Annotated in this window: 196 protein-coding genes, 8 tRNA genes, 1 other RNA gene and 1 other annotated feature (2 of these 206 running past the window's edge); of the genes, 60 read left to right on the top strand and 145 right to left on the bottom strand. The window is 43.4% G+C overall.

Annotation, left to right across the window (positions count from 1 at the left end):
* The 16 genes from dnaE to rpsB all read right to left on the bottom strand — a co-directional run.
* Positions 1–853 carry the 5' end (the start) of a DNA polymerase III subunit alpha gene (gene dnaE / locus G5S32_RS11180; RefSeq protein WP_165312081.1) on the bottom strand. 2,627 nt of this gene lie to the left of the window's left edge, so the window shows 853 of its 3,480 coding nt (coding positions 1–853); it begins with the start codon at positions 851–853; its stop codon lies off the left edge, out of view.
* A gap of 76 nt (positions 854–929) precedes the next feature.
* Positions 930–1,568 (bottom strand): ribonuclease HII, encoded by a 639-nt coding sequence (gene rnhB, locus G5S32_RS11185; protein ID WP_165312082.1) that lies wholly within the window; start codon positions 1,566–1,568, stop codon positions 930–932.
* Between the two features lie 2 nt (positions 1,569–1,570).
* Complete coding sequence (lpxB, locus tag G5S32_RS11190; RefSeq protein ID WP_207621630.1) at positions 1,571–2,713, bottom strand: lipid-A-disaccharide synthase; 1,143 nt, start codon at positions 2,711–2,713, stop codon at positions 1,571–1,573.
* A gap of 441 nt (positions 2,714–3,154) precedes the next feature.
* Positions 3,155–3,943, bottom strand: coding sequence for an acyl-ACP--UDP-N-acetylglucosamine O-acyltransferase (gene lpxA, locus G5S32_RS11195; RefSeq protein ID WP_165312084.1), 789 nt, complete (start codon positions 3,941–3,943; stop codon positions 3,155–3,157).
* A 1-nt stretch (position 3,944) separates the two neighbouring features.
* Complete coding sequence (fabZ, locus tag G5S32_RS11200) at positions 3,945–4,376, bottom strand: 3-hydroxyacyl-ACP dehydratase FabZ (RefSeq protein WP_171137392.1); 432 nt, start codon at positions 4,374–4,376, stop codon at positions 3,945–3,947.
* A 125-nt stretch (positions 4,377–4,501) separates the two neighbouring features.
* The gene (lpxD, locus tag G5S32_RS11205) at positions 4,502–5,536 is read right to left on the bottom strand and encodes a UDP-3-O-(3-hydroxymyristoyl)glucosamine N-acyltransferase (protein ID WP_165312085.1); all 1,035 of its coding nucleotides are present in this window, start codon (positions 5,534–5,536) and stop codon (positions 4,502–4,504) included.
* A 32-nt stretch (positions 5,537–5,568) separates the two neighbouring features.
* Positions 5,569–6,078: an OmpH/Skp family outer membrane protein gene (locus G5S32_RS11210; protein WP_165312086.1), complete on the bottom strand. Its 510-nt coding sequence runs from the start codon at positions 6,076–6,078 to the stop codon at positions 5,569–5,571.
* Positions 6,079–6,092: 14 nt separating this feature from the next.
* Complete coding sequence (gene bamA / locus G5S32_RS11215) at positions 6,093–8,507, bottom strand: outer membrane protein assembly factor BamA (protein ID WP_165312087.1); 2,415 nt, start codon at positions 8,505–8,507, stop codon at positions 6,093–6,095.
* A 46-nt stretch (positions 8,508–8,553) separates the two neighbouring features.
* Complete coding sequence (gene rseP / locus G5S32_RS11220; RefSeq protein ID WP_165312088.1) at positions 8,554–9,912, bottom strand: sigma E protease regulator RseP; 1,359 nt, start codon at positions 9,910–9,912, stop codon at positions 8,554–8,556.
* The gene (ispC, locus tag G5S32_RS11225) at positions 9,909–11,117 is read right to left on the bottom strand and encodes a 1-deoxy-D-xylulose-5-phosphate reductoisomerase (RefSeq protein ID WP_165312089.1); all 1,209 of its coding nucleotides are present in this window, start codon (positions 11,115–11,117) and stop codon (positions 9,909–9,911) included. Before ispC ends, rseP begins: the two co-directional genes overlap by 4 nt.
* Before the next feature lie 51 nt (positions 11,118–11,168).
* The gene (locus tag G5S32_RS11230; protein WP_165312090.1) at positions 11,169–12,011 is read right to left on the bottom strand and encodes a phosphatidate cytidylyltransferase; all 843 of its coding nucleotides are present in this window, start codon (positions 12,009–12,011) and stop codon (positions 11,169–11,171) included.
* 15 nt (positions 12,012–12,026) lie between these two features.
* A complete protein-coding gene (gene uppS / locus G5S32_RS11235) occupies positions 12,027–12,779 on the bottom strand; it encodes a polyprenyl diphosphate synthase (protein ID WP_165312091.1) in 753 nt (250 codons plus the stop codon).
* Positions 12,780–12,873: 94 nt separating this feature from the next.
* Complete coding sequence (frr, locus tag G5S32_RS11240; protein ID WP_165312092.1) at positions 12,874–13,431, bottom strand: ribosome recycling factor; 558 nt, start codon at positions 13,429–13,431, stop codon at positions 12,874–12,876.
* A gap of 42 nt (positions 13,432–13,473) precedes the next feature.
* Positions 13,474–14,199 carry a UMP kinase gene (pyrH, locus tag G5S32_RS11245; protein WP_165312093.1) on the bottom strand — a complete coding sequence of 242 codons (726 nt, stop codon included), beginning with the start codon at positions 14,197–14,199 and terminating at the stop codon, positions 13,474–13,476.
* 184 nt (positions 14,200–14,383) lie between these two features.
* Complete coding sequence (gene tsf, locus G5S32_RS11250; protein ID WP_165312094.1) at positions 14,384–15,226, bottom strand: translation elongation factor Ts; 843 nt, start codon at positions 15,224–15,226, stop codon at positions 14,384–14,386.
* Positions 15,227–15,357: 131 nt separating this feature from the next.
* Positions 15,358–16,089, bottom strand: a complete 732-nt coding sequence (rpsB, locus tag G5S32_RS11255; protein WP_165312095.1) for a 30S ribosomal protein S2 — start codon at positions 16,087–16,089, stop codon at positions 15,358–15,360.
* A 400-nt stretch (positions 16,090–16,489) separates the two neighbouring features.
* Here rpsB and map point away from each other — a divergent pair, with 400 nt between their 5' ends.
* The 3 genes from map to G5S32_RS11270 all read left to right on the top strand — a co-directional run bounded on the left by map (position 16,490) and on the right by G5S32_RS11270 (position 20,638).
* On the top strand, positions 16,490–17,332 hold the full coding sequence (gene map, locus G5S32_RS11260) for a type I methionyl aminopeptidase (protein ID WP_165312096.1): 843 nt from the start codon (positions 16,490–16,492) through the stop codon (positions 17,330–17,332).
* Positions 17,333–17,471: 139 nt separating this feature from the next.
* Positions 17,472–20,096, top strand: a complete 2,625-nt coding sequence (gene glnD / locus G5S32_RS11265; RefSeq protein WP_246201099.1) for a bifunctional uridylyltransferase/uridylyl-removing protein GlnD — start codon at positions 17,472–17,474, stop codon at positions 20,094–20,096.
* Between the two features lie 161 nt (positions 20,097–20,257).
* Positions 20,258–20,638, top strand: coding sequence for a DUF3461 family protein (locus G5S32_RS11270; RefSeq protein ID WP_165312098.1), 381 nt, complete (start codon positions 20,258–20,260; stop codon positions 20,636–20,638).
* A gap of 175 nt (positions 20,639–20,813) precedes the next feature.
* Here G5S32_RS11270 and pgpA read toward each other — a convergent pair whose 3' ends face one another.
* From pgpA to G5S32_RS11355, 17 genes are all read right to left on the bottom strand, one after another.
* The gene (pgpA, locus tag G5S32_RS11275; protein WP_165312099.1) at positions 20,814–21,317 is read right to left on the bottom strand and encodes a phosphatidylglycerophosphatase A; all 504 of its coding nucleotides are present in this window, start codon (positions 21,315–21,317) and stop codon (positions 20,814–20,816) included.
* Positions 21,314–22,288, bottom strand: a complete 975-nt coding sequence (thiL, locus tag G5S32_RS11280) for a thiamine-phosphate kinase (RefSeq protein WP_165312784.1) — start codon at positions 22,286–22,288, stop codon at positions 21,314–21,316. The genes pgpA and thiL overlap by 4 nt, the downstream gene beginning before the upstream one ends.
* An 88-nt stretch (positions 22,289–22,376) precedes the next feature.
* Positions 22,377–22,847 (bottom strand): transcription antitermination factor NusB, encoded by a 471-nt coding sequence (nusB, locus tag G5S32_RS11285; protein ID WP_165312100.1) that lies wholly within the window; start codon positions 22,845–22,847, stop codon positions 22,377–22,379.
* Entirely contained in the window at positions 22,847–23,317 is a 471-nt protein-coding gene (ribH, locus tag G5S32_RS11290) for a 6,7-dimethyl-8-ribityllumazine synthase (RefSeq protein ID WP_042480155.1), read from the bottom strand. Before ribH ends, nusB begins: the two co-directional genes overlap by 1 nt.
* Before the next feature lie 215 nt (positions 23,318–23,532).
* On the bottom strand, positions 23,533–24,642 hold the full coding sequence (ribBA, locus tag G5S32_RS11295; protein WP_165312101.1) for a bifunctional 3,4-dihydroxy-2-butanone-4-phosphate synthase/GTP cyclohydrolase II: 1,110 nt from the start codon (positions 24,640–24,642) through the stop codon (positions 23,533–23,535).
* A gap of 65 nt (positions 24,643–24,707) precedes the next feature.
* Positions 24,708–25,364: a riboflavin synthase gene (locus tag G5S32_RS11300; protein ID WP_165312102.1), complete on the bottom strand. Its 657-nt coding sequence runs from the start codon at positions 25,362–25,364 to the stop codon at positions 24,708–24,710.
* 4 nt (positions 25,365–25,368) lie between these two features.
* Positions 25,369–26,490 (bottom strand): bifunctional diaminohydroxyphosphoribosylaminopyrimidine deaminase/5-amino-6-(5-phosphoribosylamino)uracil reductase RibD, encoded by a 1,122-nt coding sequence (gene ribD / locus G5S32_RS11305; protein WP_165312103.1) that lies wholly within the window; start codon positions 26,488–26,490, stop codon positions 25,369–25,371.
* A gap of 36 nt (positions 26,491–26,526) precedes the next feature.
* A complete protein-coding gene (gene nrdR, locus G5S32_RS11310; RefSeq protein WP_042480166.1) occupies positions 26,527–26,976 on the bottom strand; it encodes a transcriptional regulator NrdR in 450 nt (149 codons plus the stop codon).
* A gap of 133 nt (positions 26,977–27,109) precedes the next feature.
* The gene (locus tag G5S32_RS11315) at positions 27,110–28,360 is read right to left on the bottom strand and encodes a glutamate-5-semialdehyde dehydrogenase (protein WP_165312104.1); all 1,251 of its coding nucleotides are present in this window, start codon (positions 28,358–28,360) and stop codon (positions 27,110–27,112) included.
* Between the two features lie 13 nt (positions 28,361–28,373).
* The gene (gene proB, locus G5S32_RS11320) at positions 28,374–29,507 is read right to left on the bottom strand and encodes a glutamate 5-kinase (protein ID WP_165312105.1); all 1,134 of its coding nucleotides are present in this window, start codon (positions 29,505–29,507) and stop codon (positions 28,374–28,376) included.
* 123 nt (positions 29,508–29,630) lie between these two features.
* A complete protein-coding gene (gene crl, locus G5S32_RS11325) occupies positions 29,631–30,020 on the bottom strand; it encodes a sigma factor-binding protein Crl (protein WP_165312106.1) in 390 nt (129 codons plus the stop codon).
* A 106-nt stretch (positions 30,021–30,126) separates the two neighbouring features.
* Positions 30,127–31,377, bottom strand: a complete 1,251-nt coding sequence (frsA, locus tag G5S32_RS11330; RefSeq protein WP_165312107.1) for an esterase FrsA — start codon at positions 31,375–31,377, stop codon at positions 30,127–30,129.
* 129 nt (positions 31,378–31,506) lie between these two features.
* Positions 31,507–31,971, bottom strand: a complete 465-nt coding sequence (gene gpt, locus G5S32_RS11335) for a xanthine phosphoribosyltransferase (protein ID WP_165312108.1) — start codon at positions 31,969–31,971, stop codon at positions 31,507–31,509.
* Positions 31,972–32,031: 60 nt separating this feature from the next.
* Positions 32,032–33,321, bottom strand: a complete 1,290-nt coding sequence (locus G5S32_RS11340; protein WP_165312109.1) for an NCS2 family permease — start codon at positions 33,319–33,321, stop codon at positions 32,032–32,034.
* 251 nt (positions 33,322–33,572) lie between these two features.
* Positions 33,573–34,892 carry a TRAP transporter large permease gene (locus G5S32_RS11345; RefSeq protein ID WP_165312110.1) on the bottom strand — a complete coding sequence of 440 codons (1,320 nt, stop codon included), beginning with the start codon at positions 34,890–34,892 and terminating at the stop codon, positions 33,573–33,575.
* Positions 34,882–35,499, bottom strand: a complete 618-nt coding sequence (locus G5S32_RS11350; RefSeq protein ID WP_165312111.1) for a TRAP transporter small permease subunit — start codon at positions 35,497–35,499, stop codon at positions 34,882–34,884. The genes G5S32_RS11345 and G5S32_RS11350 overlap by 11 nt, the downstream gene beginning before the upstream one ends.
* Positions 35,500–35,557: 58 nt before the next feature.
* On the bottom strand, positions 35,558–36,574 hold the full coding sequence (locus G5S32_RS11355) for a TRAP transporter substrate-binding protein (RefSeq protein WP_165312112.1): 1,017 nt from the start codon (positions 36,572–36,574) through the stop codon (positions 35,558–35,560).
* Between the two features lie 222 nt (positions 36,575–36,796).
* Here G5S32_RS11355 and G5S32_RS11360 point away from each other — a divergent pair, with 222 nt between their 5' ends.
* The 7 genes from G5S32_RS11360 (at position 36,797) to G5S32_RS11390 (ending at position 46,145) form a co-directional block, all read left to right on the top strand.
* A complete protein-coding gene (locus G5S32_RS11360; protein WP_165312113.1) occupies positions 36,797–38,224 on the top strand; it encodes an NAD-dependent succinate-semialdehyde dehydrogenase in 1,428 nt (475 codons plus the stop codon).
* 47 nt (positions 38,225–38,271) lie between these two features.
* Entirely contained in the window at positions 38,272–39,543 is a 1,272-nt protein-coding gene (gene gabT / locus G5S32_RS11365; RefSeq protein ID WP_165312114.1) for a 4-aminobutyrate--2-oxoglutarate transaminase, read from the top strand.
* An 84-nt stretch (positions 39,544–39,627) separates the two neighbouring features.
* Positions 39,628–41,409, top strand: coding sequence for an aminotransferase-like domain-containing protein (locus tag G5S32_RS11370; protein WP_165312115.1), 1,782 nt, complete (start codon positions 39,628–39,630; stop codon positions 41,407–41,409).
* Positions 41,410–42,002: 593 nt separating this feature from the next.
* On the top strand, positions 42,003–43,475 hold the full coding sequence (locus G5S32_RS11375) for an aminoacyl-histidine dipeptidase (RefSeq protein ID WP_165312116.1): 1,473 nt from the start codon (positions 42,003–42,005) through the stop codon (positions 43,473–43,475).
* A gap of 258 nt (positions 43,476–43,733) precedes the next feature.
* Positions 43,734–44,177: an ATP-dependent zinc protease family protein gene (locus tag G5S32_RS11380; RefSeq protein ID WP_165312117.1), complete on the top strand. Its 444-nt coding sequence runs from the start codon at positions 43,734–43,736 to the stop codon at positions 44,175–44,177.
* Positions 44,174–45,079, top strand: coding sequence for a 30S ribosomal protein S6--L-glutamate ligase (rimK, locus tag G5S32_RS11385; protein WP_165312118.1), 906 nt, complete (start codon positions 44,174–44,176; stop codon positions 45,077–45,079). The genes G5S32_RS11380 and rimK overlap by 4 nt, the downstream gene beginning before the upstream one ends.
* Positions 45,039–46,145 (top strand): succinylglutamate desuccinylase/aspartoacylase family protein, encoded by a 1,107-nt coding sequence (locus G5S32_RS11390; protein ID WP_165312119.1) that lies wholly within the window; start codon positions 45,039–45,041, stop codon positions 46,143–46,145. The genes rimK and G5S32_RS11390 overlap by 41 nt, the downstream gene beginning before the upstream one ends.
* A gap of 250 nt (positions 46,146–46,395) precedes the next feature.
* On the opposite strand, the gene G5S32_RS11395 is transcribed toward G5S32_RS11390, so the two are convergent.
* From G5S32_RS11395 to dinB, 4 genes are all read right to left on the bottom strand, one after another.
* On the bottom strand, positions 46,396–47,751 hold the full coding sequence (locus tag G5S32_RS11395) for a sodium-dependent transporter (protein WP_165312120.1): 1,356 nt from the start codon (positions 47,749–47,751) through the stop codon (positions 46,396–46,398).
* 125 nt (positions 47,752–47,876) lie between these two features.
* Positions 47,877–49,430 carry a sensor domain-containing diguanylate cyclase gene (locus G5S32_RS11400; RefSeq protein ID WP_165312121.1) on the bottom strand — a complete coding sequence of 518 codons (1,554 nt, stop codon included), beginning with the start codon at positions 49,428–49,430 and terminating at the stop codon, positions 47,877–47,879.
* Positions 49,431–49,483: 53 nt separating this feature from the next.
* Positions 49,484–50,227 (bottom strand): YggN family protein, encoded by a 744-nt coding sequence (locus tag G5S32_RS11405; protein WP_165312122.1) that lies wholly within the window; start codon positions 50,225–50,227, stop codon positions 49,484–49,486.
* A gap of 173 nt (positions 50,228–50,400) precedes the next feature.
* Positions 50,401–51,429, bottom strand: a complete 1,029-nt coding sequence (gene dinB, locus G5S32_RS11410; RefSeq protein WP_165312785.1) for a DNA polymerase IV — start codon at positions 51,427–51,429, stop codon at positions 50,401–50,403.
* Between the two features lie 237 nt (positions 51,430–51,666).
* Here dinB and G5S32_RS11415 point away from each other — a divergent pair, with 237 nt between their 5' ends.
* Positions 51,667–52,890, top strand: a complete 1,224-nt coding sequence (locus tag G5S32_RS11415; protein ID WP_165312123.1) for a GGDEF domain-containing response regulator — start codon at positions 51,667–51,669, stop codon at positions 52,888–52,890.
* A 62-nt stretch (positions 52,891–52,952) separates the two neighbouring features.
* Here the strand turns inward: G5S32_RS11415 and nqrM are convergent, their stop codons facing one another.
* From nqrM to G5S32_RS11460, 9 genes are all read right to left on the bottom strand, one after another.
* Positions 52,953–53,186: a (Na+)-NQR maturation NqrM gene (nqrM, locus tag G5S32_RS11420; protein ID WP_165312124.1), complete on the bottom strand. Its 234-nt coding sequence runs from the start codon at positions 53,184–53,186 to the stop codon at positions 52,953–52,955.
* Positions 53,187–53,204: 18 nt separating this feature from the next.
* Positions 53,205–54,212 (bottom strand): FAD:protein FMN transferase, encoded by a 1,008-nt coding sequence (locus G5S32_RS11425; protein ID WP_165312125.1) that lies wholly within the window; start codon positions 54,210–54,212, stop codon positions 53,205–53,207.
* A 142-nt stretch (positions 54,213–54,354) separates the two neighbouring features.
* The gene (gene nqrF / locus G5S32_RS11430; RefSeq protein WP_165312126.1) at positions 54,355–55,578 is read right to left on the bottom strand and encodes an NADH:ubiquinone reductase (Na(+)-transporting) subunit F; all 1,224 of its coding nucleotides are present in this window, start codon (positions 55,576–55,578) and stop codon (positions 54,355–54,357) included.
* Positions 55,579–55,611: 33 nt separating this feature from the next.
* On the bottom strand, positions 55,612–56,208 hold the full coding sequence (gene nqrE, locus G5S32_RS11435; protein WP_102940387.1) for an NADH:ubiquinone reductase (Na(+)-transporting) subunit E: 597 nt from the start codon (positions 56,206–56,208) through the stop codon (positions 55,612–55,614).
* A gap of 7 nt (positions 56,209–56,215) precedes the next feature.
* A complete protein-coding gene (locus G5S32_RS11440; RefSeq protein ID WP_102940388.1) occupies positions 56,216–56,848 on the bottom strand; it encodes an NADH:ubiquinone reductase (Na(+)-transporting) subunit D in 633 nt (210 codons plus the stop codon).
* Positions 56,848–57,615: a Na(+)-translocating NADH-quinone reductase subunit C gene (locus tag G5S32_RS11445; protein WP_165312127.1), complete on the bottom strand. Its 768-nt coding sequence runs from the start codon at positions 57,613–57,615 to the stop codon at positions 56,848–56,850. Before G5S32_RS11445 ends, G5S32_RS11440 begins: the two co-directional genes overlap by 1 nt.
* The gene (locus G5S32_RS11450) at positions 57,605–58,849 is read right to left on the bottom strand and encodes an NADH:ubiquinone reductase (Na(+)-transporting) subunit B (protein WP_165312128.1); all 1,245 of its coding nucleotides are present in this window, start codon (positions 58,847–58,849) and stop codon (positions 57,605–57,607) included. Before G5S32_RS11450 ends, G5S32_RS11445 begins: the two co-directional genes overlap by 11 nt.
* Positions 58,850–58,854: 5 nt before the next feature.
* Complete coding sequence (locus tag G5S32_RS11455; RefSeq protein WP_165312129.1) at positions 58,855–60,195, bottom strand: Na(+)-translocating NADH-quinone reductase subunit A; 1,341 nt, start codon at positions 60,193–60,195, stop codon at positions 58,855–58,857.
* A 484-nt stretch (positions 60,196–60,679) separates the two neighbouring features.
* Entirely contained in the window at positions 60,680–60,982 is a 303-nt protein-coding gene (locus tag G5S32_RS11460) for a BolA/IbaG family iron-sulfur metabolism protein (protein WP_165312130.1), read from the bottom strand.
* A 184-nt stretch (positions 60,983–61,166) separates the two neighbouring features.
* Here G5S32_RS11460 and G5S32_RS11465 point away from each other — a divergent pair, with 184 nt between their 5' ends.
* From G5S32_RS11465 to G5S32_RS11480, 4 genes are read left to right on the top strand one after another with little or no spacing between them, the layout of a single operon-like run.
* Entirely contained in the window at positions 61,167–62,297 is a 1,131-nt protein-coding gene (locus G5S32_RS11465; RefSeq protein ID WP_165312131.1) for a methyltransferase, read from the top strand.
* Positions 62,298–62,336: 39 nt separating this feature from the next.
* A complete protein-coding gene (locus tag G5S32_RS11470) occupies positions 62,337–62,912 on the top strand; it encodes a YajG family lipoprotein (protein WP_165312132.1) in 576 nt (191 codons plus the stop codon).
* Positions 62,905–63,453 carry a peptidylprolyl isomerase gene (locus tag G5S32_RS11475; protein WP_165312133.1) on the top strand — a complete coding sequence of 183 codons (549 nt, stop codon included), beginning with the start codon at positions 62,905–62,907 and terminating at the stop codon, positions 63,451–63,453. The genes G5S32_RS11470 and G5S32_RS11475 overlap by 8 nt, the downstream gene beginning before the upstream one ends.
* Positions 63,454–63,504: 51 nt before the next feature.
* Positions 63,505–64,890, top strand: a complete 1,386-nt coding sequence (locus G5S32_RS11480) for an AmpG family muropeptide MFS transporter (RefSeq protein WP_165312134.1) — start codon at positions 63,505–63,507, stop codon at positions 64,888–64,890.
* Between the two features lie 45 nt (positions 64,891–64,935).
* Here the strand turns inward: G5S32_RS11480 and G5S32_RS11485 are convergent, their stop codons facing one another.
* Positions 64,936–66,357: an MDR family MFS transporter gene (locus tag G5S32_RS11485; protein ID WP_165312135.1), complete on the bottom strand. Its 1,422-nt coding sequence runs from the start codon at positions 66,355–66,357 to the stop codon at positions 64,936–64,938.
* A 614-nt stretch (positions 66,358–66,971) separates the two neighbouring features.
* Between G5S32_RS11485 and G5S32_RS11490 the strand changes: the two genes are divergently transcribed.
* From G5S32_RS11490 to csdA, 4 genes are all read left to right on the top strand, one after another.
* On the top strand, positions 66,972–67,769 hold the full coding sequence (locus G5S32_RS11490; RefSeq protein WP_165312136.1) for a nucleoside-specific channel-forming Tsx family protein: 798 nt from the start codon (positions 66,972–66,974) through the stop codon (positions 67,767–67,769).
* A 114-nt stretch (positions 67,770–67,883) separates the two neighbouring features.
* Positions 67,884–68,777, top strand: coding sequence for a 2-dehydropantoate 2-reductase (gene panE, locus G5S32_RS11495; RefSeq protein ID WP_165312137.1), 894 nt, complete (start codon positions 67,884–67,886; stop codon positions 68,775–68,777).
* On the top strand, positions 68,770–69,369 hold the full coding sequence (locus G5S32_RS11500) for a DJ-1 family glyoxalase III (protein WP_165312138.1): 600 nt from the start codon (positions 68,770–68,772) through the stop codon (positions 69,367–69,369). Before panE ends, G5S32_RS11500 begins: the two co-directional genes overlap by 8 nt.
* Positions 69,370–70,581, top strand: coding sequence for a cysteine desulfurase CsdA (csdA, locus tag G5S32_RS11505; RefSeq protein ID WP_165312139.1), 1,212 nt, complete (start codon positions 69,370–69,372; stop codon positions 70,579–70,581).
* A gap of 245 nt (positions 70,582–70,826) precedes the next feature.
* Here csdA and csdE read toward each other — a convergent pair whose 3' ends face one another.
* The 4 genes from csdE to G5S32_RS11525 form a co-directional block, all read right to left on the bottom strand.
* On the bottom strand, positions 70,827–71,255 hold the full coding sequence (gene csdE / locus G5S32_RS11510; protein ID WP_165312140.1) for a cysteine desulfurase sulfur acceptor subunit CsdE: 429 nt from the start codon (positions 71,253–71,255) through the stop codon (positions 70,827–70,829).
* Positions 71,256–71,293: 38 nt separating this feature from the next.
* Positions 71,294–72,103, bottom strand: a complete 810-nt coding sequence (tcdA, locus tag G5S32_RS11515; protein WP_165312141.1) for a tRNA cyclic N6-threonylcarbamoyladenosine(37) synthase TcdA — start codon at positions 72,101–72,103, stop codon at positions 71,294–71,296.
* A gap of 111 nt (positions 72,104–72,214) precedes the next feature.
* Positions 72,215–73,318 carry a murein transglycosylase A gene (gene mltA, locus G5S32_RS11520; protein WP_165312142.1) on the bottom strand — a complete coding sequence of 368 codons (1,104 nt, stop codon included), beginning with the start codon at positions 73,316–73,318 and terminating at the stop codon, positions 72,215–72,217.
* Positions 73,319–73,393: 75 nt separating this feature from the next.
* Positions 73,394–73,846 (bottom strand): DUF2850 domain-containing protein, encoded by a 453-nt coding sequence (locus G5S32_RS11525; RefSeq protein ID WP_165312143.1) that lies wholly within the window; start codon positions 73,844–73,846, stop codon positions 73,394–73,396.
* A gap of 155 nt (positions 73,847–74,001) precedes the next feature.
* On the opposite strand from G5S32_RS11525, the gene argA reads away from it, so the two are divergent.
* Together argA and G5S32_RS11535 are read left to right on the top strand one after the other, a co-directional pair.
* Positions 74,002–75,339, top strand: a complete 1,338-nt coding sequence (gene argA / locus G5S32_RS11530; RefSeq protein ID WP_165312144.1) for an amino-acid N-acetyltransferase — start codon at positions 74,002–74,004, stop codon at positions 75,337–75,339.
* Between the two features lie 381 nt (positions 75,340–75,720).
* Positions 75,721–75,900, top strand: a complete 180-nt coding sequence (locus G5S32_RS11535; protein ID WP_165312145.1) for a hypothetical protein — start codon at positions 75,721–75,723, stop codon at positions 75,898–75,900.
* A gap of 96 nt (positions 75,901–75,996) precedes the next feature.
* Here G5S32_RS11535 and recD read toward each other — a convergent pair whose 3' ends face one another.
* From recD to recC, 3 genes are all read right to left on the bottom strand, one after another.
* Complete coding sequence (recD, locus tag G5S32_RS11540) at positions 75,997–78,144, bottom strand: exodeoxyribonuclease V subunit alpha (protein ID WP_165312146.1); 2,148 nt, start codon at positions 78,142–78,144, stop codon at positions 75,997–75,999.
* Positions 78,141–81,791, bottom strand: a complete 3,651-nt coding sequence (gene recB / locus G5S32_RS11545) for an exodeoxyribonuclease V subunit beta (protein WP_165312147.1) — start codon at positions 81,789–81,791, stop codon at positions 78,141–78,143. The genes recD and recB overlap by 4 nt, the downstream gene beginning before the upstream one ends.
* Before the next feature lie 349 nt (positions 81,792–82,140).
* Positions 82,141–85,653 carry an exodeoxyribonuclease V subunit gamma gene (gene recC / locus G5S32_RS11550; protein WP_165312148.1) on the bottom strand — a complete coding sequence of 1,171 codons (3,513 nt, stop codon included), beginning with the start codon at positions 85,651–85,653 and terminating at the stop codon, positions 82,141–82,143.
* A gap of 184 nt (positions 85,654–85,837) precedes the next feature.
* Between recC and G5S32_RS11555 the strand changes: the two genes are divergently transcribed.
* The 3 genes from G5S32_RS11555 to dapD all read left to right on the top strand — a co-directional run bounded on the left by G5S32_RS11555 (position 85,838) and on the right by dapD (position 88,477).
* Complete coding sequence (locus G5S32_RS11555) at positions 85,838–86,752, top strand: LysR family transcriptional regulator (RefSeq protein WP_165312149.1); 915 nt, start codon at positions 85,838–85,840, stop codon at positions 86,750–86,752.
* Between the two features lie 102 nt (positions 86,753–86,854).
* Complete coding sequence (locus tag G5S32_RS11560; protein ID WP_165312150.1) at positions 86,855–87,151, top strand: YebG family protein; 297 nt, start codon at positions 86,855–86,857, stop codon at positions 87,149–87,151.
* Positions 87,152–87,445: 294 nt separating this feature from the next.
* Positions 87,446–88,477: a 2,3,4,5-tetrahydropyridine-2,6-dicarboxylate N-succinyltransferase gene (gene dapD, locus G5S32_RS11565; protein WP_165312151.1), complete on the top strand. Its 1,032-nt coding sequence runs from the start codon at positions 87,446–87,448 to the stop codon at positions 88,475–88,477.
* 58 nt (positions 88,478–88,535) lie between these two features.
* Here the strand turns inward: dapD and G5S32_RS11570 are convergent, their stop codons facing one another.
* Genes G5S32_RS11570 through rppH form a run of 5 tightly spaced genes read right to left on the bottom strand, consistent with a single transcriptional unit; the run spans position 88,536 to position 93,854 of the window.
* Positions 88,536–89,387, bottom strand: coding sequence for a thymidylate synthase (locus tag G5S32_RS11570; RefSeq protein ID WP_165312152.1), 852 nt, complete (start codon positions 89,385–89,387; stop codon positions 88,536–88,538).
* 24 nt (positions 89,388–89,411) lie between these two features.
* Positions 89,412–90,245: a prolipoprotein diacylglyceryl transferase gene (gene lgt, locus G5S32_RS11575; protein ID WP_165312153.1), complete on the bottom strand. Its 834-nt coding sequence runs from the start codon at positions 90,243–90,245 to the stop codon at positions 89,412–89,414.
* Between the two features lie 34 nt (positions 90,246–90,279).
* Complete coding sequence (locus G5S32_RS11580; RefSeq protein ID WP_165312154.1) at positions 90,280–91,074, bottom strand: sulfite exporter TauE/SafE family protein; 795 nt, start codon at positions 91,072–91,074, stop codon at positions 90,280–90,282.
* Between the two features lie 9 nt (positions 91,075–91,083).
* A complete protein-coding gene (gene ptsP, locus G5S32_RS11585) occupies positions 91,084–93,333 on the bottom strand; it encodes a phosphoenolpyruvate--protein phosphotransferase (RefSeq protein WP_165312155.1) in 2,250 nt (749 codons plus the stop codon).
* Positions 93,334–93,335: 2 nt separating this feature from the next.
* Positions 93,336–93,854, bottom strand: a complete 519-nt coding sequence (rppH, locus tag G5S32_RS11590; RefSeq protein WP_165312156.1) for an RNA pyrophosphohydrolase — start codon at positions 93,852–93,854, stop codon at positions 93,336–93,338.
* Positions 93,855–94,489: 635 nt separating this feature from the next.
* Here rppH and mutH point away from each other — a divergent pair.
* Together mutH and G5S32_RS11600 are read left to right on the top strand one after the other, a co-directional pair.
* Positions 94,490–95,155, top strand: a complete 666-nt coding sequence (gene mutH, locus G5S32_RS11595; RefSeq protein ID WP_165312157.1) for a DNA mismatch repair endonuclease MutH — start codon at positions 94,490–94,492, stop codon at positions 95,153–95,155.
* Between the two features lie 557 nt (positions 95,156–95,712).
* Complete coding sequence (locus G5S32_RS11600) at positions 95,713–96,747, top strand: NADP(H)-dependent aldo-keto reductase (RefSeq protein ID WP_165312158.1); 1,035 nt, start codon at positions 95,713–95,715, stop codon at positions 96,745–96,747.
* 40 nt (positions 96,748–96,787) lie between these two features.
* Here the strand turns inward: G5S32_RS11600 and G5S32_RS11605 are convergent, their stop codons facing one another.
* The 6 genes from G5S32_RS11605 to brnQ form a co-directional block, all read right to left on the bottom strand.
* A complete protein-coding gene (locus G5S32_RS11605; protein WP_165312159.1) occupies positions 96,788–97,039 on the bottom strand; it encodes a DUF1127 domain-containing protein in 252 nt (83 codons plus the stop codon).
* 156 nt (positions 97,040–97,195) lie between these two features.
* The gene (locus G5S32_RS21640) at positions 97,196–97,321 is read right to left on the bottom strand and encodes a hypothetical protein (protein ID WP_281347256.1); all 126 of its coding nucleotides are present in this window, start codon (positions 97,319–97,321) and stop codon (positions 97,196–97,198) included.
* 324 nt (positions 97,322–97,645) lie between these two features.
* Positions 97,646–98,977: a cyclic-di-GMP-binding transcriptional regulator VpsR gene (gene vpsR / locus G5S32_RS11610; protein ID WP_165312160.1), complete on the bottom strand. Its 1,332-nt coding sequence runs from the start codon at positions 98,975–98,977 to the stop codon at positions 97,646–97,648.
* Positions 98,978–99,276: 299 nt separating this feature from the next.
* Positions 99,277–100,809 carry a lysine--tRNA ligase gene (gene lysS / locus G5S32_RS11615; RefSeq protein WP_165312161.1) on the bottom strand — a complete coding sequence of 511 codons (1,533 nt, stop codon included), beginning with the start codon at positions 100,807–100,809 and terminating at the stop codon, positions 99,277–99,279.
* A 32-nt stretch (positions 100,810–100,841) separates the two neighbouring features.
* Positions 100,842–101,940 (bottom strand): peptide chain release factor 2 gene (gene prfB, locus G5S32_RS11620; protein ID WP_165312162.1). Its coding sequence is split into 2 segments (ribosomal slippage): positions 100,842–101,864 and positions 101,866–101,940, totalling 1,098 coding nucleotides; the frame shifts between segments, so codons are not numbered across the junction.
* Positions 101,941–102,142: 202 nt separating this feature from the next.
* Positions 102,143–103,447, bottom strand: coding sequence for a branched-chain amino acid transport system II carrier protein (gene brnQ / locus G5S32_RS11625; protein WP_165312163.1), 1,305 nt, complete (start codon positions 103,445–103,447; stop codon positions 102,143–102,145).
* Between the two features lie 304 nt (positions 103,448–103,751).
* Here brnQ and G5S32_RS11630 point away from each other — a divergent pair, with 304 nt between their 5' ends.
* Both G5S32_RS11630 and srmB read left to right on the top strand, forming a co-directional pair.
* Positions 103,752–104,498, top strand: a complete 747-nt coding sequence (locus G5S32_RS11630) for a tRNA1(Val) (adenine(37)-N6)-methyltransferase (RefSeq protein ID WP_165312164.1) — start codon at positions 103,752–103,754, stop codon at positions 104,496–104,498.
* Positions 104,499–104,615: 117 nt separating this feature from the next.
* Positions 104,616–105,869: an ATP-dependent RNA helicase SrmB gene (srmB, locus tag G5S32_RS11635; protein WP_165312165.1), complete on the top strand. Its 1,254-nt coding sequence runs from the start codon at positions 104,616–104,618 to the stop codon at positions 105,867–105,869.
* 111 nt (positions 105,870–105,980) lie between these two features.
* Here the strand turns inward: srmB and prfC are convergent, their stop codons facing one another.
* Positions 105,981–107,570 carry a peptide chain release factor 3 gene (gene prfC, locus G5S32_RS11640; RefSeq protein WP_165312166.1) on the bottom strand — a complete coding sequence of 530 codons (1,590 nt, stop codon included), beginning with the start codon at positions 107,568–107,570 and terminating at the stop codon, positions 105,981–105,983.
* Between the two features lie 487 nt (positions 107,571–108,057).
* Here prfC and G5S32_RS11645 point away from each other — a divergent pair, with 487 nt between their 5' ends.
* Entirely contained in the window at positions 108,058–110,118 is a 2,061-nt protein-coding gene (locus tag G5S32_RS11645; protein WP_165312167.1) for a putative bifunctional diguanylate cyclase/phosphodiesterase, read from the top strand.
* A 15-nt stretch (positions 110,119–110,133) separates the two neighbouring features.
* Here G5S32_RS11645 and rimI read toward each other — a convergent pair whose 3' ends face one another.
* The 4 genes from rimI to ubiT all read right to left on the bottom strand — a co-directional run bounded on the left by rimI (position 110,134) and on the right by ubiT (position 112,217).
* A complete protein-coding gene (gene rimI, locus G5S32_RS11650) occupies positions 110,134–110,583 on the bottom strand; it encodes a ribosomal protein S18-alanine N-acetyltransferase (RefSeq protein ID WP_165312168.1) in 450 nt (149 codons plus the stop codon).
* A 4-nt stretch (positions 110,584–110,587) separates the two neighbouring features.
* Positions 110,588–110,992, bottom strand: coding sequence for a DNA polymerase III subunit psi (locus tag G5S32_RS11655; RefSeq protein ID WP_165312169.1), 405 nt, complete (start codon positions 110,990–110,992; stop codon positions 110,588–110,590).
* A gap of 207 nt (positions 110,993–111,199) precedes the next feature.
* Complete coding sequence (locus G5S32_RS11660; RefSeq protein WP_165312170.1) at positions 111,200–111,706, bottom strand: GNAT family N-acetyltransferase; 507 nt, start codon at positions 111,704–111,706, stop codon at positions 111,200–111,202.
* On the bottom strand, positions 111,696–112,217 hold the full coding sequence (ubiT, locus tag G5S32_RS11665) for a ubiquinone anaerobic biosynthesis accessory factor UbiT (protein ID WP_165312171.1): 522 nt from the start codon (positions 112,215–112,217) through the stop codon (positions 111,696–111,698). Before ubiT ends, G5S32_RS11660 begins: the two co-directional genes overlap by 11 nt.
* 198 nt (positions 112,218–112,415) lie before the next feature.
* Here ubiT and G5S32_RS11670 point away from each other — a divergent pair, with 198 nt between their 5' ends.
* From G5S32_RS11670 to G5S32_RS11680, 3 genes are all read left to right on the top strand, one after another.
* Positions 112,416–114,476 carry a sensor domain-containing protein gene (locus tag G5S32_RS11670; RefSeq protein ID WP_207621578.1) on the top strand — a complete coding sequence of 687 codons (2,061 nt, stop codon included), beginning with the start codon at positions 112,416–112,418 and terminating at the stop codon, positions 114,474–114,476.
* A 130-nt stretch (positions 114,477–114,606) separates the two neighbouring features.
* Positions 114,607–115,620 carry a ubiquinone anaerobic biosynthesis protein UbiU gene (ubiU, locus tag G5S32_RS11675; RefSeq protein WP_165312172.1) on the top strand — a complete coding sequence of 338 codons (1,014 nt, stop codon included), beginning with the start codon at positions 114,607–114,609 and terminating at the stop codon, positions 115,618–115,620.
* A 16-nt stretch (positions 115,621–115,636) separates the two neighbouring features.
* Positions 115,637–116,515 carry a U32 family peptidase gene (locus G5S32_RS11680; protein ID WP_165312173.1) on the top strand — a complete coding sequence of 293 codons (879 nt, stop codon included), beginning with the start codon at positions 115,637–115,639 and terminating at the stop codon, positions 116,513–116,515.
* 84 nt (positions 116,516–116,599) lie between these two features.
* Here G5S32_RS11680 and serB read toward each other — a convergent pair whose 3' ends face one another.
* Positions 116,600–117,580 carry a phosphoserine phosphatase gene (serB, locus tag G5S32_RS11685; RefSeq protein ID WP_165312174.1) on the bottom strand — a complete coding sequence of 327 codons (981 nt, stop codon included), beginning with the start codon at positions 117,578–117,580 and terminating at the stop codon, positions 116,600–116,602.
* A 91-nt stretch (positions 117,581–117,671) separates the two neighbouring features.
* On the opposite strand from serB, the gene G5S32_RS11690 reads away from it, so the two are divergent.
* Positions 117,672–118,277, top strand: a complete 606-nt coding sequence (locus G5S32_RS11690; protein WP_165312787.1) for a YtjB family periplasmic protein — start codon at positions 117,672–117,674, stop codon at positions 118,275–118,277.
* Between the two features lie 115 nt (positions 118,278–118,392).
* Here the strand turns inward: G5S32_RS11690 and deoD are convergent, their stop codons facing one another.
* The 5 genes from deoD to G5S32_RS11715 all read right to left on the bottom strand — a co-directional run bounded on the left by deoD (position 118,393) and on the right by G5S32_RS11715 (position 124,529).
* A complete protein-coding gene (gene deoD, locus G5S32_RS11695) occupies positions 118,393–119,118 on the bottom strand; it encodes a purine-nucleoside phosphorylase (protein ID WP_165312175.1) in 726 nt (241 codons plus the stop codon).
* 108 nt (positions 119,119–119,226) lie between these two features.
* Complete coding sequence (locus tag G5S32_RS11700; RefSeq protein WP_165312176.1) at positions 119,227–120,447, bottom strand: phosphopentomutase; 1,221 nt, start codon at positions 120,445–120,447, stop codon at positions 119,227–119,229.
* Between the two features lie 18 nt (positions 120,448–120,465).
* Positions 120,466–121,809, bottom strand: a complete 1,344-nt coding sequence (deoA, locus tag G5S32_RS11705; RefSeq protein ID WP_165312177.1) for a thymidine phosphorylase — start codon at positions 121,807–121,809, stop codon at positions 120,466–120,468.
* Positions 121,810–121,908: 99 nt separating this feature from the next.
* Positions 121,909–122,688: a deoxyribose-phosphate aldolase gene (gene deoC / locus G5S32_RS11710; protein WP_165312178.1), complete on the bottom strand. Its 780-nt coding sequence runs from the start codon at positions 122,686–122,688 to the stop codon at positions 121,909–121,911.
* A gap of 566 nt (positions 122,689–123,254) precedes the next feature.
* A complete protein-coding gene (locus G5S32_RS11715) occupies positions 123,255–124,529 on the bottom strand; it encodes a NupC/NupG family nucleoside CNT transporter (protein ID WP_165312179.1) in 1,275 nt (424 codons plus the stop codon).
* Between the two features lie 858 nt (positions 124,530–125,387).
* On the opposite strand from G5S32_RS11715, the gene G5S32_RS11720 reads away from it, so the two are divergent.
* The 4 genes from G5S32_RS11720 to G5S32_RS11735 all read left to right on the top strand — a co-directional run bounded on the left by G5S32_RS11720 (position 125,388) and on the right by G5S32_RS11735 (position 130,177).
* Positions 125,388–126,383 (top strand): BMP family lipoprotein, encoded by a 996-nt coding sequence (locus tag G5S32_RS11720; RefSeq protein ID WP_207621579.1) that lies wholly within the window; start codon positions 125,388–125,390, stop codon positions 126,381–126,383.
* Positions 126,384–126,501: 118 nt separating this feature from the next.
* Positions 126,502–128,100, top strand: a complete 1,599-nt coding sequence (locus G5S32_RS11725; RefSeq protein WP_207621631.1) for an ABC transporter ATP-binding protein — start codon at positions 126,502–126,504, stop codon at positions 128,098–128,100.
* Complete coding sequence (locus tag G5S32_RS11730; RefSeq protein WP_165312181.1) at positions 128,097–129,209, top strand: ABC transporter permease; 1,113 nt, start codon at positions 128,097–128,099, stop codon at positions 129,207–129,209. Before G5S32_RS11725 ends, G5S32_RS11730 begins: the two co-directional genes overlap by 4 nt.
* A gap of 2 nt (positions 129,210–129,211) precedes the next feature.
* Positions 129,212–130,177, top strand: coding sequence for an ABC transporter permease (locus G5S32_RS11735; RefSeq protein ID WP_165312182.1), 966 nt, complete (start codon positions 129,212–129,214; stop codon positions 130,175–130,177).
* Between the two features lie 69 nt (positions 130,178–130,246).
* Here G5S32_RS11735 and G5S32_RS11740 read toward each other — a convergent pair whose 3' ends face one another.
* The 4 genes from G5S32_RS11740 to G5S32_RS11755 form a co-directional block, all read right to left on the bottom strand.
* Positions 130,247–131,071: a TatD family hydrolase gene (locus G5S32_RS11740; protein ID WP_246201012.1), complete on the bottom strand. Its 825-nt coding sequence runs from the start codon at positions 131,069–131,071 to the stop codon at positions 130,247–130,249.
* The gene (locus G5S32_RS11745) at positions 131,031–131,201 is read right to left on the bottom strand and encodes a DUF5363 family protein (protein WP_165312183.1); all 171 of its coding nucleotides are present in this window, start codon (positions 131,199–131,201) and stop codon (positions 131,031–131,033) included. The genes G5S32_RS11740 and G5S32_RS11745 overlap by 41 nt, the downstream gene beginning before the upstream one ends.
* A 19-nt stretch (positions 131,202–131,220) precedes the next feature.
* The gene (gene yaaA / locus G5S32_RS11750) at positions 131,221–131,994 is read right to left on the bottom strand and encodes a peroxide stress protein YaaA (protein WP_165312184.1); all 774 of its coding nucleotides are present in this window, start codon (positions 131,992–131,994) and stop codon (positions 131,221–131,223) included.
* Positions 131,995–132,135: 141 nt separating this feature from the next.
* A complete protein-coding gene (locus tag G5S32_RS11755) occupies positions 132,136–133,566 on the bottom strand; it encodes an alanine/glycine:cation symporter family protein (RefSeq protein WP_165312185.1) in 1,431 nt (476 codons plus the stop codon).
* Between the two features lie 674 nt (positions 133,567–134,240).
* On the opposite strand from G5S32_RS11755, the gene G5S32_RS11760 reads away from it, so the two are divergent.
* The gene (locus G5S32_RS11760) at positions 134,241–134,429 is read left to right on the top strand and encodes a DUF3545 family protein (RefSeq protein ID WP_165312186.1); all 189 of its coding nucleotides are present in this window, start codon (positions 134,241–134,243) and stop codon (positions 134,427–134,429) included.
* Between the two features lie 48 nt (positions 134,430–134,477).
* Here the strand turns inward: G5S32_RS11760 and G5S32_RS11765 are convergent, their stop codons facing one another.
* The 3 genes from G5S32_RS11765 to nfo all read right to left on the bottom strand — a co-directional run bounded on the left by G5S32_RS11765 (position 134,478) and on the right by nfo (position 137,205).
* Positions 134,478–135,029, bottom strand: a complete 552-nt coding sequence (locus G5S32_RS11765; RefSeq protein WP_165312187.1) for a hemerythrin domain-containing protein — start codon at positions 135,027–135,029, stop codon at positions 134,478–134,480.
* Between the two features lie 183 nt (positions 135,030–135,212).
* Positions 135,213–135,899, bottom strand: coding sequence for a uracil-DNA glycosylase (gene ung / locus G5S32_RS11770; RefSeq protein WP_165312188.1), 687 nt, complete (start codon positions 135,897–135,899; stop codon positions 135,213–135,215).
* Positions 135,900–136,329: 430 nt separating this feature from the next.
* Positions 136,330–137,205, bottom strand: a complete 876-nt coding sequence (nfo, locus tag G5S32_RS11775) for a deoxyribonuclease IV (protein ID WP_165312189.1) — start codon at positions 137,203–137,205, stop codon at positions 136,330–136,332.
* Between the two features lie 341 nt (positions 137,206–137,546).
* Between nfo and grcA the strand changes: the two genes are divergently transcribed.
* Positions 137,547–137,924 (top strand): autonomous glycyl radical cofactor GrcA, encoded by a 378-nt coding sequence (grcA, locus tag G5S32_RS11780; protein WP_165312190.1) that lies wholly within the window; start codon positions 137,547–137,549, stop codon positions 137,922–137,924.
* Between the two features lie 93 nt (positions 137,925–138,017).
* On the opposite strand, the gene thrC is transcribed toward grcA, so the two are convergent.
* From thrC to thrA, 3 genes are read right to left on the bottom strand one after another with little or no spacing between them, the layout of a single operon-like run.
* Positions 138,018–139,301 carry a threonine synthase gene (gene thrC, locus G5S32_RS11785; protein WP_165312191.1) on the bottom strand — a complete coding sequence of 428 codons (1,284 nt, stop codon included), beginning with the start codon at positions 139,299–139,301 and terminating at the stop codon, positions 138,018–138,020.
* Positions 139,298–140,254 carry a homoserine kinase gene (gene thrB / locus G5S32_RS11790; protein ID WP_165312790.1) on the bottom strand — a complete coding sequence of 319 codons (957 nt, stop codon included), beginning with the start codon at positions 140,252–140,254 and terminating at the stop codon, positions 139,298–139,300. The genes thrC and thrB overlap by 4 nt, the downstream gene beginning before the upstream one ends.
* 18 nt (positions 140,255–140,272) lie before the next feature.
* Entirely contained in the window at positions 140,273–142,732 is a 2,460-nt protein-coding gene (gene thrA / locus G5S32_RS11795; protein ID WP_165312192.1) for a bifunctional aspartate kinase/homoserine dehydrogenase I, read from the bottom strand.
* Positions 142,733–142,762: 30 nt separating this feature from the next.
* Positions 142,763–142,880 (bottom strand) — a sequence feature (Thr leader region).
* A 288-nt stretch (positions 142,881–143,168) separates the two neighbouring features.
* Here thrA and G5S32_RS11800 point away from each other — a divergent pair.
* Positions 143,169–143,645 carry a hypothetical protein gene (locus G5S32_RS11800; RefSeq protein ID WP_165312193.1) on the top strand — a complete coding sequence of 159 codons (477 nt, stop codon included), beginning with the start codon at positions 143,169–143,171 and terminating at the stop codon, positions 143,643–143,645.
* On the opposite strand, the gene G5S32_RS11805 is transcribed toward G5S32_RS11800, so the two are convergent.
* On the bottom strand, positions 143,642–144,127 hold the full coding sequence (locus G5S32_RS11805) for a putative 4-hydroxy-4-methyl-2-oxoglutarate aldolase (RefSeq protein WP_165312194.1): 486 nt from the start codon (positions 144,125–144,127) through the stop codon (positions 143,642–143,644). The two genes, G5S32_RS11800 and G5S32_RS11805, sit on opposite strands and share 4 nt — an antisense overlap.
* A 75-nt stretch (positions 144,128–144,202) precedes the next feature.
* Positions 144,203–144,592, bottom strand: coding sequence for a DUF3293 domain-containing protein (locus G5S32_RS11810; protein ID WP_165312195.1), 390 nt, complete (start codon positions 144,590–144,592; stop codon positions 144,203–144,205).
* A gap of 317 nt (positions 144,593–144,909) precedes the next feature.
* Between G5S32_RS11810 and arcA the strand changes: the two genes are divergently transcribed.
* A complete protein-coding gene (arcA, locus tag G5S32_RS11815; protein ID WP_165312196.1) occupies positions 144,910–145,626 on the top strand; it encodes a two-component system response regulator ArcA in 717 nt (238 codons plus the stop codon).
* Positions 145,627–145,880: 254 nt separating this feature from the next.
* Here arcA and G5S32_RS11820 read toward each other — a convergent pair whose 3' ends face one another.
* The 3 genes from G5S32_RS11820 to mnmL all read right to left on the bottom strand — a co-directional run bounded on the left by G5S32_RS11820 (position 145,881) and on the right by mnmL (position 149,768).
* Positions 145,881–146,342 (bottom strand): hypothetical protein, encoded by a 462-nt coding sequence (locus G5S32_RS11820; RefSeq protein WP_165312197.1) that lies wholly within the window; start codon positions 146,340–146,342, stop codon positions 145,881–145,883.
* A 1-nt stretch (position 146,343) separates the two neighbouring features.
* Positions 146,344–148,689 (bottom strand): aerobic respiration two-component sensor histidine kinase ArcB, encoded by a 2,346-nt coding sequence (gene arcB / locus G5S32_RS11825; RefSeq protein WP_165312198.1) that lies wholly within the window; start codon positions 148,687–148,689, stop codon positions 146,344–146,346.
* A gap of 146 nt (positions 148,690–148,835) precedes the next feature.
* Positions 148,836–149,768 carry a tRNA modification radical SAM protein MnmL/YtqA gene (mnmL, locus tag G5S32_RS11830; protein ID WP_165312199.1) on the bottom strand — a complete coding sequence of 311 codons (933 nt, stop codon included), beginning with the start codon at positions 149,766–149,768 and terminating at the stop codon, positions 148,836–148,838.
* A gap of 534 nt (positions 149,769–150,302) precedes the next feature.
* Here mnmL and gltB (G5S32_RS11835) point away from each other — a divergent pair.
* The 9 genes from gltB (G5S32_RS11835) to G5S32_RS11875 all read left to right on the top strand — a co-directional run bounded on the left by gltB (G5S32_RS11835) (position 150,303) and on the right by G5S32_RS11875 (position 166,604).
* On the top strand, positions 150,303–154,841 hold the full coding sequence (gene gltB / locus G5S32_RS11835) for a glutamate synthase large subunit (RefSeq protein ID WP_165312200.1): 4,539 nt from the start codon (positions 150,303–150,305) through the stop codon (positions 154,839–154,841).
* On the top strand, positions 154,842–156,296 hold the full coding sequence (locus G5S32_RS11840; protein ID WP_165312201.1) for a glutamate synthase subunit beta: 1,455 nt from the start codon (positions 154,842–154,844) through the stop codon (positions 156,294–156,296).
* A gap of 541 nt (positions 156,297–156,837) precedes the next feature.
* Entirely contained in the window at positions 156,838–161,301 is a 4,464-nt protein-coding gene (gltB, locus tag G5S32_RS11845) for a glutamate synthase large subunit (protein ID WP_165312202.1), read from the top strand.
* A gap of 18 nt (positions 161,302–161,319) precedes the next feature.
* Entirely contained in the window at positions 161,320–162,732 is a 1,413-nt protein-coding gene (locus G5S32_RS11850) for an FAD-dependent oxidoreductase (protein WP_165312203.1), read from the top strand.
* Positions 162,733–162,926: 194 nt separating this feature from the next.
* Complete coding sequence (locus G5S32_RS11855) at positions 162,927–163,292, top strand: DUF1499 domain-containing protein (RefSeq protein ID WP_165312204.1); 366 nt, start codon at positions 162,927–162,929, stop codon at positions 163,290–163,292.
* Between the two features lie 123 nt (positions 163,293–163,415).
* Entirely contained in the window at positions 163,416–164,126 is a 711-nt protein-coding gene (gene mtnN / locus G5S32_RS11860) for a 5'-methylthioadenosine/S-adenosylhomocysteine nucleosidase (RefSeq protein WP_165312205.1), read from the top strand.
* 13 nt (positions 164,127–164,139) lie between these two features.
* On the top strand, positions 164,140–165,093 hold the full coding sequence (locus G5S32_RS11865) for a cobalamin biosynthesis family protein (RefSeq protein ID WP_165312206.1): 954 nt from the start codon (positions 164,140–164,142) through the stop codon (positions 165,091–165,093).
* Positions 165,094–165,918 (top strand): vitamin B12 ABC transporter substrate-binding protein BtuF, encoded by an 825-nt coding sequence (gene btuF / locus G5S32_RS11870; protein ID WP_165312207.1) that lies wholly within the window; start codon positions 165,094–165,096, stop codon positions 165,916–165,918.
* 65 nt (positions 165,919–165,983) lie between these two features.
* Complete coding sequence (locus tag G5S32_RS11875; protein WP_165312208.1) at positions 165,984–166,604, top strand: TRIC cation channel family protein; 621 nt, start codon at positions 165,984–165,986, stop codon at positions 166,602–166,604.
* Here the strand turns inward: G5S32_RS11875 and G5S32_RS11880 are convergent.
* From G5S32_RS11880 to secA, 6 genes are all read right to left on the bottom strand, one after another.
* Entirely contained in the window at positions 166,593–167,375 is a 783-nt protein-coding gene (locus G5S32_RS11880) for a TSUP family transporter (protein ID WP_165312209.1), read from the bottom strand. The two genes, G5S32_RS11875 and G5S32_RS11880, sit on opposite strands and share 12 nt — an antisense overlap.
* Positions 167,376–167,529: 154 nt before the next feature.
* Entirely contained in the window at positions 167,530–170,760 is a 3,231-nt protein-coding gene (carB, locus tag G5S32_RS11885; RefSeq protein WP_165312210.1) for a carbamoyl-phosphate synthase large subunit, read from the bottom strand.
* Positions 170,761–170,775: 15 nt separating this feature from the next.
* Complete coding sequence (gene carA, locus G5S32_RS11890; protein WP_165312211.1) at positions 170,776–171,915, bottom strand: glutamine-hydrolyzing carbamoyl-phosphate synthase small subunit; 1,140 nt, start codon at positions 171,913–171,915, stop codon at positions 170,776–170,778.
* A 481-nt stretch (positions 171,916–172,396) separates the two neighbouring features.
* Positions 172,397–173,206: a 4-hydroxy-tetrahydrodipicolinate reductase gene (gene dapB / locus G5S32_RS11895; protein ID WP_165312212.1), complete on the bottom strand. Its 810-nt coding sequence runs from the start codon at positions 173,204–173,206 to the stop codon at positions 172,397–172,399.
* 81 nt (positions 173,207–173,287) lie between these two features.
* On the bottom strand, positions 173,288–173,686 hold the full coding sequence (gene mutT, locus G5S32_RS11900; protein WP_165312213.1) for an 8-oxo-dGTP diphosphatase MutT: 399 nt from the start codon (positions 173,684–173,686) through the stop codon (positions 173,288–173,290).
* A 168-nt stretch (positions 173,687–173,854) separates the two neighbouring features.
* Positions 173,855–176,545, bottom strand: a complete 2,691-nt coding sequence (secA, locus tag G5S32_RS11905; RefSeq protein WP_165312214.1) for a preprotein translocase subunit SecA — start codon at positions 176,543–176,545, stop codon at positions 173,855–173,857.
* A 342-nt stretch (positions 176,546–176,887) separates the two neighbouring features.
* On the opposite strand from secA, the gene G5S32_RS11910 reads away from it, so the two are divergent.
* Complete coding sequence (locus tag G5S32_RS11910) at positions 176,888–177,346, top strand: DUF721 domain-containing protein (protein WP_165312215.1); 459 nt, start codon at positions 176,888–176,890, stop codon at positions 177,344–177,346.
* An 88-nt stretch (positions 177,347–177,434) separates the two neighbouring features.
* Here the strand turns inward: G5S32_RS11910 and lpxC are convergent, their stop codons facing one another.
* The 16 genes from lpxC to rsmI all read right to left on the bottom strand — a co-directional run bounded on the left by lpxC (position 177,435) and on the right by rsmI (position 195,675).
* Entirely contained in the window at positions 177,435–178,352 is a 918-nt protein-coding gene (gene lpxC / locus G5S32_RS11915) for a UDP-3-O-acyl-N-acetylglucosamine deacetylase (protein ID WP_165312216.1), read from the bottom strand.
* A gap of 97 nt (positions 178,353–178,449) precedes the next feature.
* The gene (gene ftsZ, locus G5S32_RS11920) at positions 178,450–179,664 is read right to left on the bottom strand and encodes a cell division protein FtsZ (protein WP_165312217.1); all 1,215 of its coding nucleotides are present in this window, start codon (positions 179,662–179,664) and stop codon (positions 178,450–178,452) included.
* Positions 179,665–179,694: 30 nt separating this feature from the next.
* Complete coding sequence (gene ftsA, locus G5S32_RS11925; RefSeq protein WP_165312218.1) at positions 179,695–180,957, bottom strand: cell division protein FtsA; 1,263 nt, start codon at positions 180,955–180,957, stop codon at positions 179,695–179,697.
* Complete coding sequence (locus G5S32_RS11930; protein WP_207621580.1) at positions 180,950–181,699, bottom strand: cell division protein FtsQ/DivIB; 750 nt, start codon at positions 181,697–181,699, stop codon at positions 180,950–180,952. The genes ftsA and G5S32_RS11930 overlap by 8 nt, the downstream gene beginning before the upstream one ends.
* Before the next feature lie 248 nt (positions 181,700–181,947).
* On the bottom strand, positions 181,948–183,408 hold the full coding sequence (gene murC, locus G5S32_RS11935; RefSeq protein ID WP_165312220.1) for a UDP-N-acetylmuramate--L-alanine ligase: 1,461 nt from the start codon (positions 183,406–183,408) through the stop codon (positions 181,948–181,950).
* Between the two features lie 10 nt (positions 183,409–183,418).
* Complete coding sequence (murG, locus tag G5S32_RS11940; protein ID WP_165312221.1) at positions 183,419–184,483, bottom strand: undecaprenyldiphospho-muramoylpentapeptide beta-N-acetylglucosaminyltransferase; 1,065 nt, start codon at positions 184,481–184,483, stop codon at positions 183,419–183,421.
* The gene (gene ftsW / locus G5S32_RS11945; protein WP_165312222.1) at positions 184,473–185,663 is read right to left on the bottom strand and encodes a cell division protein FtsW; all 1,191 of its coding nucleotides are present in this window, start codon (positions 185,661–185,663) and stop codon (positions 184,473–184,475) included. The genes murG and ftsW overlap by 11 nt, the downstream gene beginning before the upstream one ends.
* Before the next feature lie 37 nt (positions 185,664–185,700).
* Positions 185,701–187,029: a UDP-N-acetylmuramoyl-L-alanine--D-glutamate ligase gene (gene murD / locus G5S32_RS11950; protein ID WP_165312223.1), complete on the bottom strand. Its 1,329-nt coding sequence runs from the start codon at positions 187,027–187,029 to the stop codon at positions 185,701–185,703.
* Positions 187,030–187,103: 74 nt separating this feature from the next.
* On the bottom strand, positions 187,104–188,186 hold the full coding sequence (gene mraY, locus G5S32_RS11955; RefSeq protein WP_165312224.1) for a phospho-N-acetylmuramoyl-pentapeptide-transferase: 1,083 nt from the start codon (positions 188,184–188,186) through the stop codon (positions 187,104–187,106).
* A complete protein-coding gene (gene murF, locus G5S32_RS11960; protein WP_165312225.1) occupies positions 188,183–189,544 on the bottom strand; it encodes a UDP-N-acetylmuramoyl-tripeptide--D-alanyl-D-alanine ligase in 1,362 nt (453 codons plus the stop codon). The genes mraY and murF overlap by 4 nt, the downstream gene beginning before the upstream one ends.
* On the bottom strand, positions 189,541–191,025 hold the full coding sequence (murE, locus tag G5S32_RS11965) for a UDP-N-acetylmuramoyl-L-alanyl-D-glutamate--2,6-diaminopimelate ligase (protein WP_165312226.1): 1,485 nt from the start codon (positions 191,023–191,025) through the stop codon (positions 189,541–189,543). Before murE ends, murF begins: the two co-directional genes overlap by 4 nt.
* Before the next feature lie 50 nt (positions 191,026–191,075).
* Positions 191,076–192,830: a penicillin-binding transpeptidase domain-containing protein gene (locus G5S32_RS11970; RefSeq protein ID WP_165312227.1), complete on the bottom strand. Its 1,755-nt coding sequence runs from the start codon at positions 192,828–192,830 to the stop codon at positions 191,076–191,078.
* Positions 192,827–193,144, bottom strand: a complete 318-nt coding sequence (gene ftsL, locus G5S32_RS11975; RefSeq protein ID WP_165312228.1) for a cell division protein FtsL — start codon at positions 193,142–193,144, stop codon at positions 192,827–192,829. The genes G5S32_RS11970 and ftsL overlap by 4 nt, the downstream gene beginning before the upstream one ends.
* A gap of 9 nt (positions 193,145–193,153) precedes the next feature.
* On the bottom strand, positions 193,154–194,104 hold the full coding sequence (gene rsmH, locus G5S32_RS11980; RefSeq protein WP_165312229.1) for a 16S rRNA (cytosine(1402)-N(4))-methyltransferase RsmH: 951 nt from the start codon (positions 194,102–194,104) through the stop codon (positions 193,154–193,156).
* 186 nt (positions 194,105–194,290) lie between these two features.
* Positions 194,291–194,720, bottom strand: an RNA gene (rnpB, locus tag G5S32_RS11985) — RNase P RNA component class A.
* A gap of 91 nt (positions 194,721–194,811) precedes the next feature.
* Complete coding sequence (rsmI, locus tag G5S32_RS11990; protein ID WP_165312230.1) at positions 194,812–195,675, bottom strand: 16S rRNA (cytidine(1402)-2'-O)-methyltransferase; 864 nt, start codon at positions 195,673–195,675, stop codon at positions 194,812–194,814.
* A 70-nt stretch (positions 195,676–195,745) separates the two neighbouring features.
* On the opposite strand from rsmI, the gene G5S32_RS11995 reads away from it, so the two are divergent.
* From G5S32_RS11995 to G5S32_RS12010, 4 genes are read left to right on the top strand one after another with little or no spacing between them, the layout of a single operon-like run.
* Complete coding sequence (locus G5S32_RS11995) at positions 195,746–197,566, top strand: penicillin-binding protein activator (RefSeq protein ID WP_165312791.1); 1,821 nt, start codon at positions 195,746–195,748, stop codon at positions 197,564–197,566.
* Complete coding sequence (locus G5S32_RS12000) at positions 197,538–197,909, top strand: YraN family protein (RefSeq protein WP_246201013.1); 372 nt, start codon at positions 197,538–197,540, stop codon at positions 197,907–197,909. The genes G5S32_RS11995 and G5S32_RS12000 overlap by 29 nt, the downstream gene beginning before the upstream one ends.
* A 3-nt stretch (positions 197,910–197,912) precedes the next feature.
* Entirely contained in the window at positions 197,913–198,503 is a 591-nt protein-coding gene (locus tag G5S32_RS12005) for a phosphoheptose isomerase (protein ID WP_165312232.1), read from the top strand.
* 15 nt (positions 198,504–198,518) lie between these two features.
* A complete protein-coding gene (locus tag G5S32_RS12010; protein WP_165312233.1) occupies positions 198,519–199,088 on the top strand; it encodes a BON domain-containing protein in 570 nt (189 codons plus the stop codon).
* 213 nt (positions 199,089–199,301) lie between these two features.
* Here G5S32_RS12010 and sspB read toward each other — a convergent pair whose 3' ends face one another.
* The 8 genes from sspB to zapE form a co-directional block, all read right to left on the bottom strand.
* Positions 199,302–199,772 (bottom strand): ClpXP protease specificity-enhancing factor, encoded by a 471-nt coding sequence (sspB, locus tag G5S32_RS12015; protein ID WP_165312234.1) that lies wholly within the window; start codon positions 199,770–199,772, stop codon positions 199,302–199,304.
* A 12-nt stretch (positions 199,773–199,784) separates the two neighbouring features.
* The gene (gene sspA / locus G5S32_RS12020) at positions 199,785–200,420 is read right to left on the bottom strand and encodes a stringent starvation protein SspA (RefSeq protein ID WP_165312235.1); all 636 of its coding nucleotides are present in this window, start codon (positions 200,418–200,420) and stop codon (positions 199,785–199,787) included.
* A gap of 99 nt (positions 200,421–200,519) precedes the next feature.
* Complete coding sequence (locus tag G5S32_RS12025; RefSeq protein ID WP_165312236.1) at positions 200,520–201,257, bottom strand: cytochrome c1; 738 nt, start codon at positions 201,255–201,257, stop codon at positions 200,520–200,522.
* Positions 201,254–202,519, bottom strand: coding sequence for a cytochrome b (locus G5S32_RS12030; protein ID WP_165312237.1), 1,266 nt, complete (start codon positions 202,517–202,519; stop codon positions 201,254–201,256). Before G5S32_RS12030 ends, G5S32_RS12025 begins: the two co-directional genes overlap by 4 nt.
* Complete coding sequence (petA, locus tag G5S32_RS12035) at positions 202,519–203,112, bottom strand: ubiquinol-cytochrome c reductase iron-sulfur subunit (RefSeq protein ID WP_165312238.1); 594 nt, start codon at positions 203,110–203,112, stop codon at positions 202,519–202,521. Before petA ends, G5S32_RS12030 begins: the two co-directional genes overlap by 1 nt.
* 331 nt (positions 203,113–203,443) lie before the next feature.
* A complete protein-coding gene (gene rpsI, locus G5S32_RS12040; RefSeq protein WP_042480501.1) occupies positions 203,444–203,836 on the bottom strand; it encodes a 30S ribosomal protein S9 in 393 nt (130 codons plus the stop codon).
* A gap of 15 nt (positions 203,837–203,851) precedes the next feature.
* On the bottom strand, positions 203,852–204,280 hold the full coding sequence (gene rplM, locus G5S32_RS12045; RefSeq protein ID WP_165312239.1) for a 50S ribosomal protein L13: 429 nt from the start codon (positions 204,278–204,280) through the stop codon (positions 203,852–203,854).
* A 212-nt stretch (positions 204,281–204,492) separates the two neighbouring features.
* Positions 204,493–205,596: a cell division protein ZapE gene (gene zapE / locus G5S32_RS12050; RefSeq protein WP_165312240.1), complete on the bottom strand. Its 1,104-nt coding sequence runs from the start codon at positions 205,594–205,596 to the stop codon at positions 204,493–204,495.
* A 151-nt stretch (positions 205,597–205,747) separates the two neighbouring features.
* Here zapE and zapG point away from each other — a divergent pair, with 151 nt between their 5' ends.
* From zapG to degS, 3 genes are all read left to right on the top strand, one after another.
* On the top strand, positions 205,748–206,188 hold the full coding sequence (gene zapG, locus G5S32_RS12055) for a Z-ring associated protein ZapG (RefSeq protein WP_165312241.1): 441 nt from the start codon (positions 205,748–205,750) through the stop codon (positions 206,186–206,188).
* 141 nt (positions 206,189–206,329) lie between these two features.
* Entirely contained in the window at positions 206,330–207,697 is a 1,368-nt protein-coding gene (locus G5S32_RS12060; protein ID WP_165312792.1) for a Do family serine endopeptidase, read from the top strand.
* Between the two features lie 192 nt (positions 207,698–207,889).
* Positions 207,890–208,951 (top strand): outer membrane-stress sensor serine endopeptidase DegS, encoded by a 1,062-nt coding sequence (gene degS, locus G5S32_RS12065; protein WP_165312242.1) that lies wholly within the window; start codon positions 207,890–207,892, stop codon positions 208,949–208,951.
* Between the two features lie 292 nt (positions 208,952–209,243).
* Here degS and rplS read toward each other — a convergent pair whose 3' ends face one another.
* From rplS to ffh, 5 genes are all read right to left on the bottom strand, one after another.
* A complete protein-coding gene (gene rplS / locus G5S32_RS12070; RefSeq protein WP_102940491.1) occupies positions 209,244–209,597 on the bottom strand; it encodes a 50S ribosomal protein L19 in 354 nt (117 codons plus the stop codon).
* Between the two features lie 42 nt (positions 209,598–209,639).
* On the bottom strand, positions 209,640–210,386 hold the full coding sequence (trmD, locus tag G5S32_RS12075; protein ID WP_165312243.1) for a tRNA (guanosine(37)-N1)-methyltransferase TrmD: 747 nt from the start codon (positions 210,384–210,386) through the stop codon (positions 209,640–209,642).
* 25 nt (positions 210,387–210,411) lie between these two features.
* Positions 210,412–210,966, bottom strand: a complete 555-nt coding sequence (rimM, locus tag G5S32_RS12080; RefSeq protein ID WP_165312244.1) for a ribosome maturation factor RimM — start codon at positions 210,964–210,966, stop codon at positions 210,412–210,414.
* Positions 210,967–210,993: 27 nt separating this feature from the next.
* The gene (rpsP, locus tag G5S32_RS12085) at positions 210,994–211,242 is read right to left on the bottom strand and encodes a 30S ribosomal protein S16 (protein WP_165312245.1); all 249 of its coding nucleotides are present in this window, start codon (positions 211,240–211,242) and stop codon (positions 210,994–210,996) included.
* Positions 211,243–211,451: 209 nt separating this feature from the next.
* On the bottom strand, positions 211,452–212,837 hold the full coding sequence (gene ffh, locus G5S32_RS12090; RefSeq protein ID WP_165312246.1) for a signal recognition particle protein: 1,386 nt from the start codon (positions 212,835–212,837) through the stop codon (positions 211,452–211,454).
* A 246-nt stretch (positions 212,838–213,083) separates the two neighbouring features.
* Here ffh and G5S32_RS12095 point away from each other — a divergent pair, with 246 nt between their 5' ends.
* Positions 213,084–213,878, top strand: coding sequence for a cytochrome C assembly family protein (locus G5S32_RS12095; RefSeq protein ID WP_165312247.1), 795 nt, complete (start codon positions 213,084–213,086; stop codon positions 213,876–213,878).
* Between the two features lie 100 nt (positions 213,879–213,978).
* Entirely contained in the window at positions 213,979–215,253 is a 1,275-nt protein-coding gene (locus G5S32_RS12100) for an HlyC/CorC family transporter (RefSeq protein ID WP_165312248.1), read from the top strand.
* Positions 215,254–215,331: 78 nt separating this feature from the next.
* Here G5S32_RS12100 and luxS read toward each other — a convergent pair whose 3' ends face one another.
* The 19 genes from luxS to alaS all read right to left on the bottom strand — a co-directional run.
* Entirely contained in the window at positions 215,332–215,850 is a 519-nt protein-coding gene (gene luxS, locus G5S32_RS12105) for an S-ribosylhomocysteine lyase (protein ID WP_165312249.1), read from the bottom strand.
* Between the two features lie 120 nt (positions 215,851–215,970).
* Positions 215,971–217,536: a glutamate--cysteine ligase gene (gshA, locus tag G5S32_RS12110; protein ID WP_165312250.1), complete on the bottom strand. Its 1,566-nt coding sequence runs from the start codon at positions 217,534–217,536 to the stop codon at positions 215,971–215,973.
* 124 nt (positions 217,537–217,660) lie between these two features.
* Positions 217,661–220,516, bottom strand: a complete 2,856-nt coding sequence (locus G5S32_RS12115) for a M16 family metallopeptidase (protein ID WP_165312251.1) — start codon at positions 220,514–220,516, stop codon at positions 217,661–217,663.
* Between the two features lie 18 nt (positions 220,517–220,534).
* On the bottom strand, positions 220,535–220,990 hold the full coding sequence (locus G5S32_RS12120) for a YqaA family protein (RefSeq protein WP_165312252.1): 456 nt from the start codon (positions 220,988–220,990) through the stop codon (positions 220,535–220,537).
* Positions 220,987–221,934, bottom strand: coding sequence for an NADP-dependent oxidoreductase (locus G5S32_RS12125; protein WP_165312253.1), 948 nt, complete (start codon positions 221,932–221,934; stop codon positions 220,987–220,989). Before G5S32_RS12125 ends, G5S32_RS12120 begins: the two co-directional genes overlap by 4 nt.
* Before the next feature lie 147 nt (positions 221,935–222,081).
* Positions 222,082–223,212: a sodium ion-translocating decarboxylase subunit beta gene (locus tag G5S32_RS12130; RefSeq protein ID WP_165312254.1), complete on the bottom strand. Its 1,131-nt coding sequence runs from the start codon at positions 223,210–223,212 to the stop codon at positions 222,082–222,084.
* A gap of 9 nt (positions 223,213–223,221) precedes the next feature.
* Positions 223,222–225,009 (bottom strand): sodium-extruding oxaloacetate decarboxylase subunit alpha, encoded by a 1,788-nt coding sequence (gene oadA, locus G5S32_RS12135; RefSeq protein WP_165312255.1) that lies wholly within the window; start codon positions 225,007–225,009, stop codon positions 223,222–223,224.
* 19 nt (positions 225,010–225,028) lie between these two features.
* Entirely contained in the window at positions 225,029–225,313 is a 285-nt protein-coding gene (locus G5S32_RS12140; RefSeq protein ID WP_207621581.1) for an oxaloacetate decarboxylase subunit gamma, read from the bottom strand.
* Positions 225,314–225,708: 395 nt separating this feature from the next.
* Positions 225,709–225,785: transfer RNA gene (locus G5S32_RS12145), tRNA-Arg, on the bottom strand.
* A 40-nt stretch (positions 225,786–225,825) separates the two neighbouring features.
* Positions 225,826–225,902, bottom strand: a tRNA-Arg gene (locus tag G5S32_RS12150).
* A gap of 97 nt (positions 225,903–225,999) precedes the next feature.
* A tRNA-Arg gene (locus G5S32_RS12155) sits at positions 226,000–226,076 on the bottom strand.
* Positions 226,077–226,116: 40 nt separating this feature from the next.
* Positions 226,117–226,193, bottom strand: a tRNA-Arg gene (locus G5S32_RS12160).
* Positions 226,194–226,297: 104 nt separating this feature from the next.
* Positions 226,298–226,374, bottom strand: a tRNA-Arg gene (locus G5S32_RS12165).
* Positions 226,375–226,441: 67 nt separating this feature from the next.
* Positions 226,442–226,534, bottom strand: a tRNA-Ser gene (locus tag G5S32_RS12170).
* 47 nt (positions 226,535–226,581) lie between these two features.
* A tRNA-Arg gene (locus G5S32_RS12175) sits at positions 226,582–226,658 on the bottom strand.
* A gap of 42 nt (positions 226,659–226,700) precedes the next feature.
* Positions 226,701–226,793: transfer RNA gene (locus G5S32_RS12180), tRNA-Ser, on the bottom strand.
* A 181-nt stretch (positions 226,794–226,974) separates the two neighbouring features.
* Positions 226,975–227,172, bottom strand: a complete 198-nt coding sequence (gene csrA / locus G5S32_RS12185; RefSeq protein WP_004415691.1) for a carbon storage regulator CsrA — start codon at positions 227,170–227,172, stop codon at positions 226,975–226,977.
* A gap of 90 nt (positions 227,173–227,262) precedes the next feature.
* Positions 227,263–228,450, bottom strand: coding sequence for an aspartate kinase (locus G5S32_RS12190; RefSeq protein WP_165312257.1), 1,188 nt, complete (start codon positions 228,448–228,450; stop codon positions 227,263–227,265).
* Positions 228,451–228,639: 189 nt separating this feature from the next.
* Positions 228,640–230,686: the 3' portion of an alanine--tRNA ligase gene (alaS, locus tag G5S32_RS12195; protein WP_165312258.1), read on the bottom strand. It continues 536 nt past the right edge of the window; 2,047 of the gene's 2,583 nt are visible here — the last part of the coding sequence; its start codon lies off the right edge, out of view — the gene reads right to left on this strand; it ends in the stop codon at positions 228,640–228,642.

Below are 230,686 nucleotides of genomic sequence, written 5' to 3' on the forward strand. Positions count from 1 at the left end.
CTTCCGTCGGGAATGCAGGAAGGAAGTATTCACCTAAACGCACAGTCACGTTACAGCGCTTAGCAATCTCTACTGTGTTTTGCAGTGCTTCTGGGATATCAGCAAATAGCTCGCACATCTCTTCTTCTGAGCGTAAGTATTGCTGAGGGCTGTAAAGTTTAGGTCTACGAGGATCTTCTAATGTGAAACCATCGTGAATCGCTACGCGAATTTCATGTGCTTCAAAGAATTCTTCTGTGAGAAATACCACTTCGTTCGTGGCAACCACAGGAATGCCTTCTTTCTCAGCCACTTCTAACGCAAAGTGAAGGTAGCTTTCTTCATCAGCCCGACCAGTACGAGTAAGCTCAATGTAGAAATGATCAGCAAAATAGGTCTGATAAAACTCCACGCACTTATCAACCAGCGGCTGATTACCTTTAAGCAGAGCTTTACCAATTTCGCCCTGCTTGCCGCCTGACAAAATGATCAAACCTTCGGCATGCTTGATTAACCATTCCTTATCAAGCACAGGTTGATGCTGCACATGCCCACGCAGATATGCTTCTGAAATCAGCAAGGTCAGATTTTTATAACCAACATTGTTTTTCGCTAGGATAGTCAGTTTGGTTAACTCATCACCAAACTCTTCGGAGCGCATGGTGAAATCAGCACCGATGATAGGTTTCACACCGCAGTTATGCGCCGTGCCATAGAACTTAACTAAGCCACATAAGTTGGTAAAGTCGGTTAATGCCATCGCTGGCATGCCCATTTCAGCCACTTTTTTAACCAAAGGAGGCACTTTTGACAGGCCGTCAACCATGGAGAAATCACTGTGAATGCGTAAGTGGATAAACTTAGGGTCTGACATTCAATTCTGTCCTAGATACTCGATATTCGCGGTTATTAATCAGTATTCTACGTGAATACAAAACGTATTGCAGGGCTTATTCCAGGCCTAAAGCACGTTTTACTGGTCCAAAACTTCTGCGATGTTGCTCAATCACACCATTTTGTTCAATGGCTTCAAAATGTGCTTTGGTTGGATAGCCTTTATGTTTGGCAAAGCCGAACTGAGGATACTCTTTATCCAGCTCTTCCATCTCTTGGTCACGAACCACTTTGGCAATGATCGAAGCGGCACTAATTTGCGCAACACGTAAGTCACCTTTAACAACCGCAATCGCGTCCATCGATAGCTTCGGTACTTTATTACCATCAATCAATACTAGATCAGGCTTGATGCCTAACCCTTCTACTGCACGCTGCATAGCCACCATAGTAGCTTGAAAGATATTCAACTCATCGATTTCTCTTGGGCTGCAACGACCAACAGACCATGCCAAAGCTTTTTCTTTGATTTCAGGCAGCAGAGCAAGACGTTTTTTCTCGCTTAACTTCTTCGAATCATTCAATCCTTCTATCGGATTATTTGGATCTAGAATCACTGCAGCAGTAACCACGTCGCCAACTAATGGTCCTCGACCAACTTCGTCAACACCGGCAATAAATTGGTAACCTTGTGGAATCTCAAATGGAGGTAGCTCTTGTGCAGGCTTCTTCGCCACAGTCTTATTTGTCACCATAATTACGCTTTCTCAATCAATTTCAGTACAGCATGGGCAGCTTGTTCATCCGCACCTTTGCGTATCCATTGGTGCATTTCAGCAAACTTATCCAACATAACTTGGTTATCACCATCCAGTAAGTTGCTTACATGATGTACCAAGTTTTCAACAGTACAATCGTGCTGTAGTAGCTCTTTCACTAGCTCTTGTTCCGCCAAAATGTTCGGTAACGATACGTAAGGCGTTTTCACCAGACGCTTGGCTAATAAGTACGTTAATGCATTTACGCGATATCCCACAACCATAGGGCGTTTTAAGAGCATACATTCAAGAGCAACCGTTCCTGAAGCCAAAAGTACCGCATCTGAAGCCGTAATAACATTACGCGCCGTATCATCTACCAAGACAAAATCAAGCTCTGGTGCTGTCTCTTTCCAAGCGGCTTCAAACTGCTCTCGGCGTTTTTGATTGACTAAAGCCACAACAAACCCAAGCTCAGGATATTTCTCACGTAGTTTCTTACACGTTTCAATGAAAGGCTGAGCAAGCATTTTCATCTCGCCACCACGACTTCCCGGCAGTACCGCAAGCCAACGACGCGAAGAATCTAATCCAAGTAATTCCTGTGCTGGCAATTTATCATTTTGCATCGGAATTGAATCTGCCAACGTGTGGCCGATAAATTCACAAGGAACTGCAAATTTGTCGTAGAAAGCCTTTTCAAACGGCAAAAAAGCTAAAACGAGATTGGTTGCAGCCGCAATTTTAAAAATGCGCTTTTGGCGCCAAGCCCATACAGAAGGACTGACATAATGGACAGTTTTGATGCCTGCATTTTTCAGGTCTAATTCAAGGCGTAAGTTAAAGTCAGGCGCATCAATACCAACAAACACATCGGGTGGATTATCCGTAAAGTACTTTACTAACTCAGCTTTTACTTTCAGCAATCGAGATAAGCGACCGAGTACTTCGACTAACCCCATTACGGATAGCTCTTCCATATCAAATAGAGATTCACACCCTTGAGCTATCATCTTTGGACCGCCAATGCCGACAAATTCTGCATCAGGGTATTGCTGCTTAATTGCTTTGATAAAGCCTTCACCTAACGTATCGCCAGACATTTCGCCGGCCACAATACCGACACGTAGCGGCTTTCTCACTTCAGACATATTTTTAGCCTTAAATGGATTAGAAGAACGGTAAGATTATGTCATCTTTGCTCTTGGTTCTCCTCCTCTGATGAGGAGGGAGCTAGAGGGGTTGATGTCTGCTGGCCTTAATGAGATTCAGCGGAAGCCCCCTCCAAGCCTACCCTTCGAAAAGGGAGGAGTTATACCATTCTGGAAAATTTCCGGATCAGTGAATGGGCGTCGATAAGCAAACCCTCCGAACCATGGATGGCTCGGCGGAGCTTCAGGGACGAATGAATGCGCGTTTGCGTTTGACGCCCATTCGCTGCTCGCCGATGCTCAGTCTGATCATATTTTTATCTAGGATGGTATTATAACACTTCTGACAGAATGCCAACCGCGGCCCTTAAAACACAAAAAGACCGCAGCCATTAAGCTGCGATCTTTTCCAATGGTCAGTTCAATCGAAAATTAACGAATGATGCCACGTTCCGTTTTTTCCAGAATGGCAACAAAACGTTCAACAGCCGGCCACTCTTGTGCCATTTCTTTCAGTACAGGCAATACTTCTGCTTGAGTTTTACCTGAACGGTAGATTTCTTTGTAGGCTTGTTGAATCGCACGAATCTCAGCTTTTTCAAACCCATTACGTTTCAAACCGACTAAGTTCAAGCCGAAAGGCGTTGCATGGTTACCTTGCGCCAATACATAAGCTGGTACATCCTGCACAACCGCAGAGCAACCACCAACATAAGCATAAGCGCCAACCGTACAGAATGGGTGAATTGCTGATAGTGCCATTACACCAGCATTATCTTCAACCGTTACATGTCCGCCAAGAATTGCATTGTTACCAATGTGAGTGTTGTTACCCACCACACAGTCATGAGCAATATGCGCATTAACACACAGCAGGTTATCATTACCTACCACTGTCGTTGCTTTATCTTGAACTGTACCACGATGGATTTGAACGGCTTCACGGATCACGTTGCGATCACCGATAACCACTGTTGTATCTTCACCGCCATACTTTTTATCTTGGTTTTCTTCACCAATAACAGCATGTGGGAAAATACGGTTTTCTTTGCCGATAACCGTGTTACCTTTGATAACGACGTGTGACATCACTTCTGTGTTGTCACCGATTTTTACACCAGAAGTGATATAAGTGAATGGGCCAACCGTTACGTTAGCTCCAATCACTGCACCCTCTTCAATAACGGCGCTTGGATGGATTTGTGCTGTTTCGTGAATCATATTAAAACTCTCTACGTGCACATTTTAGTTCAGCAGAACACACTACTTCACCGTCAACTTTCGCTACGCCATTAAACAGAGCGATACCACGGCGTTCTTTCAAGAATTCCACTTCGATAATCAGTTGGTCACCAGGAACCACAGGTTTACGGAATTTTGCGTTGTCGATACTAGCAAAATAGTAAAGTTCATTTTCTTTAGAAGCACCAAAAGATTTAAACGCTAATAAACCAGTCGCTTGAGCCATAGCTTCAAGAATCAATACACCAGGAAAAATCGGCAGCTGAGGGAAATGACCAGTAAACTGAGGTTCATTTACTGAAACGTTTTTCAGACCAACGAGGTATTTACCTTCTTCGTAATCGGTTACGCGATCTATTAACAAAAATGGATAGCGGTGAGGAAGCAGCTCCTGAATTTCGGTGATATTCATCGTTTTCTTTTCAGTAGTCAAAGTCATATTCCTATTCATTAAATTTTCAAAATTCTTTCGGCATTATAGACGAAAAAGACTCGCACTTTGCGAGCCTTATCGACAAAGGTCTGTAAAATATGCCATTAAGCGTCGTTTTTTTGCGCTAATTGCTTTTCAACTTCTTTCAGACGCTTGTTCATTTCATCAATGCGATGAACGCGAGTTGCAGTCTTACGCCACTCTTTGTTAGTTTGCAAAGGTATACCAGACGAATACATGCCTTTCTCTTCGATGCTGCGCATAACCATACCCATACCTGTGATGGTGACACCATCCGCGATAGTAATATGACCATTTATAACGCTTGCACCACCAATAATGCAGTACTTACCAATATGAGTACTTCCAGCCACTACTGTACCACCAGCCATTGCTGTACCATATCCGATGTGCACGTTATGAGCGATCTGTAACTGGTTATCAAGAATCACATTGTCTTCAATCACAGTATCGTCTAATGCACCACGGTCAATAGTCGTACAAGCACCAATTTCAACGCGGTTGCCTATCTTTACTGACCCAATTTGTGGAATTTTAATCCACTCTCCGCGCTCATTGGCGTAGCCAAAACCATCAGAGCCAATCACCGTACTCGATTGAATCAAGCAGTCAGAACCGATTTCAACACCATGGTATATGCTTACATTCGCCCAAAGTTTTGTGTTATTACCCAGTTTGGCATTTTTACCGATAAAACATCCAGCACCGATAATAACATCGTTACCCAGTTCAACACCTGACTCCACTACTGCGTTAGCGCCAATAGACACATTTGTACCCATAACCACATCGTCAGCAACAACGGCACTTGGTGCAACGCCATTTTGAGCCGGTGCAGGGGTAAGATCTAAAGCTTGAGCAACCTTAGCAAAGGCAACATACGGGTCAGCTACAACCAAAACATTTGATGGACACAGCGTTCGCTCTGACTCTTTCACCATCAACACTGTCGCTTTTGATGCCGCTAAATGTTTGCTGTATTTAGGATTCGACAAAAAGGTTACATCACCTTCTTGTGCGCTATCCATTGGAGCTACGCGATGGATAATAGCATTGCTATCACCGTGTAGCTCACCGCCGGTAATTGCTGCTAGTTCAGCTAAAGTCAGTGTTTTCATGTTTAATTGCTACTTGTGTTTATAAGAGCTATTTATTTGATTTCTTTAATTACTTTTTCTGAAATATTGAATTCAGGCTTACCGTATTGCATAGCGCTGATATCAATAATCATATCGTAACCTTCTTTCTCTGCCACTTTTTTCACTGCATCTTGAATAATGTGGAATAACTTCTGCTTTTCTTCAGCTTCACGTTGTGCCGATGCTTTATCCAGTGCTTGAGCTTTGATTTTGTAAGTGCTGTCTAATTGGCCAATGTCGATACGTAGTTTCTCAACTTCATCTTGACTCATTAGCGCAGAATCTCGTTTCAGCTTTTCAATTTTTGTCTTTGCTTCCGCTTGGATACTTTGCAGTTCAGCAGCTTTGTCTTCAAACTCCGCTTTCATTTGCTGCAATACAACTTCTCGCTGAGGTAGAGCTTGGAACACTTGAGCTGTATTGATGTAACCGACTTTTTGTGCGGCTTCAGCTGCATTTGCGAACATTGATGTGCTAAGAACAAGAAGACTAACACCTGCAGCTTTGATCATATTTTTCAAAATACTTTCCTCTATTAGAACGTTTTACCGATGGTAAATGTGAAGAACTCTTCATCATCACCTTCGTAAATTTTTATAGGTTTAGCCAACGAGAATACTAGTGGTCCCATTGGTGACATCCATTGTAATGCTACACCGTAAGATGAACGGTAATTTGTTGGATCAGAGTAGTCATAGTAATACTCATCACCGTAGTCTGCACCACCATCTCGGTAGTCAAATTCTGTATCCCACACACTCGCCATATCAAAGAAGATACTGGTGCGAATTTGGGCGCGAGCTTCGTCTGACGCAAACGGAGTTGGGAAAATCAATTCCACACTACCCAATGCAACCGCGTTACCGCCTACAGAGTCATCAGAAGCGACGTCCGAGCCGTTATTCGAACTTGAGTAGTCACGATACACAGCTTTAGGACCTGCCGAGTTAGAACCAAATCCTCGTAAACTAGTAAAGCCGCCAGCATAGAAGTTTTCATAGAACGGAAACAAGTTATCTTGACCGTCTGTTTGACCGTATCCATTACCATAACCCAGTCGACCACGAAGCAACAAAGCAAACTCATGTTTCTTCGTTAACGGGAAGTACTGGCGAACATCATACTGCAATTTAAAGAACTGTGCGTCAGAGCCAGGTACGGTTACTTTATAATATGCACGTTGATAGTTACCAGCCGTAGGGAAATAACCTTTGTTGAGGTTATTACGAGTCCACGAAAGGTTAATATCAAAATCGTTGGTAATCAGGCTGCCATCACTGCCAATGTTGTTCTCTTGTGCAATCAGGAATTGCTCAACTTGCAGATATGGCGATAAATTGCCGATTTTGTTATGGGTATAGCCAATGCCAAACTCAAAACGATTCAGCTCATCAAATGGGAATCCCCATGTCAGGCTAGTACCATAACTTTCGTTGGTATAGTCAACAATACCCGCTTCTGAAGCTTCATAAATGTTGTAAAAGACTTTACCACCTAGGCTAACACCATCGAGGTTCCAGTATGGATCTCGATACTCTAGCGTTACGTTTTTTTGGTAATCGTTGGTCATTGCACTAATACCAACGCGATTACCTGTGCCAAGGAAGTTATCTTGTTGTAAACCTATCTGGAAGCTGACACCGGACTCAGTACCATAACCGATACCGAAGTTTATACTGCCGGAGTTTGCCTCTTTAACGGTATATACCAAGTCTACCTGATCATCACTACCAGGCACGCGCACAGTCTGCACATCCACAGTTTCAAAGAAACCAAGGCGGTTCAGACGAGACTTACCTGTATCAATCGCTTTTGAGCTTAGCCAACTACCTTCCATTTGACGCATTTCACGACGAAGTACTTCGTCACGGGTTGCGTTATTACCAACGAAACGAATGTCACGAACATAGATACGTTTACCCGCCTCCACGTTGACAATTAAAGAAACTTCTTTCGTTTCATCATTAAACTCTGGAATAGTACGCACTTGTGGGTATGCGTACCCCGCTTCACCAAGAACTCGCTTCACGCTTTCTTCAAGCTGAGTGACAGAAGAACCGTTATATGTTTCACCATTTTCGAAAGGGATCAGTGACTTGAACTCGGCTTCTTTGCCGATCAATTCACCTCTGAACTTTACATCTTTAACAGTATAAGGTTCACCTTCATTCAAATTTAAGGTGATATAAACACCTTTTTTGTCAGGAGAAATCGAAACGTTAGTTGATTCAACTTGAAACTTTAGATAGCCACGATCCAGATAGTATGATCGTAAAGCTTCAATATCCCCGGCTAACACTTGCTTCTGATATTTGTCATCAGAGAGGAAGTTCCACCAAGCGACATCAACATTAAGGTTAAAGCGAGACAACAGCAGTGCGTCAGAGAAAACTTCGTTACCTATAAAGTTGATCTGCTGAATTTTTGCCGATACACCTTCAGTGAAGACAAACTTTAAATCCGCTCGATTACGTGGCAAAGGAGTGACAACCGCGCGAACTGTCGCGTTATACTTACCCACACTGTAATAAAAGTCTTCAAGGCCTTTTTCAATGTTACTGAGCGTTGTACGATCTAAAGCTTCGCCAACTCGAATGCCCGAAGCATCAAGGTTTTGCTGAAGCTGTTCTTCTTTAATTGCTTTGTTACCAGAGAAAGAAACCGTTGCAATAGTTGGACGCTCTTTGACATCAACAACTAAAACATCTCCGTCTCTTAGTACTTTTACATCTTCAAAGTTTCCTGATGTATAAAGCGCTTTAATAATCCCCGCTACATCTTGAGAATCGACAGTGTCACCGATACGAACTGGCATTTTCAACAAAGCAGCACCAAGCGCTACTCGTTGTAATCCGTTGATCTGAATGTCCTGCACAACAAAACTTTCGGCACTGTTCGCAGACATGCTGGTTGCGAGTAGTGTCGCGAAAAGGATCTTTTTCATTGCCATACGTATTTGAGTTATTCCTTACTACAGCTTTGCCATGGATAATCAATCACAGGCGAGTAAAATCGTTAAATAATGCAACTGCCATCAAAGAGAATATGATAGCGCCGCCAATTCGATAGCCCATTTCTTGTACTTTTTCTGGTACCGGGCGGCGAGTAACGCCTTCAATAGCAAAAAACAGTAGGTGTCCACCATCCAACATAGGTAGGGGTACCAAATTTATAATTCCCAAATTCACACTAATCAGTGCTAAAAAACCCAAGAAATAAACCAAGCCATAATCGGCTGTCGTTCCTGCGCCTTTGGCAATCGAAATAGGGCCACTTAAGTTATTTAGGCCAACATCACCGACAATCAGTTTTTTCAACATATTGATCGTTAAACCAATAACTTGACCGGTTTTTTCGACCGCTTTACCAACCGATTCAAATACACCATATTGGAGATCAAAGCGATAGCTTTCAGGCCATTCTGCAACTTCAGGTGCGATACCAGCAAAACCGATCACTTTTCCTTGAGCAATATTCTTTGCTTGCGGAATTAAAACCAGCGATAACATTTCACCTTGTCTGTCTATCTTTAGCTGAAGTGGCATATTAGGGCTATTTTGAATAGCCGTTACGACCTGTTGCCAATCATTGATAGGGTTACCATCAATATGAGTCAGCACATCTCCTATCTGCAAACCTGCAAGTTCACCAGCACCACCTTGAGATACACTCAATAAAGACATATATATTTCAGGGGTATAAGGTTTAAAACCTAAGGCCTCCATAGCAGACTCTGATTCTGGGTCAAAGTTCCATTCAGACAGATCTAAAGTTTTAATTTCGTCGAGTCCAACACCTTGTTGAGAAGTCACTGTCATGGTCAATTGCTTATCACCGATATGGTCAATCAAGCCCATATTTACGGTTTCCCAATTCAGAGTTTCAACGCCTGAAACAGATTTAATTTGCATTCCAGGCTCAAGCCCCGCTTGAGCGGAGATAGAATGAGGGATGATTTGACCAATGACAGGTTTAACGGTTGGTACACCAACAAGAAAAACAATCCAATAGGCAAAAATAGCGAACAAGAAGTTAAATGCCGGACCAGCGGCTACAATAGCGGAGCGTTTCCATAACGGCTTTTTATCGAATGCGTAACCCTGTTCTTCAACTGAAACGTCGTCAACACGGCCATCGAGCATTTTAACGAACCCACCGAGCGGGATCATGGAGATACTGTATTCCGTACCATCCTTACCAACTTTGCTCCAAATCGACTTACCGAAGCCAATTGAGAATTTTTCGACTTTAACGCCACACTTTCTAGCTACCCAGAAATGTCCAAATTCATGCACCGCGACTAAGATGCCAAGGGCAACGATAAAGGAGACGAAATTCCACAGAATGCCACTCATAATATACGCTCTTTCAGTACTTGATTTGCTAGCTTGCGAGCCATTGTATCTAGCTCTAACAGGCTTTCCAAGTCATAGGAATGTAACTGGTTATTAGTACGACATGCTTGAGACAATACAGTTTCATTAATTCGAGCAATATCTGTAAAACGAATTTGCCCTTTCAAAAATGCCTCAACAGCAATCTCATTCGCCGCATTAAGTGAAGTGGTTGCATGCTGACCTTCATAACAAGCATCAATAGCCAATTTCAAGCAAGGATAACGTCCATAGTCAACCTCCATGAATGTCAGCTCACTCAGACGTGTAAAATCTAGCGGATTCACATTCGCACTGACACGATTTGGATAAGCCATTGTAAATGCAATAGGAGTCGCCATATCCGGCTCACCCATTTGTGCAATGACAGACCCATCTTTAAATTGCACCATGGAATGAATAACCGACTGAGGATGAATCAAGACTTTAAGCTGCTCTCTTGATGCATTAAATAGCCATTTAGCCTCAATATATTCTAAGCCTTTGTTCATCATGGTTGCTGAATCAACGGAAATTTTGGGTCCCATAGACCAATTGGGATGTGCAATGGCTTGTGCTGGAGTAACACTGGATAGAGAGCTGATGTCACTATAGCGGAAAGGACCACCCGATCCCGTAAGCAAAATATGCGACACACCATTAGAGGTAAGATCACAGCGACCAAGTTGAGTCTGAATCTTTGTAGGCAGGCACTGGAAAATAGCATTGTGTTCACTGTCGACAGGCAATAACTCAGCGCCATATTGTTCAACCGCATCGATGAACAGCTGGCCAGACATGACTAGCGCTTCTTTATTAGCAAGCAATATACGTTTACCAGCTTTTACCGCAGCCATGGTAGGCACTAAGCCTGCTGCGCCAACAATAGCGGCCATAACCGTATCGACTTCAGGCATTGAAGCTACGTGACACATAGAATCAACGCCATAAGACACTTCAGTGCCAAGTTTGAGTTCTGCTAACTGTAGAGAGAGTTGTTTTGCCGCTTCTGCTGTTGCCATGACTGCATATTTCGGCTTCCATATCAGGCAGAGCTCACGCATTTTTTCAACGTTAACACCCGCAGCTAAAGCAACAATTTCAAATTGTTCTGGATTTTCTTTCACTACTTTAAGCGTGCTAGCACCTATAGAGCCTGTTGCACCAAGAATCGTTAACTTACGCATAGCAAAACCGTTGTTAATAATAAAAATGGGCAAGACACACTTGCCCACCTGTTAAAGTATGAAGTAAAGAGAAGCGAAAACAGGGAATGCAGCGGTCAAACTGTCAATACGGTCAAGAACTCCACCATGCCCTGGGATAATGTTACTGCTATCTTTAATACCAGAAACACGTTTGAACATACTCTCGACTAAGTCACCTAGTACTGAAATAACAACCGTTAACAGAATAGTCACTAGCATCACAGGGACAGAGGTGAATTGAATACTAAATAGATCCGCAAATATCCAACCAACTAACATCGCTGCAACTACACCACCTAATAAGCCTTCAATAGTTTTATTAGGACTTACGGCGGGTGCCATTTTATGTTTACCGAAACTTTTGCCAACGAAATATGCACCACTGTCTGCTGCCCACACGATAAAGCAGACAAATAACACTAATCGAGCACCGTGATATGAATCTAAAGCGATATTTTCAGCACGAAGGAACACTACACTCCAAAAAAACGGAATGAGAGTAAGAAGCCCAAAGAGGTGGCGCAGAAAGCTGGAGTTTTCCCACCAAGGGCGAGACTTAGGGTAGCTTATTGCTAAAAAGCTGGAAAATAGCCACCACAGACTACCAATGATGAGTAACACATAGTGAGAGTCATTAAGAGAATGAAACGAGATCCCATCGGGAGCCAGCCAGACGTAGCTTGCTATACCTACAATAACTGCAGGAACTAATGCAAGATAACGAGAAGAGGCATTAACAAATTGAGTCCATTCCCAAGAACCAATAATAGTCACAGTCGCTAATGCAACCATGAACCAAGGAAGAGAGAGATAAAAAATGGCTAAAATCACCAAAGGTGCAAGTATGAGCGCTGTAATTATTCTTTGCTTCAAACTTTAAATCCTATTTTATTTTTCCATCAATGCCTTGATTTGTTCACCAGTGCAACCAAAACGGCGCTCGCGATTAACAAACCAAGTCACTGCTTCAACTAAACTTTCTTCGCCAAATTCTGGCCAATAAGTCGGAGTGAAATACAATTCAGCATAAGCCAACTGCCACAACATAAAGTTGCTGATGCGGCATTCGCCACCAGTACGAATCATTAAATCAACGGCTGGAATATCAGACATAGTTAGATGTTCGCGGATAGTTTCTTCAGTTATATCCGAAGGAACCAACTCACCGTGGGCAACTTTTTCAGCAATACTTCTGGTTGCCTGTGTAATATCCCACTGACCACCATAATTCGCTGCGATATTAATCAACATCCCTGTATTATCTTTTGTCAGTTCTTCTGCTTGAGCAATTTTGTTTTGCAAGCGTTCACTAAAACGACTTTTGTCGCCAATAATACGTAGGCGTAATTTATTTTTATGCAGCTTCTTAACTTCCGTTGTCAGAACTGTCATAAACAGCTCCATCAACAACCCTACCTCATCTTCAGGACGGCGCCAGTTTTCACTACTAAATGCGAATAACGTGATGGCTTTAATGCCTAAACGAGCTGCTGTAGAAATCGTTTTACGAACCGAAGATACACCATTCTTATGTCCGAAAACACGAGGTTTGCCCTGCTCTTTAGCCCAACGACCATTGCCATCCATAATGACAGCGATATGTTGTGGTAAAGCTTCTTGAGAGAGTTGCGAATTTTGCATAAGGAAGTTTTGACGATAAAAAGATGATGAAGAGTAGCATAGTTAAACGCTGTGCTGCGAGCACAGCGTTTATATTATTGAAAGTTATGAGAGATTAAACTTCCATCAGTTCTTTTTCTTTTGCTGCAAGAACTTCATCGATTTTCTTCACAGCTAAGTCTGTTAGTTTTTGAATTTCGTCTTGTGCTTTACGATCTTCGTCTTCAGAGATTTCTTTATCTTTAAGCAGCGCTTTAAGATCTCCGTTTGCATCACGACGAATGTTACGAACAGCCACTCGACCGCCTTCCGCTTCACCACGTACGATCTTGACTAGATCACGACGACGTTCTTCTGTTAGTGGCGGAAGTGGAACACGGATGATAGTACCCGCTGACATAGGGTTCAGACCTAGATCTGATGCCATAATAGCTTTTTCCACTTTTGGCGTTAGCTCTCGATCAAATACAGTGATTGCTAGCGTTCGTGCGTCTTCAGCAACAATGTTTGCAACTTGTGTTAAAGGCGTTGGAGCACCGTAGTACTCAACAGAGATGCCAGAAAGTATGCTTGGGTGAGCACGACCAGTACGAATCTTAGAAAGGGTGTTCTTTAGTGCTTCAACACTTTTGTCCATACGCTCTTGAGCGTCTTTTTTAATCTCATTAATCACAATTTCACCTTAATTCTTGTTTCATCTAGAGAGTGATCATACTTAGGCGCTGATCAGCGTACCTTCCGCTTCACCCATAACCACACGGCGTAGAGAGCCAGGCTTGTTCATATTGAATACACGGATTGGCATGCCGTGATCACGGGCCAATGTAAATGCTGCTAAATCCATTACTTTCAGTTCTTTGTCAAGAACGTCACTGTATGAAAGTTTATCATACAATTGCGCATCAGGGTTAGCTACTGGGTCAGCAGAGAATACACCGTCAACTTTGGTTGCTTTTAGTACGATATCAGCTTCGATCTCGATACCACGTAAGCATGCTGCTGAATCGGTGGTGAAGAATGGGTTACCTGTACCAGCTGAAAAAATAACAACACGGCCACCACGTAACTGGCTGATAGCATCTGCCCAGTTGTAATCGTCACATACACCGTTCAAAGGAATAGCAGACATTACACGAGCATTTACGTATGCACGGTGAAGTGCATCACGCATTGCCAAACCATTCATTACTGTCGCTAACATCCCCATGTGGTCACCCACAACGCGGTTCATACCTGCTTTAGCCAGACCAGCACCACGGAATAAGTTACCGCCACCGATAACAACACCCACTTGTACACCAAGCTCTACCAGTTCTTTCACTTCTTGAGCCATACGATCAAGAACGGCTGGATCGATACCAAAACCTTCTTCACCTTGAAGCGCTTCACCGCTAAGTTTTAACAGAATACGTTGATATACTGGTTTAGGGTTCGTTGTCATGGACTTTACCTTCCAAAGAGAGTTGTTGATTAACAGTCATGAATAGGCTTACTCAAGTAAGCACATTCGTCACGGTTAAACAGTTCGCTTAGTTATACAAATTAGCTAACTAAACATTCACTGGCTTATTCGTGAAAAGACCGTAGCCTTGGCTACGGTCTTTTTATAAGCGATTCGCTAAGGATTAACCTTTTTGAGCCAATGCTACTTCTTCTGCGAAGCTTAGGCCTTCAGCTTTCTCGATACCTTCACCTACTTCTAGGCGTACGAAAGTAACTACAGAAGCACCACGCTCTTTAAGGATTTCACCAACAGATTTCTTAGGTTCCATTACGAATGGTTGACCAGTTAGAGAAACTTCGCCAGTGAATTTCTTCATGCGGCCTTCAACCATTTTCTCTGCGATTTCTTTTGGCTTGCCTTCGTTCATAGCGATTTCAACTTGAACTTCACGCTCTTTAGCAACTACGTCAGCAGGTACGTCTTCTGGGTTAACGTATTCTGGACGAGAAGCCGCTACGTGCATAGCAACGTGTTTTAGAGTTTCTGCATCGCCTTCACCAGCTACAACCACACCGATTTTTTCGCCATGACGGTAAGAAGCTAGAGCAGCACCTTCAACGTATTGTACGCGACGGATAGCTACGTTTTCGCCGATTTTAGCTACTAGAGCAACGCGAGTTTCTTCAAATTTAGCTTGTAGTTCTTCAACAGAAGCTTTAGAAACTAGTGCGTCTTCAGCAACTTGGTTAACGAATGCAGTAAAGTTAGAATCTTTTGCTACGAAGTCTGTTTGACAGTTAACTTCTAGAAGAACAGCTACACCGTTTGCTTCTTTAATAGCGATAGTACCTTCAGCAGCTACGTTGCCTGCTTTTTTAGCAGCTTTAGCAGCGCCAGACTTACGCATGTTTTCAATCGCTAGCTCGATGTCACCGTTTGTTTCAACAAGCGCTTTTTTACATTCCATCATACCTGCGCCAGTACGTTCGCGCAGTTCTTTTACTAGAGCAGCAGTAACAGCCATTCTCTATTCCTCAGTTAAATTCTGGATAAGGTAAAAATTGAGGGCCTACATTATCGGCCCCCAATACTAACTATAACCTAGCATATGTTTCAGTTTTTGACGCATACACTAAGTGAGACTCGGAGCCGCTATTATTCAGCTTCTACGAAACCGTCTTTTTCAGCAACTACAGCAGCTACGTCTTTGTTACGGCCTTCATTTACAGATTCAGCCGCAGCGTTTAGGTATAGTTGTACTGCACGGATTGCGTCGTCGTTACCTGGGATAACGTAGTCAACGCCGTCTGGATTAGAGTTAGTATCAACAACCGCGAATACTGGAATACCTAGGTTGTTTGCTTCTTTAACTGCGATGTGCTCGTGATCAGCGTCGATTACGAATAGAGCGTCTGGAAGACCGCCCATCTCTTTGATACCACCAAGAGATTTCTCTAGCTTCTCCATTTCACGAGTACGCATTAGAGCTTCTTTCTTAGTTAGTTTGTCGAAAGTACCGTCTGTAGACTGTGCTTCAAGATCTTTTAGACGCTTGATTGATTGACGAACAGTTTTCCAGTTAGTTAGCATACCACCTAACCAACGGTTGTTTACGTAGTATTGGTTGCTTGCAAGAGCAGCTTCTTTAACAGCTTCAGATGCAGCGCGTTTAGTACCTACGAAAAGAACTTTACCTTTTTTCTCGCCAATTTTAACTAGCTCAGCTAGAGCTTCGTTGAACATTGGTACAGTTTTTTCTAGGTTGATGATGTGAACGCGGTTACGAGCACCGAAAATGAATGGCTTCATTTTTGGGTTCCAGTAACGAGTTTGGTGACCGAAGTGAACACCAGCTTTCAGCATATCGCGCATTGATACAGTTGCCATTATAAAATCCTCTATGGGGTTAGGCCTCCACATCCCCCATGCATCCGACTCCTAAGCTAATACTTGGAGCACCCCGGAACACGTGTCGGAATGTGTGTGATTTAAGATAAAAGTTAATGGACCAAACTCTGATTCGCCGTTAAAGAAGAAAACAGACCTTGATTCCGGCGCGCTTTATACCATATTTTTCACCTTTATGGCTAGAAAAAAATGCCTTTCACTTGCTGACTGTTGACTCTCACTCAAGTGAAAAAACGATAAATAATGCGCTACCCTTAATGATAGTCGATGACGATCAAAACAATTCTTATTTGAGTGTTTCCTTGCGCTTCCACTTTCCACTGATACAATAACGCGATTAGCACGCACCAAGTGCAAACATGTATATAGAGTAAAGCTGATGTCTGTAAAAATTAAGAATGCTGAAGAAATAGAAAAAATGCGCGTTGCTGGCCGCCTAGCAGCAGAAGTTCTAGAAATTATTGAACCTTATGTAAAACCAGGTGTGACCACTGAAGAGTTGGATCAAATCTGCCACAAGCATATCACTGAAGTTCAAGGCGCAATTCCAGCACCTCTCAATTATCATGGCTACCCTAAATCGATTTGTACCTCAATCAATCACATCGTGTGTCACGGTATTCCTGCTACTCAGGATACTACGTTTGGTCAAATCTCTCGCCCAGCGGTACTGAAAGATGGTGATATTCTTAATATTGATATCACGGTTATCAAAGACGGTTACCATGGCGATACATCGAAGATGTTCCTTGTTGGTGAGGTTTCGCCTGCAGATAAACGTCTATGTATGGTTGCTCAAGAGAGCTTGTACCTATCACTGAAGAAAGTGAAACCAGGCATCCAACTTGGTGAAATCGGTACAACGATTGAGAAATACATCAAGACCAACAATAAGAATAACCCAAGCACGAAATTTTCTATCGTACGCGACTACTGTGGCCACGGTATTGGTGCTGGATTTCATGAAGAGCCACAAGTGGTTCACTACAAAAACAGCGATCGTACTATCCTTCGCGAAGGTATGACATTTACTATCGAACCAATGATCAATGCTGGTAAATTCGGCTGTCGTTTAGATGACGAAGATGATTGGACTGTATACACAGCAGATGGCAAGAAATCGGCTCAGTGGGAACATACTATTTTAGTGACAGCTGACGGCTGTGAAATCCTAACGTTACGTGCGGAAGAATCACTACCACGTTTCTTAGTTAACGCTTAAACGCCGACAAAATTGAATCTCAACAAAAATATCCCTGTTCGCAGGGATATTTTTTTATCTGTTACTATCTGGTAGATTCATTTCAACAAATATTTAATTGTGATCTCAAAAACGAGATACCAGCATGGATGCTTTAACTATGCCTTTTCAGTCTCCCTTAACTTTTTCTGATGAACAACTCACCATTAGTGAGTTAAAACAGCAGCTCGAACATTTTGCTCAATATCAGAAGCAAGAGTTTTTAAACCATCACCCTGTTACCGATCTCGTTCTCGGACGTTCGGAGTATATGGACTTACTCCTTCATCGTTTATGGCAGCATTTCGGTTTTATGGACATTGCGGAACTGGGTTTAGTCGCGGTAGGCGGCTACGGACGAGGAGAGCTTCATCCACTGTCAGATATCGATATTTTGATCATATCGAACAACAAAATCGCTGAGGAGACCGAACGAAAAGTCAGCGAATTTATTACCCTGCTTTGGGATCTACGCTTAGAAGTGGGACACGCAGTTCGCACCGTTGATGAATGTTCAGAAATTGGTCGTGCTGATTTAACGGTTGCAACCAATTTACAGGAGGCTCGTCTACTCGCAGGCAGCGAGGAGACCTTCCACCGTTTAAAAATGCTGATTCACTCCGAATCCTTCTGGCCAAGTGAAACTTTCTACAAAGCTAAGATTCAAGAGCAACGAGAACGCCATGCTCGTTATCACGATACGACTTACAACCTTGAGCCTGACATCAAATCTACCCCTGGTGGTCTGCGCGATATTCACACCTTAAGCTGGGTTGCTCGCCGACATTTTGGTGCTACCTCCCTTTATGAAATGAGCCGCTACGGTTTTTTAACAGATGCAGAATATCGCGAACTGGTTGAATGCCAAGATTTCTTGTGGCGTGTGCGTTTTGCTCTGCACATGGAACTTAAACGTTATGATAACCGCCTGACTTTTGGCCTTCAGGCTCAGGTAGCCGAACATCTTGGTTTCACCGGTGAAGGTAACCGCGCAGTTGAAATGATGATGAAAGAGTTCTATCGCACCGTTCGTCGTGTTGCGGAGCTCAACAAAATGCTCCTCAAACTGTTTGATCAGGCCATCCTAAATAATGGTGAAGAGTGCGAACCAGAGATTCTAGACGAAGATTTCCAACGTCGTGGTAATTTGATTGAGGCTAGAAAACCGGCCTTATTCCAAGCAAGACCTGAAACGATTTTGGATATGTTCCTGCACATTGCGAATGACTCAACCATAGATGGTGTTGCTCCGGCAACCATGCGCCAATTGCGTACTGCGCGACGTCGTTTAAACAAGTTTTTGCACACAATCCCAGAAGCTCGCGATAAGTTCATTGAACTGGTTCGTCATCCAAATGCGCTGCACAGAGCTTTCAGCTTGATGCATAAACTAGGTGTACTAGCTGCTTATCTGCCGCAATGGAGCCAAATCGTAGGTCAGATGCAATTTGACCTGTTCCACGCCTACACCGTTGATGAACATAGTATCCGCTTGCTCAAGCACATTAACACCTTTAGTGACCCTGCAAACCACGATAAACATCCAATCTGTTGCGAGATCTATCCTAAGTTGCAGAAAAAAGAGCTACTCATTCTTGCTGCGATCTTCCATGACATCGCGAAAGGACGAGGAGGAGATCACTCAGAGATCGGCGCGGTAGAAGCCTATGATTTCTGTATTGAACATGGGCTTTCAAAACCAGAAGCCAAACTGGTCTCTTGGCTGGTGCTCAATCACCTTCTGATGTCTGTCACAGCACAGCGTCGAGATATATACGATCCTGAAGTCATCATCGAATTTGCGAAAAAAGTGCGTGACGAAGAATACTTAGAATATTTGGTATGTTTAACCGTCGCTGATATCTGCGCGACCAACCCTGAACTTTGGAACAGTTGGAAGAGAACCCTGCTCGCTGAGCTTTTCTATTCCACTCAGCGAGCTCTACGCCGCGGATTAGAGAACCCTGTGGATGTGCGTGACCGTATTCGCCACAACCAGCAGCTTTCTTCAGCTTTACTGCGCAAAGAAGGCTTTACCAGCAGAGAAATAGAACTGCTGTGGCAACGTTTTAAAGCAGACTACTTCTTACGCCATACCCATAAACAAATTGCATGGCATTGTACCCACTTACTGCGTCATCAAGATCCAACGCAGCCTTTGGTTTTGATGAGTAAGAAAGCCACTCGTGGTGGTACAGAAATATTTATCTACACCAAAGATCAACCGTCTTTATTCGCCAAAGTGGTTGGTGAACTGGATAGACGTAACCTTAACGTTCACGATGCACAAATCATGACCAGCAAAGATGGTTATGTACTCGATACATTTATGGTGCTTGACCAAAATGGAGCCGTAATTGAAGAAGCTCGTCATCAAGCGTTAATCAAGCACATTATTAATGTGCTTAAAAATGAAAAAGTGCTCGAACTTAAAACTCGTCGTCTTCCTCGTCAATTGAAGCATTTTACTGTTAAAACTAAGATCGACTTTTTACCTACGAGAAGTAAGAAACGCACACTTATGGAATTTGTGGCACTCGATACGCCAGGGCTACTTGCGACCGTAGGTGCAACATTCTCCGAGCTAAACTTGGATCTTCATGCTGCGAAGATCACTACAATGGGTGAGCGAGCTGAAGACTTATTCATTCTAACTAGCCCACTCGGTAATAAGCTCAGTGAAGAAGAAGAGTCACTTTTACGCGAACGATTAATTGCCAATGTTTCGGAGCTGGCACCTGATTAAAACTGTTACAAATAGCGATCTTGTCCACAAGTTAATCGATTTACGCAAAATCAGCTATCTAACACACTTCGAGACTGCTACATTTAACTCAGGGTCTGTGTAAATTTCAAACTATTCAGATCCTGTAAAATTGATGTAAAACACAAACCTAGAGGTCGCTTATGTTTCCACACCTCAATGGCTTAGGAATCCAAGATCCTAGCCAGATAGAACGCTACTCTTTACGCCAAGAGGCGCAAAAAGATGTGTTAAAAATCTACTTTAAGAAGCAAAAAGGTGAATTATTCGCCAAAAGTGTAAAGTTTAAATACCCAAGGCAGAAAAAAAGCGTTTTGGTTGACAGTGGAAGTCATCAATATAAAGAGATCACAGAAATCAACCGCAACTTAACGTTGATTATTGATGAACTCAACAAAATAACCCGACCAGAGACACCAGAAGAAATCGATGTAAAACAGAAGATTTTGAAAGATCTTCGCCACTTGGAGAAAGTGGTTGCAAGCAAGATAGCGGAAATCGAAGCAGACCTCGAAAAACTTTAGTGCTACGTAAGGCATTAGGTATCAAAGAAACGGTTAGAGAAAAGGTTCCCAAAGGGAACCTTTTTTAGTTTTCAGATAATAATTCTCCCCCTTTTTAAGGGGGAGTTAGAGGGGGTAATGTTCCACAATAGTGAAAGAAACCCCACCCAGCCTCCCCTTCAAAAGGGGAGGAGCATTAAATCCAGCCAGACCAATAACCCACAAGGCCAAGACTCACTGCGGACATCACACCAGCCACTAAATCATCAATCATAATGCCTAGACCACCGTGAACACGTTTATCTAGCCAGCCAATCGGCCATGGTTTTACCATGTCAAAAAAGCGGAACAGAACAAAGCCCGTTAAGATCCATTTCCAATCAAAAACAGGCAGATTAAACAGTGGAACCACCAGCATAGTTATCCAAAAACCAGCAAACTCATCCCACACAATCGAACCATGGTCGTGCACTTTCATGTCATCGGAAGTGATCTGACAAATTCTGATACCAACGATACTGGCAACAATCACAACAGCAACATACAGCCACAATGGCAGCTGCACCAACAACAAGTAGAATGGAACTGAGGCAAGAGTCCCCATAGTGCCCGGCACAACTGGCGATAACCCGCTACCAAAACCTGTTGCGAGTAGATGCCAAGGGTTACTCAATGAAATTAATGATTTAGGGTTAGTCATACGTCTGCCTTAAAATGATCGTATCCTTCCAGAGACCAATCTAGCTTTTTGCCTTTGTGGTGTAATTCAAATGTTCCAAGCGGTCGAATTTGTCCAATACAAGTCACTTTGGTTCCGGTATGCGAAAGAGCGCTCTCAAGAGAACCTTTATTGCGTTCTGGAACCGTAAAACATAGCTCATACTCTTCACCGCTAGTTAAAGCACATTGCTGCGCCGCTGAGATATCGCCCATAAACTGCAGTAACTCTTTGGAAATAGGTAGTAAGCTAGTATCGATTGAAGCACCGACTTGTGAACGATTTAAGATATGTCTTAAGTCAGCAATAAGACCATCAGAAATATCAATCGCAGCAGATGCCAAATTGAGTAGCGCCTGCCCAGCCAATACTCTTGGATGAGAGATATAATGACGTTTTTCCAGCTCCAAAGCGAAAGGTTCATGTCTTTTCACATCATCAAGAACAACGCTTAACCCCGCTTTACTGTCACCTAGTTCGCCCGTGACGTAAACCCAGTCACCGACTTTTGCGCCAGAACGGGTAAGAGCTCGATTGTCCGGTACAAAGCCCTGAACAGTTAAGCTAATACTCAACGGTCCTTTGGTTGTATCACCGCCAATCAACTGAATATTGTAGTAGTTGGCGAGCTCGAAAAAGGCATCACAAAATGGCTTTAGCCAAGCCTCATCAATACTGGGTAACGTCAGCGCCATCGAAACCCATGCTGGTGTCGCACCCATTGCTGCCAAATCACTGATGTTTGAAGCCAATGCTTTATGAGCAACCCACGCCGGATTAGCGTTCGCTAAGAAGTGAGTGCCTGCGACTAAGGTATCTGTACTGATGGCTATACGTACACCTTCTGGTGCTTTCACTATCGCACAATCATCCCCGAGCGAAAGATGCACATCTTTGCGCTGAGTTTGACGAGCAGAAAAATATTTATCGATTAGGTTAAATTCACCAAACATTCGGTCATTCCAATCCTGTCGAAAAGACATCTAATATTCACGATATAAAAAAGGTCAGCAATTGCTGACCTTTCTATACTAAATCGAATTACGATTTTTTACGTACGTGAGGCGCTGCTTTATCAAGCACACCGTTGACAAACTTATGGCTATCTTCCGCTGCGAATACTTTCGCTAGCTCAATCGCTTCATTGATAACCACTTTATAAGGTACATCATCACGACGAGTCATCTCGTACATTGCAAGACGGAGCAGTGCTAGCTCCATCATGTCTAAGTCTTGCATTGGGCGAGAGACAAAAGGTCTTAGCTTGCTATCAAGTTCCGTGTGGTTAAGCACGACACCCGCTAAAAGGTCGCGGAAATACACAACGTCAGTTTCTGGAGCAGCTAGAGCTGGTTCAGATGCGTGATGCTCTTCTTCATCATACTTACCGTTGGATAAAAATTGCTCCTCAATTGTTGCAACATTATCTTTAGTAATTTGCCACGAATAAATAGCTTGTAGCGCAAATTGACGTGCATTACGACGTGCGGCTGGTTTCACACTGGCCCCCATTAGGAATCTATTTCAGAAAGAACGTTAATCATCTCAAGTGCGCTTAGTGCAGCTTCTGCACCCTTATTACCAGCCTTGGTTCCTGCGCGTTCAATAGCTTGATCGATTGTATCAACAGTTAGGACACCAAATGCTACTGGAATGCTGAATTCCATAGACACTTGCGCCAAACCTTTATTCATTTCACTACAAACATAGTCAAAGTGTGGTGTACCACCACGGATCACTGAGCCTAGAGAAACGATAGCGTCAAATTTACCTGTTTTTGCTACACGTTGTGCAGTCAATGGTAGTTCTACTGCACCAGGGCAACGAACAACGGTAATGTTATCGTCACTCACCTGTCCGTGACGCTTTAAAGTGTCGATGGCACCAGACAATAGACTCTCGTTAATAAAACTGTTGAAACGAGAAATCACAATCGCAACTTTTGCATTTGGTGCTGGGAAACCACCTTCTATCACTTTCATAAGCTTTCCTTTAACTCTGGTTCATCAAGTGAGAATCGCCGGATTCTAGCATAAGTTTGTGAGCTATATCTAATGGAAATTGGCTCGCTTAGTTTCGAATAACCAACATTCAATCACTTGAAATAAATACTCTGATGAATTTTAACCCGCAATAGAAAGCTAGTACGGGTTTATTTTAATGTGTAGCCGTTGATTTGTTCGTAAACGTATTCAACCTACTCGCAAACATACTCAACCACGTTTAGACCAAAGCCGCCTAACGCGTGGTATTTTTTACTTGGAGACGAAAGCAAACGCATATCACTAACACCTAAGTCTGCAAGAATTTGTGAACCCACACCTACACGGCGTGAAGTACCCTGTTTCTTCGCCATTGCAGGCGCATCGCCACTGTCTTGCTGTTCAAATGTTTTGATGCGGTGAACCAGTAAATCACTAGACTCTTCGTTGCCTAAAATCACCAACACACCGCCTTCTTCGGCGATACGTTGCATTGCACTTTGCAAAGTCCAACTACGATCAGAACTTCTGTTGCTGTGAAGAATATCAGTGAAGGTATCTTGTAGGTGTACGCGAACTAACGGTGCGCTCTCAGTCAAATCACCTTTCTGCATCGCAAAGTGCACTTGATTATCAATGATGTCACGGTAAGTAACCAGTTCAAACTCACCATATTCGGTTGGCAATTTACACTTGGCGACACGTTCAATCGTAGTTTCGGTGTTGTTGCGGTACTCAATGAGAGCGGCAATTGTACCAAGTTTGATATCGTGCTTCTCAGCAAAGATTTCTAAGTCAGGACGACGAGCCATGCTGCCGTCTTCTTTTAGAATTTCAACAATGACCGATGCAGGTTCTAAACCTGCAAGACGAGCCAAATCACAACCCGCTTCCGTATGACCAGCGCGAACTAATACACCGCCATCTTGAGCGGTTAACGGGAAAATATGCCCCGGCTGAACCAAATCCGACGCTTTTGCACCTTTTGCCACTGCTGCTTGAACCGTACGCGAACGGTCTGCGGCTGAAATACCCGTAGTCACTCCTTCAGCTGCTTCAATTGATACCGTGAAAGCTGTGCTGTACTGAGCGTTATTGTCTTGCACCATGGGTGGCAAGCCCAATGTTTCACAACGTTCTTTGGTCATAGTAAGGCAAATCAAGCCTCGACCGTGCGTCGCCATGAAGTTAATTGCTTCAGGAGTAATATGTTCCGCTGCGATGATCATATCACCTTCGTTTTCGCGGTCTTCGTCATCCATTAGGATAACCATCTTACCAAGGCGAATATCTTCAATAATTTCTTGAGGCGTACTAATTGGCATCGTTTTTTTGTCCTATTGTTAGCCGCTTATGCATGTTCCATTTAAGTAATTCAATGGAAGCAGAGTTAAGCAAATCCGTTCTGTTGCAGAAATTCCATCGTTAATCGAGATTCAGATGATTTAGACTGCTCTCGACCTTGTAGCAAACGCTCCAAATAGCGCGCTAACACATCCACTTCCAAATTCACTTTGCGACCGACTTGGAATGAATCAATCGTTGTTTCCTGAGTGGTGTGGGGAACAATGGTTAATTTAAAAGAATTTTTACGTAGGTCATTGACAGTTAGACTAATACCATCAACGGTAATTGAGCCTTTCTCTGCAACGTATTTATTCAGTTCTTCAGGCAGTTCAACCCAAAATTCGATAGCTCGACCAACGATGTTGCGTTCAACAATCTCGCCGACACCATCAACGTGACCAGAAACAATGTGCCCACCAAAACGTGTCGTCGGTAGCATGGCTTTTTCTAAGTTCACTTTATCGCCAGCTTTATAACTGGCAAAACCGGATTTATTTAAGGTTTCTAATGACAAATCAGCACTATAGCTCGAGTCATTAAAAGCAACCACTGTCAGGCATACGCCATTGGTCGCGATACTGTCGCCCAATTTAACATCTGACATATCCAGCTTACCGACATTCACAGTAATAGTGACATCTTCGCCTTTAGGTGTGATTGCGGTAAGTTGGCCGACCGCTTCGACTATTCCAGTAAACATAGTGTTAATCTTTTCTTTTTAAGTCAGTGGGTTTTGGTATAGCAACAATGCGGATGTCAGAACCAACCAGTCGACACTCTTTTATTTCGAGATCCATGACTTGCTGCATGTCGGTTAGACCCAGAGCACCAAACAGACCTCGACCATCACTTCCCATTATTTTAGGTGCCAAATACAAAACTAGCTCATCGACCAACTGCTCTTGCAGCAGAGATTTCGCCAATGTTGCACCTGCCTCAACCCAAATATGGTTGATATTGTGTGTCTTGGCTAATGTTGCCAAAGTTTGGCGCATATCTAACTGACCATGAGCATTCACTTCAACCGTTACGTCAGCATTTTCATCACTGACTCGTATTACTGGCGAAGGAGATGCATAAAGCGCCAACTGAGAATGCAGTTTATTCTGTCTGTCTAAAATGACGCGAACAGGCTGACGTAGTTCGGTTTCCGGATACACATCTTTGATACTTGCAGGAAGCTCATTCCAACGAACGGTTAAGGATGCATTGTCATCAATAACCGTTTGACTGGTAGACAAAATAGCCCCCGCTTGCGCGCGGTAATGCTGCACATTTTGCCGAGCTTGTTGAGAGGTAATCCATTGGCTTTTGCCATTCGATAACGCGGTTTGTCCATCGATACTGGAGGCCATTTTCAATTGAACGAACGGAACTCCCGTTTGCATACGCTTGATAAACGCAGGGTTCAAGGCTTTAGCATCAGCTTCAAGTAAACCTACCTCGACCTCAATTCCCGCTTCTCGCAACATTTGAATACCGCGCCCTGAGACCTGAGGATTCGGATCTTGCATTGCGCAAATGACTTTAGATACACCCGCTTTTATCAAACCTTCCGCACATGGAGGTGTACGACCGTAATGAGAGCAAGGCTCTAAAGTAACATAAGCAGTGGCACCACGAGATCGCTCACCTGCCATACGCAAAGCATGAACTTCAGCATGAGGTTCACCCGCTCGGTAATGGAAACCTTCCCCCAAGATGGTGTCACCTTGAGTGATCACACAACCAACATTGGGATTAGGCGCAGTGGTAAAACGACCTTTTTGAGCAAGCTTTATCGCTCGCGTCATCATTTGGTGATCAAAAGGGGTAAACATCGTCATCATCTATTCGTAATCAGGTAAATTCGTAAACTGTTGCTAGTCTTCCAGCTTGGCAATTTCTTCACCAAACTCACGTACATCTTCAAAGCTACGATAAACCGAAGCAAAGCGAATATAAGCCACTTTATCTAACTCTTTTAGCGCATCCATAACGAGGTTACCAATCAGTTGACTTGGTACTTCTCGCTCACCAGTCGCTCTCAGTTTCGACTTAATAGTACTGATCGCAAGCTCAATAGAATCTGCGCTTACAGGACGTTTTTCCAATGCACGTTGTAAGCCACCAATCATTTTGTCTTCATCAAACGGTTCGCGATTGCCATTAGATTTAATCACTCTTGGCATCACTAATTCGGCAGTCTCAAACGTAGTAAAACGTTCGCTGCAAGCAAGACATTGGCGGCGGCGGCGAACTTGGTGTCCATCAGCCACAAGACGGGAATCGATTACTTTCGTATCGTTTTCAGAACAAAAAGGACAATGCATACCACCTCCATAGTAAGAACATCAGTTTACAGGATTCACTAATATTAAGAAAACAAAAAGGGGCGTCATACGCCCCATTTCAATCGATTAATTGCTTAAATTACAGCATATAACTTATGTTCGACACGAGTAATTAAGTTCGAGATAAGTAATTCGCCTTACCTACCCATTTGTAACTGGTGAGCTCTTCTAACCCCATTGGACCACGGGCATGCAGTTTCTGAGTCGATACCGCAACTTCCGCCCCCAATCCGAATTGAGCACCGTCAGTAAAACGCGTTGACGCATTAACATAAACAGCAGCTGAACCTGCGGTATTGATGAATTTCTCGGCGTTAAACAGATCGTTTGTCATAATGGCATCTGAATGGCTAGCATTGTGTTCACGCATATGGTCAATCGCTTCATCCACGTTTTGCACCACTTTTACACCTAGGGTGTAACTTAGCCATTCAGTATCAAAGTCACCATCTTGAGCATCACGAATATTATTCGCGGTCTGCATTAATGCTTTCGCTTTCGGCTCCGCGACAAATGTGACTTTATCATTAAGTTTTGCGATCAGTTTTTCCAACAAAGGCTGAGCAATGTCCTGATGAACCAAAAGCGTATCAAGCGCATTACATGCAGATGGTCGCTGAACTTTTGCATTTTCAATCACATCTACGGTTTTGTCTAAATCTGCGCTTAGGTCAACATAGATATGGCTGATACCAAAACCACCGATAATGACTGGGATAGTGCTGTTTTCTTTACACATTTTGTGCAAACCAGCCCCACCACGAGGAATGATCATATCCACGTAATCATCCAGTTTGAGTAACTGAGAAACCAATTCGCGATCCGGTTTTTCAATGTACTGTACCGAAGCAGCTGGCAGTTGCGCTTTTTGCAAAGCAGATTGGATGACTTTCACCAATTCCATATTGGAGAAAAAGGTTTCTTTACCGCCACGCAGTATGGAGGCATTACCCGTTTTGAGACACAAAGCGGCGATATCGATAGTCACGTTTGGTCGCGCTTCGTAGATTACACCAACCACACCAAGTGGCACTCGACGACGAGATAGTGACATCCCATTTTCCAGTACCTTACTGTCTATCTCACTGCCTACAGGGTCATTTAAACTAATCACATTACGGACATCGTTAGCGATCCCCGCTAAACGTTCTTTGTTCAGTAGCAGACGATCAAGTAATGCTTCGGATAAACCCGCGTCACGGCCGAGTTCAATATCTTTAGCATTTGCGCTTAAAATGACATCCGCATTAGCTTCAAGCTCATCAGCAATAATAGATAGTGCTTGGTTTTTCTGAGCAGTTGTAGCGGTAGCCAGTTGAAAAGCCGCGTCTTTCGCCGCCTTTCCCATAATTGTTAAATCCATGCCTATCCTCGATTTATTCTTGGATCACGACCATATCATCTCGGTGCACGACTTCTGAGCCGTAATCATAACCAAGAATGTCGATAATCATTTTACTGTGCTTGCCTGCAATCTTTGCCAAATCTGTATTTGAATATGCAGCTATACCACGCGCCACCAACTTTCCGGCTTTATCGGTCACTCGAACAACTTCGCCACGAGAAAACTGTCCGCGAACACTCACCACACCTTTGGCAAGCAAACTACTGCCTTTCTCATTTACCGCATTTACCGCGCCGTCATCGATGATGATATCACCAGAAGCAGACGGCCCCGCTAAAATCCAACGTTTGCGATTCTCTAAAGACTCTTCTAATGGTAAGAAGCGAGTACCTTGCGGCATATCACTCAGTGAATCAAAAATGACGTTTTCACCACGGCCAGCAGCAATAATCACTTCAATACCTGCTCGGCGAGCAATATCGGCGGCTTGAAGTTTGGTTGCCATACCACCCGTGCCTAATGTCGTACCACTACCACCAGCGATTTTACGCAAGGTATCATCAATGGTTTTGACTTCTTTGATCAGCTCCGCATTAGGATCTTTGCGAGGGTCCGCAGTAAACAGACCTTTTTGATCGGTCAGAAGCAGAAGCTTATCCGCTCCACACAAAATTCCTACAAGGGCAGACAGGTTGTCATTATCCCCCACTTTGATTTCGCTAGTTGCAACTGCATCATTTTCATTAACCACGGGAATAATGCCGTGTTCAACCAAAGCATTAATGGTATCGCGAGCATTTAAGAAGCGCTCACGATCTTCAAGATCGGCGCGGGTTAACAACATTTGGCCAATTTTGATACCGTAAATAGCAAACAGAGATTCCCAAACTTGAATCAGCTGACTTTGACCAACTGCTGCAAGCAACTGTTTGCTCGACATTGCGTTGGGCAGTGCGGGGTAACCTAAATGTTCACGGCCTGCTGCAATTGCACCTGAAGATACAATTACCACTGAATGGCCTTGCTTTTTCAGTTCTGCACACTGGCGAGCAAGCTCAACCATATGGGCTCTATCAAGAGCGAGTGTGCCACCGGTAAGAACACTGGTTCCTAATTTCACAACGACAGTTTGCGCTGTAGTTCCGCTTTGCTGGTTCGTTTTCATGCCTTCTTCTTCAAATTGAAAACAGTTAAGAGAAGATGTTTTAGCAATCAACTGCGTTAAGCACAAGAAGAAAAAGGTGCTAAATAGCACCTTTTGCATTCAGTAACATTCAAATAGCTAAAATCATACAAATTCTACTGACTCTTCGTGCATAGAAAGTGATAAACCAAAACGTTCATCTAATGTTTGCTTTAGCTTCTGATGAAACTCTTCTCTATTTTGTATAACCTCAGACAACGCTGACTCTGGAATCGCTTTCGCTTCCCATTCGCCCGCTAAGTTATAACGGCCTGATTGATATTTTGCCTCATATCCAGATTCAGTTTCATCGAGCTCCATCCACCAGCCCCAAAACTCACGTTTCTCTGGCGTTTTTCTGTCATCCACACAGGCGGCTAAACAATCAAACAAATAGCTACCTTCTTTACATTTTCCTTCACGTAAATAAGGGCCTATTGCTTTAAAAGCAGATAACAAACGGTAGTGCGTCGGATTTTTCGTCCCTTCTGGCATAGGATTCTCCATTTCCATATATAAGAATAAATATCACTACTATTTATATGCCTTAAAAGTCATATAAATAACGCAAATATCACTCTTAACTAATTTAGGAAAAATGTCACCTACAGAGTTCTTCTTGAAGCCATTTTATCGCTAAATCGAGGGATTGCTCATATCCTTGTGTAATTGTCTTGCTTTTTATCTGTTTAGCTTTTCCTCCCTGACTAAAAAGTGCCACCAATTGATTGTCTGAATGTGGTGACACCGGATCGCCTTCCAAACCTACAGCCAAAATCGGTACTTTTGTTCGTCGGCTGCTTAAGAAGCCTTGTGTTTTCAACGACCAAGCTTTCATTTGACCAGATAAACTATCAATATCGACCGCATCTTTACCTAATCGTGAAGCCAATATGTCGAGATACATTTTAGGCATCTGCTTCAATTTGGTTGGAGATGACCACACATCATGTATCGGTGCACCAATCGCGACACACGCTTTGACTTTTTCCTGCTCTAGAAATGACAGACGAACCATAGCGTTTCCGCCAAAACGGAAACCAATTAGACCAATGCAAAAATGATCAACCCAAGGCACATCGGCCAATTGATTAATCACCGCTTGATGCAGACAAGATGTATCTTCAGTCAGCGGCCATTGCGAACTGTGGCCGATAGAAGGCATATCGATGGTTAACATTGCAATATCATGCTTTGCCAAGTAGTCACGGAAAAGTCGCCACATGTCAGTTTGCAAGCTATCTAAACCAGCGCTAACAATCACAACTGGGTGAGGCTTATCTGTATTCGTGAGATGTAAGTAGCCAGAAAATTTCTTGCTCTGATAAGTAAAATCTAATTTTTTAACAGTAAAACTGGTTAACTCAGCAGCCTCTGAATAAGCCTTGCTTGCTAACACCTGGGCTTGCAAAGCCAAATTATCATTCTTTAAATGCGGATAGCCGGCGATGCTAAAACAGAGCGATGCTTTAAAGAGTTCCTCTGCAGCAGCGTCACCTTCCAATGCAGAAGATGTTTTTTGATACTGCATACCAAGACGTGTCCATTCAAATGCCCAGTTACCATTATGGTAACCCATGACAGTATCAAGCCAGTCATCATCCGTACGTGAATGAGTGGATGAAGCAATACGAGCCAACACTTCTTCTTGCTCGATAGGATTCACCCCCTGCCATACCCATTGCAGACGGCGCACGTTTCGGTACCAAGAATAGCCTTCTTGCTTTTTCTTGTTTTGCAAAAATTCTAAATTGCTAGGCATGTATTGAGTCAGCGCCGACGTTTCCTTAGCCTGTTTCCGCTTTACAAACAACGTCTCTGACAAATTTATATTGTTATCTTCTTCAGACATAACCCAGTCTCGCTAAATAAACGATTTATTTGTTTTATATAGTAATAAAAAAAATGACCCAAGAAAGGGTCATTTTTAAGTAAATGCTATTTTTCAATAAAGCTGCGTTTAAACACAAGCTATGAAGGTTTATTTGCGCTTACGATTCACTGGTTCAACGAAAGATAGTTGCATATCCCATGGCTGTTCAATCCAAGTATCTTGTTCGATGTCTACGATGTACTCATCAACCAACTCTTTACCTGCTGGCTTTGCACATACGGTAACGAACTTAGCTTTTGGATACATCTCGCGAATTTTGCGTGCTGTATCGCCGCTATCAACCAAATCATCAACGATAAGGAAGCCTTCTCCGTCATGCTCTGGTGCTTTTAGTACTTTCATATCACGCTGGTGATCGTGGTCGTAGCTAGAAATACATACTGTATCTACATAGCGAATACCCAGCTCACGAGCAAGAATAGCTGCTGGTACTAAACCACCGCGGCTAACACCTAGGATACCTTTCCATTGTTCTGCTGGCATTTGACGCTCAGCGAGTTCACGACAATAGTTCTGCATATTGTCCCAAGTGATAACGAATTTTTTGCTCATTGTAATAAACCTAATTTAATACATGTTATGCGTGATGAATTTCACCACGCCATTAAAATCTTAAGCGAAAATCAACTTAGCCAAGAAGATAGCAGTCATAAACCACACACTAGCTGAGATCTCACGACCTTTACCGCTCAGCACTTTGATTGCGGTGTAAGAGATGAAGCCTAACACAATACCTTCAGCGATAGAGTAAGTTAGAGGCATCAGCAAACAAGTTACCACTACTGGAGCTGCTTCTGAAAGATCTCGCCAGTCAACACCTACTAGACCAGACATCATTAAAATAGCAACGTAGAACAGAGCACCTGCTGTTGCGTAAGCTGGAATCATCCCCGCTAATGGCGAGAAGAATAATGCAAGAAGGAACAAAATGCCAACTACAACTGCGGTTAAACCAGTACGGCCACCAGCAGCCACACCCGCAGTACTTTCTACGAAAGATGTTGTATTTGAAGTACCAAGCAATGCACCGATAGACGTTGCTGTAGAGTCAGCAAGTAGCGCTTTGTTCAAGCGAGGAATTTTGCCGTCTTTACCGATTAAATTAGCTTTAGTTGCAACACCAACTAGCGTGCCTGCTGTATCAAATAGGTCAACAAACAAGAATGCGAAGATAACTGAAATCATACCGATGTTGAAAACACCAGCAAAATCAAGTTGTAGGAAAGTAGGTGCAATGCTTGGTGGAGCAGACATAATGCCATGCCATTGAACGTCACCAAAGATGATACCTAAACCAGTGGTAAGCAGAATGGCAATCAATACAGCGCCTTTAATACCGCGGTTAACCAAACCAATAGTCAGGAAGAAACTTACCGCAGCAAGTACAGGAGAAAGGCTAGTAAAATCACCTACTGATACTAATGTCGCTGGGTTATCTACAACGATTTTTGCATTTTGCAGAGCAATAAATGCCAAGAACAGACCGATACCAGCAGAGATACCCGTTCTTAGAGACATTGGAATGGAGTTAATAATCCATTCACGAATCTTAAACAGGCTCAAAATAATGAAAAGCACACCAGAGCAGAATACAGCGGCTAGTGCTACTTGCCATGTATAACCCATTCCAAGTACAACAGAATAAGTGAAGAAAGCGTTTAAGCCCATGCCAGGCGCTTGAGCGATTGGGTAGTTAGCAACAAAACCCATGATGAAACAGCCAATTGCTGCTGCTAAACAGGTTGCCACAAATACTGCACCCTGATCCATGCCAGTTGCAGATAAAATAGCAGGGTTTACAAAAATAATGTAAGCCATTGTCAGGAATGTAGTTACACCTGCAATGATCTCAGTGCGCAGGTTTGTGCTGTTTTCACTGAGTTTAAAGAGCCTTTCCAGCATGATCGAGTCCTAATAAAGGTAAAAGTAAACGGTTGCGTAATCGATTGGGCGCAAATTATAAAGACATCGGATCACAAATTCCAGACCGAATTTATGCTGATTTCAAAAGTATGTATAGGAAATTATGCAAGAAAGGTCATAAAGAAGCAGTATATTTTACTTACAAATAGATACATTGTTAAAATAATGTAACACCACCACAATAACTCTACCTATGAGTATTAACATAGGTAGAGCATGGGATGGTTATATCAAACCATGACCTTATTAGGCAGCCACGTGACAATGTCCGGAAATAACATACAGATGATAAGCACTAGCAATTGAACCAATATAAATGGTGTTACTGACTTATACAGATCCATCATGGTTATGCCTTTGGGAGCAATTCCTTTCAAATAAAACAACGCAAAGCCATAAGGAGGGGTCTGGACAGCGATAACAATATTTAAAATCATCAGTACACCAAACCAAATAGGATCATAGCCAAGAGCAACCGCCACTGGTGTGAATATAGGAGCACACATCAGTACGATGATGAACTCATCAATAATGAATCCTAAAAGCAGCATGATAACCTGAAACATCATGATGATAACGATAGGTGGTAAATCTAGATCTCGAGTGAACCCTGATACCATTCCCTGTATCCCCATCAGCAGATGGAAGTTACTAAAGACAGAAGCTCCTAATATTATCCACATAGCAACACTGACTAACATTGCCGTTTGCATACCAGACTTCATAAGGATTTCTGGTTTAAAACGCTTAAACAGAATAGATAATAGAATGGCGCCAGCAACGCCTAACGCACCAGACTCCGTTGGGGTCGCAATGCCTGCAATAATGCTTCCGAGAACCACAACAATCAGAGCAAACGAAGAGGCACCATCACGAATCGTTTTGAATAACTGGTAGCCTTTGGGGATTTCAATGTCATTGTCAGAATCAAATGGGGCACGTTCCGGCTTAATTTTACAGCTGATTACCACATAACTAATCAATAAAATAATCGTTATGAAAGCAGGCACCATGGCACCAAGGAACATTTTACCTACTGAGTTTTGAGTAGCGGAGGCAAACATGATCATTGGAATGCTTGGGGGAATTAGAATTCCCAAAGAGCCACCAGCCATAATTACACCGAGAGCCAGTTTCTTATCATAACCGCGGTCAAGCATAGGCTTTAAAGCAATACTGCTCGACGTCATGATCCCAGCGCCAATAATACCAACCATAGCGCCAATCATTGAGCATACACCGATAACACTGATTGCTAGAGACCCGCGCACACGACCAATCATCAGCTGACTAGCATTAAACATTGCATCCCCGATTCCAGAACGGGTAAGTATTTGTCCCATATAGATATAGAGAGGGATCGCAAGAAGTATGAAGTTAAAAAAGGTACTCTCAACAGTAGTTGGAATAATATTAAACAGTGCCTCCCCCCAAACTAAATAGCCAACCCCCATCGCTATTCCGCCCAGAGCTAATCCAACCTGAGCCCCAAGAGCAAATGAGGCTAAAATGCAGCCCAACAGGGTCAAAGTTAACATCTCAATTCCCATTTGTGCTCTCCTTGTCAAAAACAGAATGTAATTGATCGCTATCAACCTTAAATGGCTGCTCTTCCAATGCTATGTGTTGGTGAACTTCGCCATTCAGCTCGCGGCCTTTGATCAAAAAGAACAGATTAGAAATCAATTCCGTGGAATACTGGAGGATAAAAATCACAGCAGAAACGGTAATCATCAACCAGAAATGATGCATGGCAGGCGCCCATTCGCTCTGTGTTTTGTAGCCGAATTTTAAACTCTCAAAAAACATCTCAGAACAGATTTTCGCCATCACACTTAGAAAACCAATGGCAATCACGCCAGTAAACAGGTCAAATACACGACGCGTTTTTTCAGAAACTTTAGCGTAAATAATATCTACGTTGATGTGTGCTTCTTTCTGCTGAGCGTAGGCACCACCTAAAGCAGAAATATAGCCAAATAAGAACAGTGACGAGTCATAACTCCAAATTGTCGGCTTGTCTAAGATGTAGCGAGCAAAGACTTCGTAGAACACAATCGCCGCCAACACAGGAAGTAAATAAGAAACTGAACGTCCGATAAGACCAACAATGTACTTTATGAACTGACAATACTTCAGTAAAAGGGCTTCCATCATACAAATTTCCCCTAAAAAAACAGGTGATCCCCTCCCGGAGCTCACCTGATTCAATCCATTACTCTTGTTCTAAAATCTCAACAAGTTGTTTTGAGTATTTGTCTTCACTTGCATACTCTTTTGCTAATGTCAGTCCTGCATTTCTCCATGCTGCAATATCTTCATCTGATGGTTTAGGGCTCCATTTCAAACCTTTTGCTTCCATTTCAGCAACTGCTTTAGATTCCCATAGTTTAGATTTCGACATTTGTTCTTGAGCATGAACAGCCGTGGCTGCTTTTACAATCGCTTGCAAATCTGCTGGCAGTTTCTTCCACTCTTTCTGATTGACAACGATAGGCAGAACCTGGGCACCAGCAAGCGGTACTGGGTACATGTATTTCGCCACTTCCACATGGTTACCATCGCGGTGGTCAATCATATTTGAACCGATAGAACCATCGATAACCCCTGTTGCTAAAGAGGTGTAAATTTCACTCCATGCCAATGACACTGGTGCTGCACCAAGATTACGCAAGAACTTACCGTAGGCACCCGGCGCACGGATTTTCAACCCTTTAAAGTCTTCAATTGAATTGATCGGCTCTTTCGTAATGATATAGACCGGAGGCTGAATATAAGGGTCTAACCATGTTAAACCTTGAGAAGCGTAAGCTTGTTCCATGATTTTGCCGAAGCCTTTATCGTGAAACAGTGTTGTCAGCTCTGCCACATCAGAAGTACCACCCGGTAAACCAACTTCTACAACACCAGCAGGAAACTCACCAGCATGCATAGGCTGAAAAGGAGCACCCATAGTAATAAGCCCCGATTTCACAGCACTTAAAATACCGCTAGTACCCACACCTTCACCAGAATACAGCACCTGTACGGCGATTCGGCCATTAGACATCGCTTCAATGTTTTTCGCTAAATCTTCATAGACCTCACCAAAGGCGGTACCACGGCCATAAAGGTTCGCAAATCGCCAGTTATATTCAGCTGCCATGCTGGCGGCGGAAGTCACTAATGCGCTGACACCAATGGCCGCTGCGAATGCGACTTTGGCTAGTTTATTTCCTTTCATTCCTAGCATAAAGAATCCCTCTTCATTTGCATTGTTACACTTTTGTTAGTGATTTATGTCTGAGATAAATATGAAGAACGGATTTGGAATGTGACAGTGCCAGTAAGGAAGTTGTTATGGTACCAGCAAGAAATTATTAGCTGGTACCACAGTTTTGACACAACTGGTACTTAAATCCTGTGAAGTTTTAAGACTACCATGCATACAACAGCCTACAAAAGAGACACAAACATGGACCAAATCATTAACAAATCACTCCTTAAAGCAACTTGCCCTGCGAGTGATGATGCGATTGCAATCATTAATCCGGCTACTGATGAAGTTCTTGCTTATATCCCGTCAGTAGATACCAAAACAATTTGCTCTCTGATCAGCGCTTCTAAACAAGCTCAAATACTGTGGCAGGATAAAAGTGCTGCAGAACGTTCAGTTATTCTCAAGCGTTGGTACGATTTAATGGTTCAAAATGCCGACGACTTAGCTCGTATCATGACACTAGAACAAGGTAAACCTTTAGCTGAAGCAAAAGGTGAAGTGATGTATGGGGCTTCATTTATTCAGTGGTTTGCTGAGGAAGGGAAACGGGTTTACGGAGATACGATTCCCTCTCCAACAGGTAATAAACGCCTGATGACAGTAAAACAACCTGTTGGTATTGCAGCAGCCATTACACCGTGGAATTTCCCTATTGCAATGATTACCCGCAAAGCAGCTCCAGCTTTAGCTGCTGGTTGCAGTTTCATAGTCAAACCGGCAAACCAAACCCCACTTTCAGCCTACGCAACCGCAGAACTCGCTTATCAGGCCGGATTACCAAAAGACTTATTGATCATTGTTAACAATCACTCTTCTGTGGCTGTGGGCGAGATCCTATGTACTCACGAAGACATTAAAAAGCTTTCCTTTACGGGTTCAACTGAAGTAGGGCGTTATCTGATAAACCAATGTGCAAGCACCATTAAGCGAACCTCAATGGAACTTGGTGGTAATGCGCCATTCATCGTCTTTGATGATGCTGATGTTGAACAGGCGGTAAAAGGAGCTATTGCTTCTAAATTCCGCAATGCAGGGCAAACCTGCGTGTGCGCGAACCGCTTTTACGTACAAGATGGAATTTACGATCAGTTTGTCGAAAAGTTCATTGCTGCCGTGTCTGAACTAAAAATGGGTAACGGTCTAGAGCCTGGTGTCAGCATTGGTCCTCTGATTGATATCAAAGCGAAAAAGAGTGTCCTTAGCTATATAGAAAATGCCGTTAAGCAAGGTGCAAAAATTGCACTGGGTGGTAAAGCTGAACATGGTTTGTTTGTTCAGCCGACCATCCTAACTGAGGTCACTCAAGACATGGACATTACCCAAACCGAACTTTTCGGGCCTGTCGCACCAATTATTCGCTTCTCAAATGATCAGGAACTGATCGAAAAAGCGAATGACACTATCTACGGGCTAGCAAGCTACTTCTACACCGAAAATATCAAACGAGCCTTCACTATCGCGGAAAAACTGGAATACGGCATGGTAGGAATTAATGAGGGTCTGATTTCAAATGAAGTCGCTCCATTTGGCGGTGTAAAACAATCCGGTTTTGGCCGTGAGGGTGCAAAACAAGGCATCGATGAATATCTCAACATTAAATATCTCTGTTTCGGCGGCTTTTAATCTTCGCTAGCAACTGACCGATAACCACTGACTAAGGACAATCAATTATGACCAATATGGAATGGCAAAGCCGTAAGGAAAAAGTCGTCGCTAAAGGTATGGCGAACCTTGCTCCTATTTATGCGGCTAAAGCAAAAAATGCATTAATTACGGATATCGAAGGTAAAGAGTATATCGACTTTGCTGCAGGTATCGCAGTTAACAATACGGGTCATTCAAACCCTCGTATCGTAGCAGCAGTCAAGGAGCAACTAGAGTTATTCAGCCACACTTGTTCGATGGTCACTCCCTACACCAGTTTTGTTGAACTTGCCGAGCAAGTGGTTGATATTGCACCGGGTGACTTCGAGAAAAAAGCCGCATTTCTTACAACGGGTGCAGAAGCAGTTGAAAATGCAATAAAATTTGCTCGTGCACATACTGGTCGTAGTGGTGTGATTGCTTTTAAAGGCGGATTTCATGGTCGTACCAACTTATGTATGGGACTAACAGGTAAAGTGGCACCATACAAAGCAGGATTCGGTCCTTTTCCAAATGAAATTTACCACCTGCCCTATCCCAATCAATACCATGGCATTAGCGAAGAACAAAGTTTGTCTGCATTAGCGGATTTATTTGCCTGTGATATTGAACCATCCCGTGTTGCGGCGATCATTTTTGAACCTATTCAGGGCGAAGGTGGTTTCTACCAAGCTCCCAATACATGGGTAAGTGAACTGCGTAACCTCTGTGACAAACATGGCATTGTGCTTATCTGCGATGAAATCCAAACTGGTTTTGCGCGTACAGGTAAGCTGTTTGCTTGTGAATACTTCGATGCAAAACCAGATTTAATCACGATGGCAAAAGGTATTGCAGGCGGTTTCCCTCTATCTGGCGTTGTCGGCAAAGCAGAAATTATGGATTCAGCTAATCCGGGCGGTATCGGCGGCACTTATGCTGGTTCACCACTAGCTTGTCGTGCGGCACTTGAAGTTATCAAAATCGTAAAAGAGGATAACTTGTGCGAGCGAGCTCAACAAATTGGTTCTCAATTCAAAGAGATACTGACAGAAATGCAAAAAGAGATAGCTCAAATAGGTGATATTCGTCAGGTTGGCGCTATGATTGCGATTGAACTCAATGATCCAACAACGGGACAACCACTTGCAGATCTGACTAAACAACTGGTATTAAAGAGTAACCAGCAAGGTCTTATTCTTCTTTCTTGTGGTGTAAAAGGGAATGTTATTCGCTTCCTTCCACCGTTAACAATTGAACCAGAATTAGTGTCAAAAGGGCTGGAGATCGTTAAATCGCAACTACAGTCGCTGATATAATAATGCAGTCGAGAGAAAGTGTTCAGGATTCCACTTTCTCTCCTTTTGGACTCTAGATGCGGCGGTTATATAAGCAGGAAAGCTATGCTGTATCAATTTATTCATATCGACTCACAAGACTCACGGACACTGCAAGATCAGATAAAAAGTGATATTGCAAAAGCCATATTCGCTGGTTTTGTTCCAAAGCAAACCAGCATCACTTCTTCACGCCAATTAGCCGAAAAACTCAAAGTATCCCGTAATACGATTTTACGCGTTTACGAACAGTTAGCCGAAGAAGGCGTACTCATACCCATCGAAAGAAAAGGTTATTACGTCAATCCCCAGCTCGAGCTGAAGAAACCGTCATCCGATCAGCAAAGTGGGCGTCCAATTTCATCACTCAACTGGGATCATTACTTAAACAATGAACAATCGCTTTCAGCGGCTTCTGTAAAAGATCTTTCCAACTACCCTTATTTGTTTGTTAACGGCATGGTCGATGAAGATCTATTTCCTGTTAGTGAGTGGCGCAAATGCAGCATTCAATCTTTAAACAAAAGTAATCACCGCAGTTGGACATCAAGCCATAACGACTATGAAGAGTTAATTGAGCAGATACGAACTCGTGTGCTGACTAAACGGGGAATATTTGTTAACCAAGAAAACATTGCCATTACACTTGGTTGCCAAAATAGTCTTTATTACCTCACTCGTTTATTAGTTTCGAAAACAACGTCAGTAGGAATGGAAAACCCAGGCTACCCAGAAGCATTTCTTCAGTTTCAAGCTCGCAGAGCAAATGTAATACCCATAGATGTCGATGCAAAAGGGTTGGTCGTCGATTCCCGGCTTAATCACTGTAATTTGGTTTATACAACCCCTAGCAATCAATTCCCAACCACAGTTCGAATGTCACCAGAAAGACGTAAGGCACTGATTGACTCAGCGAACGAGCATGACTTTTTGATTATCGAAGACGATTTTGAACATGATGTGAACTTCATTGAAAATAGCTGTCCTCCTTTGAGGTGTGAGTATCCAACAGAACGAATTATCTACATATCCAGTTTCACCTCGACCATTGCGCCTGGTCTACGTATTGGTTTTATCGTTGCAGCATCACCGCTAATCGACCAAATTAAAGCTCTACAGGTACGTACCCACAGTCTTCCCCCAAAAAGTAACTGTCAAACCTTAGCTCTGTTTCTGAGTCTGGGATACTACGACATGCTGACTCAAAAACTACTCAAGCGATATAGAGAAAAATGGCTAACGATGGAGAAGGCAATGAACTATTACTTTCCTCAGTCGGGTGTTACGCCGTCGTTAGCTGGAACGGCATTTTGGGTTGATTATAAAGAAGGGTTTGATGCAACTCGCTTTGAGCGACTCGCAGAAGAGAATGGTATTTTGATTAATAACGGGCAGAAGTATTACTGCTGTAACCACAAAAACAACAGCTTCAGACTGAGTTTCCAGTCAATTCGTACCGAGAATATACGAACAGGTATTGCTCAACTGGCTCGCATAGCTAAAGAAGTGTTGCCCAATGTTAGCTTGGCCGAATGCTTAGAAGCACCATTAACAGGACAGCAAATCAGGGCAATGGTAACCAATAAAACATTGCTATCAAAAGATTGCTTCAATATTCCTTACAGGATCACTCTTCAAGCAGATGGGAAGATGATTGGAATATCCGATCGACCCAATGATATAGATGAGGGGTACTGGTGGGTTGAAAATGACAAATTTGTTTACCAATGGCGTAATTGGCAATTTTCAGATATTCGACACATTACGATCGTTTATGAAAACAATGAACTGAAACGCTTTGATGAGGAAGGCTACTTCATTGGAGAAGTCAGCTTTATTGATGAGTAATATCAAACTGCAAGCAAAAAAAACGCCACCTGAGATACAGATGGCGGTGAATCATATTGACCAACTTGGTCAAAAACAAATTCCAATAAAGGGGGTGAACACTACTGTTCAAATCACATGCATTTGGTCTCACTCACCAAAGCTTGTGGGGGTGTAACATTAATAGATTGACATAACATCTTTCTTTAACATTACGAGGGTAAACTCGCTTCTAAGCATTCGCTTTCGAATTGGTTATTAATATACCACATAGAAAAAATATTACAAATTTATAGTGAGTAAAATCACAATTTGTTTATTAATCCTACAAATTACTCGGAATAAAATGTAATAAAATTACAAAAAAATGTTTTGTTTTTGAAGTCAGTAGCAAAATTAATGCAACTTATTGAGTAGGAGAATTATAGTTTTAAATGTACCACTCAGTTTCGATTCAACATCTACCGAAAAATCCCCATCTATGCTACTACTCGATTTAATGACTCAATGGTATGCTGTGACGCAAATATTGCCCCGCCAGACAGGTTATTTCTCTAAATTAACAACCTCTCTCTACTATTTAATCGGGGTATAGATAAATAAAGGAGTCATCTATGTCTGAGTTTCATTCTGAAATTAGTAACCTATCACCAACTCCAGTTTGGCAATTTTTCGATAAAATCTGTTCCATCCCGCACCCTTCAAAGCATGAAGAAGCACTAGCTCAAGCCATTATCGGTTGGGTAACGGAACTTGGTTTAGACGTTCGTCGTGATGCAACAGGCAACCTATTTATTAAAAAGCCTGCAACACCAGGAATGGAAAACAAGAAAGGTGTGGTACTGCAAGCACATATCGATATGGTTCCTCAGAAGAACGAAGATACCGACCATGACTTCACTAAAGATCCTATCCAACCTTATATTGATGGCGAATGGGTGACAGCAAAAGGCACAACACTCGGTGCTGACAACGGCATGGGTATGGCGGCTTGTTTAGCAGTACTTGCTTCCACTGACATTAAACATGGGCCACTGGAAGTGCTGCTGACTATAGATGAAGAAGCGGGTATGAATGGTGCTTTCGGCCTTGAGGAGGGTTGGTTAGAAGGTGAAATTCTTCTTAATACCGATTCTGAGCAAGAAGGCGAAGTCTACATGGGCTGTGCTGGCGGTGTTGATGCTTCAATCAAGTTCGACATCAAGCGTGAAGCTATTCCGTCAAACTTTATTACTCGCCAACTTGTTCTTAAAGGTCTAAAAGGCGGTCACTCAGGTTGTGATATCCATACAGGTCGAGGCAACGCAAATAAATTACTCGCTCGTTTCTTAGCAGGCCACGCAAACGAACTGGATCTTCGCTTAGTGGAGTTCCGTGGAGGTAGCTTACGTAACGCTATTCCACGTGAAGCATTTGTTACTGTCGCACTTCCTGCGGAAAATGAAGCTAAATTAGTAGAGCTTTATAGCTTCTATACAGACCTACTCAAATCAGAGCTTGGTAAGGTTGAAACCAATATAGTAACGTTTAATGAAGCAAAAGCCGTTGATTTAGATATGTTCGCACTTGCTGATCAAAAACGTTTCATTGCCGCAGTTAATGCTTGTCCAAACGGAGTGATCCGTATGAGTGATGAAATTGAAGGCGTCGTAGAAACTTCATTAAACGTGGGCGTGATTACCACCGAACAAAACCAAGTAACCGTACTGTGCCTAATTCGTTCGCTGATCGATTCTGGCCGTAGCCAAGTAGAAGGCATGTTAGCATCCGTTGCAGAGCTGGCAGGCGCTTCAATTCGATTCTCTGGTGGTTATCCTGGCTGGAAACCAGATGCTGATTCTGAAATTATGCACGTCTTCCGTGATATGTATGAAGGTATCTACGGTAACAAACCAAATATCATGGTCATCCATGCAGGTCTAGAGTGTGGTCTGTTTAAAAAGCCTTATCCAAATATGGACATGGTTTCATTTGGTCCAACAATCAAATTCCCACATTCTCCGGATGAAAAAGTGAAAATCGACACTGTTGAATTATTCTGGGAACAAATGATTGCGCTACTAGAAAATATCCCAGCTAAATCTTAAGTTTTTAACAGAAAAGCCTGACACCAAGCCGAAGCTCAATGCTTCGGTTTTTTGCGAATTGAACAAAAAAAATTTGTCGATACGGACATTTTTTTTCATTAGCGAGAGAATAATCACTGCTGTTAGAGTGCGCGTCCTTGAAGTTCCCAGAGAAGTTCACCACACTCTATTCAAGGCATTACGTCTTCACGACGCATATGCGGGCTGTTCTCCATTTCAGCCTTAAATAAATTCCAAACAAAACACTAAGATACTGCGATGAAAGAAAAAATGACTGTCGGATGGCGAGAGAGACTTAGCCTTCCAGGGTTAGGTATTGAGAAAATTAAAGCAAAAATCGATACCGGAGCCCGCACATCTTGCTTACACGCATTTAAGTTAGAAAGCTTTACTAAAGAAGATAAACTTTGGGTACGCTTCTGGATCCACCCAAATCAACACGACGTGGATACAGTTGTAGTTTGTGAGGCTGAAGTAATAGCAGAGAGAACAGTACGAGACTCAGGTGGTCATGAAGAATCTCGTTACGTTATTAAGTCCGACATCTGCTTAGGCGGACAAACGTGGTCTGCTGAAATTACATTAACAAATAGAGAAAATATGGCATTTCGCATGCTTTTAGGTCGCACCGCGATGCATCATAGGATTATCGTTGATCCAACCGCATCGTTTTTAATTCCTTTTGAGGCACCCAAGTTATGAAAATTGGTATTCTGTCACGCAACTCTTCGCTATATTCAACCAAGCGACTAATTGAAGCTTGTAAGCAGCGTGGACACGAAGTAAAAGTGATTGATGCTTTACGTTGTTACATGAATATCAATTCAGACCAACCTGAAATCCATTTCAAGGGTGAAGAGCTGGCTGGATTTGATGCGATTATTCCTCGAATTGGCGCATCGGTAACCTTCTATGGTACTGCTGTATTACGCCAATTTGAAATGATGGGTGTATACCCAGCAAACGAATCTGTAGCGATCAGCCGTTCAAGAGATAAGTTGCGCTCAATGCAACTATTGTCTCGTAGAGGGATTGGTATGCCAATAACAGGTTTTGCTAGTAAGCCTGATGATGTTAAAGACTTATTAGACATGGTAGGCGGCGCGCCCGTTGTTATTAAATTGCTTGAAGGCACTCAAGGGATCGGCGTTGTTCTTGCCGAAACTCGCAAAGCGGCGGAGAGTGTTATCGAAGCGTTCATGGGCCTGAAAGCGAACATCATGGTTCAAGAATATATTAAAGAAGCAGGCGGTGCGGATATTCGCTGTTTCGTCATTGGTGATAAAGTTATCGCCGCAATGAAGCGACAAGGGGCAGAAGGCGAGTTCCGTTCTAACCTTCACCGTGGTGGTTCAGCATCGTTGGTCAAGATCACACCACAAGAACGTAAAACAGCTATCGAAGCCGCTAAAATCATGGGGCTGAATGTCGCTGGTGTTGATTTACTTCGCTCAGCAAGAGGACCATTGGTCATGGAAGTAAACTCATCTCCAGGCTTAGAAGGCATTGAAGCTGCGACCGGTAAAGATATCGCCGGAATGATTGTCGAATTTCTAGAAAAAAATGCGGCAAGTAAAAGGACAAAAACACGTGGTAAAGGCTAGAACATACAAGAACGCAGCATACGAATTTCTGGGGGAGAAAATTCCCCCAGCAACCAAACAAGTCATTGAATTGGAAGGAGCGAAACTCTATACCCACTCGCCCCTTTCCATTCCTATTGAAATCATTCATGGCGCTTTACCGGGTCCAGTGCTTATGGTCAACGCAGCCATCCATGGTGATGAACTCAACGGTGTTGAGATCGTAAGACAACTGATTAATTCCATCGATCCTAAAAAACTAAAAGGTACTCTGATTACCGTACCTATTGTTAACGTATTCGGCTTTATTCATAAGTCACGTTACTTACCAGATAGACGTGATTTAAACCGTTGCTTCCCAGGCAGCGACAGCGGCTCTCTGGCTTCACGAATGGCGCACATCTTCTTTTCTCAAGTCGCCCTCAAATGTGATTACATTATTGACCTGCATACCGGTGCTATTCACCGCACTAACTTACCGCAGATTCGCGCAGACCTAAGCAATCCGGAAACACTGCGTATCGCTCAAGCCTTTGCTACCCCTGTAATTCTCGACTCTCCATTAAGAATGGGCTCTTTACGTAGTGAAGCCGAGAAATCGGGTATTACCGTATTAACCTATGAAGCAGGTGAAGCGCTTCGCTTTGAACCGATCGCAATCAGTGCTGGCGTCGTTGGTGTGAAACGAGTAATGCAGGCAATTGGCATGCTAAGAGCAAGTCGTAAGAAACTACCCAACTCAGTCATTGCTAAATCGACCAGCTGGTTACGTGCAGAAGCTGATGGCATTTTGCGTACCGTCGTCTCACTAGGTGACCGAGTGGCAAAAGGTCAAGTATTGGCGTACATCAACTCACCTTTAGGCAACGTTGAAGTTGAAGTGAAAGCGAATAAAGGCGGTATTGTTATCGGTCAGCAAACGCTACCACTAGTGAATGAGGGTGATGCTGTATTCCATCTCGCATACTTCACACAAGATGACGATATGGTTGAACAGCTAGTCGGTGACTTTATTGAAGAAGTGATTGAAGTGGATTTGGAGCCTCTGACTACAGGTCAGATAATGCCGCCTTCACCATCGGAATAATACCATTCTGGAAAATTTCCTGATCAGTGAATGGGCGTCGATAAGCAAACCCTCTGAGCCATGGATGGCTCGGCGGAGCTTCAGGGACGAATGAATGCGCGTTTGCGTTTGACGCCCATTCGCTGCTCGCCGATGCTCAGTCTGATCATATTTTTATCTAGGATGGAATAACGAGATATTCTTAGCTCTCGTTTTTCACTCAATAAAAAACCTTGGTATCACTACCAAGGTTTTTTATTGAGTGATTGGATTAACCAAATGAAGCCCAAATTACGGTTGCTACCAAAATAGGACAGACAAACTTCACATACCAAGGCCAGATTTTGCCAAATGTGCTTTGGCGGAATTCAGGGAAGCCTTGCTCTAACTCGTTAAGCTTAGCGTTGCGATTCCACACCCAACCACCAAACAAACAGAACATCAAAGCCGCAGTCGGTTGCAGATATTGCGTTGCCGTAGTCGCGACTAGACCGAACAGCTCGCCGAAGTTATAGACAATCACCACACTAAGCAGTGCAATTAAGCCACCTAACACCCAACTGGTTGACGTACGTTTAGTGTTAAAACGTTCTGATACCAACGCTACCGGACATTCCAACATGGAGATTGATGAAGTCAAAGCAGCAATCGTCAGTAGTAAGAAGAACACGATGGCAAACAATTGTCCAAACACGCCCAAGCTATCAAACATTAACGGCAGAACAGTGAAAACAAGCGTATCAGAGCTCAGCAGAGAACCATCTGCGGCATAAATCTGAACACCTTTATTCATCGCAACGAACATAGCAGGAAGAACCACTAGGCCTGCGATAAAGGCAACGCCTGTATCCACCAAAGTAACATTCATCGCCATTTTAGGCAGGTTCTCTTTCTTACTTAGATAAGAACCATAAATCAACATTGAACAGCCGCCTATGGTTAACGAAAAAAATCCCTGCCCCATTGCCGCTAAAATCATCTTACGGTCGAAAATCTTATCAAAATCTGGCACTAAGTAATGTTGCAAACCTTCAATTGCGCCCGGTTGCATAATAATATAAATAAACAGCACACCAAACAGAACAAACAGAGCTGGCATTAGTCGAGTTGACCATTTTTCAATGCCCTGCTTAACACCACCTTGAACGATCAAGATGGTCAAAACATAAAATACAATAGTGCCGAATAGATTACGCTCAACGCTAAAACCTTTGAACCAAGCCGTAGCGCTTTCCATGCCTAGCAAATCAGTGATAGCCCCCAACATGAAACAGATTATCCATCCGCCAACAATGCTATAAAACGCCAAAACGGCACTTGGTACACTCAGACCTAACCAACCCACGAAAGCACCCGCTTTTTTAGCCGTAGGATTAGCCGTTAGTGAACGCATACTATCTACTGGGTTCGCTTGCCCTGAACGGCCAATAGCCATTTCGACCACCAACATAGGGAATGCAACCACTAAAATGAGAACCAAATAGACTAATAGGAATGCGCCACCACCATTGCTGGCTGCTTGAGTGGGAAACCCCCAGATATTGCCAAGGCCAACTGCAGCGCCTGCTGCGGCCAATACAAACCCAAGACGTGAACCAAAAGTTTCGCGGGTATTACTCGATGTCATTACTACTCACAAATATCACCAAACTAGTTGGCTAGTACAATAAAGAAAAACGCATCATGATACAATGAGCCGCAGAATAGTTTGCTGATATATTGAGCAATAATTTATCTTTTATCGTGTATTTTCTACTTTACACCGATGAAAGACTCTATTTTTGAGTTGAAATTTTGCACAACATACTGATTTCGACCTCTATCCTTGGCGAGATAGAGTGCTATATCTGCTTGGTGAAACATTTCTTGATAACGTTTAATGCTTGGATTTTCTACATGAACGCCACCAATACTGATTGATAAGTAGGGATGATTTTTAATTGGAGCACAAGGATGGGGAATTCTTAAATGTGCGACCGCATCTTTTATTTTTTGGGCATACATTTCAATGTTAAGTGGAATATCACTAGCAAATACAACGCAGAATTCCTCACCACCAAAACGAGCCACAACTTTGTCACCATTGTACTCAACACAATCGAGAGCTTTAGCAACTTGCTTTAATACATTATCACCATCCAGATGGCTCAAGTTGTCGTTGTATAATTTGAAATAATCGATATCAACTAAAAATAAAGCTAAATATTTGAAATGATATTCTTCAATAAAACTAACGAGCTGCCGCTCTAAATGACGGCGATTAGAAATTTCAGTTAATGAATCATGCTCCGACTGCCAACGTAAACTTTCGTGGCTTTGCTCTAGATCTATCATGATTCTATTGATAGTACGCGCAAACTTCTTCATTTCCTTAGAAATAAAAGAAGATTCATCCGGCATTTTTCCACCATGCAATTGGAATTTTTCCAATACTCGTATTGCGTTTGTTACGGGCTTAACAAGACTCTGCACCAACAGTAAATTGATGAAATAAAACATAATAGAAAAAGCTAAAAGAGCATAGACCTCCTCCCAAACGATGAAACTAGGTAACTTAACTCTATGAAAAACCTTAATAACAACGCTGGAATTACCACTGTAATCAACTTCTAACACATATGAAATATTTGTAACTGGCTTTATCTCTATTTCACGACCACTCTCAACCAATATTTCCACATGAATGCCCGTCGCCTTTTGGATCATATCTTCAAATTGACGAGATAATCTTTTAAAGAAAATTAAGTAACCTTTATCGCACTGGTCTGCATCACTGGTGCAAACTCGGGTTGTAGCTACTAAATATGGGGAATTATTAATAACAATAAAACGAACAACTGCCTTTACAACATCGACACTTTGCTGCTCAGCTTCAGCCAAAATAGTTTGAAAATAAGGTGAGTAAGTATCGGAATCAATCAGCGCATTGTTTTCAACATCAAGCTCTTTCCCCCACACTAACTCTTTATTTGGATTGAATATAAAAAAGCCATCAATGACCTGAGAAGTAAGAGCGTGAAGACCAACGCTGTTATCAATGAACTCTTGCGTTGGATAACGAATAAAATTCGCCATATCGTTCCAAGCTGCGTAATCAACCATTGAGTCACCCATTTTTTCCTGAGTAATATCAATAACGGTTTCAACTCGGGTGACTTCTTCTTGTTGTAATTCTAAAGACTGCGAAATATGACGATCATACGTCCACAAATACTTAAATACGAGATAGCAAGTAACGAAACACACAACAACTATCATCGCGGTTATTGCACTTATCCAACGCACACTAATATTGTTAAATATCATCTCACCTTCAAAACACGCTAAAGAAAAAGGAGCGCTTTATGCGCTCCTTTAGTTTAGATCGTAAACACTTGGTAGTTCTTTAGTTCAGGTATCTTTTTGTGCAATTCTTGCTCTTGCTCAACAATATCATCGAGGGATTCACACAATTCTTTGCCTTCTTTTTCCACGTTTGCCTGATGCTCTTTCAGACGAGCTTCAAACTTAGCGGTAAGCTCACTCATGGTATTGCCCAACTCTGTCAAGTTAATACCCCCATCCTGCTTCATCTTTTCAGACACAGCATCAAAGGCACTTGAGAAAAACTCCTGACTAAACAGTGCTTTTGCTTTCTCAAAATCTTGCTCCCACTGTTGAGTCATCGATTCAAAAGTATTGGCTGGCAATACAAAATCTTCACCTTGATAATAACGGCTTTCTATATCTGCAAAAAACGTTTTCATCGATTGCTTAACATCTTCAAATGCATTTGGAGAATTAATACTTGCGGCAACGTCATCCAATAGGTCATTAGCAACATCCATCCCCTTATGTGCTAATTCCTTAGCGCGGGGAACCGCTGAACTTACACTTTCTCGGTAAGATTGGATGGCTTGTTGTTGAGAACTGTCTAACTCAATTTGTTCACCATGCAGATAGAGACGATTTCCCTCATCCATCACTGCGGTATCACCGTTAGTTGTGTGAATTTCAACACTTGAACCATTAAGATGAACTTCATTTTGTACATCGACTTTACACTGAGCTGCCCAAACAGATGAGCTACACAACAATGAAGTGAGTAAAATTGTTTTTTTCATAGACGTCTCTATATAAAATTTTGTTCAACAATATCGGATATTGCTCGCTAATACGTTAACGCAATGTTAGTTATTTTAATCTATTAGTACATGGACGCAGAGATATAAAAGTGAGCATTACTCCACACCTAATTTGCTTTGAAGCCTGTTTGCCATCGCCTACACGGCAAAACTTAAAAGAAACTCAGTTGCTTCGATTGTTCTTCAGGTTTTAACATCACCGATAACCCAAGTAAGCGAATCTCCCTTCCCTTCTGTCGTTTGAGAACGTCACTGAGCAGCTGTTTAAAATCATTCAGTTCTAATTGAGGATGAATATGTTCAATAGTGGTGAGCTGGAAGTCGGCAAACTTAACCTTTATTCCCTGCTTGATGATCGATCTATCTGGGCTCGCTTTGGTTAACCTCATATCAAGTTCAGGAAACAGTTTGTCCTCGATAACCTGCCAGCACTCTTCATAAGTTGAGATGTTGTGGCTAAAGGTACGTTCTACGCCAACAGATTTTCGTTCTCTCTCAACAATCACTTCTCGATTATCTATACCGTGGCTTTTTTTCCACAACGAGGCCCCTAGGCGTCCAAACTGTCTCAATAACTCACGATAATCGCTGTTTTTGATATCTTCGCAAAGATAAAACCCCGCCCGGTGAAGCTTTTCCAAACTCACTTTGCCAACACCGGGAATTTTTTCTAATGGTAGTTTATCTACTGTTGTTTGTACTTCTTCCGGAGTGATAACGAACTGCCCATTAGGCTTGTTGATATCCGAGGCGACTTTCGCCAAAAACTTCAACGGAGCCACTCCTGCTGACGCAGTGAGTTCAAGCTCATTCCAAATATCTTTGCGAATGGCTTGGGCTATCAAGGTCGCACTACCTTGGCAAATATCCACATTGGTAACATCGAGAAAAGCTTCGTCTAAAGACAAGGGTTCAATGATTGAAGTATAGCGCTGAAAAATAGTGTGGATTTTACGCGATACCTCCTTATATACAGACATTCTTCCAGGAACAACCAATAGCTGGGGACATAGTTTCAGAGCCTGAGCGGTAGGCATAGCCGAGCGCACACCATACTTGCGAGCTTCATAGTTACAAGTGCTCAGAACACCTCTTTGCTTTTCATTACCACCAACAGCTAACGGCCTGCCACGATAATTGGGGTTATCACGCATCTCTACAGCTGCATAAAAACAATCCATATCAATATGAATAATTTTTCTTGTCGATTGTTGTTCCACATATCACCAATATAACTGTATATAAACACAGTCATTGTAGAAGCTTTTCTACTAAAACGAAAACATCTTTCTTACAGTGACTAAATACCGAAACAGTCTGTCACTTAATCATCTTATTCCTACATCTGATAAATCAGTTCTAATGTATAAAAGGCACCCTTATCACTCGGCATCGTACTCAATCAAGGTAAAGCTATCGTGAATCGTTCAAGCAATTCTGTACTCGTTATAGATGGAAGTCGTATTTTTCGTAATTACCTTAGCACTCATCTATCTGCTCTAGGCTTTAAAGTCTTTGTGTGCCAGGACTTAGCAGAAACTAAGCAAACGCTTGAAGTACGAACTGACTTTGTTTTTGTAGTCTCTTGCTACCATCTCCTTGATGCTGAAGATGGTGAAGTGATCGATCTGCTGTTAGAAAATAATCTCAAGGTCGTTGTACTAACGGCTAAATTTGAGCAGGAAACTCGTCAGGAGTTTCTTAAGAAAGGAGTGCTTGATTACATTCTAAAAGATAGCCTCAGCTCAGTTCAGTACGTAATTCCATTTGCAAAACGGATTAAAAACAACCAATTCCATCATGCATTAGTGGTAGACGACAGTGCTATGATGCGTCGAACTATATGTCAGCTTCTTGAATCACAGTACATTCGTACGATTCAAGCTTGTAATGGTGAAGAGGCGCTGCAACAACTGACCAATAATCCGCATATCAGCCTTATTATTAGTGACAACTACATGCCTGAGATGACAGGGCTTGAAATGATACGTGAAATCAGACGTCATTCTATTCACGATGATATTTCTATTCTTGGTTTATCAGGTTCGGATGATAAAACCATGACCGCGCAGTATCTAAAGGCGGGGGCCAATGATTTTTTACATAAACCGTTTAATCAAGAAGAACTGTTTTGCCGTGTAAACCAACTGCTTAATATGCAGGAAGCAACCAAAGAGCTATTTAAACTTGCGAACCAAGATGCTTTAACTGGTTTATGGAACCGACGTTACCTGTTCGATACCATAGGTAAAAATGTTGCAGACCGCTGCATTGCAATGCTTGATATCGATTTCTTCAAAAAGGTTAATGATAACTACGGCCATGATGGCGGTGACGCAGCGTTGACTCATATTTCAGGTATGCTCAAAGCTTTTTTTGGCGACCAGATTGTTGCTCGATTTGGAGGTGAAGAATTCTGTATCCACTATCGTGGCGAATTCGAAAAATTCTGTAAGCAACTTGAGCGTATGCGTCGTTGTATCGAAGCAGATCATGTTGAGCATCAAGGGCAAGTTATTAAATACACTATCAGTATTGGCGCTACATCGATGGAAGGGACACTTGGAGAACAGATAAAAGTTGCTGATATGCGCTTGTACAAGGCGAAAGAAAGCGGCCGGAATCAGCTCATCAATTCCTAAACAGTTTAAAAAGAAAAGGGTTCTATCAAATGATAGAACCCTTTTTTGTAGCATTTCAAAACTTATGCAATACGGTCTTTTTCCCAAGCAGCGAGCTTCTCAGCTCTTACCGCTTCGCGAGCTTCGCGCTTTTTACGTGCATCGCATGGTTCTGGACAGTTACACACTTTCTCAATGCCCACAGCACCTAAGCCGCCGCAGCTGCCTTTCACAACTTTCTTCTGGAAAATATAACCAACAGCCATCGCTGTAATTACTGCCAGAAAAACGCCAAAAGTAATCAGAAACGTACTCATAATGACAAACTCACTTCGTTATTTGCGGTTTAAGAATGGTTTGAATGCGCTCGAAGAAACCTCTTCAAAACCGTCATCCGTTTTCACAATCATAAACACAGGAATGTTGTTTTGCTCTGCGATCTCAATACCTTTCACTTCGCCTAGCACCATTAACCCTGTAGCAAGACCATCCGCTGTCATACAAGATTTATCTAATACCGTCACCGAAACAACACGGTTATTGATTGGGCGTCCTGTTTGAGGGTCGATAATGTGTGAATAACGCACACCATCACGCTCAAAATAGTTACGGTAGTCTCCTGATGTCGCAATCGCGTAGTCGCCCGGCTCTATGATTTCTTGAATCGTACGTTCATCAACGGTTGGCTTCTCTACTGCGATACGCCAGCCAACACCTTCACGATTTACGCCTTTAAGACGGATTTCTCCACCTACTTCAACCATGTAGTTATTGATGCCTTGAGACTCGATATAGTCAGCAACCACATCAACACCCCAACCTTTTGCAATGGTAGAAAGGTCAACATACAAGTGAGGTAGGTCTTTACTTAGCATGTTACCTTCAACGCTAAGATGCTCAATACCTATGTTCGCTTTGCGCTCTGCCAACTCTTCATCAGTAGGAACCACTTCAGGGCGCGCTTCTGGGCCAAACCCCCAAAGGTTAACCAATGGACCTACAGTGACATCTAAAGCACCTAAAGTCACACCGTTCAAACGAATCGCTTCACGAACGACAGTTGCCGTCTGAGGTGATACTTCAACCGGAGTGGTATCTTGGAACTGATTAAAACGGCTAAGCTCTGACGTTTTGCGATATGTTGACATCTGGTCGTTTACTTCTTCAAGTAACCGATCGATCTCTTTATGCAAATCATCAGATGATGGAATGCCATCTTGCTGGAGATACTTAATGTTGTACGTAGTGCCCATCGTTGGGCCACTTAAATGCACTTGCTCGACCGGTTTTTCACAACCAGCTAAAAGCAATAAAGAAGCTAATGCAACAAGCCAAGTTTTCACTTGTTTACTCCTATTGAGGTAAGTAGATATAGAGAATCCATGTGTATATCACACATAAACCTTACGAGATTCTCTATACAAACTTGAAAAAATTATGGCTGACTCATTTGAGTCAGCCATTTAATCAGACACTTAACGGGGATTAACCACCGAAGTCATCCAACAAGATGTTTTCATCTTCTACACCAAGGTCTTTCAGCATGCCAATAACAGCTGCGTTCATCATCGGTGGGCCACACATGTAGTATTCACAATCTTCAGGAGCTTCGTGATCCTTCAGATAGTTTTCGTACAGTACGTTGTGGATGAAACCAGTGTAACCATCCCAGTTATCTTCTGGTTGCGGATCTGATAGCGCACAATGCCATACAAAGTTGTCATTTTCAGCCGCTAGGCCGTCAAAATCTTCTACGTAGAACATTTCACGTTTAGAACGCGCACCATACCAGTAAGACATCTTACGCTTAGATTTCAGACGTTTTAGCTGATCGAAGATATGTGAACGCATTGGAGCCATACCAGCACCACCGCCTACAAACACCATTTCAGCATCAGTATCTTTCGCGAAGAACTCACCAAATGGACCAGAAATAGTACATTTATCACCCGCTTTTAGAGACCAGATGTACGAAGACATTTGACCTGGTGGTACATTCGGGTTGTTTGGTGGCGGAGTCGCAATACGTACGTTAAGCATGATAATGCCGAACTCTTCTGGGTAGTTAGCCATAGAGTACGCACGAATGATGTCTTCATTTACCTTAGACTCGTAGCGGAACAGGTTGAACTTGTCCCAGTCGCCACGGTACTTTTCAGGTACATCGTAATCCGCATATTTTACATGGTGAGCAGGTGCTTCAATCTGGATGTAACCACCAGCACGGAAAGGTACTGATTCGCCATCTGGAATTTGTAGCTTAAGCTCTTTAATGAATGTCGCTTTGTTATCGTTAGAGATAACTGTACATTCCCACTTCTTAACACCGAAGATCTCTTCTGGAAGTTCGATCTCCATGTCCGTTTTCACGGCAACCTGACACGCTAAACGCTCGCCTTCACGAGCTTCACCTTTAGTAATGTGGTCAAGCTCAGTCGGTAGAATGTCACCACCGCCAGATTTAATTTTTACGCGACACTGACCACATGAGCCACCGCCACCACATGCCGATGATACGAAAACGCCAGAACTCGCCAATGCGCCAAGAAGTTTGCCGCCTGGAGAAGTAACGATCGATTTGTCTGCATCGCCATTGATTGAGATTGTAATGTCACCTGTTGGTACTAGCTTAGATTTAGCGAAAAGAATCACTAGAACTAGCGCTAGAACAATCAGAGTAAACATCACTACACCAAGAATAATGTCCATTGACTATTCCTTAATTGTTGCGGTTTACCCGTCTTACAGTTGAACACCAGAGAATGACATAAAGCCAAGCGCCATTAGACCAGCAGTGATAAAGGTAATACCTAGACCACGAAGACCTGGAGGCACATCTGAATACTTCATTTTCTCACGGATACCTGCAAGAGCGACGATAGCTAGCATCCAGCCCAAACCTGAACCGAAACCGTATACTACAGACTCTCCGAAGTTGTAATCACGCTGAACCATGAAAGATACACCACCAAAGATTGCACAGTTAACTGTGATCAGTGGTAGGAAGATACCTAACGCGTTGTACAGAGGTGGGAAGAAACGGTCTAAGATCATTTCTAGAATCTGTACTAATGCAGCGATTACACCGATAAAGGTAATGAAGTTAAGGAAACTTAAATCCACACCTTCAGCAAGCGCATCTGGTTTAAGAACGAGGTTGTAAACTAGGTTGTTCACAGGAACAGAAATGGTTAATACCACTGTTACCGCAATACCTAGACCAAATGATGTCTTAACTTTCTTCGATACCGCCAAGAAGGTACACATACCCAAGAAGAAAGACAGTGCCATGTTCTCGATGAAAATCGATTTCACCAGCAAACTAATATAATGTTCCATGACAACCTTACTCCTTCGCTTCTACTTGTTCAGGCTTGAAGGTACGAATCGCCCAAATCATAAATCCGATCAGGAAGAACGCAGAAGGTGCTAATAGCATCAAACCGTTTGGCTGGTACCAACCGCCGTCTTTAATAAGAGGCAGTACTTCCATACCAAATAGCTTGCCAGAACCTAGAAGCTCACGGAAGAAACCAACACTGATAAGCACGAAACCGTAACCTAGACCGTTACCAATACCATCAATGAAAGACGGAATTGGTGCAGATTTCATTGCAAATGCTTCTGCACGACCCATTACGATACAGTTCGTAATGATAAGGCCTACGAATACTGAAAGTTGTTTAGAGATATCGTATAAATACGCTTTCAGTATTTGGTCTACCACGATTACCAAAGATGCGATAACGGCCATCTGAACGATGATACGTACGCTGCTTGGAATGTGGTTACGGATTAACGAAACGAAGAAGTTCGACAATGCAGTTACAAACGTTACTGCAAGAGTCATAACGAAAGCCGTCTCTAGTTTGGTAGTCACTGCTAGAGCAGAACATACGCCAAGAACTTGTAGCGCGATTGGGTTGTTATCCAATACTGGCGCTAGAATGCTCTTTTTAAGATCTTTTGCGCTAGACATTAGTTAAGACCTCCGTCACGAACTTTTGCTAGGAAAGGACCAAAGCCCATATCACCTAACCAGAAGTCAAATGTATGTTGAACACCATTACTGGTTAGCGTTGCACCTGAAAGAGCATCAACACCATGCTCAGAACCTTGTGGTGCGCCACCTTTTACTACTTTAATTGCAGGTTTGTGGTTCTCATCGAACAGTTTCTTACCTACAAATTGAGCACGCCAGTTAGGGTTTTCAACTTCACCACCCAATCCAGGAGTTTCGCCTTGTTCATAGTAAGTGATGCCAGAAACTGTATTACCGTCAGTTTCAACCGCAATGAATGCGTACATCATAGACCACAGGCCGTTACCGTGAATTGGTAGGATTACTTTAGACACTTGCTCGCCATCTTTTACAAGATAAACGATACCCGTGTTCGAGCGACGAATAATCTTCGCTACGTCTTGATCTGATGAAAGCTTAACTGATGTTGCAGTATTTTTAGCCGCTTTACGCTGATCAAAAGTTGCTGCATTACCGTCAATAAAATCACCAGTATTAAGGTCAACTAGACGAGGTTCGATGTACTTAGAGTACAATTCAGGAACCTTACCTTGCTCAGTGATACCAGCTACCTGAACGATTTTGCTTTGCTTATCAAGCACTGCATTCGCTTTCTGAGCGTCTCGCAGACCAACCGCTGCTGTCGATACGATGATTGAGCACACTAGGCTCAATGCGATAACAACAAACAGCGTTTTCTTAATGCTATCGTTATTACTTGCCATAGCGCGATAATCTCCGCTTGATGTTTTTCTCTACCACAATATGGTCGAACAGAGGAGCAAACAGGTTAGCGAATAGGATCGCTAGCATCATGCCTTCTGGGTATGCAGGGTTAACCACACGGATTAATACACACATAACACCAATCAAGATACCGTATGCCCATTTACCTTTATCTGTGAACGACGCTGATACAGGGTCCGTTGCCATGAAGAACATACCGAATGCGAAGCCACCCAGAACTAGGTGCCAATGCCAAGGCATGTTAAACATCATATTTGTGTCAGAACCAATCACGTTGAACAACGTAGAAAGAGCAATCATACCGATCATCACGCCAGCGATAATGCGCCATGAAGCAATACCCATGTAAACGATGAAAGCAGCACCAATTGCTAGAGCAAGCGTTGAAACTTCGCCGATTGAACCTGGAATATTACCAATGAATGCATCCATCCAAGTGATAGCTTGACCAGTTGCAGCATTCATCAGAGCACCGTTACCACCTTGAGCCCATTGGCTAAGAGCAGTAGCGCCAGAGAAACCATCTGCAGCAGTCCACACTAAATCACCAGAGATTTGTGCTGGGTATGCAAAGAATAGGAATGCACGACCTGCAAGCGCTGGGTTTAGGAAGTTACGACCAGTACCACCGAAAACTTCTTTAGCAACAACAACACCGAAGGTGATACCTAGTGCCGCTTGCCATAGAGGTAGTGTAGGTGGAACGATCAATGCGAAAAGGATAGAAGTTACAAAGAAACCTTCGTTAACTTCGTGCTTACGCACCATACAGAACAACACTTCCCAGAAGCCACCAACAATAAATACTGTTGCATAAATTGGAAGGAAGTATGTTGCACCCAGAAGCATTTTACTGCCCCAACCTGCATCAGACGACAGTGTACCGCCTAGCATTTCAGTCAGCCAGTAGTGCCAGTTACCATCGACGATAGTAGCCAGTTGATCACTTGCATACATATGCTGAAGTGCAGAGATAGCTTGACCACCAGCGTTGTACATACCCCAGAACATTGCTGGGAACACCGCTAACCAAACCATGATCATGATACGTTTTAAGTCAACGCTATCACGGACATGAGAGCTTCTCTTTGTCACAGTACCAGGCGTGTAAAACAAAGTTGCCGCTGCTTCATATAAAGCAAACCACTTCTCGTGTTTACCACCTGGCTCAAAGTGATGCTCGATGTCTTCAAGAAACTTTTTAAGGCCCATGAAAATTACCCTTCTTTCTCAATCTTATCGAGGCATTCACGAAGTAACTGACCGTACTCGTATTTACCTGGACATACAAAGGTACACAATGCTAGATCTTCTTCGTCTAGTTCTAGTGCGCCAAGGCGTACTGCACTATCGGCGTCACCAGCACACAGATCACGAAGCAACAGAGTTGGCTCCATATCTAGCGGCATAACTTTTTCGTAGTTACCAATTGGCACCATTGCGCGATCACTACCGTTTGTTGTCGTTGTCATATTGAATAACTGACCTTTAAACAGGTGACCTAAGAATGAGCGAGTAACAGAGAACTTGTTCTTGCCAGGCATAGCCCAACCTAAGAACTCCTTCTCACGACCTTCGCGGAGAACAGACACCTGTAAGTGGTAACGACCCAAGTAAGCATGTGGACCAGTGGCTTTAGTGCCCGTTAGTACAGAGCCAGAGATCACGCGAACTTCGCCAGGCATCATTTCGCTATCCGTAAGTTGTTCTAGGCTTGCACCTATCACTGTACGAACTAAGCGAGGATTATTTACGACAGGGCCAGCAAGAGAAATAACACGCTCGCTGTATAACTCACCAGTTAGGAACAATTTACCGACAGCGATAACGTCCTGGTAGTTAATGTACCATGCCACATTTTCTGCATTGACAGGGTGCAGGAAATGCATGTGTGTACCAGCTAGACCAGCTGGGTGAGGACCGTCAAAGACATGTTCTTCAACATTGGACTGCGTTGAGCGTGGTAAGCTAGTACCTTTTTTACAAACGTACACTTTACCGTCAGTCAGAGCTGAAAGCACATCTAGGCCAGCAACGAAGGCTTCTGAATTGTCGTTAATGATAACTGTTGGCTCTGCGGCTAATGGATTAGTATCCATAGCAGTCACAAATATAGCCTTAGTTGTCGAATCAACGGCAGGAACCTTGCTAAACGGACGAGTACGCAGCGATGTCCAAAGACCAGAATCGATCAGTTGAGTTTTCACCGCTTCACGGTCAAGACTTCCTAATTGATTGGCCTCAAACTTGTCGAACGTTACTTGGTCATCACCTGCAACTTCAACCACAACAGATTGAAGCACACGTTTTGCACCACGATTAATTTCAACAACTTTACCGCTGACTGGTGAAGTAAACTTCACGCCTGGATTCTTCTTATCTTCAAAAAGAACTTGAGCTTTCTTTACTTCATCACCTACGCGAACATGCATAGTAGGACGCATGCCGACGTACTCTTCGCCAAGCAAGGCGACTTTGTTGATGGCTTTACCATCATTAATCACCTGGGATGGAGTTCCTGCAATAGGAAGGTCCAGCCCCTTTTTTATTGTAATCATACGCACTTGCACTACTTTATCGGGAAAAAGATTCATTCATTGCGCAAATTCGAGGCGGTGGTCATTACCACTTAAATTGGAAGTGTGTAATGACAAAACTAAACCGTCTCTAGACACGACATTATTATATCTGTCCGCCTTGGTCATTAAACCACCAAAAGCGCAACATACTATTAAAAATCACATTACAGATTTGAGATGAGATTTATCAAGGGCAGTAGTTTAGCACCTTTTACGAATGCGATGCCATTCAAGATCTCTAGATTCGTGATTTTATTTGGTCATTGATTCGTTTCAAGGGTGCATTAATAATCATTATTTTGATATGTCGCACAATTATTTTAGCCACCTAAAAAATACGGTTATTTTTACATTTTTATTTGAAAAAATAATAATTTCTTATGCCTTACCAAAACCCAAGTTGTATATAAACTGTTAAAAATTTAATCAACTAGAAGAAAAAAATCGCTCTACTAGATCACAATTATCCACCCAAACACATCGGACTATCTGGTGCTTTTTTCTTCAGCTCATCCCATTCTTGCGGAGTGTAGGTATGTATAGCGAGAGCATGAATATGATTACGTAGTTCCTCAGATAACGTTTGGTTTACTTGGCGATGACGCATAATCAAACGTTGTCCTTCAAAGATAGACGTAACAATAATCGCTTTAAAGTGGCTTTCAGAGCCAGGGACTACATTGTGCATGTAACTTTCATTCACAACCTGCAGATACTCTGGTTGAAATGTATCCTGCAGCTTAGTCTCAATGATTTCTTGGATCATAATACTCCCTTGTCGCACACACTGACATTACAAAACTAACAAACAGTTTACTTTGGCTGCTTATACTTTGCCAAACACAAAGCGTTACTTCAGCAAACAATGTCTAAACCAAAGGTTTTGGTTTCTTGATCAACAAGCATTTGAGACAATAATAGTGTCTTTAACACTATCTATAGTTCCAAATATGAAAACTGAGCTTTCTCTACTTGATCGCACACTAACACTTCATCGCTTCCCTTTTCGCAATAACGAGCTATTACAAGCTTGGGATGCTGGCGATGAATACCTAATCACGCATGTTGAAGAGCTAGCCCTAACCTCATCAAAACGCATTTTGATTTTGAACGACTCATTTGGCGCACTCAGCTGCTGGTTTTCCGATCGACATGAAGTATTCATGATGAGTGATTCATATATTGCTCATAAAGCGACACTGGAAAACTTAAAACGTAACTCTTGCACTGACGTGACACTTCTCAACACCATGGATGAGATACCTAGCAACATCGATTTGGTATTGATGCAAATTCCTAGGAACAATCGCCATCTGGTATGGATTCTAAGCAAACTTCGCCAATCAGTAGACGAAAAGTGCCCTATTATTTCTGTCAACAAAGCGAAAGAAATTCATTCTTCAACACTGCAATTATTTGAAAAATACTTAGGAGCCACTAAGACATCCCTTGCATGGAAAAAACATCGTTTAGTGTTCTCTACTGCCGATTGCACACCAGTACAAAATGTTAGTGATGAAGTTGAATGGTCAGTCGAAAACGAAAACATGACGTTGGTAAATCTACCCAATGTCTATTCTGGAGAAAGCTTAGACCAAGGTGCTCGCTTGTTGCTAGATCACTTGCCAAGTGATGATTTGCGAGATTTTATCGACTTAGGTTGTGGCAATGGCGTTTTGTCAGTAAAACTGGCAAGACTCAACCCAAATGCTTCTATCACTTGTGTAGATGAGAGCTTCATGGCTGTTGAATCGGCCACAAGAAACCTCAAACAAAATTTACAAACACAGCGTGAAATAACTTATGTTGCAAACAATTGCTTAGATGAATTTGAAAGTGACAGTGCTTCGTTTATCGTATGCAACCCACCTTTCCATCAACAGAAAGCAATCACTGACCATATCGCATGGCAAATGTTCTGTGATTCAAAGCAAGTTCTTAAAAAAGGAGGCAAATTATTGGTTATCGGCAACCGTCACCTCGGATACGATATAAAACTTGCTCGCCTGTTCAGTCACGCACAAGTAAAGACTGTCGCTAGCGACAAAAAATTTGTTATCTTACAGGCTACTAAGTCATAAGCATGTTCAATGCATGCCACAATAATGAAAGGACTAACCATGAAAAAACTGTTTATCGCAGTTTCTATAGCTTTATTGTCAGCTTGCTCTGCACCTCAACAACAGCAAGTGAATTTTACCCCTCAAGCTGTTATGAGTAACAGCGATATTGTGACTAACAGCAAATTTACTTTGGTCAGTAAAGACGTTCGCTCTGCACAATATGTTGCGTTAGTTGATAGTGGCCACAACAACATTGAACCAGTTCATGCAAGACAAAACGTTCGAATTGCATTAGAAAATGCGCTAGCAAGTCAGTTTGATTCTCAAGGTTTTACCATTACGGTTAACAGTGAAAATACCATTACTCTCGAAATTCAAGAGTCTTTAGTTACCGTGACTCAATCCGCTTTGGAAAATGAGATGAAGGGTAAAGTATTAATACAACTAACCGCAGAAACACCAAAAGGTAAGCTGGTCAAAAGCTATACTGGCACAGCCAATCGAACCAGTGCATTTAGTGCATCTACACAGGAAATAGAGCAAGTCCTAAACGATGTGATTAATCTGGTGCTGAAAGACATCGCAAACGATGCTGAACTACAAAACTACATGAAGGAACGTTTCCATGATTAATAAATGGTTAGTCGCGCTCACCCTGACTGCAAGTGGCTTTGCTTGGGCAGGACCTAAAGTTGAGCTAGAAACTTCGTTAGGTGCATTCACAATAGAACTGAATGAAGAGCAAGCTCCAATCAGTTCAGCAAACTTCATTCGCTATGTTGAAGATGGTAGCTATGTCGGTACTATTTTCCACCGCATCATCCCTGGTTTTATGGCTCAAGGTGGTGGTTTCGATAGCAATATGAAGCAAATCAATACCTATGCTCCAATCAAAAATGAAGCTAACAACGGTTTAGGTAACAACACAGCAACGATTGCGATGGCTCGTACTAACGATCCAAACTCTGCCACACGTCAGTTCTACATCAACCTTGTTGATAACGACTTTCTGAACTACGGCCAACGTTCACCGGGCTACGCTGTATTTGGTAAGGTGACTCAGGGGTTTGAAGTTATTCAAAAAATGGCCGAGCAACCAACGCGCAATTTTGGCCGCATGAGCGATGTCCCTGTAACACCGATCGTCATCACTAAAGCCACTCTGATTAAATAACACTGAAAGCTCCGATTTATTCGGAGCTCTTTTTCCGGCAAGGAAATATCAATGCAACAACAAAATCAATCACCCTCTTGGAAGGAAACGATCCGCAGCTATTTCGATAAGCGTTTGCTTTGGGTAATGATGCTAGGATGCTCCAGCGGTTTTCCTTGGGTATTGATTGGCTCAAACATGTCCGGTTGGCTGAAAGATGCAGGCTTAACTCGCAGCGCAATTGGTTACTTTGGTAGTGTGTTTGCTGTCTATGCGATCAACTTTTTGTGGGCTCCAGCCGTTGACCGTATTCGATTACCAATCCTGCACTCTTTGCTTGGGCAGCGCCGTAGCTGGATATTGCTGTGTCAGGTACTGATCTTAATCTGTACCTTATTGATTGCAGGTGTTAACCCAGCAACAAACCTAATGCTAACATCAATGCTGGCATTAGGTATTGCTATCGCTTCTGCTACTCAGGATATTGCGGTAGATGCATTCCGTATCGATACATTTCCAAAAACTGAATCCAACAAACTACCACAAGCATCTGCTATGGCGGTGATTGGTTGGTGGACAGGTTATTCGGTTCCCGGCTATCTGGCATTTATCAACGCAGACTCAATGGGCTGGAATGGCGTTTACTACGGAATGGCCGCTATTGTTGGTGTGTTAATTCTATTTACTCTTTTAGTTGGAGAGCCTCAAACCAACCGTGAAGCACTACAGAAGCAAGCTGAGCGGCGACACAATAAAGTGGTGAATTCAAAGATCTTAGCTTGGTTGAGTGTAACCGTACTAGAACCATTTATTGATTTCTTCCGTCGTAACGGCACTTCAGTCGCGATTACACTGCTGTTGTTCGTGTTCCTATTTAAAATTGGTGAAGCGTTCCTTGGCAGAATGTCTATCGCTTTTTACAAAGAGATTGGTTTCAGCAACGAACAGATTGGCTATTACTCCAAACTGATTGGTTGGGGTATAACTATGCTGTTTACCTTACTCGGCAGTATGGTCAACGTACGCTTTGGAATTGTGCGTGGATTGATGATTGGCGGTATCGCCATGTCAGCCAGTAACTTAATGTTCTCCTGGATTGCACAAGTCGGTCCAAACGAACACCTGTTCTTGGCCACCATTATTGTTGATAACTTCACAACAGCATTCTCCACGGTAGCCTTTGTCTCCTTCTTAACCGTGATGACAGGGCAAGCGTTCTCAGCAACCCAGTATGCCCTGCTCGCTTCATTAGGTAATTTCGGACGTACAACTTTGGCTTCATTCAGCGGTGAACTTGCCGACTATCTCAATAACTGGTCACTGTTCTTTGTGTTGACCGCGTTAATGGTGATACCAAGTTTGATTATGCTTTACACGCTACGCCATTACTTTACGGACTTATTGAACAAAGCCAAAGATCACAAAGAAGAGTTAGTAGAAGATAAGATCGTTGAATAAGAGCAGCTAAAAAACGAAGAGGGAACCATACGGTTCCCTCTTCGTTTATGCATAGTCATCTAAGTGAATTCGTGGTGCTCTTGCTGCATTTACCGCACAGATAAGCGCAAGCGCTCCTGCCAGTAAGAAGCCAGTCTGAAAAGCATTAAAAATTACTGGCTGAGGCGTATTGAGCAGTTCACTGAGTGAACCTTCCGCACTGAAATTTGGAATCAGTGAATAAATTAAAGTACCGAACACAGCTGTCCCAACCGATGCCCCCACAGAGCGGCTTAATGATCCCATGGATGTAATTCGACCTAAGTTTTCTTTTCCTGCGATAGTTTGAATTTGCAACTGAGTTGATGGCATAACAGTTCCAAACCCCAGACCACATAAACAGCCAAATGCGCTGACAGCGTAAGGTCCAAGATCGAACATAGCTAGTGAGAAAAACGCCATGCTACTTAAGGACATACCAATAACAGGTAACCACTTAGGTACAGCGGTTTTCGCTATAACTTTGCCCGTAATATAAGAGCCGCTGATCATTCCTGCCGATAAAGGCATTAACAGTAGACCAGCGGTTGCAGGCGAAGTATTTAACCCAACCTGAAGAAATATCGGTAAGAAAAACACCAGTGAAAACAGACACGCAGCAAAAAAGAAAGTGGAAGTAAGAGGAATATAAATTTCTTTTTGTACCAACAAACGCAAAGGAAGAAAGGAATGAGAAACCTTTTTTTGTTGCACCATAAACATCACTAACAGCACAACAAACACCGCCAGTAACACAAAGCTAGTTAATGAGCTCCAAGAAAAATAATGCCCACCAGCAGACAACCAGTAAATAATCGTAGTCATCATAGTTGGAAATAGAATCAGCCCTAAGAAATCGATCGGTTTCTTTTCTACTTTATGGCTGACTTGCTGTAGTTTAGCTAAACGATAAAGTGCAAACGCTATCAGCGGTAAATTGAACCAAAACAGCCAATGCCAAGTTAAGTAAGTCACCACAACACCGCCAAGCACAGGACCACAGATACTGGATAAAGCAAACAAAGAGGCAAAATAACCTTGAAACTTCGCTCTTTGTCTAGGTGGAACATATTCACTAATCAACGCTTGGGATAGGCTCATCAAACCACCACTCCCTAATCCCTGAACGATCCGGCCAAACACTAAGCCATTCATACTAGTCGCTAATGCACATACAACAGAGCCAACTGCAAAAATGCTCAGCGCAACCATCAGCATTTTTTTACGACCATACTGATCGCCAAGCCAGCCATACACAGGCACAGATGCCGCTCCTGCAAGCATATAACCGATAGCGATCCACGATGAAAGTTGAATATTACCTAAATCTCTCACCATGACAGGTGTTGCTGTAGCTAACAACGTCTGATCAATCGCAGCCAAGAACATAGGCAAAAAAACGGTGGTAAAGATGGTTAGAAAAGTTTTCTTATCTATCGGTTCCGCCATGGTAATCCTTAATTCAGAAAAGATGGCAACATCATACACTGAAATAGTGTTTTCTTAATCCACAAGAACCTTGAAACCTAACATTCCTTATTTGGTATAAACCTCTGTGCTAAAAAGATTAAATCGACAAAATCAATATAAAACACTTGTCAGAAACCACTTTTAATGAACATAAAATTAGTTATTAGACGATGATTAATTTGGGAGTAAAGATTACTTAACTAGAATTGGTTAATAAATAACAATGAGACAATAAAACCATAAGACACAAGGCATAGAAAACCAGTTGAATACCAATAACTGTTCAGAAAAGTTCTTGCAACACCTCATCTTACTCAAATTTAGTCACAATCACTGTTTATTTAATAATCAGCTTTAAAATACAAAATAGATAAATTTAAAGTGACAAAAATCACACTTAAATTGCAATAAAATGAAACGTAAAAATAGTTCATTTTTTATTTAAATTAATTAGATCTAACTCACAAAATACATTCACTTTTGCAACTTTTCTCACTTTCATTCGAGATTTAAATCGCTATTATTCTTAAAAATTGAACAAGCGGTAATCAAACCGTTCTTGAATTGATACAAAACATAGAGAGTTTCCCCTTATGCGTAAATCACTTCTTACTCTTGGTCTATTAGCGGCAATTTCTGCTCCAGTTATGGCTGCTGATTACTCAGATGGCGACATCCACAAAAACGATTACAAGTGGCTACAATTTAACTTAATGGGTGCTTTCGATGAGCTTCCTGGTGAATCTAGCCATGACTATCTAGAGATGGAATTTGGCGGTCGCTCAGGCATTTTTGACCTATACGGTTATGTTGATATTTTCAACCTAGCTAGCGACCCTGGCAGTGATAAAGATAGTGCAGACAGCAAAATTTTTATGAAATTTGCTCCACGCATGTCTCTAGATGCTCTAACTGGTAAAGATCTTTCATTTGGTCCTGTTCAAGAGCTATACGTAGCTTCACTTATTGAATGGGATGGTGCTAACGGTAGCACAAACAACCAAAAAATCGGTCTAGGTTCTGATGTCATGGTTCCTTGGTTAGGCAAAGTAGGTATGAACCTGTACAGTACTTACGATGGTAACGCAAAAGACTGGAACGGCTACCACTTTGCTATGAACTGGTTCAAACCTTTCTTCTTCTTCGAAAACGGTTCATTTGTCTCTTACCAAGGTTACATTGATTACCAATTTGCTATGAACGATGACGTGAAAGAGCTTAACACAACTAATGGTGGTGCTATGTTCAACGGTATCTACTGGCACTCAGATCGTTTCGCTCTAGGCTACGGTCTAAAAGGCTACAAAGATGTATACGGTCTTAAAGACGGCGGTTGGGCTGGTAAAACAACTGGCTTTAGCCACTACGTCGCAGCAACTTATAAGTTCTAATATTTAAAGTATAAATTGCTTAAAAGGCGCCAATTGGCGCCTTTTTTATTGCTTTCCCGTCTCTGCTCATTATCCTTAGCTTCAGACATTAACTGACTGCAGTTTAAGGAAACTATGAATATCGTCATTGTTGGTCCAGGAGCCGTTGGCAGTCTGTGGGCATGCAAACTCCATCAGGCAGGGCATAGTGTTTCCTTGTGGGGAACACAAACTTCTCAACAATGGAAACTGGCTATTGATGACCTTCCTGAAACTGTGTTTGCCTACAACCAGCAACAAGATCTTATAAATGCCGATCTTCTATTAGTCACAGTAAAAGCGTGGCAAGTCAAAGCGGCACTTACTCCTCTTCTTAGAGATATAAGTAAAGACGCCATTCTTCTGTTTATGCACAATGGAATGGGGGCTGTTGATGAGATTGCCGAGCTGATATCCGCATACCCAACCGTCATCGCCACCACAACACATGGCGCGCTAAAAACGTGTGCCCATCATGTAAAGCATACTGGAGTTGGGCAAACTCAACTTGGCGCATACAACTCAAAGGGGGAACAATGTACCTTTTTGGTTGACGTGTTTAATCATGCTTTGCCTTCGGTAAGTTGGAATCCAGATATACAACATGCACTGTGGAACAAATTAGCCATCAATTGCGCTATTAATCCACTCACCGCTATTCATCAATGCCTCAACGGAACGTTGGCTGAAGAGCGATTTCGCCCAACACTAAATGCCATTATTGGTGAGTTGGTTGCAGTAATGAAATCGGAGCAAATTCCGGTCGAGCAAAATCAGCTGATAACTACCGTAAACAATGTTATTCAAGCAACCTCAACCAATAAGTCGTCCATGCATCAAGATATTTTCTATCATCGCCAAACCGAGATAGACTTTATTACAGGCTACCTTGTACGTAAGGCTCAGCAGCATAACATCAATGTGCCAACTAATATTGAGCTGTACAAGCAAATCAAATTATTAGAACAAAACGGAAAACACCATGACTAAACGCATACTCGTTCCAATCGCTCCGGGTACGGAGGAAATGGAAGCTGTAACCATCATTGATATTCTGGTACGTGCTGGTTATCAGGTAGTGGTTGCAAGCGCAGATTTTGAAGGCAACTTAACCATGAAAGCCTCTCGTGGTGTAACCTTAACTGCTGATTGCAAGTTAGTTGATATCGCAGATGAAGAGTTTGATGCTGTGGTTCTTCCGGGGGGCGTAAAAGGCTCAGAAAACTTTCGAGACAGCACGGTCTTAATTGAAATTATCAAACAACAAAAATATGACGGACGTTTAGTAGCCGCTATCTGCGCAGCTCCTGCTGTGGTTTTGAACCATCATGACCTATTTCCGGGCGCGCTGATGACAGGACATCCGAATTTCAAACATCACATTCCTGAAGATTTATGGCGTAACCGTCGCGTAACTTACGATGTGAACAATAATCTGCTCACCAGCCAGGGGCCAGGCTCTGCCTTAGAGTTCTCTATTGAGATCATTGCTCTACTTTCTGGCAAAACTTTAGCTCGAGAAATTGCGCTGCCTATGGTTCCAGTACCACAACTGAATTATGAAAAATACGGTGAGGCGTAAATGCTGGATATCAACAGTATTCGAGCCCAATTTCCTGCCCTGTCTCAGAACATCAATAATGAACCTTTGGTGTACCTCGATAGCGCAGCTACTACTCAGAAACCTCAAGTTGTTATTGATGCGATCACTCAATACTACAGTGCACAAAATGCCAACGTGCATCGCGGAAGCCACAGCTTAACTGCGCACGCTACTAGCCAATTTGAAGCAGCAAGAGACAATGTCGCTCGCTTTATTGGTGCCCAAAGCAGTAAGAGCATTATCTGGACACGCGGCGCGACTGAAGCGCTCAATCTTATCGCTCAAACCTACGCGAGAAATACGCTAAACGTCGGCGATGAAATACTGATTAGCGAGATGGAACACCACGCGAACATCGTGCCTTGGCAAATCGTCGCCGAACAAACTGGTGCAACCATTGTAAAAGTGCCGATGACACAGAATGGCGAATTCGATTTAGCGGCTTTCCATCAGCTACTGACATCTAATACCAAAATCGTCGCATTGGCACATATCACCAATGTGACAGGTTGCCGTCAACCTATCGAAGAAGTCATTCAAGCGGCTCACGATAAAGGATCGATTGTCGTCGTCGATGGTGCTCAGGGTATCGTGCATGAAAAAGTGGATGTCACGTCAATAGATGCTGACTTCTATGTCTTCTCTGGCCACAAACTTTATGCTCCCACAGGCATTGGCGCTCTTTACGGAAAGCTAGATCTGCTGGAAGCGATGCCACCGTGGCATGGCGGCGGAAAGATGGTCGAAAAAGTCTCTTTCTCCGGCACTACTTTCTCTGGTCTACCTGGTAAGTTTGAAGCGGGAACACCAAATGTAGCAGGAGCGATAGCTTTGAGCTGCGCGATTGACTGGTACGAAAACTTAGACAGAAATGCTGTCGAAGAGCATATCCACAAACTTCAACACAAAACTTATCAGGCACTAAGTGCTATCGAAGACATTCGCGTATTGGGCTACCAAAGCAATGCCAGTGTTTTAAGTATTGTTATGGATGGTGTTCATCATCAAGATTTGGCGACGTTGTTAGATCAACAGGGAATCGCTGTGCGTGCCGGACACCATTGTGCTCACCCTTTAATGGAAGCTTTTGGTGTAAAAGGGACAGTGCGAATTTCGTTTGGAGTCTATAACACTGAAGAAGATGTCGATCGTTTAATTGCCGCCATCGAAAAAGCCGTCGACATGCTGTAAGTCCGCCGCTTTTAGCTGTTTCTTTGCCTTATTCCTCCATTCAATTGAAACTATGTTCAGCTATTGCCAGACAGGGCGTCTGGCAAAGTGTTGAAGGCCACAGGATGTGGCCTTCAACACGGTAGCTCGAAACAGAGTGGAAATTGGATGAAAGAGAGGAATATCGGCAAACGGGCTTTTTGGTGACTTTTTTGCCTGTAGAAAAAAGTCACATAGCCACGACAGTGACTATCAATAAATAAAAACTAAACAGCGATCTCTTTTACTTTATCGATGATAGCTTTCAACCCATTTCCACGCGAAGGGCTCAAATGAGTGATGAGTCCGAGCTGTTCGAAATATCCATCAACATCGAAATCCTGAATCTGCTGTGAAGTTTTTCCTTCAAAAGCCGCCATCACTAACGCAATCAAACCACGCACAATACGGGCATCGGAATCAGCGCAGAAATGCCAGATACCCTCTTCCTGTTGGCTAACCAACCAGACTAAGCTTTCACAGCCAGAAACCGTTACTTGTTCACTTTTCAGTTCTTCTGGCATCACAGGTAACTTCTTACCCCACTGAATCACCTGACGGTAGCGGTCTTCCCAGCCTTTAAACTGTTGCATCGTCTGCACAATATCTTCACTGGTAATTTCGCTACCAAATGGAGTGGCGGGAAAAGTTTGCATAATAAGCTCCGGAATTACTTGAGTTACTTTTACGTCAGCTACTTACTGTGTTTCTGAATGATTTTTTCAACGATGCGCGCAACGGCAACAAAACCGAATGTTGCGGTAACGACGGTAGCAGCCCCAAAACCAGAAGCACAATCCATACGTTTAGGACCTTCTGCCGTTGATTTGGTTGCACATACCGAACCATCCGCTTGTGGGTATTTTAACTGCTCAGTTGAGAATACACAGTCGATACCAAACTTGCGGGCTGGATTGGTCGGGAAATTATGATGCTGACGCAGACGATCTTTGATCGTCTTCGCCAGTGGATCTTGAATAGTTTTGGTTAGATCAGCCACTTTGATTTGCGTAGGGTCAGTTTGACCACCAGCGCCACCAATCGTAATCACTTTGATCTTATTGCTACGACAGTAAGCAAGCAGAGATGCTTTAGCCTTAACGCTGTCAATGGCATCCAACACATAGTCGTACTCTTTGGTCAGATACTCATGCTGATTGTCTGGCGTGATGAAATCATCAATTAGGTTCACCTTGCACTCAGGGTTGATCAATTTGACACGCTCGGCCATCACTTCAATTTTGCTTTGACCAACAGTTCCAGACATTGCATGGATTTGTCGGTTAATATTGGTCACACAAACGTCATCCATATCAATAAGCGTCAGCTCACCAATACCCGTTCTCGCCAGTGCTTCAACAGCCCATGAACCCACACCACCAATGCCAATAACACATACGTGTGCTGCACGTAGGATATCAACTTCGCTATTTCCATATAGTCGACGAGTACCACCGAAACGTTGGTTATAGCTATCTGAGGCTGGAGTATCGAGTTCACGCATGACAACAATCCAAATAAAGAGGGTTCAAAAACAAAGAGTGCGATTTATACGCACTCTTATTATAAATGTCCAGAACATCGCATAACGACTAATTCAAGTAGTCTATAACGATCATTCCAGTTTTTCTGGAGGTAGTGCCCAAGGCGCTTGCAGTGGTGAATCTTCAAGTCCGAGTTTCCAAACTCGTCCGAAGTGCTTGTAATGGCCAGCCTCTGTTCCTGCTCGTGGTCCCATGCCGTGGTAAAGATCCAGATGATTCTGCTTAACAGCACCGCCAGTATCTAACACTATTAATAGGCGTAGTTGATGAGCACCGGACCAAGTTCCGTCAGCATTCAGTAGCGGAACCTCAGCTAAAATTGGCGTACCCATTGGAAACAAAGTGCGGTCACCAGCCACTGAAGCCATTGGTAATAAAGGAATACCTGCCGTGCCAGTCACTGGTGCAGCCGCTCTTGGCTGGAAAAAGACATACGAAGGATTCTGCTCTAACAGCTCTTTCACCGTCGCTTCATCGTTCGAATGCGCCCACTCATTGATGGCTTTGAGCGACATTTTATCACGCTCAACTAAGCCACGTTCGATAAGCACCTTACCAATACTCACGTAAGCTTTATTATTCTTACCTGCATAAGCAAAGTACTCTAACGTATCGTCATCACCAAAGTGTACAAAGCCACTGCCCTGCACTTCCATAATAAAAGGATCAATTCGGTTTTCAGCGTATCCCAACTCTAATCCTTGTCCATCTAAGGCACCATCGTAGATTTGGGCACGTGTTGGACACTCAACTTCACAAACAGGCATGCTATGAACTGGATATTTAAATGTTTGGTCTGGGGTATGACGCAATTCAATCACAGGAGAAAAGTAACCGGTGAACAAGACGTTACCTTTTCCATCCCCGCCGCCTAACTGAGCTGACTGGATGCCAAATTGAGATAGCTGAGTGGTATCACCACTCTCAATCACCCATTCATTCAGCTTCTGATATAAAGGGCCAAAAGTTTTTGCCATTGAAGGCGAGTTTACAACCACTTGTTCACTTTGTTTGGTAAATTCCGTAAAGTCACGCGGTTTATTTGAGTTCACCACATCGACTTTGTTTAGAGTTTTGGCGAAAGGCTCATCTAGATATTGTTGTGCTCTATCGGTCGGTTGAGCACAACCAAACAACAGCGCCAGGTAGGCGAGAGAAAGAAGGCGTTTTTTCACAGAATGCATCCCATTTAAAATTCGACCGAAAGGATGACAAACTAACTAGTTAAGCGCAATTGAGAAATTGTTAAATTAGTTTTTTTCTGACATTCGGAAAATCGGTTTGTAATGATCATTGGTTACTTGCTTCATTTCTTTGTTTTCTGAATTTGTCATTTGGAATTTGTAATCTTGCCCAGCAACTTTAAAAGTTAAATAATGACCATCGAAGTCATAACGAGTCGTGTACACTCGACCTTCCATAGCAATGCCATCAGGGCCTATATCAAGTATTCTGGCTGAGTAATAAGCAACATCCTGCTCTACCCAAACACCGTACACTTCTTTCTTATGTGACAATGTGTTTTTAACACTTTCAATAACATTCCCATAAAGAATGACCACTACCACACATCCTAAAATAGCGACTAAGATTAGAAACAGTTCCAGCCGTTTTCTATTTTTTACTCGACTTCCATTCTCTGAAGGGTCAGATTGTGAATTATTAAACATTTGGTCTCGATTTAAGTTTGCTGCTTTAGGCATCGTATATCTTACTTAGAAGTAATTTAAGCTAACGCTGCCAATACAGCATTGCAAAAATAGTAGCGTTTACCTAATAAAAACCACTTGCTCACAGGTGAATAAAAAGTCATTATTCACACATATTTAAACAACCATAAATATTAAGAGTGCCATCAGTGAAAATTCGTAGTACCGCTCTTGTTAAAGGCTTCAGACAGTCTGCTCCCTATGTTAACGCTCACCGTGGAAAAACCATGGTTGTTATGGTGGGCGGCGAAGCAATTGCCGATAAAAATTTCGCGAATATTATTAGTGACCTAGCTCTACTTCATAGTCTTGGAGTCAAAGTAGTGCTCGTTCACGGCGCACGCCCACAAATAAATCAGATTTTAGAGACAAATAACCGCACAACTCCTTATCACAAAGGCATTCGTATCACTGATGAAGAAGCTTTAGGATTGGTTATGCAAGCGGCGGGACAACTTCAGCATGCAATAACTGCTCGCCTATCAATGAGTTTAAACAACACCCCTATGGCTGGTACTCAGCTTAACGTGGTCAGCGGAAATTTCGTGATCTCTCAACCACTAGGTATAGATGATGGTGTTGATTATTGCCACAGTGGAAAAATTCGTCGTATCGATATTGATGGTATAAACCGCATGCTCGATCAAGGCTCGATTGTGCTTCTTGGTCCGATTGCGAGTTCAGTAACTGGTGAATGTTTCAACTTGCTTTCTGAAGAAGTAGCAACGCAAGTGGCTATTCGTCTAAAAGCTGAAAAGCTGATTGGTTTCTGCTCTGAGCAAGGCATTATGGACAGTAAAGGTAATTCGATTGCTGAACTGTATCCAGCGGAAGTCAACAATCTGATTGAGAAGCTGGAAGCTGAAGCAGAAACAAACTGCGATGAAAAAGCAGGAAAACTACGCTTTTTGAGAGCAGCAGTAGCGGCTTGCCGTGCTGGCGTTCCACGCAGTCATTTAGTCAGCTACAAAGAAGATGGCGCTTTAATACAGGAACTGTTTTCTTTCGATGGTATCGGCACACAAATTGTAAAAGCCAGCACAGAACAACTTCGCCAAGCACAAATTGATGACATCGGTGGCATCTTTGATCTGATTCGCCCTCTTGAAGAGCAAGGAATTTTAGTGCGCCGTTCTCGTGAGCAACTAGAACAAGAGATCCATAAATTCACCATCATTGAAAAAGATGGTTTGATCATTGGTTGTGCAGCACTTTACCCATATCCAGAAGATGATATGGCAGAGATGGCTTGTGTAGCAATTCATACCGAATATCGTGATGGTGACCGTGGTGCATTGTTGCTGCGTCACATGAAGCAACAAACCAAACTTATGAATATCAATAAATTATTTGTGTTAACTACGCACAGTTTGCACTGGTTTAGAGAGCAAGGGTTCATTGAGTTTGGCGTTGATTCACTGCCAATGTCAAAACGCCAGCTTTATAACTATCAACGTCGATCAAAGATCCTAATTCTTAAGCTTTAGTTACATAAACATAATCAATTAGTAGCATTCGCGATATTTACGCCTGCTATTAATTGAATAATCAGTATATTAATTTGTATTTTAATCGTACATAAATTAATCACTTTTCATACTGCAACGAGCTGTGTAAAATCTCGCCAATCGTGACATAGATCACTTTATTAGCATGAGTTGGAATTCTACCTAAGGGCTTAACTTAGGAAGAGCACGGATTGCTTCAATGAGATCCCAAAACTAGTTGTTGTTGCAACTAGGCGACGAGCGAATGAGCTCCCAATCACATAGATAACTATGTGATTGGGGCGAGTAAGTGAAGTCAACGAAGCTGCAACGTCAAATAGGAAAGGGAAAATAACTTTATTGAAGAGCAAACTATATTATATGAAAACCGTAATTTGTAATTCGCTACAAAGCTTCTGGGATATGGCAGATCATAACTTCCTAGAAGGTCTAGATGTACATTGCGTGTTTCCCGTCAGTGACTACCTAAAAAGCTTTATCTTAGGCTCACAAGCGCGCTATAAGATTCGCAATATCACTTTTTCAAAAGCTGTTTGCTAACGTCTTTTGTTAATTTGCTAGGCAGCCAAGGAAGGTTGCCTGAATCGCTTCCCCTCCCTTCTCTAGCTACACCTGCTCCCAATTAATACACCAACGCTACCCTTTTAGACGTTCAACCAAACCACTGGCTCGTTCGGTCTTAAACTGAATTCCTCGTTTAAGCACACCAATATCACAGTACAAAGCCAAGCGTTCTTTCGCTCGGGTAATACCTGTGTAGATGAGTTCACGTGTGACGATTGGGCTGTATTCGGGAGGCAAAATCATGGCTGTGAATTCAAACTCACTGCCCTGTGATTTATGAATCGTCATCGCATACGCAGTTTCATGCTGAGGTACTCGGCTTGGTAATACGGATTTTACGCTACCATCGGGTAGTTCGAAATACACCTTCAGTCTCTGTTCTGCATCTTCTTCATCTCGCATACAAATACCGATATCACCGTTATACAAGCCAAGAGCATGATCGTTCAGTGTCACCATAACCGGACGACCGTGATACCACAGTTCCTGCTGCGTCTTAATTAAATTACGCGCCTGCAACGCACGCTCAATTCGATGATTTAGACCAACGACACCAAAGTCGCCTTCTCGCACAGCGCATAACAAACGGCTTTGACCGAACGCTTTTAATACCGCTTTTGCTTTAGTTGCCATAGATTCCGGCTCACTGCTTTTCGCTTCTTGTTGTTCAATAGCACGCTTACCCGATCGATGCAGATAGATGGAATAAGCATCCACCAATGATTTGAGCATCTGATTGTAAGCGTCACTGCTTAATGGGTAGTGGTGAATATCCGAGAAATCTTGATTCCAAACTTCATCAACTCTCGCGGCTCTGCCGCTGTTAATCGCTTTTGCTAATTGCCCAATACCGGAACGGGCATCAAAACGGTAGCTCTTTTGCAGCATACATAAGCTGTCTGCAACGCTGCTGTGTGAAGTCTTGAGGTTGGTAGACGAAACTGGATTGCCCAAGGAGTGAAAGCCAGTCAATTCAGAGAGCAGCTTACCTTGTGCCGCGCTGTATCCATTTTCAATAAATGAGCAAATATCGCCAAGCACAGCGCCCGCTTCCACAGAAGCCAACTGATCTTTATCACCAAGTAAAATCAAGCGAGCATGACTAGGCAAAGCGTCAACCAATTTCACCATCATAGACAAATCAACCATGGAAGCTTCGTCAACCACCAGCACATCTAAGTGCAGCTGGTTTTTGCTGTGATGACGAAACTCCGCACTGCCCGGAATTGCTCCAAGCAGACGATGAATCGTGCTTGATGTGGTCGGTATCGCCTGCTTGAGCTCAGGTTCAACGGCTAGACTTTCCACCGCTTTACCGATCGACTCGGTTAAACGTGCAGCCGCCTTACCCGTTGGCGCAACCAACTTAATATTTGGCGTATGCCCCTGCTGCTGGGATTGACGAATTAAAGCAGCAAGCAACTTGGTTACAGTTGTCGTTTTGCCAGTTCCTGGTCCACCAGAAATAACCGCAAAACGTCGAGTCAGAGCTACCGCCGCAGCGACTTTCTGCCAATTCAAACAGCAACTCGCTGGAACGAGCGTATCCAACGGCTGAAGATCTTCCATTCGCTGAACGGTAGTGAGCACAGCATCGATTGCAATCCAGTCCAGTTGACTATCGTCGACCACATCAAGGAAATCACACACCATTCGCTGACGACTGACCTGAGAAGTCTCACTGCTTTTCAAGGCTTTACAAAGAAAGCGGTAGTCGCGTTCAAATAACACATCGAGCAGCTCTTTTAGTTTTTGGCCATCAGTAGGCTTTAAGATCATAGGTGACCCAAAGCTCTGTAAACGCTGTGCCAGTGTCATCTCGTAATGCCAGTAACGGTGTAAATACAGACGTTGCCCATCAAACATCAATGGCACAGCTTCACCTTGCAAACCAACCAACGTTGAGTTGGATAAAATTTGCTGCCAATTGGCGTTTACCCATAGAGGATTAACCGTTAATGCCGCTTCACCGTAAAGACCTAACTTGGCAGAGAGATCAACACTGCTACCATGACTGTCCCACAAAGATAAGCAGATATTGCCTCTACCAAGTTCGGCACTGACAGCCGCCACCAGTAATAAGAAAGCGTTTTTATCTTCTGCGCTTAACTCATTGCCAGACAACAAAGAAGCAATAAAACGAGCAAATTGATAATCGAGCTGACGAATGCTGCCCTGCTTCGCTAAATGCGCTAACACATCCAAAGCTTGTGTGCTCATAATCCTAGCTCCATTTGCCCAGCAGCGTTTGTGCGTTCATCCGGCTCTTTACCTTGTATCAATAAATCCAATTCTTCTAACATTGTTTGGCTTGGTTTCGCATTGAAAATACCGTGCTGTGCTTTGCCATCAATACCACGCAGGAACAAGTAATAAACACCACCAAAGTGTTTGTTGTAGTCATAATTTGCTAAACGACTTTGCAAAAAGCGGTGTAATGCCAAAGCATAAAGTTGATATTGCAGATCGTAACGATGCTCCGCCATTGCTGATGCTAAACGCTCTCCGTGGTAAGCCTCTACTTCATCACCAAGATGGTTCGACTTCCAGTCAAGCACATAGTATTTACCTTCGTGCTGAAACACTAAGTCGATAAAACCTTTCAACATGCCCTGAACTGTGTAGAAACCTAAATCTCCAGCTTTAGCTGATAAAGGATCATGACGCTGAACCACGCGATTTAGCGCAGGAGCAGTCAGCACTTCAATCGGCAGTAAAAACTCCATCTCTACCAATCTCTGATGGGACAACTTTTGGTTTAGCTGTAATTTTTTACCATCAAGAGGGGTGGCTAACACATCGTCTACCAGCTTTTGGATCACAGGTAACCATTCCATCTCTAACTGTTCTAATTCCAGCAGATGACTAATGATTTTAGTGTTGTGCTCACTGGTTGCTGGCTCGGTAAACTCAACCTCTTCAAACACAGTGTGCAAGAAAGTACCGGGGCGAGCACCTCGCGGGAAGTTAAAGATGGTGCGCTCTTTTTCTATGGGCGTAAGCTCATCATGCTCCTCGGCTGAATCCACATCAAAGCCACCGATTTCGACCGTTGCATCGTGTTCTTTTTGATGGCTGCCTTGTTTCACCAAGCCTGAATAACTGGTAATGCGCCAATAGCGGTCAATCTCACTGTTTAGCTCTTTGGCTTTAAGCTCTGGCAACGGATCTACAACTGGTGTGAAGATGGTGTCGAGAGGTTCTGGAGGAGAGGTAACCAAGACGCAAGATAACTTGTTTGCATGTGCTTCCACGGATTGAGTAAGAAGATCGATTCCGCCTTCTTGCGCGTTTTGTAAAAGATGACCGATAGCACTGTGGTGCACACCCGTTGGCTCTTTAGTTGAACGACCATTGCGTAATGGTGCGACACCGATAAAACAGCCATAGACAGAACGCGTTAGTGCCACATAAATCAAACGTAAATCTTCAGCCAAACGTTCTTTGTCCGCCTGTTGCAACGCTTGTTTATCGCCAGTGATATCAAGCAGAGTCTGACCACTATTGCTGTCGTAATATTTGCCTTCGCTCGCTTCTCGGTAACTCACCACAAATGGTAGAAACACTAAATCGTATTCCAAACCTTTGGATTTATGGATAGTGACGATCTGTACTAAGTTTCTTTCGGACTCAAGACGTTGGATGGCGTCGTCGTTGCCTCCCATTCCTTGTTCAGCATCGCTAATTGTCTGAGCGAGCCAACGCAGCAAACCGTGGTCACTGTCGATATCTTGAGTCGCTTGTTGCAACAATTCACTGATGTGCATGAAATCGGTAAGATTTCGTTCGCCATCCACCTCTTCCAACCAGCGTTCGGCAATATGACGAAGGCTTAAAACCGAGCGCAGCATTGGCAGCACACCCCGTTCAACCCAAAGCCGGCGATACTGTTTAAATTGGTTAACAGCGTTTTCCCACTCGTTTTCATCGTTATTGAGTGCATCAAGTTGTTTGGAGTTCAGAGCAAACAGCGGAGAAGCTAATGCTGCACGTAATGCTCTGTCATTTTCTGGTGTCAGCACCGCTTGTAGCAAACGTTGAATATCTTGAGCAATCGAGCTGGTAAATACACTGTCACGGTTAGACAAATACACACTGGCAATACCTTGTTTAGCCAAGGCTTCTTTAATCATTCGACCTTCGTTACCCGTTCTCACCAGTACCGCAATGTCACCCGCCTGAATGCTTTTACCGTTACTACTACTTTTACCGTTACTACTACTTTTACCGTTAACAAACAGCGCCTTATTTTGCTGTGCCGCAGTCAAAATGGTCTGTATTTGGCTTGCTGTTGCCTGCGCCATCACTTCTAAATAGTTGCCTTTGGTTACTGGAGAACCATCCGCTTCTTGTAGCCAATAGGTCAACGCAGGTTGCTTCTCTCCATTCAGTAGCCACTCTTTTTTTGCCGCAAAAGGGTTGGCATCGACAGGCAAAAAAGGAATATCGCTGTCGTAAATAAACGGACTATCTGGCAACTCAAACACTTGGTTCACGGCTGCCACCATATCCGAGCTTGAGCGCCAGTTGGTGCCTAATGTGTAGTGCGCTGCCACCTGATTGCGCGCTTTGATATAGGTAAAAATATCTGCGCCACGGAATGCGTATATTGCCTGCTTAGGGTCACCAATCATAAACAGACCACATTCAGGTGTGTTCAGATAGATACGGCTAAAAATGCTGTATTGCAGCGGATCGGTATCTTGGAATTCATCGATCATCGCAACCGGGTAAAGATGACGAATGCGTTCAGCCAACAAACCTTGCTCATCACCATCAATAGAGGCAGAAAGCTGGCTTAAAAGATCATCAAACGACAACCACTGTTTACTTGCTTTAGCTTTTGCCAGCATGGCTCGACAGTGATGGATAGCGTGTGCTGTTAAAGGCGCTTCAATCGTGATTGGCTGTGCTTTGAACTGCTCGATGACGTTAAAAACTTCAAGTAGTGGCGGATTACCCTTCTTAGATTTTTCCAATAGTTGGCTTTGAGCAAAGTCAGATAGTGCTTCAGGCACCAGCAAATCATGCGTTGCCGAACTCGCCCACTGAGTCAGGCTTTCAATCCTTTTTAGCAAGGCATTTTGCGAGTTTTTATGCAGATCGGAGCCTGTAATGCTCGGTTCTATTTCTTCCAATGCACTCAGCCATTGCTGCTTAATGGCGTCAATTTTAGCCAAATTTTGCTGGTGTAAACCGGCAAGGTCACCGTCCATCATCGGCGTGGTCAGAGACAAGGGTATACCCGTTAAATAACCACCAATTTTTCCTAGCAGTGCCGCTGGCGATGACCATAAACGACGGACTTCAGCGGCTAAATTGAGTGGTAGAGGGTAAAACTGACGACGCCAGTAATCTGCGACTACCTGCGCTTTGAGATGACTTTCATCGGTGACAAACTCATTACTAAAACGGCTGCCAGATTCAAACGCGTTCTGTGTCAGCATGCGTTGGCAAAAGCCGTGAATGGTATACACCGCCGCTTCATCCATCTGACGTTCTGCATCGAGCAGCAGTTTTGCCGCCTGAGCGTGATCACTGAAATCATTAAGCAGAGGTTCAATCACAGGATCGTTGCTGTGACCTCTTGAAAAGGCTAATCGTGCATCATGAATACGAGCACGGATACGATCACGCAACTCAGCGGTTGCCGCTTCGGTAAAGGTTACAACCAAGATTTGATCGACGGTTAGAGGTACTTGATGGCGATTTTGCTCATTTCCATGACCTAACAACAGACGCAAATAAAGACCAGCAATAGTAAATGTTTTACCTGTACCGGCAGAAGCTTCTATCAAACGCGCACCATGCAAAGGAAACGTCATCGCTTCGAGTGGCGTTGCTACGATATTGGAAGGAACATTCATTCTTTTATTGTGCCTTTTGTTAAAACCAAAAAGTTATGTCACTGAATTTATGTGATCTTGTTTGAGTATTTATATGTTGGTGCATGCAAATAAAAACAATCCATTGGTTATGCGAGGCTTCTCACAGAACGCACCAATATGGAACATTACACTGCACCCACTTAATGCAAACATAGTTTAAAAAATAATCACTTATAGGTTATCTAAACTGCTTGTTTTACTAAAGCTACCCGTTATCAAAACGCTGCCTGCATTAACACCGAATAATGGTCCCTCTGACCTGTGGCCGTACAGCGAACGCCCTACACCAATAATGATTTTCTGGCGGCCACTTATTTCTGTACCTCTGTTACTCATCTTTACTACCCACTCTATTAGCTTCGAATACTGCATCAGCACTATCTATTACATCAGTACTATCCATTAACTGTAGCCTTGGCGTTTGTAGTACTAAGCAAGAGAGTAATTTTGCCTGTTGAGCGAGTTCGTCATTCCAAGATGACCAAATTCGAGCGATGTACGCATTGTTCCCTTCACCAGAAGTGGCAAATCCGTCGTTAAAACACTCAGCCATTTTTTTCAAAGATTTCTCATCATCTTCAACCCATTTTCCGCGGCTAAACCCAGCTTCAATACAAGCTAGCGCTGTTTTCGGGAAATAAGCGATCGGGGATGTCATTCCTTGATAGAAAAGACGAATCAGTTCGTCCAACAGCTCTTTAGCAAGCTCTCGGCTTTCTACTGGTGGCAAGATTTGATGAAGCACACCATCTTTACGGTCATAGCCCACCAGATGAGTTTTGCTGACAAAGCCCATCGCAGCGTGACACAGATGATCTATCCATGCTGACAACAAATCTTGCGAGCGAATTGAACCACTGCGATAACGCACTAGCCCTGATTGGAAGCGTTTGGTTAACCAACCATTTAACTGAACAGGTTTAGACTCTCCAAGCACATGGCTGGTGATGTTCACTTCACAATCTTCTAGCGGTGATTGGCAGAGAAAGTGAATTTTCTCTAGCACTTCTTCAGTTTGAACTCGGTTCACTTCAAACTCTAATTCACCAAAAGCGCCAACAGGCAGTTTGCCCTGAGCTCGTTGCTGCTGGATGAAGTGATGTAATGTAGCTTCTCTATCACTTGTCGCATCTACGCTAAGTAACAGATCAAGCAAATTATCACGCAGTTGATAGCTATTCAGACCATCCAGTGCGAACGGCTCATCATCTTCCATCACCGCTAAAGGCGGTTCGAAAACCACTTTTAAGCGACGATTGAAAAAGTACTGAACTGGCAATCGCCAAAAACGCTGTAGCTCAACCAAATCCAGATCTAACGGATAAGTCGCATCCAGTAAGTAATCATCCAATGGCAGATTGAATTCGCCAGCTGGAGTACCCTGACGCTGCGCCACAGGCAGCCACTCTTTTGCGTAGCTTCCTGCTTCACTTAAAAATGTTTGTGGACTGAATGGCACCAAAGTGTGAACAGTGGAAATCTTATCCACCAACTTTTTGCCTGAGTCATCACTTGGCAGAGATTCATCGCCAGATAAACAGTAGTTCTGCTGACAATATTCGAGTAATTCACTCACCAACACCGATGGAACACGCTCAGTATTGTCTTGAATGGAACGTCCAACGTAGCTGATATATAGTTTTTGCTGCGCAGAGAGCATCGCTTCCAAGAACAGGTATCTATCATCATCACGGCGTGAACGATCGCCTCTTCGAGTTCGACCATTCATTAAATCAAAGCCTTCCGGCGGCATAGAACGAGGGTAAACGCCATCATTCATTCCTAACAAACAGACCGCTTTGAATGGGATAGAACGCATTGGCATCAAAGTACAGAAGTTCACTTGCCCGGCTAAAAAGCGCTGACTAACTCGTGTACCCGACAGCTTGTTATTGAGGTATTCGCTGATGATCGCTGGCGCGATATCTTCGCAATAACCTGCATCAACCAGCTGCTCTTTTAATGAAACTAGCGTATCGCGAATGGATTTCAGCGCCATTTCACCATCCAGATCGACAGCGAAGAAATCATCAAGCAAGTTGTTCAATACTTCCCGCCAGTCATCTATCGACTGAGTTTGAGTCAGTAAGGTTCGGTAACGGCTCACGGTTTCAATAAAGCGCGCCAATTTGCCAGCAAGTTCAGCGCTCATGCCCTGAACTTCGTTATAAGGCGCATACACACTGTCGCCATGTTCAAACAGGCTGGTTGATGTCGGCATCGCGTAGCCAAGCAACATACGAGAAAGTCCAAACTGCCAGGTATTTTGATCTGTGTCTGGAAGATCAAATTCTTGAGCAGTAGTACTGTCCAATCCCCAGCGAATACCTGACTCTTCAACCCAACGTTTTACCAATTCAAATTCGCTTTCATCCAATGCAAAACGACTCATCATCGCTGGCGTTTCTAACAGCTCTAACAGCTCAGACGCCAAACAGCGAGAATGCGGCAAATTCACCAACTGGATGAAAGCATTTAAGATTGGACTCTCTTGATTGGCTGTTCGGTCTGAAATCGAGTACGGGATAAAACGTTCACCGGGCGCATTACCGAACACCGCCTGAATATAGGGGCTGTAGGCATTGATATCCGCCACCATCACAATCACATCTCGCGGCTTCAATGTCGGATCACGGTCAAACATGGCTAACAGTTCATCATGCAGCACTTCCACTTCTCGCATCGGGCTGTGGCAAGCATGAATAGTTAACGAGCCATCTTGACCGTGGATGGTCGGTTTATGAGTGCTGCTATCGAGGATGTGATCATCTTGATGCTCTTCAAGATGCAAAATGTCCGCTTGTAACTGTTGAAGTAAGGTTTCTCTAGCAATATCGATAAACAGCTCGTGCTCTTCATTATCATCTTGTGCCAGCAAATAGAGGTTATCTCTCCCCAATTTGCCCATTGATGCCAACAAGCTGTTACCTACCGCATTGCTGATATGCATTTCATCTTCGGCAACATTACTTTCAATGTCACCTTTGAGCGGTGATATTTCGCCCGTCACTGAGAGAGTTTGCCCACTTAATGCCAGTTGTTTACGACGCTGGTTTTCGATTCGAGCCAGATACTTACGGTCTCGAATATCTCCCCAGTAATGCTGACAAGGGTTAGTGAACATCAGATGCACATCAATGTGTTGGCCTAATGCTTTTAATGCGTCCATATAACGTGGAGGCAAAGAGGAAATGCCAAAGATAAACAGTCGTTTCGGCAATTTTTCAAGCGGTACATGCCCACTCGCTAGCGTTTCAATAAAACGCTGATATAAGTTGGCTCGGTGATAATGGGATTGCTGCTGTTGAATCACTGTGTAGTCGTAAAGTTGCTTCCACAAAATAGGTTGCCACGGGTGCTCGTCACCGATTTCCTCAACCGCGTTGCCATTCTCCCAAGCTTCAATCCAGTCTGGTCTATACACCAGATAGCCATCAAAAATATCTGCGATTTTTTCCGCAAGTTGGTAGAGCTTAGACTGGTCAACATCGTCTTTGAGGTAACTTTTAAGCGCAGAGAACGCTTCTAACTCCAACTGAGTCGGAAGCACTTCCATTAACTTCCACGTCATTGCCTCTTTGTTAAAGGCACTGCGTTTGGGAACGCCTGGCAGAACATGAGTGAACATTTCCCAAATAAAAGTCGCTGGTAGTGGAAAATCGATGTTGGCTGCGATTCCCAGCTCTTCTGCCAACGCCATTTTCAACCACTGTGACATACCCGGGCTTTGAACCAAGATTTGCTCTTTTTCAAAGGGATTTTCCAGCGGTGCGGCTTTGATTAGATGTACCAGCAAGATTTTTAAGGTATCGACTTTATTGGAATGGTAAACAGTAAACACAATTCACTCATGAAGTTCTCAGCTATATTGCTGTTGAGATTAGCATAAGTGTTCTTTAGTCATTAGCAATTTGCTCGATACAAGATGCAAAAGGTTAACTATTCCTCACTTACTCTTTACCTTGCTATATGTTTATCAATAACGTAAATATATTCACCAATGTTCAATAAATCTAAACATCGTAATGAGCAATATTTCTCTTAAACAACTGAAAGTGTTTACGACCATCACCCAACACAAAACCTTAACTACAGCCGCCGAAGCACTGTTTTTGTCAAAAGCAGCAGTAAGTATGGCGCTGTCAGAGCTGGAAAAGCATATTGGTCATGCGCTGTTTGACCGTGTGAATAATCGCCTAGTTCTCAATCAAGAAGGGCAGAAACTGCTGCCGCTTGCCGATGAACTGCTCAGTCGCTCTAACGCCATCGATCAACTTTTCGATGAAGACAACTCTTTATCAGGGCAACTGCGTATTGGCGCCAGTGACACCATAGGCAATCAGGTTGCCCCTTACTTACTCAGTCAGTTTCGCAACACCTATCAACACCAGCAGCAGAGTCTGTTTATTTCCAACTCTGCACTGATATGCGAAAAATTGGTCGACTATGAACTGGATATCGCGCTGATTGAAGGGAAAACCCTTCACCCTCAACTGATTTCTACTCAGTTCAGCCAAGATGAAATGTGTATTGTCTGCTCCCCTTCACACCCACTAGCACAGCAAGAAAAAGTGACATTACGAGATTTTGAACAGAGCGAATGGATGTTACGCGAGGCAGGCTCTGGCTCTAGAGAATTCTTTTTAAGAGCGGTAGCACCACGCATTGAACACTGGCATGAGGCTTTTCAGTTAAATACCACTGAAGCCATTATCAACTGTGTCTCCGCTGGATTGGGCTTTGGTTGTTTATCTAAACTGGCGGCACAATCTGCGGTCAATGATGGTCGAATCAAAATACTCAATGTTCCTCTCGATATGAAAAGGCGCTTTTGGCTATTAGTTCATAAAGAGAAATACCAAAGTCCACTGCTTAAATGTTTTATTGAATTCTGTCATCAATGGCATCAAGGTTCGGACAAAGAAAATGAGAGCTTATAGACAGATTGACAGGTATATCAGCTTTATAGTCTTCATCTAGACATTTAGCGAACAACCCTGTATAAACACACAGTAATTCAAAAGCAATTTAGAGGATGGACCATGGCTGTCATCGTAAAGTACGTGGTGGAACGCAACGGAGAAGAGAAAATGACTTTTACCTCGAAAGCCGAAGCTGACGCTTATGACAAAATGCTGGATATCGCGGACGAGCTGTTCGAACTGATCGGTAAGAGTGAACTGATTGAAGATGAAGCGAAAACGGAAGAACTAGCTATGTTCTTAGCTCAGAACAAAGAAGACGTTCTGGTCGCTTTAGGTGCGAAGCGTAAACCTACGCCACCAGCAAAGAAACCAAAAGCAGTAAAGACTGAAGACGCCGTCGACGATGCTGCGTAAATTTTGCCTATAAGTTCAAGTTGATGTCTTTGGTTATTGAACTTTGTTAGTTATAGAGCTTTGTTCGAAGAACCGCTGCTTAGACAGCGGTTTTTTTATATTGTTTATTCCCTGTTCCATCCAGAGAGATATATCGTTAAAAAGACAAAAGGTATCGTTCTACGGACTTATTCCTTTTTTGCTCTTTTATCAGTGAAAAAGTCTCTTTATGATGACCATCAGATTATTAATGCAGCGGCTTAGCTCAACAAGTTGTCTGCTATACCCTATTCAAACATAATACGGAGAGCAAACATGGCGCATTTTGCACTTGGTTTCGGTACGGCGACTAAAAACCGTGATGGAAAAATTATCGAAGCATACTTCCCTGCACCAGTTCTAAATCCAAGCGACGCTTTAGTTGCTGACGTAGCGGCTATTGCTGGTTACACAGATGGCAATCAAGCTATCGAAATCTCTGCTGAGCAAAGCGCGAAGCTAGCAACCGCGTTTGCTGATAACGGTCAAGTTGTTAACGCTTCATTCGCAGAAAAAGCGGCAAGCTCTGCTCAACCACTCGTGCTTGTTGTTTTAGCCGCAGACGAGAAACCTCAATCAGTATCTGAAGGCTTCCTGAAACTACAACTTATTTCAAACCGTCTAGTGAAGCCACACGGCACAGTGCTTGATGGTATTTTCGGTCTACTGCACAACATCGCTTGGACAAACGAAGGTCCAATCGATCTACCTGAACTGACAGAGCGTCAAATTGAAGCGCGCCTAGCAGGTCGCCCTCTGACTGTCGATTGCGTAGACAAATTCCCTAAAATGGTGGATTACGTGGTTCCAGCAGGTATCCGTATCGCTGATACTTCTCGCGTACGTCTTGGCGCACATGTAGGCGAAGGCACAACTGTAATGCATGAAGGTTTCATCAACTTCAACGCTGGTACAACGGGCGTGAGCATGGTTGAAGGTCGTATCTCTGCTGGTGTACTAGTAGGTAATGGCTCAGACATCGGTGGTGGTGCATCTATCATGGGTACATTGTCTGGTGGCGGTACTGTGGTTGTTTCTATTGGTGAAAACTCACTACTAGGTGCAAACTCAGGTCTTGGTTTCCCACTAGGCGACCGTTGTACTGTTGAGTCAGGTCTTTACGTAACAGCGGGTACTAAAGTACGTATGCTGGATAAAGACGGTAACGAAGTAGAAATCGTAAAAGCGCGTGATTTAGCTGGCGTATCGGACCTTCTCTTCCGTCGTAACTCTCAAACTGGTCAAGTTGAGTGTCTAGCTAACAAGTCTGCTGTTGAACTGAACAGCGAGCTTCACAGCAATAACTAATCTGTTGCTCTGAGATCGAAAAAGGCGCATTAAGCGCCTTTTTTATTTCTGTCTGATTTTAGACCGAAAACGGATACTGGATTGGGTCATGGAATTCGTAACCCGTGACTTCGAAATCATCCATAGTTACCCATGTTTCCAAATCTTCCAGTGATTTAATCTCTGGGTTGATATGGAATTGAGGCGCTGCAAGCGGCTCACGTTTCAGTTGCACGTCACGCATCAACTCTAATTGGTCTTCATAGATGTGCGCATTCACAATCTTGTGGAATGCTTGCCCCGGTTTTTTACCTGTAATCTGAGCCATAATCGCAAGAAAAACATAGACTTGAACCATATTAAAATTCAGACCGAGTGGGACATCACATGAACGCTGCGTGCTGTTCAAATAAAGAGTATCACCCAGTAGTGAAAAGTGATGACTGTACATGCATGGACGTAAACAGCCCATATGGAACTCACCTGGGTTATAGAAATTGAGAATTTCACCACGGTCGTCCACACCACGCTTCAAATCATCAACAATTTTCTTTAGCTGATCGATATGACCGCCATCCGGTTTAGCCCATGCACGACCTTGGACGCCATATACACGCCCCATGTCATCTTCACCTTTACGGTAAGGATTATTGAGCCAAGCTTCGTTGAGGTTTGCGTTCGCATCCCAAGTTTTTGTACCCAGTTTGCGGAAATCTTCCGCGTTATCGTACCCGCGGATGTAACCGAGCAGTTCTGCTACCGCAGCTTTCCAAAAACTCTTACGAGTAGTAACGAGGGGAAACTGATTGTTGGCAACGTCATAAGTTAAGTCAGCGTTAATAACGGTAAGACAACGTTTGCCAGTGCGCTCATTTTCAATCCAAACGCCTTCATCAACGATTCTCTGGCAGAGATCCAAATACTGTTTCACAAGATACCCTTACTTAGTTGCAACTTACTTATTTTTAACTGATTTAGTGATTACGTTGTCTTTATACAATCCACGCTTATACGCCCAAACCATCATCAACACACCTAGCACTATCATCGGCAGAGATAATAGTTGTCCCATTGACGCGATACCGCCAAGAAGAAGACCAAGCTGTGCATCTGGCTCACGAACGTATTCGACAAGGAAGCGGAATGTACCATATCCTGCTAGGAATAGCCCTGAAACTGAACCAAGCGGACGAGGCTTTTTGATAAACCAGTTGAGAATAAAAAACAGAACCACACCTTCAAGAGCCATTTCATAAAGCTGCGATGGGTGACGAGGAAGTGGACCGCCATTTGGGAAAACAAATGCCCATGGCACATCCGTTACACGTCCCCACAGTTCACTGTTCATAAAGTTACCGAAACGTCCCATACCTAAACCGAAGGGTACAAGAGGAGCAACAAAATCCGCGACGCCAAAGAAAGTGCGACCATTTCTTCTCGCATACCAAATCATTGCAGAGATAACACCTAACAAGCCACCGTGGAATGACATTCCACCAGTCCAAACTTTAAATAGATAAAGAGGGTCAGCTAAGAACATGTCAAAGTTATAGAACACCACGTAGCCGACACGTCCGCCAATCACTACCCCTAAAAACCCGGCAAATAGTAAATCGGACACTTGCTCGCGGCTCCACATGCCTTCTGATTTATCCGCGCGACGATTAGCAAGCCACATAGCAAACAAAAAGCCAACCAAATACATCATTCCATACCAACGTACAGAAATAGGCCCGATGGCTACTAGGACGGGGTCAATATTTGGAAATTGGAGATAACCCTGAGACATAAATTACGTTCTCTTCTACTTAATAAAAAAGGAATTACTGAACCAACATAGTTACAGCAACAAACATGAGAAATACAGCAAAAATTCGTTTCAAAGATGCCGTTGGAAGTTGTGTCGACAGTTTTGCACCAATACGCGTTGTCATCATTGAAGTGACAGCTATAGCCACTAACGCAGGAAGGTAGACATAGCCCCAACTGTATTCAGGCAAATCCGTCACCTGATAACCACTGACAACAAACCCAATCATGCCGGATACAGCGATACCAAAACCACAAACAGCGGAAGAACCCACGGCTTTGCGCATTTCAACTCCATGGCGATTCAAAAATGGCACAGAAAGAGAACCACCACCCACACCGACAAGGCTAGAGATAATACCAATGCCACCACCACATAACGCAGTAATCATTGCGTTTGGCATAGGATGATGTGAAAGGATCTTAATAGAACGAAACATTTGCCAACTGAGCATCATAATAATGATGCTAAACACTTTCGGCAGATATTGATGTGGAATCCAGTCAGCAACCGTCGCGCCAAAATAGCCTCCAATCAGTACGCCTGGCATTAACCATTTAACAGCAAACATGTCTACATTGCCGAGTTTTAGATGACTTAATGCGGAAGAAAATGACGTTAGGATGATGGTGGCTAACGAAGTAGCTAACGCCATATGCATGAGAATTTCTGTCGATATACCCACACGAGGTAATAGAAAAACCAAAGCAGGTACAACGACCAAACCACCGCCAATCCCAAGTAAACCAGCGAGCACGCCAACAACAGACCCCAATAACAAAAATAGAGCCAGTAATTCGAAATTCACATCTAATTCCTATTTCTTGCCAGCGCGAACAAAACCTGAAAGTCCTTGTTCTTCAAAATAATCGAGCATCATATTGTAAATATCTTTGCCATAAGGCTGCACCACGGCTTTGTCAGCAAGTTCGGTCAATTGTGACATTTTTGCATGTCGCACCAGGTACTTTACTTTGGCAACGTTGGCGGTGTTCATACTCAACGTGGTATATCCCAAACCGATAAGCAACAGTGCGCCAATCGGATCACCCGCTAACTCACCACAAACACACACAGGAATATTGTGTGCGGCACAAATTTGCTGAATTTGCTTCAACGCCATAACGACGGCTGGATGCATCGATTCATAGACATCAGCAACTCGGGAATTGTTCCTGTCAACAGCCAACAAATATTGGGTTAAGTCATTGGTACCAACAGAAACAAAATCAATTTTATCGGCGATTAAAGGTAGCAAGTAAAGCATGGATGGGACTTCTACCATAATGCCGATTTCAGGCATAACAATACTCGGGTCTAACTTTATCGCTTCTTTATACGCTTGGTGAATCAACCTAAGAGCATCATCCAACTCTCTGGTACCTGAGATCATAGGTAAAAGAATGCTGAGGTTGTTGTGCGCTTTGCTAGCACGCATCATGGCTCTAAGCTGGATGAGGAAAATATCAGGGTGATCTAGGGTAAAGCGAATACCCCGCCAGCCTAAAAATGGATTGTCCTCTTCTATCGGCAAATATGGCAAAGGCTTATCGCCACCGATATCCAGCGTGCGCATCACCACTCGCTTATCAGGGTAAGCATTCAGAACACTACTGTATTGCTGGATCTGTTCTTCTTCAGAAGGAAAGCGATGTTGCAACAAGAATGAAAATTCGGTTCGGTATAATCCGACACCATCAACACCTTGATTAATGGCGATATTAGTGTCAGCGCTGAGGCCAGAGTTCAACATTAACTCTATGTGAGAACCATCTTGAGTGACAGCAGGTTGGGCAATCGCCTCATTCACCATCTTCGACAGTTCACTTTCTTCATTTGCCAACGCACGATATTCAGAAAGAATGGACTTCGCTGGTGAAATAAAGACCTTGCCACTGTAACCATCAACGATACCGGTTTTTCCGTTGATATCCTTGAGGTTTATAGAAACCCCCATTACCGCAGGGATCCCTAATGCTCGTGACAAAATTGCCGCGTGCGAGTTAGCAGCCCCTTCAATAGAAACGACGGCTAACAGCTTATCTTTGGGCAATGCTGCGAGAATGGTAGCGGTCAGCTCTCGAACCACCAAGATGATCGGTTCTTCTAGCTGATGCTGTTCTTGCTCTGTATTGTGCAAGAAGAATAATAAACGTTGGCCGAGCTCGCGGATGTCTTGTGCACGTTCACGAAGATACACATCGGACATACGTGCGAATCGATTCGAATAGCTTTCCACTACTTGGCGTAATGCCCAATCGGCTCGGTCACCTTTTTGGATCTGCGCTTTCAGATCTTTACGCAGCATAGGGTCATTCAAAAGGTGGGTAAACAGGTCGAAGATCGCCAAAGCTTCTTTGTTGATATCACTGTCGAGTTTTTTGCGCATTTTGCGAAAATCACTCAAAGCGCTCTCAATCGCAAGAGCTAACCACTCTTGTTCACGGTCGATATCTAACGTCGATGCAGGGTACACTTCCGAAAGCTGAGGCTGAGTGTCATCCCACCAGAACTCACCGATCGCAACCCCAGAAGAGGCACCAACACCAGTAATCGATTGTTGCTTTTTCTTATTGAGCAACCATTGCCCTTGAGTCTGAGCGTGCGCAACAATAACTGCAAGCTGGGCAGCTAAAGTAACAAGGAAAGAGACTTCCATTTCACTGAATGAACGTGGAGTCTTCTGTTGAACAACCAGAACACCAAGTACCTGTTTACGGTAGATAATGGGAGTGCCAAGGAAAGAGTGATAAACCTCTTCCCCCAGTTGTTTGAAGTATTTGAAATTTGGGTGTTTAGACGCTTCTGCTAAGTTAATAGGCTCCGCTGAACGTTTGACTAGCCCTACCAGACCTTCTTCAAAACCGATATGAATTTTATCGCCTTTGAACTTCAGACCTTGGGTCGCCATTAGTTCTAAACGCTGCATTTCCTCATTAGCTAGATAGACAGTACAGCACTCTGTTGCCATAGCGCTGCACGTTTGTTTTACAAAGATATCTAACGCCTGATTGACGTTCTCTACCTTTGAAACTTGTTCCACTATCTCCCTAAGTTGAGAAAGCATGTCTATCCTCTTTTATTCTTGCGTTTACCTTTAACTTTCCGCTCTTTAAACGGCATCGCTAATGAAGCAAACTCCTTCATTGCACGACGATATACATCACGCTTAAAAGACACCACTTGTCTCACTGGATACCAGTAACTCACCCAGCGCCAACCATCAAATTCAGGGGAACTGCCACGTTGCATGTTAATCTTCGATTCATCACTTTCCAAACGTAGCAAGAACCATTTCTGTTTTTGTCCAATACAGACAGGTTGAGAATCCCAACGAACTAAGCGCTTTGGTAATTTATATCTTAACCAATGACGACTTGTCGCAATGATTTTCACATCTTTCTTAGTTAACCCAACCTCTTCGTAAAGCTCTCTAAACAAAGCTTGTTCAGGAGTCTCACCTTCATCGATTCCCCCTTGTGGGAACTGCCATGAATGTTGTCCGTATCGTTTCGCCCAGAATACCTGACCATGGTTGTTACAAATCACAATACCTACATTGAGTCGGTAACCATCGCCATCTATCACTGGCAAACCTCTAGTAAAACCTGTAATTGTTCTGATTTTTCCACATATCCCCAATATGAGCAAACTTACTAATGTGATTCACACGATATTTATCGTCGACAACCCCTCGATAGAATGTTTTTTGAGCAAAAAATAAGTTATCAACAAAAGAGTGAGAGCTAGACCACATTTATTCACGATTTCTGTGAATAACCATGTGAAGAAGACTGATAACTGTGTAAAAAAAACACTCCCCTAATAAATACCTCAAACAAGAACAATATGAAAATAGTATATTTATCTTTAATAAACATACTGTTAAAAACAAACAATGGAATATATGCATAATTTAGCCACTGCTCTATTTTTTGATCACTCAAACAGGTTAAAGATCAACCAATCTAACTGTTATCCACACAGCCAAGAAAAAATAGCTGAAATTAGCACCAACAGTGTGGTAAACGACTGTACAAACCCCTGTTTATTCATACATGAATGTATTATTTCATCTTCTTTTATGTATTTTTTGTGGATAACTCACTAAAAGATCATATTTTACCCACTATGCTCATTCTTCCATCAAGATCCTTTATTGCTATATTTTTGCTACAATCGCCGTTTTCATTCTCAATGATTAGGTTATTCAGAGACAGGCAATGAAACCAGAACCGCAAAGCGAACAAGAGCTATTAGAAAGAGCTTGGCAAATAGCTGGAATGAGTTATCAACAACTCGCTGAAGAAGCCAATATGATCGTCCCTCCGGATCTTAAGAAGGATAAAGGCTGGGTTGGACAATTACTAGAATGGCATTTGGGTGCGACAGCAGGGAGTAAACCCCAGCAGGATTTTGAAAACCTTGGCATTGAACTGAAAAGTATTCCTATCAGCTATAGTGGCAAGCCTTTAGAAACGACCTTCGTCTGTGTCGCTCCGTTAACTGGTGTGCATGGCCTTACTTGGGAAAATAGCCATGTGCGAAATAAACTGTCTCGCGTACTTTGGGTTCCCGTTGAAGGTGAACGTGAAATCCCCTTAGCTGAACGACGAGTTGGCTCACCTTTGATTTGGAGCCCATCTCAGGAAGAAGAAGATCAACTTAAAGCTGACTGGGAAGAGTTAATGGAATTCATTGTGTTAGGCAAAGTTTCGCAAATCACGGCCAAACATGGTGAAGTTCTTCAACTGCGCCCAAAAGCCGCCAATGGCAGAGTATTAACGGAAGCTTATGGCTCGAATGGAAAGCCAATTCGCACTCTTCCTCGCGGCTTCTATCTAAGAACTCAGTTCACTGCCAATATCCTGCAAAATCACTACGCTTGATTTACACATATACTTAAACTGCTGGAATATCAGATGGCGGCAAGTAAGTGAATCCCTATGAGCATAGATTTACTATGTGATTAGGGTGAGCGAACATAGCCAGCACAGCTACAACTTCAAAGCGAAAAATCATAGAGCTATTCATTGATCTTTTGGATCCTCCTCTCCTTCTTATTAATGATCGGCTTTGCTCGAATGGGAGAATCAATATCTCTTATACAATCCTAAATAAAAATATGACCAGATTAAGTATCGGTGTAACAGCGAATGGACATCGAACATAAACACGCATCAATTCATCCATGAAGCTCCGCTGAGCCATCTCTGACCCGAAGGGTTTGCTTATCAATGGCCATTCACTGATCTGTTAATTTTCCAGATTGGAATTAGTCAATTGAGTAAGTGATAAATAAAATTCATTTCCGTTTCGAAGCAATATTCGCTTATAGTAAAAATCATCTTATAAAAAGCTGTTTTAAATTCAGTGCTATATCTAGAACCTAGTTAACAGCAACAATTTTGAAACGGCAGAATCTAGAGTTAGACAAGGAAGTGCTATGCAATATACCAAACTGCCACACTCAACCTTAGAAGTGAGTAAACTCTGTTTAGGAACCATGACGTTTGGCGAACAAAACACTCAAGCCGAAGCGTTTAGCCAGCTCGATTATGCTCTCGAACGTGGTATTAATTTCATTGATACTGCTGAAATGTACCCAGTACCAGCGTCATTGGAAACACAAGGCAAAACAGAAGAGTACATTGGTAACTGGATAGAAAAATCAGGCAAACGTGAAAAAGTCGTTCTTGCTACCAAAGTTTCGGGACCAAATAGAAATACACCGATTCGCGAACATATGGCGCTTGACCATCGAAACATACATCAAGCCATCAACGATAGTCTTTCTCGCCTAAAAACCGACTACATCGATTTATACCAACTGCACTGGCCTCAACGTCAGACCAATACTTTTGGCCAACTGAACTACCCATATCCAGACAGTCAAGAAGAAGTAACTTTAATTGAAAGTCTAGAGGCATTGAATGACTTAGTACGCATGGGGAAAGTTCGTTATATCGGCGTATCAAACGAAACTCCATGGGGGCTGATGACCTACCTACGTTTAGCAGAAAAACACGATTTACCTCGCATGGTTACTATCCAAAATCCATATAGTTTACTCAATCGAGCATTCGAAGTTGGCTTGTCTGAAATCAGTCACTTTGAAGGCGTAAAACTACTAGCATACTCACCGTTAGCTTTTGGTGCGCTAAGTGGAAAGTATCTCAATGGTGCGCGACCAGATGGTGCTCGTTGCAGTTTATTTGAACGCTTCCAACGCTATTTCACTCCACAAGGTTTAAAAGCAACCGAAGCTTACGTGAACTTGGCTAGAGAATTTGGTTTAGATCCGGCACAAATGGCATTAGCGTTTGTTAATCAACGTCCATTTGTCGCTTCGACCATACTCGGAGCGACAAATTTGGAACAGTTAAAAACAAATATTGATAGCTTGGATGTTGAATTAAGCGAAGAACTGCTGCTTAAAATTCAAGAGATTGGGACTACCTACTCCAATCCTTGTCCTTAATTGATAACAATGGGGCTAGAGCAGCGGCTAGCCCCTTTTATCACGTCGGTATTCGTAAACTTAATACTCGACGGATATGACGAACATGGCGTTCTGCTTTGGCTTCAATTGGAACACTCACACCAATAGGGCGACCGTCTGCTTCTAAGCCAATATCTCTCAATAGATGAACATTGTGCCAAGGTAAATCGTAGCGGCTACGACGTACTTTTCGCTTCCATTCTCTCTCTTCTCGACGCAAATCTGCACGAACCAAAAATGTGGCTAGTTTTATATAAATTGAATGACTCATGGTATTTCTCCAGTTGGTTAAATCACTTGATTTAACGAGTAAACTGGGAGAAACAGCGACTAAGTGATAAAGCTACGACTGGATGCTATTAAGGTAGGACTACCTCTAAACTTAGCTGCTATTTCTTCCGCAGCCTGATTAGAGGTTACGGATTAACTACATATCTTTGTCTTGTTTGCTGATTTTTCGATCAGACATAGACGCGGTCATATCCGCAGCAATAAAGGCGGAATCGGACACATTAAAGGCGCAGACTGTATGAACAGATACGAAATGTTTCATAATGCGCCTCCAAGCAAAGTAATTAATCCAAAATTTAGTGTTTTCAGTAAGCTAGGCTTACGGTTAAATAATATGCAACTGAGGCATTAATTCAACCCCCAATCCATTAAATAAACAAAATAAAACCAATCATCTATTCACTGTCACAATACAACAAACCAAATGAAACATTTCAACACTATTTAACCAATATGAAGAATAATTAACCAAAACAAAGGCCACCCATTGGTGGCCTGTTCTTCAAGCAGTGGTTGCTACTGTTATATGATGAAATTCATCTGCATCATTTGGTACATCTATTTCATACCAGAAGGTAAATGAGCATCAATAAGTAGTGTCTGTAATCAAGTTATGTTTGTTCAGCAAACGGTACATAGTTGCTCGAGAGACTCCTAATTCCTTAGCTGCGACAGAAACCTGACCTGAGTACGACTCCAACACAAGCAGCAGTGCATCGCGCTCTGATCGCTCTCGAATACTTTTCAGGCTTCGCTTACCATCGCTACGCTTAGGCAGTTCAAGATGAGATTCATCCAGCACGACCGTTTCAGACATCAATACCACGCGTTTAATCTGATTCATTAACTCACGAACGTTGCCAGGCCAATGATAACGAGTCAACGCACGCGTTGCATTTTCAGAGAAACTTCTCACTTGGGCGTTATACTCTTTCGAATACAGCTGCAAGAAATGACGAGCTAAAATCGCAATGTCTCCTGCTCGTTCTTTCAAACTCGGTACGTTGATTCGCAAAACGTTGATGTAGTGATAGAGCTCTTCATTGAAGTTACCGTCGATCAAAGCTTTTTCAATATCAGATGAGTTTGCTGAAAGAATGCGGACATCGACTTCTTTCACCCCGTTGGGAGTCTCAACCGTCCCTTCCTGCAAAAAGCGCAATAGATTCAATTGTTGGCTTTTCGGTAAAGTTAGAATGTCGTTCAGAAGAACAGTACCGCCGTCGGCTTGCAATAAAATAGGCACATCATGCCCATCGTTGCCAATGCCAAACAGTTCACTCTCAATTCGGCTCTCTGACATCGCTCTACAGTTAACCGACATAAATGGCTTCTGGGCTCGTGCTGACGTTTTATGAACTGCTTTCGCAACCGTTTCTTTACCCGTACCACTTTCACCATAAATCAAAATGCTGACATCGGTCGGACCAATACGCTTGATTTGATCACGTAGACGTTTCACTGGAATGGATTCGCCGATCAGCCCCATATCACTATTAGAGCCATAGTGAGGCCATACTTTTTTCTCCAGTTTCAACATACCAAGCTGGTGACCAATAGTACTTAATAGCTGGGCATCTGGGATTGGTGCGGTGAAAAAGTCGATACAGAAGTTCACTATGAACTGGCAAATAGTGTCAGAGCTCAGCTGCGATTCCCGAATGAAGGCTAACCAGCGAACTTGTTTATGATTACTTACCAAGTTTGCAATGCCATTCAAGCTAAACTCATCATGACACAGGTCAACAATACCAATACAAGGCCCTGTTTCAGCAAACAGTGTATCTGCTCGACGAAGATCGGCACACTGCGTGCATCTCCAGCCAACTTGCTCTAAAACAGAAAGCCATGGTTCGTATGTGCCACCGACAACTATCAACGACCCTGGAACAGAGTCCATACGGAACTGATTAGCCATGAACTTACCCTTATTATTATTTAAATTTTTTATATGCCACTGCTATTTATATTTACGCTAAGGCAACTGACGATACAGTAACTATACTTAAGACATTAGTCTGTCTCACATATAAGACTAGGAAAGAAATGGAAATATTTCTAATAAAAAACTATATGTCGATCCAAAAATTCACATAAGAAGTTGATCATTAAAACGAATATGCGATCTGACAAAGCATCATTTCTAGCATTAAAAATAGGCAGATATAAAAAAACCGCCCGAAGGCGGTTTTTATTAAATGACATTCCAACAATAAATTATTGCTGTGGACGCATCGCTGGGAACAGAATTACGTCGCGAATTGTGTGTGCATTAGCAAACAGCATCGCTAAACGGTCGATACCGATACCTTGACCAGCCGTTGGCGGTAAACCGTGCTCTAGAGCAGTAATGTAGTCTGCATCGTAGAACATAGCTTCGTCATCACCAGACTCTTTTGCATCAACCTGTGCTTTAAAGCGAGCATCTTGGTCTTCTGCATCGTTAAGCTCAGAGAAACCATTCGCTACTTCACGACCACCGATGAAGAACTCAAAACGGTCTGTAAAGAACGGGTTACTATCGCTGCGGCGAGCAAGTGGAGAGATATCCGCTGGATAGCCAGTGATGAAAGTAGGCTGGATCAGTTTTGGCTCAGCGGTTTCACCGAAGATCTCTTCAAGAAGCTGACCGCAAGTCCAGAAAGGTTCTACGTCCACGTGAACAGATTTCGCGATAGAAACCATAAGATCACGGTTTTGGATATCTTCTTCTGTTAACGCTTGGATTTGAGCGTGGTTTGGATTGTAGTGTTTGATTGCTTCGAACATGCTCATGCGAGCGTATTTACCACCAAACTCAACCATTTCGTCACCGTAAGGCATCGCCGTTGCACCTAGAACATTGATTGCTACAGTGCTTAGCATCTCTTCTGTTAGATCCATTAGATCTTTGTAATCAGAGTACGCTTGGTAGAATTCCATCATAGTGAATTCTGGGTTGTGACGAGGAGAAAGACCTTCGTTACGGAAGTTACGGTTGATCTCAAACACTCGGTCAAAACCACCTACGATTAGGCGTTTTAGGTATAGCTCAGGTGCAATACGTAGATACATATCGATATCTAGCGCGTTGTGGTGAGTGACGAATGGACGAGCAGAAGCACCACCAGGAATTACGTGCATCATAGGTGTTTCAACTTCTAGGTAACCTTTAGAAGTCATGAAAGCACGAATTGCGCTTACTAACTTAGAGCGGATGATAAAGGTGTTACGTGAATCTTCGTTAACGATAAGGTCAACGTAACGCTGACGGTAACGCATCTCTTGGTCAGTTAGACCGTGGAATTTCTCTGGAAGCGGACGAAGTGCTTTAGTTAGCAACTCGTACTCATCCATATTCACGTAAAGATCGCCTTTACCTGATTTGTGTAGCGCGCCTTTCACACCGATGATGTCACCGATATCTAGACCTTGGTATTTCTCTTTAAGCTCTTTTTGTACATCTTTAGATGCGTAAGCTTGAATACGACCTGAAGTTTCTTGAATAACCAGGAATGGACCACGTTTTGCCATCACACGACCAGCAATAGCAACGATATGGTTCAGCTCTTCTAGTTCTTCTTTGGTCTTTTCACCGAACTCAGCTTGTAGATCACCAGCTAGGCTGTCACGACGGAAATCATTCGGATGACCATTCGCTTTGCAGCTCTTACGGATGTGCTCTAACTTGCTACGACGCTCTGCAATCAGTTTGTTTTCTTCTTGCGCGATTTGTTCTTGATTCATTTCGTTTTGAACAGCATCAGTCATTTTGCATGTACCCTGTATTGTCGGTAAAAAGCTTAAAGGCCAGATTTCAGGCTAGCTTCAATAAATTTGTCTAAGTCACCATCAAGAACCGCTTGAGTGTTGCGGTTTTCAATTCCGGTGCGTAAATCTTTAATTCTAGAATCATCTAGTACGTATGAGCGAATTTGGCTACCCCAACCGATGTCAGATTTTGCATCTTCATTCGCTTGTTTCTCAGCGTTTTGCTTCTGTAGTTCAAGCTCAAACAGTTTCGCACGAAGCTGTTTCATTGCCTGATCTTTGTTTTTATGCTGAGAACGGTCATTCTGACACTGCACAACCGTGTTGGTTGGAATGTGAGTAATACGTACCGCAGATTCAGTTGTGTTAACGTGCTGACCACCAGCACCCGATGCACGATATACGTCAATACGTAGATCAGCTGGGTTGATATCAATAGCAATATTCTCATCCACTTCAGGATAGATAAACGCAGAAGCAAACGAAGTATGACGACGACCGCCTGAATCGAATGGTGATTTACGAACTAAACGGTGAACGCCCGTTTCTGTGCGTAACCAGCCGTACGCGTAGTCGCCAATGATACGAACCGTTGCAGATTTCAGACCAGCAACTTCACCTTCAGACACTTCAATCACTTCAGTTTTGAAGCCTTTCGCTTCAGCCCAGCGCAAGTACATGCGTAGCATCATTGAAGTCCAGTCTTGTGCTTCAGTACCACCAGAACCCGATTGAAGATCGATATAGCAATCAGATGAATCGTGATCACCAGAGAACATACGACGAAACTCAAGTTGTTCCAACTTAGCTTCTAGTTCAGCGAGTTCAGGACCAATTTCATCGAATGTTTCTTGATCTTCAGCTTCAACTGCGAGTTCAAGAAGTCCTTCAACATCATCAACACCTTGATCGAGTTGATTGATGGTCTCAACAACCAATTCTAATGCTGAACGTTCTTTACCTAATGCTTGTGCGCGTTCAGGTTCGTTCCATACATCTGGTTGTTCAAGTTCTGCATTTACTTCTTCTAGACGCTCTTTCTTAGCGTCGTAGTCAAAGGTACCCCCTCAGGATATTCGTGCGCTCTGACACATCCTGAATGCGGTTTTTAATTGGATTGATTTCAAACATTTTTGCTTAAGCTTTATGAGTAGAATTTAACCGGAGAATTCTACTTAAAAATGTGATGAAGATACAGGAAAAATTGGGGATATTTTGATTGGAGGCTGTACAGAAAAACGAGGTGGTGTCTAGGTTTCGATAGCAATAAAAAAGAGGCGCTGAGTTCTGTATAAAAACAGTCTCAAACACCTCTTTTTAATCAAGCTCAAATTTATGCGGCTTTTTGTTCCAGCTCTGCTTTCGCAGAACCACCAACGAATGTCATCACGATCATCGCAGCAACTGTTGGTAACAACCAACCCATACCAATTTCAAACAGAGGCAGGAAGTTGAAGAATGAAACATCTAAACCAGACACTTTTGCCGCATCAATCAGAGCAAACAAAAGCGACACTAGAATTACCAAACGGTATGACGCTTGAGGATTAGCCAACTTCGAACGAATGAAAGTCAACGCTACTAGTGCAATCGCAACTGGATATAGAGCAAATAGTACTGGCACTGAAAGTGCAATCAGCTGAGCCAAACCAACGTTTGCTACAACTGCACACGCTACACCGTTAATCACAACCCATGTTTTGTAAGAGATTGGGGTATGTGTACTAAAGAAATCGGAACATGCAGAGATAAGACCGATAGCAGTTGTTAAACATGCTAACAATACGATCACTGATAATACCAACTGACCTTTATCACCGAATAGTGCGATAACGTATTGGCTAAGCACCACACCACCATTGTCTGCACCAGCTGCAACCGATGAGCTAGTCGCTCCTAAATAGAATAGCGAGATGTAAACGAACGCTAGACCAGCAGCAGCAATCACCGCCGCACTAATTAGGTATTTGGTTGTCGCTTTCTCTTCAGTAATACCTTTCGCGCGCAGAGCATCCACAATCAGAATGCCGAACATCAGGGCACCGAAGGTATCCATAGTGTTGTAACCTTCAAGGAAGCCTTTAGTTAATGGCTGTGTGGCGTACTCACCTTGTGCTGCAAACATTTGGTCTTGAGGGTTCATAAATACACCTAAAGCCAAAACTATCAAACCGATGAATAGTGCAGGTGTCAGTACCTTACCTATGACATCAATCAGTTTGCCTTGAGACCATGAAAAGAACATCGCCACAGCAAAAAATAAAACCGAGAAAACAGTCAGGTTAAGATCAGCAAACAGTGGTTTTATTGCCATTTCATAAGCCACTAAACCTGTGCGAGGCGCAGCAAATGCGGGGCCGATAATAATGAAGATAAGAGCGGCCATCACCAATGCTGCTTTCACAGGTAGATGCTTAGTTAGGTGCTCCCAACTACCACCAGAAATGGCTACAGCAATAATAGTTAGCAGTGGCAGACCCACGGCTGTTAATAGGAAACCACTCATTGCAGGAAATAAGTGGTCGCCCGCTAATTGACCTGCCAAAGGAGGAAAAATGATGTTACCAGCGCCCAAAAAGAACGCAAAAAGCATAAAGCCTAAAGCTATAATATCTGTTAATTTTAACGTCTGTTTCACAGATACCCCTTAATAATTATTTGTTAATGTAATACATCCTGGCTTGAAAAACGGCTTTCCAATGCTCAAGAGAGGGGGCGAATAATGACGAAACTATCATCACTTCGCAACCCGCGAGCCAAAAACACCATATAAAACCAAACAATATACAAAAATCTAGTTAATTAAACCTAACAACAATAATTAATCAGAACAAAAAACTATAAAAGTACTTTATAAAATCGACATTAAATAGAGCAAAAATCTATACAATTATTCAACAACAGCGTTAGTCACTTAAATTTCAATAATTATCGATATATTCATGAAAAGTAGCACGTTAAATACTAAAGGCTTTAAATTTAAGCAATTTTCGATTGAGGGTGGGCAAAGCGGCATGCCCGTCAGCACAGACGGTGTACTTCTGGGAGCCTGGGCTTTTCAGCATGAATTATCTCAAATTGCATCTTCTCTACCCATTACGCACATCCTTGATATAGGAACCGGTACTGGTCTTTTAGCCTTGATGTGTGCCCAACGATTTCCCCATGCACAAATACAAGCCATTGACATTGATGAACACGCATACCGATCGGCTCAAATCAATATCAGTCAATCTCCTTGGGCTGGGCGAATTGTTTTAGAGCAAGTTGATGTATTAAACATTACAAACAGCAAAACTTTCGATGCCATCATCTGCAATCCACCTTATTTTAATGACGGTGAACAGTCACAGCATGCTCAGCGAGCAACAGCTAGACATACTAAAACGTTGGAGCATAAGCAATTAATCAACATCACTTATCAATTGCTGTCCGAGACAGGAACCGCCAGCTTTATTCTTCCAATAACGGAAGGTGAACAATTTATAGAGCTAGCGAAAAAGAGTGGCTTTTACTTATCTCGATTATGCAAAGTGCAGCCGACACCGAACAAACCCATCAGCCGAGTTTTGTTTGAACTGAAAAAAGAACCGATTGATATTGAGGAATCAACGCTGATCATTCGCGATGATTTAGGCTACACTCAAGCCTTCATCGAGCTAACACGATCTTTTTATTTAAAGATGTAGAATTAAAGATGTGATCTGAGTGACGATCCATCTATAATGTGCGCCCCTAATTTTTACTGATCAGCGGTTGCTGATCGGCTTTGACTGCTCAGTCCGAGCGCTTGCGGAGTATTAACAGTGATCAAATCTTTTGCTGACTTAGAACTGGATCCAAACCTCATCGAGGCAATTGAAGAAATGGGCTTTGAGCGCCCTACTCAAGTTCAAGCCGAAGCAATTCCTCAAGCCCTCGACGGAAAAGATGTGTTTGCATCTGCACCAACAGGGACAGGTAAAACGGCTGCGTTTGTTATCCCAGCGCTGCAATACCTACAAGATTTCCCACGTAAGAAAGCAGGTCCAGCTCGTATTTTGATTCTCACGCCAACTCGTGAATTGGCGCTGCAAATCACAGAGCAAGCAAAAGCGTTGGCAAAATACACGCACATGAACATCTTCAGTATCACTGGCGGTGTTCAATACCAAGAACACGCAGATGTTTTGGCAACAACTCAAGATATCGTTGTAGCAACACCGGGGCGTTTATTGGAATACATTGACGCTGAGCGTTTCGATTGTCGTGCAATTGAATGGTTAATTCTTGACGAAGCAGACCGCATGCTAGACATGGGGTTTGGTCCGGTCGTTGACCGTCTATCAGCTGAATGTCGCTGGCGTAAACAGACCCTTCTGTTCTCAGCAACTTTAGAAGGTAAAGGTGTTGATGGTTTCACAGCAGATTTGCTAAACGAGCCAGCAATTGTCAATGCAGAGCCACCACGTCGTGAGCGCAAGAAAATCACTCAGTGGTACCACCGTGCAGACGATATGGCACATAAGCTTGAGCTGTTAAAAACAATCTTAACCGAGCAGTCAGAGCGCGCGATCGTATTCTTGAAAACGCGTGAACGCTTAGCGGATCTTCGTACTGAATTAGAACGTGCGCAGATCCCTTGCGTTTGGATCCAAGGCGAAATGCCACAAGATCGTCGTAACAATGCAATTTCACGTTTTCGCGATGGTACGGTAAACATCCTTTTAGCGACAGACGTTGCAGCTCGCGGTATTGATATCCCAGATGTCAGCCACGTGATTAACTTTGATATGCCACGTACCGCGGATGTGTATTTACACCGTATTGGTCGTACTGCTCGTGCGGGTAAGAAAGGTAATGCAATTTCTCTTATCGAAGCGCATGATCAGCCAATGATTGAACGTGTCGCTCGTTATATCAAAGAAGATATCAAAGAGCGTTACATCGAAGGTATGCGTCCTAAACACAAAAAAGCGGTATTTAAGAAGAAAAAGCCAACTGCGGCTAAAAAGAAGAAAGACGCAGCGAAGAAGAAAGACACCGTTAAAAAGAAAACTACAGCGAAGAAAAGCAAATAATTCTGAGCGATGAATTCTGAACTATAAATAGTAGAAAGCCGATGCAATGCATCGGCTTTTTTGTATCTGCAATATGAAAAGAGCGACTGACCAGCCGCTCTTTATTCGAAATCAATGTTCGCGGGTTGCGCGGAACTCAACTTCTGGTGAACGCTCTTGAGCCAAATTCAGGTTAACCATGGTAGGCGCGATGTACGCTAGGTTATCGCCGCCATCCAATGCTAAGTTGCTTTGGTTCTTACGTTTGAACTCTTCAAACTTCTTAGCATCTGAACATTCAACCCAACGAGCTGTCGCCACGTTCACACCTTCGTAAATCGCTTCTACGTTGTATTCAGATTTCAAACGAGCAACTACTACGTCGAACTGAAGAACACCCACAGCACCAACGATCAGATCGTTGTTCTGCAGTGGACGGAACACCTGTACCGCACCTTCTTCAGAAAGCTGAACAAGACCTTTAAGCAATTGTTTCTGCTTCAATGGATCTCTTAGGCGAATACGACGGAACAGTTCAGGCGCAAAGTTTGGAATGCCCGAGAACTTCAGTTTTTCACCTTGAGTGAAGGTATCACCGATTTGAATCGTACCGTGGTTGTGAAGACCAATGATGTCGCCAGCAAAAGCTTCTTCAGCACGTGAACGGTCGCCTGCCATGAAAGTCACAGCATCAGAGATATTCACCTGCTTACCGATACGTACGTGGTTCATCTTCATACCTTGTTGATAGGTACCAGAGACGATACGCATAAACGCAATACGGTCGCGGTGTTTAGGATCCATGTTCGCCTGAATCTTGAATACGAAACCTGTAAATGAATCTTCTGTTGCTTCAACTTCTCGCTCATTAGCTTGGCGAGGTAGCGGAGCGGGTGCCCACTCAGTCAAGCCATCCAGCATGTGGTCAACGCCAAAGTTACCTAATGCTGTACCAAAGAATACAGGCGTCAGTTCACCTTTGAGGAACAACTCAGAATCAAACTCGTGAGAAGCGCCCAGAACAAGTTCTAACTCTTCACGAAGCTGCATAGCTAAGTCTTCGCCAATTTCAGCATCTAATGCTGAGTTATCCAGACCTTTAATAATGCGCTCTTCTTGAATGGTATGACCATGACCCGTTGAGTACAGAACTGTTTCATCGCGGTGAATGTGATAAACACCTTTGAACTCTTTACCACAGCCAATTGGCCAAGTAATCGGCGCACAAGCAATCTTCAGCTCATTTTCCACTTCATCTAGCAGTTCCATTGGGTCGCGAATATCACGGTCCAATTTGTTCATGAAAGTGACGATTGGAGTATCACGCAGACGAGTAACTTCCATCAATTTACGCGTACGGTCTTCTACACCTTTTGCCGCGTCGATAACCATCAAACATGAATCAACAGCAGTAAGTGTACGGTAAGTATCTTCAGAGAAGTCTTCGTGTCCCGGAGTATCGAGTAAGTTCACCAATGCATCGCGATATGGGAACTGCATTACAGAGGTTGTTACCGAAATACCACGCTCTTTTTCCATCTCCATCCAGTCAGATTTAGCGTGCTGAGATGAGCCACGTCCTTTTACAGAACCTGCGGTTTGGATTGCACGTCCGAATAACAACACCTTTTCCGTGATGGTAGTTTTACCAGCATCCGGGTGAGAGATAATCGCGAAAGTCCTACGTTTATTGACTTCGCTTAGAAAAATCGGGTCTGCCATTTGATCATTCTTTTCGTTTGAGTACGGATACATAGATGCGAACGGTTACCTACAAGGCTTTACTCGCACAAATCCATTAGTTAATCGTGATTGGCGGGTATTTTCGCTGATTCTGCCGTCATAAACAATCAAAGCTTATATAAAGTGACATTGGCTATGCTATCAATCGAACAAAAACCAAATAAAAACCTTTTATTTCAATAAATTAATTAAAAAGATCAATGTAATCTTTCACCAAATAAATAACGAAAAGCAATATTGTTAAATAAACACACTATTTCTATTGAGAAGATTAACTATTTAAATTACTGTGAATTCTGGTTTTATTCGCGTGAAGCAAGGATAGCTTACAAAAATGATGAGCCCTGAAAACCATTAAGACAAATCGTCATACAAAAGTTAAATGTGCCGTCATTAATGCTTGAGCATTAATTTATTAGCCAATTTGGACTATAACTTTAAAGGATTAGAGGGACTTTTGGGCGCTATGGCTAAAACAAAGCAGTTAAATTCATTGGCATTTAGGCAAGCCAAAACCGTTTTCTTAGTGTCGGTGATACTGGGTATATGCTTTAGTTTTTATCATATTCTCATCGATCTCCATCAAGAGCAGAAAAAAGTAGAAGAAAACTATCATGTTAAGTTAATTCAGAGTTATGCCAACGCTAGTCTTGCTGCTTATCATTTAAACAACCTTCTCGCTGGACAAGTCGCTGAAAGCTTAATGGCTGACCCCGCGATTTATAAAGTAGAAATCATTGATGATTTCGGTGATACCTTAATCATAAAACAACGCCCAATTCCTAAAATTGGCGAATTCGTTAAACTTCTTTCTAGCTATTTCACTCCAGCAATTCCAACCTTCACGACCGATCTTCATAAACCCGAATCCAACGTTTTAGTCGGCAGTTTAAGTTTTTCGGTCGACGGGTCTTCACTGGCAACAGAATTCCTCAACAAAACGACACAGATTCTGCTATTTGATCTTTTTAGAAACATTCTACTGACTAGCATCTTGCTACTTTTCTTCTATCGTAAGCTCTCACTACCCATCATATCTCTCAATAAATGGGTTCGCTCTTTAAAAGGAAAACAGCACATAACGCCACCGCCCATACCTAAGCATGAAGATGAGATCAGTGAGTTAGCGTTTACGTTTCACAAACTTTGGAAAGACAGAGAAGAAGCAGAAATAAAGCTTAATCAACTCGCCTATTACGATAGCTTAACAGGATTAGCCAACCGTAGTTTGTTATTGCAAAACCTGTCAGAAGCCATTGATGATGCTCGACTTCACAAAACTACAGGCGTGCTGTTCTATATTGACATTGATCGCTTCAAAACCATCAATGACTCATTAGGTCACACTATCGGTGATAAGTTAATTAAAGCGATCGCTCTGCGAATGGAGACTTGGGCAAAAAATGGCTATGTTCCAGCACGAATCGGTGGTGATGAATTTGCTATTCTCAACGCAGATGTAGCGACTAAAGATATTGAGGACTCAGCCAAACAACTGCTTGCGTTAATTTCAAATCCTTATTCAATTGATGATCACCAACTCTACTGTACCGTGAGTCTTGGCATAACTACTTTTCCCGAAAACATCACCACTAATATCGATCTTCTTCGTCAGGCCGATACAGCATTATATCGGGCAAAAGTTAGCGGAAGAAATAACTACGTTTTTTACAAACCTGAAATGCAGGCTCAAATTGAATCTTTCTTAGCAATAGAGAAAGGATTACATGAAGCTCTTTCAAATAACCAGCTTGAACTTTATTACCAACCTCAAGTGGATATTCATCATAATATTATTGGAGTAGAAGCATTAATCCGCTGGAACCATCCTCGAAAAGGAGTACTACCTCCAGGATTATTTATGCCTATTGCTGAAGAAACAGGGCAAATTCTACAAATCGGTAATTGGATTATTGAACAAGCTTGCTACCAATATGCACAGTGGAAAAAAGCAGGTGTTCTACCACCTCATTTTCGCCGCTTGGCCATTAACATCAGCCCACTTCAATTTGCACAAGACGGCTTTGTAGAGTTTATTAACGACACATTACAACAAGTAGAAATTTCAGGTGAACACATAGAACTTGAAATAACCGAAGGTTTGCTGCTGGAAAACGTTGAGAGTTCTACAGAGAAAATGGCTCAACTCAAAGAGAATCACATCAATATCTCTATCGACGATTTCGGTACAGGTTACTCTTCACTACGATACTTAAAGCACCTTTCCGTCGACATGCTGAAAATTGACCGCTCTTTTGTTACTCAATTGCACTTGGACGAAAGCGATCAGGCGATTGTCGACACCATAGTGATGATGGCTCGCCGACTTAATTTAGAAGTCATTGCAGAAGGTGTTGAAGATATTAATGAATTAAATGCACTAAAAGAATTGGGATGCGAGCAGTTCCAAGGTTATCTGTTTGATAAGCCGCTACCAGTGGCCGACATCGAGCAGCGTTTCCAAGAAAACCCATACAAAGTGATAGCGAACCACACCGATGTTATTCGTCTAGGTAGCAACAAATAACCATCAGACAAAGCATTAATGGAAGAAGTAATAACTCATGATAATCGCGTCTTCTTGACCCTTTTCTGTCGGATAGTAATTCACTCGGCGGTCTATCTCGTTAAAACCTATCTGTTGGTATAACTCAAAAGCAAGAAAATTACTTTCTCGGACTTCCAGCCATGCACTCTCTGCTTTTACGCTTTCACAATGTTCTAAGAAAAACTCCGCAAGCTGCTTGCCATAACCTTTGCCCTGAACTGCTGGGTCAATAGCGATATTAAGTAAAGAAACTTCACCAACAATGTTCTGCGCGTAAAAATAACCAATGACTTGATTGTCTAACAACATACAAAAATGAGTGGCACCTCGGCTGTCTAGCTGACGAATCATCGATTCTTTCCAAGGATGACTATGCGCTTGCTGTTCGATTCGCCACACATGATCCAGATGCTGATCATCTAAAGGTAAAAACTGTATCAACATTATATTATTTCGCTTCGTAAGAACAAATTTGTTGCCATAAATCACGACGATGTTGAGTGTTGCCATCAACGTCGGATAAAAGTGGTGTATGAAGTTTTTTGATGTTGCTATTGATTTCGTCATCACAACCGGCAAACCAGATCCACTCAAGTGTTGAGAGATCTATATTTGCCAGATTATGCAAACTAGCGTACTGAGACTGCTGCAATTCCACGTTGAAACTCTTCAATACTCTTTCAAACAGCGCGGCTTCACTGGCCGTTGGATAATTAGTACTCACCAATAGCAGCTTACACTCTGTGTCTAACGCAGCTTTCTTTGGTTGATAGCCTTGTAAACGCTCAGGGTGAATCAAATCCCAGCTCTGAATTCCCATAGCTTGTAAGTATTGTTGCTCGTGATTAGGCATAGTAATGAAGAATCAGTAATACATAATGTTAGAAAACTGAATGCTAACAAACTTCCCTTTTAATCACCACTGCTCAAAGTTACCAGCCACGCCATAAATCTAAGTATTGCCTAGCAAGATAAACATGTATGTGAACAAGTGATGTAAGCTATTTTTGAAAGCGAAAATGGAAGAAGAAGCAAATTTGCTTCTTCTAAATGAGGGAGATTAAGCAAGTTCGTTAAACTCAGGGCAATACTCAATCAACCCTTGTTTGTTGTCGAGTTCGTTTTCCCACAATGCGACAATTTGAAATGCTTCAGCAGGTACGTCCCACTGACATTTGAAACCGTATTGACTTGCATCTTCAAAACCAAAACGTCGGTAGTAACTTGGGTCACCAAGAACCACACAAGCGGGATAGCCCAGTTCACCGAGAGAACTAAGACCTTCTTTAACGATTTCCGCTCCAACCCCCTGCTTACGGTATTCAGCTTTTACCGCTAAAGGAGCTAAGCCTTGCCAATTAAGATGTTCACCAGCAACAGATACCGGACTGAACATCGCGAAACCGACCACCTCACCATCGTCTTCGCAGGCAACCAGTGACAGTGTACGATTACCATTCTCACGCAAAGCCATAACTAAGTTGGCTTCAGCTTCGGTTTCAAAGACCGACTTCAGTAATTGATCAACAATTAGTATGTCAGCAGGCGCTTCACTTCTAATAAGCATTCACTACCTCTTTATGTGCGTTAGGTGCTTGCATGCCTTTATGCACAAAATCGGCGAGTTGGTGAAGTAAAATTTGCAAAGCTTTCGGTAATTGTTCCAAATCCACACTATCCATCAAATTTTTGACTTCAAGACCAAGCTCAGTATCTCCCTCGATAGACAGTCTACGCTGGAAAAACAAAGTATCCGGGTCTTCTTTACGTCCCGCGATTAACACCAAATCATTCAGGTTACCGCTGAAGCTCACATCTTCATCTTTGATGTTGTCTGCAACCACAAGCTTGTCGTCTTCATAGCTGATATACCAACAGAGGTTCATATCGCGAATTTCAACTTTAAGCCACTTACCTTCTAGGAATTCAAAATCACCATCATCGAGAGCTTCATGAAATACCATTGTCATACCATCAAGTAAGGCCTTTTTTTGCACAAACTTAGGCAATAAGTTGACTGGAGATCTCAAAATTGATGCCGCATTTTGAACTAGTTGAATACGAATGTTGTTAATCACGCCCTTTATCCGTTACCTTTGTCTTTGGAAAACTTATCATACGGGATGTGATAGTGGCGAACCCTGTTATGCATCAAGAAATTGTGCAACACAGAGAAGCTTTTCTAACCGTGAAATCAACGTTATAGTTAGTATGTATCGCTCTTAAATAATTCTTATTGAACAAATAAGCGCTTAAACACAGTTGGTAGTTTCTTAATGCCGTCGCAAATGCCTTCGCAACATTTACAACATTGGTTCGCAAAAATAACGTCTAACAGTCCGTTCTTTTTCGCGATAATAGATGACCAACATAATTATGTGATGGTCAATGAAAGGTATTGTGATGTTTCAGGCTTAGCGCCAACTGAGCTTATTGGTATGAATGATTCGCAGATACTTGGCGAACAGTTTTATAACCATCTTAAAGGCTACTACTTAAGAGCATTCGATGGGGAGACAATAGAAGCAGAAATGACTCTCCATGACATCTACATGGAAATGAGTCTCCATTTTTCGCTTTCTCCAATTTTCAACGACAAGAAAGATGTGGAATACATTATTTTCCATGCTATCGACACGTCAGAAAAACAAATCCTTATCCGCTCTTTGGAAGATTCTGAGAATAAATTCTCGACCCTGACCACATTACTGCCTGACGGCTTACTTTTGGTCGAAGACGATTTCATAATCTCGGCAAACCCCTCAGCTGCACGCTTATTGGGGTTTGAAGATACATCAGATTTGCTGGATGAAGAGCTATCTCGTTTGTTTGTTGATGAAAAAAGCAAAAGCGTATTTAACGCTAAGCTTGGTGAACTTTTAACAGAAAACCCATTGGTATGTTTAACCGGACCTCGATGTGGTTTCGAACGCCGAGTTCAGCTTCATGCAGGAACAACCCAAATACTGGGAAGCAACTCGCAGTTAATTCTGATTCAAGATGCCTCGCAGGCAACAAAACAGCTAAGTGCAACCAATCAAAGCGATATTCATATAGATTCGTTAACCGGCTTGTATAACCGATTGGGTTTTACAAAACGTTTGGAGCACTTAATCCAAAATGATACCCCATTAGTGCTGCTGTATCTGGATATCGACAACTTCAAAAATATTAACGACTCACTGGGTCACCATATTGGAGACAAAGTGATTCAGGAAGTGTCGTCACGTCTCAAACGTTTACTGCCACAACAGGCCATTTTAGGGCATTTAGGTGGTGACGAATTTGGCCTGATTCTTCCAGAACCTGAACATAACCGCTCGGCGGAAATGCTAGCAGAACGCATTATCTCTTTAATCAACCAACCGTTTGATTTGCATCACTTCAGCAAACGCTTAGCGTGTTCAATTGGCAGTGTGCAGTACCCAGGTGACGGTAACGATGCGCGTATTTTGCTGCAAAACGCTGATACTGCGATGTATGAAGCGAAAGATCGTGGTCGAAATCGTCTGATTAAATTCCATGATCAGATGAATAAAGAAGCGCGGATGCGTCTATGGCTTGAGATTGAGCTGCAAAAAGCACTTCAACAAAATGGTTTAGAGGTGTGGTATCAACCAAAAGTGAATGCGCGTGATTTCAGTGTTAACGGAGCTGAAGCGCTGGTACGTTGGAAGCACCCTGTTGAAGGATACATCAGTCCTGCGGCATTCATTCCTGTCGCAGAAAAAGCAGGACTTATTGAACATCTTGGTCGAGTAGTCATGCGTGATGTTTTCGCCACAGTAAAGCGCTGGAAACAACAAGGGATTTTACCAGGACGAGTGGCAATCAACATATCTCCAGAGCAGTTTGGTAACCCGCAGTTAATCGACTATCTGGAAAAACTCTTGCGCACCACCTCGCTTGATCCTAATTGCATCACTTTCGAACTGACCGAAAGTGCGGTAATGAGCGATAGTGAGCACACACTACAGATGCTAAACGCAATTAAGAAGCTGGGCTTTAATCTCTCTATTGACGATTTTGGTACAGGTTACTCATCACTGGCCTACCTTGCGCGTTTCCCAATTGATGAACTCAAAATAGACAGAGCATTTATTACAGATATTGATACCCTACCAAAACAGATCACGGTAATCGAAAACATCATCAATCTTGGTAAATCTCTTAACTTATCCGTTGTAGCTGAAGGTGTGGAAACGCAGCAACAAGCGACCTTGTTGTCCAACCTGAATTGTCATGCAATTCAAGGCTTCCATTTTCATCGTCCACAACCTAAACACGAAGTTGAAGAGTTATTTGCTAAGCACCGTCGCCATCGGAAAACCATCTAAATTGATTCATATCTCACTCCAAATGAGTAAATTATTCCTTATTCACTGAAACCTGCCTTACATCAAATCGAAAAGCCTTATTTATCCATAGAATATGGTCACTTTTTCCTAAAAAATAAGTAACCGAGCAATGGAACTTCTCTGTCCAGCTGGTAATTTACCCGCACTTAAAACAGCCATTGATTGTGGTGCAGATGCCGTTTACATCGGCTTCAAAGACGACACCAATGCCCGCCACTTTGCAGGGTTAAATTTCACAGGCAACAAACTGAACAAAGCCGTTCAATACACTCACGATCATGGAAAAAAAATCCATGTCGCATTAAACACGTTTGCTCATCCTGATGGTTTTGAAAGATGGACTAACGCAGTAGATCAAGCAGCAGATCTCGGCATCGACGCTTTGATCGTGGCTGATGTTGCTATCCTTGATTACGCTGCAAACAAGTACCCAGATTTAGAGTTGCACCTTTCTGTTCAAGCATCCGCAACCAACGTGAAAGCCGTTGAGTTTTACCATAAAAATTTCAACGTTAAGCGCGTTGTATTGCCTCGCGTGCTTTCTATCCATCAGGTAAAGCAGCTATCACGTAATGTCCCAGAAGGCGTTGATCTCGAAGTATTTGCTTTTGGTAGTTTATGTATTATGTCGGAAGGTCGCTGTTACCTCTCTTCTTACATGACAGGTGAATCCCCAAACACAGTTGGTGCCTGTTCTCCGGCCAAATACGTACGCTGGCAAGAGACTGATTCGGGTTTAGAATCTCGACTTAATGAAATTCTCATCGATAAGTACGCAACAGGCGAAAACGCAGGTTATCCAACCTTATGTAAAGGTCGTTTTATTGCAGACATCGATGGTGAACAAAAACGCTACCACGCGTTGGAAGAGCCAACCAGTCTGAATACACTCTCACTACTCCCAGAGCTCTTCGCCGCCAATGTTGCATCGGTAAAAATTGAAGGCCGTCAGCGCAGCCCCGCGTATGTAGAACAAGTTACTCGCACATGGCGCACTGCGATTGATCGCTACCTTGCGAACCCCGAGAGCTACCATGTAGAAAGCGCTTGGGATGCGGCACTTGCCAACGTTTCAGAAGGTACACAAACCACTCTCGGTGCATACCACCGAAAATGGCAGTAAGTAGTAGGGAGAGAATATGAAATACGCACTAGGTCCGCTACTTTACTTCTGGCCAAAGCAAGATGTTGAAAGCTTCTACCAACAAGCAAAAGAAAGCAACGCCGATATTATCTATCTGGGCGAAACCGTTTGTTCTAAACGACGTGAAATGAAACCGCAACATTGGTTCGACATTGCCAAAGAGCTTTCTTCAGCAGGTAAACAAGTTGTTCTTTCAACCATGGCGTTGTTCGAAGCGCCCAGTGAAATCAATGTACTAAAAAAATACATTGATAATGGCGACTTCGCCATTGAAGCGAATGATGTGTCTGCCATTCAGATGGCGCATGAAAAAGGCTTACCTTTCATTGTTGGTCCAGCGGTGAACACCTACAATGCTTACGCGCTGCAAATATTTCTCAAGCAAGGGATGACACGATGGTGTATGCCTGTTGAACTGTCACGGGATTGGCTGAACAACGTTTTACTCCAGTGTGAAACAATCGGCATCCGTAATCGGTTCGAAGTGGAAGTTTTTAGCCACGGTTATCTACCACTCGCCTATTCGGCTCGTTGTTTTACAGCACGCGCAGAAAACCGAGCGAAAGACGAATGTGAAACCTGCTGTATCAAATACCCAACAGGGATTCAGGTCAGCAGTCAGGAAGGCCAATCTGTTTTCAACTTAAACGGCATTCAAACGCAGTCAGGCTATTGCTATAACCTGATGAACGACTTACCAAGTATGGAAGGTTTAGTCGATGTGGTCCGTTTAAGCCCACTGGGTGTCGAAACCTTCCAACACCTAAACAAATTCAAGCAAAATGAACATGGTGGTCATCCAACCAAACTAGAAAGCCAACAATGTAATGGTTACTGGCATCGATTGGCCGGTCTGGACGTAAAAAACATCTAGTTAAATGAATAAAAAAAGCGGGGCTCTAGCCTCGCTTTTTTCTATTTCAGATATGCACTATTTTAGATGTGCATAAAGTGAAGATTATGGCTTGCTTTGCCAACTAATTTTCTGATGTTTAACGAGGCCAGCAGACAAAATACACAGCACACCGCCAAGGCCAGCAAAACGTACAGCAGTTTGGGCTTTTGCTTCTACTTTAGGTTTGGCGTGGAAAGCAACGCCTAGTCCCGCAGCTGCCATCATCACTAAGTCATTGGCGCCGTCGCCAACCGCAACCGTGTTATGCATTTCGATATCAAACTGAGTAGCAAGCTCAACAACGATGTCTGCCTTAGTTTGTGCAGTCACCACATCACCGAGCACTTTACCTGTTAGTTTACCATTCACAATGTCTAACGTATTTGATTGCGCATGGTCTAAATTCAGCAGCGCTTTCAAATGATCAGAGAAGTAAGTGAAACCACCCGATGCGATAGCGGTTTTCCAACCAAAAGCTTGCAGTGTTTCAACCAGTTCTTGCAATTCTTCCATCAAAGGCAGTGTAGAACGTACCGACTCTAAAATAGATTCATCAGCACCACTCAGCTTGCCAACACGTTGGCGTAAGCTCTGTTCAAAATCAAGTTCACCTTGCATCGCACGTTCTGTAACTTCAGCAACTTCAGCACCTACGCCTGCAAGTTTTGCTATTTCATCAATACACTCAATCTTGATTGCTGTTGAGTCCATATCCATCACAATCAAACCCGGTTTTGACAAATCTGGCACTTCATTAATTCGTGCGTAATCTAAACCCAACCCTTGTAAAATTTTCTCGTGTTCGCTAGTCAGTTCACCCGACATTAGCGCAACTTCATAAGGTCCAACTTTCCATGCATCAACTATCGCGTTGTAATGACCAGTAAAGAAGTCAATGTCTTCAAACTGTTGAGCTGTTAAGAAATCACCAAATACAATCCAGCTTGCTTTGCTTTTGTCTAATTGCAGAGATAAACGAGTTTCAGGCAGTCGATTGATAAGAGACGTATGTTTTTTAATAGGTAGCATATATAAGGCGTCCATGTCTTCGTATAAGCAGACGTTACCCTATTGCAATTTAAAAACGCAAGTCTCAATATGTGCAAAGTCTGATTTTCTTTGAGTTAAAATGGTTATGGACGATTCTTTGTTCTCCTTTCGTATGGTTATTCGCCTATTAACCTTACTTTTGCTAATTGGCATGTTCGTCATCACAATAAAAAATAGCGTGGTCATTAGTAAAGGTAACGAACGCATCCAAGCAAACCAGCTAGAAACACTTACTAAAGTATTGATTACCCAAGCGTCACTCACTGCGGGCAGAAGTATTGCTGAGCAGGACCAAGAGCGTCTGTTAAATCTCACCAATCAGCTCGCTCAAGACCGCTTAGTATTTGATGCAACGATTTATGATTCTGAAGGCGTAAAACTGGCTTCTAGTGATTCAGCATTAAGTGTAAGAGAAGTGCTTGGCTTAGATACACCTTTGCAAACCGCGAGCATTGGTCGCCAGCAACTTGTGGAACCCGTCGTGCACGATGGCAACCTGATCGGTTTTGTGCGCATTACTTTTGAGACAGGTAAAGTGACGGCGATTTCAGACCACCACTATCGTAAGAGTGATCGCTACATGTACTTGATGGTGATTATGAGCTTTATCAGTGGCGTGCTGTTTACTCTACTGTTGAAGCGTAAATCAAAGCCAAAAGGTGAAAACCTACTACTGCAAAACGCAGAATAAAACTTTCGTGAAGAACTGCCGTTGATAAGCTTCGCTTCAACACATTAACGGCAAAGTCTCATAAAAAACCTCAACCATGCTGAGGTTTTTATTTTATTTCATCGAGTTAGGATACTTAGTAACCTGCTTGATCACCAATCAGCACGGAATCAAGAGCGATAAGCATCATGTCGTTGAACGTAGTCTGACGCTCTTCAGACGTGGTCGCTTCACCGGTTTTGATATGGTCAGATACAGTACAGATAGTCAGAGCTTTTGCACCGTATTCAGCAGCAACACCGTAGATGCCAGCCGCTTCCATTTCAACACCAACGATACCGTATTTGTCCATTACATCGAACATCGATGGATCTGGCGTGTAGAACAGTTCAGCAGAGAATAGGTTACCCACTTTCACGTCAATTCCGCGTGCTTTTGCAGCTTCTTCTGCCGCTTTTACCATTTTGTAATCTGCGATTGCAGCAAAATCGTGGTCTTTAAAGCGAATTCGGTTAACTTTAGAGTCTGTACATGCGCCCATACCAATAACCACATCACGTACTTTAATATCTTCGTTTACTGCACCACAGCTACCCACGCGGATAACTTTCTTCACTCCGTAGTCCTTGATTAGCTCAGTTACGTAGATAGAACATGATGGGATACCCATACCGTGGCCCATAACAGAGATCTTGCGACCTTTGTAAGTACCAGTAAAACCGAACATATTACGAACATCACACACCTGAACAACGTCTTCTAGGAAAGTTTCTGCGATATATTTAGCGCGTAGTGGGTCGCCCGGCATAAGTACTACGTCTGCGAAATCACCCATTTCAGCATTAATGTGAGGAGTTGCCATTATATTATTCCTTATGATGTTAGGTGTTAACTCAACACCTGGACCAAACTGATAGAGGGAGCCCAGTTCTCTTTTTCTCATTGAGATAAAGACTAAACCCCTAAGAAATTACAAAAAGTTCTTACCGTATTCCATTGGCGAAATGCCAAAGTAACTTGCGAGGCTTTGACCGATATCCGCGAACGTTTCACGACGGCCTAATGAGCCAGGTGCTACTTTCTTACCGTAAACAATCACAGGGATATGCTCACGAGTATGGTCAGTACCTTGCCATGTTGGGTCACAACCGTGGTCAGCCGTTAGAATCAGAACATCTTCTTCTTGCATTAATTCTAGAACTTCAGGCAGACGCTCATCGAAATATTCTAGTGCTACAGCATAGCCTGCTACGTCGCGGCGGTGGCCATAAGCAGAGTCAAAATCGACGAAGTTAGTGAAAACAATCGTGTCATCACCCGCTTGTTGGATTTGCTCTAGCGTTGCTTCAAACAGCGCTGGTATACCGGTAGCTTTCACTTTCTTAGTGATACCGCAGTTTGCGTAGATGTCTGCGATCTTACCTATAGACACAACGTTACCCTGCTTCTCTTCAACCAGTTTTTGCAGCACAGTTGCTGAAGGCGGCTCAACAGAAAGGTCACGACGGTTACCCGTACGTTCAAATTGACCTTTACCTGCACCAACGAATGGACGAGCAATAACACGACCAATGTTGTAATCCGCCAATTCTTCACGGGCAATTTGGCAAAGATCAAGTAAGCGATCTAGACCAAACGTCTCTTCGTGACAGGCAATTTGGAATACTGAGTCAGCAGAAGTGTAGAAGATAGGCTTGCCCGTCTTCATGTGTTCTTCTCCTAGGTCATCCAGCACTTGAGTGCCCGATGCGTGACAGTTACCGAGATAATCGTCTAATCCTGCGCGAGCAAGAATTCGATCAGTCAGCTCTTTAGGGAAGCTGTTTTGTTTGTCACTAAAGTATCCCCAGTCAAACAGTACTGGCACGCCAGCAATTTCCCAGTGACCAGATGGAGTGTCTTTACCAGAAGAAAGCTCAGCGGCATGACCATAAGCGCCGATGATGTCAGCTTTATCATCCAGTCCAGGTGCAAAACGACCTGTAGACTCTTTGTGCGCCATTGCAAGACCCAGCTTAGATAGGTTTGGTAATGTAAGCGGACCTTTACGATCAGCGTTATCCGCTAAACCTTGCGCACATTGATCAGCAATGTGACCTAATGTATCTGCGCCAACGTCACCAAAATCTTTTGCATCAGCCGTTTCGCCGATACCGAATGAATCTAAAACTAAAATAAATGCTCTTTTCATTACTCTTTCCTCAGCCAACTACACGTCTTCTGCACGGATCTGACGGTAAACATCAGGAGTTGGGACGTATTCACCACCGACTTTAATCGCATTTTGTAGTGCGTTTGCCGCTTCTTGCCACTGCTCTTCACTACGCGCGTGAATGAAGGCTAAAGGCTTGTTGCTATCTGCCACTTCACCTAGGCGAATGAAGTTATCAAAGCCTACTGCGTAATCAATAGTATCTGTTGCTACACGACGACCACCGCCCATACCAACCACAGCCATACCAATCGCACGAGTATCCATAGCCGATACCACACCCGATTGCGCTGCATAAACTGGTTTGATGATTTGCGCTTTATCTAAGTAGTTTTCGTAGTTTTCAACGAAGTCTGCTGGGCCACCAAGCCCTGCGACCATCTTATCAAAACGCTCTGCTGCTTGACCGTTGTCTAGTACCGCTTGCAGTTTTTGACGAGCATCAACGCTGTCTTTCGCAAGTTTTCCTAGCATCAACATTTCAGCACAAGAAGCCATAGTGACTTCAAGTAGACGAGGGTTACGATATTCGCCTGTTAGGAAACGAACCGCTTCACGTACTTCCACTGCGTTACCCGCAGAAGAAGCCAATACTTGGTTCATATCCGTTAAGATTGCCGTTGTTTTGGTACCAGCACCATTTGCAACCGCAACGATAGATTTTGCTAGTTCTTCTGACGCTTCATAAGTTGGCATAAAGGCGCCAGAACCTACTTTCACGTCCATCACTAATGATTCAAGGCCTGCAGCCAATTTCTTCGAAAGAATAGAAGCTGTAATCAGAGAGATATTATCAACGGTTGCCGTGATATCTCGCGTAGCGTACACACGCTTATCCGCCGGAGCTAGATCACCAGTCTGACCGATAATTGCCACACCTGCTTGCTTGGTCACTTGACCAAAGACTTCATTAGTCGGAGTAATGTTGTAACCAGGGATAGACTCTAATTTATCAAGAGTACCGCCAGTGTGACCTAAACCGCGACCAGAGATCATCGGAACATAACCACCGCAAGCCGCAACCATTGCGCCTAGCATCAGTGAAGTTACGTCACCCACACCACCTGTAGAGTGTTTATCAACAATCGGTCCATCGAAGTTCATATGACTCCAATCGATAACCATGCCTGAATCGCGCATTGCACACGTTAGTGCGATACGCTCTGGCATTGTCATTTCACGGAAGAATACAGCCATTGCAAACGCTGCAATTTGTCCTTCAGAAACCGTGTTTTTAGCCACACCTTGAATGAAGAAGTTGATCTCTTCTGTGGTAAGGATTTCACCATCACGTTTTCTGCGAATAATCTCTTGTGGTAAGAAAGTTTGAGGTAAATACATTAGTGCCTCCCTAGCCCCGAACCAATTGGATGGGTAACTATGGTTTTTGCTATTTAGAAATGAAGATGGCGCTAAGCGCCATCTTGTAAAACAGAACGATTAATACGCTGCTGGATCAGCTTTCTCGTTTGTCACTTCTAATGTATTTAGTAGGTTTGTTAATAGGCTTGACGCACCGAAACGGTAGTGACGGCTATCAACCCAATTGTCACCTAAGATTTCGTCAGCCATTGCTAGGTAATCACTAGCATCTTGAGCTGTACGAACACCGCCCGCTGGTTTGAAACCAACAGTTGCCGCTACGTTCATGTCACGAATCACTTCTAACATCATACGAGCGTATTCCGGTGTTGCGTTCACAGGCACTTTACCCGTTGACGTTTTGATGAAGTCTGCACCCGCTTCGATACAGATTTGTGAAGCTTTCTTGATCAATGCTTCTTCTTTCAACTCACCAGTTTCGATGATTACTTTAAGAAGAACATCAGAACCACAAGCTTCTTTACATTGTTTAACTAAGTCGAAACCTACTTTCTCGTTACCAGCGATTAGAGCGCGGTAAGGGAAAACTACGTCTACCTCGTCAGCACCGTACGCTACTGCCGCTTTTGTTTCAGCCACTGCAATTTCCACATCATCATTACCGTGTGGGAAGTTAGTTACTGTAGCGATACGAACTTCTGGGGTACCTTGCTCACGAAGGGTCTTCTTAGCAATAGGAATAAAGCGAGGGTAGATACAGATTGCAGCTGTGTTACCTACTGGGCTTTTTGCATCATGACAAAGTTGGATTACTTTCGCATCCGTGTCGTCGTCATTCAGTGTTGTTAAGTCCATCAGTTTAAGTGCACGTAGTGCTGCTGCTTTTAAATCGCTCATTTCTAACTCCGATCAATATATTCAATTAGTTCACTACCAAAGCGACCGTCATACGTCAATTTTGATAGCCACAAATGAACGGACTTGGTTCCTTGAAGACTCGGTGTGACTATTTACAGTTCACCAATTGCTATCCTTGTCACCGCACAGTACCCACCTGGGTCTATGGCACAACAATCTGTGATTGCGGTGTCTTACTGTTTCAGTTTTTGGCAGTTTCAGTTTTAGACATGATCTGTTTTAGACATTAGCTGCCTTTCAAAAACGCCGTAGTGGTTAACCTATCCAATTGGCTTCACTACGTCGTTTTGATATTCGCTTACTTCCTTTGGCAAGACACTACAGTATAGATATTTATCACAAAACTGTAGTCTCATTAGAGGAGCAAACGGTTTGTATCTCAAAAATGGTCAAATTCTGACAACCTTGAGACACAAGGCTTTCCAATGCAATCCATTACAAAAAATCACTCTTTGTCATGCCCTGAAAAGCAAAAACACCCCGCAGCAATATTCTTGCTACGGGGTGAGATTAAATGGCGTCTATATATCGTTCTCTAAATCGAATTAGAAAGAGATAAAGAAGCCAGCAATTGTTGCAGCCATCAAGTTAGATAGCGTACCAGCAATAACTGCTTTGATACCCATACGAGCGATGTCGTGACGACGAGACGGAGCTAGGCCACCTAAACCACCTAGTAGAATCGCAATAGAAGATAGGTTTGCGAAACCACATAGTGCGAATGAGATGATTGCTTGAGTCTTCTCAGACATTACTTGCCCCGTTGCCGCAACAACTTGTGCATTTTCACCTACGTACGGCACAAAGTTTAGGTAAGCAACGAATTCGTTCACAACAGTCTTTTGACCGATGAATGAACCAGCGATTGTTGCTTCTTCCCATGGCACACCGATAACGAATGCTAGAGGAGCAAATACCCAACCAAGGATAAGTTCCAGTGTTAGCTCAGGCATACCGAACCAACCACCTAGACCACCTAGGATACCGTTTAGAAGTGCGATCAAACCGATGAATGCGATTAGCATTGCACCAACGTTTAGAGCAAGTTGTAGACCTGCTGCTGCACCGCCAGCTGCTGCGTCGATAACGTTAGCTGGTTTGTCGTCACCACCTTCAAGAGCGTCTTCAATGTTCTCTTGAGGTTGATCAACTTCAGGGAATAGGATCTTCGCGAACAGTAGGCCACCAGGTGCCGCCATAAATGACGCTGCAACTAGGTACTCTAGTGGAACACCCATTGACGCATAACCTGCAAGTACACCACCAGCAACAGAAGCCAGACCACCACACATTACCGCGAACAGCTCAGATTGAGTCATTTTTGGAACAAATGGGCGAACAACTAGTGGAGCCTCAGTTTGACCAACGAAAATGTTAGCTGCTGCAGACATAGATTCTGCGCGAGATGTGCCTAGAGCTTTCTGTAGACCACCACCCAGAATCTTAATGACCCATTGCATAATGCCTAGGTAGTAAAGAACTGAGATTAGTGCAGAGAAGAAAATTAGTGTTGGAAGAACACGGAAAGCGAAGATGAAACCGCCGCCACCGAACACTTCGAACATCTTGTCAGAAACAAGACCACCGAATAAGAAAGAAGTACCGTCATTACCGTAGTTAATAACGTTAGATACGCCATTTGAGAAACCAGCAAGTAGATCGCGGCCCCATGGGACGTAAAGTACAAATGCACCTAGTGCAAATTGGATAGCGAATGCGCCACCCACCGTTCTTAAATTAATAGCTTTGCGGTTATTTGAAAGTAGTACTGCGATTGCAAGTAGAACGATCATACCGACTAGGCTCATAAACGTACTCATAGTTTATGGCTTCCTTATAGTTTAATTTGGCGTGTTAAACATTGGGTTGTTTTCGGGGTGCGATTATACGCATCTCCCACCGCAAAAAGTAATATATGCATCACGCATTTTTAGGTAATATGTATACATTACATTCAAAAACAAGAAGCTCATCACAATAAACAGTCAAAATCGAGTATTTGAGACCTCAACACCAACATCTGGCCAACAAATTGTAGTCTAAACCCGACAAAATGCTGCAACCGTTTGCTCACAAAAGAACAATGCAAGTTCATAAACTTTAGAATCAAATTAGATACAATTGACCACCAACTTAACTATAAATTTTGATTTTACCCCAAACAAAAACATGAGCGTTCCATCACACTTGAATGTTACATTTTTCATTCATCCACACTACAAATTAGTAATTGTTGCCATATTCAACGAGGTATAATTTAGATATGCCCCTACTAATACATATCTAATACATATCACCAATAAGTTGGCTTGCCATTTGCTTACTGAGCAAACCGCTGCGAAAACAGCGGAGAACAGAGCCTGCATTCATTTAATTTGCACTATTTTGGTGACAATTATCACAATTATGGTGAGCACAGTTTCTTGTAAACGCTTGGAATTAACAAAAAAACATACATTTCTGGATAATTGGTTCCTTTTTTTACAAAAAAATGTGATTTGGTGTGAGGTATTCGACTTTTTTTTGCAGCGCAAACGATAAACTTATACTCGATCAAACTGACCCACCAATAATTCATTCAAACTATTGATATTTTGTTTTTGGGTTTGTTCGAACTTTAATTAAAGGTCAGCAGTCTCTCGTCTAGTACAGTGGTATTGCAACATAGGTATATAACAGTGAAAAAATCTATTATAAAAATCTCAGCACTTGCTTTAGCGATCTCTTCATTTCACGTTTTCGCAGAAGCAAAACCAGCCGTAATTTATGATACAGCGGGTAAATTCGATAAATCGTTCAACGAAGCTGTATATCAAAATGGTGTTAAAGTGATGGCTGCGGAAGGTACTGAAGTTCGCGAATTTGAACCTCAAAACGAGGCTCAACGTGAACAAGGCCTTCGTCGTCTTGCAAGCCGCGGTTTTAGCCCAATTGTTGCAGTAGGCTTTAATATGGCGTCAGCTGTAGAAAAAGTAGCAACTGAGTTCCCAGACATTCACTTCACCATTCTTGACTCAGTTGTTGATAAGCCAAACGTACAATCTATTGTTTTTAAAGAACACGAAGGTTCATTCCTTGTGGGTGCACTTGCAGCTAAAGCTTCTAAATCAGGCGTAGTTGGCTTCGTTGGTGGTATGGATATCCCTCTAATCCGCAAATTCCAATGTGGTTACGAGCAAGGTGCTAAATACACCAATCCAAGCATCACTGTTCTACAAAACATGACTGGTTCAACACCAGCAGCGTTTGCTGACCCTGCAAAAGGTTCTGAACTTGCTAAGTCTCAATTCTCTAAAGGTGTTGACGTTGTTTATGCGGCAGCTGGCGGTACTGGCCTAGGTGTTTACCAAGCAGCAAAAGATGCAGGCAAACTGGCTATCGGTGTTGATTCAAACCAAAACCATCTACAACCAGGCACTATGCTTACTTCAATGGTTAAGCTAGTTGGTGCAGCTTCTGTTGAAACTTGGAAAGAAGAGATGAACGGTACTTGGAAACCAGGTATCAAAGCTCTAGGTCTTAAAGAGAATGCTGTTGACTGGGCATACGATGACAACAACAAGGCTCTGATCACTGACGAAATGAAAGCTTATATGGATACTCTTAAAGCCGACATCATCGCAGGTAAAATTAAAGTTCACGACTACATGTCTGACAACAAGTGTGCGTACTAATTCAGTCCTCTACACTTAGTTGATACAATACGTTCCATTTGGAAATGTAATACGCCGCTGCTTGCTCAGCGGCGTATGATTTTATTTGGGTGTTCTTTTTAAGCGCATCCACTTGAATATGGCCTTAATTAGTTCAGGAAGTTTTTACGTGACGCAATCTCAAAACTATGCCATCGAGCTTAAAAAAATCGATAAACGCTTTGGTGCCGTTCACGCGAATAAAGCTATCGATTTAAAAGTTCCAGCAGGTACGATTCACGGCATTATCGGTGAAAATGGCGCTGGTAAATCCACCTTGATGAGCATCATTTACGGTTTTTATCACCCAAACTCAGGTGAAATGTTTGTCGATGGCAAACCATACAGTCCTAGCAACTCTCAAGAAGCCATTGCTTCTGGAATCGGCATGGTTCACCAACACTTCATGTTGGTGGATACTTTTACGGTTCTTGAGAACGTGGTTCTTGGCGCAGAGTCAGGATGGAAATTAGAAGACAGCATCAAAGCTGCAAGAAAAAAGCTGCACCAAATTGAAAAAGACTATGGCTTAGATGTCCCACTAGATAAATTGGTCGGTGACCTACCTGTTGGCTTACAACAGCGAGTAGAGATCCTTAAAGCACTTTACCGCGATGCAAAACTCCTTATTCTTGATGAACCCACTGGCGTGTTAACTCCTCAAGAAGCCGATCACTTATTCGCGATTCTGGATAAACTCCGTAGCCAAGGCACCACGGTCATCATCATCACACATAAACTGCGCGAAGTACTGGCAATTACCGATAACATTTCGGTTATGCGCCAAGGCCAAATGGTTGCTGATGTAAAAACTTCAGAGACAAATCGTGAAGAGCTTGCCGAGCTTATGGTGGGGCGTAAAGTTCGCTTAAAAGTTGATAAATCAGAAGCAAACCCTGCTAAAGAGCTGCTTAAAGTGAACAACCTCAGCTATGTCGACCGTAGCGGCGTTAAACGTGTTAAAGATATTAGCTTCTCGGTACGAGCAGGCGAACTCGTCGGCATTGCAGGCGTTTCGGGTAACGGTCAATCAGAGATCCTATCGCTGTTGTCTGGCATCTTAAAGCCAACCTCAGGTAGCTTTGAACTGAATGGTCATACAATCTCCGTCGATAAACCGGCAGATCCTCAACAGGTTAGAGCGATGGGTGTCGGTCATATTCCTGAAGATCGCCACAAACAAGGCTTAATCAACAAATTTGAAGCTCAAGAAGCGTATATCTTGGGTTACCACAATCTACCGAAATACAACAAAGGCTTGCTGCAAGACAAAGCTGCAATCTCGAGAATTTGCCAAGAGAACATGGACAAATGGGACGTTCGTCCAAATGACATCCATCTGAAAACGGCAAATTTCTCAGGTGGTAACCAGCAAAAATTGGTTATTGCCCGTGAGATGGAAGAAAACCCAGATGTTCTTTTGATCGGTCAGCCAACCCGTGGTGTAGACATCGGTGCGATTGAATACATCCACCAACAAATTATCTCTAGCCGCGATGCTGGCAAAGCTGTGTTGTTAGTTTCCGTTGAATTGGATGAAATCCTCAGTCTTGCAGATCGTATCTTGGTTGTCTTTGATGGCGCAATCGTTGGTGAGCTGCAAGCTCATCAAGCAGATGAAAAAACATTAGGTCTAATGATGGCGAATATCGTTCCAGACCACATAAAAGAGAGCATTGCCCAAGGAGAGACCGCATGAGTCAGGCAAAAGTGCCCGCTTGGGTAACCATTGCGCTGTTACCGGCGATTAACGTATTAGTCGCATTTTTAGTTTCAGCTTTATTGTTTATTTATATTGATATCAACCCATTAGACGCTATCAAAGTCATGTGGACAGGTGCTTTCGGCTACGCTGAAGGTATCGGATATACCCTTTACTACACAACCGGCTTTATCTTCACTGGTCTAGCAGTTGCTGTGGCTTACCATGCAGGCCTATTCAACATCGGTGTGGAAGGTCAGGCATACATAGGTGGTCTTGGCGTTGGGATAATCTGTTTAACCTTGGGCGAGTACGCTCCTTGGTATGTAGTATTTCCTGTCGCGGTTATCGCTGGCGGTGCTTTTGGTGCGGCTTGGGTGTTTATTCCTGCGTATTTACAGGCAAAACGTGGTTCGCACATCGTAATCACAACCATCATGTTTAACTTTATCGCTGCTTCTCTGATGGCTTACCTGCTCGTTGATATTCTTAAGCCAGAAACAACAATGGCGACGGAAAGTCGCGTGTTTGCCCAAGGCAGTTGGCTGCCGAAAATGCACGAGTTGTTCGCGGTGTTCGGTATTAACGTTGCGCCAAGCCCACTTAACATCAGTTTCATTTTTGCTTTGATTTGCTGTGTGTTTGTTTGGCTCTTCATTTGGCACTCACGTTGGGGCTATGAAATTCGTTCTATCGGCGCGAATGCTTCAGCTGCGTCTTACGCGGGTATCAACTATCTCAAGATAGTTGTCATCACGATGCTGCTTTCAGGCATGTTGGCTGGCTTCTTCGGTATTAACGTACTGCAAGGTGAGCTTCACCAGATCAAGCTTAACTTCGTCGAAGGTTTCGGCTTTACTGGTATCGCGGTGGCTCTGATGGGACGAAATCACCCTGTGGGTGTTGTCTTCGCAAGCTTGCTGTTTGGCTTCTTGTATCAAGGTGGTGCGGAACTGAGCTTCGATTATGGTGTTGACCGTAACATCGTTGTTGTACTGCAAGGTCTGGTCATTCTTTTCTCTGGTGCGCTTGAGTACATGTTCAAACCTTCAATTGAACGCATTTATCTGCGCTTATTTGGCAAACAAGAACATGGAGTTGCGTAATCATGTTTGAAACCATCATTTTAATGGCTGACGCCACCATTCGTGTAGCGACTCCGCTGATTCTTGCGGCTCTTGCAGGTATGTTTAGTGAGCGTTCCGGCGTGGTAAACATAGCTCTAGAAGGTAAGCTTCTGGCAGCGGCTTTCTCAGGTGCAGCAACAGCGTACATCACAGGCTCTGCTTGGTTAGGTGTTTGTGCGGGTGTGCTCGTCTCTATTCTGCTTGCTCTATTGCATGGCTTTGCTTCGATTACTCACCGCGGAGACCAAGTGGTGAGCGGCATGGCAATCAACATTTTGGCGACAGGCTTAACTGTGACCCTTGGACGTTACTGGTTTAATCAGGGCGGTCAAACACCAGCGCTTTCTGGTGATGCTCGCTTTGCGCCAATCTCTTTACCGGGTGCGGATGCGCTACAAGATACACCGGTAATTGGCCTACTCTACTCTGAGTTAATCAGTGGTCACTCAATTATTGAGTATGTGGCTTTAGCTGCGGTTCCTCTGTCTTGGTATGTGCTGTTCAAAACTCGTTTTGGCTTACGTTTAAGAGCTGTGGGTGATGCACCAGCGGCAGTCGATACTGCCGGTATCTCAGTGGCAGGCATGCGTTATAGCGCGATGGTGCTCTGTGGATTACTAGTTGGTTTAGCGGGCGTTTATCTTTCTGTTGGTCAAACAGCGCAGTTCATACCGAACATGAGTGCTGGTAAAGGTTATATGGCTCTAGCGGCGCTTATTTTTGGTAAGTGGCGCCCATTCACAGCGATGGGAGCATGTTTGCTGTTTGGTTTCCTAGACGCGTTAGCTATTCGTCTGCAAGGTGTGAGCATTGGAGATTTCCCAATCCCAGTTCAAGCCATTGAAGCGTTACCCTATATATTGACAGTATTCCTACTGGCTGGGTTTATTGGTAAAGCAATTGCTCCTAAAGCGATTGGTGTTCCATACACCAAAGAGCGCGAGTAGTGATTTAATCTTTCATCACATCAACAAATGAATATTAAGGGAGCGAATTTCGCTCCCTTCTTCTAAAAACTATTCATCATTCATGCGAAATAGTTCAAGACTATTTGCCCATAGCTGCGATGCCAGTTGCTCTTGGTCTTCATCTCTCAGTAGAGCCAATTCTTCTAATACATGAATGAGATATTTGGGATGATTCGTTTGACCTTGTCTGCCACATAACGGCATATCCGGTGCATCGGTTTCTAGTACCAAAGCTTCTATCGGTAATCGGCTGATAGCTTGTCGAGTTTTATTCGCTCGAGGGTAAGTAATCACTCCGCCTATACCGATTTTAAATCCAAGATCGATAAACTGCTTTGCTTGCTGTTCACTACCTGAAAAAGCATGCAATACACCACCTTGTGTAAAGCGCTGTTGTTTGATTAGTTGCAGTAATCGGTTATGTGTTTTTCGACTGTGCAGAATGATAGGAAGACGAGCATGTTGCGCTATAGATAATTGAGCAATGAAAACACGCTCTTGAAGCGATGAATTGGCCTCAACCATGGAATCTAACCCACATTCGCCAACAGCAACACAAGGGCTTTCTCGCAGCGCTAATTCATCTTCTAACAGTTGTAACTGTTCATCAGAAAATTGTTCAAGAAAATAAGGATGAAAACCGAGGGCATATCGAAGGGTTGCTGGGTATTGTGCTGCGAGATTTTTCACTCGCAGCCAATTAGAAAGACCAACAGATGGAATAAGGATTTTATCTACCTGAGCATGCGTTGCTGCTGAGATTTGCTCCGAAAACGACGAGGCAAACTCATCAAAATCAAAGTGACAGTGGGTGTCAAACAGCCGCAGCTTATTATTTATCGCTGTCTTTGCCATGAGCAGAGTCTTTGCCATGAGTCGGTTCTTTATCATGAATAGGATCTTCACGATAAGGAACGCAGCAACGCTTTTGATCCGGCGTTAACCCCATTCTTTGACACCAAGCGTCATAGCGTGCCAGCCATTTTTTAAACCAAGTTAACATAACAACCTCATCTATAGCCTTATTGTTCTTCTCGTTTGAATACAAGCTCAGTTGATGTCGATTCTGCGGCACAGAAGTAGTAACCAGCAGTGTCAAAGGCTTCTAGTTGCTTAACTGAGTCAATGCGGTTTTCAATAATATATCGCGCCATCATGCCCCGTGCTTTTTTAGCAAAGAAGCTAATGACTTTGTATTGGCCGTTTTTGCAGTCTTTGAAAACTGGTGTAATCACTTGAGCATCTAATGTTTTCGGTTTTACCGCTTTGAAATATTCATTGGAAGCCAAATTGATCAGCACCTTATCGCCTTGAGCATTGATTGCGTCATTCAGCTTATCGGTAATAATGTTGCCCCAGAATTGGTACAAGTTGCCGCCACGCTCATTACCCAGTTTAGTGCCCATTTCAAGGCGGTAAGGCTGCATAAGATCGAGAGGCTTTAGCAAGCCATATAGACCAGACAACATACGTAGATGTGTTTGTGCGTAATCTAAATCATCTTCAGACAAGGTTTCTGCTTCTAAACCAGTATAGACATCCCCTTTAAATGCAAAAATCGCTGGACGTGAGTTATCTGGCGTGAAGGTTTCTGTCCATTGCTCAAATCGCGCAACGTTCAAGCCTGCAATTTTATCGCTCACTTTCATTAAGTCAGCGATATCTGATGGTGTTAGTGTGCGACATACTTTGATCAGTTCTGCGGAATGCGACGTCAACTCAGGCTGAGTATAGCGAGTTGTTGGTAATGTCGATTCATAATCCAATGTTTTTGCTGGAGAGACCACTATAAGCATAAGGTTTCCTTGTTAATTCTGTTGAGCTGGCTTTTTATTACCTTTACCCATAGCTTACAAAAAAAGCCATGCAGTGTCTGCATGGCTTTTCCAATCTATAACATCGGTACTATCTATGAGTAGCGAGTCACCAGGAATATTCTACTTAGAATTTGATTGTTCCCAAATGCCGTCTTCAAGCTGAGACTTCAATTCAGGATAATCATTGGCATTGAATGTCGGTACTTTGCCTGCATCCAATTGGCGGTTGTAGTCTTTAGCAAGCTTAATCACAGTGCCAGATAGAAGCAGAATAGCAATCAAGTTCACAATCGCCATCAAGGCCATTGAAACGTCAGCCATAGCCCAAACGGTAGGCAAAGTCGCTAATGCTCCGAACATCACCATCGCTAGGAAAATCAGGCGAAATGCCACCAAGCCTTTCTTATTGTTGTGCTCAAGGAAAACTAGGTTGGTTTCTGCATAGGAGTAGTTGGCAATGATTGAAGTAAAGGCGAAGAAGAAAATCGCCATCGCAATGAAGATTCCACCCCAATCACCAACTTGTGAACTTAACGCGCGTTGAGTCAGCTCGATACCCGTAATTTCACCGTGAGGAACGTACTCACCAGAAACAAGGATAATCGCCATTGTCGCTGAACAGATAACGATGGTATCAACAAACACACCCAACATTTGTACATAACCTTGAGATGCTGGATGAGGCGGATACGGCGTTGCTGAGGCCGCAGCGTTAGGCGCAGAACCCATACCCGCTTCGTTGGAGAACAAACCACGTTTAACGCCGTTAATCATTGCTTGAGCGATAGCATAGCCAAGTCCACCAGCCGCTGCTTGTTCAAAACCAAAAGCGCTTTTAATGATAAGAGAGAATACCGCAGGTACTTTCTCGATGTTCATAAACACAACGACTAGCGCAATCGCTAAATACGCAATCGCCATGAAGGGAACAATAAGCTCAGCTGTACGGGCAATTTTACGGATACCACCGAAAATAACGAACGCTGTTAGCAGCACAATACCAACGCCGACCATCATAGGGTCAAAACCAAATGCATTATTCATTGCATTTGAAATCGAGTTTGCCTGGACTGCGTTAAACACTAAACCGAACGCAATAATTAGGAAAACAGAGAAAAGCACACCCATCCAGCGCATGCCTAAGCCTTTTTCCATGTAGTAAGCAGGGCCACCGCGGTAGTTACCGTCTTTATCACGAGACTTGTAAAGCTGCGCTAGAGTACTTTCTGCAAATGACGTTGCCATACCGAGCATAGCGGTCATCCACATCCAGAAAATTGCGCCAGGGCCACCAACCGTAAGTGCAACGGCAACACCCGCCATGTTACCTGTGCCGACACGTGCAGCAAGGCTGGTACAAAGTGCTTGGAAAGAGGAAATACCAGCAGTGTCCGCTTTACGGCTATTCTTCAGGACGCTGAACATATGACCAAAATGGCGAAATTGGATAAAGCCTAAACGCAATGTGAAATAGATACCGACCCCCACAAGGAGATACACAAGTATCGAGCCCCAAAGTAGGTCGTTCATTAGGTTAATTAAGTCTGTCACAAGAACCTCTAAGTAGAGTAAATATTAGGACCTGAATATAAAAGTTAACACTTTAGCTACACGTTCGCGGGCTGCGAAATGCTCTTATTATGATGTGCAATTCAGGAAATTGGGGATACCCAATCAGTTTAGGTATCAATTTGATGGGCGAGAATGATGCAGTCAGGGTAGTCAAAAATCAATATGAAACTTATCACCTAACTTAATTCAACTCACTTCAATAAAAAGCAATAACTCACCCCAAAACAAACAAATAAAAAACAATTAAGCTACAGAAACACAACAAACAATCCACTATCAATGTCAGATAAATCGTAATTCGCTCCAACGGACTCCTGCCTTATAAATCTAAACACTCACCTTAATAACATTTCTAATTATCCTTAGAGAAACATTTAGAAACCTAGTGATTAAACTTTAACCAGTACAGATTTACAAACTCGACATTTAAACATTTAATTAACATTATCCGATTATCAATAAATAAGAAACACCATAACCAAACGGTCAAATAACGACCAACAAGGCATCTAAAAAGTTTATTCACCGAGAAGAAAACCATAAAAATTTAATATCAATGAAACAAATGAGAAATAAATCATAGTTATTGTCCATCAAAATATGATATTTAGAAAAAACTCCAGGAACGGAGACAACCACAAAGAGGCTTGCTTATGGATGACTTGCACTTCGATGAATTGTTAGATGCACAAATCGCGAAACTTCGCTCAAACGCGAGTAGCAGAGTGAAACCAGCTAAAAGGATGTGGCGTGAGATAGAAGCAATACGAGATCGAAAACGGTTGGAAAGAGAGTTATTAGAGATGGATGTATGTCTAGAGCTTGATGACCTCAAAATATAAATATGAGAGGCGCCTTTTGGGGGCGCCTTTTTTATTTTTAGACTGTGACTAATTATATTCCGTTTCGCTCTTTCGAACTCGACGCGCGAGCTGAGCATATCTTTCAGCAATGGTTGAACCAAAGACAGGATCATCTTCATTGCAGTTCCACATAGATTCCACTTGCTGCCAATCTGCCACACTAAAGGTTCGGTTGATCAGTGGCAAAACAGATTGCTCTTCCATTTCCAAATGTTGTCGCTGTGAAGAAATGAACTGTTCCAACTGATTAATAAACACATCTTGAGGAACGACCGCATCATTTAGGATCATCTCGATTGTATTCAAAAAATCATGAGTCGTTTCAGATAGCAGCGCATGCTCCTTTTCTAGATCAGAAATTTCTTCATGCTCACCATAGTGTTGCATGTAATGGCGATAAAGAATGTCTTCTTTAGGGTGATGGATACTCTCCGAATGTCTTGAAAGATAATCCACAATCTCCTTAACTAGGCTGTAGTTTATGGGTTGTTCGTCTTTAAGAAGCTGTAACTTTCCGCGCAAAATAGCTAACAGTCGAGTCATGTATCCATGTTCACGTCTGATTCTTTCAATCATCATTGTGCGTCTCCCTTACACAGTCTGTGATACCCGTGTGACCTCAAACTAAGCACCCGAAGGCAATTTTTAATCACTCAACAGGTATTTTCAGGTTATCTGAGTATCAATAAGTCTATATAAGGATTTTCTAACACGCTTTGATTTTGGTCGAAAAAACAACAATACGAGCAATTGTTAACCACATCATTGATTCGCATCAAGAGTTGGCTGCCAATCAATAGGCATTTGGCCTAGTTGCTTGAGTATCTGATTTGTTTGAGAAAAGTGCTGACAACCTAAGAATCCTCGATGAGCAGATAATGGTGATGGATGTGGAGCCATAAGCACGTGATGCTTATTTCTATCTATCATCTGACCTTTTTTCTGAGCATGAGATCCCCAAAGAAGAAATATCACGCCTTGACGATGTTGGTTTAGCGCATCGATCACACGGTCAGTAAATGTTTCCCATCCAGTCTTAGCATGCGAATGGGCCTTGCCCTGCTCTACAGTTAGAACAGTATTGAGTAATAGAACACCTTGGTCAGCCCAGCTTTTTAAATAGCCGTGGTTTGGGATCTGGAACCCTTGGATATCCTGATCCAACTCTTTATACATATTTACCAGAGAAGGCGGTGTTTTTACTCCTGGTAGAACAGAGAAACACAAGCCATGTGCCTGATTGGGGCCGTGATAAGGATCCTGCCCTAAAATGACAACTTTTACATCGTCGAATTCGGTAAGACGAAAAGCGTTAAATACATCTTTCGCCGGTGGGAAAATGACTTTACCTGCGGCGCGCTCAGCCTCAACAAACTTCAGTGTTTGTTGGAAATAATCTTGTTCTTTCTCTAGGCCAATGACATCGTGCCAAGTCAAAGAATGAGTCATAACAGCTCCTGAGTATAAATATAATGACCTTATCTTATACCCAAGGCTATAAAGTTGCAGCTAGATAACCCTCGTAAAATCGAATACAGCAATTTATTAGGTTTCAAAAACCTACGCTTTTAAAACTGCTAGTTTCAAAAACAAAATGTTGTAAACCACTCAACGAATGTCATCAAAGCTACAACGACTAAATCAACATCCTGCTGGCAATCGAAAGCTCGGTATTAATGGGCCTTACTTGGTTGCGGAGAGCGATGATGCCCTCGTCCCGTTACATGTCGGTTAGGAACAGGCATACGAGCGGCTGGGCGGGAGCTGGCTGATGAGATAACACAAACTGAAGAGAACATAATAGGGCATCCTTCTTTACAACGTTTCATGAAATCTTCATGAGAAAAGCATGCCAATATAGTGATCTCAAACCAATAAATTACACGGCTAAATGATGCTCGCGCATTGTTTGAATCTCAAGATGCCAAATATCTGGATCAATTGTTTCTAAAATCAATGGGATATGGTCGAAGCGTGGATCTTTAGAAATATATTCGAAACAGTCCCACCCTATTTCGCCTTTTCCTAAGGAGTGGTGACGATCCAGCTTACTACCCAAACCACCTTTTGAATCATTTATATGCATTGCTCTTAAATAGTGCATACCCACAATACGATCAAACTCTGCAAAGGTCGATTCACAAGCTTCAAAGCTACGTAAGTCATAACCAGCGGCAAAGGTATGGCAAGTATCAAGGCATACTCCAACTCTTGTTTTGTCTTCCACTTGATCAATAATTGCCGCTAAATGTTCGAAACGCCATCCAAGGTTGGTGCCTTGTCCTGCAGTATTTTCGATCACAGCTATCACATCAGGAACAGCTTTATGTGCAAGATTGATTGACTCAGCAATTGTGCTAAGACATTCCTCTTCTGAAACCATTTTTAAATGGCTGCCCGGATGGAAATTCAGTAGTTTCAAACCTAACTGGTTACAACGCTCCATCTCATCAATAAAGGCAGCGCGTGACTTTTCCAGCTTGTCTGCCTCTGGAGCGCCCAAATTAATTAAGTAAGAATCATGAGGCAGAATATAGTCAGCAGAAAAACCTAGTCGCTGACATTGTTCTTTAAATCGTCTTATCGTGGAAGCTTCTAACGGTTTAGCGACCCATTGACGTTGGTTTTTGGTAAAGATAGCAAACGCATTTGCGCCAATTTCTTTTGCTCTTAATGGTGCCTCGTCGACGCCACCAGAAGCTGACACATGCGCACCAATATATTTGTTCCCTAGAGGCTTAACTTCTTTTGTCATTTAATCACTTTCTACTTTCAATTTGACTTTTATAACTCACTGATTTGTTCTGTTTGACCCCCTTCTAGCACGTCAAACATGTAGTTTTATTACTACATTTAGAACAAAAAACATGCATAAAATATTTTTTAATCGTTAAAATTTATTTTAATACATATATTTATTAACCACTTATTGATTAAAATCAATTTTTTAACCTTAAAATAAGAAAGGTTTATTGTTGTATTTTGATCTAAATCAATACTATAATTGTGGACATAAATTATATAATACGAAGCTCAACAGAATTTACGAAAATTAACACCAATAAAACGCCACTTAAAGTGGACTAGGAGATATTGATGATCCAAGGTATTCAAATCACTAAAGCAGCTAATGATGAACTACTTAACTCAATTTGGCTAATCGATAGTGAAACAAATGAAGCTCGTTGCGTTGCAGCAACTGGTAGCTATGCAGCCGATCAAGTTGTTCCAGTATCTGACCTTGGCGCTTACGAAAGCCGCGAAGTGGCAATTGAAACCGCTCCAAAAATTGAAGGTGGTCAACACCTAAACGTTAACGTTCTTAAACGTGAAACATTGGAAGATGCTGTTGCTCACCCAGAGAAATACCCACAACTAACGATCCGCGTATCAGGTTATGCTGTTCGTTTTAACTCTCTAACTCCAGAGCAACAACGCGACGTTATCGCTCGTACTTTTACTGAATCTCTATAATTCAGTTTTTAAGATTAAAAAAAGCGGTGCTATTAAGCACCGCTTTTTATTTTCAATGAGTAGAGATACATCGATTCTCTACTCGTTATTCCGTTAGCCACGTACTTTGATTAACAGCTCTCGTAACGCAGCAAAATCAACATTCATCTCTGCAGATAGAAGATCTAACACAGCATGTTTGGCCAAAGGTGCTGGTAGTTCGATATCAGTACCAAGAATCTCATCAACCACTTCTTTGAACTTAGCAGGGTGCGCGGTACATAAGAACAAACCAGTTTCACCCTCTTGAAGTTGCTGCTCAAGTACACGGTAAGCAATAGCACCGTGAGGCTCACACAGATAACCCAATGCGTTCAGTTCCTTTACAGACTCAGCACTTTCAGAGTCCAAAACTGCACCTTTACCTAAAGTTTCCAAGCCCCAGTCTTTGATCTTGCATAGTTCTTCAATGCGCGGCCAGTTGTTTGGCTGGCTAACATCCATCGCATTTGAAGTGGTAGCCACAGTAGGTTTTGGATCCCATTTACCTGTTTCTAAGTAACGAGGCACTGTGTCATTAGCGTTAGTTGCGGCAATAAAGCGCTTCACTGGCAAGCCTAATGCTTTTGCCAATAGACCAGCAGTAAGGTTACCGAAGTTACCACTTGGTACAGAGATAACTAGATTTTCGCGCTCTGATTTGCTCATTTGAGCCGCAGCTTCGAAGTAGTAACAGATTTGCGCCATTAAACGGCTGATATTGATAGAGTTAGCCGAGTTCAGGCCCACTTTTTCACGCAATTCTGCATCATCAAACGCATTTTTAACCAATGCTTGGCACGCATCAAAATCGCCATTGACCGCTACAGTATGGATGTTCTTGCCTAGAGTACAGAACAGCTTCTCTTGAAGTGGGCTGATTTTGCCTTTTGGATAAAGGATCACTACGTTGATGTCTTCCATGCCGTAGAAAGCATGAGCAACTGCAGCACCGGTATCACCAGACGTTGCTGTTAGAATTGTGATTTTTCCGCCATTAGATACCGCAGCAAGAGACTGAGCCATAAAGCGGCCACCAAAGTCTTTAAACGCAAGCGTTGGACCATGGAAGAGTTCAAGCGCATAAACGCCATCTTTAACGGATTTGATTGGCGCAGGGAATTGGAACGCAGATGCAACCATCTCATTCACTTTTTCACTTGGCAGTTCATCACCAATCAAAGCTGAAAGGATTTTAGTACTGCGAGTGACGAAATCTTCAGCTAGTAGTGCATCAATATCATCAAATTTAGGTAATTCCGACGGGAAAAATAGACCTTGGTTACGACCTAATCCTTGGCGCACGGCTTGGCCAAAGGATACTTGTTCATCATTTTCTTTTATGTTGTAAAGCTTCATAGCTCACTTCCTGTAACTTTTGAACCGTTCTTGTCTAAACGACAAATGTGAACGAATCCTTCTTCATTTTGTACGTAGTTTTGTTCTAGCCAACGCGCAACACGTTCAGCAACGTCTTTCTCTTTGCATACGCTAAATAGTGTTGGACCACTACCAGAAATGCCCGTCGCTAGAGCGCCAGCAGAAAGCGCATATTGGCGAGCTTTAGCAAAGCCAGGCAGCAGTTTCTCACGATAAGGTTCTGCGATCACGTCTTTGATCATTTTTGCAGCTAACTCTGGCTGATTGGTATGGCAAGCGTGAATGAAACCCGCCAAATAACGACCATGAGCAATGATATCTTGGCGACGGTACTGCGAAGGCAAAATAGCACGAGCTTCAGCGGTTGATACTTTGATCCCTGGATACGCCATTACCCAGTACCAATCATCAAAACACGGCACCTCTTGACTAATAATGCCAAGTTCTTCCAACATCAGTTGAACGCCACCAAGGTAACAAGGCGCAACGTTGTCATAGTGAATGCCACCAGAGATCTTACCTTCCATCTCCCCCATTAACGCCAACAACTCAGTTTCATTTAATGGTTGACCGTGGAAACGGTTCAGCGCATCTAACGCCGCCACAATTGAACATGCACTTGAGCCTAAGCCAGATCCGATAGGCATATTCTTTTCTAGCGTCATTTCAAGCGGTTTAAGTTCTATCTGCTTTTTCTCTAACTCACGAGCAAAAACTATCCAGCAATCATAAACGATGTTTTCTTTCGGATTATCAGGAAGCTTCGAAACAAAACTTCCTGCAGTTTTAAGAGTAAAAGGCTCTAAGCCGGCTTTTACTTGAACGCGGTCGCCAAGCAGTGTTCCGTCAATCGGTGAAACCGCCGCACCTAATACATCGAAACCAACACTTACGTTACCGATAGAAGCTGGGGCGTAGACAACTACGCCCATGTCACTTGAACTCATTGATTAAATCCCTAATTTCCAGCCAAGCGTACGCATGACATCCGAGAATACACCTGCTGCAGTTACTTCAGTACCCGCGCCGTAACCGCGTAGCACTAGTGGAATCGGCTGATAGTAGCGGCTGTAGAATGCTAACGCGTTCTCGCCATCTTTAATTTTGAACATTGGGCCATTTTCATCGACCTTCGCGATGTGTACTCGGCATTCACCTTCTGCAATCTCACCCACGTAGCGCAGAACTTTTCCTTCTTCTGCAGCTTTTGCTGACAGTTGTTGGAAGTATTCATCCGCTTGCGGCAGGCGAGCCATGAAATCCTCAACACTGCCTGACGCATCAAAGCCCGGTGGTAGCGCTTGCTCAACTTTAATATCTTCAAGCTCTAATGCCATGCCTGCTTCACGAGCAAGGATCAACAATTTACGTGCGACATCCATACCAGATAGGTCATCACGTGGATCTGGCTCAGTGAAACCTTTGTCTTTTGCAATAGCAGTTGCTTGACTGAGAGTCAGACCTTCATCTAATTTACCGAAGATGAAAGATAGCGAGCCAGATAGAATACCGTTGAATTTTTCTAACTCATCACCCGCAGCAATCAAGTTCTGCAAGTTTTCAATAACTGGCAAACCCGCACCTACGGTTGTTTCATACATCAGCTTACGACGAGAGTGACGAGCCACTTCACGCAACTGATGGTAGTACGCCATGCTTGCTGTGTTTGCTTTCTTGTTTGGAGTAACAACGTGGAAACCCGCCGCCAAGAAATCTGTGTATTGATTTGCAATCGCTTCACTAGAAGTGCAGTCCACTAGCACAGGGTTGATGATATGGTTGCGGTTCACAAGAGCAATCAAGCGAGCCAATGAAAACTCTTCAGACGCTGCGCCCATACGGTCACGCCAGTTATCAAGAGGCAGACCTTCACTATCAAGCAGTAAGCCTTTGCTGTTTGCCAGACCACATACGCGAATCACGATGCCTTTTTCAGCCAGTTTTGATTGTTGACGGTTAATTTGATCAACCAATTCACCACCAACACCACCAACGCCGACAACGAATACATCAAGGAAGTGCTTAGAATTAAACAAGTTTTCGTGGCATGCTTTGATTGCTGAAGACACTTTGTCTTCTGGGATCACTGCTGAAATTGCACGCTCTGATGAACCTTGTGCGATAGCGACAATATTCACGTGAGCTTCTGCCAATGATGCAAAGAACTGAGATGCCACACCACGAGAAGTGCGCATACCATCACCAACCAGCGTGATGATCGAGAGATCTTCTGTGAACTCAACAGGTTCTAATAGACCATCTTTCAGCTCCAACTCAAACGCATCGGACAACGCTTGTTGAGCAAGCGCTTTGTGTTCAGCTTCAATACAGAAACTGATGCTGTATTCAGACGATGATTGAGTGATTAGAACGATAGACACGCCTGATGCAGACATCGCACCAAAGACGCGACTCGCCATACCAACCATGCCTTTCATGCCCGGGCCTGAAACGTTCACCATAGTCAGATTATTTAGCGTTGTAATGCCTTTAATCGCAAGGTTGTCTTCGCCGGTATCAAGACCAATTAAAGTACCTGGACCTTGAGGGTTGAAACTGTTTTTGATTAGACAAGGAATGTGGAACTGAGCAATGGGAGCGATTGTTTTTGGATGAAGAACGGAAGCGCCGAAGTAAGACAGTTCCATCGCTTCTTGATAGCTTAGAGACTTCAGCAGGCGAGCATCTTCAACTAAACGTGGATCACAGTTGTAAACACCATCCACGTCAGTCCAAATTTCACAACACTCTGCACGTAAACACGCAGCCAATACAGCAGCAGAATAGTCAGAGCCGTTACGGCCAAGGCAAACCAATTCACCTTTTTTATTGCCAGCCGTAAAGCCTGGCATGATATGAACGTGTTTTTCTGGAAGTGGGTTCGATTTAAAGTTTAGTGTTGAAGCTTCTACATCAACCATTGCTTCTAAATGGTCGCCTTTGGCTAGCAAATATTTAACTGGGTCAATTAGGTTAGCGGCTAAGCCTTTAGCTTCCATCACAGCTTTCATTAGCTGGATAGAAACACGTTCACCTTTACTGATGATGCGAGCATTCACATTATCAGGGCACATGCCTAATAGACTGATACCATGAACGAACTGACGTAGTTGTGACATTGAAGTCTTGACTTGATTCTCATACGCAGCACCATCGATGTTTGGCAATACTGCTTTTACATCGTCAAATAAAGTGTTGAAAGACGATTCCAACTCTTTAATTTGTAGTTCTGCTTCTCCATTACGCATCGCGCTTTCAATCACAGCCACAAGTTTATTTGTAGTTTTACCCGGTGCAGAAAGAACAACGGCAACCTCTTCCTGCTGAGCATTATTGGCAATGATGTCAGCTGCTCGTAATAAACGATCAGCATCAGCTAACGATGAACCTCCAAACTTTAGAACTCGCATCCCTTTACTCCAAGTCATTAAAAATAGGCATAAAAAAAGGCCTGTATCGTTGGGGATACAGGCCTTGTTTGTAAATCTTACGCTTAGCAGCCTGCCCCAACACTCGTAATGTCGGTAATAATAATGGTGGTTGTCATCATTACTAGGCTGTTATTAAACATAGAAATCTTACTTCGTTTGTGTGTTTGCTTACCTCTACGTTTACCTCATTTTTTATCGCATAGTCAACGAAAAAGTATTTTTTTTTTAAGTTTCATTCGGATTAGTTAGCTAAGTCTCTAAATATTCAAGATTCCGTTTCCATACAAACTAAAGCGACTAAGCAAATAACTAAATGCTCTAACTACTTGCCAGCTTACGCCTGTTTTTGTGCCTAAACTTTGTAATACGCAGTGGAAAAGTCATTTAAATAATTTATAACAACAAGGGGGATATCATGAGACTCGTTCTTGGTATTACCTGCCTATTGATAATCTTTAGTGCTCACTCCGAACCACTTCCTGTTTTATCTTCAGAACAAAATAGAACTTTTAGTAAATTTTATCTTGCCGATGAACCATATCGAGAGGAAAACAGGCATAAGGAAATTAGTATTGATAATGGCTATATCTATGCTGTTTTCAACGATATTGATGTCTATTTTGGTACAGGTATCCCTTCATCTCATGTAGGAATAAGTAGCTCAAACGAAAATGGCTTTCTCAGTGGTGTCAGCTATCAACTGAACTCAAAAGTAATATTAAGCAGTTCAGTGCAATCTTATTTTTCGAATAGAGATGGGGACATCAACATAAATATTACTGCTGAATTAACCAGCCGTTTGCAGCTTTCTGAAGATTTAGATTTGCGAGCCACTCTCGGGTACCAAGAGTGGCAACAAGGAGTTGAAGTGGGGCTGGGCTTTCGCTTCTAACTTAAATCAAGAGCTTGTTTTGAAAGCAAAATTCCATTCCAGTCAGCATAGATGTAATCGCCCGGCTGCACCATTTGATTATGCATGGTTAAGGTGACATTCACTTTGCCTACACCTCGCTTTTCGGTTTTGAATGGACAAGCATCTAACGCTTTGATACCCAAATCCATTTGTGATAGCGCAACAACATCTCGTACAGCTCCGTAAATGATCACGCCTTCCCAACCATTATCAGTCGCTAGCATAGCAATCTGATCTCCCATCAGTGCTTTTCGACGAGATCCATTACCGTCCACCACCAGTACTTTTCCCTTGCCATTCTGGCTCAAGACTTCACGCACTTTAGAGTTATCATGATAACAACGTACGGTCACTATCTGCCCCCAAAAGTCGCTTCTCATACCGTAATTTTGCAAAGGTAAGTCGAGTAAAGTCACCTGTGATTCGTAACGATCACATATATCCGGTGTTATATCTTTCATCGTTCCTCCATGATTCTCGTAATTGAAATTTAAAAAATAATTAGGCTTTTAAAAGGGGGAATAACCTCATTTGGGTTAGACTTTGAATAAATTAAAATCCCCTAAGCACTCCTGCTGTTCTCCTTTACAGGAATGTAAATACAGTATGTCGTTACAGACGTAATAGATAGCGTTCTGCCTGTAGGCTCTGCCTAGTTTGAGCGCCTTTTCCAATGGCATATTCACGGCAAAACTCTCTTCAAACCAATAAAAATCAGGGTCGCCAACGCGAACAGAGTACCAATCATAACTAATCAATTCATTCTGTAAATGTTGATTATTTACGCAATTCTCATATTGTGACAACTTATCACTTTCAGGGTTCCATGCGGTAATAATGGCATAACTTTCAAAGGTAATCTTATGTTGAAGGTCAAACTTCACATTAGAATAAGTTTGCCATAGACTTGCATTTATTTTCATCATGCTACTGTTTTTACAATTCGTTATTAGCTTTAATATCTGTTACATTTTAACAATTGATATAAATCAACAAAGTGATTGGTATTAACATTTGGTCATTGTTAGCATGCTGTTAACATTATAGAATCCGGCTCAAAGACTAGTAGAACCAAAGAGGTATTGGATTCCTCATCAACTAGTATCCATGGATGGCGGGCAACCCGAGAGTAGATTTTTTACGTAAATTAAGTTTTATTGTTAACATCGAACTACCCTATGTTATGTTTTTGCCTAGAATGAGTTCTATTAGCACAAATTTTTCACAAGTTTAGGTACCGCCAATGCAAACCCCGCAGATTCTTATCGTTGAAGACGAGCAAGTTACTCGTAACACTCTAAAGAGTATTTTTGAAGCAGAGGGATACGCTGTTTTTGAAGCTAGTAACGGTGAAGAGATGCACCACGAGCTATCTGATAACAGCATTAACCTAGTGATCATGGATATCAACCTACCGGGTAAAAACGGTTTGTTGCTAGCTCGTGAGCTTCGTGAACAAGCTGATGTAGCTCTAATGTTCTTAACTGGTCGTGACAACGAAGTCGATAAAATCCTAGGCCTAGAAATTGGTGCGGATGATTACATCACTAAACCATTTAACCCTCGTGAACTGACTATTCGTGCTCGTAACCTATTAAGCCGTTCTATGAACACAGGCGCAACTCCAGATGAGAAACGCTCTGTTGAGAAGTATGAATTTAATGGCTGGGTACTGGATATTAATAGCCGTTCACTGGTTAGCCCAAGTGGTGATGGTTACAAACTACCTCGTTCAGAATTCCGTGCTCTACTACATTTCTGTGAGAACCCAGGTAAGATCCAAACTCGTGCTGATCTTCTGAAGAAAATGACTGGCCGTGAGTTAAAACCTCATGACCGTACTGTAGACGTAACGATTCGTCGTATACGTAAACACTTTGAGTCAGTATCTGGTACTCCAGAAATCATTGCGACTATTCACGGTGAAGGTTACCGTTTTTGTGGTGACTTAGAAGAATAAGCCAAAAGCAAATTCCTCTAACATAGAATGCAAAAAGCCCCTCGATGGGGCTTTTTATTTCGCATTTCTAGCAAGATCAACCGTTATACCATTCTGGATAATTCCCTGATCAGTGAATGGGCGTTGATAAGCAAACCCTCCGAGCCATTAATGGCTCGGCGGAGCTTCAGGGACAAACGAATGCGCGTTTGCGTTTGAAGTCCAATCGCTGCTCGCCGATGCTCAGTCTGATCATATTTTTATCTAGGATGGTATTAATAGACTTTATCAATAGCGACGTTACGTTCGACCAGCCATACATCGCCATTCTTATCACTCAACTCCAGAGCCACGTGTACACGCTTTTCAACATCAACTGGGATTTCTGTAGTAAATACCACTTCCCATAAGTTTTCACTTAATGTGCGAAGTTCAGTCTCATCACCTTGTACAATCCAAGTATTATCTTTTTGTTTGATAACAACCATCTGTACTACGAGTTCTGCAGACAGTTCACCAGAAGTATCAAGCATCAAGGTACCATTTAGCGATTGATTCTCAGTGGTTCCGTCAACCTTTGGCATTTTATCGATCCAAAGATTACTTTTAAGCTGTACAGCCGTATCAGACAATGCAGCAAGATTCCCTTGAGTCCAATTAATTTTTGAGAGATTAGAAGATGGCGAAGTACACGCTGTAATCATTAGTACAAATAAAGCAAGTGCGAGTTTTTTCATTTTATTTCCTTTGTTCTAACCACTGTTTTAGAACTTCAATATCGTTGAGGTATTCGTTCTTTATTTCCTCAACCCAGTCTGTAATGTTTTCCCACCAAGCTGGCGCTTCTGGGGATTGGGCTTTTTGCGCCACGCTTTGTATATGTTTCAAACCTATAGAACCTGCAGCACCTTTTATCTTATGCGCTTCTGACACAATGCCTTCTTGATCTTTTGCCACCATATTAGAATCCAATAGTTCGATATAGCTTGGCATCATCTCTTCAAACATTTGGATACTATCAAGCACAGGTTTTGGCCCAACAATGTCCACATAAGAGGTCAACATATCGAGATCCAGTAGTCGAACATAAAGGTCGTCCTTACCTTCCATTGTTTTTTCCATCGGTTTCACCTCGTCAGTTAGTTGTTGAGGGTTCATTGTAACTTTGCTTATCACATCCTGAACTGCAGAAACAGAAAGTGGCTTACTGATAGCGTCATCCATGCCCTTTTCAAAATACTCAGAACGATCTTTCAGTACGTTTGCAGTGAGAGCCACCAGCGGCGGCAATTCTGAATAATGACTACGGTAATACTGGGCGATATCAAAACCTGTCATATCCGGAAGCTGAATATCCAAGAACACTAGGTCATATAGCTCCGGTTTGAAGGTATCAATCGCAGCTTGCCCTGTCATCGCCACCGTGACTTTATGTCCAAGGCTTTCAAGTAGTGAACGAGCAACAGTTACATTCAGCTCAATGTCTTCAACCATGAAAATATTTAAGCTACGTTGAACGGTTTCTGGCGCTTTCTTAACTTCCGATGCTTTCACCAGCGGCACACTGATCGACACAGTAAAGGTACTGCCAAAGCCCTCTTCACTACTTACCGTTATATCTCCCCCCATCAAATTGACAAGCTGACGAGACACCGCAAGTCCGATACCCGTACCAACTGCGTGTAGGTTGTCTTGCCCTGACTTCACCTGATAGTACATGGCGAAAATTTTATCGAGTTCAGCTTCAGGAATGCCGATACCCGTATCTTCAATATCCATGGTGATATGTGCCATATCCTCTTCGATATCGGCACTGACGTTCATCACCACACCACCTTCTTTAGTGAATTTCATCGCATTGCTGATCAAATTCCATAACACTTGTCGAAGTCGGGTAGCGTCAACACTGACTAATTCTGGTAAATCCGTTAATCGTTCTAAATCGAATCTCAGACCTTTCTGCTCTGCCATCAGAGCCGATAAGCTTTCAAGCTCTGCAACAAACTCTTCGAAGTTCAAAGGTGCAGGGAAAAGCTCTAACTTGCGACGGTCAAACTTATCCATATCGATAATATCGTTAAAGATATTACCTAGCGTAATCGCACTGACGTTGATAGTCTGCATGTGCTTACGCTGTTCTTGGGTCATGGGTGTATCAAGCAGCATACGACTCAATCCAACAATACCATTCAGTGGAGTACGTAACTCGTGACTGATGGTCGAGATAAAGGTGGTTTTATCGCGGCTGGCTTTTTCCAGTGACTCTTCGTGGCGTTTACGTTCCGTAATATCACGCCCAAAACCCACCAGACCTAAATGGCGACCATCTTTACTGTAGAAAGGTACTTTACGCAGTTCAAAATAGTTCTTGTGACCATCCGGATATTCTAGCCACTGCTCATAAGTGATGGCACGATTGTCTTTGAATACGCGTTGGTCAGTTTCGACGATCGACTGCGCTATCTCTTTGCGGTAAACATCCCATGGAGTTAAACCAACTAGCTCACTTTCTCTTTTACCTGTTAGCTCTTCCATTGCTCGGTTACAGCCCGAAAACTCACCTTTTGCGTTACGGTAATAAATCAAATCAGGGGAGGCATCGATAAATGAACGTAGAAGTGCAGTTCGCTCTGCCAACTCAACCTGTGTTTTCTCGCGCTGAAAAACCTCAGTCTCTAAATCGACCATTGCTTCTTCACGAGCTTCCTCAGCTTTAATACGCTCTTCGATCTCTTGATTCAGCTTAACAATGTTCTGTTGAAGCTTATGATTCAACTCTTGGTCACGAGAGCGCATGTCCTTAAGCTTTGAAACCAATTTCGATAGACGTTGACGTGACTCTTCCAACTGATCAACGACCACCGAAAGAAAATAAACAGCCCATGGGGTAATGATAAGACCAAAGAACACAGATCTCAGAATATCAATATCATCAACGTAGCCATTAAGGGCAAGAGTAATCCCCACCTGAACCACAACGGCTAAGGCGACTAAGGCAAGTGCTAGTAAAATAGAGAAACGCAAAATACCCAGTTTGACTAGCAAATCAACATAGTACTGGGCGAGATTTTTCATCGGTTTCATTCATAACTCCACAGGAATGAATTAGCCGTAGTCTAGCCTGATTCGATGCTCAGAGTCAGCCAAAGAAGTTACTCGCTTTTGAAGAATTTGAACTCATCAATGATTACTGATAAAAGTTCGACTATTTTCTGCCGCAATGAGGAATTTTAGCGCACAGTTTGGTAGTGAAAAGGCTGACCAATCAAAGAGCCTTGAGCTCCTTCTTTATCCAGAGCTCTACCGATTTCTGTCATCGCTAGCCAACGATTTTCACACCATAAAGGAGAAAGTAAGGTTGGTCTGCGCGCAGCTGACGATACTCGGTGATAAACCACATCCGGTGGAGTTAAACGAATCATCTCGCTTGCGATGGAAACATAATCTTCTAAACTAGGTGCTTCAAGTTTTCCGGCTCGCCACGCTTTAGCCATAGTGCTACCTTCAACGATATGCAGACCATGCAGTTTGATACCGTCAGTGCCCACTGCCAGTACCTGTTGAAGTGTTTCAAGATTATCGTCCCGAGTCTCTTTTGGCAAACCAACAATTAAATGCGTGCACACTTTAATTCCTAAAGCTCGCGCTCGCTGAGTGATTTGCGCGTAACACGCGAAATCATGGCCTCGATTGATGTGTTTCAAAGTTTGGTTATTAGCCGTTTGCAGACCAAGCTCCAACCATATTTCGTAACCTTGTTGAACATAGTTAGAAAGAAGATCAAGCACCGCATCAGGCACACAATCGGGACGAGTGCCGACACACAAACCAACAATATCAGCTGCCTTAAGTGCTTGTTCGTACATATTCTTTAAGGTTTGCACTTCGGCGTAAGTACTGGTGTACGCTTGGAAATAAGCGAGATATTTACGCGCACGGTGAATTTCACCGGCTCGGTCTTTTAATTGTTCTTCAATACTTTGGATTTGAGTTTCTTCATCAACAAAGGATGCGACATTGCAAAACGTACAGCCACCTCTACCAATCGTGCCGTCTCGGTTAGGACAACTAAAACCACCGTGCAAAGTCAACTTGTGGACTCTCTCTCCATAGCGTCTTTGAAGATCTTGTCCGATGGTATTAACTAATTCGTGTAACTGCATAGGGGTACCAAAAGTAGATGCAAATAATTCTCAATGCGATCTTTGTAATTAAATTACAAAATCTCAAAAAAATAGTAGCTAATTGTAAGTATCTATATCTTCATCAGACCCAATCAAAATCAATAAACATTCACAAAATAAGCATTTAAAGCTCAATGTTATTCATTTGTTAAAATCATTATGCACTTCGCAACAAAAAAATGGTCGAGAAAGCAGACTTTTCGTTGGAATTTCGTGCAACAAAAATGTAGGATATTTACAGTTTTGCTCTGTTTTTGTTTATTTTATTACACAAAACCTTGCAAAACACCTGTGATTATCCGAACCCACCTATATAAGTCACTACAAAAGTGAACATGACAAATGGATATCACTATGGAATGTTTTTCTCACAAAATTTTTCCGTGAGAGACCGAAAGGATGCGAACCGACTAGCACTGGTTGGTTTAGATTCATTAATTATAAAAGGACCGGATGCGATGCTAAGGCATTCCTTAGGGGAATTGCGTCCGCTTGAACTGGAAGGAAGTATCTATGGTAGATAGACAGCAAAATTCGCAAGGTCTTTATACTCCAGAACTGGAGCATGATGCGTGCGGTATAGGTTTTGTTGCTCACCTAAAGAACCGTAAGTCGCATCACGTAGTGACACAGGCTTTGGACATGCTTGCGCGTATGGAACACCGCGGCGGCCAAGGTTGTGACCCATGCAGTGGTGACGGTGCTGGTATCTTGTTGCAAAAACCACACGAATTTTTACTCGAAGAAGCGGTAAAACTGGGTATCAAACTGCCATCTTTCGAAAAGTATGGCGTTGGTGTCATGCTGTTCCCGAAAGATGAGTACAAACGTGCACAATGTCGTGACATTCTCGAACGCAATGCTCGCCGTCTGGATCTAGACGTGATTGGCTACCGCGTTTTGCCAACCGACAACTCAATGTTGGGTGCTGACCCGTTAAGCACCGAACCTCAGTTTGAACACGTATTTATCTCAGCGGCACCGGGAGTTACACCTGAAGAACTCGAGCGTAAGCTATATGTTCTACGTAACTACACAATCCGTGTTTGTTTGGAAAGTGTTTCAAATATCAAAGACGAATTCTACATTAACTCAATGTCTTATAAGACGTTGGTTTATAAAGGTCAGTTGACCACAGAGCAAGTACCTCAATACTTCTTGGATTTACAGAATCCATCAATGGTGACAGCTCTGGCGCTTGTACACTCTCGTTTTTCAACCAATACATTCCCAAGATGGCGTCTGGCTCAACCTTTCCGCTACATTGCACACAACGGTGAAATCAACACTGTTCGCGGCAACTTGAACTGGATGAAAGCGCGTGAAGCGATTCTAAAATCAGACCTATTTACTCAAGTTGAAATCGATATGCTGCTACCTATCTGTCAGGAAGGTATGTCGGATTCAGCAAACTTCGATATGGCGCTAGAACTGCTGGTTCTTTCTGGCCGTAGCTTGCCTCATGCTCTGATGATGATGATCCCTGAAGCATGGCAAGAGAACAAAACCATGGACCCGACTCGCCGTGCGTTCTACCGTTACCATGCAAACATCATGGAACCGTGGGATGGTCCTGCGTCTGTCTGTTTCACCGACGGCGTTCAAGTAGGTGCAACTCTCGACCGTAACGGTCTTCGTCCTTCTCGCTACACAGTGACGAAAGATGATTTCCTTGTGATGGCGTCAGAATCGGGCGTAGTTGAAATCGCACCAGAAAACGTGGAATTTCGTGGGCGTCTACAACCGGGTCGTATCTTCGTTGCCGATCTAGAACAAGGCCGCATCATTTCTGATGAAGAGATCAAAGATGGCATCGCAAGTGCTCAACCTTATGAAAAATGGGTTGAAGATAACCTGCTAAGCCTGAAAAAACTTCCAGAAGCAGATAACGCACACAGCCAGCCAAACCCAGAGCGTTTACTACATCGCCAACAGGCGTTTGGTGTCAGCATTGAAGAAGTGAACGACATCATCGTACCAATGGCAAATGATGGTAAAGAACCACTATCTGCTATGGGTGCCGACTGGCCATTAGCGGTGCTTTCGCATCAGTCACAACACTTATCTAACTACTTTAAGCAGCTATTTGCGCAGGTAACTAACCCACCGATCGACCCGATCCGTGAGCGTATGGTTATGTCACTCAATACCTATATTGGTAAAGACCAAAACCTGCTAGCTGAAACACCTCAGCACTGTCGTAAAGTAGAGCTTGAGTCACCAGTGATTTCTAACGCTGAGTTAGAAAAGCTGCGTGCGATCGATAACGAACACTTACAAGCGAAAACTCTGGATATCGTATTCCAAGCAAGTGGCGATCCGGGCAAGCTTGAGCGTGCGCTAAAACGTATCTGCCAATATGCAGAAGATGCCGTTATTGATGGTTACTCAATCATCCTTCTAACTGACCGCGCTGTGAACTCAAACCATGCAGCTATTCCAGCAATGCTTGCTGTGGGTGCAGTTCACCACCATCTAATCCGTAAAGGTCTACGTGCTCGTTGTGGCATTGTGGTTGAAACCGGTGATGCGCGTGAAACACACCACTTTGCAACGCTACTGGGTTACGGTGCAAACGCAGTAAACCCATATCTAGTGTCAGAAACACTGGTGGATTTACAACGTCGTAAAAAACTGGATGCAGAAACACCAGTAGACAAACTGTTCGAAAACTACCGCAAAGCAGTCAATGGCGGCTTGTTGAAGATCTTCTCTAAGATGGGTATTTCAACACTTCAGTCATACCATGGCGCACAGATTTTCGAAGCACTAGGTATCCATAAGTCAGTAGTAGACAAATACTTCACAGGTACTGTTTCCCGTATCCAAGGTCTGACTCTGGATGACATCGCGAAAGAAGTAGTTGTTCGTCACCGTGTGGGTTACCCAACTCGTGAAGTGCCAATTCGCATGCTCGATGTCGGTGGTGTTTACCAGTGGAAACAACGTGGTGAAAAACACCTGTTCAACCCAGAAACCATCAGCCTATTGCAACAATCGACTCGTAATAAAGACTACGCTCAGTTCAAGCAATACGCGGCAGCGGTTGATAAGCAAGGTGACAACGCAGTTACACTACGTAGCCAGCTTGAATTTGTTAAGAACCCAGCAGGTTCGATCCCGATTGAACAAGTAGAGCCAATCGAAAGCATCGTTAAACGTTTTGCGACGGGTGCTATGTCATTCGGTTCTATCTCTCACGAAGCACACTCGACACTTGCGATTGCGATGAACCGCTTAGGCGCGAAATCGAACTCTGGTGAAGGTGGTGAAGATCCAACTCGTTTTGAACGTAAAGAGAACGGTGATTGGGAACGCTCAGCAATCAAGCAGGTAGCATCAGGTCGCTTCGGTGTGACTTCGTACTATCTGACTAACGCTGATGAGCTTCAAATCAAGATGGCTCAAGGTGCTAAACCGGGTGAAGGTGGTCAGCTACCAGGTGATAAAGTCGATGACTGGATCGGTGCGACACGTCACTCAACACCAGGAGTTGGCTTGATTTCTCCACCGCCACACCACGATATCTACTCAATCGAAGATTTAGCTCAGCTTATTTTCGATTTGAAGAACGCAAACCGTGCTGGCCGCGTTAACGTGAAGCTAGTTTCAGAAGCGGGCGTAGGTACGATCGCATCGGGCGTTGCGAAAGCAAAAGCTGATGTGGTGCTTATCGCAGGTTTCGATGGCGGTACTGGTGCATCTCCAATTTCTTCAATTCGCCATACCGGTCTTCCTTGGGAGCTTGGCTTGGCAGAAACTCACCAAACGCTACTGAAGAACGGTCTACGCAACCGTATCGTTGTTCAAGCCGATGGTCAGATGAAAACACCTCGTGACCTTGCAATTGCAACACTGCTAGGTGCTGAAGAATGGGGCGTGGCAACAGCTGCACTGGTTGTTGAAGGCTGTATCATGATGCGTAAGTGTCATAAGAACACCTGCCCTGTTGGTATCGCGACACAGAACAAAACTCTTCGTGAGCGTTTTGATGGCCGCGTAGAAGACGTAATCACCTTCTTCCAATACATGGCTCAAGGTTTACGTGAAATCATGGCGGAGCTTGGCTTCCGCACTATCGATGCCATGGTCGGTCAAGGTCAGAAACTGAAACCTCGCCAAGACGTGACACACTGGAAATATAAGAACCTCGATCTGTCGCCAGTTCTTCACATTGAACACGCTCGTGCAGAAGATGGTATTTACAACCAGACACAGCAAAATCACAACTTGGACAACGTGTTAGACCGTACTCTGATCAAGATTGCAGTGCCAGCGCTTGAGCGTGGTGAAGCGATTCATGCAGAGCTACCAATCATCAACACTGACCGTTCAGTGGGTACCATGCTGTCGAACGAAATTTCGAAAGTCTACAAAGACCAAGGTCTGCCTCAACCGATGAATGTGAAATTCACAGGTTCTGCGGGTCAATCCTTTGGTGCATTCCTTGCGAAAGGCGTGTCATTTGAAGTGGAAGGCGATGCAAACGACTACTGGGGTAAAGGTCTGTCTGGCGGTACTTTGATTCTTTACCCAGACTCGAAATCGACCATAGTTCCAGAAGACAACATCGTGGTAGGTAACGTTTGTTTCTACGGCGCAACCTCTGGTGAATCTTACATCCGCGGTATGGCGGGTGAACGTTTCTGTGTTCGTAACTCTGGTGCGAAAGTTGTCGTGGAAGGCATTGGCGACCACGGTTGTGAATACATGACAGGTGGTGTAGCTATTGTTCTGGGCTCTACAGGTCGTAACTTTGCTGCGGGTATGAGTGGCGGTGTCGCTTATGTTTGGGATAAGTCAGGTGACTTCAAATCTAAACTGAACGCTGAGCTGGTCGATCTTGACCCAATTGAACAAGAAGACAGAGAACTACTACTGGATATGTTAACTAAGCATGTTCAATTCACAGGAAGTGAAGTCGCTAAGTCGTTCCTAGATAACTTTGAAGCAAGCCTAACCTCTATGGTTAAAGTTATGCCGCGTGATTACAAAGCGGTTCTTCAAAAGCGTAAGGCACTGGCACAACAGACAGAAGCGGAGGCAGTATAAATGGGTAAGCCTACTGGATTTTTAGAGCATGGCCGTGAGCTTCCGAAAAAGATAGCTCCGGCTGAGCGTATCAAAAACAACAAAGAGTTTGTTTTGAACGAAGAGTTTGGCAGCAAAATTGGAACTCAAGCTTCTCGTTGCATGGATTGTGGCGTGCCGTTTTGCCATAACGGCTGCCCTATCGGTAACATCATTCCTGAATTTAACGATGCGGTATATCGTGATAGCTGGGAAGAAGCGTGGAACATTTTAAGCTCTACCAACAACTTCCCAGAATTTACAGGTCGTGTGTGCCCAGCTCCTTGTGAAAGTGCATGTGTGCTGGGTATCAACCAAGATCCAATCACGATTTGTAATATCGAGAAAACCATTGTTGAAACTGCTTATCGTGAAGGCTACGCGAAACCAAAAACTCCACGTACTCGTACTGGTAAGAAAATCGCCATCATCGGTTCAGGTCCTGCGGGCTTAGCCGCTGCAGAACAATTAAACAGTGCTGGTCATACGGTAACGGTTTATGAACGCGATGAAAAAGTAGGTGGCTTGCTACGTTTTGGTATTCCTGACTTCAAACTCAGCATGGAAGTGATTGATCGTAAAATCAATCTGATGGCTGAAGCGGGTGTTCAGTTTATCGTTAATGCGCATGTTGGTGTCGATATTAATGCTCAACAGCTACGCCAAGAATTCGATGCGGTACTGCTAACTGGTGGTTCTACGGTTCCTCGCAATCTGCCAATTCCAGGTCGCGAGCTGAATGGCGTGTACTTTGCGATGCAGTTCCTTGCTCAGAACAACCGTCGTGCGAACAACATGGATCTGAAAACGGAAGAGATCCATGCTAAAGGTAAGCACGTTGTGGTTATCGGTGGTGGTGACACCGGTTCTGACTGTGTTGGTACATCGAACCGTCACGGCGCTGCAAGCATTACACAAGTTGAAATCATGCCAGTACCAGCAGATAAGCGCCCAGCCAACATGCCTTGGCCGCAATACCCTATGATTCTTCGTACCTCTACTTCTCACGAAGAAGGCTGTGAGCGTCATTGGAATATCCTGACTAAAGAGTTTATCGGTAACGATAAAGGCGAAGTCACTGGATTGCGTATTGCTGACATCGTTTGGAGTGATTCTCGCAACTTTACCGAAGTTGCAGGCAGCGAACGTGTTATTCCGTGTGATATGGCATTTTTAGCGATGGGTTTCTTACACCCAGAACCACATGGCGTGCTTGCTCAGTTGGATATTGCTCTTGATGAACGTGGTAACGTAGCGACCGAAGGTTTCGCTACTAACCAAGAGGGTGTTTTCGCTGCGGGCGATATGCGTACAGGCCAGTCTCTGGTTGTACGTTGTATCAACGAAGGACGCGAATGTGCTCGTTCAATCGACGAATACCTAATGGGTAATACCAATCTAGAAGCAAAAGCTGATTCATTAATGCTTTCAGCATAATGATTCATAACAAAAGGTTTTTATAGTTCGATACTCTAGAAACCTTTTTTATTCACACAAAAAATTTCTTTTAGACCTTCCATTTGGCTAGCATACACTGCTAGCCTTTTTTATTCTTTTCTCATCTCCTGAGATTTATATGTTAATTTTTTGTGGCAACACATTATTTATCGTATTGAATTTATTAAACTATTTAAGGTTAATCAGCGGTAAATTGCACTCAAAGATGATTTTAGCCCAACAACTTGACCTTTTTCACAATTCGCTATAGGTTGTGAACTCACTGAAAACAAACTGCTCAAAATTGTTAAATTTTTAGTCAATTCTTAGTAATAAATATCCAAATAATAACAACAACAATATCCAAATAACTCGCAGTGGCAAAAAGCGACAAGTGAATGACCTCCTATACCATGTAGATCGTCGGTTCTCATGAGAGGAGACAAATACACTCAGCAAACCTGTCACTAAAAGCAGGAAGGGTATATAAGAATAGTTAGTCATTTACTGTCTTGTAGACAGAAGCAAAGGGAGAATTGCAATGGCTCTATATGATCCTCGTCTTGAGAAAGACAACTGTGGATTCGGCTTGATTGCGCACATGGAAGGTCAAGCTAGTCATAAATTAGTTCGCACAGCGATTTCTGCACTTGATCGCATGACACACCGTGGCGGCATCGCTGCCGATGGAAAAACCGGTGATGGCTGCGGTCTTCTACTGCAAAAGCCTGACTCTTATCTACGTTTAATTGCCGAAGAACAAGGTTGGAACCTTGGTAAGCAATACGCGATTGGCATGGTGTTTCTCAGCCAAGATCCCGTCAAAGCCCAAGCTGCTCGCGACATCATAAATAAAGAGCTATCAAAAGAAACCTTGTCTGTTACTGGCTGGCGTATCGTACCAACCAATCCAAAGGTTTTAGGCCCAATCGCAGCCGATTCATTACCAGACATTCAACAGATCTTTATTACGGCACCTGCGGGTTGGCGTGAGCGCGATATTGAGCGCCGTCTTTACATTGCTCGCCGTCGTATCGAAAAACAAATTACTGACGATTCAGATTTCTACATCTGTTCTCTTTCTACACAAGTTATTGTTTATAAAGGCTTGTGTATGCCAGCAGATTTACCTCGTTTTTACTTGGATCTTGCTGATTTGCGTATGGAATCGGCTATCTGCCTGTTCCACCAGCGTTTTTCTACCAATACTCAACCTCGTTGGCCTTTGGCTCAGCCTTTCCGTTATCTTGCCCACAACGGTGAGATCAACACCATTGACGGTAACCGCCAATGGGCTCGTGCGCGCGCATATAAGTTTGCCTCGCCACTACTGCCCGATCTCAGCACGGCTGCACCTTTTGTTAACGAGACAGGCTCTGACTCTTCAAGCCTAGATAACATGCTGGATCTGTTCCTAGCAGGCGGTATGGATCTGTTCCGTGCCATGCGTATGCTTGTTCCACCAGCGTGGCAAAACCACCCAGACATGGATGAAGATCTGCGTGCATTCTACGATTTCAACTCAAAACACATGGAACCGTGGGATGGGCCAGCAGGTATCGTTCTATCTGATGGTCGCTACGCAGCGTGTAACTTAGACCGTAATGGTCTGCGCCCAGCTCGCTATGTGATCACCAAAGACAAACTGATCACTCTTGCTTCTGAAGTGGGCATTTGGAACTACGCGCCTGATGAAGTGGCAGAAAAAGGTCGTGTTGGACCGGGTGAGCTACTGGTTATTGACACTCGCAAAGGCAAATTGTGGCAATCAAGCGAGATCGATAACGATCTTAAGAGCCGCCACCCATACCGCGAGTGGATGAAAAACAACGTTTACAAACTCAAGTCTTTTGCTGAACTTCCTGATGATCAAGTTGGCGAGCGTAGCTTTGATGAAACGCTGCTAAAGACATACCAAAAGCAGTTTGCAATGACCAACGAAGAAGTGGATCAAGTACTTCGTGTGCTAGGTGATATGGGGCAAGAAGCCGTTGGCTCAATGGGTGACGATACCCCAATGGCTGTACTTTCTTCTAAAGAGCGCTTGATCACTGACTACTTCCGTCAAAAATTTGCACAGGTGACTAACCCACCTATCGACCCACTGCGTGAAAAGCACGTAATGTCGCTAGCAACCAGTATCGGTCAAGAGATGAACGTGTTTAACGAGACTGATGGTCACGCGCACCGCGTTACTTTTGACTCGCCTATTCTGCTCTACTCTGACATGCAGCAGTTGCTAACACTGAGTGATCAGCACTACCGCAACACGATTCTGGATATCAACTTCGATCCACAACAATCGACTCTGCAACAAGCAGTGATCGACTTGTGTGATAAAGCCGTTGAAGTGGTTCGTGGTGGCACTGTTCTACTTGTGCTATCAGATCGTGCGCTAACAAAAGACAAACTACCAATCCCTGCAGCAATGGCTGTGGGTGCGATTCATACTCGCTTGGTTGAAGAGAATCTGCGTTGTGATGCCAACATCATTGTTGAAACAGCAACGGCACGTGACCCACACCAATTTGCGGTGCTAATCGGCTTTGGTGCAACAGCGATTTACCCATATCTGGCTTACGAAGTATTAGGCAAGATGGTCGATGACGGTGCGATTGATAAGAGCTACCGCGATGTGATGCAGAACTACCAGTACGGCATCAACAAAGGTCTGTATAAGATCATGTCGAAGATGGGTATTTCTACGGTTGCCTCTTACCGCTGTTCTCAGCTATTTGAAGCGGTGGGGCTACATACTGATGTTGTTGATCTTTGCTTTAAAGGCGTGAAAACACGCATTCAGGGTGCAAGTTTTGAAGATTTCCAACAAGACTTGTTCAACCTATCTCGCAAAGCATGGGCGGCACGTAAATCTCTAGAACATGGCGGTTTACTGAAATACGTTCACGGTGGCGAATACCACGCTTACAACCCAGATGTAGTCGGCACTCTGCAAAAAGCTGTGAAGTCTGGCGAAAGCAGTGATTACAAACAATTTGCCAAACAAGTTAACGAAAGACCAGCCGCGATGCTGCGTGACCTGTTGAAACTGAAAAAATCAGATAAACCACTAGCACTTGAGAAGATTGAACCCGCAACTGAGCTATTCAAACGCTTCGACTCTGCGGCGATGTCTATCGGTGCTCTGAGCCCAGAAGCGCACGAAGCGCTAGCGACTGCGATGAACCGTCTAGGTGGTTTCTCTAACTCTGGTGAAGGTGGTGAAGATCCTCGTCGTTTTGGTACTGAGCGTAACTCGCGAATCAAACAAGTCGCATCGGGTCGTTTTGGCGTAACACCGCACTACTTAACCAATGCGGACGTATTGCAGATCAAAGTCGCTCAAGGTGCGAAACCGGGTGAAGGTGGTCAGCTTCCGGGTCATAAAGTGACCGCAGAAATAGCGAAACTTCGTCACTCAGTACAAGGCGTAACCCTAATTTCACCGCCACCACACCACGATATTTACTCTATCGAAGACTTAGCACAGCTTATCTTCGACTTGAAGCAAGTGAACCCGAAAGCGCTAGTATCAGTAAAACTGGTTTCAGAACCGGGTGTTGGCACTATCGCAACTGGTGTTGCGAAAGCTTATGCCGATTTAATTACCATTTCGGGTTACGACGGCGGTACAGCAGCAAGTCCACTGACTTCAGTGAAATATGCAGGTAGCCCGTGGGAGCTTGGTCTTGCTGAAACACAACAAGCACTGGTTGCTAACGGTCTGCGTCATAAGATTCGTCTGCAAGTCGATGGTGGTTTAAAAACCGGTCTCGACGTAATCAAAGGGGCTATTTTAGGTGCTGAAAGCTTCGGCTTTGGTACGGGGCCTATGGTTGCAATGGGCTGTAAGTTCCTACGTATCTGTCACCTAAACAACTGTGCAACTGGTGTAGCAACGCAAGACGAAACTCTGCGTAAAGACTACTTCAAAGGTCTGCCAGAAATGGTCATCAACTACTTCACCGGCATTGCTGAAGAAGTACGTGGATACTTAGCAGAACTTGGCGTTGAGAAACTCACTGATCTGATTGGTCGTACTGACCTGCTAGAAGCGGTTCAAGGTTTAACAGCGAAGCAAAGTAAACTTGATTTGTCTGGCATTCTTGAAGCTCCGGTGTCACCTCAAGGACTACCTCTAAGCTGCACAGAGCCAAACACACCGTTTGATAAAGGCGTTCTCAACCAGAAAATCGTCGAAGATGCGATTGACGCGGTAGAGAAACAGCAATCTATCGAGCTTTACTACGACGTGATCAACACAGACCGCTCTGTGGGTGCTCGTTTGTCGGGTGAAATTGCTAAACGCTACGGTAATGCTGGTTTAGCGGGCTCGCCAATCAAAGTGGTACTGGATGGTACTGCGGGTCAATCTTTCGGCGTGTGGAACGCTGGTGGTGTAGAACTATACCTAACTGGTGATGCGAACGACTACGTTGGTAAAGGCATGGCTGGCGGTAAGATTGTCATCAAACCGCATTTAGGTACTGCCTTTAGCTGTAACGAAGCCACTATTATCGGTAACACCTGTTTATATGGCGCTACAGGCGGAAAACTGTTTGCTGCTGGTAAAGCTGGCGAACGTTTCGCAGTACGTAACTCAGGCACTATCAGTGTGATTGAAGGTGCTGGTGATAACGCTTGTGAATATATGACAGGTGGTATCGTCGCTATTCTTGGCGCAACTGGTGTGAACTTTGGTGCTGGTATGACGGGCGGTTTTGCCTACGTTCTTGATGAGAACGGTGATTTCCAAGGTCGTGTAAACGAAGAATCTGTTGAAGCGTTATCGCTGAAAGATCTCTATATCCATCAAGAGCATCTGCGTGGACTTATCGCAGAGCACTTAGAAGAGACAGGTTCTGCTCACGCAGAAAACATTCTAGCGAACTTTGATGAATGGATTCCGAAGTTCTATTTAATCAAACCACAGGCTGCGGACCTACAAACCCTATTGGGTCACCAAAGCCGTAGCGCTGCAGAACTACGTGTTCAAGCACAATAATTGGAAGGAGCCAGTTTTATGAGCCAGAACGTATACCAATTTATTGATGTTAACCGTGTTGATCCGGCAAAGAAGCCACTCAACATCCGTAAAATTGAATTCGTAGAAATTTACGAACCTTTCACTAAGCAGCAGGCAACAGCGCAAGCTGACCGCTGCTTGGATTGCGGTAACCCATACTGTGAGTGGAAATGTCCTGTTCACAACTACATTCCACAATGGCTGAAACTTGCCAATGAAGGTCGCATTATGGAAGCCGCTGACCTTGCACACCAAACCAATAGCTTGCCTGAAGTGTGTGGTCGCGTGTGTCCGCAAGACCGTCTATGTGAAGGTTCATGTACTCTGAATGCGGATTTCGGCGCAGTAACCATAGGTAATATTGAAAAATACATTACCGATACTGCATTTGAAATGGGCTGGAAACCTGACATGTCTCACGTTGAGTGGACGGATAAAAAAGTTGCCATTATCGGTGCAGGCCCTGCTGGACTTGCCGCTGCTGATATTTTGGTTCGTAACGGCGTTAAACCTGTAGTGTTTGACCGTTACCCTGAAATTGGTGGCTTGCTGACTTTCGGTATCCCTTCTTTCAAACTTGAAAAAGGGGTGATGGAAAACCGTCGTCGCGTATTCACTGAAATGGGTGTTGAGTTCCGCTTGAATGTAGAAGTCGGTAAAGATGTTCAGCTACAAGATCTGATCAACGAATACGATGCGGTGTTCCTTGGCGTTGGTACTTACAAATACATGCGTGCGGGTTTACAAAATGAAGATGCACAAGGCGTATTTGACGCATTGCCGTTCTTAATTTCAAACACTTACAAAGTGATGAACTTAGAAAGCACCGACCCATTTATCGACATGCAAGGTAAGAAAGTCGTGGTTCTGGGTGGTGGTGATACAGCGATGGACTGTGTACGCACTTCAGTTCGTCAAAATGCTTCACGTGTTATCTGTGCCTACCGTCGTGATGAAGAGAACATGCCTGGCTCACGCCGCGAAGTGAAAAATGCCAAAGAAGAAGGTGTGGAATTTATGTTCAACCTTCAACCTCTTGGCATTGAAGTAGACGCGTCAGGCAAAGTAACCGGTGTAAAAGTGGTTCAGACCGCTTTAGGTGAGCCAGATGATGCAGGTCGTCGACGTCCAGAGCCAGTTGCAGGTAGTGAACATGTACTAGAAGCAGATGCAGTTATCATGGCGTTTGGTTTCCAACCTCATCAAATGAGCTGGTTAGAGCCACACGGCGTAGAATTGGATCAATGGGGTCGAATCAAAGCCCCTTCAGAACAATCATTTAAGTTCCAAACCACCAATGAGAAGATCTTTGCTGGCGGCGATGCCGTGCGAGGCTCAGATCTGGTGGTCACAGCAATCGATGAAGGTCGTAAAGCCGCTGATGGCATTCTAGATTACTTGGGTGTTTGAATCATCTTATGTACTGAAAAAGAGGATCCGTCTCAACACGGATCCTTTTTTATTTATATAATTGCAAATTATTTTTTAGTAGTGATTGATAGATAGCTTAGGGCTGATAACAACAGGTTTTGCAAATGTATAAGGTTCCACTTCTTATTTTTTCAACGGTGCTGCTCAGTGCTTGTAGCAAAGGAAATCCTCCTATGGTTGATCGTACAAATACACCATGCGGTACTAAACCCAACTGTGTTTCGACTATTGAAACACGAGAAAAATATAGCCTTGCTCCTTTTATACTCCGCTCAGGAGTTACGCTGGAGCAAGTGGAACGTGTTGCTTTGACTCTTTCTGGCGCTCAAACCGCAGAGAAAACTGATGACTATCTACGCATTGAATGCACCTCTCGCATCATGCGCTTTGTCGATGACTTAGAACTAAAAATTGAAGATGACCATTTGCTGGTTCGTTCTGAATCTCGAGTCGGTTATAGCGATTTTGGGGTCAACCGCCGCAGAGCAGCAGAACTAAGAGAAAAGCTCAATCTTGCTGGATTAATATTCGAACCATAAGAGCTCTTTTCCAGTCACTTGCTTACGAGCGATAAGATAAGCAGCCGAATCTCGATAAATTGTCTAATCTCATGATAAACTTCAGGCTATTTTTCAATTAACAACTTATAAAAGAGATACCTCATGAAAATTGGCATCATCGGTGCGATGCAACAAGAAGTCGCTATTCTAAAAGACGCTCTTGAGCAATGTCAGGAAGTCAGCAAAGGTGGCTGTACTTATTACTCAGGTAAAATCCACGGCGTTGATGTCGTTCTGCTTCAGTCAGGTATCGGTAAAGTAGCAGCCGCAATAGGTACAACGATTCTTCTAGATGAATACCAACCTGACGTTGTTATCAACACAGGTTCTGCGGGTGGTTTTGATTCTAGTTTAACTATGGGCGATGTTGTTATCTCAACGGAAGTTCGTCATCACGATGCGGATGTGACAGCATTTGGCTATGAAATGGGTCAAATGGCAGGTCAGCCTGCAGCATTTTCGGCAGACGAGAAACTGATGGCTGTCGCAGAGAAGGCTCTTGAAGCTATCTCTAACGAAACGAACACTGACAAACACGCAGTACGCGGTTTGATTTGTACTGGTGATGCGTTCGTTTGTACCGCTGAACGCCAAGACTTTATCCGCAAACACTTCCCTTCTGTTATCGCGGTTGAAATGGAAGCGTCAGCGATTGCCCAAACTTGTCACCAGTTCCAAGTACCATTCGTTGTGGTTCGTGCAATCTCTGATGTTGCAGATAAAGAATCACCAATGTCATTCGATGAGTTCCTACCGCTAGCGGCACAAAGCTCATCTGAGATGGTGTTAAAAATGGTTGAGTTGCTAAAGTAAGCCACTCATCTTGATGAACGATTTTATTACGACCGTTTATGCTGAAGGTGCGCTCCTCATTATGTGGGGCGCACTTTTGTTGCATTACATCTTACCAATTCCAAGAGCTGCACATCCTGCTATTTTATGGCACAAGTTTGCCGAAATTCTTGCCAATAAAGTCAACACCAACAGCAATTATTCACAAAGCATCATTTCAGGCACATTGGCTTGGTTGTTGATGATCATCCCGGCGCTACTGTTTTGCATTGCTTTAAAACCTCTCGTTTGGCAACCCCAACTGTATGAATTAGCACTTTTGATTCTGGCTTTAGACTGGCGCAATAATGGTCAGCTCGCCAACAAGTTGGGTAAAGCGTTAGCCAGAGAGGATAAAGCTCGCGCTCGTAAACTTCTTGAACCTTTTGTGAACAGAGAGACTAACACCTTATCTAGCGTAGGGTTAGGCAAAGCAGGTGCGGAAACCATTATTATGGGGTTTGGACGCAACGTTGTGGTTGTGCTTTTCTGGTATGCTCTATTAGGTGCTACGGGCGCATTTATCTATCGATTAATGGCAGAACTTGCGCGAGCTTGGTCGCCTTCACGCTCACAATTCAATCCTTTTGGTCTGCCTATTGTTCGCGCCATCGCAGTGCTCGAATTTCTTCCTCTAAGGCTATTTAGCCTTATGATTACATTAGGTAACAACTCAGGCAAAGCCCTGCAAGCCATTAAGACCCAGAGCCGTTCATGGCCACTACCAGGCCCTAGCTGGTTACTGTGCTCAATCGGAGGAAAGCTTGAACTTGCTTTAGGTGGTCCAGCTATCTACGGCGAACAGAAAGTGCTGCGAGCGAAAATTGGTGGACGTATCGTTCCATCAGCGCTTCACCTATCTCAGATACACAGTTTACTTGCTTGGCGACTCTTTCTCTGGATACTTATTGAAAGCCTGCTACTTGTCGCCATCTATAAAGGAATATAAATGCGTTTTTGGTCACTCGCCTTCACTGCTCTATTACTTTCCACACCTACTCACGCTGAACCTTCGATTAAACGCATTATTAGCCTTGCGCCACATGCCACTGAACTGGCATTTGCAGCCGGTTTAGGGGATAAACTTGTTGGCGTAACGGATTACAGCGACTACCCGGAAGAAGCGAAAAACATTGAGAAGGTGGCAAACTACCAAGGCGTGAAGTTAGAACGAATTATGGCGCTCAAACCAGACCTGATTATTGCTTGGCCGAAGGGAAACCCTGCCAAAGAAATCGCTAAACTCAAGCAGCTCGGTTTTAAATTCTTTGATTCTCAAGTCAATACGCTCGACGATATTGCTACCAATATTGAAAAACTCAGCCAGTACGCAGATGACCCACAACAAGGTAAGCGAGCCGCAAAAGAATTTCGTGAGCGCCTAGCTCAGCTGAAATCACAATACTCACAGGCTACACCAGTACGTTACTTCTATCAGCTCAGTGAAAAGCCAATCATCACCTTGGCTCAAGACAGTTGGCCAAGTGAAGTTTTTCGGTTCTGTGGCGGAGAAAACATCTTTGAACACAGTGCGACACCCTACCCTCAAGTGGGCATAGAGCAAGTGCTGGTCGCCCAACCAGATGTCATCTTCACCTCTGAACATGCTATTGCGAACGGCAACATGTGGCTTGCCTGGAAAGATCAAATTCCTGCGGTACAGCAAGGCCATGTTTGGGCATTAAATTCAGACTGGATTAATCGCTCAACGCCAAGAACACTAAACGCAATTGAAGAAGTATGTGACTACTTTGATAAAGTAAGAAACGATTAACAGCACGTAAAAAAAGTCTTACAATCCACCACCTTTCGATAACCCTTTTTGGTAGCAGATAACAATTGGATACCTCACTACTTTATTTAATCGATATGTTTGGTACGGCTATTTTCGCAATTTCTGGCGTATTACTAGCTGGTCGTTTAAAAATGGATCCTTTCGGCGTCACAGTCTTGGCAAGTGTTACGGCTATCGGTGGCGGTACGATCCGCGATATGGCGCTCGGTGCTACACCTGTATTCTGGATAAAAGATACCACTTATATCTGGGTAATCATCGTTACCTGCATTTTAACTATGGCGCTGGTACGCCGCCCAAAGCGCATCCCTTGGTGGGTTCTGCCTGTTTGTGATGCTGTCGGTCTGGCTTTCTTCGTGGGTATCGGTGTTGAAAAAGCATTGATGTATCAAGATTCAGCCATAATCGCGATTATAATGGGTGTGATCACCGGCTGTGGCGGAGGCATTATCCGCGACGTATTAGCGAGAGAAATTCCAATGGTGTTGCGCAGTGAAGTCTACGCAACAGCATGTATTGTGGGTGGTGTATTCCATACCACAGCATTAGCTATGGGGTATGACAACTCGGTCGCTCTACTTTCAGGTGTCGCATCAACGCTGATCATTCGTCTTGGTGCTATTCGTTGGCATTTATCACTGCCCACTTTTGCTCTAACCAAATAAGCTCATAAACCACTGCGAGTGTTGTTGCCACAACAGTTTTGTTGCCATCAACATCGACATCAGAATAACTAAAGGTCGAATCCACTTTTGGCCTTTAGTGATTACCACTTTCGCACCTAAGCGAGCCCCGAAAAACTGCCCACACGCCATCACCAAGCCCAATTTCCAGATAGGTAAACCTGCAATCACGAAAAACAGTAACGCAGCAATGTTTGACGTGAAATTAAGGATTTTCGTTCGCGCTGTTGCATCCACTAACGAAAAGTGCCCAAGAACGACGAAGCAGACAGTAAAGATTGATCCCGTACCCGGACCAAAAAATCCATCGTAGAATCCTACGCAGCTACCGACACTAAAAGCAAATGCCGATTCTGACAGCGGCCTTTTACCTGAATCAGCCTTGGTTTGCCGAGCAAACAGAAAATAGAGAGAGATACCAACCAATAACAAAGGTATCAAACTGGTCAGTAGAGAAGCATCAAACTGCTGTACTAACTCTGCCCCAATTGCTGCACCAATAAAGGTACACAAAATAGCAAGACGCATTTCCTTGAGATTCACAATGCCACGGCGGACAAAGTACAAACTGGCAGAGAAACTACCGAATGAGCTTTGTAATTTGTTGGTGGCTAGAGCTTGTGTGGGAGGTACGCCTGCGGCTAATAATGCTGGTAATGTTAAGAGACCACCGCCACCAGCCATGGCGTCAATAAAACCTGCTGCACCTGCGACAAAAAACAGGATCGCCAGCACTTCGAATGAAACTTCCATGATTTTCCAAAACTACGACATCGAACAATCAAATTAACACCAAGTTACTGTTTGAGATAGCGAAATCATAGCGAGAAGTAATAAAAAAGCCCGCTCAAATGAGCGGGCAATGAGGTTGTCAGATAAACCTTAAGGTTTATCGATTTATTATCTCTTACGCTAGACTAGCTTTTACTTTAGCGTGAAGTTCTTGTACTGAAGTTACCGTCGCTTTTGCATCAGCAGTATGAGACATACAGGTTGCAAACGCTGCATTTAGCGTTGTTGTGTAGTTCACTTTCTGAGCCAAAGCACCACGACGTAACAATTTAGAATCTTCAATCGCTTGACGACCTGACGCTGTATTCACGATGTAGGTGTATTCATTGTTCTTGATGCGGTCCAAAATGTGTGGACGACCTTCATGAACTTTGTTTACCAAACGTGGGTTGATACCTGCTTCACCCAGAATGACAGCTGTACCGTGCGTTGCATCCAATTGGTAGCCTAGTTTCACTAGCTTAGAAGCCAGGTCAACAACACGCTCTTTATCGCCTTCACGAACAGAAAGCAGTGCGCGGCCTTCTTTAGGATATACAGCGCCACAACCTAATTCTGCTTTAGCGTATGCTTCAGCGAATGTTGCACCAACACCCATCACCTCACCAGTAGAGCGCATTTCTGGGCCTAACAGTGGGTCAACACCTGGGAATTTGTTGAACGGTAGTACCACTTCTTTCACTGAGTAGTAAGGAGGAATAATCTCTTTAGTGAAGCCTTGTTGCTCCAGAGACTGACCCGCCATTACACGTGCAGCGATTTTCGCTAATGGTGCACCCGTTGCTTTAGATACGAATGGTACTGTACGTGCAGCACGTGGGTTTACTTCGATGATGTAAACTTCGTTATCTTTAACCGCAAACTGGGTATTCATCAGACCACGTACACCAAGTTCGAAAGCCAGTTTCTCAACTTGTTCACGCATCTTGTCCTGAATTTCTTTGCTTAGCGTGTATGCTGGCAGTGAACATGCTGAGTCACCTGAGTGAACACCTGCTTGTTCAATATGTTCCATGATACCGCCGATAACCACGCGCTCGCCGTCACAGATAGCGTCAACATCCACTTCAGTTGCATCGTCTAGGAAACGGTCAAGTAGAACTGGAGACTCGTTTGATACGCTTACCGCTTCGTTGAAGTAACGACGTAGGTCTTGCTCGTCGTATACGATTTCCATCGCACGACCACCTAGTACGTACGAAGGACGTACAACTAGCGGGAAACCGATATCTTTCGACTTCTCAATCGCTTGTTCCATTGTCGTTACTGTTGCGTTTTGAGGCTGTAGTAAACCTAAACGTTCAACAGCAGCTTGGAAGCGTTCACGGTCTTCCGCACGGTCGATAGCATCTGGGCTAGTACCGATAATTGGCACACCCGCAGCTTCTAGAGCACGAGCCAGTTTCAGCGGAGTTTGACCACCGTACTGCACGATAACGCCTTTTGGCTTTTCAACACGTACGATTGCTAGTACGTCTTCCAGTGTTACTGGTTCGAAGTACAGACGGTCTGAAGTGTCGTAGTCTGTAGAAACTGTCTCAGGGTTACAGTTAACCATGATAGTTTCGTAGCCATCTTCGCGTAGTGCTAGAGATGCGTGTACACAACAGTAGTCAAATTCAATACCTTGACCGATACGGTTTGGACCGCCGCCAAGAACCATGATCTTGTCTTTATCTGTTGGGTTCGCTTCACACTCGTCATCGTAAGATGAGTACATGTAAGCAGTATCTGAAGCAAATTCAGCCGCACAAGTATCTACACGCTTGTAAACAGGGTGGATATTGTACTGGTCACGTAGACGACGAATTTCGCTTTCAGCAACACCTAGTAGCTTAGACAGACGTGCATCAGAGAAGCCTTTGCGCTTCATCTTCTTCAGAACATCTTGAGTCAGGCCAGCAAAACCGCCCGCTTTCACTTCAGCTTCCAGTTTCACTAGTTCTTCAATTTGAACTAGGAACCAACGGTCAACGTTTGTCAGATTGAATACACCATCAACAGACATACCTGCACGGAATGCGTCAGCAATGTACCAAATACGCTCTGCGCCAGCTTCTTTCAATTCGTAACGAATCTTCGTTAATGCATCTGGAGCATCTAGGTCAACCATCTCATCAAGACCGTTCGCGCCTACTTCAAGGCCACGAAGTGCTTTTTGTAGAGATTCTTGTTGGTTACGACCGATTGCCATAACTTCACCAACAGACTTCATCTGAGTAGTCAGACGGTCATTTGCACCAGCAAATTTCTCGAAGTTAAAGCGAGGAATCTTAGTCACTACATAGTCGATAGTAGGTTCGAACGATGCTGGTGTTGCACCGCCAGTGATGTCGTTCATTAGCTCATCTAGAGTGAAGCCAACTGCCAGTTTCGCTGCAATTTTCGCAATTGGGAAACCTGTTGCTTTAGAAGCTAGAGCAGAAGAACGAGATACACGTGGGTTCATCTCGATGATAACCATACGGCCATCTTTCGGGTTGATACCAAACTGAACGTTTGAACCACCAGTCTCTACACCGATTTCACGCAGTACCGCTAGAGAAGCGTTACGCATGATTTGGTACTCTTTGTCAGTCAAAGTCTGAGCAGGAGCAACAGTGATTGAGTCACCGGTGTGGATACCCATTGGGTCGAAGTTTTCAATCGCACAAACGATGATACAGTTGTCGTTCTTATCACGAACAACTTCCATCTCGTACTCTTTCCAACCGATTAGAGATTCATCGATAAGCAGTTCGTTGGTTGGAGATAGATCCAGACCACGAGTACAGATTTCTTCGAATTCTTCTTTGTTATAAGCGATACCACCACCAGTACCACCCATAGTAAATGACGGACGAATGATACATGGGAAACCAACCATATCTAGAACACGGTAAGCTTCTTCCATTGTTTTTGCAGTATCAGCACGCGGACATTCAAGACCGATAGACTTCATTGCTTTATCAAAGCGAGAACGGTCTTCTGCTTTGTCGATTGCGTCAGCAGTCGCACCAATCATCTCTACGCCGAACTCTTTTAGTACACCGTTAGCTTCTAGAGCTAGTGCACAGTTCAGTGCCGTTTGACCACCCATTGTTGGAAGAATCGCATCTGGGCGTTCTTTCTCGATGATCTTACGTACAACTTCCCAGTGAATTGGCTCGATGTATGTTGCATCTGCCATTTCTGGGTCAGTCATGATTGTTGCTGGGTTTGAGTTCACAAGGATAACTCGGTAACCCTCTTCACGTAGCGCTTTACACGCTTGAGCACCAGAGTAGTCAAACTCACAAGCCTGACCGATAACAATTGGACCTGCACCTAAAATAAGAATGCTCTGAATGTCAGTACGTTTTGGCATTATCTACTACTCCAATTAAGCGCGGTGTTGTTTAATCAATTCAATGAAGTGGTCAAATAGCGGTGCAGCATCGTGCGGACCAGGACTTGCTTCAGGGTGACCTTGGAAGCTAAATGCTGGCTTATCCGTACGGTGGATACCTTGTAGAGAACCGTCAAATAATGACTTGTGCGTTGCACGTAGGTTCTCTGGTAGCGTTGCTTCGTCCGCAGCAAAACCGTGGTTTTGAGAAGTAATCATTACCACACCACGATCAAGGTCTTTAACTGGGTGGTTCGCACCGTGGTGGCCAAACTTCATTTTTACAGTCTGAGCACCAGAAGCTAGTGCAAGGATTTGGTGGCCTAAACAGATACCAAACACAGGTAGACTTTTCTCAAGGAAAGTTTTTGTCGCTTCGATTGCGTAAGTACAAGGTGCTGGGTCACCAGGGCCATTTGATAGGAACACGCCATCTGGATTCATCGCCAGAACTTCTTCAGCAGAAGTTTCTGCAGGAACAACTGTTAAACGACAACCACGGTCAACCAACATACGCAGAATGTTGCGTTTCGCACCAAAATCGTAAGCTACTACGTGGTACGGTAGCTCAATATCATTTTTAGGTTCAGGTAGACCACCTTCCAGTGTCCATGAACCTTGTTTCCATTCGTACGCTTCTTTGGTCGTTACCACTTTCGCTAAATCCATACCTTTAAGGCCTGGGAATTCTTTAGCTTTTACCAACGCTAATGCTTCATCTAGGTTATCGCCCGCCATGATGCAACCGTTCTGAGCACCTTTCTCACGTAAAATGCGCGTTAGTTTACGCGTATCGATATCAGCAATACCGACGATATTTTGTGATTTAAGGTAATCAGAAAGAGATTGTTCACTACGGAAGTTAGAAGCGATAAGAGGAAGATCGCGGATCACAAGGCCTTGTGCATGAATTGAAGAAGATTCTTCATCTTCGGTATTAGTACCGGTATTGCCAATGTGAGGATAAGTTAGTGTAACAATTTGTTGAGAATAGGAAGGATCAGTGAGGATTTCTTGGTACCCCGTCATCGAGGTATTAAAAACAACTTCACCAACGGATGAACCATCTGCCCCAATGGACACTCCGCGGAACACTGTCCCATCTTCTAGGACTAACAGTGCTGATTTACTCAAGACAACCTCCAGAATAAAAATGCATAAAATATAAATTAAATTGCAAATTTGCCTTCCTGTTAGCGTGAAAATCATGCTCTAGGGTAATTTTGACAAATTGGCGGTATTTTAGAGATCACTGTGACCCATGTCAACGTTAGCAGGGAAATTAAATTTAAATTTATTACCTTAGAGCTAAAAAATCGACCTAACCCATCAAAAGTGCATGTTTTAAGCATTTAAAAGTAATATTTATGAGGTTTTGTTTTTCAAACAGCAAAAAATAGTTTGTTAACAATTGAAATCAGCGCAAAAAAAATAAGCAAACGTTAATCTTATTTTTTAATTGTCAAAAATGAAGGTAAAACAGAGAAATTAACCTAAACAAGACAAAATCACTTAAAAAGTTAAGGAATAACTCGATTTATAGGAAAGATAAAATTAATAGAAAATGTTAGATAATTTGTTATGCGCCAAGCGAACCTGGCGCATAATTATGTAATTACAGTTCGTTCAAACCTAGTACATCAGTCATGCTATAAAAGCCTGTTGATTTTTGATTCAACCAAACCGCCGCACGAATAGCACCATTGGCAAATGTCATACGGTCTGTTGCTTTATGAGTGATCTCTACACGTTCACCAATGTCTGCAAACATAGCTGTATGCTCACCAACGATGTCACCAGCACGAATGGTTGCAAAACCAATCTCATTACGAGTACGTTCACCAGTGATGCCTTCACGTGCATATACAGCAACATCATTAAGTTTGTTACCCATAGCACTGGCAATCGCTTCCCCCATACCAATAGCAGTTCCCGATGGAGCATCAACTTTGTGACGGTGATGCGCTTCGATAATTTCGATATCGCAGTAATCTCCCATCACTTTCGCAGCCTTTTCTAGCAGCTTAAATACTAGGTTAACACCAACACTGTAGTTTGGAGCCATAACAATTGGGATAACCTTAGCGGCTTCATCAATAAGCTTACGCTCTTGCTCGGTAAAACCCGTTGTGCCGATAACCAGCTTCTTACCGTATTTCTTACACAGTTCGATGTTCGCCAGAGTGCTCGCTGGAGCAGTGAAGTCAACGATGACATCAAAGCTATCTACCGCTAACTCCAAGTTATCAACTAACGCGACGTCAAATCGACCAACACCACATAACTCACCGATATCAACACCCACAAGAGAAGACTCAGGGCGCTCAGACCCTGCACCAACTGTTGATTCTGAATTATGATGTGCTGCTTTGACCAGATTGCGGCCCATACGCCCAGCTGCGCCTGCAATTGCAATTCTTACCATTGCAAAATTCTCCATTTACTCGTGACTATCCTACGACTTACGCTTTTTAAACTACCAACTATCGAAGTTGATAGCTAGCACTTACGAAAACTCTTTAATCACTCGCTCAAGGATTGGCACATTTGCTTCTGGAAATTGGTAGTTTGCTAGTGCTGCAATGTCTACCCAAAGCCCATCCTGACCTTCTTTACCATAAGGTTCATTGTTGAAATGACTGATGACGATAAAATCAAATTTCAGAGACTTCTCTGGATAATCATATTCCAGATGTTCAAACAAATGCTGCTCAGTCACTTCAATGCCAATTTCCTCTTCTAGCTCTCGAGCCATTGCCTGCGAAACAGATTCCCCCTCTTCTACTTTGCCACCTGGAAATTCCCAGAATCCACCTTTGTGCAAATTGTCAGGACGCTTAGTAATGAAAATCTGCGACTTATCTTCATTAAAGATAATACCCGCCACAATATGAATTCGTTTCATCTGTCTTCCCTTGTTTTTCTTTACTCAAAAAAAGAGCCGCCTAAGCGACTCTCTTATAATTAATAATGTTTATGCTAAGTTGTAACAGTCTAGAACAAGGAGATGGCACGGAGTTTACGCTAGTAAATGAGTACCATCGACGCTGTTATCGACTGTTACAACGCCGCATCAGATCTTTCCGTGGCACTGTTTGTACTTCTTGCCTGAACCACATGGGCAAGGCTCATTACGCCCCACCTTACGCTCTGCTGATGCATCGCTTCCGCTGGTATCACTACCTTCGTGCTGAGCTTGGCTCATACGTGCAGCCTGTTCAGCTTGAGCACGGCGCTGTGCTTCCATACGTTCAACTTCTTCTTGTTGTTGAACACGTACTTTAGAAAGAATAGCGATCACGTCTGATTTTAATGACTCTAGAAGTTCTTCAAACAGTTCAAACGATTCGCGCTTGTACTCTTGTTTAGGGTTCTTCTGAGCATAACCACGTAGGTGGATCCCTTGACGCAAGTGATCCATCGCTGCAAGGTGTTCTTTCCAAAGCGTATCCAGAGTCTGTAACATTACAGATTTCTCAAAGTTACGCATTACAGAAGCACCAACCACTTCTTCTTTATTCTTATAAACCGTTACCGAGTTTTCTAGAATACGTTCACGAAGTGCTTCTTCATACAGCTTGTCATCTTCATCTAACCAAGACTGGATAGGAAGCTCAAGGTCGAAATCATGCTTCAAGCGATCTGTAAGGCCTGCGATATCCCACATGTCATCAAGTGATTGTGGCGGGATATACTGATCGATCAAAGCTGTTATTACATCAACGCGGTTTTGTTCGATCATTTCGCTAATATCATCTGAGCTCATTAGCTCGTCACGTAGTTCGTAAACCACACGACGTTGATCGTTAGCCACGTCATCGTATTCTAAAAGCTGCTTACGGATGTCAAAGTTACGACCTTCAACCTTACGTTGAGCTTTTTCGATTGAACGAGAAAGCATCTTAGATTCGATCGCCTCACCTTCTTCCATACCGCTTTGGATCAAGCTGGCCATACGATCAGAAGTGAAAATACGTAGTAATGTATCTTCCATTGACAGATAGAAACGAGATGAACCCGCATCACCTTGACGACCAGAACGACCACGCAACTGGTTATCGATACGACGTGATTCGTGCCGCTCTGTACCAATGATGTGCAGACCACCAGCTTCTAACACTTGATCGTGTACATTACGCCATTCGGCTTTAATCGCACCAATTTGTTCTTGTGTTGGATTATCTAGTGACTCAACTTGCATCTGCCAGCTACCACCAAGCACAATGTCCGTACCACGACCGGCCATGTTAGTTGCGATAGTTACGGCACCAGGTTTACCTGCTTCAGCAACGATTTCTGCTTCTTTTTCATGGAACTTCGCGTTTAGTACGCTGTGTTTGATCTTCGCTTTCTTCAGCGCATTAGATAGGAGTTCAGATTTTTCAATCGATACCGTACCAACCAGTACTGGCTGACCTTTCTCAACACACTTCTTAATCTCTTCTATAATCGCCGCGAATTTTTCCGCTTCTGTACGGTACACCATATCCGGCATATCGTTACGAATCATAGGTTTGTTAGTTGGAATAACCACAGTTTCCAAACCATAGATTTGTTGGAATTCGAACGCTTCAGTATCTGCTGTACCTGTCATACCTGACAGTTTTTCGTATAAACGGAAGTAGTTCTGGAAGGTAATCGATGCCAGTGTTTGGTTTTCGTTCTGGATCTTAACACCTTCTTTTGCTTCAACAGCTTGATGCAAACCGTCTGACCAACGACGACCAGGCATAGTACGACCTGTGTGTTCATCGACGATAACAACTTCACCATCATCGGTGACAATGTAGTCGACGTTTTTCTCAAACAAAACGTGAGCACGTAGAGCTGCATTCACATGGTGAAGCAAACTGATATTAGCAGGAGAGTAAAGTGTATCACCCTCTTGCATTAAGCCATTCTTAACTAGAATCTCTTCAACAAATTCTTGACCGTTTTCAGTCAGATACACTTGTTTAGATTTCTCATCTACAGTGTAGTGGCCATCACCACGGTATTCTTCAGAATCTTCTTTATCTTGACGTTGCAAAGATGGAATTAACACGTTAATACGAGTGTATAACTCAGAGCTATCTTCGGCTGGACCAGAGATAATTAACGGTGTACGAGCTTCATCGATAAGAATAGAGTCCACTTCATCGACAACAGCAAAGAAACGTTCGCGTTGCACACGGTCTTCTGGACGGAATGCCATGTTGTCACGCAGGTAGTCGAAACCAAACTCGTTATTTGTTCCGTAAAGAATATCTGCTTTGTAAGCTTCTTTTTTGGCTGGTGGCGACATGTTAGGCACGTTTATGCCAACAGTCAGACCAAGGAATTCGAATAGTGGGCGGTTTGTTTCAGCGTCACGCTTAGCTAGGTAGTCGTTCACGGTAACAATGTGAACGCCTTTACTTGGTAAAGCATTTAAATACGCAGGCAGAGTTGCCGTCAGTGTTTTACCTTCACCTGTGCGCATCTCGGCGATTCGGCCGCCGTTAAGAACCATACCACCGATTAGCTGTACGTCGAAATGACGCATGCCAAACACACGTTTTGAAGCTTCACGGACCGTTGCAAATGCTTCTGGAAGTAATTGGTCTAAGTTTTCACCTTGCTCAAGACGTTGACGGAATTCTACCGTTTTCGCCTTTAGCTCTTCATCGGACAGAGCTTCAAATGCAGGCTCGTAATTATTAATTTCTTTTACAATTTTTCTTAGACGGCGTAGTGTTCGGTCGTTTCGACTACCAACCACTTTTGTCAGTAACTTAGTTATCATTTGTTGTGAATCTCTCTTTGCTTAGATCGTCCGCGATCTCTTAATGCCTTCAGTCTCTACCTGTTTTCAACTAAGGATACTGAGATAAATCATGTATCTTTTGATATTGTGATGATGACGTTTATTTTCAAGACACTAAATTTATTAAGTGGCGCATAGTTTAAGTAATTTTTCGTTCAACAACCAATAACATTAGAGCTTGTTGGCTCTTAGCTTTGCATTTTGTGCACTAAGCCTAATGTTTTACGGTATTTGGAACCCAATAATCTCTGTTTAATCGCTCATTTCAGTCAACAGTAATTCGTTATAGAATATCTCTGAGCTTTACAAGAGGAGTGCGGAATGCGAGATCATCGCCCCACAACGACAGATGAATTGATCGAATCATCTCGGCTGAGTAAGTTACAACAGCACGCCAAAGAGATCATCCAGATCAACCTAATATTGCAAACACTGTTACCTAAAGGAATTGAACCGCATATTAGGGCGGCAAACGTCCGTGGCGGACATTTAGTGCTAGAAGCAGCAAGCGCTTCGATCAAAATGAAAGTGGACTACGATCGGCTAAATATTCTCAATCAGCTGCGAACCCAAGGCTTCGGTAAGCTAATCAGCATTGAAATAAAGATCAATCCAGCGATCTACCGTCCCCAAAAAGGGGCAAGAGAGGATCAAAAAGAGGCAATTCCTCGCCCACCGCTGTCAGAGAATGCCGCCTCGTCTCTATTAATGATCGCACAAAACGCCAATCCAAAAGTTAAACAACGTTTAGAAAACATCGCTAAACTGGCAAAGAAATAGCCGCTAGAAAGTTGTAGCAACTTCCCATTACGGCAGATATAAAAAAAGCCAGACTTAGTCTGGCTTCTTAAAATCTTCAAAAATCGTATTACGCTAAAACCATATTCGGTTCTGCAAACGCTACTGGTGAACCAACTTCCTCTTCGAAAGTTGCCCATTCCCAAGCTTCTTGATCTGCTAACACTTTACGTAGTAATTGGTTATTCAGACCATGACCTGATTTATAAGCGCTAAACTCACCCACAATTGCATGACCACACATGTACAAGTCACCAATAGCATCAAGTACTTTGTGAGTAACGAATTCGTTAGCAAAACGCAGACCTTCTTCGTTCAAGATGCGGTAATCATCCAAAACGATAGCACAGTCAAAACTACCACCTAGACATAGGTTTTGTGACTGTAAGTATTCGATATCACGCATGAACCCGAAAGTACGAGCACGAGAAATCTCTTTGATAAAGCCTTGAGTCGAGAAATCAAACACTAAGTGTTGATCATCACCATCGATTGCTGGGTGATCAAACTCGATTTGGAAATCCATTTTGAAGCCGTTATGTGGACGCATTTCTGCCCACTTATCACCATCTTCAAAGCGAACTGGCTTTTTAATACGGATGAATCGCTTAGCTGCGTTTTGCGTTTCGATACCAGCTTGTTGTAGCAGGTACACGAACGGGCTCGCACTACCATCCATAATTGGAATTTCAGGAGCATCTACTTCGATGATAACGTTATCAACACCCATACCAGCAAGAGCGGCACTTAAGTGCTCAACTGTAGAGATACGAACGCCTTCATCGTTTACTAACGCTGTACATAACATAGTGTCACGTACAGATTCAGGATCAGCTGGGAAATCAACTGGTGGATTTAAGTCAGTACGACGGTAAATAATACCTGTGTTTGCTGCGGCTGGGCGTAGAGTAAGTGTGACTTTACGACCAGAGTGGAGACCCACACCAGTTGTTTTCACTATCTCTTTCAGAGTACGTTGTCTGATCATCTGCTTGCCTCTAATTTAATGCCACAAAGCTCGGTCGGTATTGTTACCGACCGACATATTACCAAAATTATGAACACTGTCAAATTGTGGCGGTATTTTAATCAGCCTGACGACGTAAAAAAGCAGGAATATCAAGATATCCGCTCTCTTTCTCTGGCTTAGGTGCAACATTTTGCCCCGAGCCTGACGTTGAAGAGATGCTTGGCGCCGGCGAAGATTGTACTTTAACTTCTGCTTTTTCATGCAAAGGTTGTGCCGTCTTCTCTTCTACTTTTGCCGCTACTGTTACTTGTTGTACTGCAGTTGGTGAAACTTTCGCTTTACCGCCAGCAACAAGAGTAATATCAGGTTTTCTCTCGTTACCAATACCTGTAGCCACAACAGTTACGCGGATCTCATCTGCCATATCAGGATCTAACGACGTACCGATAACGACAGTCGCATTGTCAGAAGCAAATGCTTTAACAGTGTTACCAACCGTTTCGAATTCATCCAGTCTCATATCAAGACCTGCAGTGATGTTAACCAATACGCCGCGAGCACCTGCAAGATCGATATCCTCAAGTAGAGGGCTTGAAATTGCCATTTCTGCCGCTTCTTCAGCGCGGTCTTCACCTTTAGCAATACCACTACCCATCATAGCGTGGCCCATTTCAGACATCACTGTTCGTACGTCTGCAAAGTCCACGTTAATCATACCTGGGCGAGTGATAAGCTCTGCAATCCCTTGTACTGCATTTTTAAGTACGTCATTCGCGCTAGCAAAGGCTTCAAGTAAAGTGATACCACGACCCAGTACTTTCAACAGTTTTTCATTTGGAATGGTAATTAAAGAGTCAACATGTTTAGAAAGCTCTTCAATTCCTTGCTCAGCAAATGCAAGACGTTTTTTACCTTCGAAGCTAAATGGCTTAGTCACTACAGCAACGGTTAAGATGCCCAGTTCTTTTGCCACTTCAGCAATTACAGGAGCAGCACCAGTACCGGTACCGCCTCCCATACCAGCTGCGATAAACACCATATCGGCGCCAGCGAGCAATTCTTTAATTCTATCTCGGCTTTCTAGAGCTGCATCACGTCCCACTTGAGGGTTAGCACCCGCCCCCAAACCTTTAGTGATATCACCACCGATTTGAATGACGCTGCTTACGCTGGTTTTGCGAAGTGCTTGCGCATCCGTGTTGATACTGATGAATTCCACGCCTTCAATGGACTCACGCACCATATGTTCAACAGCGTTACCACCGCCGCCACCAACTCCAACAACTTTAATTACCGCGTCGTCAGACATTTCCATCATCGGTTCAAACATGTGTTATCTCCGTTTTTCCTGCAACTCAGGTTAAAACTCTTTTTGTATCCAATTACGCAAACGACCAAACATACTAGACACTGACTGGCGCTTAGGCTCTTGATACTCAATGTCATCATTAATTTGACTGTCTTTCGCGTAATGAAGTAAACCAACTGCCGTAGAATGATACGGCTCTTTAACGTAATCAGTAAGTCCACTCACCTCGAGCGGCTTACCTACCCTAACTTGATTGCGGAATACGCGTTCAGCGCATTCCACTAAACCTTCTATTTGCGAAGCACCACCCGTTAACACTACTCCAGCTGCTAAATGATGTTTAATGCCTTCTTTTCGCAAGTTTTCTTGGACTGTATCAATTGCTTGGTTAACTAAGCCCATTAATTCAGTGTAGCGAGGTTCGATCACTTCAGACAAGGTTTGACGTTGTAAACTCCGGGATGGCCTACCGCCTACACTCGGAACATTAACAGTATCATCCTTACTCACTAACTCACTTAACGCGCAACCATACTTAACTTTTATTTCTTCAGCGTCGTTTACTGGTGTACCAAATGCAAACGCTATATCGCTTGTTACCGCATTGCCTGCGTATGAGAAAACTTCTGTGTGTCGAAGAGCGCCACCAGTCCAAATCGCAATATCCATTGTACCAGCACCAATATCAATGACACACACGCCAAGCTCTCGCTCATCGTCAGTAATCACTGCATTACTTGCCGCTAATCCTGAATACACTAACTGCTCAACTTTCAATCCGCAACGTTCAACTGCTTTAATAATATTTCTTGCCATATCACTATGGCAGGTAATCAGATGCACACTCACTTCCATACGTACACCTGATAATCCTAGCGGATTTTTTATACCTTCTTGATAATCAATCGTAAATTCTTGAGGAATAACATGCAAAATACGCTGTTCCTCACTAATTTTGATCGACTTCGCGGTATGAATGGCACGATCCATATCTTCTTGGGAGACTTCCCCTTCAGAAATAGTACCCATGCCTTTTTCAATTCTACTCATAATATGTCGACCAGAGATCGACAGAAATACATTACTAATTTGGCATTCAGCCATTAATTCAGCTTGGTCAATGGCACGTTGAACGGATTTAACCACTGATTCAAGATCATTTACACCGCCTTTATCCATTCCACGGGATGGGCTTGTACCTGCACCAATGATATTAATTTGACCGTCAGGAAGTAGTTCACCAACTAAAGCAGAAACGGTGGCTGTGCCTATATCGAGACCTACAATTAATTTGTCATCAGCTGTTTTACTCATCTGTGCTCTCTTGCGCTAATTCTTGCTCAGGAAACCAACCAACGGCTGCCCCTGTATCATATCTCAGGTCGATATAACTCACTCGTTCAGCATCATTACCTAGCTGCTTATAGAGTAAAAAGAAACGGTTAATTCGCTCTGCTAAGGACTCTTTTCCTAATTCTAAGCGAATGCCATTATCTAAAATAATTTGCCAAGCTCGGCGCTCATTTAATACCAGAGAGGATATATTTAAACCTATCTGTTGAAATTTAGGACCATATTCTTTCCAGATATTCAAAACTTCAGGCGCAGTGCCATCTGGACCATATAGTTTTACGTGTTCTTCATTAACTTGAGCGATATCACCATTAAAGACAATACCCTTATCAGCAAGTAATGAATTACCATTCCAAATAGCTTTTACCTGATATTCAGTTAAAAATACCTTTATTGTATCTGGCCACTGTTTGCGAATTGAAGCATGAGCCACCCAAGGAATTGACTGAGCACTCGATTGCAGCTCATTAATATCCTGCGACATAAACGTTCCAATATGGTCAAGCTGACCAAAAGCACGCTGAACATCAAACGCGGATACATATTGTAAGTCACCTTGCAAAACTATCTTTGATAGCGGAAGCCTTTCTTCATCCCACATCCAACTGATCGTCGAATACAGTAAAAAGCCAACCAACAACGCAACCAAAAGTAAGAAGCTACCGCCTGCGATATGCTCTCTGACTAATGGTGAACGGGACATAATACGACCTTGAGAAAATGTACTATTTATCAAAGTTCGTTGTTCCTGCTGACGACTGGCAATTCAATTCCCTATTTCAATGTACAATAGAGGCAAAAGCAATAACTTTAGCATTGATGTGTCGACCTTTTGGGAACAACACAACCTACGGATTATACTGAGGACACTAAAACTATCAAATACTCAAATAAAGAAAACTGGTAGGAGTACCACTCAAATCACGAATGGCACACCTATAGGCAACAAATTTAATATTTTTGCATCTTTTCAATATTTAGCTGCAAAGATTGTAAGTGCTTGGCTACTTTGCCTACATCACCAGCGCCTTGAGTCAGAACTAAGTCACCGTCTTGTAATACATTCGCTAATACAGCTGGCAAAGTCTTGCTGTCTGAAACGAAAATAGGATCGATTTTTCCTCGACTACGAATAGTCCGACAAAGTGAACGTCCATCAGCGCCTGCAATCGGCTTTTCACCTGCAGAATACACATCGAGCATAATCAGCACATCGACTTGCTCAAGTACATTGGCAAAATCATCATAGAGATCGCGGGTACGAGTATAACGGTGAGGCTGGAAAATCATCACCAGACGTTTATCTTCCCAACCGCTACGAGCCGCTTTGATGGTTACATCGACTTCTGTTGGATGGTGGCCGTAATCATCCACTAACATTGCAACACCATTCCCAGTTTCAAACTCACCAAGATGGTCAAAACGACGACCAGTACCTTGAGTACTGATCAACGCTTTCAAAATTGCTTCATCACTAATGTCATCTTCCGTTGCTACTGCAATAGCGGCTGAAGCATTGAGCGCATTGTGACGACCTGGAATATTTAGTGTGATATCTAAGTTTTCTTTCCCTTGGCGAACAACGGTAAACTTACCTTGTTGTCCATACTGACGATAGTTTTCAATACGCACGTCAGCATCCTCAGAGAAACCATAAGTAATAACCTGACGACTAATACGTGGAATCAACTCACGAACGACAGGATCATCAATACAAAGAATAGCTTGCCCATAAAAAGGAAGGTTATGCAGGAAATCGACAAAGGTTTGTTTTAAGGTTTCAAAGTCACCGCCATAGGTATCCATATGATCAGCTTCAATGTTAGTGACAATGGTTGCCATTGGTTGCAAATGCAAGAATGAAGCATCACTCTCATCAGCTTCTGCAATCAACACTCGGCTAGATCCTAAACGAGCATTAGTACCTGCGCTTTTAACCAAGCCACCATTGACAAAAGTCGGATCCATCCCAGCTTCAGAGTAGATTTGTGTCACTAGAGCAGTAGTGGTCGTTTTGCCGTGAGTGCCCGCTACAGCGATACCATGACGGAAACGCATCAATTCAGCCAACATTTCAGCACGACGAACAATGGGAATACGCTTTTCGCGCGCAGCTTGAATTTCAGGGTTCTGTTCGTTGATCGCCGTTGATACAACCACGACACTCGCTTGATCAACATTCGAATCCTGATGACCAATAAATACTGTTGCACCAATACTTTCTAAACGTTCCGTTACTGCATTCGCAGAGATGTCAGAACCTGTGATTTGATAGCCTTCATTAAGTAAAACTTCCGCTATGCCGCTCATACCTGCACCACCGATACCAATAAAATGAATGCATTTAACTCGGCGCATTTCAGGCACCATTGCTCGGATTTGAGCTAAGTCTTGAGTATGTTTGATCGTCATGAATAGGTTCTCATTTCTCAGTAAGAGCGATAATAGCATTAGCCACCACTTGGTCTGCATCTAATTTAGCAGCTTTGCGGGCTTTGTTGGCCATATCTAATAATTGGATTCGTTCGAGCTCTGCGATAGTTTGTGCCAGCTTTTCAACCGTCAGCTGCGGTTGTTCGATCATTTTGGCGGCGCCGCACTCAACTAAATGATCTGCATTCAATGCTTGCTGTCTATCTTTGTGCATGAATGGAATGAAAATAGCAGCAACACCAGCAGCTGACACTTCTGAAACCGTTAACGCTCCAGAGCGGCAAACTAACAAATCTGCCCAAGCATACGCCTGCGCTACATCATCAATAAATTCGGTTACTTGGAAGTTTTTCGCACCAGCAGTTTGGTAGACCAGTTCAACTTCCGCTTGATTATCTTTACCCGCCTGATGACGAACTTCATAGTCTTCACCCAATTTAGCCATCACTTGTGGTAGTGTTTGGTTGAGGATTCTTGCTCCTTGGCTTCCTCCCATCACAAGCACACGAATAGGACCACTGCGCTCAGCTAGACGCTGATTTGGCTCAGGCAGTTCAACAACATCTGTACGTACAGGATTTCCGACTACTGGTGCATTTGGAAATGCTCCTTTAAAAGCCTGGAATACGCGCGATGCAATTTTCGATAACCACTGGTTAGTTAAACCCGCAACAGCATTCTGTTCATGCAAAACTACTGGAATGCCTTGCATCCACGCAGCAACTCCACCCGGGCCACTAACGTATCCACCCATGCCAAGTACCACATCTGGCTGCCATTTTTTGATATGACGGCGAGCCTGCATGATGGCATTGATAATTTGAAAAGGTGCTTTAATTAAGCGAGTCACACCTTGTCCACGTAATCCTTTGACTCGAATAAAATCAATCTCGATACCATGCTTCGGCACTAAGTCAGCTTCCATACGGTCAGATGTACCTAACCAACGGATTTCCCATCCTTGCTGCTGAAGTTTTTTCGCAACTGCAAGTCCTGGGAAAACATGACCGCCAGTGCCACCGGCCATCACCATCAAACGTTTCTTATTCTTCATCAGTCATTTCTTCTAACTGTCGAACTCGCTCTACTCGGCATTCATGATCAATACGAAGCAAAATAGACACAGCTACCGACATAACAATTAAACTCGAACCGCCATAACTAATCAGCGGTAAAGTAAGACCTTTTGTTGGCACCATACCTGCCGCAGCACCAACGTTAACTAGGGTTTGAAAAGCAAACCAGATCCCGATACTAAGAGCCAGATATCCGCCAAATTGATGATCGTGTTCAAATGCTTTCTTACCAATAAAAGCCGCTTTTAGAACCAGACTAAAAATCAGCATTAAAATCAGTACCACACCGACAAAGCCAAGTTCTTCACCAACCACAGCGAATACAAAGTCAGTATGCGCTTCCGGCAAATACTCTAGCTTTTGAATTGAGTTACCCAAACCTTGACCAAACCACTCACCACGACCAAACGCCATCAGAGATTGTGTTAACTGGTAACCACTACCGAATGGATCATCCCAAGGGTCAAGGAAAGAAGTCACACGGCGAATACGATAGGGTTCTGCAGCGATCAGCCCAACAATCACCATTATTCCTGCCACCATTAAGGCGAGGAATTGGGATAACTTTGCACCGGCAATAAACAGCATGCCAAACAAGGTCACTAGCATTACAACCACAGTACCTAAGTCCGGTTGAAGCAGCAGTAATACTGCTAACGCCATAAACACCAAAATAGGTTTAATGAATCCGCCAAAGAAAGTCTCTCGAACTTCATCCTGCTTACGGACTAAATAACCCGACATAAAAATGAACAGAGATAGCTTTGCTATTTCAGCAGGCTGTAAGTTAAACAGTCCTAAAGGGATCCAGCGTGAAGCACCATTGACGGATTTACCAATGACTAACACCACAACCAGCAACACGAAAGAGGCAGATAACAATGCAGAGCTGTACTGTGACCATCTCTGCATCGGTATTTGCAAAATGACGGATGAGGTAATCAATGCCAACAACAAAAACAGTGCATGACGAAACATAAAATGGAACGGCTGATCCGTGAGTCTTGAACTGATAGGAAACGAAGCAGACGTCACCATCACAAGACCAATCAACATTAAACCTAATGCTATCCAGACGAGTTGGCGATCAAACAAAGCCTCTGGTGAAGATGTTCTTAGCCATTTATGAATAGAATTTATTGGTTTAAATCGTCCCAAAACATTACCTTTCGATTATGCAACTTACTCGCACAGATTACTTATCTGCAAATTGTTTAGCTAGAGCGGCAAACTGCTCGCCTCGGTCCATAAAGTTTTTAAATTGATCCATACTGGCACAAGCAGGAGAAAGTAACACCATATCGCCCGGTTTTAACTCAGTGCTGACAGCTTTAACAACGTGTTCCATCGTATCAAAACGACGTGCTGACGGATGAAGTGGCATAAACTGATCACCGTCCTTACCGAAGCAGCAAAGTTTTAGAGGTAAGGTTTCGAATACAGGTTTGAGTGAAGAGAAATCTGCACCTTTTCCTAATCCACCGACCAATAAGTACAAATCGCCTTTTAAAGAGAGCCCCGAGAGCGCTGCTAGCGTACTTGCTACGTTGGTTGCTTTGGAGTCATTAACCCACTTCACGCCATTTTTATCTTCCACAATCTGACAACGATGCGTCAATCCGGTGTAAGACTTCAGTGCATTCAAGAGAGATTCACTGTACTCAATACCCGCAGCTTTCAGTAGAGCAAGAACCGTTAATACGTTTGCGACATTATGACGCCCCACCAAGCTCAGTTCGGCGGCAGGCAAAACGGCATCATTGCCAGCTATCAGCCATTCTTGACCTTGGTACTGTTTGGTATAGAAATCAGCAGGGTTGTCCAGCCCGAAACTCACTAGCTTAGCGCGGTTAGAATCCGGATAGGTTTGACGATCATCGGCATTAACAACCAATGTTTCAGCATGTTCAAAAATGCGTAGTTTAGCCTGACGGTAAGATTCCATCCCGTCATAGCGATCCATATGATCTTCAGACAGATTTAAAAACGCTGCGGCTTTAAGGTTTAGATTCGAAGTCGTTTCAAGCTGAAAACTAGAAAGTTCAAGCACATAAAGATCGGCTTCTTCAGAAAGTAAATCGAGCGCTGGAACGCCAATATTGCCGCCAATGAATGTTTTTCTTCCCGCAGCATTACCTAGCACACCCATAAGATCAGTAACGGTACTTTTGCCGTTTGACCCGGTAATTGCGACCACAGGTTTTTCAGCGTGCCAAGCAAAAAGTTCGATATCACCCACCACAGGAATATTTGCAGCGATAGCTTGTTGAATCTGTGGCGTAGCCAAGGCAATACCCGGGTTTGCCACAATTAAATCAGCGCTCAACAACCAGTCCAAATTCCAGCCACCGCTATGTAGAGCAACACTGTTCGGTAGTTGATCTTTGCTCGGCGGATTTTCGCGAGTATCAATCACTTTCACCTCGATTTGAGGATGAAACTTTCGCAGGTAATTAACGACAGAGAGCCCGGTAATACCGAGCCCTACGACCACAACATGCTCAATGCCTTGCCAACGGTCCATTTTAAATCCATATCCTTTGGGGATATTCCCCAATCGTTATTTCTGTTTAGCTATTAACTAACGTACTTTAGCTATTAACGTACTTTAAGTGTTGCTAAGCCAATTAAAACTAACACAATCGAGATGATCCAAAAACGCACGATGACTCGTGGCTCTGGCCAGCCTTTAAGTTCGTAGTGATGGTGAATTGGTGCCATACGGAATATACGTTGACCACGCAATTTGTAAGAGCCTACCTGCAGAATTACGGAGATAGTTTCCATAACGAAAACACCACCCATGATGACTAACACAAACTCTTGGCGAACCAGCACAGCGATAGTTCCTAGCGCACCACCAAGAGCAAGTGAGCCCACATCGCCCATAAACACTTGTGCTGGGTAGGTGTTAAACCATAGGAAACCTAGTCCCGCACCAACAATCGCAGTACAGACCACAACCAGTTCGGAGGTGTAAGGGATATAAGGAATATGAAGGTAGTTAGCAAAGTTAACGTTACCTGTCGCCCATGCGATAACAGCAAAACCCGCTGACACAAGAACGGTAGGCATGATAGCCAATCCGTCTAAACCATCGGTGAGGTTAACAGCGTTACTGGTCCCAACAATAACAAAGTAAGTAAGGACAATGTATAGCATACCGAGTTGAGGCATGATGTCTTTGAAGAAAGGTACCACCAACTGAGTCGCTGCTGTATCTTTACCATGTGCATATAGAGCAAAAGCCACAACCAAGGCAATTGTTGACTGCCAGAAGTACTTCCAACGAGCAATCAAACCGTCGGTATTTTTACGCACCACTTTGCGGTAGTCATCGACAAAACCCACTGCGCCATAGCCACCAAGAACCGCCAATACAGCCCAAACATAAGGGTTAGACAAATCAGCCCAGAGTAGAACAGTGGCGAAAATAGAAGCTAAAATCATCACACCGCCCATAGTCGGTGTTCCACGCTTACTAAAGTGAGATTCAGGTCCGTCATTACGAACGACTTGACCAATTTGCAGAAGTTGTAAGCGTTTAATTAAGTGAGGGCCCATCCATAACGACAACGCGAGCGCCGTCAAGATGCTCACAATTGCTCGAAATGATAGGTATTCGAACAAACGAAAAAACGAAAAATATGGCTGGAGTAATTCCGCTAGCCAAATAATCATGAGTACTTCTCCTTAAGAGCAGCAGCAATCTTACTCATACCCGCACTATTAGCGCCTTTGACTAACAGTACATGAGAACGATCCTGTTGTTGTTCTAATTCCTGCTCGATAAAACTGATCATCTCTTGATGACTGTCAAAATGTTTACCATGACAAACATCGCTAATGACTTTCGCATCAGCGCCATAGGTCAAAACAAATTCCAAATTGAATGGTGCAGCATGTTCACCGACTTGTTGGTGAAGTGCAAGACTTTCGTTACCCAACTCCGCCATATTGCCTAAAATTAACCAGCGGCTGTCAGAAAAACTGGCTAACAAGTCCACTGCAGCCTTCATAGCAGGAACACTCGCATTATAGCTATCATCAATTAAAGTGATATTTTCAGTCAACTTTTCTACATCAACTCGGCCTTTCACCTTAGGTAAATGAGACAAACCAAACTGAATTTCTTTTAATGTCGCGCCCATTTCAATGGCCAATGCAGATGCAGCTAGCGCATTGGAAACATTATGCTGACCAATGATATTGAGTGTAATGTGAATATCACCAATGGGTGTCACCATATCGAATGAGGCTCGACCCGCTTGATCTAATTGAATGTTGTTAGCGTGAAAATCGGCGTCGTTATTGACGGATGAGAAGGTTTTCACCGTTTTGTCAGCAAGTACTGGTTGCCAGAACTCACCGCCGTTGCTTTCAAGATTTACAATCGCCGTACTTGATGGTTTTAAGCCTTGATAAATTTCACCTTTGGCTCGTTTTACACCATCGATAGAACCAAAACCTTCTAAGTGAGCAGCTGCCACATTGTTGACTACAGCGACATCAGGCTTAACTAACTCTGTGGTATAAGCAATTTCACCGGGGTGATTAGCACCGAGTTCGATCACGGCGTAGTCGTCTTGCTCTGTAGAACGCAACAGCGTCAGAGGCACACCAATATCGTTATTAAAATTGCCCGCGGTAAAAAGTACCTGCCCTTTAGCTGACAAAATACTGGCAGCCATCTCTTTCACTGTGGTTTTGCCACAACTGCCAGTAATCGCAACCGTTGGTGTCGCACACTCTTGGTGAACCCAAGAGCCGAGTTGTCCCAAAGCTACTTTAGTATTGGAAACAATTAACTGAGGCAAAGCGACATGAAGCTCACGCTCAACCAACAACGCTTTAGCCCCATTCTCCATAGCTTGGTCTGCAAACTCGTGTGCATCAAAGCGCTCGCCGACTAACGCCACAAACAGAGCACTTTCAGGCACCTGACGAGTGTCCGTAGTAACCGCTTCAATATTGCAATCTTCACCAACTAAGCGAGCACTCAACACATCACTTAATTGTGATAACGAAGTTTTAATCATGAGGCTAACCCTAATAAGGTTTGAGCAGACTCTCTGTCTGAATAATGAATAGTTTCGTTCGCCATGACTTGATAGTCTTCATGACCTTTCCCTGCCAGCAAAATAATGTCATCAGAGCTAGCATGATCAATAGCAAACTTTGCAGCAAGGAAACGACTGTGCTCTATCTGAGCATCATCCGGTTTATCTAGCCCTGCCAACATGTCTTGCACAATGGCTGCGGGATCTTCACTACGAGGGTTGTCATCAGTGAGAATGACCTGATCGGCAAACTTTTCAGCAATCGACGCCATCATTGGACGTTTGCCTCTATCTCGATCTCCGCCACAACCAACAATTGCCCATAGTTTACCACTGCAATGAACGCGAAGAGCCAACAAAGCTTTCTCTAATGCATCTGGGGTATGAGCATAATCCACAACCACTTTGGCTTTATTCGCCACTTGGAATAATTCCATGCGACCAAGAACCGGTTTTAATTTAGACGCGGTTTTGATCAATTCTTCTTTTGCAAAGCCCAAACACAGCATACTCGCAAAAGCTTGCATAACGTTGGATGCGTTAAACTCACCAATCAGAGGAACGTGCAGTTCTCCTTTCCCCCAATTGCCGTCAAAACTTAGAGTGATCCCTGTCTCTGCATAACTAACGTGCGTAGCCCAAAGAGCTCGCTCAGTGGTTGGTTTTGATTTCAGAGAAATGCCAACGGCATGAGGCAATTTAGCGCTCCACTCCAAACCCACCGCATCATCGATATTGATAATTGCATTTTTACATTGGTGTTCGGTGAAGAGAGAAAACTTAGCCTTTGCGTACTCTTCCATCGTACCGTGGTAATCCAAATGATCGCGGCTCAAATTCGAAAATACGCCGACATCAAAAGTGAGCTTTTTCACTCGTCCTTGAACCAAACCATGAGAAGAAACTTCCAAAGCAGTATACGTTGCGCCTTGCTCGGCAAGTTGATGTAACTGAGCTTGAATTTCAATCGCACTGCCCGTGGTGTTCGCAGCGGGTGCTAAATTAGCGAGAAAACCATTACCCGTTGTGCCCATTACAGCGGCTTTCTGACCTGATAAATCGATCCATTGAGCAATAAGCTGAGTGATGGTGGTTTTTCCGTTGGTTCCAGTCACTCCGACTAAACGGCTCTGGTGACTGCCGTAGAGATTGCCCGCCAATTCAGATAAATGAAGCTCAAGATTCTCAATATAGATAACGGGAACATCGGCTTTCCATTCAACACTGCCGTGAGCTTTAAATTGGCAAGCCTGAGCTAATACCGCATTCGCCCCACGCTCAATGGCGGTATCAATGTATTTTCTGCCATCCACAGCATGACCGACTATCGCGACAAAAGTATCTCCGACCTTAATTTTGCGGCTGTCGAGATCTAAACGCGTGACTGAGATATTGCCCCAAGCAGCGTTTGCTTGAAGCCAAGGAGAGATAAGTTCAGATAAAGCCTTACTAGTGTTCATACTGGTTCTCACACTAACTTTCACATTAAGATGTTATTTTTAAACAGTTATTATTGGAATCGATTTTCATCTGGAACGATATTCAGAATTTGCAGAGCACCTTTCATGATTTCTGAAAACACTGGCCCCGCCACCGCGCCACCGTAATAAGAGTCACCTTGCGGTTCATTAACCATGACGACTAAAGATATTCTAGGGTCACTGACAGGAGCAACACCTGCGGTATAAGCAAAGTATTCATCACTATAGCCACCAGCAATAGCCTTACGAGACGTTCCTGATTTTGCAGCGATACGGTATCCAGGCACTGCAGCTTGAACCGCTGTACCGCCCGGTTGAGTTACCGTTTCCAACATATCCAATACTTGTTTGGCATACTTGGCGCCAACGACGCGATGGGCCAAATCTTGTTGGTGACTATCAATAATATGGATAGGCTGATAAAGACCTAAATTTCCGAGAGTGGCATAGGCGTGAGCTAACTGAATTGGGGTAATTGCAAGACCATAACCAAAAGCGAGCGTAGCAATTTCGAACTGAGACCAGCGATTACGACTTGGGAAAATACCGGCCGTTTCACCGACTAGGTTTAAGCCAGAGATTTCACCCAAACCAACCGAGTTGTACATACCAAGCATCGCTTCAAGCGGCATTTGTAGTGCAAGTTTAGCGACACCTACGTTACTCGATTTTTTCAAAATCATTTGAAGGTTTGCTTTGCCCACTTTCGAAGTGTCACGTACACGACTACCGCCGATCTGCATTACGCCATCACCAGTGTCGATAATGGTATTTTGGTCGGCAATACCGTTCGCTAATGCTGCCAAAACTACAAAAGGCTTTACTGTTGAACCAGGCTCAAATGCGTCAGTAATTACACGATTACGCATTTTAAAACTCTGCCAGTCACTACGGTTATTCGGGTTATAGGATGGTGCATTCACCATAGCTAGCACAGCGCCCGTTTTGACATCCAACATCACCGCTGAGGCAGAGGTTGCTCGGTAGTCAGCCATCGCCTGTTTTACAGCACGGAAAGCGATAGCTTGTAAGCGTTGGTCAATCGTTAGCTGTAGCGGCTTACCTTCTTCACTCTCTTCTAAAGAAATGTTCTCCACCACACGACCATATCTGTCTTTACGAATGATGCTTTTGCCTGATTCACCCGTCAGCCATTTATCGTAGCTGCGTTCAGCCCCTTCCAGACCGTGACCATCAATGCCTGTTACGCCAATTAGGTGAGCACTGACTTCGCCAGCAGGATAATAACGGCGAGACTCAGCTTTCAAACCTACTCCGTTAAGCTTTAATTCACGAATGTATTTCGCCATAGCAGGACTGACTTGGCGTTGCAGATAGATAAAACGTCGAGTGCTGTTATCAGAGATTTTTTTCAACAGAGCATTGCGATCCAATCCCAACACATCAGCAAGAGCGTGCCAACGGTCTTTTTCCTGTAAACCACCATTTTTAAATATGGCAACCGGATCGGCCCACACAGCTTCGACAGGAACACTAACGGCAACGGCTTCTCCGTTTCTATCGGAGATAATACCGCGGGCTGAATGCAGTTCTTTCGCTCGAATGGAACGCATATCCCCTTCGCGAATTAAGTTGTCAGGCTCAATAATTTGGATAAAAGCAACACGCCCGATAAGCCCAACCATTGCAGCGAAAAGAAAGAACACCAGCAGATAAAAGCGCCAGCGAATGAAAACAGGAGCTGGAGTCGCGTCACTTGAAGTCGCAGGTTTTGAGGTTGACTTATTAGGTTTAGCTTTTGTCTGAACTGGCTTTTTTTTCATTTCAGGTTAACCACAACTTCCTTATCCGCATCTGGGCGCTTCATTTCCAGATCTTTTTGAGCAAGTTCTTGAACTCGGCTGTGTTCAGCGAGAGCTGTTTCTTCGAGAATCAAATTTCGCCATTCATTATCTAATCTATCCCTCTCCATAAAAGCCTGATCTTTTTCAGAAATAGCTTGGCGTGTGTGGTGAGTGGTAAACACAATCCCCATCGCACTCGCAAAGATCAAGATTAATAACACTAACGGCACCCGACCTACAGTAAACAGGTCAACGACGATAATTTTGGCAAGGTTAGGCTTAGATTGAGGCATATAGATAAATCAAAGTTTCTCGGCAATACGCAGAACTGAGCTACGTGAGCGTGGATTCATTTCAACTTCTTCCGACGAAGGCATGATCGCTTTACCTATCGCTTTTAAATTCGCACTACCCAAAGCTTTGATTTGGTCTTGAGTAAGAGGAATACCATGTGGTACTTCCGGACCTTTACTCTCTTTACGAATAAAGCGTTTTACCATCCGATCTTCTAAAGAGTGGAAACTAATCACAGATAAGCGACCTTCAGGCGCCAGAATTGAAGCCGCACCTTTTAGCGCCGTATCAATTTCTTCTAATTCACTGTTGATGTAAATACGAAAAGCTTGAAAAGCACGCGTAGCAGGGTGCTTTTTCTCTTTAAAACTTTTTGGCGCAGCTTCAGAAATTAACTTAGCGAGCTGACTAGTACGAGTTAACGGCTCATTCTCTTCATCCTCACGATAAGCCACTATCGCTTTAGCAATACGACGAGCATGCTTATCTTCACCAAATTCACGAATTACCCAAGTAATGTCATCAAGGTCGGCTTCTAAAAGCCACTGTGATACAGGGATACCGGATGTTGGGTCCATACGCATATCAAGCGGACCATCTTTCATAAAGCTGAAACCACGCTCTGCGTCATCCAATTGAGGAGACGATACGCCTAAGTCAAACAGCACACCATCAACTTTGCCTACTAAATCATAACGAGCAGCATATTCAGCGATACCAGAAAAAGGACCATGAACAATAGTAAAGCGAGGATCTTCAATCTTCTGCGCTTCTGCAATTGCCTGTGGGTCTCGGTCAATACTGTATAAACGACCGTTTTCGCCTAGCTTGGATAGGATCGTACGACTGTGACCGCCACGGCCAAAAGTTCCATCAATATAGATACCATCAGGTTTGATCGCTAAGCCATCAATTGATTCATGAAGAAGTACAGAAATATGTTGGAAAGTGTCAGTCATAAGTTTCTCGTTCTGCGGGTCAGCCCGTACATAATCATCCTGTAGTGTACCGAATTCTTACACTACTGCTACCCATAAGCACAGGTAGGGCGTGACATTGCACTAAGTTTAGTGGTTTTGCCATCGGATAAGTCAATATAAAGCAAAAAACCCATCATAACGAGATAGTTATGATGGGTCTGAAATAGGTGGAGTCGACGTATAAGCCGGGTTCTGTTCCGCTTGCGCGGCAGTAGCCATTCGTCTAGGCCAGCAATCACTCACTGGCTCAAGCAACCTACCCGCCTCCTTACGCGAGCAACGCAATGTGGAGGCCTATTTGGTCTTGCTCCGGGTGGAGTTTACCTTGCTACGAACTGTTGCCAGTCGCACGGTGCGCTCTTACCGCACCCTTTCACCCTTACCTGATCCCTTACGGGCCATCGGCGGTCTTCTCTCTGCTGCACTTGTCGTAGGCTTGCGCCCCCCAGGCGTTACCTGGCACCCTGCTCTATGGAGCCCGGACTTTCCTCCCCTTTGTCAGTCTCCCGAAGGACGTCAACGTCAGTCTCCCAAAGGACTTCAACGCCAGTCTCCCGAAGGACATCAACAAAGCAGCGACTACCCAGTCAACTCCGAGCGCGAATTCTATAGATAAGTCAACTCACTGTCTAGGAAGAATACCCATCACAAGGCAATTAACACTCAGGTGCTTAAAATCCAGACGATTATTCCAGATTCTCTAATCCCCATTTATACAGTGCATTTTTCTTCAAGTTGTAGATTTCAGCTGCAAGCGCCGCCGCTTTTTTAAGGGGCAGTTCTTTGGTTAGAATAGCTAGTGTACGCAATGCTTCGTCTGGAAGTTCCTCGTCGGCCTGCTCTCTATGCCCATGAATCAATAAAACCATTTCACCGCGTTTGCGGTTTTCGTCTTCTTCAATCCAATCGATCAGCTCTCCAAGCGGCATACCTTGAATCGTTTCGAAGGTTTTCGTCAGTTCGCGAGCCAGCACCACTTCACGTTCTGGACCTAATACAGAGACCATATCTTGCAATGATTCCGTAATACGGTGTGGAGATTCATAGAAGATACAAGTCCGCTCAGCTTTCGCAATTTCCATGAACTTGTCTTTGCGACCTTTACTTTTAGCCGGTAAAAAACCTTCAAAACTGAAGCGATCCGACGGAAGACCAGAGGCACTTAATGCGGTGATTACGGCACACGCACCTGGAAGTGGCACAACTTTAACCCCAGCCTGACGACATTGTGTCACCAAGTGGTATCCTGGATCACTGATAAGTGGTGTACCAGCATCTGAAACCAACGCAATTGATTCACCAGCTAACAATTTTTCAACTAATACTTGAGCTTTTTGTTGTTCGTTGTGATCATGCAAAGCGAAGGTTTTGGTTTGGATATTAAAGTGAGAAAGTAATTTGCCTGTGTGGCGAGTATCTTCTGCTGCGATAACATCAACACTTGATAGCACGTCTAAAGCGCGCTGGGTAATATCCCCTAAATTGCCTATTGGAGTAGGAACAATGTATAAAGTTGGGACCTCTGCCGGCAAGGTTTTGTTATCTGTCATTTGTTTACCATCACTTCAACGATTAATATAGAGACAATTTCACTCGGGATAATGAAAAGAACTCATGGCTATAAATAACCATCAGAGAGTCAGTGTACCACGCTTACTCGCTCCAGTTGCATTAGCAATCACGTTAGCGGCTTGTTCGTCTAAACCTTCAGCACCTCAATATGTTGATATTACAACTGAAGCGAACCAGCCTACTCAAAATTACATCATGAAAGCCGATAGTAGTCAGGGTAGCTTACAAAATGACTGGTTAATTATGGCAATGAAAGCTGCCATCTCCGACAATGATAAAGAGCAGGCACAGTTGCTCATCTTACGCTTGTCGAAGCAGAATTTAAGCGAAAGCCAACAAGCAGAGTGGCAACTTGGCAAGGCTCAACTTTCAATGAATGATGAGCAATATACTCAAGCACTAGAACAACTGAATTTTAAGTCCCAATGGACGTTATCTGACTCTCAATGGATCCAATATCATCAGATGAGAGCCGATATATTTACCGCTCTTGATCGTCCTTTTGATTCTAGCCGAGAACTATCCCAACTTTATGGTCTCATTCCAACAGATCAAGAAGAAGCCATTTCAGATCAAATTTGGGCGAATTTGCAGCGCTATTCTGAACAAACGATCACTCAGTTGACGACGCAACCAGACGAAGAAATCTTAGACGGTTGGCTACAACTGGCTGTTTATATGAAAACCTTTGGCAACGATGTTCCTCAATTAAAGAATACGTTAGAGAAGTGGATGGCTGATAACTCAGCTCATCCAGCTGTGACCTACACTCCTAAAGTGGTTACGGACATTCTGAACCTCAACATTATTCAGCCAGTTAACACAGCGTTGCTACTACCTCTTACCGGGAAATTCGATAAACCAGCTCAGTTGATTCGCGATGGTTTCATCATGGCCATGATGAATGATGAAAAGCGTGAAGATAATGCAACGCTTACTATTATCGACACCAATGCAGATTCGGCTGATGCAATTAAAGCTAAGGTTAAAGAGAAAAACATCGATTTTATCGTTGGTCCACTGATTAAAGATAACATTGCTATTATGCAGCAAGAACATAGAGCCGATGGCCATATGATCCCAAGTTTAGCCTTAAACATTCCTGATGAATTGGTAGAAGATACAGACATTTGTTATTTAGCGCTTTCCCCTGAGCAAGAAGTCGCTCAAGCCGCTAAACATTTAGCCGCACAAGGCGTGCAGTATCCGTTAATTCTCGCTCCACAAAGTAGCTATGGTGAACGAGTAGTGGAAGCGTTTAACGAAGAATGGCGCAAATACAGTAAAAATAAAGTGGCTGTGAATCTGTTTGGTGATAAACGACAACTTCAACAAAACATCAATAACGTTTTTGGTCTACAAGATAGCAAGCAAAACATTACTCAAATGGAAGGTCTACTCAATATCCAACTGGAGAGTCAACCACGTAGCCGTCGTGATATTGATGCCGTATACATTGTTGCTAGCAGTGATGAGCTGACTTTGATTAAGCCGTTTATTGAAGTCGCGATTAACCCAGATACTCGCCCACCAAAACTTTATTCAAACTCGAAAAGTAATAGTGGTGGTCGTCAATATGAAGACTTAACAGGTGTTACTTATAGTGATATTCCACTATTGATTCATCCACAACCAGAAATTACCCAACAAATGGAACAACTGTGGCCTAAGAGTTCAAATGACCAACGTCGTTTACAAGCTCTAGGTATGGATGCTTACCGCTTGATGGTTGAGTTACCACAGATGAAAACTCTCGAAGGATATAGCATCGAAGGCCAAACTGGCGTGCTCAGTATTGATGAGCATTGTATCGTTCAACGTGAAATTAGTTGGGCAGAACATGGCGCAGCACCAGAGCAAACGAAGTAAGGGAATACATTTCGAACAAATAGCGGCAGATTATTTGGGACGCCAAGGCTTGATACTTATCGAAAAAAACTTCCTCGCCCGAGGTGGTGAGTTAGATTTGATAATGCGCGATAGCACAAGCCTTGTTTTTGTCGAAGTAAAATATCGTCGCAGTCAAACTTATGGCCACGCAGCAGAAACGGTAACTCGACAAAAACAGCTTCGCTTGATCAAAACAGCGAATTGGTGGATGCTCAAACGTGGCTTAAATGCTGACGCTACAGATTTTAGATTCGATGTGGTTGCTATTCACGGCAATGGCAACCATATAGAATGGATAAAGAACGCAATCACCGAAGGATAATCAATGCTCGACAGCATTAAAGACAGTTTTACTGAAAGTATTCAGATACAAATCGCAGCCGCGGAAGCTCTGCCAGACGCGATCCTACATGCATCCCAGGCAATCGTGGCTAGTCTACTCAACGGTAATAAAATCCTTTGTTGTGGTAACGGAGGGTCTTCTTCTAATGCTCAACAATTTGTTTCTTGTTTACTTAACCGTTTTGAAACTGAGCGCCCTAGTTTACCGGCGATGGCGTTAACCGCAGACATCACCACTCTAACGGCCGTCGCCAATGACTACCATTACCAAGAAGTTTTTTCTAAACAAGTTAGAGCTTTTGGTCAAACCGGTGATATTTTGTTAGCTATCTCCACCAGCGGTAACAGTAAAAACATCATCAAAGCAATGGAAGCTGCGGTAACGCGGGATATGACGATTATTGCTTTGACAGGTAAGGACGGCGGAGAAATGGCTGGCTTATTAGGTGAAAACGATGTGGAAATTCGTATCCCTTCCCATCGTACAGCACGTATTCATGAAGTACATATGCTGACACTTCATTGCCTATGCGATTTGGTTGATCAAGTTCTCTTTCCAGCCCATGAAGAATAAGAGTATTAGTTTGTTATGAAGTTTTTATCTCTCTCTCTCATTTTGAGCATTGTGCTAAGTTTATCTGGCTGTGCGGGTCTTTTTATCGCCGGAGTTGCAACGACGGCCAATTTAGTCACGGATCCTCGAACCACCCAACAAATTTGGGACGATAACCAAATAGAGTTTGAAATCGCAGGTCTCGGCAACAAAGAGCCATATGTAGGGGCAGCCCGATTTGTTGCAAGCTCATACCAAGGCACGGTAGTGTTAATGGGGCAAGCGAGAAACGCTGAGCTACTTGATAAGTTCATAGCTCAAACGAACAACGTTAAGGGAGTAAAAGAGCTTCACAATCAAGTTAAAATTGCTGAGCCTTCTACCGTTCGAGATATCAGCAATGATAGTTGGATTACTTCGAAAGTAAAATCAGCACTACTTATTGAACCGAGCCTTAATGGTACCAAAATAAGAGTCATCACTGAGGCTAGAGAAGTGTATTTGTTTGGTTATGTTTCACGTGACCAAGCAGATAAAGCAACAGAGGTTGCACGTAACATTATCGGCGTTAAGCAAGTAGTCAAAGCTTTTAAATACGGCGATTAATACCATCCTAGATAGAAATATGATCAGACGGAGCATCGGCGAGCAGCGAATGGGCGTCAATTCGTCCCTAAAGCTCCGCCGAGCCATCCATGGCTCAGAGGGTTTGCTTATCGACGCCCATTCACTGATCAGGAAATTTTCCAGAATGGTATAATAATAGTCGGATAAGTGAATAAAGAAAAAGCAGCTCATAAGAGCTGCTTTTTTTTATTTCTATTTCACGACACGTAAACTTGGCTTGCCTTTAGGACGAGGTGGTTCATCATCTGATGAGCTCTCATCCAATTGCATTTCATTTTCAAAGTTTTCGTCAGTAACGTCTTCCACAATCATATCTGAATCAAGTTCTTGCTCGTAAGCAGGCTCTGGGTCAAACATAGTTCCAGCACCATTCTCGCGCGCATAAATCGCTTGAACCGCATACAGTGGAACAACAACGACTTGTGGTCGACCACCAAATCGAGCATTAAAAGTAACTTCATCATTACCCAGCTCTAAATTACCAACGGCGCGAGGAGCCACATTCAGGATGATCTGCCCATCTTGTACGTATTCCATTGGAACACGCACGCCACGCATAGTTGCGTCGACAACAAGATGAGGTGTTAAATCGTTTTCTAGCAGCCAATCATAAAATGCACGCAGCATATATGGTCGGCGAGGTGTCATTTGATCAATATCCATCAAATACAACCATTAACGAGCAAGACGCATCTCACGCTCTGCTTCAGTTAAAGAAGCTAAGAATGAATCACGTTCAAATACACGGTTCATATAAACTTTAATTTCTTTTGAACCAGGTCCTACTAACTCGATACCAAGGACAGGTAAACGCCATAGAAGTGGAGCTAAGTAACAGTCAATCAAACTGAACTCTTCACTCATAAAGTATTCGAACTCTGCGAACACAGGACCCAGAGTAAGCAAATCATTACGTAGTTTATTACGTGCTGACTCAGCTTCTTCCGCTTTGCCTTTTACAATTTTTTCAGCAAGAGAGTACCAGTTTCTTTCGATACGATAGATCATCAGACGGCTATTACCACGAGCCACCGGATAAACAGGCATTAGTGGTGGATGCGGAAAACGCTCATCAAGGTATTCCATGATGATTTTTGAATCATACAGCGCTAGCTCACGATCGACTAAAGTAGGTACAGATTTGTATGGGTTAAGCTCTAGAAGATCTGCAGGTAAGCTATCTTCATTAACCAACTCAACCTCAACACTGACGCCTTTTTCAGCCAGCACAATACGAACCTGATGGCTATACATATCAGATGCACTTGAAAATAAAGTCATCACAGAACGTTTATTGGCAGCTACAGCCATGGAGCCCTCCAGCACAATTACACAGATACAAAAAACAATGGAGGCCAAGCCCCCATTGTAGAATTAAATATTAGGATTTAGCGCAATATGATAGCACAATTAGTGCACATCACGCCAATATTCTTTCTTAAGCGCTACTACAACGATAGTTAACACTAATAGGAATGCAAATACCCACCAACCCATAGCTTGACGCTCCAACTTAACTGGCTCAGCTGAATATTCAAGGAAGTTGACAATATCAAGCACAGCCTGGTCGTATTCGCCAGAGCTCAACTCACCGTTACCTTTAGACTTAATGCCAACAATAACTTGATGCTCTTTACCATCAACAACATGAGTATCAAAGATAGCTTCAGGAGTACCTTGAAGCTCTTCAAGCACATGCGGCATACCAACACTTGGGAAAACGATGTTGTTTACACCAAATGGACGACTTGAGTCAGCGTAGAACGAACGCAAATAGGTATACAGCCAATCTGCGCCACGAACACGAGCAACCAAAGTTAAATCTGGCGGTGGAGCACCAAACCATTTCGCTGCCGATTTCTCAGGAATCGCATTTTCCATCAACTCACCGATCTTAGTCGTTGGGTTAAAAATAAGATTCTCTTTCATTAAATCCGCAGGGATACCTAAGTCAGTTGCAACGCGCTCATAACGTTGGTATTGCGTTGAGTGACATCCAAAGCAGTAGTTCATGAATAACTTAGCACCACGTTGTAAAGATGCTTGATCAGTTAAATCATTTTCCGCTTTATCTAAATGTACGTTACCGCCCGCTGCCATCACCAGTGATGGCAACATTGCAAACAAAATTACAATCCACTTTTTCATTTGAATGTGACCCTCTTTGGTAGTGGCTTGGTTGCTTCATTTTTGCTGTAGAAGAACAGCAATACGAAGAACATGAAGTAACCCAAACTAAAGATTCGAGCTAGTAAGGTATAAGTTGGCGTCGCAGGTAGCGCACCGAGAATACCCAAAGCAATAAAACAAATAGTGAATTGAATAATGTTGATTAAATGCAACTTACTGCGGTAGCGGTAAGAGCGAACTTTACAACGGTCCAACCATGGCAACAGGAACAACACTACGATAGAAGCACCCATTGCAATAACACCGATTAACTTGTCTGGAACTGCACGTAGAATCGCGTAGAACGGCGTGAAGTACCATACAGGAGCAATATGCTCTGGCGTTTTCAGTGGGTTTGCAGCTTCAAAGTTAGGCGGCTCAAGGAAATAACCACCCATTTCTGGGTTGAAGAACAATACATAGCTAAACAAGAACAAGAAGCCAGCTACACCGACCAAATCTTTTACCGTTCCATATGGGTGGAATGGAATAGAGTCAATGATGTCGTATTTCTTCGAGTAGTAATCATGGAACTTGAACTGTGATTGGTAATCGTCGCCCATACTACCTTTAGGCAATTTGGTTTCAATACCATCTGGGTTGTTTGAACCCACTTCATGCAGAGCAAGAATGTGCAGTACGATCAACAGTAGCAACACGATTGGTAAAGCAATCACGTGTAGGGCGAAGAAACGGTTCAGCGTCGCACCAGAGATTACGTAGTCACCACGAATCCAAAGTGTTAAATCATCACCGATAACAGGAATTGCACCAAACAGAGAAATGATTACCTGCGCGCCCCAGTAAGACATTTGTCCCCAAGGTAGCAAGTAGCCCATAAACGCTTCAGCCATCAGTACTAAGAAAATCAGCATACCGAATAACCAAAGAAGTTCGCGAGGCTTTTGGTATGAACCGTAGATCAGGCCACGGAACATGTGTAGATACACAACAACGAAGAATGCAGATGCGCCAGTTGAGTGCATGTAACGAAGCAACCAACCAAACTCCACATCACGCATGATGTATTCAACAGAAGCGAACGCGCCTTCACCTGAAGGGACATAGTTCATTGTTAACCAGATACCCGTTAGGATCTGGTTAACGAGCACCAACATCGCCAAGGAACCAAAAAGGTACCAAAAGTTGAAGTTCTTCGGCATTGGGTATTCAGAAAGGTGCTTCTTATAAGCGTTCATCGCGGGTAGACGTTTTTCTACCCAATCAAGTAGAGCTTGCATTATGCCTCCCCTGTTTCATCGAGACCGATGACAATTCTTGTATCGCTTAAGTACATATGCTTCGGAATTACCAGGTTCAGTGGTGCAGGAACGCCCTGGAATACTCGTCCAGCCATGTCAAACTTCGAACCATGACAAGGACAGAAGAAACCTGATTTCACACCTTGTACTTGTTCACTGAAAGAGTCCGGCAAGTAACTTGGCGAACAACCTAAGTGAGTACAAATACCTACGGCGATGAAGTATTCAGGCTTAATTGAGCGATAAGTGTTTTGAGCGTAACCCGGTTGCTGCTCTTCACCAGAGTTCGGATCACGTAGTTGATTATCGTGCTCTTTAAGAGCATCAACAATAGCTTGAGAACGACGAACAACCCATACAGGTTTTCCGCGCCACTCAACACGAACCATTTGCCCTTCCTCGAGTTTGTTAACATCAACTTCGACAGGGGCACCGGCCGCTTTTGCTTTCGCACTTGGGTTCCACGATTTTATAAAAGGTACAGCAACTGCCGCCGCTCCTAACCCACCGACAACTGCCGTTGTCGCTGTTAAGAAACGTCTGCGACTGTTGTTCAAAGGCGCATTGCTCATCCAGACATTCTCCCATTTGCTCCTTGTGGATTGCTGTTATTCCGCTTAAGAGCATGGCTAACAAAATACTAATTTAGTTGTATTTATTTGACGGCAAATGATAAATAAAACCCTACTTTTTGACAAGATAAAGCTACCTTTTCGTAACATTCGTGAAGCAAACCCTAAGTTACGTCACAAAAGGGAGTAAGGGTGTAAAAGTTTAAGAAGTGATTATTGCGAAATGAAATTTTTCTAAGACCTAAAAACAAAAAGCCCGGCATAAGCCGAGCTTTTTTTGTCCACAATCCAGTAACAACTGGACCAACGAACATCTTTCGATAAAGAAAGATTAACGTTTAGAGAACTGTGGACGACGACGTGCTTTACGTAGACCAACTTTCTTACGTTCAACGCAACGAGCGTCACGAGTAACGTAGCCAGCCGCACGTAGTGCAGGACGTAGTGATTCATCGTATTCCATAAGAGCGCGAGTGATACCGTGACGGATAGCACCAGCTTGACCAGAAATACCGCCACCTTTAACAGTGATGTATAGATCTAGTTTTTCTACCATCTCAACTAGCTCAAGAGGTTGTTTAACAACCATGCGAGAAGTTGGACGACCGAAGTACTCATCAAGGCTACGCTTGTTGATTACGATGTTGCCGCTGCCTGGTTTGATAAAAACACGTGCAGCTGAGCTTTTGCGACGGCCAGTGCCGTAGTATTGATTCTCTGCCATTTCCGAAATCCCCAATTAGATGTCTAGTACTTTAGGTTGTTGAGCAACATGGTTGTGCTCAGCGCCTGCGTAAACTTTAAGCTTACGGTACATAGCACGGCCTAGAGGACCTTTTGGAAGCATACCTTTAACCGCTAGCTCAAGTACCATCTCAGGCTTACGCTCGATCAGCTTCTCGAAGCTGAAAGATTTTAGGCCACCTGGGAATTCAGTGTGACGGTGGTACATTTTGTCTTTAGCTTTGTTACCAGTTACAGCAACTTTCTCCGCGTTAACAACGATGATGTAATCACCAGTGTCTACGTGTGGAGTGTATTCAGCTTTGTGTTTGCCACGTAGGCGAGATGCAATTTCACTTGCTAGACGGCCAAGAGTTTTACCTTCTGCGTCTACAACATACCAGTCGCGTTTTACAGTTTCTGGTTTAGCAACGAATGTTTTCATGCTAATAATAACCCGTTAATTAAAATTTACACTTAAAGGAGCATATTGCTCCCACTGTCTAAGAGCCCAGACAACACCCCTTCGAGTGGGTGGTACTCCCGGTCTAAAAAGACCTGCAGTAACGGTGGGTCGCAGGATTATAAAGAAGAGTGAAGGAAAAATCACCTCTTTTTATACAAAAAAATAATTTTTCCTTATCAATGCGGTAAAGGTTACGCTAAGTGTTCCTGAGCCAAATAATCATGACTCTGCATCTCAATTAAACGGGACTGACAGCGCTTAAATTCGAACTCCAACTGCCCATGAGTATACAGTTCATCTAAAGGAACTTCAGCAGAGATAATGAGCTTAACATTGCGCTCATAAAATTCGTCAACCAACGCAATAAAACGTCTTGCCGCATCATCAATCGAACGTTCCATCTGTTTGACTTCCGCTAACAACACCGTGTGATATAGCTTTGACAACTCAATGTAATCATTTTGACTACGAGCCGTCTGGCAAAGTTGTTCAAATGACGCATAAAGTAAACCGTCATTCGCTTCAATAACATCGATAGTTCGATGATTGACTTCTATCTTATGTTGCTTTGGTTTTTCACTCGCGGCTAACTGTCCATAATATTTATCGAGATTCTCAGAAGCTTTAATATCAAGTGGGTAATGATAAATTTCCGCTTGTTGCAATGTTCTCAAACGATAATCCACGCCACTATCTACATTCAGAATTTGACAGTGCTTTTCAATGAGAGCAATTGCAGGCAAGAAGCGGGCACGCTGCAATCCATTTCGGTATAAATCATGAGGTGGAATATTGGATGTAGCCACTAACACAACACCGCGATGAAACAGAGCTTGGAATAACGTACCCAGAATCATAGCATCGGTGATATCAGAGACAAAAAACTCGTCAAAACAGATAATTACCGCTTCCTGACTGAATTTATCGGCAATAATTTCAAGCGGATCACTGACATCATCGAGCAGTTTCAATTCATCATGTACTCGGTACATAAAACGGTGAAAATGCACACGCATTTTTTTATCCGTAGGCAGAGCATCAAAGAAAGTATCCATTAGATACGTTTTTCCACGCCCTACTCCCCCCCAGAAGTATAATCCCTTAGGTAACTGCGGCTTTTCTTCTTTTTTCCCTAATAGTTTTTGCCAGCGAGATGGTTTGACCACTGGAGTATTCATATAATTAATTAGCTGATGATAAAGCTCATCTAGGGCATTTACGGCCATAGCTTGTGCTTCATCTTGTTGAAAATCCGATCGTTTTAAATCTTGTTCGTATCGCTGCTTCGGAGTCATAACTATCTGCTCAAAAAAAGAGGGGAAGAAACTGCAATGTAGAGCACATGCTTTTTACTTTATCCATTTGAGCAGTCATAGTACCATGAGGCGAGTGCATGTGTAACCAATTGGTGAAAAACATGTTAAATAACAACAATAAGGAGCTGTTATGCCTTGGATTTATGCCATTGTTGGATTGTTAGTCGGCCTTGTTGCTGGTGTTGTAATTTCTCGTTTAACTACGCCTCAATATAAGGCTCAGAAGTCCTTAAAAAAAGATTTAGACAGCGCAAAATATGCGCTTGAACAGCAACGTCAAGAGCTCTCAGACCATTTTGCCCAAACTGCCGAGATGCTCGACACACTTGGTAAAGACTACACCAAGCTGTATCAGCACATGTCGAAAACGTCTAGCGAGTTACTTCCAAATGTGCCGGAGCAAGACAACCCATTTGTTAAGCAAATTGCGCAACAAAAAGAAGAAAACAGTTCAGATGAAGCACTTGAAGAGCAACCAAAAGATTACGCTTTAGGCGCAACTGGTTTACTAAAAACTGAAGAAAAGGCCATTCTCCATTCTTCAGAAGTTATCGATGTGAAAGCGAGTTAATTAATACTCATATTGATAACAAATAATCTCAAATGAACTTTGCAAAGGTTTTTGAGTCATAACTCTCACTGAGTCTGTTGAAGTTTGATATTTAGCACAAATATTAATCACGACCAGATAATTATCTATGAGGAGTTCATGATGAAAAAACCTTTGCTTGCTTTAACGGTTCTATCCTTAAGCTTAAGTTCTATCATTGCACCAATGCCAGCTACTGCGGCACTGCCTTTATCTGTGAATGGAGAGCAAATGCCAAGTTTGGCACCCATGCTCGAAAAAGTAACCCCGGCAGTGGTAAGCATTGCAGTAGAAGGTACTCAAGTCTCTCGGCAAAGAGTTCCAGAGCAATTCCGATTCTTCTTTGGTCCAGACTTCCCCGTTGAACAGATGCAAGAGCGTCCCTTTAGAGCGCTCGGCTCTGGCGTTATTATTGACGCGGATAAAGGCTATGTCGTTACTAACTACCACGTCATCAACAATGCAGAAAAGATCCGCGTAAAGTTACATGACGGACGTGAGCTTAATGCTGAGTTGGTCGGTGGCGATGAAATGTCTGATATTGCGCTACTAAAATTGGGCAAAGCAGAAAACCTAACGCAAATTAAGATTGCTGACTCGGATCAACTTCGTGTCGGTGATTTTGCAGTAGCGATCGGTAACCCATTTGGTCTTGGTCAAACCGTTACTTCAGGCATCGTTTCAGCGCTAGGTCGAAGCGGTTTAAATATTGAAAACTTCGAGAACTTTATTCAAACCGATGCCGCTATTAACAGCGGTAACTCTGGTGGCGCATTGGTAAACCTCAATGGTGAGCTGATCGGTATTAACACCGCTATTCTTGGGCCAAATGGTGGCAACGTCGGTATCGGCTTCTCTATTCCTTCCAATATGATGAAAAACCTCACTAGCCAAATTCTCGAATTTGGTGAAGTAAAACGAGGCATGCTGGGCGTTCAAGGTGGTGAAGTCACTTCTGAACTGGCCGAAGCTATGGGTTATTCGTCAACTAAAGGGGCGTTCGTTAGCCAAGTTGTGCCAGATAGTGCTGCAGATAAAGCAGGGCTAAAAGCCGGTGATATCGTTGTCTCTGTTAACGGTAAGAAGATAGAAACCTTCTCTGAACTGCGTGCAAAAGTCGCGACTCTAGGCGCTGGTAAAACCGTAAAACTGGGTGTTATTCGTGAAGGTAAAGAGAAAACCTACGACGTAACACTTGGCGAAGCAACCAATAGCAAAACGAAAGCAGACAAGCTACACCACGGGTTACAAGGCGCTGAGTTAAGCAATACTACGGCAACTGATGTGGTCGAAGGTGTCAAAGTCACTAGCGTTGCTAAAGACTCACCAGCTGAGAGCTATCAGCTTCAAACTGACGACATTATTATTGGAGTGAACAGACAACGTGTGAAAAACATCGCTGATTTAAGAGCAATCATGGATAAAAATCCAAGCATTCTTGCCCTTAACATTCAACGCGGTGATCGCACTATCTACTTAGTCGTTCGATAGTCCAGCGCTAGCTAAATACAAATAAAGCAGCCAAGTTGCTGTTCAAGTAATAAAGAGGACCACAATTGCATGTGGTCCTTTTGTTATTTGTCTAGGTAATGCTATTCTTCGTGTTTATAAAACTCCCCCAAAGTTCTTGGGATACAACTATTTAAAACTCACTCAATTGGCTACGCTGATTCTGGGGAAATTATGCTAAAAGTTTTGCTTCGTTCTGTTGTTATTGGCTTGGTTACAGCGGCGATCATTGTCGCTGCAATGCCATCTTTACGTGAAAACATCGTCCCCAAACGAAGCAATACTCCTGCAGATATCACTTCACTACAAATATCATTTAATGGTGCTGTCAGTAAGGCAGCACCCGCCGTAGTGAATATCTATAGCCGAAAATATGCAGAGAACGATCGCAGCAAATTATCGACTCAAGGATTGGGATCAGGCGTTATCGTAAGTGAGAAAGGCTATATCATCACCAACTATCACGTTGTCGCGCAGGCAGATCAAATCATCGTGGCTCTGCAAGATGGGCGCGTAGCAGCCGCTCAGCTTGTAGGTAAAGACCGAAGAACGGATATCGCTGTATTACGAGTGGAAGGCAGTAATCTTCCGGTTATTCCTTTAAACCCAAACTATCAGGCGAAAGTGGGAGATGTCGTACTGGCAATTGGTAACCCGTACAACCTAGGCCAAACCACTACATTTGGTATTATTTCTGCAACAGGGCGCTCTTCGATCAGTGCTGATGGTCGTCAAGCTTTCATTCAGACCGATGCGGCGATCAATGAGGGCAACTCCGGTGGTGCGTTGGTTAATACTCAAGGTGAATTAGTCGGTATCAACACCGCCTCTTTCCAACAGGCTACAGATTTAGAAACTTATGGTATTTCATTTGCCATCCCCTATTCTCTAGCTAACACCATTATGGAAAAGATCATTGCCGATGGTCGTGTAATTCGTGGCTACATTGGTGTGGATGGACAGGACATTAATTCTGTTACTTCTCGTTTACTGGGTAGTGAACATATTGGCGGTATCGTGATTTTAGCCGTAGACCCAAGTGGTCCAGCAGCAAAAGCGGGCTTTGAAGCTCGCGATATTATTTTGAAAATCGATGAGCATAAAATTAACGGTCGCCAAAGTGTTATGGATACCGTCACCAACTTAAGACCAGGTACCGTAGTTAACTTTACTTTGCTACGTAAAGGTGAAGAGATCACTCTACCAGTGACTATCTCCGAAGATACTCGCGAATAGACCAACAGTACCAATTCAAAGTAAATCTTATACCATTCTGGAAAATTTCCTGATCAGTGAATGGGTGTCGATAAGCAAACCCTCCGAGCCATGGATGGCTCGGCGGAGCTTCAGGGACGAATGAATGCGCGTTTGCGTTTGGCACCCATTCGCTGTTCTACCGATGCTCAGTCTGATCATATTCTTATCTAGGATGGAATTAGATAGTTTTAAAATCACTTAGTCAAAAAATGCACATAAAAAAACGGAGCCAAATGGCTCCGTTTTTTCTATGAGAATGCGATATGAAGTATTACTTCTTAGCAAGTTTCTCTTTAATACGAGCAGACTTACCAGAACGCTCACGCAGGTAGTACAACTTGGCACGACGTACTGCACCGCGACGTTTAACTTCAATTCCGCCGATAGCAGGAGAGTGAGTTTGGAACGTACGTTCAACACCTTCACCGTTAGAAATCTTACGTACAGTGAATGCTGAGTGTAGACCACGGTTACGGATAGCGATTACAACACCTTCGAATGCCTGTAGACGCTCACGATCACCTTCTTTTACCTTAACTTGAACTACAACAGTGTCACCTGGTGCAAATTTAGGTAGGTCTTGTTTCATTTGCTCTTGCTCAAGAGCTTTGATGATGTTACTCATTTTTTTAAATTCCTAGAATAAACTGATACTAAATTTAATAGGTTACTGGTTATCTCGAGTTTCTTTAATGAACTCAGCCAGTAATTGTTCCTGTTCGTCAGTCAGAGCTAGGTTTTCCAGGAGCTCCGGACGTCTTAACCAAGTTCGGCCCAGCGACGATTTTAGTCGCCAGCGACGAATGTCCTCATGATTTCCAGATTTCAGCACCAAAGGTACCTCTTTTCCGTCTAACACTTCAGGACGTGTATAGTGCGGACAATCTAACAAGCCATTGGCAAAAGAATCCTCTTCTGCTGACGCAAAATCTCCAAGTACACCCGGAATAAACCGAGACACAGAGTCAATTAACGTCATGGCTGGGATTTCCCCACCCGTCATTACGAAATCTCCAATTGACCATTCTTCGTCAACTTCAGATTCAATAATGCGTTCATCTACCCCTTCGTACCGACCACAAATAAGAACCAAGTTCTGATTAGTAGCGAGTTCTTCTACTCCTTGTTGGTCGAGCTTGCGACCTTGAGGAGAGAGGTATATGACTTTCGTCTTTCCCGGTGCGGCTTGTTTGGCAGCATGAATAGCATCGCGCAAAGGCTGTACCATCATTAACATACCAGGGCCACCACCGTAGGGTTTATCATCGACAGTGCGACGCTTGTCGTGAGTGAAATCGCGTGGATTCCAAGTCTCAACGGACAACAACCCTTTTTTAACCGCTTGGCCTGTGACTCCAAAATCTGTAATGCTGCGGAACATTTCAGGAAATAGGCTTATTACGCCAACCCACATGTGTTCTTTGCCTTATATTTCAGAGTTAAAACGCTGGATCCCAGTCAACTTCGATCCGTTGAGCTGTGCGATCAATATTTTTGATCACTTGCTCTTCAAGGAACGGAATTAATCGTTCCTTTTGTCCGAAAGCATCTTTCAGATTAGCTTTAACTACGAGAACATCGTTCGAGCCAGTTTCTAGCATGTCAGTAACTTTACCTAGGTCGTAGCCTTCAGTTGTTACCACTTGCATGCCGAACAATTCGCGCCAGTAGAATTCATCTTCTGGCAATTCTGGTAGTACCGCAGGGTCAATTGAAATTTCCAAATTAGTCAGTAGGTGCGCATCTTCACGAACATCAAGACCTGCAAGTTTAACTACAAGCCCTTTGTTGTGGCGCTTCCAACCTTCAACTTTGTACTCAACTGACACACCCTTTTGGTTAACAAACCAAGGGGCATAATCAAAAATACTTTCTGGATTGTCTGTATAGGAAAAAACTTTAAGCCAACCACGAATGCCGTAAGTAGCACCAAACTTGCCTACAACAATTTTCTCGCTTTGTTTGCTCATCGTTTCATTACCTTTCATCGACATAAACTAGTTACTCACTAAATGTAAGAATTAAGCAGCTTTTTGAGCGTCTTTTACTAGTTTAGCTACGCGATCAGATACAGATGCGCCTTGTGAAACCCAGTGGTTCACGCGATCTAGATCTAGACGTAGGCCTTCTTCTTGACCAGTAGCAGTAGGGTTAAAGAAACCTACTTTCTCGATGAAGCGGCCAGTAGCTGAGTTGCGGCTGTCTGCAACAACGATTTGATAGAATGGACGCTTCTTAGCGCCGTGACGTGCCAAACGAATGGTTACCATGTCGTCCTCTTTGCTTTCTCAAAAATAAAATTAACCCCAGTAACCGTCTTAGATAAAACAGCTTGGGGTCTCGTGCCAAAATAAAGCCCCGGAATTTTACTCTTATTCCGAGGCATTGCAAGGTTTTTAGCTAATTTTTCACCACCAAAAGCAGGGATTAATTACTGTGACCTTGATAACAGTTTGAAAGATTAGGTTAGTTTTTAAGCTTAGCGACCGAAGAAGCCACCGCCTCCGCCCATACCACCCATGCCGCCCATCATGCCTTGCATGTTGCGCATCATACCTTTCATGCCGCCTTTTTGCATTTTCTTCATCATCTTTTGCATCTGAGTGAATTGTTTCAATAGGCGGTTAACATCTTGCACCTGAACACCAGAGCCTGATGCGATACGTTTTTTACGGGAACCTTTAATTAAATCTGGATTCTGACGCTCTTTCATCGTCATTGAGCTGATAATGGCTTCCATTTGCTTAAACATGCCATCATCGACTTTATCTTTGACGCCAGCAGGGAGTTGAGACATGCCAGGAAGCTTATCCAGCATTCCCATCATGCCACCCATATTTTTCATTTGCCCAAGCTGTTCACGGAAATCTTCTAGGTCAAAACCTTTCTTCTCTTTGAACTTCTTAGCCAGCTTTTCTGCTTTTTCTTGGTCAACGTTGCGTTGTAAATCTTCAATCAGTGACAGAACGTCACCCATACCAAGAATACGAGAAGCAACACGATCAGGATGGAAAGGCTCTAGAGCGTCGGTTTTCTCACCCACACCCAAGAACTTAATGGGTTTACCGGTAATATGACGTACAGATAAAGCCGCACCACCACGAGCATCACCATCAACTTTGGTCAGGATCACGCCCGTTAAAGGTAGTGCATCACCAAACGCTTTCGCCGTGTTTGCCGCATCTTGCCCCGTCATCGCATCGACAACAAACAGTGTTTCAACCGGATTGATGGCTTTATGCAGGTCTTGGATTTCCGACATCATTTGCTCATCGATAGCAAGACGGCCTGCGGTATCGACAATTAATACGTCATAGAATTTTTTCTTCGCATGGTCAATGGCTGCATTAGCAATATCAATCGGTTTCTGATCAGCGGAAGATGGGAAGAAATCGACGCCAAGGTCAGTCGCTAGCGTTTCTAACTGTTTGATCGCTGCAGGACGATAAACGTCGGCAGAAACCACCAGTACTTTCTTCTTATCACGCTCTTTTAATAGTTTAGAGAGTTTACCAACGCTGGTTGTTTTACCCGCACCTTGTAAACCCGCCATTAATATTACGGCTGGCGGCTGAGCAGCAAGGTTTAACGCTTCATTGGATTCCCCCATAACCTTTTCAAGCTCGCTACGTACGATCTTGATAAATTCCTGGCCAGGGGTCAGCGATTTAGAAACTTCGACACCAACCGCGCTCTCTTTCACACGGTTTACGAAATCACGGACAACAGGAAGCGCTACGTCTGCTTCCAATAGCGCCATTCGCACTTCACGTAGGGTATCTTTAATATTGTCTTCAGTAAGACGTCCTTTACCGCTGATATTTTTCAGCGTCTTGGATAGTCGATCCGTTAAATTCTCAAACATCTTTATTCTCTTCGCGGTACGGCGATTAATTAGAGTGAGTATACCTTAGCCAGCACCATAGGCATACCCTCTTCCCCTATAACAGATAGCCAGCACAAACTAATAAAAGGATACATTGGGATATTTCTTATAAATTGGGTTAGCTTTGCGAGATCTCAACTATCAAAAATCAATCAACATCCACCATAGCTCATTGGGGTTAGGCAATGTATAATTCATTAATTCAAAACCATTTACGTGAGAAATATGGACAACTTAATCGCTATTGTTGCTGCTCTTTTATACGTTTTGTCGATAGCAACCATAGTGCCTAGCCTAGTCAATCAAACAGGAATAAGAGCAAAATCGGTCTTTATTTCTGCCTTCTTAGCATTAGTTTTTCATGCTTGGCTACTTGGCGATCTCATTTTGAATGGTGCCGGACAGAATTTAAGTATGCTCAACGTGGCATCGTTGATTAGCTTTATTATCTCTCTCGTCATGAGCGTTGCGATGTTTAAAACTCGCTTGTGGTTCTTACTACCCGTGGTTTATAGCTTTTCAGCCATCAATTTGTCCGCAGCCGCATTTTTACCAAGTACCTTTATTACTCACTTGGAAAACGAGCCAAAACTGCTAGTGCATATTTCTCTTGCTTTATTTTCCTACTCAACTTTGTCAATTGGTGCGCTCTATGCGTTGCAGCTGGCTTGGCTCGATTACAAATTGAAAAAGAAAAAAGCTTTAGCAATTAATCCCAATTTGCCACCATTGTTGATGGTAGAGCGCCAACTATTTAAGATAATTCTGATTGGCAACTTATTGTTAACTGGTACTCTTATTACTGGCTTAGTTTTTGTTCAGGATATGTTTGCTCAAGGTAAAGCTCACAAAGCTATACTTTCATTTATTGCTTGGGTGGTTTATTCGATCTTGCTTTGGGGTCATTACCAAAAAGGTTGGCGAGGAAGAAAAGTAACTTGGTTTGCGATTGCAGGTGCAACACTATTGACCTTAGCTTACTTTGGTAGCCGATTTGTCAGAGAAATTATTCTGAGCTGAGTAGCATTTTGCGAGTTGTCTTTATTGACCAACGCTTATCATAATTCATTAAGTACTAAAAAATTACTTACCTAAAACTGTTATAAGGAAAAAGATCGTTTTGGACGATATCTCTACGGGTATTTTATTTGCGCTGCTTGCGTGTCTTATCGTTATTTCTGCCTATTTTTCCGGTTCTGAGACAGGCATGATGTCTCTCAACCGTTATCGTTTAAAGCACCTCGCCAATACAGGGCATAAAGGAGCTAAACGAGTTGAGAAATTACTTAGTCGTCCAGATCGTCTCATTGGCCTAATTTTAATCGGCAATAACCTCGTCAACATTCTTGCTTCTGCCATTGCAACAATTATCGGTATGCGCCTGTACGGTGACTACGGTGTCGCTATTGCAACAGGGGTATTAACGCTGGTAGTACTTGTTTTTGCTGAAGTAACACCAAAGACATTAGCTGCACTATTCCCAGAAAAAGTTTCCTACGCGAGCAGTGTGCTGCTGACAATACTGATGAAGGTCTTCGCGCCACTAGTTGTATTCGTCAATTTCATCACCAACGGCTTTATTCGCCTGCTGGGTGTAAAAAACTTAAGTAGCGGTGATGATCATTTAAGCTCAGAAGAGCTACGTACTGTCGTAAACGAAGCTGGCGGTCTTATTCCGCGCCGCCACCAAGATATGCTTTTGTCGATTCTTGACCTAGAGCACGTTACGGTGAATGACATCATGATTCCGCGTAACGAAATCACAGGCATCAACATTAATGACGACTGGAAATCAATTGTTCGCCAGTTAACTCACTCTCCTCATGGACGAGTAGTGTTATACCGAGATCAGATCGATGAAGCGGTGGGTATCCTGCGTTTACGTGAAGCCTCACGCTTTATGCTTGAGAAAAGTGAACTCAATAAAGAAACCATTCTGCGTGCTGCGGACGAGATATACTACATTCCCGAAAGTACGCCACTTAACGTTCAGTTACTCAAATTCCAACGTAATAAAGAGCGTATTGGTCTGGTTGTTGATGAGTACGGTGATATTATCGGTTTGATTACTTTGGAAGACATTCTGGAAGAGATAGTCGGTGAATTTACCACCTCCATCGCCCCAAGTTTGTCTGAAGAGATCACGCCGCAAGGCGATGGTAGCTTCCTAATTGAAGGCAGTGCGAATATCCGTGACATTAATAAGAGTCTAAAGTGGAAGCTTCCAACAGATGGGCCGAGGACATTAAACGGCCTAATTTTGGAACATCTTGAAGAGATCCCTGCCAGCCAAATCAGCGTTAAAGTTGCCAGTCACCCGATGGAAATCGTCGAGCTGGAAGAAAACCGAATTAAACTGGTTCGTGTTCACCCACGTAAACCAAAGAAAGTGTAATTCACTATTCCAGAAACAATAAATACAAAAAAGGCTTGGTTCAACCAAGCCTTTTTACTATCAGAATTTTACCAGTAATTAGTCGATTTTCAGCTCTTTCAGCATCTCTTCTGGCAAAGCTAGCTCATCATTACGGTTTACACTGATCCCTGCAGCAATCACAGCCTGAGCAATTTGTTTCGCTTCTTCAAGTGAATGCATTGCCGCAGTACCACATTGATATTCGTTTAACTCAGGGATCTTGTTTTGCGATTCCACTTTCAGTACGTCTTGCATCGAAGCAAGCCATGCATCAGCAACTTGCTGTTCACTTGGAGCCCCGATTAAGCTCATGTAGAAACCTGTACGACAGCCCATAGGCGAAATATCGATGATTTCTACGTTTGCACCATTCAAATGTGCACGCATGAAACCCGCGTATAAGTGCTCAAGAGTATGGATACCTTTCTCAGACAAAATGTCTTTGTTTGGTGCAGTGAAGCGCAAATCAAAAACAGTAATAGTATCGCCTTTAGGGGTTTGCATGTTCTTAGCTACGCGAACTGCTGGTGCATTCATTCGAGTGTGGTCAACAGTAAAGCTGTCTAATAGTGGCATTGTTCTTTCTCTCCAATGGTGCTGGAACTCAAATTCAATCCAACACAGGTAAATTATTATATAACTAGAGTTATTGGCTAATGATAGCTATCTCAGCATCAATGGTGAAGCTTCGTCTGCTTATTTCAGATAAGCAAAATACTGCTCAAGGTATTCATCGAAGCTAAGTTTATCTTGCTGCTCAATATTTTGTTGTTCTTGGACTGAACGAGCGACTTCTTCTTCCATCAAAGCTTGTGAGTAAACTTGATATTGATGCTCCAGATTTTGTTGGCGATATTGCAAGCCTAATTCACACCCTGCTTTCCCTAGGCCACCAGCTGCTTTCACTTTTTCTAGTAACTGAGCCGACAAGGTTTTATCAGGGTTGTCGATCCAGGTTTCCAGCTCATTACACACTTGCTGATAAGCATCACCACCAAGTTCGGCATCCATCACTTCAGCAATTTGGCGCAAATCGGAAAATACGCGTTTAGCCCATGCTTGTAGTGATAACTTCTCGCCTCGGCAACCTATTTGCAGTTCAAGCTCAAGTTTACGGCCTTCAATGATCACTTTGCTCCAGTTGGATCGCCAGCATTCTAGCTCACAGCCATCCATCGGATCTGAATCGGACAGAGCGGCCCAAGTTAAAAATAGGTCTAGAAAACGAACTTGCTGCTCAGTCACACCGACAGGGCTGAATGGGTTTACATCTAAAGAACGAACTTCAATGTATTCAACACCACCTCTTGCAAGTGCTTCCGATGGTTTTTCACCACTTTTCGTCACACGTTTGGGACGAATTGGCGCATACAGTTCGTTTTCGATTTGCAATACGTTGCTGTTAAGTTGGCGGTACTCACCATCAACTTTGACACCAATTTCGGCGAACTCTTCTGAAGGCGTTCGAATAGCTTTATTCAATCCCTCTAGGTACTGACTCAACCCATTGAAACCAATTTTTAATCCACTTTGAGCGCTATTGGTATAACCCAAATCACTCAAACGTAAAGAGGTTGCATGTGGAAGGTATAAGCTGCCGCCGATGTTCTCAAATGGCAGTTTGGTTTCACGCCCACGAATAAACGATGAACACAGAGCTGGAGAAGCACCGAAGAAATATGGGATCAACCAACCAAAACGGTAGTAGTTACGAATTAGAGCAAAATACGCTTCTGATTTCGTGTCCTGACGAGCTGCGTCATCTTGTTCACCATATAAAGCGTCCCAAAATGAATCAGGGAATGAAAAGTTAAAATGGACGCCTGAAATAATCTGCATCAGGCTGCCATATCGCTTTTTAAGCCCAGCGCGATACAAGGTTTTCATTCTTCCTGTATTCGAAGTGCCATACTGCGCAAGATTAATATCGTCTTCACTTCCAACGTAGCAAGGCATAGAAAGAGGCCAAAGCTTTTCATCATTAATTTTAGTTTGAGCAAAATGATGAATATCTTTTAATTGCGACATCAAGGTCGCTACGTCGTTTGAAACTGGTGTAATAAATTCAAGCAGCGATTCTGAAAAATCCGTTGTGATCCAACGGTTCGTCAGCGCACTGCCTAGTGAATTAGGATGCGGAGTCAGAGCCAGCTCACCATCTGATGTATAGCGTAATGTTTCACGTTCAACACCACGGCCAAACTGCTGAAATACTGTAGATTTATTTGCAACTCGTTCAAGTCGCTCGGCAAAATTAGTCAAAATGAGATTCGCTTATATGTATAGTGAGTCGGTCTATTCCTTTTTTCGGTTTAACCTTATAGGGGAAAAATCCATCAGAACAGACAGGAGGCACGCGAACGTCGCCTCCTCTTTAATGTGTACTCTAGCGGATGATTTCAAGCTCTTCTACGGGAATAGTTAATTTTTCTAGTTGAGGCTTCAGCGTTTTCGCATCACCGACCACGATGATTTGGTATTCGCTTGGATTAAACCACTTCGCAGCCAAACGATCGAGTGTCGCTTTATCGACAGTTTTGACTATCTCATTACGCACTTGCAGATAATCTTTATCCAAACTGTAGGTCAATATGCTACTTAGCAGGGAAGCTTTCTGTCCTGGTGTTTCATATTTCAACGCATCTTGCTGACCAACAGCCAGACGTAGGAAATCCACCTCCTGGTCCGTTAAACCTTGTTCACTGAACTTCGCCATTTCGTTTTGCAACTCGACAATCGAATCTACTGTCGCATCAGCTCTGACTTGAGTGTTAAACACCACGGCACCGACCTCTCGATTGCTGGTAAAGTAACTGCTCGCGCCATAAGTAAAGCCTTTGTCTTCACGTAAGTTTTGGTTGATACGGCTATTAAAATTACCTGCAAGATTAAAGTTTGCCAGTTGGCTCAGATAGAGTTCTCCCGTTGCATCGAACGGTAAACCGCGTCGAACTAAACGAACCACAGACTGAGGAGCATCCGGCTTATCGACCAGATAGATCTTTCTGCTTGTCAATTGATGAACAATTTGTGGATCAATCAGTGGTGAAGGCTCTCCTTTCCAATTAGCGAAAAAACTGAGCTGCTTACGAACTTCTTGCTTTGATATATCGCCAACAACCACGATTTGAGCGCCATTTGGCGTGTAATTTTTACGGTAAAAATGCTTCACGTCATCCAGAGTCAAACTCGCTATAGAGTGATCCGTTCCATCACTAGAGCGCGCAAAAATAGATGAGCCAAACAATACTTGGCGAGTCGCTTGCGATGCTAGCCACCCCGGTTGCTGATGCTGGTATACCATTCCTTGGATCATCTGCTGCTTAACGCGCTCAAAATCATCTTGCCTAAAGCCCGGTTGGAATAACACTTCTTCAATTACAGACAGAGTTTGAGATAAGTTCTTCTCTAAGCTGGAAACCACGACACTTGTTGAATAGACATTCGCGCTTACACTGATGGTTGAGCCTAACTTATCCAACTGTGCTTGAATATCTTCAACATTTCTTAATGCAGAACCTTGCTCCATCATAGCCGCCGTTAAATTAGCTAACCCTTCTTTCCCTCTGGTAACATGTCTTTCACCCGCTGGAAGTTTAAACTCGATCACTACCGTCGGTGTTTCGGAGGTTTGAGTGCCAAGTAGTTCTGTACCATTGTTGAAATAGATGTCATACAGTGCTGGTAAATGGGCCTGAACAGGTTCAGCGACTTTGGGTATAATAGAGCGGTCAAAACTGTCTGCTGCATGCCGGTAAGACAGCTGTTGCTCAGTGAGCTTTTGATGCTCAGGTAAATGGCGTTCCGGAGTCACAAATGTTGCGTCTTTTACTGCGTAACTTGCTTTACCTTTAGGAACAACACTTAGCGTAACCTTATTCCTACCATCAATATATTTTTTAAACACCGCAGACAATGTCTTCGGCGATACACGATTCAACTGTTCTAGCTGATCCTGGAGACGATCCGGATAACCAAAAAAGGTTTCATTGGATGCCAGTTGTGAAACTTTCCCCGATACACTTTGCAGAGCAAATACAGAGTTTGCTTCTGCCATACCTGTGATTTGCTCTAAACGTTCACCGTCTGCACCTTTCGACTTAAATTCCGCTAATGTTTGCATTAGCTCTTCATACAACGGCGCTAACTGACCATTGTTTCCAGCCGGAGCCATGGCGAAAACATAAAAGTTACACGCAAGTTCAGAACAGTCATGGAACGAGCCAGCACTGACTGCTTTCTGAGTTTTAACTAAATTCTGATAAAGATAGCTGTTAGTTCCACTCCCAAGAACACTCGACAATACATCCAGAGACATTTGATCATCCGCGCCACGATAGGATGTCGGCCAGCCAATCACGACCATCGGCTGCTGTATACGATCTTCCATGGTAATATAACGGTTATCTGGCAATACCGCTGGCTGTTTTTTGGCATTGGTAACTTCAGGACCTTTCGGGATTGAACCAAAATATTTATTGACCCATGCAAGAGTTTCATTGGTGTCCAGATCGCCACCAATGGTCAGCACCGCATTGTTAGGACCATACCAACGAAGAAAAAATGCTTTCAAATCGTTTACATCGACTTGGTCCAGATCTTCAACATAACCTATTGTTTGCCAAGAGTATGGGTGCCCCTGCGGATAGATAGCTTCACCCATTCGCTCCCACATAAGGCCATATGGACGGTTGTCATAATTCTGAGCACGCTCATTTTTTACTGTTTCACGCTGAATTTCGAATTTACGCTGTGAAACGGCATCAAGTAAAAAACCCATTCGATCCGATTCTAACCACAGAACTTTTTCCAACTGATTGGCAGGCACCGTCTCATAGTAGTTGGTGCGGTCTCGATTAGTGGAGCCATTGAGAGAACCACCCGCTTCGGTAATCAGCTTAAAGTGTTGTTGGTCTGCCACGTGTTTCGAACCTTGAAACATCATGTGCTCAAAGAAGTGAGCAAAACCTGATTTACCGACTTCTTCACGGGCAGAACCGACGTGATAAGTCACGTCCACATGAACCAACGGGTCAGAATGATCCGGCGAAAGAATGACGGTTAACCCATTGTCTAAACGATATTTAGAATATGGGATCATGACTTTATCAGTAGAGGCTTCAACTTGTTCGATTAAGTGGACACCTTGAGGTAACGAGGAGAGTTCAATCTCTGGTTTGGTTTGAGTACTGCAGCCATAAATGGCGATCAACGAGAAGGCACCAGCCCAGATTTTCCTCATAACATCTCCTTAGAAAATCTAAAAAAAGAAAAGAACAGCTAGAATGGAATATCGTAGTGCTTTACCCATCAAAATCATGACAAATGACGGTAAAAACTTCATTCTCAACCAACCAGCGGCTAAACAAAGTGGATCGCCAATAATAGGTAACCAACTAAATAACAAAGACCAGTAACCGTATTTTGTTAACCAAGCTAATGCTTTGTGACCATGCTTTTGCTGTTGAGTTCGGTTCGGTAGCCATAACCCTAGCCAATAATTCACTAAGCCACCAAGGGTATTGCCAAAAGTTGCGATTGTAATGACAGAAAAGACGGAATATTGATTCAGCGATAACGTTGCAAGTAAAGCGGCTTCTGAACCACCAGGAAGTAGAGTCGCACTCAAAAAGCCGCCGAAAAATAGAACCCACAGTGCCGAGTCTGAAAAAGCTTGAGCAAATTGGGCAAATAAAGAGTTAAAGAGCTCGATCATTTCATATCTAACAGAACCTTGCCTCGAGTATGACCAGTTTCTATCTGCTTATGAGCTTGTTGAACTTCATCCATAGGATAAATCTTTTGTATTTCTGTTTTTAGCAATCCGACACTCACCATATAAAGCATCGTGTCTAATTGCTCAGGATTTGGATCGACTAACATCCCCGTCGCTTGGAAACCCAGCATTTTTGCTTTTTCGCAAATCAACTCGGCGCTTAAAGTTGGGACAGTCACCACACGAGCATTGTCATTCAGACATTTCAAAGCATCCAATGCGGCATCACCACCAACGAGGTCGATCAACACGTCCACTTTATCAATGCGCTGCGATACTGGAGCAAACTGGTAGTTAATCGCATGAGCGCCAAGCGTAGCCAGATAATCCAGATTGTTTTCACTACACGTGGTATAAACCTCAGCCTTTGCTGCCAAAGCTATCTGTACAGCTATGTGCCCAACGCCACCTGCACCCGCCAATATCAGTACAACATCGCCCTCTTTTACTTCTGCTTTATTCAGAGCTTGAGCCGCGGTTTGACCCGCAAGCGGAAGAACAGCAGCGGCTTCTAAAGTCACAGCTTCAGGTACCAGACTCAATTCATTTTCTGGGACACAAACGTATTGGCTGTAACCACCGCCACGAATGGGAAATCCGATAAAGCCTGCAACTTTATCCCCTTCCACCAGACGAGAGACATTTATCCCCCTTTTAACAACTTGCCCAGCAATATCGTATCCCGGGACCCAAGGTAACTTATCTTTATTTTGAGCTGCAGCCCAGCCTAAACCAGCCCGAGTTTTGAAATCAATAGGGTTGATCCCTGAGTAAGCGACACGTACGAGTACTTCACCAGCCTTCGGCTCTGGTATCGGTGACGATAAAATTGAAAGAACTTCAGGCCCACCAAACTGGGTGATAGCAATTTGCTTGTTTTCCATTTCAACTGTCCCTATAGCACAAAAATAAAAAAGGGATGCTGCAGCATCCCTTTGAATATATACCAATATTTACAAACACTACAGTTTCACACGGTTAAAGCGTTAACCAAGTGTAGTGTTCTCATTCAGTATGCTTAAACAAAGCGTTTAACCAACCAAAGCAAGTAACACACCCGCTGCAACTGCAGAGCCAAGAACCCCCGCTACGTTAGGCCCCATTGCATGCATCAACAGGAAGTTCTGAGGGTTAGCTTGCAAACCGACTTTATTCACAACTCGAGCAGCCATCGGAACCGCAGAAACCCCTGCCGCACCAATCAGTGGGTTGATATCTTCTTTTGAGAACTTATTAAGAATCTTAGCCATAATAACGCCACCAGCAGTACCAATACTAAATGCCGCAGCTCCTAAGACCAAAATACCTAGCGTTTCCAAATTCAAGAATTTATCCGACTGCAGTTTTGAGCCAACACCAAGTCCTAAGAAAATAGTCACAATGTTAATCAGCTCGTTTTGTGCTGTCTTAGATAAACGCTCAACTACGCCAGCTTCACGCATCAAGTTACCTAAACAGAACATACCCACTAATGGTGTTGCTGCTGGAAGGAACAAGATAGTCATCAGCAAAACAACCAATGGGAAAATGATTTTTTCTGTTTTCCCTACATGGCGAAGCTGAGCCATCTTAATTTGGCGCTCTTCCGGCGTCGTTAACGCTTTCATGATTGGTGGCTGAATAATAGGAACCAAAGCCATGTAACTGTATGCCGCCACGGCAATCGCCCCTAACAAGTCAGGTGAAAGCCTGCTCGCCAAGAAGATCGCCGTAGGACCATCAGCACCGCCGATAATCGCAATCGATGATGCATCTGCCATGGTAAATTCCATTCCCGGCACATAGTTAAGTAAGATTGCACCAAATAGCGTCGCAAAAATACCTAGCTGTGCTGCTGCGCCCAACCAAAGAGTTTTAGGGTTTGCAATCAAAGCGCCAAAGTCAGTCATTGCCCCTACCCCCATAAAGATCAATAGCGGGAAGATACCCGATTCAATCCCTACGTGATAAACGTAGTAAAGCAATCCACCCGGCTCAGTGAAGCCAGCATTCGGTATGTTCGCAAGAACTGCGCCAAAGCCAATTGGCAGAAGTAACAAGGGTTCAAAACCTTTACGAATAGCGAGAAAAAGGAGCAAACAACCAACCATGATCATAATGATCTGACCCAGTTCGAAGTTAGCTATGCCCGTTTCCCGCCATAAGGTCATTAATCCGTCCATGGTACTCCCTTACGCTAAGCTCAGTAGTGGAGAACCAACAGCGACAGCATCACCTTCTTTTACGTGAAGATCCTGTACCAAACCAGAGCGAGCCGCTCTAACTTCAGTTTCCATCTTCATCGCTTCCAGAATAATCAGCACATCACCTTCAGCGACTTCTTCACCAGCCGCTACATTCACTTTGAAAATCGTACCGGCAAGAGGCGCAGGGACATCTTCAGCATCGCTTGATGCCACTTCCACAGCAGCAACAGCTGGTTTGGCGTTCGCAGGTGTTACTGAAGTCAGCTGACCTTGTGGGCCGACTTCCACTTCATAAACATGACCATCAACTTTGACACTGTAAGTTTCGATACCACCAACAGCCGCTTTAGCCACAGGTGCTGCTACAACCGGAGTTGCTGTTTCTTTTCCTGGTGCTGGCTCAAATGCATCTGGATTATGACGATTTTTCAGGAACTTGAGACCAACCTGAGGGAACAGCGCATAAGTAAGTACATCATCAACCGTATCTTCAGCAAGAGATATACCTTCTGCTTTTGCTTTTTCTAGCAGGTCGGTAGTCAGGTGATCCATTTCATCTTGCAGTAAATCTGCAGGACGGCAGGTGATCACTTCTTTACCGTCAAGAACACGAGCTTGTAGCTCTGCATTGACAGGTGCAGGAGCTGCGCCATACTCACCTTTCAATAAACCAGCAGTTTCTTTGGTAATGCTCTTGTAACGCTCACCCGTTAATACGTTGATAACAGCTTGGGTACCAACAATTTGCGAAGTCGGCGTTACCAGCGGGATGTAGCCAAGATCTTTACGAACACGAGGGATTTCTTCTAGAACTTCATCAATGCGATCAGCTGCACCTTGTTCTTTAAGTTGACCTTCCATGTTGGTCAACATGCCTCCCGGTACCTGAGCAATCAGAATACGAGAATCCACACCTTTAAGCTGACCTTCCCACTTAGCATATTTCTTACGAACCTCACGGAAGTAAGCCGCAATAGGTTCAATTTGTTCCAATTTGAGATTGGTATCGCGTTCAGTACCTTGCAGCATAGCGACAACCGTTTCCGTTGGCGTATGACCGTAAGTCTGGCTCATTGACGAAATGGCAGTATCAAGAATATCGATACCCGCTTCTACCGCTTTCACCGCAGTTGCTGTTGATAGCCCAGTAGTTGCGTGGCAGTGAAGCGCTAATGGAACATCACACGAAGCTTTAATACGAGTGATTAACTCTTCTGCTTCGTATGGCTTAAGTAGACCAGACATGTCTTTGATACACAAAGAATGACAGCCTAGATCTTCTAATCGTTTAGCGAGATCAACCCAAGTATCCGCATTGTGAACTGGACTTGTCGTATATGAGAGAGTTCCTTGAGCATGGGCACCCACATCAATGGTTGCCTTTACCGCTTTCTCAAAGTTACGTACGTCATTCATTGCATCAAAGATACGGAAAACATCCATACCATTGGTATGTGCACGCTCAACGAATTTCTCTACTACGTCATCCGCATAATGGCGGTAACCTAGTAGGTTTTGACCACGCAAAAGCATTTGCATAGGCGTGTTAGGCATCGCTTTTTTCAGCTCACGCAAACGCTCCCATGGGTCTTCCCCTAAAAAGCGAATACAGGCATCAAATGTTGCGCCGCCCCAAGTTTCAAGAGACCAGTAGCCAACTTTGTCCAACTCTGCTGCAATCGGCAACATATCTTCGATACGCATGCGCGTAGCAAATAAAGATTGATGGGCATCGCGAAGAACCACATCGGTTATGGCAAGTGGTTTAGACATGCTTATTAACTCCTTTTAATTATTTACTACTCTTAGCAGCAGCTAGAGTGCGGTGCTGATGTACCGCAGCAGAAATAGCCGCTACAACCTGTGGACTAACCATATGTTGGTTAGAGGCCGCAGATTTCACTGGTACTTTTTTATTTTTGTTAGGTGTACTGATCGGTTGAGGTACTTCTTGCGGTACCAATTTAGACATTAACCGAACGAGATAAACCAATATGGTGAGGAATAGAAAAACGAAGCCCATCCCTGTAATCATCAGGGTGGCCGCGTCTACTAGCAGGCTTCCAATATTTGTCATGTTGCTTCCTTTCTTTGTCATCCTGACAACAATTGTCAAAAAGCCGAGATTACTGGCTATGACAAGTGAACGAAAATTATCTCGACTGTACAAAAATTGTCAATTTAGTTGAGGGCACTCTTCTAGAAGCACCACATACTGAGTGTGAGATTTATGGCATAGCTAACAAAACAGCGCAAATCGACTGTAAGCGAATAAAACTATAGGCAAAGTATTTTTGCTATTTACAAATAGATTAATGAAGTTTTGAAATGAAATTTGAGATCTAAGCGATAAAGTCATTGAGCTTCGATGCAGAACAGTGAGTTAGCGCTCATAAATAACCAAGAATAGATATTTGCGTATGAGAAATTTCAGAAAAGAAAAAGCCTCGCAAAATGCGAGGCTTTAAATAGTGGCGCGTCCTGGAGGATTCGAACCTCCGACCGCCTGGTTCGTAGCCAGGTACTCTATCCAGCTGAGCTAAGGACGCACGGTATTAATGATATCAGATATATCATCAACTTAAATAATGGCGCGCTCAGGAGGATTCGAACCTCCGACCGCCTGGTTCGTAGCCAGGTACTCTATCCAGCTGAGCTATGAGCGCGCAGTGTTTAATATCATAGCCTTAAAATGAAAGACTGATATAAGGGCATTACCCTGATGTCTAAGATTTTTATCACAATCATCTTAAACATAAATAGTGGCGCGTCCTGGAGGATTCGAACCTCCGACCGCCTGGTTCGTAGCCAGGTACTCTATCCAGCTGAGCTAAGGACGCACGGTGTTAATGATATCAAATACATCATCAACTTAAATAATGGCGCGCTCAGGAGGATTCGAACCTCCGACCGCCTGGTTCGTAGCCAGGTACTCTATCCAGCTGAGCTATGAGCGCGCAATGTTTAATATCATAGTCTTAAAAAGGAAGACTGATATAAGGGCATTACCCTAACATCTAAGATTATCTCTGTTACCAAGAACATCTTAGACGATAAATAGTGGCGCGTCCTGGAGGATTCGAACCTCCGACCGCCTGGTTCGTAGCCAGGTACTCTATCCAGCTGAGCTAAGGACGCACAGGGGTGTGAAGCATATCACACTAAGTTTCTTTCAGAACAAAAAAATTGACCTTCGGTCAATAAATGGCGGTGAGGGAGGGATTCGAACCCTCGATACGGCTACAAACCGTATACTCCCTTAGCAGGGGAGCGCCTTCGGCCTCTCGGCCACCTCACCGCATTATTCATATTCAATAACTTGCTATAAAAACAAGAGCAAGAATATGGCGCGTCCTGGAGGATTCGAACCTCCGACCGCCTGGTTCGTAGCCAGGTACTCTATCCAGCTGAGCTAAGGACGCACTTTGTTCTTTGTTTGGCTGCTAACTCAAACAAGGCAAGAATGGCGGTGAGGGAGGGATTCGAACCCTCGATGCGGCTATAAACCGCATACTCCCTTAGCAGGGGAGCGCCTTCGGCCTCTCGGCCACCTCACCGTCTTGCGGAGGCACATATTACGATTTACCAAAAATATGTCAAACATTTTCTTGGCAAAAATAGCAAAAACCAAGTCAATTGTTGCCTATTTAATCAAAGCGCTATGAAAATACACTTTTATTAAAAAAAGCACCGCTTAAAAACAAAAAGAGCTGGCTACAAAGCCAGCTCTTTTGAAAATTAGTAGTTGCCAGATGCAACGTTACCATTGCCCTTTTCAGCTTGAATGCGCATGTAAATTTCTTCACGGTGAACAGATACTTCTTTTGGTGCATTTACACCAATACGTACTTGGTTACCTTTTACACCTAAAACAGTCACAGTTACTTCATCACCGATCATTAGAGTTTCGCCAACACGACGAGTCAAAATTAGCATTCTTTGCTCCTTGAGTAATCTCTGAATTATCTTGCAGTTACACTATTATCCACCAGAAGTTATCTTGTCGTAAACTCTCTTGGCGGTTTATTAACCTAAAGATACTTGCCTAGGTTGAAAATCTAATAGTTCGTCAGAAGTTATAAAAGCTTCATGCAAAATATTAGCTGCTGAATTAACACTTTCTGGACTTAACATTAGCATAGATGATTGTGAAGTCGTTGAAACATAATGAATATTTATGTCGTGTTCAGCCAGTAATGCAAAAGAACGGTCAACTAAGCTCGGGGCTTGTAAACCTACTGTGGTTAATAAACTCACATGTTCACTATTACGGATTTTATCGCTGAACACCAGCTTCAACTTAGCACAAGCATCAAGTTTTATAACTACTCCTGCCCATTCTGTATCCTCGATCACACTCCACACTTCAATACCCAACATTTGGCAATGTTTCTGTAGGTTTGAAAGCGCTTCATGCTCGATGGTAATCAAAGCCATGTCTCTTTGAATGGCAATACCACAGACAGGTTTAGTTCCCTGCTCACCTTTAATCAAGCTACCTTCATTAACATCAAAAGTAGACAAAACTCGAAGTGGAACCGCATTATCCCAAGCGTATTGAACGCAAGGCAAATGTAAAACTTTTGCACCTTTACGAGCCATTTCTTCCATAGATGGGAAATCAACAACATCTAGTTTCTGAGCATTTGGGACTACTCTTGGATCACAAGAGTACACACCATCTACATCAGTAAAGATTTGGCATTCGTCAGCCTTGAGAGCTCCGGCAAGTGTCACAGCACTTGTATCTGAGCCACCGCGCCCTAACGTGGTGATGTCCCCATTCTCATTAACACCCTGAAAACCAGCTACTATGACAATTTGATCTTGTTCTAGTAGCTCGATAATCGTTCGTGTATCAATGTTCTTAATCGTCGCGTCATTGTGCAGATTATCCGTCACAATATTCGCTTGAGCTCCGGTTAGTGAACGCGCAGCAAAACCCAATTTATTTAGAGTCATTGCTAACAGTGCCATAGACACTTGCTCACCAGCAGAGAGCAAAACATCAAGTTCTCTTGCCGTTGGTACGCTATCGATTTGTTGGGCTAATGCCACTAAGCGATTCGTTTCTCCCGACATTGCAGATACAACTACAACAACTTGATTACCATCATTTTTCGCCTTTATGATGTGTTCAGCTACAATATGGATTGTTTCAATTGAACCCATTGAAGTTCCGCCGAACTTTTGCACGATAAGGGGCTTTTTCACCAGTATTCACCTTCCCAAGACCGAAGTCTCATACGCACCAACTCATCTATCCAACCGATAAATTCGTTTAGTAATAACAAAAACAAAACCAAGTAGATAACTGCGCGGAAAAACCCACCCAATTAAACCACTTGGTTAATGGAATTAAACTACGTCAGTCTTATACTGAAACTGACGTAGATAATTAATTTATAAGCGTTCTTCTAGCCAAGGCTGCACAGATTGCATTGCCGCAGGCAAAGCAGACACATCTGTACCACCAGCTTGAGCCATGTCTGGACGACCACCGCCCTTACCGCCAACTTGTTCAGCAACCATTTTAACTAAGTCGCCAGCTTTCACTTTGCCAGTTAGGTCGTTAGTTACACCAGCGATTAGGCTGACTTTGTCGTCTGCCACGTTAGCCAATAGAACAACACCACTACCAAGTTGATTCTTAATATCGTCAACCATGGTTCTTAGATTCTTGCTGTCTGCACCTTCAAGACCAGCGATAAGAACTTTAGTGCCATTGATCACCTGAGATTTACCCATAATGTTGGCACTTTCAGTTGCTGCCATTTTATCTTTCAGCTTCTGAATTTCTTTTTCTAACGCTTTTGCTTTATTCGCAGCTTCAACAAGCTTCTCTTCATATTTACGAGCTTGAGCGTCAATCACATCAAGTGCTGACTCACCAGTAACTGCTTCAATACGACGGATACCTGCAGCGATACCACCTTCTGAAGTGATCTTGAACAGACCAATATCACCTGTATTTGAAGCGTGAATACCACCACACAGTTCAGTTGAGAACTCACCCATTGAAAGCACACGAACTTGGTCATCGTATTTTTCACCGAACAGTGCCATAGCACCTTTTTTCTTCGCTGATTCGATATCCATGATGTTGGTTTCAATCAAGTGGTTGCGACGTACTTGCTCGTTAACCAAACGCTCTACTTCCTTTAGCTCTTGAGCTGTTACCGCTTCAAGATGAGAGAAGTCAAAACGCAGACCTTCAGGCTTCACTAAAGAGCCTTTCTGAGTTACGTGCTCACCCAATACTTGACGTAGCGCTGCATGCAGTAAGTGAGTCGCTGAGTGGTTAAGAGACGTAGCTAAACGACGCTTAGCATCAACGAGTGCTGTTACTTTATCGCCTTTAGCAAATACGCCTTCAACAAGCACACCGTGATGCGCAAAAGCATTGCCCAGCTTCTGTGTGTCTTCAACTTTAAACAAACCTGATTCAAGTTTCAGTACACCAGCATCACCACATTGACCACCTGATTCTGCGTAGAAAGGAGTTTCGTCTAATACTACAATCGCTTTGTCGCCGGCAGACAGAGAATCAACTTCATTGCCTTCAACGAACATCGCTGTAATAGTGCCTTGACCTTCTGTTGCGCCGTAGCCACAGAATTCAGTGCTGCCATCCACTTTGATTAAAGTGTTGTAATCCGTACCAAACTGGCCAGCTTCACGAGCACGTTGACGTTGCTCTTCCATCGCTGCTTCAAAGCCAGCTTCGTCGATAGTGAAGTTACGTTCACGAGCAACGTCGTTAGTTAAGTCAGCTGGGAAACCGTATGTATCGTACAGTTTGAAAACTGTTTCGCCGTCTAGCTCTTGGCCTTCTAGGCTATCAAGCGCTTCATTTAGAATTGCCATACCGCGATCAAGTGTACGGCTGAAGTTTTCTTCTTCAATGCGTAGCACTTTTTCTACAACTGCTTGTTGCTTTTTAAGCTCGTCACCTGCAGTACCCATTACATCAGCAAGTACAGATACCAGTTTGTAGAAGAATGAACCTTGTGCACCCAATTTGTTACCGTGGCGAACTGCACGACGAATAATACGACGTAGCACGTATCCACGACCTTCGTTAGAAGGCATAACGCCATCCACGATTAGGAATGCACATGAACGGATGTGGTCAGCAACAACGCGTAAAGACTGGTTCGAGAGATCTTGGTGACCAGTGACTTCAGCAGCGGCTTTAATTAGTGTTTGGAATACATCGATTTCGTAGTTTGAGTGTACGTTTTGCATAATTGCAGAGATACGCTCAATACCCATACCTGTATCTACAGACGGCTTAGGTAGCGGTTCCATCGTGCCATCAGCATGACGGTTAAACTGCATGAATACGTTGTTCCAAATCTCAATGAAACGGTCGCCATCTTCTTCAGGTGAGCCCGGAGGACCGCCCCAAATATGATCGCCGTGATCATAGAAAATTTCAGTACATGGA

The organism is Vibrio ziniensis (genome assembly GCF_011064285.1).
Lineage (GTDB): Bacteria > Pseudomonadota > Gammaproteobacteria > Enterobacterales > Vibrionaceae > Vibrio > Vibrio ziniensis.

Bases quoted from the DNA above. Each gene is read 5' to 3' on its own strand.
- rnhB (WP_165312082.1), bottom strand. From the start codon at position 1,568: ATGGTGACAAATAAGACTGTGGCGAAGAAGCCTGCACAAGAGCTACCT.
- lpxA (WP_165312084.1), bottom strand. From the start codon at position 3,943: ATGATTCACGAAACAGCACAAATCCATCCAAGCGCCGTTATTGAAGAG.
- fabZ (WP_171137392.1), bottom strand. From the start codon at position 4,376: ATGAATATCACCGAAATTCAGGAGCTGCTTCCTCACCGCTATCCATTT.
- lpxD (WP_165312085.1), bottom strand. From the start codon at position 5,536: ATGAAAACACTGACTTTAGCTGAACTAGCAGCAATTACCGGCGGTGAG.
- bamA (WP_165312087.1), bottom strand. From the start codon at position 8,507: ATGGCAATGAAAAAGATCCTTTTCGCGACACTACTCGCAACCAGCATG.
- rseP (WP_165312088.1), bottom strand. From the start codon at position 9,912: ATGAGTGGCATTCTGTGGAATTTCGTCTCCTTTATCGTTGCCCTTGGC.
- ispC (WP_165312089.1), bottom strand. From the start codon at position 11,117: ATGCGTAAGTTAACGATTCTTGGTGCAACAGGCTCTATAGGTGCTAGC.
- uppS (WP_165312091.1), bottom strand. From the start codon at position 12,779: ATGCAAAATTCGCAACTCTCTCAAGAAGCTTTACCACAACATATCGCT.
- pyrH (WP_165312093.1), bottom strand. From the start codon at position 14,199: ATGACAACGAACCCTAAACCAGTATATCAACGTATTCTGTTAAAACTT.
- tsf (WP_165312094.1), bottom strand. From the start codon at position 15,226: ATGGCTGTTACTGCTGCTCTAGTAAAAGAACTGCGCGAACGTACTGGC.
- rpsB (WP_165312095.1), bottom strand. From the start codon at position 16,089: ATGGCAACTGTATCAATGCGCGATATGCTGAAAGCTGGTGTTCACTTC.
- map (WP_165312096.1), top strand. From the start codon at position 16,490: ATGTCTGTAAAAATTAAGAATGCTGAAGAAATAGAAAAAATGCGCGTT.
- glnD (WP_246201099.1), top strand. From the start codon at position 17,472: ATGCCTTTTCAGTCTCCCTTAACTTTTTCTGATGAACAACTCACCATT.
- G5S32_RS11270 (WP_165312098.1), top strand. From the start codon at position 20,258: ATGTTTCCACACCTCAATGGCTTAGGAATCCAAGATCCTAGCCAGATA.
- pgpA (WP_165312099.1), bottom strand. From the start codon at position 21,317: ATGACTAACCCTAAATCATTAATTTCATTGAGTAACCCTTGGCATCTA.
- thiL (WP_165312784.1), bottom strand. From the start codon at position 22,288: ATGTTTGGTGAATTTAACCTAATCGATAAATATTTTTCTGCTCGTCAA.
- nusB (WP_165312100.1), bottom strand. From the start codon at position 22,847: ATGGGGGCCAGTGTGAAACCAGCCGCACGTCGTAATGCACGTCAATTT.
- ribH (WP_042480155.1), bottom strand. From the start codon at position 23,317: ATGAAAGTGATAGAAGGTGGTTTCCCAGCACCAAATGCAAAAGTTGCG.
- ribBA (WP_165312101.1), bottom strand. From the start codon at position 24,642: ATGCCAATTAGTACGCCTCAAGAAATTATTGAAGATATTCGCCTTGGT.
- G5S32_RS11300 (WP_165312102.1), bottom strand. From the start codon at position 25,364: ATGTTTACTGGAATAGTCGAAGCGGTCGGCCAACTTACCGCAATCACA.
- ribD (WP_165312103.1), bottom strand. From the start codon at position 26,490: ATGACGATGTTTACCCCTTTTGATCACCAAATGATGACGCGAGCGATA.
- nrdR (WP_042480166.1), bottom strand. From the start codon at position 26,976: ATGCATTGTCCTTTTTGTTCTGAAAACGATACGAAAGTAATCGATTCC.
- G5S32_RS11315 (WP_165312104.1), bottom strand. From the start codon at position 28,360: ATGGATTTAACAATTATGGGAAAGGCGGCGAAAGACGCGGCTTTTCAA.
- proB (WP_165312105.1), bottom strand. From the start codon at position 29,507: ATGAAAACGAACCAGCAAAGCGGAACTACAGCGCAAACTGTCGTTGTG.
- crl (WP_165312106.1), bottom strand. From the start codon at position 30,020: ATGCCAGAAGGGACGAAAAATCCGACGCACTACCGTTTGTTATCTGCT.
- frsA (WP_165312107.1), bottom strand. From the start codon at position 31,377: ATGTCTGAAGAAGATAACAATATAAATTTGTCAGAGACGTTGTTTGTA.
- gpt (WP_165312108.1), bottom strand. From the start codon at position 31,971: ATGAGCAAAAAATTCGTTATCACTTGGGACAATATGCAGAACTATTGT.
- G5S32_RS11340 (WP_165312109.1), bottom strand. From the start codon at position 33,321: ATGCTGGAAAGGCTCTTTAAACTCAGTGAAAACAGCACAAACCTGCGC.
- G5S32_RS11345 (WP_165312110.1), bottom strand. From the start codon at position 34,892: ATGGGAATTGAGATGTTAACTTTGACCCTGTTGGGCTGCATTTTAGCC.
- G5S32_RS11350 (WP_165312111.1), bottom strand. From the start codon at position 35,499: ATGATGGAAGCCCTTTTACTGAAGTATTGTCAGTTCATAAAGTACATT.
- G5S32_RS11355 (WP_165312112.1), bottom strand. From the start codon at position 36,574: ATGCTAGGAATGAAAGGAAATAAACTAGCCAAAGTCGCATTCGCAGCG.
- G5S32_RS11360 (WP_165312113.1), top strand. From the start codon at position 36,797: ATGGACCAAATCATTAACAAATCACTCCTTAAAGCAACTTGCCCTGCG.
- gabT (WP_165312114.1), top strand. From the start codon at position 38,272: ATGACCAATATGGAATGGCAAAGCCGTAAGGAAAAAGTCGTCGCTAAA.
- G5S32_RS11370 (WP_165312115.1), top strand. From the start codon at position 39,628: ATGCTGTATCAATTTATTCATATCGACTCACAAGACTCACGGACACTG.
- G5S32_RS11375 (WP_165312116.1), top strand. From the start codon at position 42,003: ATGTCTGAGTTTCATTCTGAAATTAGTAACCTATCACCAACTCCAGTT.
- G5S32_RS11380 (WP_165312117.1), top strand. From the start codon at position 43,734: ATGAAAGAAAAAATGACTGTCGGATGGCGAGAGAGACTTAGCCTTCCA.
- rimK (WP_165312118.1), top strand. From the start codon at position 44,174: ATGAAAATTGGTATTCTGTCACGCAACTCTTCGCTATATTCAACCAAG.
- G5S32_RS11390 (WP_165312119.1), top strand. From the start codon at position 45,039: ATGCGGCAAGTAAAAGGACAAAAACACGTGGTAAAGGCTAGAACATAC.
- G5S32_RS11395 (WP_165312120.1), bottom strand. From the start codon at position 47,751: ATGACATCGAGTAATACCCGCGAAACTTTTGGTTCACGTCTTGGGTTT.
- G5S32_RS11400 (WP_165312121.1), bottom strand. From the start codon at position 49,430: ATGATATTTAACAATATTAGTGTGCGTTGGATAAGTGCAATAACCGCG.
- G5S32_RS11405 (WP_165312122.1), bottom strand. From the start codon at position 50,227: ATGAAAAAAACAATTTTACTCACTTCATTGTTGTGTAGCTCATCTGTT.
- dinB (WP_165312785.1), bottom strand. From the start codon at position 51,429: ATGGATTGTTTTTATGCAGCTGTAGAGATGCGTGATAACCCCAATTAT.
- nqrM (WP_165312124.1), bottom strand. From the start codon at position 53,186: ATGAGTACGTTTCTGATTACTTTTGGCGTTTTTCTGGCAGTAATTACA.
- nqrF (WP_165312126.1), bottom strand. From the start codon at position 55,578: ATGGACATTATTCTTGGTGTAGTGATGTTTACTCTGATTGTTCTAGCG.
- nqrE (WP_102940387.1), bottom strand. From the start codon at position 56,208: ATGGAACATTATATTAGTTTGCTGGTGAAATCGATTTTCATCGAGAAC.
- G5S32_RS11440 (WP_102940388.1), bottom strand. From the start codon at position 56,848: ATGTCTAGCGCAAAAGATCTTAAAAAGAGCATTCTAGCGCCAGTATTG.
- G5S32_RS11445 (WP_165312127.1), bottom strand. From the start codon at position 57,615: ATGGCAAGTAATAACGATAGCATTAAGAAAACGCTGTTTGTTGTTATC.
- G5S32_RS11450 (WP_165312128.1), bottom strand. From the start codon at position 58,849: ATGGGCCTTAAAAAGTTTCTTGAAGACATCGAGCATCACTTTGAGCCA.
- G5S32_RS11455 (WP_165312129.1), bottom strand. From the start codon at position 60,195: ATGATTACAATAAAAAAGGGGCTGGACCTTCCTATTGCAGGAACTCCA.
- G5S32_RS11460 (WP_165312130.1), bottom strand. From the start codon at position 60,982: ATGATCCAAGAAATCATTGAGACTAAGCTGCAGGATACATTTCAACCA.
- G5S32_RS11465 (WP_165312131.1), top strand. From the start codon at position 61,167: ATGAAAACTGAGCTTTCTCTACTTGATCGCACACTAACACTTCATCGC.
- G5S32_RS11470 (WP_165312132.1), top strand. From the start codon at position 62,337: ATGAAAAAACTGTTTATCGCAGTTTCTATAGCTTTATTGTCAGCTTGC.
- G5S32_RS11475 (WP_165312133.1), top strand. From the start codon at position 62,905: ATGATTAATAAATGGTTAGTCGCGCTCACCCTGACTGCAAGTGGCTTT.
- G5S32_RS11480 (WP_165312134.1), top strand. From the start codon at position 63,505: ATGCAACAACAAAATCAATCACCCTCTTGGAAGGAAACGATCCGCAGC.
- G5S32_RS11485 (WP_165312135.1), bottom strand. From the start codon at position 66,357: ATGGCGGAACCGATAGATAAGAAAACTTTTCTAACCATCTTTACCACC.
- G5S32_RS11490 (WP_165312136.1), top strand. From the start codon at position 66,972: ATGCGTAAATCACTTCTTACTCTTGGTCTATTAGCGGCAATTTCTGCT.
- panE (WP_165312137.1), top strand. From the start codon at position 67,884: ATGAATATCGTCATTGTTGGTCCAGGAGCCGTTGGCAGTCTGTGGGCA.
- G5S32_RS11500 (WP_165312138.1), top strand. From the start codon at position 68,770: ATGACTAAACGCATACTCGTTCCAATCGCTCCGGGTACGGAGGAAATG.
- csdA (WP_165312139.1), top strand. From the start codon at position 69,370: ATGCTGGATATCAACAGTATTCGAGCCCAATTTCCTGCCCTGTCTCAG.
- csdE (WP_165312140.1), bottom strand. From the start codon at position 71,255: ATGCAAACTTTTCCCGCCACTCCATTTGGTAGCGAAATTACCAGTGAA.
- tcdA (WP_165312141.1), bottom strand. From the start codon at position 72,103: ATGCGTGAACTCGATACTCCAGCCTCAGATAGCTATAACCAACGTTTC.
- G5S32_RS11525 (WP_165312143.1), bottom strand. From the start codon at position 73,846: ATGCCTAAAGCAGCAAACTTAAATCGAGACCAAATGTTTAATAATTCA.
- G5S32_RS11535 (WP_165312145.1), top strand. From the start codon at position 75,721: ATGAAAACCGTAATTTGTAATTCGCTACAAAGCTTCTGGGATATGGCA.
- recD (WP_165312146.1), bottom strand. From the start codon at position 78,144: ATGAGCACACAAGCTTTGGATGTGTTAGCGCATTTAGCGAAGCAGGGC.
- recB (WP_165312147.1), bottom strand. From the start codon at position 81,791: ATGAATGTTCCTTCCAATATCGTAGCAACGCCACTCGAAGCGATGACG.
- G5S32_RS11555 (WP_165312149.1), top strand. From the start codon at position 85,838: ATGAGCAATATTTCTCTTAAACAACTGAAAGTGTTTACGACCATCACC.
- G5S32_RS11560 (WP_165312150.1), top strand. From the start codon at position 86,855: ATGGCTGTCATCGTAAAGTACGTGGTGGAACGCAACGGAGAAGAGAAA.
- dapD (WP_165312151.1), top strand. From the start codon at position 87,446: ATGGCGCATTTTGCACTTGGTTTCGGTACGGCGACTAAAAACCGTGAT.
- lgt (WP_165312153.1), bottom strand. From the start codon at position 90,245: ATGTCTCAGGGTTATCTCCAATTTCCAAATATTGACCCCGTCCTAGTA.
- ptsP (WP_165312155.1), bottom strand. From the start codon at position 93,333: ATGCTTTCTCAACTTAGGGAGATAGTGGAACAAGTTTCAAAGGTAGAG.
- mutH (WP_165312157.1), top strand. From the start codon at position 94,490: ATGAAACCAGAACCGCAAAGCGAACAAGAGCTATTAGAAAGAGCTTGG.
- G5S32_RS11600 (WP_165312158.1), top strand. From the start codon at position 95,713: ATGCAATATACCAAACTGCCACACTCAACCTTAGAAGTGAGTAAACTC.
- G5S32_RS11605 (WP_165312159.1), bottom strand. From the start codon at position 97,039: ATGAGTCATTCAATTTATATAAAACTAGCCACATTTTTGGTTCGTGCA.
- G5S32_RS21640 (WP_281347256.1), bottom strand. From the start codon at position 97,321: ATGAAACATTTCGTATCTGTTCATACAGTCTGCGCCTTTAATGTGTCC.
- vpsR (WP_165312160.1), bottom strand. From the start codon at position 98,977: ATGGCTAATCAGTTCCGTATGGACTCTGTTCCAGGGTCGTTGATAGTT.
- lysS (WP_165312161.1), bottom strand. From the start codon at position 100,809: ATGACTGATGCTGTTCAAAACGAAATGAATCAAGAACAAATCGCGCAA.
- G5S32_RS11630 (WP_165312164.1), top strand. From the start codon at position 103,752: ATGAAAAGTAGCACGTTAAATACTAAAGGCTTTAAATTTAAGCAATTT.
- prfC (WP_165312166.1), bottom strand. From the start codon at position 107,570: ATGGCAGACCCGATTTTTCTAAGCGAAGTCAATAAACGTAGGACTTTC.
- G5S32_RS11645 (WP_165312167.1), top strand. From the start codon at position 108,058: ATGGCTAAAACAAAGCAGTTAAATTCATTGGCATTTAGGCAAGCCAAA.
- rimI (WP_165312168.1), bottom strand. From the start codon at position 110,583: ATGTTGATACAGTTTTTACCTTTAGATGATCAGCATCTGGATCATGTG.
- G5S32_RS11655 (WP_165312169.1), bottom strand. From the start codon at position 110,992: ATGCCTAATCACGAGCAACAATACTTACAAGCTATGGGAATTCAGAGC.
- G5S32_RS11660 (WP_165312170.1), bottom strand. From the start codon at position 111,706: ATGCTTATTAGAAGTGAAGCGCCTGCTGACATACTAATTGTTGATCAA.
- G5S32_RS11670 (WP_207621578.1), top strand. From the start codon at position 112,416: ATGCCGTCGCAAATGCCTTCGCAACATTTACAACATTGGTTCGCAAAA.
- ubiU (WP_165312172.1), top strand. From the start codon at position 114,607: ATGGAACTTCTCTGTCCAGCTGGTAATTTACCCGCACTTAAAACAGCC.
- G5S32_RS11680 (WP_165312173.1), top strand. From the start codon at position 115,637: ATGAAATACGCACTAGGTCCGCTACTTTACTTCTGGCCAAAGCAAGAT.
- serB (WP_165312174.1), bottom strand. From the start codon at position 117,580: ATGGACGCCTTATATATGCTACCTATTAAAAAACATACGTCTCTTATC.
- G5S32_RS11690 (WP_165312787.1), top strand. From the start codon at position 117,672: ATGGACGATTCTTTGTTCTCCTTTCGTATGGTTATTCGCCTATTAACC.
- deoD (WP_165312175.1), bottom strand. From the start codon at position 119,118: ATGGCAACTCCTCACATTAATGCTGAAATGGGTGATTTCGCAGACGTA.
- G5S32_RS11700 (WP_165312176.1), bottom strand. From the start codon at position 120,447: ATGAAAAGAGCATTTATTTTAGTTTTAGATTCATTCGGTATCGGCGAA.
- deoA (WP_165312177.1), bottom strand. From the start codon at position 121,809: ATGTATTTACCTCAAACTTTCTTACCACAAGAGATTATTCGCAGAAAA.
- deoC (WP_165312178.1), bottom strand. From the start codon at position 122,688: ATGAGCGATTTAAAAGCAGCAGCACTACGTGCACTTAAACTGATGGAC.
- G5S32_RS11715 (WP_165312179.1), bottom strand. From the start codon at position 124,529: ATGAGTACGTTTATGAGCCTAGTCGGTATGATCGTTCTACTTGCAATC.
- G5S32_RS11725 (WP_207621631.1), top strand. From the start codon at position 126,502: ATGGCCTTAATTAGTTCAGGAAGTTTTTACGTGACGCAATCTCAAAAC.
- G5S32_RS11730 (WP_165312181.1), top strand. From the start codon at position 128,097: ATGAGTCAGGCAAAAGTGCCCGCTTGGGTAACCATTGCGCTGTTACCG.
- G5S32_RS11735 (WP_165312182.1), top strand. From the start codon at position 129,212: ATGTTTGAAACCATCATTTTAATGGCTGACGCCACCATTCGTGTAGCG.
- G5S32_RS11740 (WP_246201012.1), bottom strand. From the start codon at position 131,071: ATGGCAAAGACTCTGCTCATGGCAAAGACAGCGATAAATAATAAGCTG.
- G5S32_RS11745 (WP_165312183.1), bottom strand. From the start codon at position 131,201: ATGTTAACTTGGTTTAAAAAATGGCTGGCACGCTATGACGCTTGGTGT.
- yaaA (WP_165312184.1), bottom strand. From the start codon at position 131,994: ATGCTTATAGTGGTCTCTCCAGCAAAAACATTGGATTATGAATCGACA.
- G5S32_RS11760 (WP_165312186.1), top strand. From the start codon at position 134,241: ATGGATGACTTGCACTTCGATGAATTGTTAGATGCACAAATCGCGAAA.
- G5S32_RS11765 (WP_165312187.1), bottom strand. From the start codon at position 135,029: ATGATGATTGAAAGAATCAGACGTGAACATGGATACATGACTCGACTG.
- ung (WP_165312188.1), bottom strand. From the start codon at position 135,899: ATGACTCATTCTTTGACTTGGCACGATGTCATTGGCCTAGAGAAAGAA.
- nfo (WP_165312189.1), bottom strand. From the start codon at position 137,205: ATGACAAAAGAAGTTAAGCCTCTAGGGAACAAATATATTGGTGCGCAT.
- grcA (WP_165312190.1), top strand. From the start codon at position 137,547: ATGATCCAAGGTATTCAAATCACTAAAGCAGCTAATGATGAACTACTT.
- thrC (WP_165312191.1), bottom strand. From the start codon at position 139,301: ATGAAGCTTTACAACATAAAAGAAAATGATGAACAAGTATCCTTTGGC.
- thrB (WP_165312790.1), bottom strand. From the start codon at position 140,254: ATGGGCGTAGTTGTCTACGCCCCAGCTTCTATCGGTAACGTAAGTGTT.
- thrA (WP_165312192.1), bottom strand. From the start codon at position 142,732: ATGCGAGTTCTAAAGTTTGGAGGTTCATCGTTAGCTGATGCTGATCGT.
- G5S32_RS11800 (WP_165312193.1), top strand. From the start codon at position 143,169: ATGAGACTCGTTCTTGGTATTACCTGCCTATTGATAATCTTTAGTGCT.
- G5S32_RS11805 (WP_165312194.1), bottom strand. From the start codon at position 144,127: ATGAAAGATATAACACCGGATATATGTGATCGTTACGAATCACAGGTG.
- G5S32_RS11810 (WP_165312195.1), bottom strand. From the start codon at position 144,592: ATGATGAAAATAAATGCAAGTCTATGGCAAACTTATTCTAATGTGAAG.
- arcA (WP_165312196.1), top strand. From the start codon at position 144,910: ATGCAAACCCCGCAGATTCTTATCGTTGAAGACGAGCAAGTTACTCGT.
- G5S32_RS11820 (WP_165312197.1), bottom strand. From the start codon at position 146,342: ATGAAAAAACTCGCACTTGCTTTATTTGTACTAATGATTACAGCGTGT.
- arcB (WP_165312198.1), bottom strand. From the start codon at position 148,689: ATGAAACCGATGAAAAATCTCGCCCAGTACTATGTTGATTTGCTAGTC.
- mnmL (WP_165312199.1), bottom strand. From the start codon at position 149,768: ATGCAGTTACACGAATTAGTTAATACCATCGGACAAGATCTTCAAAGA.
- gltB (WP_165312200.1), top strand. From the start codon at position 150,303: ATGGTAGATAGACAGCAAAATTCGCAAGGTCTTTATACTCCAGAACTG.
- G5S32_RS11840 (WP_165312201.1), top strand. From the start codon at position 154,842: ATGGGTAAGCCTACTGGATTTTTAGAGCATGGCCGTGAGCTTCCGAAA.
- gltB (WP_165312202.1), top strand. From the start codon at position 156,838: ATGGCTCTATATGATCCTCGTCTTGAGAAAGACAACTGTGGATTCGGC.
- G5S32_RS11850 (WP_165312203.1), top strand. From the start codon at position 161,320: ATGAGCCAGAACGTATACCAATTTATTGATGTTAACCGTGTTGATCCG.
- G5S32_RS11855 (WP_165312204.1), top strand. From the start codon at position 162,927: ATGGTTGATCGTACAAATACACCATGCGGTACTAAACCCAACTGTGTT.
- mtnN (WP_165312205.1), top strand. From the start codon at position 163,416: ATGAAAATTGGCATCATCGGTGCGATGCAACAAGAAGTCGCTATTCTA.
- G5S32_RS11865 (WP_165312206.1), top strand. From the start codon at position 164,140: ATGAACGATTTTATTACGACCGTTTATGCTGAAGGTGCGCTCCTCATT.
- btuF (WP_165312207.1), top strand. From the start codon at position 165,094: ATGCGTTTTTGGTCACTCGCCTTCACTGCTCTATTACTTTCCACACCT.
- G5S32_RS11880 (WP_165312209.1), bottom strand. From the start codon at position 167,375: ATGGAAGTTTCATTCGAAGTGCTGGCGATCCTGTTTTTTGTCGCAGGT.
- carB (WP_165312210.1), bottom strand. From the start codon at position 170,760: ATGCCAAAACGTACTGACATTCAGAGCATTCTTATTTTAGGTGCAGGT.
- dapB (WP_165312212.1), bottom strand. From the start codon at position 173,206: ATGGTAAGAATTGCAATTGCAGGCGCAGCTGGGCGTATGGGCCGCAAT.
- mutT (WP_165312213.1), bottom strand. From the start codon at position 173,686: ATGAAACGAATTCATATTGTGGCGGGTATTATCTTTAATGAAGATAAG.
- secA (WP_165312214.1), bottom strand. From the start codon at position 176,545: ATGATAACTAAGTTACTGACAAAAGTGGTTGGTAGTCGAAACGACCGA.
- G5S32_RS11910 (WP_165312215.1), top strand. From the start codon at position 176,888: ATGCGAGATCATCGCCCCACAACGACAGATGAATTGATCGAATCATCT.
- lpxC (WP_165312216.1), bottom strand. From the start codon at position 178,352: ATGATCAGACAACGTACTCTGAAAGAGATAGTGAAAACAACTGGTGTG.
- ftsZ (WP_165312217.1), bottom strand. From the start codon at position 179,664: ATGTTTGAACCGATGATGGAAATGTCTGACGACGCGGTAATTAAAGTT.
- ftsA (WP_165312218.1), bottom strand. From the start codon at position 180,957: ATGAGTAAAACAGCTGATGACAAATTAATTGTAGGTCTCGATATAGGC.
- G5S32_RS11930 (WP_207621580.1), bottom strand. From the start codon at position 181,699: ATGTCCCGTTCACCATTAGTCAGAGAGCATATCGCAGGCGGTAGCTTC.
- murC (WP_165312220.1), bottom strand. From the start codon at position 183,408: ATGACGATCAAACATACTCAAGACTTAGCTCAAATCCGAGCAATGGTG.
- murG (WP_165312221.1), bottom strand. From the start codon at position 184,483: ATGAAGAATAAGAAACGTTTGATGGTGATGGCCGGTGGCACTGGCGGT.
- murD (WP_165312223.1), bottom strand. From the start codon at position 187,029: ATGGACCGTTGGCAAGGCATTGAGCATGTTGTGGTCGTAGGGCTCGGT.
- mraY (WP_165312224.1), bottom strand. From the start codon at position 188,186: ATGATTATTTGGCTAGCGGAATTACTCCAGCCATATTTTTCGTTTTTT.
- murF (WP_165312225.1), bottom strand. From the start codon at position 189,544: ATGATTAAAACTTCGTTATCACAATTAAGTGATGTGTTGAGTGCTCGC.
- murE (WP_165312226.1), bottom strand. From the start codon at position 191,025: ATGAACACTAGTAAGGCTTTATCTGAACTTATCTCTCCTTGGCTTCAA.
- G5S32_RS11970 (WP_165312227.1), bottom strand. From the start codon at position 192,830: ATGAAAAAAAAGCCAGTTCAGACAAAAGCTAAACCTAATAAGTCAACC.
- ftsL (WP_165312228.1), bottom strand. From the start codon at position 193,144: ATGCCTCAATCTAAGCCTAACCTTGCCAAAATTATCGTCGTTGACCTG.
- rsmH (WP_165312229.1), bottom strand. From the start codon at position 194,104: ATGACTGACACTTTCCAACATATTTCTGTACTTCTTCATGAATCAATT.
- rsmI (WP_165312230.1), bottom strand. From the start codon at position 195,675: ATGACAGATAACAAAACCTTGCCGGCAGAGGTCCCAACTTTATACATT.
- G5S32_RS12000 (WP_246201013.1), top strand. From the start codon at position 197,538: ATGGCGCAGCACCAGAGCAAACGAAGTAAGGGAATACATTTCGAACAA.
- G5S32_RS12005 (WP_165312232.1), top strand. From the start codon at position 197,913: ATGCTCGACAGCATTAAAGACAGTTTTACTGAAAGTATTCAGATACAA.
- G5S32_RS12010 (WP_165312233.1), top strand. From the start codon at position 198,519: ATGAAGTTTTTATCTCTCTCTCTCATTTTGAGCATTGTGCTAAGTTTA.
- sspB (WP_165312234.1), bottom strand. From the start codon at position 199,772: ATGGATATTGATCAAATGACACCTCGCCGACCATATATGCTGCGTGCA.
- sspA (WP_165312235.1), bottom strand. From the start codon at position 200,420: ATGGCTGTAGCTGCCAATAAACGTTCTGTGATGACTTTATTTTCAAGT.
- G5S32_RS12025 (WP_165312236.1), bottom strand. From the start codon at position 201,257: ATGAAAAAGTGGATTGTAATTTTGTTTGCAATGTTGCCATCACTGGTG.
- G5S32_RS12030 (WP_165312237.1), bottom strand. From the start codon at position 202,519: ATGCAAGCTCTACTTGATTGGGTAGAAAAACGTCTACCCGCGATGAAC.
- petA (WP_165312238.1), bottom strand. From the start codon at position 203,112: ATGAGCAATGCGCCTTTGAACAACAGTCGCAGACGTTTCTTAACAGCG.
- rpsI (WP_042480501.1), bottom strand. From the start codon at position 203,836: ATGGCAGAGAATCAATACTACGGCACTGGCCGTCGCAAAAGCTCAGCT.
- rplM (WP_165312239.1), bottom strand. From the start codon at position 204,280: ATGAAAACATTCGTTGCTAAACCAGAAACTGTAAAACGCGACTGGTAT.
- zapE (WP_165312240.1), bottom strand. From the start codon at position 205,596: ATGACTCCGAAGCAGCGATACGAACAAGATTTAAAACGATCGGATTTT.
- zapG (WP_165312241.1), top strand. From the start codon at position 205,748: ATGCCTTGGATTTATGCCATTGTTGGATTGTTAGTCGGCCTTGTTGCT.
- G5S32_RS12060 (WP_165312792.1), top strand. From the start codon at position 206,330: ATGAAAAAACCTTTGCTTGCTTTAACGGTTCTATCCTTAAGCTTAAGT.
- degS (WP_165312242.1), top strand. From the start codon at position 207,890: ATGCTAAAAGTTTTGCTTCGTTCTGTTGTTATTGGCTTGGTTACAGCG.
- rplS (WP_102940491.1), bottom strand. From the start codon at position 209,597: ATGAGTAACATCATCAAAGCTCTTGAGCAAGAGCAAATGAAACAAGAC.
- trmD (WP_165312243.1), bottom strand. From the start codon at position 210,386: ATGTGGGTTGGCGTAATAAGCCTATTTCCTGAAATGTTCCGCAGCATT.
- rimM (WP_165312244.1), bottom strand. From the start codon at position 210,966: ATGTCGATGAAAGGTAATGAAACGATGAGCAAACAAAGCGAGAAAATT.
- rpsP (WP_165312245.1), bottom strand. From the start codon at position 211,242: ATGGTAACCATTCGTTTGGCACGTCACGGCGCTAAGAAGCGTCCATTC.
- ffh (WP_165312246.1), bottom strand. From the start codon at position 212,837: ATGTTTGAGAATTTAACGGATCGACTATCCAAGACGCTGAAAAATATC.
- G5S32_RS12095 (WP_165312247.1), top strand. From the start codon at position 213,084: ATGGACAACTTAATCGCTATTGTTGCTGCTCTTTTATACGTTTTGTCG.
- luxS (WP_165312249.1), bottom strand. From the start codon at position 215,850: ATGCCACTATTAGACAGCTTTACTGTTGACCACACTCGAATGAATGCA.
- G5S32_RS12115 (WP_165312251.1), bottom strand. From the start codon at position 220,516: ATGAGGAAAATCTGGGCTGGTGCCTTCTCGTTGATCGCCATTTATGGC.
- G5S32_RS12120 (WP_165312252.1), bottom strand. From the start codon at position 220,990: ATGATCGAGCTCTTTAACTCTTTATTTGCCCAATTTGCTCAAGCTTTT.
- G5S32_RS12125 (WP_165312253.1), bottom strand. From the start codon at position 221,934: ATGGAAAACAAGCAAATTGCTATCACCCAGTTTGGTGGGCCTGAAGTT.
- G5S32_RS12130 (WP_165312254.1), bottom strand. From the start codon at position 223,212: ATGGACGGATTAATGACCTTATGGCGGGAAACGGGCATAGCTAACTTC.
- oadA (WP_165312255.1), bottom strand. From the start codon at position 225,009: ATGTCTAAACCACTTGCCATAACCGATGTGGTTCTTCGCGATGCCCAT.
- G5S32_RS12140 (WP_207621581.1), bottom strand. From the start codon at position 225,313: ATGACAAATATTGGAAGCCTGCTAGTAGACGCGGCCACCCTGATGATT.
- csrA (WP_004415691.1), bottom strand. From the start codon at position 227,172: ATGCTAATTTTGACTCGTCGTGTTGGCGAAACTCTAATGATCGGTGAT.